This is a genomic window from Burkholderia sp. BCC1047, assembly GCF_902833155.1.
Lineage (GTDB): Bacteria > Pseudomonadota > Gammaproteobacteria > Burkholderiales > Burkholderiaceae > Burkholderia > Burkholderia sola.
Window position 1 is genome coordinate 1 of record NZ_CADFEH010000005.1, and the last position, 222,966, is coordinate 222,966.

Consider the following 222,966-nt stretch of genomic DNA (forward strand, 5'->3'; position numbering starts at 1 on the left):
GCGCAAATGGGCGACGGCGATCGCGCTGCGAATCTGTTCGCGCTGCTCAATCCGGTCAATCGGAGCCGCACGCGTAGCGGCGCGAATCGCTATCGGGTCGAGCCGTACGTGGTCGCGGCCGACGTATATTCCGTCGCGCCGCATGTCGGCCGGGGCGGATGGACCTGGTACACCGGCTCGGCGGGCTGGCTGTATCGTGCGGGCGTCGAAGGGCTGCTCGGCCTGCGCAGGCATGGCGACATGCTGTTGATTCAGCCGTGCATCCCGCGATCCTGGCCGGGTTTCAGGGCCACTCTGCGTCACGGGGCGTCGCACTACGACATCGTCGTCGAAAATCCGGGCGGCGCCAGCGGCGGCGTCGCCCGCCTCGTGGTCGATGGCGTGCGGCTCGCCGCCGGCGAAGCGGCGGTGCGGCTCGTGGACGACGGTCGCCGCCACAGCGTGGTCGTGACGCTGGGGGCAGCGCAAGCGGTGCTTCCGTGAGACGGCAGGTCGGCATCCGGGCCGGTACGTTAGCGGACGGACTGCGCGCGATTTACCTCCCATCATGAACTGACGTTTCGAATTCCATCGAGACGTCAGCGCATGGGCTTCCGTGCGTCGTGCCGGATCGGACGGCGCCGCGGCAACCCAAGGAGATGATCATGAGAAAGCTACATTCCGTGGCAGTCGAGATGGCGATAGTCACCATGACGATTGCCGTGCTGGCGGGTTGCGGCGGTATGTCTCGCCGCGGAACGGATACCGTGATCGGGGCGGGTGTCGGCGGTGTTGCCGGTGCAGTCCTGACGGGCGGCAGTGCATTGGGCACGGTTGGCGGCGCGGCCGTCGGCGGCGTTGTCGGCAATCAGGTCGGGAAGTAGGTCGGCCGGCCGAAGGGTAGGGAATCGGCACGCGCACCCGCCGTCACGGCGAAGCGCGCGCGGATACGTGCGTGGCACGGAGTGCGACCGGTATGTCGGCATTTCTCCTGAACGGCGAGCTGAGGCTGTCCTGGTGGCAGCTTGCGTGGGTCGTGCTCGTGCTCACGCATGTCACCATCATCAGCGTGACGGTGTACCTGCACCGTTGTCAGGCGCACCGGGCGCTGGATCTGCACCCGGGCGTCAGTCACTTCCTTCGGTTCTGGCTGTGGTTGACGACGGGCATGCTGACCAAGCAGTGGGTCGCCATGCATCGCAAGCATCACGCGAGGAGCGAGACCCCGGAAGATCCGCATAGCCCGCGAACCCGTGACCTCGCGACCGTGCTGCTCCGCGGCGCGGAACTGTACCGCGCGGAAGTGCGCAACGAGGAGACGCTACGCCGATATGGGTCGGCTACCCCGGACGACTGGCTCGAACGCCACGTCTATGCGCGCTATCCGAATCTCGGCGTCGGGCTGCTGGTCGTGATCGACGTCGGGCTGTTCGGGCTGCCCGGCGTGTCGGCGTGGGCGATCCAGATGATGTGGATTCCGTTCTGGGCCGGCGGCGTGATCAACGGTTGCGGCCACTTCAATGGTTATCGGAATTTCGCGACGCCCGATGCGAGTACTAACCTCTTCCCGCTGGGCATCCTGATCGGCGGAGAAAAGTTGCACAACAATCACCACGCATACGTGACGTCCGCCATACTGTCGAACCGATGGTTTGAATTCGACATCGGCTGGCTGTACATTCGCCTCCTGGCGGCATTGAAACTGGCGACCATTCGGCGAGTCGCGACGAAACCGCGCCTGCTCGCGGACAAGGCCGTGGTCGACGACGCGACGCTGCAAGCGATCATCCGCAACCGGCATGCGGTAATGGCCGCCTATGCGCGCATGCTCGAGCCCGCCTGCCGGCGGGAGCTGCGCCGCATCAAGAACATGAGCCGCGACGACAAGCGCGTGTTCGCGCTTGGCATGAAACGCTGGCTGCGCCAGACCTGGGGCCATCGGGACAAGCCCGATCTGCGGGCGCTGACGAGCCCCAATGCCAACCGGCGAACGCGCGTGTACGTCGACATGTACGAGGCGTTGCTCGAGCTATGGACGTGGTCGCACGCATCGCACGAGCAACTGCTGGCTCAGTTGCAGGATTGGTGCCGTTGCGCGGAGCAGAGCGGTATCGACGCGATCGCCGATTTCTCGATCCGCCTGCGCCACTATGCGTGACCCCGGCCCGCCCGCGACCTGCGATGCGGGACCGGCGTGCCACGGCGCGCGGCGCATGCGCCGCTCATCTCGCGCGATTGTCGGGACGCGAGTAACGCCACTTGCTCGCATTGGAATTGATGCCGGCATCCTGACGGATGCGCTTTTCGGCGCGTTCGACGTCGGCACGGGCCAGATCGTCCCGCTGCTTTTTCCGGGTCGCGTCATCGCGTCGGTCAACCGACGTGCCTGAGTGGGATTTCATAGATCCTCCTGAATGAGGTGTGCTCGCGTCGCGAGACGCCGCGTCGAGTCGGATGCGGCGGACGGATCAGATCGCCTGAGGGGCGATCTTGCCATCCACGATGTCCTTGCCGAATTGCATCGCCAGTTCGAGTGCGAGCGCCGCCGTTTGCGGAGCGCCGTGCTCGAAAATGGTCGAGTAACGCGGTGCCGTTGCCGAGGTCGCCGGAATCGTGTCGATGCGCACGATTGAAGCAAAACGCTTCGGGCCGGGGGCGTGGGGATCGCCGAACGGCGGGAAAAGCATTTGTGAATAGACGCGGAGTTCACGTCCGCGATATTCGAGAGTGGGGATGGTCATGATTTGCTCCTGACAGAGCAACCGTTGGCGCCGAAGGATTCAAGGGCGCCGATGCCTTGACAAAAAACCGGCAGGTATGTTCAGTGTGCGCGCTTGACAATGGTTTCGCAAGAAAAACATCGGATGCCGAATCATATTTTCGATGCGGATAAATCATTGCGCTTCAATGCGGCAGTCACCTGCGGTGTCGGAAAAACCCGACTGCAAATAGTCGATACCGTACAGACCAACGCGTGTCGTTCGGTTCACGATGAAATAAACATCGAGGAGGCTGCCATGTGCATCCCACTTTCACCCGAGGTCGTCGAGACCCTCAAGTCGCTTGATCGAATTCCGGATTCCCAAGCCAATATTCCGCGCTCCATAGCCAATGAACTATTGACTCACGGGCTTGCATACGAGTCGCGCACCGGCGGCTCCATCCATATGACGTCAGCAGGCCGGCTGTGGCTGAATCGGTGCGCGTATTAGCGCGCACGGGTTGATCAGACGGGACCGGAGTTTTGTCCTGTACAACGATCCATGAATCCATGAGGCAATGATGAAAATCTCATCTACACGATGGTTTAAGCTGGACCAATATGCGCCTGTTCGCAACGGATGGTATGAAGTGCGACTGGTGAGCGGCGACACGGCATTTGCGAAGTTCGGCGACGGCGAATGGACCGAAAAGCCGATGCTCATCTTTACGCGCTGGCGAGGCTTGTGCTCCGATCCGGCCAAGTCGAGCGACCAGGAGACGATTGCCGCGGATGCGACCGCAGCGAAAGGTGTCCGGGACGCGTGGGACGCGTTCTTTCCCGGCGTGGGAGACGAGCAGCACAAACCGCTTGCCGCCGCGCATGGCGACGACACCCGACGCGTTGCGGCATCGTGACGGTCGGCTGGGAAACGGATCTCGCCGGATGCGGACGTGTGCCATCACCACCGGCGAGTCCGCCGCACGTTGCCCGATCGCGCGGCGCTTCGGACGGTTCGCGCGAACACCCTACGGCCGCCGCTTGAATTGCGCTTTCGCGTCGCCGAATGACGCTTGTGTCTTGCCGACGACCTGCTCGACTTTGCCCTGCATTCGGGTCGTTCGATTTCCCATGATCCTGCCGACCATTTCCTTCAGCTTGCCTTTTGCTTCCGCGATGCGGCCTCTCACCTGATCCCTGTTCATCACACTGCTCCTTGACATGGGTCGCCTGTTTCACCGGTACGACACCCCGAACCATCGAGGCGTCGTATCGGGCGCTTCGGCGCGGGACAACCAAGCCGCCCGAACACATGTTGCGCGCAATCGCGACGAAGGTCGGTACGTTGCCGTACGCGAATCGGCGCCGGCGTGCCGCCTGATGCATGCGGGCGGCGATTGGGTCGATCGCCGCGAAGATGGGGGGCATGTGATCATGCTTTGCGCGCTTGGTACGCTTTCGTACCGCATTCGCATTCGCCTGTGTGTAGCGTCAGGGATATCCACGAACAACCTGAGGCGCATCATGCTGCGACGAACATCGAAGGTCATCAGGCTCGAGTCGCTGTAACCGGCGGCGAAGGCAGGGCGGCTTTGTATCCCTGTGTTGTTTTCAATCTTGCGGAGGGCGTATGCACATTCTCACGAGCGCGGGCCCACTGGTTTCGCTGATCGCCGGCATCCTGATTCTTGTGGTGCCCCGTCTGTTGAATTACATCGTGGCGATCTACCTGATCGTCATCGGGTTGCTCGGGCTGTTCGGAGGACATCTCCACTGAACCGGGCCCCACGAAACAGCGGGTGACGAGCCTCGCACGCGGCACCCGCGATAGCTCGCCTGCGTCCGGTACGTTGCCGGACAGACTCCCCGCCCGCGTCCGTCTACGTTGATATCGAAAGCGTCGATGCACGTCCCGAACCGGGTGCATCGAGCACGCGTCCGCATGACGGAGCGGGATGACTGACATCCCGGCGACTCGGGCATTCGAGAGGCGGCGCCGCCCATTTCGACGCGGGAGCGCACGGGCGCAGATCGACGGAAACATCGGTTCGATTGCATTCGGCAGCCATCGGTGCGCACGCATCGCGACATGGCCGGCCGGATTGATCGAGGAGAGACGACATGTCACTGGGACTTCTTCTACTGATCGTTGTCGTGCTGTTGATGGTCGGGGTGATCCCGACCTGGCGCTACAGCAACGGCTGGGGTTATGGTCCAAGCGGATTGCTGGGCTTGGTATTGATCGTATTGCTCATCATGATGCTGCTGGGCAGGCTGTGACGCGGGACATCATCGACGCTGCAGGTTCATCGAAAGACCGCCGCCCGGCACCGTGAGTGTCGGGTGTGGCATCGCACCGAACCGAACCGTTCTACCAACACATGCACCGTGCCACTGCGCCCACCACGGATCTCATGCAAAGCGGCGCATGAGCGGCGTGGCCGACATGCCGTGCAGCACGATCGACACGGCGATGATGGTCAGTACCCACGGAACCAGCGGCAACAATTCCGCGCGCGGCCCTTGCTCGATTGCCAGCATCAAGTAATACAGGGAACCCACGCCGCGAATGCCGAACCAGCTGATCAACCGGCGCTGGTGGCGAGACGCCCGGGAGCCGATCAGCGCGAGCCGGGTGGCGGCCGGCCGGATGACGAACAGCAGTGTCGCGACCACGGCCGCGCCCGTCCAGGTCTGCATGTCGGCCCAATAGCGGGACACGAGCGCGCCGATCAACAGGATCAGCACGGCTTCGGCGATGTGTTCAAGCTCGATCGTGAATCTCATGACCGATTCCGCGACGAAGGCATGGGCTTTGTCGGGATCGGTGGCGGTGGCCTCGACATCCTCGCTGTCCACGACGCCGACCGTCTCCTTCGACGTCTTCCGGCCGCTCGTTCGATGCTCGACGCGCCGCATCGCGACGCCCGCGGCGAACACGGCCAGGAACCCGTAGCCATGAATGGCGAGCGCCACGCCGTACGACAGCATGATCAGGCCCAGCGCGAAGAACCCTTCGAGGCCGAGCGCCTGTCCGTGACGACTGCGCAGGAATGCGACGAGCCGGGCGGTGACGAAGCCGAGCAGCCAGCCGGCGCCCACACCGGACGCGATGCCCCATGCAATGCCGCCGGCCATGCTCCAGTGGAGCGCCGACGTCGTGCCGGACCCGCACACAAGCAGGCCGAGCACCGCGCACGGGTAGGCCGTGCCGTCGTTGATCCCGCCTTCGCCGGACAACGAAAAGCGCACCAGTTCGACGTCACCCGCGTCGCGCACGCCGACGTCATGAGCGAGCACCGGGTCCGTCGGCGCGATCATCGCGCCCAGCAGTACCGCCACGCCGATGCTCAAATGCAGCACCAGCACGCCGAGCGCGGCGATCGACACGACAGTGAAGATCATCGCGACGACGCCAAGCCGCAGCGGCAGCATCCAGCGGGGATCGGCGGGCGGGACACGCAGCCTCAAGCCGATCGCGAACAGCGAGATCAGCAAGCCGATTTCGGCGGCGAAACGCAAGCGCGTGACGTCATCCGGCAAGGTCATCGACAGCAAGCCGGTGCCGGCCGGTCCGACCAGAAAGCCGATCCCGAGATACACCATGGCCGCGCTCAGCGGCAGGCGCTCGAGCGACGATCCGATGAGTCCCATGGCAATCAGCAGGGCTCCGAAGATGAGGCATCCGATCGTTTCAGTCACTTTGCATACCCAGCATGGATAACGTGACGCTCGGGCCGCCTGTCGGCGCGGGAGCGTCACGGGATGGCGATGCGCCGGTCGTACCACGTTCGCAGCGAGCCGGTCCGGCGTCTGTCCGATGGCGGACAAAGGACCGGGCACGACCATTGCGATCGCAGCGACGCGCGCCTGCGGCTGACGCGGTTGGGAAGGCCTACCCGAAGCGGCACGCATGCGATGTACGGTAGCGGGCAGAGCGGCGCGGTGCTTCGTCATAGACTGTTCGCCGTTCCTCACGACAATCGGAGCATGGCCATGGCCCACCCAGCAATCGAGGGAGACCTGCGTTCACTCGAACGACTCATTGCACGCGTCGCGCCTGGTGAGCCTGTGCCATGGGCACTGTGGCGAATCCGGCTGGAATCGATTCTGGAAGACGGCTGTCCGACGCCGTCGGAACGCACGCAGTTCGTCAGCATCATCGCCCTTATCGTCATGCTCGAGCGTCGAGCGGGCACGCCGGCCACGCATTGAGCCTGGCCGGCGTGCCGGCAGTCATGGCCCATGCGCGAACGAGAGTGGGGCTGTGCCCCATACAGGAGGCAGGTTGAAACCCACGACATCCGACCCGCCGGTCGCGCCGGCCGCGATGCCCGTCAGTCCGCTGGCGGGCCGGCTCGCGCCATACGCGCTGTGGATCGACGTCCCCCGCCTCGTGACCGCGTACTACACCGATATGCCGGACCCGGCCGTCCCGGCGCAACGCGTGACGTTCGGCACGTCGGGACACCGGGGCTCCGCGTCGACCCGCAGCTTCAACGAGTGGCACGTCCTCGCGATCGCGCAGGCGATCTGCCGGTATCGACGTTCGCACGGCATCGACGGTCCGTTGTTTCTCGGCATCGATACGCACGCACTGTCCGAACCGGCGCAGGCGAGCGTGCTTGAAGTACTGGCTGCCAATGGCGTCGAGGTCATGCTGGCGCCGCCGGGCGAATACACACCCACGCCGGCCGTTTCGCGCGCGATCCTGAAGTACAACCACGGACGCAGTGCCGGGCTCGCCGACGGCATCGTGGTGACGCCGTCGCACAATCCCCCGGACAACGGCGGCATCAAGTACAACCCGGCGACCGGCGGCCCGGCCGAGGAGGCCGTCACCCGCTGGATCGAAACGGTGGCGAACGATCTGCTCGAAGCGGGGCTCGCGGGGGTGAGCCGCGTCTCGTTGTCGAAGGCATCGAATGCCGCCACGACGCACCGCTACGACTTCCTCGCGGCGTATGTCGACGACCTGGCGAGCGTCATCGACATGGACCTTCTGCGCGGCGCGCCGATCCGGCTCGGCGTCGATCCGCTCGGCGGCGCCAGGGTGCACTACTGGCGCGCGATTGCCGAGCGTTACCGCTTGAATCTCGTGATCGTCAGCGAGGAAGTCGACCCGACTTTTCGCTTCATGAGCGTCGACTGGGACGGACGGATCCGCATGGATCCGTCGTCGCCGTATGCGATGCAGACCCTGATCGCGCGGAAAGACCGCTTCGACGTCGCGTTCGCGTGCGACACCGACCACGACCGGCACGGGATCGTCACGCGGAGCGACGGTCTCTTGCCGCCCAATCACTATCTCGCGGTGCTCGTCGATTATCTGTACGCGCATCGGCCGGGGTGGCCCGCGCGCGCGGCGGTCGGCAAGTCGGTCGTCTGCAGCGGGATGATCGATCGTGTCGCCCGCGCACGCGCTCGCGAAGTCTACGAAGTACCCGTCGGCTTCAAATGGTTCGTCGGCGGCTTGCTCGACGGCACGCTGGGGTTCGCCGGCGAGGAGAGTGCGGGGGCCACGTGCCTGCAGCTCGACGGGCAACCCTGGACGACCGACAAGGACGGCATCGTTCCCGCGTTGCTGTCTGCCGAAATCATGACGCGAACCGGCCGCGATCCGGCGGAGCTTTACCGCGGTCTGGCGCACCGATTCGGCGCGCCCGCCGAACGGCGGGTACAGGCCGCGGCCACACGCGAGCAGCGCGCACTGCTGGCGCGGCTGACGCCGCATCAGTTCACGCACACCGAACTGGCGGGAGAAGCGATCGTCCGGATACTCGATCGGGCGCCGGGCAATCGGGCCGCGATCGGCGGCATCAAGGTGATGACGGAACACGGCTGGTTCGTGGCCCGGCCATCCGGTACCGAGGATCTCTACCGGATCTATGCGGAAAGCTTCAACGGCGAGGAGCACGTGGCGAGCATCGTGGCCGATGCCCAGTCGATGGTCGACGCGGTGCTCGAAGCCGGTACGCACCATGCCGGCGGCGGCCCGCACGCCTGATACGCGCACGGGCCGGCTGCGGCTCAGGCGAGCAGTTTCAGTGCGCGGTCGCAGACGTTCTCGACTGTGAAGCCGAAATCGCGCATCAACTCGGCGCCCGGCGCCGACGCGCCGAAACCCGCGACGCCGAGCACGTCGCCGCGATCGCCGACATAGCGGTGCCAGCCTTGCGATACGCCCGCTTCGATCGCCAGCCGCGCGCCGACCGACTTCGGCAGCACGGCGTCCTGATACGGCTGGGGCTGGGCGTCGAACAATCTCCAGCAGGGCAGCGACACCACCCGAACCGCCACGCCGCGCGCGAGCAGCTCTGCGTGCGCCGCCAGCGCGAGCGCGACTTCCGAGCCCGTCGCGATCAGGATCAGCGTGGGGCGGCCCTCGGGCGCATCGGCCAAGACGTAGCCGCCGCGCCGCAACCCCTCGGCCGGCGCGAACCGCAAGCGATCGATGGTCGGCACGTCCTGGCGGGTCAGAACCAGCGCGGTCGGCCGCTCCCGGGCTTCGAGCGCCACCCGCCACGCGACGGCCGTCTCGTTGGCATCGGCCGGTCGAATCACCAGCAGGCCCGGGATCGCACGCAGGCCGGCAAGCTGCTCCACCGGCTGATGCGTCGCACCGTCCTCGCCGACGGCGAGGCTGTCGTGCGTGAACACATAGATCACCTGCAGGCGCATCAACGCGGCGAGCCGGATCGGCGGACGCATGTAGTCGGAAAAGATCAGGAAGGTCGCGCCGAACGGCAGGATGCCGCCGTGAGCCGCCAGGCCGTTCAGGATCGCGCCCATCGCATGCTCGCGCACACCGAAATGCAGATTGCGGCCGCCGCGGCTCCAGCCGCCGCCGTCGGAACCTTGCCGGTCGAGCGCGCTCATGCCGGCAGCCTCGAAATCGCCGAGCCCGGTCAGCGCAGTGAAGGTCGAGGGATTCAGATCGGCGGAGCCGCCGACCAGCGACGGGACGCGGGAGGCAAGGGCATTCAGTACCTCTCCGGAAGCAACCCGCGTCGCCATGCCTTTCGGATCGGCCGGGAAAACCGGGATATCGCGGTCCCACCGGTCGGGCAGCGTGCCGCGCACCGTGTTCAGCAGCGCGTCGGCCAGCTCGGGAAACGCGCGCGCATACGCTGCGAACCGCGCGTTCCAATGATCTTCCCGTGCGCGCCCCTCCGTCAGCGCGCGACGAAAATGCGCGAGCGCCGATGCGGGGATATGAAACGCGGGGTCGGGCGGCCAGCCGAGGTTGTGCTTGGTCAGGCGCACCTCGGCGTCACCGAGCGGCGATCCGTGCGCCTGGTAGGTGTCTTGGCGATTGGGTGAGCCGTAGCCGAGATGCGTGCGCACGAGGATCAACGACGGACGCAGTGGCTCGGCACGTGCGTTGACCAGCGCCGCGTCGATGGCGGCCAGATCGTTGCCGTCGTCGACCGTTTCGGTATGCCAGCCGTAGGCGTCGAACCGTCGCGCGCGATCTTCGGTGAAGGTGAGGGACGTGCCGGCCGACAGCGTGACCCGATTGTCGTCGTACAGACAGATCAGCTTGCCGAGCTGGAGATGGCCGGCAAGCGATGCGGCCTCCGCTGCGACGCCTTCCATCAGGTCGCCGTCGCTGACGAGCGCGTAGGTGTGGTGATCCACAATCTCGAAGCCGGGGCGGTTGTAGCGTGCAGCGAGATGCGCTTCGGCCATCGCCATCCCGACGGCGTTGGCGAAGCCCTGGCCGAGCGGACCGGTCGTCGTCTCGACACCCGGCGTGAGGCCGCGCTCCGGATGACCGGGCGTGAGGCTGCCCGACTGCCGGAACCGCTCGATCTGATCGAGCGGCAGATCGTAGCCGGTCAGGTGAAGCAGGCTGTACAACAGCATCGAACCATGTCCGGCCGACAGGATGAAGCGATCGCGATCGAGCCACGCCGGATTGGCGGGATGATGCTTGAGATGGCGCATCCACAACACATAGGCCATCGGCGCGGCGCCGAGCGGCAAACCTGGATGGCCGCTCGCCGCTTTCTGCACGGCATCGATCGACAGGAAGCGCAGCGTGTTGATGCACAGCGCATCGAGTGCCGAACCTTCTATTGACGGGAAATCGGTTGAGGTCATGCAACTGCTCCCTGGCGTCCGGTCATGCGATATCCCGCACGGGATCGTGGTGGCGTTGGTTAACCATTGCGCGGATCTGCGTTATCGGTCTCCGGACCAATAGCCGTGCTTGCCGTAGAACTCATGCAATGCGATCTCGTAGCTGCGATGAACGAGCTGCGAGTCGTCGTATCGAGGGCTTCGGCGGATTGCGTCGCGCGTGAGCGTGGCCGATACCGTTTCCGTGGGCCAGTCCACCTGGTCGAGCCAGTGCGTCGCGATCAGCACTTCGTTGCCGGTCGACCACCAGCTCGACGTGTCGATCGCCAGATAGCGGATCACCCACGCTTCATCGTCGTAAATGAAGTCGGATACGTGACCGATATGTCCGTCCGTGGCTTCGAGCCGATATCCGTCGACCTCGCCGGTGCTGCGCAGATGCGTATCCGCCGCTGCACTGGCCGGCGCGGTGTGCGAGAACAGCGGATTGCCCGCGTCGGGGTCCTGCGAAGGCCCGGCGGGATCGAAAGCCGGGTACGCGCCCATCCCCCAAAGGTTCGGGCCGCCCCAGTAAGTCGGGTAGTCGTAGTAACGCAGGTACTCGATTTCGTGCTGACGCGATACCGGCTTGTGCGTGTCCAGATTCGGGCTGTCTCTCACCTGCTGTTGCGTGAGGCTGACGTACAGCGTGCGGGTTTCGGGATCGGCGTGCGTGACGGAATACGGCGAGATCAGCACCTGCCTGTCGTGCAGCCAGTCGCCCGTCTCGACGACGAGGTAACGGATGCACCAGTTGTCGTCGTCGAAGTAGGCCTGGTGGATGTGCCCGATATCGCCGTCCTTCGCTCGAACCGTGTCTCCGTGCAACCTTCGGATGCTTCGCAACATGATGTCCTCGCCAGAGCGATGCTCGGCACTTCGGTGATCCGGCCGACCTGCCTGCCGTGCGGTGGCATCCAGCCGTTCGTCCGCCGATGCGGAGCGATTCCTGCCGAGCGCGTCCACTCGGATAGCCGGCATGTTTGAGACGCTACACGCGGCGGCTAGCCGATGCGGTACGAAACCGTACAAAGCGCGCACGAGGGGGAACCGTCCGTCCCGGCATGTCGCGACACATCCTCTCGAGCATCGTCATCAGGATCACGAAGCAGTGAGGGTCGCCACAGCCACGTGCCGCCGGGTGTACCCGTCCGCTGGACAGGATTCGTACGTTAACGCAGCCGCAGGGGGATGAACAGCGAGACGCCGGGCGCCGGTGCCGGCTCGTAAACCATCGGAGGCGCGGCATAAGCGTCATCCTCGCCATCGTAATAGCCGTCGCCTCCATGCCGGTGATGGTCGTAGTGGCGACCGCCCTGATGCGTCATGCGCGCGTGATTGCCCTTGTCCCAGCCGTGATTCATTCTCTCCGCATGCAACTGCGGTGCAACGACAAGGCAGCCGAACGCAACGATCATGCCGACGAGCCGCATGCCTGATCTCGGCGCCATCGTGTTTCGACGTGCGTGTCCGACAGAAACGTCCATCATGTTCTCCTGGGTACGATCCGGAACTATTGTTTCTTGATCAGGTGGTGACCGTTGCCACGGAAAATCGCGTCCGCGTTCTGCTTTTGCGTATCGGACATGCTGTCGTACAGCGGCTGAAATGCCGTGGTCAGTTTTTTGATGCCTTCGGCGTGCACGTTGGCGACTTGGCCGTAGGAATGAAGATCGTCCATCGCGCTCATGTCGTTCGCGTGATCGCTACGTGCCTTCCTGAGCGATTCCATCGCGTTCGCGTTATCGCGCATGACCTGCGAGACCCGCTGCCACAGGGATTCCTGGGCAGGCGTGATGCCAAGGCGCTGGTGCAGGCTGTTGATGCGCCCGTCGACCGACTTTTGAGCCGCCACGGTCATGACGTGGGGTGGTGCGTGATCCGGTGCGGGGCCGGCAGCATTCGAGAGTGGGGCGAAGACGGCTGAGCCGAGGGCGACTGTCACCGCCACGGCGAACGCGCCGGCAATCTGTCGGGGGAGGGCGAGAAGAGCGAGTTTCATGGTGGATCCTGATGAAAAATCGGGAAGGAGTCGACGTCTCGCGACTCATCCGGCCGGCAGCCCAGCTATACGCGGGGTGTGCGGGCTCAGTCTGTCCGATGCCGGACGGTTTGCCGGTGTGCGTGGCTGTTTCGCCATGCCCGGCGTTGTGCGGCGGATCACGTTCGCGCCGGACGGAATGTTCGGATCGGGTCTATGCTGGCGTCGTGACCGGAGGCGTTTCACGCTGGCGGCCCAGCTGAATCAGGCGCGGCCCGATCCGACCATTACCTCCATGGAGGCGGTTATGCGCAGCAGATATCGAGAGCAGCATACGAACGGCGGCAAGAGCGAACGCAATGTCGACGAGGCGGTGGAGGGGACATTCCCCGCCAGCGATCCGCCGTCGATCGGCGGTGTCACGAGGATGATCTCCCGCCCGGCCCATCGAAAGCATCATCGGAAGTCGTCACACATCAAGCACCGCTAGCGCAGGGGCAGCGCCCTGCGCGACCACGAAGCATCGAGTCGTCGCCGGTATCCGGCGATATCGATAAGCGCGGCGGAATCGGTCGGCGCACCGGCGAGCCGATATTCCCGGTGTACCCGGGTACGGAACCGTACCGACTTCCGATGCCGGTGCGCGCAGCGTTTTCTCGTGCGTCGAGTGCCGCTTTCGATGTCGAGGCCGTGCACGAGACGGATATTCCCGGAACTTGTCCAAGGAGGACATCATGAGGATGCTCCACACCCCCGATCGATCCGGGGATGACAGCAACGGGGGCAAGCTCGTCGAACGCGATGCCGGCGATGAACCCGCTCATATGGTGACAACCGCGGATGTCCTGAAGGGCAGCAAGATCATCGCGTCGGACGGTGAGGACATCGGCAATGTTTTCGGCATTGTGCTCGATTTGCACCACGGCAGAATTGCCTACGCGGTGGCGTCCAGCGGCGGCACGGGCGAGATGCTTTGCGCCATTCCGTGGAGCGCGATGAAATACGATGTCGGCGACAAATGTTTCCATCTGGATGTGGCCGCCGCGCATGTCAAAAGCACCCCAGGCTTCGACGACGAGCACTGGCCGGTGATGACGCAATTGCAGTGGGGATTGTCGCTTCACCAGTACTACAACCGGGCGCCTTACTGGGTCGTCGGATAAGGCGTAGTGGCGGCTAGAGTCGCTTCAGATCGGGAAGCAGGCGGTCGAATTCGCGCTTGACCACGCTGTAGCATTCGCACACGCGCTTTTCGAGCCCGGGTCGGTCCAGCACCTCGATATGGCCGTAGTTGTAGCGGATGAGGCCCGCGTCCTGCAGCTTCAATGCTGCTTCCGTCACGCCCGACCTGCGCACGCCCAGCATGTTGGCGATCAGTTCCTGCGTCATGCGCAACTGGTTCGACGGCAGGCGGTCGAGGCTGAGCAGCAGCCAGCGACACAGCTGTTGATCGATCGAGTGATGCCGGTTGCATACCGCAGTCTGCGCCATCTGCGTGATGAGCGCCTGAGTATAGCGCAACAACAGGCGCTGCATCGCGTTGCCGCGCCGGAATTCCTCCTTCAGGATGCTCGCGTCGAGCCGGTAGGCCTGCCCCGCGCTTTGCACGACGGCGCGACTCGGCGTCGTTTCGCCGCCCATGAACAGCGACACGCCGATCATGCCTTCATGGCCGACGATCGCGATTTCCGCGGACGAGCCATCCTCCATCACATACAGCAGCGACACGATCGACGTGGTCGGAAAATAGACGTGATGAAGCTGGCCGCCCGACTCGTACAGCACCGTTCCCAACGGCATCTCGACAAGCGTCAGGTGTGTGGCAAGGTGGGCACGCTCGTTCTCCGGCAGCGCAGCTAACAGGTGATTTTCGGTAAGGGGCGGGTTGTCCTGCATGCGTGGCTCCTACGCTTGCGCCCGGCTGACGAACGAGAATCCGACCGATGTGGGCGCTGCGGGAATCGGCGGACGGGGCCAACCATCATATCTTACCGATCCGACGACCAGGCGGGACAGTGGCGGCAATGTGTCCCTTTTCTCGACGAATTAGGGATGACCGTTCGAATGCGGATCTACCTTCAAAAATTATAGTGCCGACACGTGTCTCATCAAGGTGCACGGAGTCGCGCGTGCGCGATGCGGAACCGATATTTCACGGAGCAGTTGACGGGAAATCGATCGCGGTCGGCAGGCCTGAGCGGTGTCGACCGCGGAAGGATGAGCCGCGATGATGCGCGCGCGTCCGCTCCGTTGCCGGACAGGCGCCACACGAGCACGGTTACGCGCCGTTCAGGCGAGTCGAATTCAGATCCGCCGCCGCGTCCTCAGGGCGCCGCGTCTGCCGGCTCACGCTGGGCACTACAGTGTCTTCAGCTTCGAGATCTTCGTTCCTTCAAGCGTCACACCCGCCATCAACCCGCTGTTCGTCAGCACGAATGCTTCGATCGGCGCGGTCGCGGTGCTGGTGTCGACATTGCCGTTCGCACCAGCTTTCAGGACTGCAACTGATGCGTCGCCGCCTGCCGACCAGCCTTCGCTGCTACGGAACCGATTAAGCGCGTCCTCGGTCATGAACAGGAAAATGATGGCTTTCGATTGTGCGCCGATCTGCGGCCCGATCGAGCCGGTCGTGGTGCTGTAGTACCCGACGGTGCTGCCGGCCACGCGCAGCGAGCCTTCACCATACTGACCGCCGATCCAGAAGCCGGCCGCGATGACCGACGGGAACACCAGCACGCCACGCGCCTTGCCGACGAGTTCATGCGAGCCGTTGGCGCTGGAGTAAAGACGTGCGAGGGTCGAGTCGACACCCGCATCGATGGTGTGGCGTTTATCGGTCTGGTGGCCGCTGGCGTCGGACGTTCCGGTCATCGTGCAACCCGAAACCGCGAGGGAAACAGCCAGGATCGATCCCGGCGTACCCCATAGAAATGTTCGTCGTAGCATCATCGTCTCCTGATTGTTGCCCGAGCTTTCGAGGCTACGTCAGGACGGCCACGGATGCGGTACGACAGCGTACAAAGGCGCAACATCCGCGTTGTCCCGCGTCGCGTTCGGCTTCGCGGCACGTGCAGCGTGTGCGGGTGAATGTCGGTCGATGCCACGCAACCGGTCCGTCTCCGCAAGCGTCCTTCACCGTACAGACACGCCATCTCGTTGTCGGGACGATGTCCTCTGCAACCATCCGTTCGTTCGTGCGTGACCTGTACACGCACATCGACGTGGTTCACGTCAGCGGTGAATGATTCCGTCATTCGTCTCCGGTCGATCAAACGAAGCAACGTGCCTGGATGCGACTGGCAAGGAGAGCAACATGCGTGCGTCTGTCTATGTCTGTCTTGCGGCTATTGCAACCGTGCTTGCCGGATGCCTTTGGGTACCCGGTGAGGGCTATCGCGGCGATCGAAACGGGGGGTATGGCGGTGCGTATGGCGGCGGTCACGAAAGCGGATGGAATCGAGGCGACACTTCGCGCGACCACATGAATCATTCCGGGCGTTCCGATGACCAGGGGCCGCATGGGGCAGGGCAACGGGAAGGATGGTAGGTCGGGGCTGCGGCCATCACATGAAAACAGCGTCCTTCCGGTGCGCTTCATCATGACCGATGCCGCGGCTTCGTAACGCACACGTCACCGTGTCGAAGTTCGCCTGTCATATCCCGTTGTACGGCGATTCTCCCAAACAGATCGATCGGAGGAAACGACCGGCAGTCGCCATAGATGGCCGGGCCGCGTCGTTCGCCATTCGATCGCGTAGTTTCGCGAAGCTGGCGACCCGGGTACCCCATTGCTCACGTCCTGCCAGACTCGAGCAGGTTCTTCAGCGCCGCCATCTGTTCCTTCTGCATGTTCAGCAATTCAGTCCATTGCTCCTCGCGCAACCCGTCCAATTTTTCATGGAGCAACATGATCTCGAGTTCGGCCTTCAGATTGATTTCGTAATCGTGTTCGGCAGAGACCCGGTCCTTGTATGACTGCCGGTTCTGCGCCATCAGGATAATGGGTGCCTGGATAGCTGCCAGCATCGAGAGAAACAGGTTGAGCAGGATATACGGGTAAGGATCGAAGGTCTTGCTGTACGTTGCCAGAATCAGCGAATTCAGACTGACCCAGACGACCATGACGACGACAAAGCACGTGATGAATATCCACGACCCGCCGAAGGCGGCAACGGCATCTGCCGCGCGCTGGCCGCGCGTTGCCGCTTCCTCCAGTTCTTTCGTGGAGTCTCTCGCTATGCGCTTTCGTTCCGAAACGAGACGTGCAACATTCTTCGAGCGCTCGTCCAATGATTCATAGGGTACGCCAAAGAATTTTTCGGCAAGCTCCGCAGGTTTATGCATGTTGCCCTCCGCGCGGTCGCGCAATCCGAACAGAATGGAATCGCAATAAAGTCACGGCAAAAGGCTGGTTGCGCAGTAATCGCGAAGCAAAGAAACCGAGACAGGCCGAACAGCGGTCTCTCCCGGCTTCGTTGCCATCCGACCCAGCAGACAAAGCCCCGTGCGATTCCGCACCCTACCGGAATCGGAGCGGTATGAACAGGCTGACGCCTGGCGCCGACTGCGGGGCATAGACCACGGGTGGTGGCGCATACACATAGTCCCGGTTGTCGTAGTAGTCGCCGCGACGGTAGTCATTGCCCGGATTTCGATAAACCTGCCGATTGCCGTGATCCCACTGATGCCCGTGGTTCTGCCAATAACCGTTACCCGTGCGATGCTTTGGTTGGCTTTGGTAATGCTGATAGCCGTCATTCGCGCCATGCTGCTGTTGGTTATCGTAGTAGTTGCCGTAGTCTGCGCCGAAAGCCGGCCCCATGGACATGCCGCCAATGGCCAAGGTCAAGCTGACCGTCGTCATGATTCTGGTCATCATCGAGCCGATGAACGCGGTGCGTACTTCTGGGGTTTTCATGATGTTCTCCTGTCTGAGATCCGGGACCTGAATGCGGCACCGGTCCGTTTCCCGCTGCGGGTGTCTCGAAATCACCCCTTCTTTGCGGAGCGGTGATGGTCAGTCCGGAAGATCAGATCGGCATTCTTCTTCTGGGCGTCGGACATGCTGTCGTACAGCGCCTGAAACGCGGGAGTGAGTTTTTTGATGCCGTCCGCATGGGCGTCGGCGACCTGGCCATAGGACTTGAGATCGTCGACGGCGCTCATGCTGTTGGCATGACTGGTTCGAGCCTGTCTGAGCGAGTCCATCGTGCCCGCATTGTCGCGCATGACCTGCGCGACCTTGTGCCAAAGTTCTTCCTGCGCCGCGGTGATCTGAAGCCTGTCGTGAAGGTTATTGATGCGCGTATCGATCTGGTCGTGGGTCGCAACGGTCTTCGCGCTTGCAGGTGCTTGAGTCTGCACGGGGGAGGCAGCGCTCGCAGGATTGGCGAATGCCGTTATCGCGAGAAAAACCGCTATCGCGAGCGCCGGTGCAGTTCGCGGTCGGGATGGAGGGGCAATGAGTCTCATGATCGATCTCCAAAGGAATTCGATGGACTCACGAAGGGATTGCCGTCATTGCGAGCGAGTTCGATCGAATGGATCATCTGTGCGCCGACGCCCGACCGACGTCTGTCCGGTGCCGGACGCTTGCGCGCTGGCGTTGCACTACCGAATCGCCGGCGTAGCGCGCGACCCGACGCGAAGACTGGCGCTTGCGCTGCAAATGCAACAGCCACATGCCCTTGTCACCGTATGCCCGTTACGGCTGCAACGCCGTTAGGCTTCGGCTCGGAGCCGAACGCGCTTGCCGTGCCGGTCGAGACAATGCATGCGTTGACCATATCCCGGACCGAAGTGGCATAGTGATCGGCGCCGATCGCACTCCGGAGATCCTCGGGCCATTGACCGGTATCGCCTGCCGGCCAGAGGCCGACGACGATCAGCGCGTCCGGCAAGCGCTGCCGCACGCGTCGCAAAAGGTAACGCAGGTGCGACGGGATTCCATTGATGGCTAGATAAAAAATGCACACTATCGTCACTGCGGTGACGTCCAGACCGTCGATCCGGACGCGCGAGGCCGCGTCATGGTTGACCACCCGACAATCGAGATCGTGCTTGCCGAGAAGCTGAACGAGAATGGCCGATGCCAACTCGTCGAGCGCCCCCCGGCCTGCTATGCAAAGGACCTGATTGTCGGCATGCCGAACCGGGCGAGCTTCGATGCCGGGCGAAGAAGCGTTCCGAGCCGGTTGGCACGATACCTTTTGTCCGGCAGCAGGCGCAGCCGGTGCGCCCCAGTCGGCCGCTGCTGCATCGGTAGCCGGATCGGTGTCTGCGAAACCATCCAGGCCCTCGATGAGGTCGTTGACCGTGGTCTCGATTCGCGCCAGTTGTGCCGGCGTTACGCCGCCGCGCAAGACATCGTCCGCCGCAAGCTGCAAGCCCTTGAGAACGATTTCATCGTAATAGGAGGACAGCGGCCGGTCGCGAAGCAGTATCCTGGCTTGCTCTACTGCGTCATCGGGGTCGCCGGCGAGCGCTCGCTGGTAGAAATTTTCGACTGGAGACAGCGCGGGCTGGTCGCCAAGCAGCACGTCGAGAAATTCGAGCCGCGTAACATGGCGACCGAGGACCAGCAGGCAAAGTGTCAGCGGAGTGGACAGGATGAGCCCGATTGGCCCCCATATCCAGCTCCAGAAAATCGCAGCGACGACGACCGAAAACGGGGAAAGGCCGGTGCTATGGCCGTACAGCAGTGGCTCGACGGCCTGACCGGCCAGCAGCTCGACGGTCACGAAAAGCACCAGCGACCAGATCGCCATCGACCACTCCGGACTGACGGCTGCGGCTAGTGCGGTAGCCAGAATGGCGGAGATCCAGATTCCGACGTAGGGGACAAGACGCAACAGCGCGGCCAGAATCCCCCACAGCACCGGACTGGGTACGCCAATGATGAACAGCCCGGTCCCGATCACGACGCCCACGCCCGCATTCAAGCCGAGTTGCGAAACGAAATATCGACTGAGGCGCCGCGCGGCTTCGTCCATTGCGGTGGTGGTCCGATGGAGATCTCTCGAACCGAACAAGCGGATAGCCCGGTCCCGAAGATCATCGCGCTGCAACAGAATGACGATGGTGACGACAAATACGATGAAGGCTGTCTCGAGTGGACTGACGACGGGAGACAGTATGCGCCGTGCAAGCTGGAATGGTGTCTGGGCCGGCTCGCGCACCTCGACGGGAAGCGCCGCAGGCGGTTGGGTGCCGGACGAGGATGAGGAAGATTCGCGTATCGTTTTCGGCTGATCGACGGTTGCCCGTTGAAGCGCCTGACCGGCGGTACCCGCCAGCTGGTTCAATTTTCCAACCGTGAGCCCATGCACGACAGAGATCTTCTTGTCGATCGTCGCCTGATAACGGGGGATGCCGACAGCGAGGTCCGTGATCTGGGTGGCGATTATCCCCCCAAGCACGACGATCACCGAGACCGACATCGTCACCGCAAGGAGAACCGAGGCCACGTGGCCAAGCTTGATGCGGCCAAGAAGATTGGCGAGGGGAGCGACCAGGAAGCTGAGCAGAATCGCCAGCGTGAACGGGATCAGGATCTCGCGCGCAAAATAGAGCGCGGCGATGACCGTGACGCCAACGGCAAGCGTAATCAAACCCTGCACGCTGGGTGTTTCAGGAGGCTCGATGCGCGCTGCTGGCCTCGCGGGGCGCAATTCCTTGAAATCGAACATGACGGCTAACGCCTGCGATATCGTCCATTCTGATGGGTGCTTTCGGCGCGGATGCGTCCCATGCAGGCCGAAAAAACTCGACTTGCCAACCCAACCCCATTGGCGATCGGCCCGTCGATTCAGACACTGCGACGGGCGATCGACGCGTTGCGTCAGCGATCACTCTCGTGCATGTCACGCGGCGCGGCGTGGCGGGAACGATGAAAGTAAAACGGGACGATACGTATCGAACGCGATAAAACAGACACTTCGAGTGTACGGCCTACGTTGCTCGCAGTCTGGATTGAAGTCGGTACGGTGCCGTACCCGGGACACAGTCATGCCAGGGCACGCTGACGACGCAAAGAGTCGAGTTCGCTGCGGCGTTCCCGATCCCGGGGCGGCAAAACGGATATCTCGATGTCCTCCACCGTACCGACTGCGTGGCTGATCGATGTCAATTTCACTTTGCCGGGCAGGTTTCTCACTCACATTGCAGATGTCCAACGGCATCAAATTGAACTGTGCGGCGATACCTCTCGCAAGGCCCGGAAGGTTCCGGGTCCCAAGCGCGGGCGGCGACGGGTTCGTCGAAACACTGAGTCGAAAGGAGAAGGCCCATGTTGGGAACAATATTGATCGTCGTGCTGGTGCTCGTATTGATCGGTGCGATACCGACCTGGCCGCACAGCCGTTCGTGGGGCTATATGCCCAGCGGCTTGCTGGGCGTGGTGCTGCTCGTCGTAGTTGTGCTCCTCCTCCTGGGGCGGATATAGGAGGCTCGAGAATCCTGTCGGGAAAGGCCCCTTCGTGGATCATCGTTGCCGTACCGTTGCATCTCGAAACGGGTGGCCGCCGCGCATCCGTAAGACCGGGACGGCGCGCTTGCGGTTGCCGGGTATGACGCGGCAAGCGCCGCCTTGCGCAGATCGCCCGCAATCGATTCCGACGCAAGGCGGCCGGGCAGGTGGTACGGCTAACGAGCATGGAGGACTTATCCGGTCCGCGCAGACTGTCATGAGAAAAACACTCCTCAACGCGCTGGCCGCATGCTTTGCAGGCGGAGTCGGGCTCACCCCCGCGCCGAGCCAAGCCTATGCGCTGGACGCGCAGTTCGACTGCACCACCGACGCGCACGCGTTCATCGTGCGCCTGTTCAATCACGGCTATATCGATCGCGATCCGATGCGGGTCGAACAGAATTCGGTCAACGCGTTCCGGCCTACCCGCGACGCCGCGCTCACGGTGTTCGGCTTCAGCGTCTATGCCGTGTTCGCCTATGCGCAGTATGACGCGCTGTTCAGGCAGGGAACCGGTCGACCTCTGCCGGGTTCGATTTACGGCGTCGTCGTCAAGGCGCCGATCGATTCGGTCGAAGCACATTCTCGGTTAGCGGGCAGCAAGGCCGTCGCGCATCAGGTCATTCCGTTCATCCTCACTGCCGTCGTCTGTGCAAGGCCCTGAGACTGGCCGGTTCGAGCAAGTACGGAGGCCGCTCCGGTTCCGCGCGCCACGCGCGCGAGCAAACCGTCCGGCATCGGACAGACTGAGCCCGTACATCCCGTGCATAACTACGCGGCCGGACCGAGATTGGCGCGCAGCGATGCGATTCTGTCGTCACGAGATCCGCGAGGTTTTCGCCGCCCCCAAACGGGCTGCGGCATCGCTGCACATCGGATGCCGATTGACCCGTACGTTTCGATACCGGGATCGTGCACGTTGTTCAGATCAAGTCGTTCATACGACGCATTGGAGAAAGCTCATGAAAGGGATGTTGTCGAGTCATACATCGATCCGCACTGCACTGATTGCAGTCGGGCTGGTTGCCGGGTTGGGCATCGGCGCGGCGTGCCTCGCCGCCGGCGAAAGTTCGATGTCCAAAACTGCCAGCAGCGTTGGTACCGCGATCGACGACACCGCCATCACGACGAAGGTCAAAGCCAGGCTGATGGGTGAAGAGGGTCTCGGAAAATCCGATATCAGCGTCACCACCGTCGACGGCGTGGTCACACTCGACGGAACGGTAAGCAGCTTGCACGCGAAGTCGGTGGCCGAATCGGCGGCCCGGTCGGTCGACGGGGTTCAGCGTGTCAGTGACAACCTCGCGGTGCCGATGGATGCCGGCAAGCCGGCCAAACCTGGCGCCGTCGCGAAGACGGAGCGCGCGGTGTCCGATAGCTGGATCACCACCAAGGTCAAATCCAAGATTCTTTCGGACAGCGTCAGCAAGGGTTTCGATGTGAGCGTGATGACGACGCACGGCGTGGTGACGCTGAAAGGCTCGTTGGCGAGTCAGCACGCGATCGATCACGTCAGGAACATTGCCCGAAGCGTGAAGGGCGTCAGGCATGTGAATACTGGGGAGCTCGTTGTCGCGGGGAAATAGGCCTCCGGAGCAAGTTCGCTGTTTCACTGGTCGACCGTTCGTCCCGCTCGCAGAACATGCAACTGCAGCAAAGTCTCGAGGTTCACCGGCTGGGTCAGGTGATGGTCAAACCCCGCCTCGGCTGATCGTAGCCGATCGCCCGGTTGTCCATCGCCGGTGACGGCTATCAGCAGCGTGTTTCGAGTCGCTTCGGACTCCCGTAACTTCCGCGCGATCTCGGGAAGCCGCGTCTGATTCTGACGAGCGCTGAATTACTGCGGCGAGAATCCCTCAGTCCAGCGCGTTTCCTGCGCTAATGCGCCTTTGAGATCGAGCCTGGATAGGGTTCGGTGAAGATTTTCTCTTTTCGGGGGATGGGCAAAGATGGCTATCTAGCGTGCTCCCGATCGAGTTTCAGATCGGTACGGTGCCGGACCTGGATCGAACGCGTTGCACTTGTCTGGCAGGATAGCGCGGCATCGGGCGATCCGGTGAATGAACGGCGGGAGGACACCGCGAAACGTGTCCGGAAGACTGTACATCAGCGTACCGACTCGTCGAACCACCCCGATGCACGATGACGTTCGTCACATTCCTCTGTCGGGAGTGGCTCATGAAATATCCGATCTATATCACGCGGCACCGGAATCCCCGCTATCGCGGCGCGCTTCCGGACTTTCCCGAAGTCGATGTGGAGGGTGACTCGTATGGCGAGTTGCAGGCGGCCGCCGCGCAACGGGTCATGGCCCGGTATGACCGGTCCATGCGTCTCATTCCGCCGCCGACCACGGACATGTCGGCATTGCAAGCGTCGGAGGTCGATACCGGCGACGGGATCTGGCGGTTCTTCGACATCGACCTGACCCGAATGATTTCGAGTTCCGTGCGGATCGAGCTGTGCTTGCCGAAGCGCATCGTGCACGACATCGACCGGACCGCGAGCGGACTGCACACCACTCGCGATGCATTCGTTTCGATGGCGTGCGAGCACGCCACCGTCCGATCCGCGCAGCACGGTGGGGGGCGTGGCGAACCCGTCGCGAAATCGCTGTCGGGCCGGCGTTGATTTCAGCGTAATTCCCCAGTTAGACCGATCCAGACTGCATGCGGGGTTGCGGCATGCCCACGATAAATATTCTTTTAAGATCAAATGGTTGCTGTCTGGCTGATAAGCGGGGAATTACAGTGAAATCACGGGTGGCCCGGGAAGGCCGTGCGCGCCGCGACGCGCGCGAACATTCGCCAGCAGTGTCGATGAGAGAAGTGTCTCGCTTTCGCTCCGCCTAATCCGTATACCGTCGCGAGCCTCAAGCATATCGAAGAGTGCATCTGTCGGAGGTCTAACCAGCCGCGCGCTATGCAAGGCAGGGCACGCGCATCACTCTCGAGATCCCGGGCATACGCCTCGAGCGGCCGCGGGACTTCAGGGGAGCAGCGCGGTCGCCAAGGGCATGCTGCCACCGGGCACGGAGGCCGTCATCGGCGCGCCGCGCGTCGGATTCCGAAGTCTCCGGGGCAGCCTGAATGTTGCGCGCGGCCATGACTGTAGCGTGACCCCGGATCGTCGAATTCAAGAGGGCGTCTTGAGACTACTTATCCCCGAATTTTCCCTCGTCGATAAGCATGTGACAGTAGGCGTCGGAGGCGTCTCGCGCCAAGTCCTCGGAGATGAATGTGCCAGGCACATTCATCTCCGAAATCAAGGTTTCTGTAGTGCCGTTCCAATGACGCCGAAGAACGTCAATCGTGCTGCGCCACTGGCCATCCTGGCTGCAATTTGCAGAGACTCGATAGAAGTAGCCGCGATATGGCTTGAATCCGTCCAGGTCCATTGCTCCCCCCTCGATCACGCTGTGATGATCGTAGCACGCGACGGAGACTGGGATTGCAGGAAGCAGCAGAAGGGATATCGGAAGTGACCCGGAAAACTGGCGACTGCTCCATTAGAGCTGTTTCGTCGCTGTCGGCCTTGAAGCATTGGATTTGATTGTTTATTGTTTTAGAGACTGATCGTGGCGCACCCAGATCGGTCTACGTCGGTAACGTGCATCGGAATCAATGGGGACCCAATCCCGCGTGCCTTCGCTAGGGGTGAACGGCGGCCACGCGTTCGGCAAGCTTTGCGTCGTAGCTCGAGTGCACATGCACACGCTTCTTGTCGGGAAACGCATAAGCGTATGCCTTGCGCAGTGCGAGCGAAGCCTCATGAAACCCGGACAGGATCAGTTTTTGCTTGTTCGGGTAGCCCGCGATGTCACCTGCCGCGAAGATGCCAGGCCGTGAGCTTTCGTAATACGATGTGTCGACGACAATCCGTCCGGCCTGTACGGCGATCCCCCAGTTTGCGATCGAACCGAGATCCGCGACGAGTCCGTACAGCACGAGCAATTGATCTGTTTCGAGGCACACCGAGCCACCGATCTGGCGAACCTCGATCGATTCGAGCGCCCCCGCGCGCGCGTTCAATCCAGCAATCGTGCCGACCACGAAATCCATTTCACCTGCCGCGACCGCTTGATGCAATCGGGCGACGCTCGAGTCCGTTGCGCTGAAGCCGCTGCGTCGATGGACGAGCGTGACGTGCTGTGCGACCGAGCGCAGTGCCAGCGCCCAGTCGAGCGCGGAGTCGCCGCCCCCAGTGACCACGACGTTCTTTCCGGCAAGACCGTTCATGTCAGAGACGCTGTAATGGACACATCTGCCTTCAAGGCGTGTCGCCTCGTCGAGGGCCAGTCGCTGCGGCACGAATGCACCATTGCCGGCGGCAATCAGAATCGCCGCGGCGTCAAACGCATGCCCCTTGTCGGTGCGCGCAAGCCATCGGCCTTCCTCTAGCGGATCGACCGCCACGATACGGTGACCGAGATGCATCGGAGGATTGAAGGGCCGGCATTGTTCGATCAAGCGATCGACGAGATCACGCGCGGTGCACGACGGTATGGCAGGGATATCGTAGATCGGCTTGTCCGGATACAGTTCGATGCACTGGCCGCCGGGGCGCTCGATCCCGTCAACGATCCGGCATGAGAGTCCGATCACGCCTGCCTCGAACGCGGCGAACAGACCCACGGGACCTGCGCCAACGATCAGCACGTCAGTTCGTAAAGGATTCGAGGTCGACGAATTTTCCGGAGATGTCACCGGTATTCCTTAGAGGCCAGTTCAAAAAGGCCGCTCAGATCGGCCGAAGATGTTCCAGCAGACGAGCGAGCAGGCTAGTTTGAGGAATGCTTCGTGAATGTCAGATCGGCGTTCGAAGCGAATGCGAAGACGACGGAAACCATGGAGCCACGAATGAGTCCGTTCGACGACCCAACGGAATTTGCCGAGGCCGCTGCCGTGTTCGGTGCGGCGCCTGGCGATGACCGGTCTGATGCCGCGCTCGCGAAGTCGGCGGCGATGCGAGTCGGAATCGTAGCCACGGTCGGCGTAGATGACCTTGGGCTTGCGAAGCGGTCGGCCGCGAGTGCCGCGAATCGGCGGGATCGCGTCGACCAACGGCAGCAGTTGCGTGACATCGTTGCGGTTCGCGCCGCTCAGGATCGCGCTGACAGGAACGCCGTTCGCGTCTACGAGGACGTGGTGTTTGGACCCTGGTCGTGCGCGATCGGTGGGGTTTGGCCCAGTTTTTGGCCTGCCCCAACGGCTCGCACTGACGATGAATCGACAGCCGCATATGAGAAAGCGAGCTGGCCAGATTCGCGCAGCTTGTCGAGCAGCAGTCCGTTCAGCTTGTCCCACACCCCGGCCTGCTGCCAGTCGTGCAGCCGACGCCAGCAAGTCGCTCCAGAGCCGAAACCCAACCCGGTCGGCAGATGGTTCCATCGCATCCCTGTCTTCAGCACGAGCAGGATGCCATTGAGTGCTGCACGGTCCGAGACCGGCAGACGCCCAGGGTATCGCTTGCGTCGCGGTTTGGGCGGTGGAAGTAGTGGTTCGATCAGTGCCCACAGCTCGTCATCGATGATAGGTGCCGGCATTCCTTGATCCGTTGTTCAGGCATCCAAGGTTAACCGTTTCGTCAGAAAGTAAACAGCCCTTCCGGGCTCTTTTTGAACTGGCCTTTTACGAGAAACGGAAGGGGGGCGTTCCGCCCGTGCGGAAGTTCATGCAGGCGCCGCTCTGCACATCGCGGGGATCAGAGCGATTTGAGTCGCGTGACCTTGGTTCCCTGAAGCGACACACCAGCCATCAATCCGCTGTTGGTCAGCACGAATGCGTTGACCTGGTTGCTCGCGCTGCTGGTGTCGATATCGCCGTTCGCGCCGACCTTCAGCACCGCGACCGACGCATCGCCGCCTGCCGACCAGCCGTCCATGTTGCGAAAGCGGGCGAGCGACTCTTCCGTCATGAACAGGAACACGATGGCCCGCGATTGCATGCCGGCCTGGAAGCCGATGGAGCCGGTGATCGTACTGTAGTAGCCGGTGGTCTGGCCGCCGACACGAAGCGATCCTTCGCCATACTGACCACCGATGATGAATCCGGCGTCGACGACGGACGGGAACGTAAGCACGCCGCGCGCTCTGCGAACGAGTTCGCGCGAACCATTGGCGGTGCCATACAGGCGTGTCAATGTTGAATCGACGCCGGCGTCGATCGAGCGACGCTTGCCAGCCTGGCCGTTCTCGCTGTCGGCCATCGTGGTGGTCGTGCATCCGGTCACCCCGATGCCCAGTGCCAACACGGCCCCGGATGTGCTCCATATGAATGTGCGTCTTTGCATGATGCCCTCCTGGGCTTCGATAACGCCTCGACACTACGCGCCCGCCGTGCGCAATGCGGTACGAAGCCGTACCGATTACGCATCGGCATCGAAGCGTGACAACGTGAGCAGCGCCTAATAGCGGTCGTGATCCTCGTGGTAGCCGCCACCGTGATGATGGTCGTCTCCGCCGACCGGAGCGAGCAGGCATGCGCCCAGGCTGCGACCAGCAGTCGCAACAGCATTCGGTGCTTCATCTGCATTCCTTTCGTGACCGGCCGCTCCTCTGTCGATACGACAGGCCGAAAGGGCGATCAGAGAAGCTGCCGGATGCAGGTTGCCTGTCCGATGTCTCCCTGGCCGCAAGAACACGTTGCCCCCAACCCGAAGCGAAGTCGGTACGCTTCCGTACCCGTTGCGCGGCGCCGGGCAGCGTGCGGAGGATGGCGCTATCCGGAGCCCACTAGCCTCAGGTCCGGCTCGACCAGGAATTGGGATTTCACATGATCGACGACGTAGATGACCACGCCGCTCGCCCGACGCGTCCTTGGCGAATAGTCGAACTCGGTCGCATCGGCGTCGACGGATGTCGGCCTCACGAGAAATACGTGCATCCCGGCCTTGAATACATGATGCGAGGGCAGGCGCTGATTGACCAGCTCGATGAATTGCGTGGCCGAGATGACGGGCATGAAAGCGGACATGGAACTTCTCCCGTATGAACCGATAAAGCATTCAGGACGGACGAGCGTGAGGATTGCAGGGGCATCACGCAGTACGAGGCTGCGGCGTCAAAGCGCGCCGCGGGCCGTGGACGATTCGGCATTCAACCAGTAACCACGCTTGCCGTAGAACTGATACAACGCAATCTCGTCGCTTCGATAGACGGGCTGCGAATCGTCGTATTCGGGGCTCTGGCGAATCGCGTCGCGGGTGAGCGTGGCTGATACCGTTTCCGTGGACCAGTCCACCTGGTCGAGCCAGTGCGTCGCAATCAGGACGTCCTTGTTGGTCAACCACCAGTTCCGCGTCCTGATTGCGAGATAGCGGATGACCCAGGCTTCGTCGTCGTAGATGAAGTCGGTCACGCGGCCGATGCGTCCGGCCGTGGCTTCGAGCCGATAGCCCTTGACCTTGCCGGTGCTGCGCAGATGCGTATCCGTCGGCGCATCGGCCGGCGTTGAGCGGGTGGGCAGCGGATGTCCAGCCTCGAGATCTTGCGACACGGTGGCGGAATGGAACACGGGGTATGCGTCCACGCCCCACAGGTTCGGGCCGCCCCAGTAGGACGGGTATTGGTAGTAGCGCAGGTATTCGATCTCGTGTTGGCGGGATACCGGCTTGTGTATGTCCAGATCCGGGCTGTCTTCCACCTGATGGCGCGTGAGATCGACATGCAGCGTGCTGGATCGGGAATCGGTGTGCTTGACGGAGTAGGGCGAGATGAGCACCTGTTTGTCGTGCAGCCAGTCGCCCGTCGCGACGACGAGATAACGGATGCACCAGTTGTCGTCGTCGAAGTAGGCCTGATTGACGTGCCCGATGTCGCCGTCCTTCGCGCGAACCGCGCTGCCGTGCAATTCCTTGATGCTTCGTAGCATGATGTTCTCGTCAGATCGATGCGCGGCATGTCGATGATCCGGCTGAACCGCGTGCCGTGCAGTGGCGTCCAGTCGTTCGCCCGGAGATGCAGAGCAATTTGTGCCGATCTCGTTTTTGTGCGCGGTACACAGTCTGGCGTGGCGTCGCGACGGATATCCGGCATGCTTTCACGGTACTGGAAACGGACGGCCGATGCTGTACGAAAGCGTACATTGTGCGTGCCTGATCGTTAAAAATAAGGATACCGAATCGACTGGAATAGAAACGCTGACGCGTGTTCGGGTGAGCGCGCCAGCCGGAGCGGGATCGTGCTTCAATGCAGCGGTAGCGACAGGAACAGGGGGTTGCCCGTTATGCGCGTGATCCGTGGGCACAGTCTGTCCGTTGGCGCACATTCCACTTGCGCGCGTCGCGCGCGATTTCGGGCGCGTTGCATTACGGCAAGATCATCGCAAAAGGACGCTGCACCGACAGCCGCCCGTCCTCCGAGAGGCGGGTGCTCATGTCTACATGAACCAGGTGAACGTATGGCGTGCGGGCCGGGATGCCGAAATGTTCACGATGTATCGCTCGGACTGGCCGTTGTAGCTGGCATTGATCGCATAACGACCGTTCTTCAGATTGGCCAGCATGAACGGGCCATCCGACGGTGTCTCCAGAACCGTCTTGCCTTTCATGTCCGTGATGGTCACCAGTACGTCGGACAAGTATTCGTTTCCGCTTGGGGCTCGGCGGACGAAGGTGAGCACGAGAGCGTAGTCTCGCATGGCGCCTTTGATGGCGACCGATTGATCGAGTCCGATACCGCCCGACAAATAGGTGACCTGTTCGGTGCGGTGCATCGGAGGAAGGTTGTCGTCGGCTGAAACCGGGGCGACTCCAACGAACGGGGCGCTCAGAAGGAATGCAAGAATTAGGGATACGGAAGTTTTCATGAGGGATCTCCTGGAGGATGCGGCGGGGAGTCGTGATGTGGCGACAGCGCCGGTCCGACCGACAGGGCCGGCTCGCCTTTTACCAATGCGGCTATTCGCGCAGCATGTCTGTCCGGTGCCGAACGCTGGGTCTTCATCCCATTGCATACCGTCTCAAGACGGTGGCGAACAGCAAGATAAGCACGCCGATTTCGGCGGCGATGCGCAAACGCATGACGTCGTCCGGCAATGTCATCGACAGGAGGCCGGTGCCGGCCGGTCCGATCAGAAGACCGATCCCGAGATACACCATGGCCGCGCTCAGCGGCAGGCGCTCGAGCGACGATCCGATGAGTCCCATGAAAATCAGCAGGGCCCCGAAGATGAGGCATCCGATCGCTTCGGTCACGTTGCATACCCCGCATGAATGACGTTGCGCTCGCCGCGCTTCGGTTGCAGGTGGCCATGTGGCGTCGCGGAGGCTGTACGCGCGTGCACAAGACGCGGCGTCGATGCCCCACACTCGTCGCACAGTATCGCGCCGATCGCCCCACGTTCGCAGCGAGCCGATCCGGCGTCTGTCCGATGGCGGACAAAGGACCAGGCACAACCATTGCGATCGCAGCGACGCGTGCCTACGGCCCAAGCGGCCGGGAACGCGTACTAGAAGCGGTACGCAGGCGATGTACGGTAGCGGGCAGAGTGGCGCCGTGCGTCGTCATAGACTGTTCGCCGATCCTCACGACAACCGGAGCGTTGCCATGGCCCACTCAGCAATCGCGGGAGACCTGCGTTCGCTTGAACGACTCATTGCACGCGTCACGCTCGGTGAACCTGCGCCATTGGCACTCTGGCGAATTCGGCTGGAATCGATGCTGGAGAACGGCCGTCTGACGCCCCCGGAACGCATGCATTTCGTCAGCATCATTGCCCTTATCCTCATGCTCGAACGTCGAGCGGGCAAGTCGGCCGCGCCTTGAGCATGGCCGGCGCGTCGGCTGACGCCCGGAACGGGAGACGCGTCACCGCGTCGCGCGTCCGGGTGGTTTCGGAATGCGGCGGGCGCATGCCGGCGGTCATGGCCGGTGCGCGAACGAGAAGGGGCTGCAACCCATACCCGCGACGCCGCGCTCACGGTGTTCGGCTTCAGCGTCTATGCCGTGTTCGCCTATGCGCAGTATGACGCGCTGTTCAGGCAGGGAGCCGGTCAACCTCTGCCGGGTTCGATTTACGGCGTCGTCGTCAAGGCGACGATCGAATCGGTCGAGGCGCATTCCCGGCTTGCCGGCAGCAAGGCCGTCGCGCATCAGGTTATTCCGTTCATCCTCACTGCCGTCGTCTGTGCAAGACCCTGAGACTGGCGCTGCGCAACCGCACTAACGGTGCTTGATGTGCGACGGCTTCCGCTGATGCTTTCGACGGACCGGTTTGGAAATCGTCTCGGTGACGCCGCCTATTAACGGCGGACCGCTGGCGGGAAACGTCCCTTCGACCGCCGCGTCGACACGCGTTCGCTCTTGTCGCGGTTCATATGCCGTGCTTGGACCTGTTACGCATAACGGCTTCCACGAAGCATGACCGTCAGATCCGGTTGCTCCCGAATTCGCCCGGCCCAAGTAGTCGCGCATGGCCGGTCCGAGCCAATACGGAAGCTGCTTCGGTTCCGCGTGCCACACGCGTGAGCAAACCGTCCGGCATCGGACAGACCGAGCCCGTACATCCCGTGCATAACTACGCGACCGGCCTGGTGCGTGGCATGAATGGCTGTTTCACTCCTTTAATCAACAGTTGTCGCGCCACGCGGGCGTTCATGGAATACGACATGGTTCCGTCCACAAAACTCGACAGCGATATCGACAGCCAGGCGGATTCGTGGCTGACGAAGCTCGGTCCAGGACTGATCACCGGCGCAGCGGACGACGATCCGAGCGGCATCGCCACCTATTCGCAGGCGGGTGCGCAATTCGGCTTCAACATGCTGTGGACCGTTCTGCTGACCTATCCGCTGATGGTCGCCATTCAGGTCGTGAGCGCGAGAATCGGCCGGGTGAGCGGCCACGGTCTCGCGACGAACCTGCGGCGCCATTACCCGCGGTGGCTGCTGTATGTCACCGTCGTCCTGCTGCTGGCGGCGAACACGATCAATATCGCAGCCGACCTGACAGCCATGGGTGCCGCCGTCCATCTGTTGGTCGGCGGCCCCACGCATACCTATACGGTCGGCCTGGGCGTGTTTTCGCTGGTGTTGCAGATGTTCGTGCCGTACCGCAGGTATGTCCGCATACTCAAGTGGCTCACCCTGGCACTGTTCGCCTACGTCGGCGTGATTTTTGCCGTCCAGATCCCATGGGCGACCGTGGCCCTGCGCACGATACTTCCGCACGGCTCGTGGAGCGCCGGCTACATCACGGCGGTGGTCGCCGTGTTCGGCACCACCATCAGCCCGTATCTGTTCTTCTGGCAGGCGTCCCAGGAAGTCGAGGAACTGCAGGCGAAGGATGGACAGCAGGCGTTGACAAAAAAGCCGTCGCAAGGGCCGGCAAACCTGAGCCGCATCCGCGTTGATACGTCGATCGGCATGGCATTTTCCAATCTCGTTGCGTTTTTCATCATTCTCACGACCGCGGTCACGCTGCATGCGCACCATATCACCGACATCCAGACGTCGGCGCAGGCCGCCACCGCATTGAAACCGATCGCCGGCCAGTTTGCGTTCCTGCTCTTCAGTCTCGGCATCATCGGCACGGGGCTGCTCGCGCTGCCGGTGCTGGCCGGCTCGGCGGCCTACGCGATGGCCGGCACGTTCCAGTGGAAAAACAGCCTCGCGCTCGAGCCGCAACTGGCGAAACGGTTCTACGCGATCATCGTGCTCGCGACGGTCGTCGGCCTCGCACTCGATTTCACGTCGATCGACCCGATCAAGGCGCTGTTCTGGAGCGCAGTCATCAACGGTGTCACGTCGGTGCCGATCATGGCGCTGATGATGCTGATGGCGTCGAACCGGAAGGTCATGGGCACCTTCGTCACGCCCATGCTGCTGCGGCTGGCGGGGTGGCTTTCCACCGGGGTGATGGCCGCCGCCGTGATCGCGATGTTCCTGTTCATCTGAGCACCGGCCGATTGTTCCTTTTCGCGACCCGGTACGGCGCCGTACCGACTTCGTATCCCGGCTGCGCGCATCGTTGCCACTCGTTCTCGGTGTTCAATGCCATGGGTTTCCCGCGTGAGCGGCAGGTGCGCAACGAATATGGTGACGAGGGGCGATGCATATCGCGTGACCGGTATGTGCCGTCCATCATGGCGATCCGGCGATCCGCGCCGGTATCCCGCGAAATGAACCCAGGAGAAAATCATGACGATATCGGACCCGACCCATCGGCCATCGACCAGCGATACAGGTGCCGCGATTATCGGCAGCGGGACCGGCGACGGGCCAGGCCCCAACGTGATGGAGGCCGATACGCTCAAGGGCAACAAGCTTTTCACGTCCGACCAGGTGGAGATCGGAAAGATTTCGGAAATCATGCTGGACGTACGCAGCGGCCGGGTCGCCTATGCCGTACTGTCGAGCGGCGGCTTTCTCGGCATCGGCGGAAAACTCTACGCCATTCCGTGGAGCGCGCTGACTCTCGACACCGACGAAAAATGCTTCCGGCTCGACGTCACTGCGGATCACGTGAAAAATGCCCCCGCGTTCGACAAGGACCATTGGCCCTCGATGGCAGACGAACAGTGGGGGTCGTCGCTTCACCAGTTCTACAATCGGCAGCCGTACTGGATGGCGACGCGCGACGTTGTCGCGAATCGTCCGCCGGAACCCTGAAGCGCACTCGCCAACCGGGAAAACGATCGGGACAACAGAGGATTTTTATCGAAAACCGATCCGTCGGTCAGCCCATGTGATCGCCTGACGGCAAACGATAGCAGCATCATCCACGAACCAGTTACGTATTGGAGCTCTACCATGAACAAGGATCAAGTCAAGGGAACTGCGGAGAAGGTAAAAGGCAAGGTGAATGAAGTCATTGGCCGAGCCACGGGTAACGCGAAGCAGGAAGTCAAGGGTGATCTCCAGCAGGCGGCCGGCCAGGCGAGAAAGAATCTCGGCGACGTGAAGGAATCCGTCAAAAAGACCTGATCGAACACGGAGGCTTAGCGGGGGGGGGGCATACCCCCTCGCACCGTGCCTCACGCCGGGAGGCTGTATCGAACGGACGTGCGGCTACTGCCGTACAGACATACGCTGTCGGATGCGAAAACGTCAAGTTGCGTCCTTCGCGCACCGGGATTCCCGCCCCTCTGCCGCGACGCACGCAGCGGATCAGGTCAGTGTCTAACTTGAGGGGAGTTGCCATGTACAACGTTGTTTGGCTCGTTGGAGCCGTGGTTATCGTTCTGTTCGTCCTTGGCTATTTCGGATTGAGATAGGGCGTCTCGTTCACGTGCTCGTCACGCGATGGTAGGTCAACGACCGCTATGACACCGGCGGCGGTAAAACCGCAAAACGATCCAGATCGCGACAACCATCGTTTATCGCAGGAAGCAAAATGAAGACGCTCAGGATCATCGGCTATCTGGGGCTCGCGGCAGTCGCGATCATGCTGCTCGTCGCGATGTGCGCGATACTCGAGGACGGCGTGATTTCGCGCGATGCGCAGCGACCGGGACTGACCGGCAACACGCTTTCCAGCCCTGGATCGCCGAATCGCATCGGTTAAGTCGGCCGTCACCGATTGACCGTTCCCAACTTCCTTTGAGCGACTCCGGCATGCGCGGTCGGAGCCCGCGTGCACCGTTGTCGATGTCCGCATGAGCCGAAAATCGGCCTGCCATTTGCAATCGACGCTCGAGATCACGGCAGCGCCGCAACAGGCGATCGGCTGCCGCTCCCGCGATGCAACCGCATCACAGCCGTTCCCGTCTGGGTACGGCAGCGTACCGACTCCCGGGTTGCTCGCGCATAGGGTAGGTTGAACTGATCGGAACGCATGTCGCGACCGTTCGCGATGTGTTCTCTAGCCGCGTGCTCGATACGCGACCAGAGCACACATCAGCGCCGGGCGCCGCCGGCATGGCACATCGAAGCACATCGCTCGTGCGCTGCGCTTCGAATGTCATCGCATCGACAGCAGTGGACACCGGCGCCGCAAACCGGTGCTGCTCGAAGCGATGCGTAGTGCGATACCGCAACGATTCAGGCGGGGCATGTCGCCGAAACTCGCGTGCATGCCAGCACGCAACATTGCTCCGATCGAGCATGTTGTTCGGCCCGCATGACGGCGGGCGATTGCAGGCGAAGCGCGCTGTGCGCGTCGCACCGTCACACTGGCCGGCGAGGCTCGCCGGCATTTCGCGAAATGATCACAGGAGTGGGTCATGTCACTCGTTTCTCCCAGCAATCAAGCGCCGAGCAACAGCAGCGGCGCCCGGATCATCGGTCACGCAACCAGCATCGGCGGGGCCGGCCCCAACGTCATGGCGGCCACCACGCTGACTGGCGACAAGGTTCTATCGTCCGACGGCAAGGAAATCGGGAAGGTTATCGACATCATGTTGGACGTATGCAGCGGCCGGATCTCATACGTCGTGTTGTCTTGCGGAGGCTTTCTCGGGATGGGCGACAAACTTTTCGCCGTGCCGTGGGGAGCGTTTACCCTGGATACCGACGAGAAATGCTTCCGGCTCGATGCGACCGAAGAGCGGATGAAGAGCGCCTCCGGATTCGACAAGGACCATTGGCCTGCAATGGCGGATTCGCAATGGGGGTGGGCACTTCATTCGGGTAACACGCCGCTGATGTAGCGACACGTCCGCAGGAAGCCCGGCCGGCATGCGGCCATGCACGCACCAGCGTGACGGCGCAATGCGGTGAGCGATTGCTGCTTTTTTCGGATCCTGCCGTATCGCGTGCATTGGCCGACGCGCCGATCGCGACGGGCGGCAGGTCATCCAGCCAGCAGGTGTGACCGGAGCATTCATCATGAACAAGGATCAAGTCAAGGGCGTCGCAGAGAAGGTAAAAGGCAAGGTCAACGAGGTGATTGGCCGAACCACTGGCGACACGAAGCAGGAAGTCAAAGGCGATGCCCAGCAAGCAGTCGGCGAAGTGCAGAAAAAGTACGGCGACGCCAAGGAAGCGATCAGGAAGCACGCGAAGAACGTGCATGGATCGCGGCGTCAGCCGTGACCGAGAGGCGTCGTGATGCTGAGACTTTCGCCGGTGGCGCCGACGCGCGACGTGTCTCGCGTTCGATCCGCCAATCCGCACGCCGTCACGAGCCGGAGCCTATCGATGAATGCACCTGCCGGAAGCCCGATCAGCCGCGCGCTACGCAACGCGGCGCTGATGACGTCGGTGCTGATGGCGTGCAACCTGCCATGCCTGGGAGGAGCGCCTGCGGACGAGGCGGCCAGCTTGCGCGATGCATACCGGAAGCTGATTCCCCGCCTCGATCACAACGCGTTCAAGCGCCCGTTGTATCTAGATTCCGAGGAATCGTCCTCCACGCTCAAGGGCGAGGTCTACGCGGTGATGGCCTACCCGTTCGCGACCGTCAACGGCGCGTTCAATGACCCTGCGCGAGCCCCGTCGAACTGGTGCGATGCGTTGATCCTGCACCCGAACATCAAGTATTGCCGTGCCACCAGCGGCGACGGCAAGACACTGATCGTGAACGTCAGCAAGAAGGAAGTTGCCGAAGAACTCAGCACGACCTATCGGGTGCAATTCGAATACGACGCGACGACCACCGGCCCGGGTTACTTGCAGGTCAGGCTCCATGCGGCCCAGGGGCCATTGAACACCCGCGATTTTCGGATCGCGCTGGAAGCGGTGGCGCTTGGCGGCGACCGCACGTTCCTACATCTGACCTATGCCTATAGCTACGGTCCGATCGGCCGTCTGGCGATGAAGACCTATCTTGCCGCCTTCGGCCGCGGCAAGGTCGGCTTCACCGACATCGCCGATCCGTCCGCGGCTCAAGCGGAATACATCGGCGGGATGCGCGGCCTCATGGAGCGCAACACGATGCGCTACTACCTGGCCATCGATGCATATCTCGGTGCATTGTCCAGCCCGCCCGACAAGCAGCTGGAGCAACGCCTGACCGACTGGTTCGACGCCAGCGAGCGTTATCCGCGGCAACTGCATGAGATGGATCGCCAACAGTACATGCAGATGAAATACGAGGAATACCAGCGCCAACAGACCATGCAGTAGCTTCGGGGGATGAGCAGGCCGAATACGCAAGCGCCGGCTTCCGGGGCACTGCGCTTCGTCACGGCAATCGTTGCGCACACGTGGGGAGAGGCGGCACGGTGCCGCGTCGTGCGACGAGATAACGCCAGGCAGGCCGTACGGGTTTTTCGGGAACGTCGATGATGATTCGGGCACTGACAGGGATAGCGACAGCCGCCTGCTGCCTGGCGAGCGCAGGCGGTTGCGCGAGCTTGCCCGATACTCAGTTCCTGAGCCATCGCTACGCCACCCAGGCGGCCCGCTTTGAAAACGCCTGGGGACCGTTATCGGCGAAGCGTAGCGCTGCCATCGTCACGGATCTGAAGCGCAATGCCGGGGACACGGCGCTTCTCGACAAGCAGATCGCACTCGAGCAAGCCATCGGCGGCAGCCCGCTCGTGGTCGGCAATGAGGTCCGCTTGTTGCAGGATGGTCCGGCAACGTACCAGGCCATGTTCGCGGCCATGGCCGCGGCGAAAGATCACATCAACCTGGAGACCTTTGGCATCGACGACAGCGACGTAGGGCGGCAATTCGCCGATGCGCTGATCGCCCAGCAGTCGCGCGGCGTCCAGGTGAACCTGATCTACGACAGCGTGGGCGCACTCGGTACGCCCAGCACCTATTTCGATCGACTGCGGGTCGCCGGAATACGAGTGCTGGAATTCAATCCGGTGAATCCGTTGTCGACGCGCAAGCCTTGGGCGTTGAATCATCGCGATCACCGCAAGCTCCTGATTGTCGACGGGCGGATGGCATTTCTGGGCGGCATCAACATCAGCAGCGTCTACTCGAGCGGCTCTTCCGGCGGGCATCGGTCGGAGTCGACCGACGACGCAGGCGCGACGCGCGGATGGCGCGATACCGACGTGCAGATCAGCGGCCCGGTCGTTGCCCAATTTCAGAAACTGTTCCTGCAGACCTGGAACACGCAAAACGGAAAACCGCTGACCGAGCTCCACTATTTTCCGCAGCTGTTGTCGCAAGGTCCGGAAATCGTTCGCGCCGTCGGAAGCACGCCGGACGATTCGTTCAGTCTCATTTATCTGATGCTCATCGCGGCAATCGGCAATGCGGAGCAGCGTGTGTATCTCACCAACGCCTACTTCGTCCCGGATCCGCAACTGGTCGACGCGTTGGTCGACGCGGCGAAGCGTGGCGTCGATGTTAGAATGATCCTCCCCGGCCGCTCCGATTCGGCGCTGGCATTTTATGCCGGCCGCTCGCACTACGCCGATCTGCTGGAAGCGGGCGTCAAGATCTACGAGAGGCGGGGCGCACTGCTGCATGCCAAAACCGCGATCGTGGATGGCGTCTGGTCATGTGTCGGTTCCAGCAACCTCGATTGGCGCAGCGCGCTGGACAATGATGAAATCAATGCAGTCGTCCTGGGACAGACATTCGCACAACGCATGGAGAGCGCTTTTGCCGAGGACATGGCCGCTTCCGATGAGATCGGCAGGGAAGGCTGGAAGCACAGGTCGATACTGCTGCGTGTCAAGGAGTGGACAGCCCGGCTGTGGGGCCATCTTTTATAATCGCCCGAGGGTGCGGCGTTAGATCGGACATCCGTCGAGTAAATTGCCAAGACCCGAAAACCTGGTGCCTATAAAGCTGATGAGCGGCCCCTGCATGTCAGTCGCTGCTCGTGTTCTGCGAGCCTCGTACAGTCAAACCGGAACGGATTCGCCTATTCGTCTGTAATGTTCTGGGTTCGGGCGAATCGGACCAGTTTCGACCTCGATGATATAAACTCTGATGGCTTCGAAAATGCGATGCTGAGAGCGAAGTCCAGGTGTGGCCGGCAGCAGGAACAAATTACAATAGAAGCGGGAACAGCTATACGGGAAAGAGCGTCCGCGGCACGCGAATTCCATTTTAATAACTTCTATTTGACATAAGCTAAACTAGCAATTTTTTAGGGTCGCAAGAAAAATACGTCTTTCGGGCCAGATGCGGCCGCCGCACGGGCGTGCCCCGAATGACCGCGTCGCGCCCGTTTTGTTGCCCCGACTCGTTGTCGTTCTGACACCATCCTTAGGCGATCGACGGCTACAGCTGCCATCCCGACTTTCCCTGTAGCACTTCAATTTTTACCTCGCTACGCTGGGCCGCTCTCATCATCGATGCGGAGCCGCTGATGGATCACTGGCGATTGGCTTATCTCGGAATCCGGCAGGTGCCGCGCGAACTGAGCGAATTCGAGCTCGCCACATTCTTCACGTTCTCCAAGCGGGAGCGTGTCGCCATTGATTCACGACGCACGGACCTTTTTCGGCTCGCGGTCGCATTGCACATCGGCTATCTGCGTATGACCGGCCGGCCGCTTGGCTCGTACAAGCAGATCCCCACTGTTCTCTGGCGACATCTTGGCCGACAGCTGAACGTGAAGCCGCCAGACCTCGGCACGCTACGTTCACTTTACGATGGCAACCTCAAGACCTTATCTGACCACCAGCGCTTTGCTCGGGACGCCATCAATTTTCGCGCCATCGCGGAACATCAACGTCGGTATGTGATCCGTTGGCTCAAAGAGCAACTCACCGGCCGCCCAGAGCGCGGCCAGTTGACGAACGATCTCAAACGTTGGTTCTACGAGCATCGCATCGTTATACCGCCGGAGCGCATGCTCAGGCAGTTTGTCGTCCATGCTGTACGCGACATTGAGGGGCAACTGCACGGCGCGCTCGAGCAGGCTGTTGGTATGGAAAAACTCGAGAGTTGGGCGCGAGTTCTGGCTCAGCCCCATGGAGAACATTCAAGTCTCCAGCGATGGCTGTGGGCCGTTCCGCTGCGCAACTCGACCCATCAGATGAGCGAGATCCTCGACAAAGTCAATTTGCTCACGATGTACGAGGTGGCAACGCGTTGGCCGATTGAATGCAACGATGCCATGGTGCGCCACTACGCCCGCCGTTGCGCAAGTCGCCCGCCATCGATCAGCAAGCGAATCGAACCCCAAAGCCGACGAATCGAAGCCGCCTGTTTCATGCGGTATTCCCTCTGTATCGCGACTGATCAGGTACTCGAGATGCTCCGGAGATGGGTACTGAAGGTTGTCAACGACACGTCGCGCGAAGTGGATGCGATGCGGATGAAGGCCGCGGATCAACTCCGCGAGTTCGCGCTTGCCGTCAAAGCACTCGCCAATGATGAAACCCTCTCGCGCGAACAGCTCGGTGAGAAGCTTTGTCTGCTTGCAGATGATGTTTTGCAACCGCATCCCACCAGCCGTCGGAGCCAGATCCGGCAGTGTCTGGTCCGAAAGCGGTACTACGCCCGTAACCTTTTGAATCGGATCGTGCAGCTGCCGTTCGAGTCCGAGGCTGCTCATCCTGTAGTCGATGCACTCTCACTATTACGTGGGCTGTATCGACGTCGCGCTTTTCTTCTACCCGACGGGGTCAATATCAGGCTTGGGCGCGCGTGGCGCGAGGCGATTGATGGCTACGATCGGCTTCGGGCCATGGTTGCCTTCGAGTGGGCCACCCTCTTTGCGCTCCGTGTCGCCCTCCGCAACGGCTCAGTTTTCATCGACCACAGCTTCTCGTTCAGAAGTCAGCTGCATATGCTGATCTCGCCCGAGCAGTGGAAGGCAAAGCGTAACAATCACTACGGACACCTCGGCCTGCCCCAAGACCCGAACGAATTTCTCGGACCAATCCTTGAACAGCTCGAACAGCGCCTCGCACTACTCGATGATGCCGTGGTCAATGGTTCGATCCGTGTTGATACTGCTGTCCACCTCGACCCGATGGCTGCGCAGGATCCAGACGCACAAGCCGATCGACTTCGCCGTCAGATCTTCGAAGCTCATCCGCCAGGCCAATTCCCCGAGATCATCCTCGAGATCGATAGTGCGACACGCTTCAGTTGGACCCTGCTTGGACGCGAGCCGCGGTCGCGCACCGAGTTACTGATGGTGTATTCGGCGATCCTGGCTCACGGCACATCGCTGACGGCTGCTGATATTTCTCGGATGGTCCCGGAAGTGTCAACTGAGGCGATTCGCCAAATGATGAAGCGTCTCGCGGACGAACGAATGCTGCGTACAGCGGCCGACGCCGTCCTTGAATTCATGCACGAACACCCAATCGCCGCCCACTGGGGGCGAGCTGATCTAGCATCGTCCGACATGATGTCGCTGGAGACAACCCGGACGATTTGGCGAGCGCGTGCGGATCCACGTCGCCGGACTGCATCCATCGGGATGTACACGCATGTGCTGGATCGTTGGGGCATTTTCTACGACCAACCCATCGTCCTGAATGAGCGGCAGGCAGGTGCAGCAATCGAGGGCGTCGTCCGGCAAAACGCTACCAAGGACATCGCTCAGCTCGCTGTCGATACCCACGGCTACACCGATTTCGCGATGGGAGTGTCCCGGGCACTTGGCTTTGATTTATGCCCTCGCCTGTCACATCTTCGTGACAGACGTCTACACGTGCCTCGCAGTCAGGCGATACCGGCGCGGCTCGCAGGGGTCACGGATCGGGACGTCCGACTCGGTCTCATCGTTGACGTGTGGGACGAATTCGTGAGGATCGCCGCATCGATTCGCTCTGGTCAATGCACAGCTGTCGAAGCGATTGCCAGATTCGGATCAGCTGCTCGAGGGCAGGCTGTGTACGATGGCGGCGTTCAGATCGGCCGCTTATTCAGAAGTATCTTTTTGATCGACTACTTCACCAATGCCTCTTTCCGGTCGGAGTTGCAACATGCCCTGAATCGGGGAGAAGCGGTGCATACCGTGCAACGCGCAATTCACATCGGTCGCATTCCGGTGGAGCTAGCTCGGCGCCAAGAATCTCTCGCGGCAGTGTCATCGGCGTTGACCCTGCTCTCGAACATCTTGATGGCTTGGAACACCACCCACATGCAACGAGCCCTGGAGAACATCGAAGCTAGCCGAGGGCAACCGATCGCGACCGAGCAACTCCGGCGAATCGCCCCCACTCATATCGAGGGCATCAACTTGCGCGGCACCTTCAATTTTCCCGTGTCACTGTACGCAAAGCGGATCTTACCGAGCATCGCGGCCGACAACCCCATTCCGTCAACCAGTCGGAGCGCCTAACGACGGGGTGTACTGGCGCCGCCGGTCGAGGGACCGCTCATCTTCAACGCGGTCACGTCTGGAGATGCCCTCTGCTTCGTTAGCGAAGGGTAGACACTAACCCATTGTTTTGTTGGAATCATTTTTTGGGGCCACAAGGCAAAGCCTTGCCAGGCTTAAAGGCGTCTAACCGGAAAAGCGCATAGAAATCAAAGGCGCCCCTGATTGGGGTCTATACGTTCACCGACGGGCGCGCGAGCGGCCTGCCGGGGACGAGCGGCCAGACGCTGAAGCCGCGCTGGCACCAGTTCACGCTCGGGTTCGACTATGCGTTGTCGAAGCGCACCGATATCTACGTGTCGGGCATCTACCAGCTCGCGGCCGGCGATGCGAGCACCTCGACGTCGGGCGGCTACCGCAAGATAGCGGCGATCTCGAACATCGGCAGCGCGTCGTCGACGAACCGGCAGCTCGCGTTCGTCAGCGGGCTGCGCGTGAAGTTCTGACGGCACGCGCATCGGGCGTGGCGCGACAAGCACGACAGGCGCGTCAAGCACGATAAGCAAAGCGGGAATCGTTGTTTGCCGCGCCGCGCCCGGTTGCCGAGAATGATCGTTTCCCCGCGCACGATTCCCGCGCGCAACACGCGTTCGACCATGACCGATTCCCGTTTTCCTCCCCGTGCGCCGCGCAGCGGCCGGCGCGCGGCGCTGCGCCAGCTCGCCGGCGGCTGGGCTGCCGCGATGCTGCCCGCCGGCGGCGCGCTCGCAAGCCAGCCGCTCGACGTGCCGCCGTGGACGCGCACGCCCGGTGCGCCGCTGCTGTCGCCGCCGTACGGCCTGCCAGGGGAGCATGAACGCGACGTGATTCGCCGCAGCGCCCGCACGCCTGCGCTACCCGGTTCCGGCTCGTCGATGACGCCCCTCGCCGACCTGTTCGGCGACATCACGCCGAACGGGCTCGTCTACGAGCGTCATCACGCGGGCGTGCCGGACATCGATGCGCAGCGCCATCGCGTCGTCGTGCACGGCCTCGTGCGCGCGCCGCGCGTCTTCACGATCGACGACCTGCTGCGTTTTCCGTCCGAATCGCGGATCCACTTCCTCGAATGCTCGGGCAACACGGGCAGCGAATGGAACGGCCCGAGCGGGCTGCCGGTTCAGTTCACGCACGGGCTGCTGTCGTGCTGCGAATGGACCGGCGTCCGGCTGTCGACGCTGCTCGATGAAACGGGCGTCGACGCCGATGCACGCTGGCTGCTCGCCGAAGGCGCGGACGGCGCGGCGATGACGCGCAGCCTGCCGCTCGACCGGATTCTCGAGCGCGCGCTGGTCGTCTATGCGCAGAACGGCGAACGGCTGCGCCCGGAGAACGGCTACCCGGTGCGGCTGATCGTGCCGGGTTTCGAAGGCAACACGAACATCAAGTGGCTGCGGCGGCTGAAGCTGGTGCGGGCGCCGGAGATGACGCGCGAGGAAACGTCGAAATACACGAATCTGCTGCCCGACGGCTGCGCGCGCCAGTTCGTGTTCGAGATGGACGCGAAGTCGGTCATCACGCGGCCGTCGGCCGGCCATCGGCTCGCCGCGCAAGGCTATTACCCGATCAGCGGCTACGCGTGGTCGGGCCGCGGCAGGATTCGCGCCGTCGACGTATCGACCGACGGCGGTCGCACGTGGCGACCCGCACGGCTCGCCGGCGACGTACGCGACCGCGCATTGACGCGCTTCGAGGCCGACTGGGTGTGGCGCGGCGAGCCGGCCGACCTGCAAAGCCGCGCGACCGACGAGACCGGCTACGTGCAACCGACCCGTGACGCGCTCGTCGCCGCGCGCGGCCTGAACTCGCAGTACCACTACAACGGCATCCAGAACTGGCGCATCGGCACGGACGGCGAGGTGCGCAATGCGTAAGCCGCTCGCTTGCCTGCTGGCAACCTGCGCAATGACGACGAGCGCGTTCGGCGCGGGCTTCGGCCTGGGCCAGCCGATCGATCGCGCGGCGCTCGCCGCGTGGGACATCGACGTCGCGCCGGACGGCAGCGGCTTGCCGCCCGGCGCGGGCACGGTCGCACGCGGCGGCCACGTGTTCGCCGACAAATGCGCGATGTGTCACGGCGCCGGCGGCGAAGGTGGCGTCGGCGATCCGCTCGTCGGCGGCAGCGGCTCGCTCGCGAGCGCGAAACCCAAGAAGACGGTCGGCAGCTACTGGCCGTACGCGACGACGCTGTTCGACTACATTCGCCGGGCGATGCCGTACAACGCGCCGCAATCGCTGAGCACGGACGACGTCTATGCGGTCACCGCGTACGTTCTCCACCTGAACGACATCGTGCCCGGCGACGCCCGGCTCGACGCGCGCACGCTTCCACGCGTGCAGATGCCGAACCGCGACGGTTTCGTGCCCGACCCGAGGCCGGGCAAGCTATGACGCGTGTCGCTCCGCTTGCCGCCGCATCAGCCGCATCGAGCAGCCCACCCGCGCGCAGTGCGTCACCCCTTTCAGCAAGGACCCCGTGATGAGCGATCCCTCCGTCACCGCCCCGCTCGCGCCGTCGCCGTTCGTCGACGTTCGTTCGCCGGCGGATTTCCCCGACAGCCCCGTGTCGCGCACGCTCGCGCAGCCGCTGATGCTCGGGCTGTTCCTGCCGATCCAGGCCGGCGGATGGAGCGCATCGACGCTGCCGCGCTCGACCGACTGGACGTTCGACTACAACGCCGATCTCGTGGCCCGCGCCGAAGCGCTCGGCTTCGATCTCGTGTTCGCGCTGTCGCAGTGGTTGCCGAAAGGCGGCTACGGCGGCGTGTTCGACGGCCACGCGCTCGACTCGTTCATGACGCTGGCCGCGCTGACCGCGCGCACCGAGCGGATCATCCTCGTCGCGACGAGCCACGTGCTCTACGGGCCGTGGCATCCGCTGCATTTCGCGAAGTTCACCGCGACGCTCGACCACATCTCGCGCGGGCGCTGGGGCATCAACGTGGTGACCGGCCACCGCGCGATCGAACACGAGATGTTCGGCTGGAACCGGATCGAACACGACCGGCGCTACGAGATGGCCGCGGAATTCCTCGACGCGGTCCAGCAGTTGTGGGCGCAACCGGATAATTTCAGCTACACGCCCGAACTGTCGAGCTGGCGGCTGGGCGGCGCATTCGTGACGCCGAAGCCGCGCTACGGCCGGCCGCTGCTGATCAACGCGACGGGTTCGGACGCCGGCATCGCGTTCGCCGCGCGCTACTCGGACATCGTGTTCGTCACGAGCCCGGCCGGCCCCGACGCCGAACGCGCGATTGACGCGCTGCCCGCGCATACCGCACGCGTGAAGGCGGCCGCCGCCGCGCACGGCCGCACGATCCGCACGTTGCTCAATCCGCTCGTGATCTGCCGCGAGACCGCGACCGAAGCGCGCGCGTACCGCGACGCAATCGTCGCGCATGCGGACGAAGGCAGCTTCCACCGCTTCGACAGCGATGCGCATGCGTGGCGCGGTGGGTTCGAGCAGCGGGCGCAAGCCGCCGCGCGCGCGATCGGCGGCAACATCTCGATCACCGGCTCGCCGGAAGAAGTCGCCGATACCATCGTACGGCTGCACCGCGCGGGTATCGACGGTATCCAGTTGAGTTTCTACGACTTCAAGCCCGATCTCGACTTCTTCGGCGAGCGCGTGCTGCCGCTGCTGCGCGAAGCCGGCTTGCGGCGCTGACGACGGCGCAGCAGCAGCCGGCGGTCGTCGTCAGAACACGCGCCCTTCGGTCAGGTGCGTCGTCACGCCGTTCAATGCGTAATCGCCGATCACGCGCGCCTTGTGCAGCAACGGGTTGTGGCTGAAGATCGTGCGCAGGTTGCGCCAGTGGCGATCGAAGTTGTGCTCGCGCGCCGTCGCTGATGCGCCGCCCACTTCGAACAGCCGCTCGGCCGCATGCAGCGCGAGCTTGCTGACGATCAGTTGCGTGCGCGCGGTCGCGAGTGCGCTGTCGAGCACGAGCGCATCTGCATCGGCGGCGCCTGCTTCGATCGCGTCGGCGGAGCGGTCGAGCGCACGTGCGTTTTCTCGTACGAGCGCGTCGATCGCGTGACTATGCGCGGACAGCTCGCCGACGATCTGCTGGATGAAATGATCGTCGCGCGCGGTCGGCGCGGGGCTGTGCAGCGCGGGCCGGCCGTGCGCGAGCACGTAGCGGCGCGCATCGGCCACCACGTTGCGCACGATGCCGGCGCCCGTCGCGACGAGATGAAGCTGCCGCAGCGCGCCGCAATGACGGCCGACGAGCGTCGATCCGTCCCGCGGGGCCACTTCGTCCGCGAACACCTGCACGTCGTTCAGCAACAGGCTGCCGCTCGCGGTCATGCGCTGGCCCATCCCGTCCCAGTCGTCGAGCACCTGGAGGCCGTCGCGCGCGACGGGAATGATCACCGCGAGCGCGTCGCCCTGCTCGTTCTCCACGTTGATGCGCGCGAAATCGGCAAACGCGGTGCCCGTCGAATAGTATTTGCAGCCCGTGACGCGGTAGTGGTCGCCGTCGCGGCGCAGCACGGTCGTGTTCTCGCCCGGGCGCGACGTGCCGCGCTCGGTCGACGCGCCGCCGAAGATCGCGCCACTGAGCACACGCTCGAGTTGCACGTCGTTGAACGCCGTACGCGGCGACAGCCGCAGCGTCTCGGTCTGGTCGTAGTGGATGCGCAGCGCATGCGCGAGATTGGAATCGGCAGCCGCCAGCGTCGCGATCGACTCGAACAGGTCGACCAGCGTGCCGCCGAGGCCGCCGCGCTCGACCGGAATCCGCAGCGCGCCCAGCGCCGAGCGCCGGAAGATCGCGAAGCCTTCGAACGGCAGTTCGCGACGCGCCTCGCGTTGCGCGGCGTCCCGGCCGATCGCGGTCGCGAGATCGGGCAGCGCGGCAAGCGCGTCGCGCAATGCGTCGCGCGGATCGACGGCATCACGGGCAGTCATTCGGCAGGTCCTTGTTCGGGGAGATCGGGAAGCGTCGCGGCAGCGCGCGACACGGTATCCGCCAGTATAGGGACGCACCCGCAGCCCGCGAAAAGCCGATTTCAGCTTACGTTATGCATGCGCCGGGATTGATCGCAAACCGGACGCATCAGTGCTGAATGCCCCAGCGCCGCACGGTCACGCGCTCGAGCGTATCGAACACGAGGTTCTCGACCAGCAGCCCGATCACGATGACGGCCGCGAGGCCCGCGAACACGCGATCCGTATACAGCTCGTTGCGGTTCTGGAAGATGTACCAGCCGAGGCCGCCCTGCCCCGCACTCGCGCCGAACACGAGCTCGGCGGCGATCAGCGTGCGCCACGCGAAGGCCCAGCCGACGCGCAGCCCCGACAGGATCGACGGCAGCGCGGCCGGCACGAGGATCAGCGCGATCTGGCGCAGACCCGTGAGCCCGTAGTTGCGCCCGGCCATTTTGAGCGTGGCGGGCACGCCGACGAAGCCGGTATAGATGCTCAGCGCGAGCGGCCACAGCACCGCGTGCACGAGCACGAACAGCAGGCTGCCGGTGCCGAGCCCGAACCACAGCAGCGCGATCGGCAGCAACGCGATCGACGGCAGCGGATTGAACATCGACGTGAGCATCGTCAGCAGATCGCGGCCGATGCGCGTCGATACCGCGAGCGACGTCAGCGCGAACGCCAGCAGCACGCCCAGCGCATAGCCGCGCAGCAGCACCGACATCGAGATGCCGGTCTTCACGAGCAGTTCGCCCGACTCGACGCCCTGCACGAACGCGGCCAGCGTCGCGCCGAAGGTCGGCACGAGCAGATCGTTCGCGACGATGCGCGCGACGATCTCCCATGCGGCGATCAGTACGAGCGCGATGACGCTGCGGCGAAACCATGCGGCACCGGCGATGCGGCGCAGCAGCGGCGCCGGCGCCGCGCGCGCGGCGTCGGGCAGCGTGTCGAGCGGGCGCGTGTATTCGGCGCGCACGGGCGGCAGCGGCGGCACGGCCGGATCGATCGTACTCATGATGCGGCGTCCTCCGTCGTCGGTGCATCCGGTACGTGCGGTGCGTCGGTGTCGAACAGCAGGCGATGGATGCGTGCGACGTTGTCGCGGAAGTCGCCGGTATCGACGTTGTCGAGCGAATGCTCGTGACTGTTGAGCTCCGCGCGCACGCGGCCCGGATGCGGCGACAGCAGCAGAATCCGGTTGCCGACCACGAGCGCCTCCTCGATCGAGTGCGTGACGAACAGCAGCGTGAAGCGGAATTCATCCCACAGCCGCAGCAGTTCCTCCTGCATCTTGCGGCGCGTGAGTGCATCGAGCGCGGCGAACGGCTCGTCCATCAGCAGCACGCGCGGCTGCATCGCCAGCGCCCGCGCAATCGCGACGCGCTGTTTCATGCCGCCCGACAGCGTATGCGGATAGGCGTCGGCAAACGTGCCGAGGCCGACCTTGTCGAGATAGTGCAGCGCGCGCTCGCGTGCTTCGGCGCGCGACAGCTTCGCGGCGGCGCGCAACGGAAACGCGACGTTCTCGACGACCGTCTTCCACGGCGGCAACTGATCGAATTCCTGGAACACGACGATGCGGTCGGGCCCCGGCCCGCGTACCGGCCGGCCGTCGAGCGCGATCGAACCCGCGACGGGCTCGATGAAGCCGGCGATCGCCTTCAGCAGCGTCGACTTACCGCAGCCCGAAGGGCCGAGCAGCACGAAGCGGTCGCTGCCGTACACGTCGAAGCTCACCTGATGCGTCGCGCGAACGATCCGCGCACCGCTGCGGTATTCGAGGCTGACCCGGTCGATCGCCAGCAGACGTTCGCTGTGCGTGCCGGCCTGCGCGGCGTTCGCGGCCGGGCGATCGTCGGCACGCGTATCGGCCACGGCCGGCGACGCGCCGCCACGTGCCGCATACGGCGGCAACCAGGTTCGGGGAGAAGTGGCGTTCACGATCGAATCTCTTGCGGGAAAACCATCAACATACGGCCGGGCGTCGTGCGGACCAACCATCGATTGCGCATATCGAAACCGCACCGACGCATAAGCGTCGATCGCGGCGTCCGAACATCGGCGCTGCTCAGCTGCCGCCCGCCGTCGCCGGATCGTCGAAGAAATAGTCGCGCCACGACTTCGGTTCGTTACGGATCGCGCCGGTACGATGCATGAACTGCGCGAGCGGCAGCGTGTTCTGCGGCGCGGTCTTGAACTGCACCTGCGGATTGCGCAGGATCTTCAGCAGCAGCGCGCGATCGATCTTCGATCCGTTCACGCGAATATAGGTATCGGCCGCGCGCTCGGGGTCGGCCGCGATCTGCCGGGCGGCGTCGGCGAGCGCGGCGACGAACGCGCGATAGGTCTTCGGGTTGTCGTCGCGGAATTTCTGGGTCGCGTACAGCACCGTCGCGGAGCTCGGGCCGCCGAGCACGTCATACGAATTCAGCACGATGTGCGCGTTCGGGTTGCCGGCGAGTTCCTGCTCCTGGAACGGCGGATTGCCGAAGTGGCCGGTGATCACGTTGCTGTTCGCGAGAATCGCGGCCGTCGCGTCCGGATGCGGAATCGCCTGCGTGAGCGCGTCGAGCTTGTCGAACTGCTTGTCGCCCCACTGCTTCGCGGCCGCGTACTGCAGCACGCGCGACTGCACCGACACGCCGACCGCCGGCACCGCGATGCGGTCCTTCGCGCTCAGATCGGCGATCGTCTTCACGTTCGGGTTGCTGCTCACGAGGTAGTACGGAAAATTGCCGAGCGACGCGACGCCCTTCACGTTCTGCCGGCCGCGCGTGCGGTCCCACACGGTCAACAGCGGGCCGACGCCCGCGCCTGCGACGTCGACCGCGCCGGACAGCAGCGCGTCGTTCACGGCCGCGCCGCCCGACAGCCGCACCCAGTCGACCTTGATGTCGAGGCCGGCCTTGCGCCCTTCCTTCTCGATCAGTTGCTGGTCGCGCGCGACGTTCAGCATCAGGTAGACGACGCCGAACTGCTCGGCGATGCGAATGCGGCCTTCCGCGTGCGCGGCTTGCGGGATAAGTGCGCCCGCGAAAGCGAGCGCGGCGGTGAGCGTGGCCGCCAGCGCGCGACGCGCCGGCAATAACGAAAACGACATCGGAACTCCGGTCGGGATGAGGCGGAAATGAATGACGCGGCGCGCGGCTCAGAAAGGCGCGTCGCCTTCGATCGTCGTGCGGTACAGCTTGCGGCGCAGGTGGTCGGGCGTGCCGGCGGCGAGATGCATCAGCGAACGGTTGTCCCAGAACACCAGATCGTGGTCGCGCCACGCGTGCCGATACAGGTGCTCGGCGCGCACGCTGTGCGCGAACAGTTCGTCGAGCAGCGCGCGGCTTTCGTCGTCGGGCAGCCCGACGATGCGCGTCGTGAAATGCTCGCTGACGAACAGCGCCTTGCGGCCGGTTTCCGGATGCGTGCGCACGACCGGATGCACGACCGCCGCGACCTGCGCGATCTGTTCGGGCGACAGGTTCGGCCGCCACGGGCTGCGCGCCTGCAATTCCGCGTAGCGCGCGAGATACGTATGCTCGGCGCGCCGCCCCTCGACCGCGCGGCGCAGATGGGCCGGCAGCGTGTCCCATGCGAGATGCATGTTCGCGAACAACGTGTCGCCGCCTTCCGCCGGCAGTTCCTGCGCGTGCAGCAGCGAGCCGAGGCTCGGTTTTTCCTTGTACGACAGGTCGGAGTGCCAGAAATGGCCGGCGTCGCCGAGCCCGACCGGCTTGCCGTTCTCGACGATGTTCGACACGATCAGCACTTCCGGATGGCCGGCCAGCGCGAACTGGTGCAGCACGTGGATCTGCAGCGGGCCGAAGCGGCGGCTGAACGCGATGTGCTCGTCCGGCGTGATGCGCTGGTCGCGAAACACCAGTACGTGGTGATCGAGGTGGGCGCGATGGATGCGCGCGAAATCGTCGGCGTCGAGCGGTTGCGACAGGTCGAGGCCGATCACCTCGGCGCCGAGCGGCGCGTCGAACGGCACGATGTCGAAATGCTGCGCCGCGCCGGCCGGCCGCAGGGCGGGATGCCCGGCGGAAAGCGTTGCGGCGTCGCGGAGGGTGGGAGTCGTCACGGCACGGCCCTGATTCGGTCAAAACGCGAATCTACGAGGCCGTGCCGGCGTGCGTCAACGAAGCGATTCGGATACGTTTATCTGCTGCGGTGATAAAGATCGCTGCTCGCGCATACGGCACCGATTGGGCGTGGAATCGTCCGACTGGTGGCCATGGAGGTTCCGCCCGCATCCTGCCGCGGCACCCCGCACTCCGCACCGCGCACCGCGCAGCCAACTATGGCTGCCCCGCCCCGCCCGACGCCCCATAGATCTGCCCGGTCACGTAGCTCGCGCGCGACGAAAGCAGCTCGACATAGATCGACGCGATCTCGGCCGGTTGTCCCGGCCGCCCCATCGGCACCTGCTCGCCGAATTTCTCGACGTTGTGCGTCGTCTGTCCGCCGCTGACCTGCAGCGGCGTCCAGAACGGCCCCGGCGCGACGCCGTTGACGCGGATGCCGCGCTGGATCATCTGCTTCGCGAGCCCCTTCGTGAAATTCGCGATCGCCGCTTTCGTCATCGCGTAGTCCAGCAGGTTCGCGGACGGGTCGTACGCATTGACCGACGTCGTGTTGACGATCGCCGAACCGGCCGGCATGTGCGCAATGGCGGCCCGCGTGATCCAGAACATCGCATAAAGATTGGTGCGCAGCGTCCAGTCGAACTGCTCGGTGCTGATGTCGAGGATCGATTCGTGGCTCTGCTGGCGGGCCGCGTTGTTCACGAGGATGTCTAGCCCGCCGAGCGCGGCCACCGCCCGCTCGACGAGCCCGTTGCACGCGCCTTCGCTGCGGATGTCGACCGGCAGCGGCACCGCCTTGCGTCCCGCGCTGCGGATGATGTCCACGACTTCGCGCGCATCGGGCTCTTCGTCGGGCAGATAGACGATCGCGACGTCCGCGCCTTCTCGTGCACAGGCGATCGCGACCGCGCGGCCGATGCCCGAGTCGCCGCCGGTGATCAGCGCCTTGCGGCCGTCGAGCCGGCCGCTACCGCGATAGCTGTGCTCGCCGTGATCGGGGCGAGGCGTCATGCGGCCCGCGAGGCCCGGCCACGGCTGGTGCTGCTGCGGAAACGGCGCATGCGGATAGAGCGTGCGCGGATCGCGCGGCGCCGTATCGCCGGCGTCGGGCGGGCCGCCGCCGGTCTGCGCGATCGTCGGCAGGGCGACGCTGGCGACCAGTCCGGCCGTCGTGCCCTGCACCCATTTGCGACGGGATTCGGAAACTTCGTCTGATGACATGGTGGACTCCGGTGCGTGGTTGGCGGTATGGAACCGGGCGCGACGATTCGGCCGACGCGCGCGCTACAGCGGCCTCGGCCGGTTGCCCGAATCGTCGGGCGCGTCGTGCTCGTCGGGCCACGGCTTGCCGGCCGGATCGCGTACCTCGGTCTGTCGCGGATCGTCGGGCACGACCTTGCGCGCCTGATCGTCCGGAATCGTGTCGAGTTCGCCGCCGCCGGGCGCATGGCCGGGGCGCGCGGTCGATTCGCCGCCGGGTGTCGGGTTGCGCCGGTTCGGTACGTCGGCGGCCTCGCGTGCCGCGTCGGGCGACGCGCTGTCCTGTCGTTCACTGTCACGGGTCATGAATTTCTCCCTGTGCGGATGCTGAATACGTTGCGCCGCACCGCGCCGCGATGGGTGGTGCGGCGGCCCACAACGCTTCCAGCAAGCGACATGCCGTCGTCGGGCTGCCTCGTCGCGCCCCGTCGCACCGCGAGCGAATGAATCCGCTAAAGAAATTACAAGTGGCGCATCATCCGGCGCAGCCTCCACAACGCGCGTGGCAGCGCCGATGCGAAAACGCAACGCGGCACGCGCGATGCTCGGAAACAACATGCCGGCTGCGCGCCGGCGCCCTTTCGACACCGAGGACGACGATCATGAGCGCGACGCACGCGACAAACGCGACACCGAACGACGACGATATGACCGACACGCCGGACATTCCACCGCCGGAGCCCGACGACGGGCGCCACGACGATCTACCCGACTTGCCGGACCCGACCGAAGTGGGCGAGGACGGTTAGCCGATCGCATCGCCGCATTGTGCGTGGCTGCTCCATCGCGCAGTGGGCGCCGTACGATGCGACGCGCGCGAGCCGCGCGCCCTGGCTACTTGTTGCCCGGTTCACGCGTACGCTCGCCGTACGTGCCGTTGCCGCAGTGCGGGCATTTCGGAATCGGGTGTCCCGCCTGCACGTGCGTCGACCGGTGGCATTTCTCGCATCGAAAGTCACCGGTTTTTTCCGCTTTCTCTCCTGCGTGCGCCGTCATCTTCGTCCTCCTTCCGGCTCGCGATTACCCGGGCTTCACCGCGTGCGTCGCCTTTCGTGCGCGACCTCGCCGGTCGGCACCGCGTCGACGTCCTGCAGCGGCTCACCCGGAATGCGGCGCTTCGCGGACTGATCGACCGGCCAGTCCGCCGCCTGCTTGCCGCTCCCGTCCGCGCTGCCGCCCTCGGCATCGAGTTGCTGCTCGGCCCGCTGCCAGTATTCGTCGGCCCGGCCGTCGGGCGCGCCGTCCGCCTGCCACAGCCGGTACGCACGCTCGCGGATCTGCGTTTCCCTGTCTTCGTTCATGTCGTTCTCCTTGTCTGCGATGGCGATCACCGATCCGGGCGCGACGGCGCCGATACCGCGCCGAGCGTCGACGACATCGCGCCGTCCGCGGCGGTCGCCAGATCGCCCAGCGCGACGATGCCGACCAGCCGCTTCTGCCGGTCGACCACCGGCACGCGGCGAATCTGCGCGTCTTCCATCTTCTTTTGCACCGCCGAAATGTCGTCGTCCTCGTAACACCAGTTCGCGGGCCCGCTGACGACGCCCTCGATCGACTCGTTCGGCGGCACGCCCATCGACACCGCGCGCACCACGATGTCCCGGTCCGTCAGCATGCCGATCAGCCGCGTTCCGTCGCAGACGGGCAGCGCGCCGACGTTGAGGTCGCTCATCAGTTTGGCCGCCTCGCGCAGGCTCTGCGTCGGACCGACGGTCGCGGCGTCGCGTGTCATCACTTCCGATACACGTGTCATGTTTCGCTCCTTGATAAACCGCCCACGGCGGCCTGCTGCACGAGCATCGCGCGTTCCGGCGGCCGCGCGCGTCAGTTCTCCGTCGAGCAACGGACCGACGTCAGGCCGGCCGACTCGACGATCCGCATCAGTTGCTTCAGCATCACGTCGGCGCCGGTCGCTTCGCGCCACTGCACGAACAGTTCCTCTTCTCGCACCGCGCGTGCGGCCGTTTCGCAAAAGCTTTTTGTCCTGCACGTGAATCCCGCGTCGCGCAGCTTCGCGGCCAGTTGTTCGCGCGCAGCCGAGCCCACCGGATACTCGACCGTGATGAGCGCGGTCCTGACGCGCCGCAAGCGCTGCTCGACGAACCGCAGCGGCCACACGACCAGCAGCGCGAGGACGAGCCCGACCGCACCGAGCGACAACTGGCCGCCGCCGATGCACAGCCCGATGACCGTCACGAACCACAACGTCGCGGCCGTGGTGACGCCTGACACCAGGCCGTCGCGATGAAGAATCGCGCCGCCGCCGATGAAGCCCATCCCGGTCAGGATGCCGAGCGGCAGCCGCATCAGGTCGAGCACCGAGAACGCGCCCTCCGGTTTGCCCGCCTGCAGCAGCAGCGCATTGACCTGTAGCATCGACAGGCACGCGGCGAGGCAGACGAGGATCGTCGTGCGCAGGCCGGCCGTCTTGCCGGATTCGCTGCGATCGACGCCGATCAGCCCGCCCGCGACGAGCGCCAGCGCGATCCTGACCAGAACGTCGTGCCACTGCAGTACGACCGGCATCGGTTCCATGCGCCCTCCCATGCAAATCGTCGTGCGTCGGGGCGCGAACGCCGCCGACGACGCCAGCGCGGCGCAAGGATTGGGCCTGCTTTCCAGAGGGGGCGGCGCGTGTAGTACGTCGGAGGAAATTGTAGAAAGGCGCGTGCTGCGCACACCTTGCCGCCGCGGCTACGGTGTCCGGACGTTCTTCGCGGAACGATCGCGCGTCGCCACTGCGCGCACGGGACCGCGGCAAGCCGACGGCCCCCGCAGCCATCCGCCGGGCGCACGATCCGGCGTGGCCGGTCGAACGCGCATGCGAAGGCGCCCACGTCCCTTCTCTTCGCATCCGATCGGATACGAATACTGTCCCAATGCCACTTTTTTCGATATTTCGTTCCCGATTGGGAGCGAAATGGCATCCGAGCCGTCAGGATCATTCGTTCGTTCCCGTGCGAATACGAACTGCTGCCCAACCCGGCGAGTTATGCAATACTGTTCCCGATCAGATACGAAGCACGGAGAACGTCATGTCGGAGTCCCAATCCGTCGACACGATCGGCGCGCTCGCCCACTTCATTCGCGCGGCGCGAATCCAGCAGGGATTCACGCGGGACGAACTCGCGAACGCGACCGGGCTGTCGCCGAAATTCATCAGCCAGGTGGAAGCCGGCAAACCGACCGCGCAAATCGGCAAGGTCATGCTGCTGCTGAGCGAGCTCGGCGTGCGGCTGTACGCGGAGTCGTCGATCGAGATCTCCGAAGCCACCGCGCTGAAGGCCGCGCAACGCCGCAGGAGCAGCTATGGCGGCTAGAACGCTGATCGCGTCCGCGAACGGCGTGCGCATGGGCACGCTGACCGACGACAAGGGGATCTGGTCGTTCGCGTACGCCCCGCAGTGGCTCGCGTCGCCGGCCGCGTATCCGCTGTCGCCGGCGTTTGCGCTGCGCGCAGACGTGTTCACCGACACGTCGACCGATCGCCCGGTCCAGTGGTTCTTCGACAACCTGCTGCCCGAGGAAGGCATGCGCACGTCGCTCGCGCGCGAGGCGAAGGTCGATGCCGCCGACGCGTGGGGCCTGCTCGCGTACTTCGGCCGCGAATCGGCCGGCGCGCTGACGCTGCTGGCCGACGGCGAGCAGGAAACGCCCGGCGGCCTGCAGCCGCTGCCGCTCGACGAGCTCGAGCGCCGGATCCAGGCGATGCCCGAGCGCGCGCTGACGGCCACCGCGCCGAAGCGCATGTCGGCGGCCGGCGCGCAGCAGAAGCTGCTGCTGGTGCTGCGCGGCGACGCGCCCGACTACGCGCTGTTCGAGCCGGTCGGCAGCGAACCGTCGATGCACCTGCTCAAACCCGACATGCGCGCGGCCGGCTATCCGCATTCGGCGATCAACGAGTTCTTCTGCATGCGGCTCGCGAAGAAGATGGGGCTCGACGTGCCCGACGTGCATTTCCTGCGCGCACCGTCCGCCTGCTACGTGATCGACCGGTTCGACCGCGACGTCGCGTCCGAACCGGCCGGGCGCGTGCATACGATCGACGCGATGCAACTGCTCAACTACGACCGCGGTTTCAAGTATCAGCGGGCGAATGCACAGGAACTGGCCCGCGCGATCGACCGCACCAGCACGCGTGCGCTCACGCGTCTGTCGGTGTTCCGCTGGACCGTGTTCAACGTGGTGGTCGGCAATGCCGACGCGCACCTGAAGAACCTGTCGTTCTTCGTCGACGCGCGCGGCTACCGGCTCGCGCCGTTCTACGACATCGTCAGCACGGTCGTGTATCACACGCCGACGCACCGGCCCGACCATCGCGGCGATCACTGGCCGCACTGCGAGTTGACGATGCCGCTCGGGAATGCGACGCGGTTCGCCGATATCGGCGTGGATGCACTGGTCGCGTTCGGTCAGGCGCTCGGGCTCAGGGAGAAAGCGGCCGCCAGCGAACTGCAGCGCTTTCTCGAACCGCTCGATCGTCACGTCGAGCAGACGCTCGATGAAGTGCGAAAGATCGCGCATCCGGACGCCGGGGAAATGCGGTTGCTGAATTCGATCGTCGCGATGCCGATCGCGGAAATGGGGCGCGCGCTGCGGCAGCCGCGCGGATAGACTGCCGCGCGCGAGTATCGAACCGCCGCCGGTACCCGCGCGGCGCCCGGCCCGGCCCGGCGAATGCGTGGGCGTCAGCGGCGCACGGCAAAGGCATCGACGCCCGTCGCCGCGGCGGACCACGCCCACAGCCGCGCCGCGTCCTCCGGATCGATCGCATGCGGCCGCACGCCCGATTCCTCGTTACCGCGCGTCACCGTCGCGACGTCGCAATCCTCGCAATAGACGCCGCCGAGATCGGCAATGCGCGGCGACGTCGCCGCCCATACCTGGGTTGCCGCGCCCTGCGCAGGCGTCTTGAAGGTCGGATCGATCGGCACGCCGTGCTCGTCGACCCAGCCCTGCGCCATCATTTCCGCGCGCGTCAGATGACGCTGCAGCGGCGTCGCGATCTTGCCCGGATGCAGCGAATACGCGCGAACCCCGAACGGCGCGCCGAGCCCGTCGAGCTGCACCGCGAACAACGCGTTGGCGGTTTTCGACTGCCCGTACGCGAGCCATTTGTCGTAACCGCGCGCGAAATCGATATCGTCCCAGCGGATCGGCGACAGCCGGTGCCCGAGCGACGACACCGCGACCACGCGCGCGCCGTCGCCGTGCGCGAGCGCCGGCCACAGCCGGTTGACGAGCGCGTAGTGACCGAGGTGATTGACGGCCATCTGCGCTTCCCGACCGTCGCCGACGCGGGTCTCGGGGCACGCCATGATGCCCGCGCTGTTGATGACGACATGCACGTCGCGACGCGCGTCGACGAACCGCGCGGCGAATGCGGCCACGCTCGCGGGGTCCGCGAGATCGAGCGTCGCGATCTCCACGCCGGCGATGCCGCGCGTCGCTTCGCGCGCGGCCGCGGCGCTCCGTGCGCCGACGACAACGTGCGCACCGGCCTGCGCCAGTGCCCGCGTGGTTTCGAGGCCGAGACCCGAATGGCCGCCCGTGACGATGGCGGTCTTGCCGTGCAGGTCGAGACCGGCCAGTACGTCGGTTGCCGTCGATCCCGCGTCGAATCCGGAATGAAGGGGGTGCTGCCTGCTCGTCATTGAAAGCTCCTCGAATGATGCTCGATGCGCGCGGCCCGCCCGTCGGCCGCGTCACCGCACGAGATCATTCTCCGGCCGCACATCCGGACTGTGAATGCAATAGAATCCGATTTTTTGTCGAGATCGTCCGGAGATTGCGCGTGGACCCGCTATCGGAAGTGCTGTCGCTGCTGGAAACGCGCGACTCGTTTTTCACCGGCCTGCGGGCCGGCGGCGCGTGGGCGGTCGACATTCCGCCGCCCGACGGGATCAAGTTCAACGCAGTGGTCGAAGGCAGTTGCTGGCTGACCGTCGACGGTGCGGGGCCGCCCGTCCGGCTGCGCACCGGGGACTGCTTCCTGCTCGCCGCGCCGCGGGCGTTTTCGCTGGCGAGCGATCCGTCGGTCCCGCCGGTGCCGGCCGCCGACGTGTACCGGCATCTCGAACGCGGAATCGCCCACTACGGCGAACCGGCCGACTGCTTCCTGATCGGCGGCCGCTTCGCGTACGAGGAAGGGATGCCGCTGCTGCTCGGCAGCCTGCCGCCCGTGGTCGTCGTGAGCGGCGATTCCGAACCGGCGGCGGTGCTGCGCTGGTCGCTGCAGCAGCTCGCACGGGAATTCGGCGCGGCGTCGCCGGGCGGGTCGCTGATGGTTCGGCATCTCGGCCACATGATGCTGGTGCAGATCCTGCGGCGCTATGTGGACGCCGGCGCGAACGGCGACGTCGGGTGGCTGGCCGGGTTCGCGGATGCGCGCGTCAGCGCGGCGCTGGCCGCGATTCACGCCGCGCCCGAGCGACGCTGGACCGTCGACACGCTGGCGGCGTGCTGCCACGTGTCGCGTTCGACGTTCGCGCTGCATTTCAAGCGGCGGCTCGGGTTCGGGCCGCTCGAATACGTGCTGCGCTGGCGGATCCAGCTGGCGATGCGCGAACTGCGCCGGTCGAACGCGCCGATCTCGGCGATCGCGCAGCGGCTCGGCTACGACTCGGATAGCGCGTTCGGCCATGCGTTCAAACGCATCGTGGGCTGCTCGCCGCGCGCCTATCGTCATGACGTGGCGAAGGAGTCGGGCAACTAGCGTCGTGACGGCCCTCCTCGGGCGCGTGGTGGCGCGAATTCGTCAACGTCATGCATTCGCATTACGGCTATCGGGATAAGTATTCTTATCACAATAGGCCTATTTCATTTCCAAACTTGGCCGTGCAGCAATGCGTCAGCGCATCACGCGCCGGTATGCCGCAATTCCCCGTCGATGTTCTGCGGCAGCCTTAGCAGGTTGAAGATCGGGCACACCTCCTCGACCGCCTGATGCAATGCACGAATGGCTTCCGGCGGCTCCGGCGACACGATGTCCAGCGTATAGCGGATGTTGTGCGGGAATACCGGCACATGTTCGAACCCCGGCTGCTGCGCGAGCGGATGCTGGTCGCCGGTGACTTCGACTTCGATCGCGTCGATCTTCAAGCCCCGCTCCGCGGCCTGGATCAACGTGATGTGCGTGAGGCAGCTGCCGAGCACGCCAAGCTGCAGTTCCGGCGATGCGGGCCCCAGGTTGTAGCCCGCGAAATCGGGCGGGCTGTCGCTGATCACCTGGAAATCGCGAATCCGGATCTCGCGCACGCCGCTGCGGCCGAGCGCGCGCACGGTCGCCTTCAGCGGCGTCGCCTTGAAATCGGGATCGTTGCGAGCGGCCTGCTGCTTCGCGTGCCACGCAGCGCGCTTTTGCGCGAGATAGTCGTTCAGGGTCGTCATGGTCAAGTCATGGGTAGGCGGCACGCACGCGACGGATCGGTTCGCCGCGCGCCGAAGCGATCAGTCGATCGCCGGAATCCACGCGGCCGTCGCCGCGTCGCTCGCGCGGAACGCCGGGAACTTCGCGCCGAGTTCGGCCACGGTATGAATGTCGTTCTTCACGAGATCGTCGCGCGTGATCAGCGTCGGCTTGACCGCGATGCGCGCGCCCGGGTTTTGCCCGGCGACCAGCAGCGCCGCGGCCCGCACCGACACCGCGCCGACGACCGCCGGATTGGTCGCGGCCGTCGCGACCCATGCACTGTTCGGCGCGCGGATGGCCTCGATGTCGGCCGTCGACACGTCCGCGCTGTAGATGCGCAGCTTCGACGACAGCCGGGCCTCGTCGGCCGCGAGCTTCGCGCCGCGCGCGAATTCGTCGTACGGCGCGAACACGACGCGAATGTCCGGATTCGCGCGATACACGGCCGCCGCCTGGTTCGCGACCGACTGCGCGATCGGATTGTCGACGGTGCCCCAGCGCGCCTTTTCCCGAACCTGCGGGTGCGCGCGCTTGAAATCGCGCCACGCGGCATCGCGCCGGTCGAGCGGCGCGAATCCGGCCACGTACACGTACCCTGCCGCGAACGCGTCGCCGTTGTCCTTCACCGCCTGATCGAGCAGCAGGTTCGCGAGGTCGCGATCGTTCTGCTCGATCTGCGGCACCTTCGGATTGGCGAGATCGACGTCGAACGCGACGACCTTGATGCCTTTGTCGAGCGCACGCTGAACGACGTCCTTCAGCGATTCCGGCAAGCCGTGATTGACGATGATCGCGGACACGCCGATGCTGATCGCCTGCTGAATCTGCTCGCGCTGCTCGGCCGCATCCTGCCGGCCTTCGTAGATGCGCAGATCGACGCCGAGCGCGCGTGCCTGCTTCTGCGCGCCCGCTTCGTAGGCCTGGAAGAAATCGCCGGTCGACAGGTAGTTGACGAGCGCGATCTTCACGCCGCCCTTGTCGAACGGCGCCGGCGCGCCCTTGAGCGGGCCGGCGTGTGCGGTGGGCACACCGAGCGCGAGCGCGGCGCCCAGTACGAGTGCAGCGAGTGTCGGTTCGAGGCGCGACTTTCGGCGAAGCAACGAGCGCATGGCGTGTCTGTCTCCGTACAGGACGATATCGGCTCAATCTATCAGCACTGCACGCGAACTCAAACCGACCGATTCGGCAATCGATATTACTTTGGATAACAAACAGTCCAGCTTGAAGATGCTTCGAACCCTTGGACGCAGGAACCGAGTCTCGGCGACCTTGCCCGTCACGCGCGGGCATCCGTACGGCGACCGATGCCGAACGTAAACGCCAGGGCGAGCACGAGGAGCACGCCCTTGATGAAGTCCTGCATATAGTAGGGAGCGTTCAGCATCGTCAGCCCGTTGAGCAACACGCCGACGAACACCGCGCCGACGACCGTGCCGAACACGTTGGGCCGCTTCGCGCCCCACACCGCATAACCGATCAGCGCGGCGGCCACCGCGTCGAGCAGCAGCGAGTGCCCCGCGCTGACGTCGCCGCGGCCCACTCGCGCGGCGATCAGCACACCGCCCAGTGACGCGATCGCCCCCGACACGACGTACGCGGCGACACGGTAGCGCGCGGCGGGCGCACCGGCCAGCCGGGCGGCCGTTTCGTTGCCGCCGATCGCGTAGATCACGCGGCCCCAGCGCGTCGCTTCCATCGTGATGCAGGCCAGCACCGTCACGGCCGCCAGCAGCAGCACCGGCAACGGTACGGCGTCGAACACGCGCAGGCGGCCGAGCGCGAGGAACGCGTCGGGGAACACGCCGGTGGCGTCAGTGCCGTCCGGCAGCACGGAGCCGGTCGCGAGCGAACGGCCGCCGGTCGGGATCAACTGCAGGCCGGCCAGCAGGAACAGCGTGCCGAGCGTCGCGAGCTGGTCGGGCACGCGCAGCCGCGTGATCAGCAAGCCGTTGAACAAGCCGGCCGCCACACCAAGCACGACGCAGGCGAGCACGGCAGCCCACGCGCTGCCGTGCCAGACAACCAGCACGTAGCTCGCGGCCATCTGCGCGGTCGCGGCCACGCTGCCGACCGACAGGTCGAAACCGCCGGCCGCGAGCGTGACCGTCACGCCGATGCCGAGCAACGCGACGATCGACACCGCCTGCAGGATGCTGAACAGATTGTCGAGGTTCAGGAACGCGGGCTCCTTGCGTGCGAATACGACCACGAGGATCGCCAGCACGAGCAGGATGCCGGTTCGTTCGAGCGCATCGCGGATACGCGCCGGCCCGGAGCGCGACGACCGTTCGACGGATGCGGCATGACGGTCAGCGGAAGAAGTCACGGGTTTCATGAGCAGGCACGCACGATGGAAGAAGTCGGAGGCTGGAAATCGAGCGTCGCGCGATCGAACCGCACGATACGATCGGCGATCTCGGCGGCTTCCTCGAGATCGCTGACGAACACGATCGTCGCGCGCTCATGCGCATGACGCCGGAGCGTATCGACGATATCGGCGCGCGCGCCCGCATCAATGCCCTGGAACGGCTCGTCGAGCAGCAACAGCCGCGCCGGTTCGGCGTGCCAGCGCGCGAGCACGACCTTCTGCTGGTTGCCGCCGGACAGGTGCGCGACGCGATCGTCGGGCCCCTCGCAGCGAATGCCGAACCGCGCGATCGCCGCCGCGGCGGCCGTGCGTTCGCGCGCTCGGCGCACCGTGCCGCTTGCGAACCAGCGCGACAGGAACGGAAAGCCGATCGTGCCCGCGATCGACGCGAACGGCACGCTGTCGGGGAACAGCGACGTGCGCCAACGGTCCTCGCCGGCCAGGAATACGCCGGCGCGAATCGCGTCCGCCGGCGAACGGGGCCGCCACGGCCGGCCGTCGAGCGTCATCTCGCCGGCCGCCGCCCGCACCGCGCCGAAGATCGTCCGCGCGAAGCGCGATTTGCCGCCGCCGACGGGGCCCGCGATCGCGACGATCTCGCCGCGCCGGACGTCGAGGTCGAACGGCGTGCCGGTCGGCGTCAGCCGGATCTGCCGCGCGCTGAAGCCTGAGCCGCCCACGCCTGCGGATTCGACCAGCCCGGCACGCTCCGGCGCTGCTGCACGCGCACGCGGCAACGGCCGCCCGATCATCGTTTCCACCGCGGCGTCGAAATCGATCGGCGCGGCCAGATCGGCGACGATCCGGCCGTCGCGGACGATCGCCGCGCGATCGGCGATGCGGCGCAAATCGCCGAGCCGATGCGATACCAGCAGGATCGCGACGCCGTCGCGGCGCAACGCGTCCACCAGCACGAACAGCCGCTCGGCCTCCGCCGCTGACAGGCTCGCGGTCGGCTCGTCGAGAATCAGCAACGACGGTTGCCCGGCCAGCGCACGCGCCAGCGTCACACGTTGCTGGTCGGCCAGCGACAGCGCGGCGAGCGGCGCCGCCAGGTCGACGTCGAGCCCGACCCGCGCGGCGAGCGATCGTGCCGCGTCGCGGCGAGCTGCCGGCGGCACGCGCCACGGCGACGCCGGATCGCACAGCCGGTCGAGCAGCAGGTTGTCGGCGATCGACAGCGTCGGCACGACCGCATCGACTACCGACTGGTGCACGGTCGCGACACCGAGCCGCTTGGCCGCGTGCGGCGACGCCGGCCGATACGGTTCGCCGTGCAGCGTCAGCGTGCCGCCGTCCGCGTGCAGCGCACCGCTCAGGATCTTGACGAAGGTCGACTTGCCCGCGCCGTTCGCGCCCATCAACGCGACGACTTCGCCGGCGCCGATCGACAGGTCGAGCGCCGACAGTGCGACGGTCGCGTCGAAACGCTTCGCAATGCCCGTGGCGCTCAGGACGGGCGGCAACGCCGATCGAGGGGGGTGATCTTCGCGCCGCGTCGGGTCCACGGTTTCGTTCGTCGCGCGATTCATGCCGGAAGATTCCGGCCGGCACGATGCGGTTGCAGCAGGAATAGTACGTCATCGGTCATGTCATGCAACTCCGCTGAGGATCGCCCGGTATCGATCGGCTGGTCAGCCCGCTTCAGGCACGGGAAACCGGAACGACGCGCCATGAGCCGTGTCCGGCAGGCGGTCGCGTCCGCTCAGCCGTGAACGGAACGTGCCGCCCGCCGGCGACGTCCGGTACAGGCCGCGCTTTTTCAGTTCCGGCACGATCAGTTCGGCGAAATCGTCGAGCGTGCCCGGGCTGATCAGCGGATTGAGCATGTAGCCGCTCGTCGTCGACTGCCGTGCATGCTCGGCGAGCTGGTCCGCGACTTCGTCGGGGGAGCCGACGAGGATCAGGTCGGTGCCGCGCGTGACGCTCGCGAACTTGCGCCGCACGTCGCCGGCGGTGAGCGGCTTGCCGCTGCCATCCGGCCGCACCACGTAGGACGTCAGCCCTTCCGTCTGCGTCGTCAGCGGTTCGTCGTCCGCATAGCGGTCGATGTCGATACCGGTGTCGCCCGCATAGCTGACGAGTTGCGCGTGCTGGTGATAGTGCTGCTGCAGCGTGTGATATTTCTCCTTTGCGTCGCTCGACGAGCGCGCGGTCACGATCCGCAGCACCGTCAGCGACTTCACGTCGTCCGCCGCGCGGCCGCGCTCGGCCGCGAGCCGGCGAATCTCGTCGAGGCCCGCGCGAATCTCGTGTGGATTCGACTTCGCGACGAACACCACTTCCGCGTGCTTCGCCGCGAACTCGCGCCCGCGCCCCGACCAGCCGGCCTGGATCAGTACGGGCGAGCGCTGCGGCGACGGCGCACAGACGTGCGGCCCCTGCACGCGGTAATGCGTGCCTTCATGCGCGATCGGCCGCACGCGGTCGCCACGCGCATAGCACGGCGCGCGCTTGTCGGCGACGACCGCGTCGTCCGCCCAGCTCCCTTCCCACAGTTTGTAGACGACGTCGAGAAACTCCTCGGCGCGCGCATAGCGTTCGTCATGGCCGATCATCCGGTCGAGCCCGAAGTTGCGCGCCGCGCTCGTCAGGTAGGACGTCACGATGTTCCAGCCGATCCGGCCGTTGCTCAGATGATCGAGCGTGCTGAAGCGGCGCGCGAGCGCGAACGGATGCTCGTACGTCGTGCTCGCCGTCACGCCGAACGCGAGCCGCTCGGTCTGCGCGACGAGCGCCGGAATCAGCATCATCGGATCGTTCGCGGGCGCCTCGACCGCCCACTGGGCCGCGGCGTCGGCCGACCCGCCATAGACGTCGTACAGGCCGAGCACGTCCGCGAAGAACAGCATGTCGAGATCGGCCTGCTCGGCCGTGCGCGCGAGGTTCGACCAGAACGGGAGCGTATTCGCGCGCAGCCGTTCGTCGGCGGGATGGGTCCACAGGCTCGGCGCGCCGCCGCAGCCGACGCTGGCTTGTTCGTACAGGGAAAACAGCAAGGGGCGAGGATCGGACATCGTCGAAATCGGTACCAAGGCAGGAATCAGTTGGGTGCCGCCCACGCGCCCGACGACGCGCGGCCGCGCGGTGCGGACACCCGGTCGTCGGGCGTGCGCGTCAGGTAGCGATTGATCCGCTTCTCGAGACGGGCGGCGGGAATGGTCAGCAGCGCGACCAGCACGACATAGACGATCGCCGCGCCGGCCAGCGGTTCGTACACGCGCAACGTCTCGAAGCGCAGCGTATTGGCCGTGCCCATCACGTCGAACACGGTCACGGTCGACGCGAGGACGGTCGATTTCAGCAGCAGGATCGCCTCGCCGGTGAGCGCGGGCAGCGCAAGCCGCCATGCGCGCGGCCCGACGATGCGGCGCAGCACCTGCATGCGCGTCATCCCGTAGGCATGGCCGGCCTCGATCTCGCCGGCCGGCACGCCGGCGATCGCGCCGCGCAGGATCGTCGCGACGTACGCGCTCTCGTTCACGCTCAACGCGACGATCGCGTACCAGAATGCGTCGCGCAGCAGCGGCGACGCCCAGCTGTCGCGCATCCATTCGCGCGGAACGATCTGCCCGAATCCGTAGTACAGCAGATAGAGCTGAACGAGCAGCGGCGTGCCGCGGATCAGCATGAGCCAGCCGCGCGCGGACCAGCGCAGCGGCGCATGGCGTGCACCGGCCGCGAGCGCGAGCGGCACGCCCAGCAGCACGCTGGCCGCGCCCGACACAAGTGTCAGCGCGAGCGTCGTCGGCACTGCGGCGAGCAGCTTCGGCATCACCGTGTCGAGCAGAAAAGGCAGCGAGAAGATCATGTCGTCGCGCGCCTCGTGCCGCGGTTCGCATGCCGTTCGAGCGCCGCGAAGAGGCCGGCCGACGTGATGCTCAGCAGCAGGAACAGTGCGGCCGTGACCAGATAGAAGAAGACGTAGTGCCGCGTCGCACCGGCCGCGAGCTGGCTCGCCTTCAGCAGATCCGTGAACGAGCCGAGCACGCTGATGAACGACGCGTCCTTGGTCGCGTTCAGCCACACGTTGCCGACGCCCGGCAGCGCGAGCCGCGCGGCGGCCGGGAACCGGATGCGCGCGAACGTCTGCCAGGGCGTCATCCCGTACGCGTGCGCGGCTTCGATCTCACCGACCGGCACGTTGACGAGCGCCGCGCGGAAGATGTCGGTGAGATACGCACCCTGGATGAAACCGAGCGACAGTGCGGCGACGACGAACGGGTCGAACGCGAAGTCGCCGGACACGATGCCGCTGCCGCGCAGCGCGTTCTCGATGGCCGGTGCGACCGCGTAGAACGCGAGCAGCAGGCACAACAGCTCGGGCAGCGCGCGCACGAGCGTCGTGTAGAGGCGCGCCAGCCACACGAGCGCCGCGTATCGCGACAGCTTGCCGAGCGCGCTGGCGATGCCGAGCAGCACGCCGGTGCAGAACGATGCCGCCGCGACGCCGAATGTCAGCGCGAACGCGCCCGCGAACACGCGGCCATAACCGCCGTCGCCGAATGCGAGCAACGCGAGCAGCGAATCGTCGCCGGCCATGCGCTCAGCGACCCTTCTCGATCGTGCCTTTCAGGTTCGGATAGCGGGCGGTGATCGCGTCCCACGTGCCGTCCTGCTGCAGTTGCGCGATCGCGGTCGACAGCTTGCCGCGCAGCGCATCGCCGTGCCGCACACCCGCGCCGATGCCGAGCCCCAACACTGGATTGTCCGCGCACGTGGCCTTGACCTCGAAGTCCTTGCCGTCGCGCGACGCGAGGAACGCCGTAAACAGCCCCTTGCCTTCCTGCACGTAGTCGACGCGACCGGACACCAGATCCGCGAGCGCATTGTCGAACTTGTCGAACGCCTTGATCTGCGCATCCTGCTTGAAGCGGGCATCGAGGAACGCCGAAAAGTTGGTGCCGGCCTCGACGCCGATCACGCGGCCCTTGAAGGTCGCGGGAACCGCGCAGTCGACGCGGCGCCGGTCGCTTTTCGCGCCGACGAACACGGTCGGCGATTCGTAATACGCGCGGCTGAAATCGATGGCCTTCTGCCGCTCGCCGGTGATCGTCATCGACGACCAGATCACGTCGATCTTGCGATTCTGCAACGCCGGAATCAGGCCGTCCCACGCAATGTCGGTAAGCTCGCAGCGCACGTTCAGCTTGCCGCACGCGGCCTCGAGCACGTCGATTTCCCAGCCCTTCCACTTGCCGGAGGCATCCTTCGAAAAGAACGGCGGGTACGACTCGGCGTCGATGCCGACGCGCACCGTCGGCTGGGCCGCATGGGAAACCGGCGCAAGGCCGAGCACGAACAGCGCGGCCGCGACACGGCGGCCCCCGGAACGCATCAAACGATTCATGTGGCGCATTTCTGGAATAACGTCGGAACGACCGGCGTTGCAGCCGGCAGGAGGCGTGACTGTAATGCGCGCCGAAGCGTGTACCAAATGGTTATTTTTTCGATGGATATCTGATCGCGCGATATGCACGATATGCGCGCAACCGCGTACCGTCCGACGTCCGGCACGGTACGCGGTTCATCCGTCGTTCACGCCGCCACGGCCTCGCGCTGCACCGCCGGCAGTTCCAGATTCGCGCGGAAATCGCCGCCCACATAGTCGGTATCGAGCAGATCGCGCCGCCGCAACTCGCGCAGCAAACCGTTGAGCAGCAGGTCTTCCTGATCCGGCTGGCCGAGCCCGTGCAGCGGCGGCGCGCCCGCCGTACATGGCTGCAACGGATCGCGCGGGACCCGTACGGTTCGTTCGACCCGCGCTATCCGGTCGGCTGGATCATCGGCGAAGGACTCGACGCGGTCGGTATTCACGGCGACGCGCGCCGCCGCCCGCGCGACAACCGCGCGTCACCGCCCGATCGGCAACCCGGTCGGTTCGATCCAGCCGAGCTTGTACGCGATCAGCAGCGACAGGAACAGCGTGACCGACAACCCGACGCGCGCGGCGAGCGACCACGCCATCCGCTTGGATTTGCCGCGATCGTGATTCATGAAGTACAGCGCGAAGATCAGGCTCGCGATGATCATCGCGAATGCCACAGAAACCAGCAGGGTTTTCATTGCCGTTGCCTTTGAAGATCCGAATCGGCCTGAATCAGTTCGGCCAGTTTTTGCCGCTCGTCGGCGACGCCGCCGACACCCGATGCCGGCCAGTCCAGCGCGACGCCGTTGCCGAGCGAATCGCGCACGAGCGCCTGGTAGCGCCGGTCGTTGATCGTGCCGTGTTCCATCGTGTCCGAGATCTCGCGCCGAAACGGCAGCGGGAAACTTGCGTACCCGCGCGACAGCGCCGCATATTGTCTCGCATCGATCTCTTTCGACGAGGGTATGACGGTCCAGATCACCACGGCGACGATGGCCGTGAACGGGATCGCCGTGTAGCGAAGGATGAACTTGATCGGGGTCATGAAGCGGTGAGCAGAAGGGAATCGCGAGTGAGCGAGCGCCGCGCGGCGTCGAAACCGCCAGCCGGCCGCGCGTTGCATCATTGTACTGAAAGCACCATCCTGCCAACAGAGTATGATAATGACATTATCATGTTCATCACATGATTCGACAGCCCCGGGATCCGGTGCAAGCAGCGTGCCCGTCACGCCATCCGCACCGGTTTTCCGCCTGTACCCGCGAATCCGCGACGATCGAGCGAAGCCCTTATGCCAGCGCAGTACTTTCGAACCCTGACGGGAAAACACCGCAGCGCGACCGCGAACCGCCAGCTCGGGTTTTCGCTCGCGTTCGTCGCCGGCGCGGCCAATGCCGGCGGCTTTCTCGCGGTCAAGCAATACACGTCGCACATGAGCGGCATCGTATCGGCGATCGCCGACCAGACGGCGCTCGGCGACGTGCGGCTCGCGCTCGCCGGCATCAGTTCGCTGGGGTCGTTCCTGATCGGCGCCAGTTGCTCGGCGATCCTCGTCAACTGGGGGCGCCGCCGCGGGCTGCACAGCCAGTTCATGCTGCCGCTGCTGGTCGAGGCCGCGCTGCTGTTGCTGTTCGGGCTGCTCGGCAGCCACCTCGCGCTGTGGGAAACGTTCTTCGTGCCGGTCACCGTGACGCTGCTGTGCTTCATCATGGGGCTGCAGAACGCGACGATCACGAAGCTGTCCGGCGCGGAAATCCGCACGACGCACATCACCGGCATCGTGACCGATCTCGGCATCGAGCTCGGCAAGCTGTTCTACTGGAATCGGTCGGCCATCGACGTCGACGCGCATGCGGTGATCGCCAACCGTTCGAAACTGAGGATACACGCGACGATGCTCGCGTCGTTCTTCGTCGGCGGCCTGGCCGGCGCCATCGGCTTCAAGCACGTGGGCTACGTATCGACCGTGCCGCTCGCCGCGGTACTCGTCACGCTCGCCATCGTGCCGGTGCTCGACGACCTGTTCGCGCTGCTGCGCACCAAGCGCTGATCGTGCGCCACGGGCAGCGCTTGCGGCGCTTCCGCTGATCGAGCCGAAAGCGCATCGATTATAATTTGATTAACATACTGATCACTCTCGCCCCGTCATGGAAACGAAAACCGCCCGCCTGACCGTCCTGATCGATCCCGCGAAGAAGGAAGCCTTCGAGATGCTCTGCGCGGAGCAGGATCTTACGCCGTCGCAAGTCGTGCGGCAGTTGATCCGCGAATATCTCGACCGGCACGGCGTCACGTACAAGACCCGCAGCGCGATCGGCAAGCGCGTGAAGTAAGCGCGGCCGCAAGGGGCGCGCGGCGCCGGCGCGGTAGCCACGCCCCCCGCCCCCCGTCACCGTTACGCGCCGATCTCCCAACGTTCGTGCGATTGCGCACGCCACACCAGCCGCCGCGGATCGATGCCCTCGCCGTGCTTCATGCGCCTCGCGGTGGCGGCCAGCTTCAGTTCGCCCGCCTGCGGGCACGCAAGCGCCCGCTCCAGCAGGATACGCAGCGACGGCAGCCGGCTGCCGTCCTTCCATGCGAATGCAACGAAGTTGTTGTCGTCGCCGCACGGCACCAGTGCATACGACGCGCCGAATACCGATCGCAACTGCTCGAGGTGCTGCGGCAATGCCGGATCGTCGTCCATGAAGTTGATCGCGAGCACGCCGGCTTCGCTCAGGCGCGCGCGGCACGCATCGAGAAATGTGCCGCCCGTACAGCGGCCGCGCATACCGTCGGCGACGAATGCATCGTGCAGGATCACATCCGTGCGCACATCCGCCCGCTCCAGATGATCGGCGCCGTCGGCGCATACCACGCGAAAGCGCGCGTCGTCGGCAGGAATCCTGAACACGTCGCGCAGCGCGATCACGTCCGGATTGATCTCGACCGCGTCGATCGACGTGCCGGGCAGGTGGCGGAAGCAGTACTTCGCGAGCGACCCGCCGCCGAGCCCGAGCATGCAGATGTGCGCGGGCTCCGCCTGCAACAGCAGAAAGCCCATCATCACGCGCGTATAGCCGAGCGCGAGCCGCACCGGATCGCGCAGCGACATGAAGCTCTGGGTGCCGAGATGATCGAAGTGCAGCGAGACCGCGTGCTGCGTCTCCAGCACGAACGGCCGGCCGTCGTTCAGCGGCGTCGCCAGGAACCTGACGAACGCGTCGTAGGAAGTTCGATCCTCGGCCATGTGCGGGTAATCGGCTGAAAAGCAGCGAATGAAAACGCGGATGCAACGGTCGCCTGGACCGTGCGCTCAGACCTTCTTCAGGTAGCACGCCTTCAGCATGAAGCCGCCCATGTCGGTCTTGCAGTCGACCTCGTGATCGCCGCCGACGAGCCGGATGCTCTTGACCTTGGTGCCCATCTTCAGCGTGATCGACGAACCCTTCACGCGCAAGTCCTTGATCAGCACGACCGAATCGCCGTCCGACAGCACGTTGCCGTTCGCGTCCTTGACGACGTCGCCTGCCGGTTCGTCGCCGGCCTCGGCGCCGGCGTCGGCCGACCATTCATGGCCGCAGTCCGCGCACACGGTCAGCGCGCCGTCCGGGTAAGTGTTTTCCATCGCGCATTGCGGGCAGGCAGGGGCGTTCATTGCAGCTTCCATTCGGGGAGGGGTTCGGGTCGATCGACGATGCCGAGCGAGCACGTTGCGCGCCCGCAGGCGCGGCGACTCGCTCCGCCGGCAGTGCCGCGGGCCGGCATCGGCGCACACGGCATTATAATGCAATTCACATGATCTGGCGGATGCATTATAATCATCCACTTCCGACAATCCGCGAACTTGAATGCGCCTTCGCAGCGGATGTCGGCACGTTCGCGCCGAATGGCGCGCGCAATCCGCCCGGCCGGCGCCCCGCGACCCTGCGGGAAATCGTGACATGCCGGCCGCCCGATGTCCGCAACACGTGCGCAACCGTGCACCGTGCATGTCGCGCACCGCCCCGCCCACCTGTCCGGAGGCTTTCCAGCATCGTGGCAACCGTTGTGTACGTTGAAATCGGCCCCGCATGGAACCGCAATCGCGGCCGCGCCGCGCGCGACGCGGCGGTCGACGCGGCACGCCGTTTCGACAGCGACATCCAGCTGATCGCGAACGGGCACCGCAGCAACGCAAAAGACAGCGACGCGATCGCGTCGCTGCAGGTTCACGGCGGCACGTCGGCGCAGGTGCTCGCCACCGGCCCCGACGAGGAAGCGGCGCTGCACGCGCTGCTGCCGTTGCTGCAAGCAAGCTGACGCGTGCGCCGCCGATCCGGCGGCCACGCGCCGTCCATCCCGAAACGCCATTTCACGAGGAAGCGATGAACGAGACTCTCACGCCCAACACCCCCAACCTGTCGGCCTCCGCGATCTGGGCGCTCGAACGTCTCGCCGATGTTCGCTACGGCCGCGACGCGCCGGCGCTCGGCTGGTCGATCGCGCGGGAGCTCGTCAACGCCGGGTTCGTCAGCCATCCCGCGCACGGGCGCTCCGGCGCGTCGATCACGGCCGAAGGGCGCTCCTTTCTGAAAAGCCGCAAGTAATCCCTGCCGGCACGGGCGCGATCCCGCGCGATGCGCATGCCTACCCCGATGCGGGCGGGGAATTGCGTCCGCATCGCCGTTTACGCGGTATCGTACGGGACCCAAGCGCGGCGCCCCGCGTCGCCGTCCCTTCCTCATGGAACGCCCGATGACAATCAGCGCCGTGCCACCCGTCTCGTCCCCGCCCGTTCTCGACACGCCACGCCTGATCCTCGAAGGCCACCCGCTCGGCGACTTCGACGCGCTCGCCGCGATGTGGGCGGAGCCCGGCGTCGTCGCGCACATCTTCAACGGCACGCCTTCCACGCCGCGCGACTCGTGGATGCGCATGCTCGCGTATCGCGGGCTGTGGCCGCTGCTCGGCTATGGGTACTGGGCGATTCGGGAAAAGGCGTCGGGCCGGTATGTCGGCGATCTCGGCTTCGCGGATTTCCACCGCAACATCGAGCCGCCGATTCGCGGCGTGCCGGAGGCCGGCTGGGCGCTGGCGACGTGGGCGCAAGGCAACGGCTATGCGACCGAGGCGCTCGCGGCCGCGCTCGCATGGCTCGACGCGCAGCAGCGATTCGAGCGCAGCGTGTGCCTGATCGCGCCGACCAACGTCGCGTCGATCCGGGTCGCGGAGAAAGCCGGTTACGGCGCGCCGCAGCGCATCCGCTTCAACGACGCGGAGTCGCTGATGTTTTCGCGCAAGAGTCGATAGGTTTGGCGAACCGGCGGGCGAGTCAGTCGGCGACCGGTTCGTAGCACTGCATGAAGAGGCCGTCGTCCATCGGCCAGCAGTTGCCGCATTCGTCGCGCAGGATCCAGTCGCCCGGCTTCACCGAACGCCAGCCTTCCGGCGTCGCGACCGCCCACCCGCCGTGACGGCGCTCCACCCGTTCATGGTCGCCGTCGGCGAACCACCGCGTTGCATCGACGTGACCGGTGCGTTTCTTGAATTTCATTCCACCACCGAAGGAAACGAATCTTAGTGTCGCGTGGCCGCGGCGCCGACATCGGGCAACCGCTGCTGCGCCCTCAGTGCGTTCGTTGCCAAGCAGGTTTCGTGCAACGCTTGCCAGCCCTCCGCGATGAGCGCCTCCAGCGTGTCGCGCGCGACCGTGGAAATCCTGACGTCCATCTCCTGCACCTTCATCAGCGCCGACACGACCGCGGCCGGTTGATTGGGTGCAAGCGCAACGATAAACGCCGAACGCATCTCGGCGGCCCGGACGGCCTCGTTCCAGTCGGTACGCGCGACCGCGGCTTCGATCGCGTGCGTGAGTGCATCGAGACGCTGGACGACTTGCAACGGCGTCATTTCGTTTCCCCGTGAATGATTCGTACTGTCCGCTTGCGGGCCCGTCGGGAGCCGACGCGGCGTCGATTCGACCCACGCGCAGCCGGTTCCGCACGCGAGCAGCATGACGCGACGTGCCGTCGAAACCGGCCGTCGACGCGCTCGGAAAACGAGGCGATCGCACGATGCGAGGCGCGTCAGTCAAGTTCGGGAATTGTAGGGAGCAGGATGCCCGGACGTCGGTAATATTTTGTAATGATATGTCGACTAACCTTGCCTGGCTTGGGTTCGGCCGGTGCGAACGACGTTCGCGACAGCGCATCGGCGCAAACGTTTTCGTCTGAAGGATGCCTGCTCGCGCATCGACGCGAGCGCCGCGCCGGATCTCGCATCGACCCGTTTCGGCCGCGCGCGCGGCCCTGCCTCGCTTACCCCGCGCTTTCCACGCGGCGGCGGCGATTCCCCCATAGCTAAGCTCACCGAACGATTCAGAATTCACCACATTCCGTTGGAATGTTGCGCAGTATCATCCACGTCGCTTCGGCCACGACGCGTTCGGACTGGGCCTGACCGCTCGCCACCTTCCCGTTTTGCCCCTTCGTTTAGCGATGCCCATCCGAATCCTGCTCGTCGAAGACGACGTCCCGCTGTCCGCGCTGATCGCCGATTATCTGCGCAAGCATCATTACCTGGTGGAGACGCTGTTCGACGGCGCCGGCGCGGTGCCGGCGATCGTCGCGAGCCGCCCCGACCTCGTGCTGCTCGACGTCAATCTGCCGGGCAAGGACGGCTTCGAGATCTGCCGCGAGGCGCGCATGCACTACGACGGCATCGTGATCATGGTGACGGGCCGCGACGAACCGTTCGACGAATTGCTCGGCCTGGAACTCGGCGCGGACGACTTTCTCCGCAAGCCGGTCGAGCCGCGCCTGCTGCTCGCGCGGATCAAGGCGCAGTTGCGGCGCACGCGTGCGCCGACGGGCGACCCCGTGCCGGATTCGCCGCAGCGATACGTGTTCGGCAAGTTCTCCATCGACCGGACCGACCGCCGCGTGCATCTTCCGGACGGCAGCATGCCGCGCCTGACGTCGACCGAATTCGACCTGCTGTGGGCGCTCGCGTGCCGCGCCGGCGAGGTGGTCAGCCGGGAAGACCTGACGCTGCTGCTGCGCGGCATCGCGTTCGACGGCCTCGATCGCTCGATCGACGGCCGCATCTCGAAGCTGCGCCGCAAGCTGCGCGACGATGCGAACGAACCGAAACGGATCAAGACCATCCGCTCGAAGGGCTATCAGTTCAGCAAGCACGCGTGGGATTGAGGCCGCGCGTGAGCGGACGAGCTGCGTAGCGCGCGGCCCGCGATGTCCGGCGCGCGCTCGGGGCTACTGCGCCCGTGCCGTACCGGTATCCGTATCCGGCTCCGCCTGCCATCCGCCGCCGAGCGCCTTGTACAGCGCGACGAGATCAGTCGTCGTCTGCAACGCGCCCTGCTCGGCCTGCTGCCGGCCCTCCGACCATTGCCGCTCGGCGTCCAGTACGTCGAGGAACGGCGACAAGCCCTTCCGGTATCGATCGCGCGCGAGGTCCAGCGCGCCCTGTTCGGCTCGCACCGCGTCGTCGAGCGCGGCCGCGCGCGCCTGGTCGGTGCGGTACACGGCCAGCGCATTGTCGACGTCGCGCAGCGCAACGAGCACGGCTTGCCGGTAGGCGAGCGCCGCTTCGGCCTGGCGCGCCTGCGACAGCCGCAGGTTCGACACGAGCTGCCCGCCCGAGAAGATCGGCAGCGATACGGCCGGCCCGAACGCATAGAACAGGTGCGACCAGTGCGCGAGTTCGCGCACGTGCGATGCGCGCAGGCCGACCTGCCCGGTCAACGAGATGTCCGGATAGAACTGCGCGACCGCGACGCCGACGTCGGCGGTGGCCGCATGCAGCTCGGCCTCCGCGCGACGGATGTCGGGGCGTCGGCGCGCGAGTGTCGACGGCAGGCCGACCGGCACGGTCGGCGGCACGTCCGGCAACGCGCGCGGCGCGTCGAGCCAGTCGTCGAGCGCGCCCGGCGCGCCGCCGACCAGATACGCGAGACCGTTGCGCAGCAGCACGATCTGCTGGTCGAACTGCGGCAGTTGCGCGCGGATCTGCGCGAGCCGCGCGTCGGCGCTGCGCACGTCGAGATCGCTCGCGAGACCGTGCGCGGCCTGCTCGCGCGTCAGGTCGAGCAGTTCGCGCTGCGCGCGTTGCAGGTCGTCGGCCAGCGCGCGCTGCGCTTGCGCGCCGCGCAGTTGCAGATAGGTCTGCGCGACTTCGGCCTCGAGCGACAGCAGCGCATCGTCGCGACTCGCGACCGCCGCGCGCGTCTGCGCGCCGGCCGCTTCGACCGAGCGGTGCACGCGCCCGAACAAGTCCAGTTCCCACGATGCGTCGAACCCGGCCTGCCACAGGTTGACCGGCGATTCGAGCGCATCGAGCGCGCCGCGCGCGCCTTGCTGCACGCTCGCGCCGGTGCCCGGCCCGAACCGGTCGAGCGGCGAGCCCGGCGCGCCGAGACGATCGACGCGCTGGTCGATGCCCTGCTCCTCGACGATGCCTTTCAGACCGAGCTGCTCGCGCTGGTAGCTCGCATTCGCGCGCACGTCCGGCAAGCCCTGTGCGGCGGCGGCCCGAACCTGCGCGCGCGCCTGCGCGATGCGCAGCACGGCGGCCTGCACGTCGAGGTTGTCGTGCGCCGCGCGCTCGACGAGCTGGTCGAGCAGTGGATCGCCAAACGCGCGCCACCAGCGCAGATCGGGATCGGCGCTCGTCACCGGCGACGACGGCGCGCGTGCGCCGGGGGCCGATGCCGGCGATGCCGCTGATGCCGCTGATGCAACCGATGCCGGCGATGCCGCATCCACCGCCTGTGCGTCATGCCAGTTCGCCGGCACCTCCGCCTGCGGCGGCTTGAAATCCGGTCCCACGGTACAGCCCGCGAGCGCCGTGCAAGCCGCGACCGTCGCGGCGATCCCGCGTGCTCGTAGCGAATGTCGGCGACGGTCGAGTCGATACATCGTCATCGTCAATGCCCTCCCGCGCCGCCCGCGGCCTTCGCCGGCGAGAACAGGAACGTCAGCGGAATGCTGAACGCGCAGAACACCGCGAGGATCGCGAACACGTCGATATACGCGAGGATCGTCGCCTGCGCGATGAATGTCTCGTACAGCCGCCCGGTGGCCGTCTGCAGCGCGGACGACGGCGGCGCCCCCGTCAACGCGCCCACCGCGCGCGCGTTCTCCTGCAGCGCATCCTGGAAGTTCTGCGACAGCGTCGACATGTGCGTGGACAGATGCGCCATGCGCGCCTGCGTGCGCTCTCGGATCAACGCGGTCGACACCGAGATGCCGATCGAGCCCGCGACGTTGCGGAACATCGTGAACAGCGCGGACGCGTCGTCGTTGAGCCGCCGCGGCACGGTGAGGTACGCGAGCGTCGTGATCGGCACGAACATGAAGCCGATCGCGAGCGACTGCGCGCAGCGGATCATCATCAGGTGCGTGTAGTCGATGTCCGGCACCAGCGTGCGCGAATAGATCAGTGAAACGCACAGCAGCACGAAGCCGAACCCGACCAGATAGCGCGTCTGCACGTGCGGCATCAGCCGGCTCACGAGCGGAATCTCGAGCGTGATCAGCAGCGCGCCGGGCGACAGCACGAGCCCCGCGAGCGTCGCGGTGTAGCCGAGACGCTGTTGCGCGAGCTGCGGCACGATCACCGCGCTGCCGTACAGCACGGCCGCGAACGTCGCGATCGTCACGCAGCCGAGCGCGAAATTGCGGTCGCGCAGGCACGACAGGTCGACCACCGGCTTCTTCGTGCGCAGCAGCCACAGCGTCGCGCCGATCAGCCCGAGCGCGGACAGCACGGCAAAGACGCGGATGAAGTTCGAGCCGAACCAGTCCTCGTCCTCGCCGCGATCGAGCATCACCTGCAGGCAGCCGAGCCCGATCGCGATCAGCCCGATACCGATGTAGTCGATGGAAATCCCGCGTTCGGCGCCGCGCCGCCACGGCGGATCCTCGACGAGCTGCATCACCGCGAGCACGGTCAGCGCGCCGATCGGCACGTTGAGCAGGAACACCCAGCGCCACGAGAAATGGTCGGTGATCCAGCCGCCGAGCGTCGGCCCGAGCACCGGCGCGACAACGATCGCGATCGCCGAGATCGAGAACGCGCGGTTGCGCTGCGCGGGCGGGAACGTATCGAGGATGATCGACTGCTGGTTCGGCTGCAGCCCGCCGCCGAACAGCCCCTGCAGCACGCGGAACACGATCAGTTCGCCGAGGTTGGTCGCGACGCCGCACAGGAACGAGCACACGGTGAACGCGGCGATGCACAGCAGGAAGTAGCGCTTGCGGCCGAGCAGGCGTCCGAGGAACCCCGAGATCGGCAGCACGATGCCGTTCGCGACCAGATACGACGTGAGCGTCCAGGTCGCCTCGTCGTAGCTCGCCGACATCGTGCCGGCGATGTGCGGCAGCGCGACGTTGACGATCGTCGTGTCGAGCACCTCCATGAACGCGGCAAGCGTGACGACGATCGCGATGAGCCACGGGTTCGCGGCGGGACGCCACGTGCCATCGGATGCGCCGCTGCGGTCGGGTGGCCGGTTCATCGGCGGGCCTCGTCAGGCAAGAACGGCATGCGGGTATCGGGCATCGGATCGCTCCGGTCGACACCGGCCGCGGCACGGCGGCCGGTCATTTCAGGTGGACGGTCGGCACGGCCGACAGGCCGAGACCGAGCGGCGGACGGTTCGGCAGCGGGCCGTCGAGCACGATCTTCACCGGCACGCGCTGCACGATCTTCACGAAATTGCCGGTCGCGTTCTCGGTCGGGAATGCGGAGAAGCGCGAGCCGCTGCCGAGCTGGATGCTGTCGACGTGGCCGTGCAGATCGAGATCGGGATACGCGTCGACCGACACGTCGACGCGGTCGCCGACGCGCATCCGCTCGAGCTGCGACTCCTTGAAATTCGCGGTGATCCACACGCGCGGCGTGACGATCGAGAAGATCGACGTGCCCGCTTGCAGGAACGAGCCCAGTTGCACGTTGCGCCGCGTAACCCAGCCGTCGGACGGCGCGCGCATCTCGCAGTACGACAGGTTCAGGTTGGCCGTCTCGAGCTGCGCGCGCGCCTGCAGCACCTGCTGGCGGCGTTCCTCGACGGCCGTCTCGGCCTGCCGGATCTGCTGCGGCACGAGGCTCGCGGTGCGCGCCTGCGCCTGGGCCATCGCGACGTTCGCGTCGGCGGTCGCGCGCTGTGCGTCGGCCGCGTCGATCGCCTGCTGCGAGGTTGCGCGCGCATCGACCGCGCGCTGCCGCGCCTGCGCGGCGAGCGCCTGCCGGTACGCGGCTTCCGCGGATTCGATCTGCGCGCGCGCCTGCCGGTACTGGGCCGGATACTGCACGCGCGCGATGTCGAGCTGCACGCGCGCCGCATCGAGCTGCGCCTGCGCGAGACCGAGCTGCGCCTGCGCGGCGTCGACCTGTGCGCGGTAGTCGCGCGGATCGATCTCGACGAGCACGTCGCCGCGCCGCACGAACGTGTTGTCGTCGACCGCCAGCCGCGTCACGTAGCCGGACACGTGCGGCGCGACCGCCACCGCGTTGCCGTCGGTGTACGCATCGTCGGTGCTTTCCTGGTTGCGCGTCGCGAACCACCACACGAGCCCGCCGACGAGCAGCACGAACACCACCGCGCCGAGGATGATCAGCGGCTTCTTGCCGGGCCGCTTGCGTTCGCCTTCGCCGTCGTTGCCATCTCCGTCGCCGCCGGTGCGGCCGCCGCGATCGTCGTGCGGGTGATCATCGCGGCCCCCGCCGCCCGGCGCGTCGGTCGGATGCTCGCCGTTGCGGCCCGGCGCGGCGCCCGAGCCGCCGGCGCCGCCGGACTGGCCGTCGCCCGCCCGCGCGACGGCGGGCGGCCGGCGCTCGAACGCCGGCCAGGGCACGCGCAGCGGTATCGACAGCAAGTCACCGGCCATCGCCGGCGCGAACGCGTCCGGCGCACCGGCGACGCATCGTCCGGGCGTCGACGCGCGCCGGCGCGCGACGCCGAATCGCTGACGAACGGATAACGGGCACAAGATCGCATCGGGCATGAAACGGGGCTCCAGGCGGCGGCGTGGGCGTCATTGCCCGCGCCGACCTCAAGCGCGCGATCAAGCAAACAGCGGGCCCGGCAACGCGTTTCGTTCGAGCGCGGCACGCCCGATGCGCGCTGCGTACGCTTCAACCGCCCCGACAGGACGCCCGAACCATGACACGTTCGACCTCGCTCGACACCGACACACGCGACCAAGATCGCGGCGACAGCACGCCCGGCCCGGAGGGCAAGCGCCGCGGCACGACCACGCCGCCGCCGCCCAGCGCGCACGACCCCGCCGAAGGCAAACCGGCCGGGAAGGAAAACGGCACGCCGCCGCATCGTCCGCCATCCGGCGAACACGGCCGCACGTGATCGCCGCGCGTCGCGCGACCCGCCCGCCGTCCCGAAGCGGCCGCACCGGACGGCGGCAGAAATGACAAGCCGTTGAAAATTCGCGGGCGACGATCGACGAGCTCGCCCGAATCGTTCACACGCCACCCCGCGCGACGGCGACCCAGGAACGCACGTTGCGGCACAGGCGCATGGATCTTTCAATCACCCACCGCCTGCCCTGCATGACGCTACCCGACCCGTCCGATTTCCCCGTTCGCGCGGTGCCGCTCGCGCCGCTGGCGAAGGAACGCGCGACGATCGTCTGCGTTCGCAACCGGCGCGTGCTGCTGGTCGCGCGCGGGCGATCGTCGCGCTGGACGCTGCCGGGCGGCGTGATCCGGCGCGGCGAATCGGCGCTCGACGCCGCGCATCGCGAGCTTCGGGAGGAAACGGGGCTTGTCGATCTCGAACTCGCGTATTTCTTCTACGTGGACGGCAGCGTGAAGCGCCATCACGTGTTCGTCGCGAGCCTGCCGCGCGGCGCGCACGCGTGCCCGGGCCGCGAAATCGCGCTGTGCCGCTGGGTCGGCATCGACGCGGTATCGCACTGGCCGGCAAGCGCGCCGACCCAGCGCATCATCCGTCAGTTCGCGGGCCTGTGCGCCCCCGGCGACCTGCAACCGGACGCGGTCACGCGTCTTTCGTCGTCTCGTTGAGCCCGGCGGCCGGCGGCTGCGGATCGCGCGCGAGCCCCTGCGCGAAGACCTTCAGCCCTTCGAGCAGCGGCGTCAACGCATCCCACAGCGCCTCGTCGTGCAGCAGCCGATAGATGCCGCGCACGCCGGGCGCGACATGCTCGTGCTGCGCCGGCTGCCACGCGCCGACGTGATGCAGCGCGTCGGCCGCCGCGAACGCGGCGCGACCGAACTGTTCCGGCGGAATGCGCGACAGCGCCGTCACCAGCATCGCGAGATTCTGCATGCCGCTCTGCATGCCGGGCTTGTCGAGCGCGTCGACAAACGTGTCGGCGAGCCGCGCGTTCGCGCTGACGACCTCGTTCGCGAAGCGCAGGAAGCCGTGCCGATGCAAGCTGCCGAGCAGGTGTTCGAGCGCGTCGTGCGCGCCGGGCTCCGGGTGCGGGGGCGTCGTATCGGGGGGCTGACGGTCGGTCATGGGCTTGCTCCGGTTGAGGCGCCAGGCTGCCGTCGTACCGGCAGCCGTGCGTGCGCCGAATGCGTGTCGTACGCGTTCGCCGGCCCCCCGCCAGTGCGGGCAGCCGCGGCCGCGTCAGTGCGAATGACCGTCGGGCGACGCCTTGTATTCGCTGCGTGCGCCCATCGCGTCCTCGACGTGATGCACGCCATGCAGCGCGGCGACGCCGTCGATCAGCGCCTGCCGTTCGGCCTCCTCGACCTGTCCGGTCAGGCACACGTTGCCGTGCTCGACGCTCACGTCGATGTCGCGCGGGCGGCCGACGAGCCGGCCCAGCGCCGCACGCACGCGCTCGGCGACCTGCACGTCGTTCGCATCGCCCGCGAGCCAGTCGGCCCGCAGGCCGGCGATCGCGCCGCGCGCATGGTCGGCCGCCCGCTTCACCTGCGTATTCGCATAGTCGGCCACCCCGTGCCGGCCCGCGGCCGCCTTGTCGCGCAGATAAGCGCGACGACGACGGCCGGACGACGGATCGAGGAAGTACATCGCGGCCGCCCCGCAGGCGACGGCCACCGCAATATTCAAGAGCGGATTCGAAGGAGTTCTGGAGTTCATGGAAGCACCATAGGCAATACCCGGAACGACCGGGCTTCGTCTCGGTGTGCAGCACGAGCCGTTCCCCGCTGCAGGCGGCGCTTGCACGCGGTCGCGCCGCGAGGCGGCGCCGGAAACGACAAGCGTTTGAAAAATCATCGGGCCGCGCACCGCTCGATCGGACGATCCGATGATCACGATTCGGGCGGCGTGTCGGCCGTTTCCGCGCGCTTCCCGCCCGGCTGGTCGTCGCCGCGCTCGGCCGCGCGCTGCGCCATTTCCACGTAGGTCTGCGCCAACGCGCGCAATTCTTCCTCCGACGCATCCTCGATCCCGATCAGCCGGTCGCTCGCCGCGCGCGTGACCGCGAGCAGTTCGTCGAGCTTCAGGTGCAACGCCACGCTGTCGCGATTCTGGTTGCGCTGCAACAGGAACACCATCAGGAACGTGATGATCGTGGTGCCGGTATTGATCACGAGCTGCCACGCGTCGGAGTAGTGAAACACCGGCCCGCTCACGAGCCACAGCACGGTGATGGCGACCGCGCTGCCGAATGCGACCGGCGAGCCGGCCCAGGTGGTCACGCCCGACGCAAAACGTTCGAACGCGCGGGTGACGGCGTGCCCGGCCGGCCGGGAACCGGCGCCGGGCTCGCACGCCTTGTCGCGACGGTCGCTCGGTGGTTCGTTGGGTTCGCGCATGAATGCCTCCGGATTCGATGGTCTGTCTGAATGCGCGCAGGAACGGCCGCATCGCCCGCCACGTACCGGTCGCAAGCCGGCGACTTGGGGGTCGGTCCCGTGTGCGCGCCGCCGATACGAGCATCACGCGTGCCCGCTCGCACGCCGTGCGCGCTTTACCGCGGCGCGTGCGTGTCCTCGTCATCCGGGAAATAGCGCGTGTCGGTCAGTTGCGCGATGCCGTCGAGATCCGGAAAGATCGTCGCGATGCTCACGCCGACGCCCGCGAGCTCCCGCCGGATCGTCGCGAACCGGGCGCCCGGCACGACGATCCGCATGAGGCGGCCGGCGAGGTCCGCGTCCTCGTCGAGCGGCACGAAGCGCTCGCCACGCGGGTCATAACGGTGGATCGTGAACCAGCCATCCTGCGCGGTGATCCTCGGCATCACGTGACGCGGCCGGAACACCTTGGTGCGCGTGACCTCCAGCGGCGCGCGCCGTTCGGCGGCGGTCGCGATGTCGTCGGCGTCGTGCGACAGGCACCACACCACACCGTCGCCGCCCGATTCGCTCGCGCGCCTGACCGCGAACCACAGCGCGGCCAGCGCGTTGCCGGACCAGTCGAGCAGGCGCGTGCGCATCCCGTGCTGCTGCGCGAGCGCGAGCCAGTCGCACGCATCGAGGTTCTGTCCGGGTTCGAGATGCGGCAGCGCGCGCCGCGTGAATTCGTCGAGCATCCGCGCTTCGACGTCGGGCGACGCACGCTGCCGTGCGATACCCGGCACGAGCGGCCAGCCGGCGTTGCACTGGCCGCGAAACAGCCGCAGCGCCATCGTCTGCCGCTGCGCGCCGATCACGGCCATGTAATCGGCCACGCTGTCGATCGAGCGATCTTCGGCCGCACGCTTATCCTCCATGCATCGTGCCTCCTGCCGCGGCTACCCGTGCGCGCGGCCATTGCGTCGGCGCGGGTCCGGGATCGTAGCTTGCCGGATGCGGAACCGCCGGGCCAGCCGGCTGCGTATCTCCGTCTCGCATCGCCGTTCACGGCGCCTTGCCGCGCTCCTTCTGCCAGCGCTCCATCAACGCGATCTCGTCGCGCTGCGCGGCGACGATCCGGCTCGCGAGCTGACGCAGCGTCGGGTCCTTGCCGTATTTGAGCTCGACCTGCGCCATGTCGATCGCGCCCTGGTGATGCGGCGCCATGTGCGCGACGAAATCGCGGTCGGCGTCGCCCGTGTATCGCGCGCTCTCCATCGCTTCCATCATCTTGCGATCGGCGCGCTTGAACGCCTGCGTGGACGTGTCGGGCACGCTGGCGGGATTCGGCGGGCGCAACTGTCCGGCCGCAGGCAGCGCCGACGCGCACGCCGCCAGCAGTGCGCAGGCTGCACCGCGACGCAGGGATGAACGGTTGAAGGCAGGCATGAGACGAGTCCTCCACAAGAAAGTGAATGGATCGCATGCGGCATCGTCCCTCGCCCGCACGCGTCGTATCGGCCGCCGGCGGGGCCGCGCCGCGCGATTCATCGCCATCGCGCACGCGCATGCGCGTCGCCGCGTGCGACCAGCGTTTTGATGCGGTCGGCGGTGCGGCACGCGATCGCCTGGATCGTCAGCGACGGATTCACGCCGCCGACCGTCGGAAACACCGAGCCGTCGCAGACCCACAGGTTCGGGATGTCCCAGCTTCGGCAGTCGGCATCGACGACGCTCGTCGCCGGGTCGTCGCCCATCCGCACGGTGCCGGCGAGATGGCACGTGTCGTCCTCCTCGTGCCAGATGTCGCGCGCGCCGGCCGCTTCCAGCGAACGCGCCATCTGCGCGAGCGCATGGCGGATCATCCGGCGATCGTTGTCGTCGTACGAATAGGTGACGCGCGCGACCGGCAACCCGAACGCGTCGCGCTCGTCGGCGAGCGTCACGCGGTTGTCCGCGCGCGGCAGCGTCTCGCCGACGATCTTCAGGCCGGCCTGGAAGTTGTAGCGCGCCATCTCGTGCTTCAGCGCATCGCCCCACAGCCCGCGCGCGGCGACCTTGCGCGCCCATTCGATCGGCAGCGGCCCCTGGCTCATCCAGCAATAGCCGCCGAAGAAATCCTTGCCGTCGTCCGCGTAGTTCCAGTGCTCGGTGATCGACAGCGACGGCGGCCCCTTGTACCAGCGCACTTCGTCGTCCATCGTTCCCCACGACGCCTGGTTCAGTTGCGCCATCAGGTAGCGGCCGACGAGGCCCGAGCTGTTCGCGAGCCCCTGCGGATGGCGCCCGTTCGCGGACAGCAACAACAGGCGCGGCGTCTCGATCGCATAACCGGCGACGACGACGTTGCGCGCGCGCTGGAACCGGGTGCGGCCGTCGCGCCGGTAGTGCACGCCGGTCACGCGATCGCCTTCGGCGTCGATCCGCAGCGCCATCGCGAGATCGCGCACTTCGGCACCGGCCGCGACCGCGCGCGGTATCCACGTGATCAGCGCGCTCTGCTTCGCATTCGTCGCGCAGCCGGCGATGCAGAAGCCGCGATACACGCACGGATGCGCTCGGCCGCGCGGCGCGGACAGCGTCGCGAGCGGCGTCGGCGTCCAGTCGATCCCCATCGCGTCGGCGCCGCGCGCGAGCACGAGCGCGGCCGCGTTCAGTTCGTGGGCGCGATACGGATAGCGCGGGCGCGGCGGGCCCCACGGGTAGTTCACCGGCCCGCTGATCTTCAACGCCTGTTCGACCTCGCGGTAGTAGCGCCACATCTCGCGCCAGTCGAGCGGCCAGTCGACGCCGTAGCCGAGCGCGCTACGCGAGCGGAACCACTCGGGCCGGAAGCGCAGCGACACCATCGCGAAATGCACGGTGCTGCCGCCGATCGCGCGGCCGCTGTTGTTGGTGCCGAGCGTCAGCGGATCGGCGCCGTCGCAGATCCGCTCGTCGGTCCAGAACAGCTTGTGCTGATGCGTCTCGTCCGACGCGAATTCCTCGAGCGGCCGCCACCACGCGCCCGCATCGAGCGCGACGACCGAGAAACCGTATTCGGCGAGCTTGCACGCGAGCGTGCCGCCGCCGGCGCCGGTGCCGACGATCACGAAGTCGACCGCGTCGTCGTCGCGGAACATCCGCATCGGCGACCAGCCGCCGACCCGCAGCGGATCGGGCGCACGACCGTCGCGGCCGCGCGGCGTCGGAACGGACAGCGGTTCATCGGCGGCCATCGCGATCGCCCTCCTCCATGCGCATTTCCGCTTCCCATGGGTCGCGGCGGTTGAAATCCATCCGCACGTAGCCGCGCGGGCTCGCGGGGCCGCCGAAGCCGATCTCGTTCCACGCGAACGGATGGCCGTAATACGCGCCGCAGATATCCATCAGCACGCGCTTCATGAAGAACGTGTGCGGGTCCAGGCCGGCCCAGGCCGGCACCACCTGCGGATCGATGTCGCCTTTCTGTACCGCATGCAGCAACGCATCGGCGTCGCGTTCGCCAAGCGCCGCGAACGGGCAGCCATGCGCGTGGCGCGCCATCGCGTCGAGTCCGGCGAGGCCCGTCTGCCATGCGACGCGCAGTGGCGGCAGGCGCGCATCGCGATAGCCGTCGCCGTCGTCGGCGGCGAGCCGCGCGTCGACCAACGCGGCGGTCGGGATCGCGCCCGCGCCACCCGGTTGCTGCGGCACGATCCGCGCGCACAACGCCGCGAGCGTCGCAAATCGTTCGGCATCCAGATGGCGCGGCGCATGGGCCGCGATGCGCAGGCGTGCATCGATCGCATGCCGTGTCGCATCGTTCCACGACGGCGAGTCGCGCTTGGCGAGCACGTCGTAGCCCGGATAGCGCGGCAACGCGACGGACTTGCGGTGTGCGTCGCTCATGACGCGTCCCGTTCGGCGAGCGCGGTCGCGGCGAGCCCCGCGATCGCGAGCGCGGTGAAGCTCGGCGGCGCCGGTAGCGGCGGCCCCGACAGCAGGTTCTGCGACCAGTTGCGCCAGCCGCCCATCTGCCGCGCGACGCCGCGCGCATGGAACGCGACGCCGACGAACCCGAGCACGGCCGTCGCGCGCAGCCACCCGCGGCAGAAGCGCCGCTCGGCGCGCGGGCGCGACAGCGCGAGTTGCGCGGTCGCCAGCGCGGCCACCGGCGGCACGACGACCGGCGCGAACATCGCGCGATGCTGGAACGCGCCGCGAAAATGCAGCAGCCCGACTTCGCCGAGCGTGCCGACGAGGCCCGCCGTGACCAATCCGGCCAGCGCGCGCCCGGCCGGCAGTCCGGCGAGCCGCGGTGCGTCGGCCGGGCTCTCGCGCAGCCGCTCGCCCGCCGCGCCCAGCGCGCCCGACAGCAAAAGCGCGAACGGTGCGCCGAGCGGCGCGCCGTAGAACAGGTTGTGCCAGCTGAAACCGCCCGGCCGCTTCGTCACGTTGTACAGGTGGAACGCGGAGCCGGCGACGCCGACCGCGGCCGATGCGACGTGCACCGCGTCGCGCAGCCGGTGGCGCACGGGCGTGTCGTCCGCGTGGCCGTGCACGCTCGCGATCACCGACAGCGTCGACATCGCGAGCGGCGCGAGCATCGCGCGATTGTGAAAGGTGCCGCGATAGTGCTCGACGCCGCTGTCGGCAAGCACCGAGCCGGCCAGCAGCAGCGCGCTGCGGTTGAGCAACCGTGCGGCGTCGGCCAGCAGCCTGTCACGCTCGGCGGCGCGATGTCGCGGGTGTCGCATCGTTCCTCCTCGTCGGCATTCAGCACGCGAAGTCCAGCAGGTCAGCGGCGCGCAATTCGAGGCCGAGCCCCGCGCGCGTCGCGTCGATTTCCAGTGCGCCGTCGACGAGCGTCGGCGCGCCGTCGAACAGCATCCGCTCGACGCGGACATGATCGTGAAACCATTCGACGTGGCGCAGGCGCGGCGCCGCGCAGCCGACGTGCCGGTGCAGCGCGGGCGCGCAGTGCGCGGACAAGTCGACGTGATACGCATCGGCCAGCGCCGCGGCCGCGAGAAAACCGCTGACGCCGCCGCAGCGCGTTGCGTCGGCCTGCAGCACGTCGACCGCGCGACATTCCAGCAAGCGCCGGAAATCGTCGGGCGTATACGCGTATTCGCCGGCCGCGACGTCGACCCGCGGGCCGACGTGCTCGCGCACGAATCGCAGCCCCGCGACGTCGTCGCTGCTGACGGGCTCCTCGAACCAGCGAATGTCGCAATCGGCGGCGGCCTGCATGAACGCGAGCGCGGTGCGCGGTGAATACGCGCCGTTCGCATCGACGAACAGGTCGACGCCGGGCCCGAGCGCGTCGCGCGCCGCACGCACGCGCGACAGATCGCGCACGTCTTCCGCACCGATCTTGATCTTGCACGCGCGCACGCGCTCGGCGCGCCAGCCGTCCAGCTGCGCGGCGAGCGTCCGCGCCTCGTAGGTCGTGAAGCCGCCGCTGCCGTACACCGGCACGCGTTCGCGCAGGCGGCCCAGCAGCAGCGCGCGCGGCACGTCGGCGAGTTTCGCCTTCGCGTCCCACAGCGCCGTGTCGAGCGCCGAAATCGCGGTCGCCGCGATCCCGCCGCGGCCGACGTTGCGCACCGCGCGCCACAGCGCATCGACCGCGGCCGGGATGTCCACCACCGGCCGCTTGCGCAACACGCCGGCCAGCAGCGACGTCACGAGAGGCACGGCGCTCGCGTCCGTGTACGTATAGCCGAGCCCCGTCACGGGCCCCGCGTCGATCTCGACGACGACGACCGTCGTCGCGGTCCATGCGTAGGTGCCGTCGGCTTCGGGCCGGTCGGTCGGCACGCGGTACGCGCGGGCGCGCACGTCGTCGATCGCCGGCGCGGCGGAAAGTGCCATCGTTGCGCTCCGGTCAGCTTGCTTTTTGCTTGCGGACGTCGCGTGCAACCGCTGTGCCCGACGCACGCGGCGCGGCACGTGCCTTGCGCGGCCGCCTCGCATCGGCTCATCCCGAATCAAGGAGAAACGGCATGGCGACAGTGGCGGATTTCATCGTCGAACGGCTGTACGACTGGGGCGTGCGCCGCATCTACGGCTACCCGGGCGACGGCATCAACGGATTTTTCGGCGCGCTGAACCGCGCGGACGGCAAGATCGAATTCATCCAGGCGCGCCACGAGGAGATGGCGGCCTTCATGGCGTCCGCGCATGCAAAATTTACAGGCGAGCTCGGCGTATGCGTCGCGACGTCGGGCCCGGGCGCCGCGCACCTCGTGACGGGCCTCTACGACGCGCGGCTCGACCACATGCCGGTGCTCGCGATCGTCGGCCAGCAGGCGCGCGCGGCGCTCGGCGGTCACTACCAGCAGGAAGTGGATCTTCCGGCGCTTTTCAAGGACGTTGCAGGCGCATTCGTTCAGCTTGCGACGGTGCCCGGCCAGGTGCGCCACCTGGTGGACCGCGCGGTGCGCACCGCGCTCGGCGCGCGCGCGGTCACCGCGCTCGTGCTGCCGAACGACCTGCAGGAGCTCGACTACGCGCCGCCGAAACGCGCGCACGGCACCGTGCATTCGGGGGTCGGCTATACCGCGCCGAAAGTCGTGCCGTATGCGGACGACCTGCGACGCGCGGCCGACGTGCTCAACGCGGGGTCGAAAGTCGCAATGCTGGTCGGCGCGGGCGCGCTGAAGGCGACCGACGAAGTCATCGCGGTGGCCGACCGGCTCGGCGCGGGCGCCGCGAAAGCGCTGCTCGGCAAGGCCGCGCTGCCGGACGACCTGCCGTGGGTCACCGGCTCGATCGGGCTGCTCGGCACCAAGCCGAGCTACGAGTTGATGACCGAATGCGACACGCTGCTGGTCGTCGGCTCCGGCTTTCCGTATTCGGAATTCCTGCCGAAGGAAGGCCAGGCGCGCGGCGTGCAGATCGACCTGAAGGCCGACATGCTGAGCCTGCGCTACCCGATGGAAGTCAATATGGTCGGCGACAGCGCCGAGACGCTGCGCGCGCTGCTGCCGCTCTTGAACGAGCGTCGCGACACCGCGTGGCGCGACCGGATCGCGAAATGGAACCGCGACTGGCACGACACGCTCGCCGCGCGCGCGGCCGCGAAGGCGAGCGCCGGGCGCGGCGTGAATCCGCAGCGCGCGTTTACCGAGCTGTCGCCGCGCCTGCCCGACGACGTGATCCTGACGAGCGATTCGGGCTCCTGCGCGAACTGGTATGCGCGCGACCTGATGATGCGGCGCGGGATGATGGGCTCGCTGTCCGGCGGGCTCGCGTCGATGGGCGCCGCGGTGCCCTACGCGATCGCCGCGAAGTTCGCGCATCCGGTGCGCCCGGTGATCGCGATGGTCGGCGACGGCGCGATGCAGATGAACAACATGGCCGAGCTGATCACCGTCGCGAAATACTGGCGCCAGTGGCCCGACCCGCGCTGGATCTGCATGGTGCTGAACAACGAGGACCTGAACCAGGTCACGTGGGAGCAGCGCGTGATGGAAGGCGACCCGAAGTTCGACGCGTCGCAGCAGATCCCGAACGTGCCGTACTACCGCTTCGCGACGCTGCTCGGCCTCAAGGGCATCTACGTCGACGATCCGGAACAGCTCGGCGCCGCGTGGGACGAAGCGCTCGCGTCCGACCGGCCGGTCGTGCTCGAAGTGAAGAGCGACCCGGAGGTGCCGCCGCTGCCGCCGCACGTGACGCTGCAGCAGGCGAAGCATTTCGCCGAAACGCTGGTGAGGGGCGACCCGCGCGAGGGCAACGTGATCGTCGAGACCGCGCGGCAGGTGTTGTCGGCCGTGCTGCCGGGCAATGGCGAACAGGGCGACAAGCGCGGCAACGGAGGGAAAGGCGAATCGTAAGCAAGACGCGCGGGCGGGACGGCGCGACATCCTAGCCGATGTCGACGTCGACGTCGTTCCCCCCGTCGCGCTGCAGCGCGAGCGCCGCGTTCACGAGCCCGACCTGCGCGAGCGTGAATGGAAAATTGCCGCACATGCGCCGCGCGTTCACGTCGTATTCCTCGGACAGCAGCCCGACGTCGTTGCGCAGGCCGAGCAGCCGCTCGAACAGCGCATGCGCATCGTCGTCGGGCGGCAGCCCGTGCCGACGCGCCTGGTACAGCGCGCCGAGCACCTCGCCGTACACGTCGAGCTGCAACTGGTCGGCCGCCGCGTTGCCGAAGCGCACCGGCTGCGCGCCTTCGTAGCCGGCCAGGTGCACGGCCTGCCACTCGGCCGCGCGCCGGCCGCCGTCGGCCGCATACAGCACTTGCAATTGCGACGGATGATCGGCGATCGCGCGCACAAGCCAGTCGCGCCAGCGCGCGCCTTCGTCGCGATAGCCGCAGCGCACCAGCGCGTGCAGCGTGAAGCTCGCATCGCGCAGCCAGCAGAAGCGATAGTCCCAGTTGCGCTTGCCGCCGAAGCGCTCGGGCAACGAACTGGTCGGCGCCGCGACGATGCCGCCGGTGCGCACGCTCGACAACAGCTTCACCGTGATCAGTGCGCGCTCGGTCGCGTCGCGATACGGGCCCTCGGCGGCGTTGCAATCCGACCAGCCGCGCCAGAACGCCTGCGTGTCGTGCAGCGATGCGTATGCATCGGGCACGGCCGGCGCCGGGTCAAACGAGCGCGCGTAACTGATGCAGAAATCCACCCGCTCCCCCGCCGCGATCCGTCGCGTGCCGACCAGCCGCAATCCGGAACCGGCCGTTGTCCGGCGTGCCGACGAGCGCGGCGAAACACGGCGGCGAATCGAAGTCCGGCCAGCACAGCCAGTCGATGCTGCCGTCGCGCGCGACGAGCGCGGCGCTGCGGCCGTCGCCGACGAGCGCGTAATCCTCGATCCGCATCGCGCTCACCGGCTGCGTTTGCGCACGACGGCACACGCAGCCGCGAGCAGCGCGACGGCCGCGCCGAACGCGAGCGCGCGCGACGCGCCGAGCCCGGCCTCGGCGCCCGTGCGGTGCGCTTCGTCGGCGAACGCGCCGCGCGTCGCGTGGAGGCCCGGCACCGGCGCCCACAGGTTCGATGCGCGCGGGCCGGCCGGCGCCGCGCGCTGCTGGCCGCGCACGGCGGTGCGCGCGAGATAGCGGTCGAAGCAGCCGGGCGCGAGGCCGTTCGCGACGATCGCCGCGAGCGACGACCAGCCGACCCAGCGCTCGCGGCACGGATGCCGCGCCGCGTGCACGATCGCATCGGCTGCCACTTCCGGCGCATAGACTGGCGCGACCGGACGCGGCGCGTGCGGCAGCGTCGATTCGGCCCAGTCGAACTGCGGCGTGTCGATCGCGGGCAGTTGCACCATCGTCACGCGCACGCGGCTGCGCGTATGCAGCAACTCGCAGCGCAGCGCGTCGGTGAAGCCGCGAATCGCATGTTTCGCGCCGCAGTACGGCGCCTGTAGCGGAATCGACCGGTACGCGAGCGCCGAGCCGACCTGCACGATCGTGCCGCGGTTGCGCGGGGCCATCCGCGCGAGCGCGGCCCGCGTGCCGTACACGCAGCCAAGGTAAGTGACGGCCGTCACGCGCGCATAGTCTTCCGGCGAGATCGCGTCGAACGGCGCGAACACGGTGACCATCGCGTTGTTGACCCACACGTCGAGCGGCCCGAGTTCGCGTTCGATCCGCTCGGCCGCCGCGTCGAGCGCGGCCGCATCGCTGACGTCGACGGCGATCGGCAGCGCCTGGACGCCATACGCACGCACCTCGCATGCGGTGTCGTGCAGTGCGCGCGGATCGCGAGCGAGCAGCGCGACGTTCGCGCCGAGCCGCGCAAACGCGTGGGCGGTCGCGCGGCCGACGCCGGCGCTCGCGCCCGTGATCGCGACGGTCTTCACGGTCGGTTTCTCCCGTTTTTCGATGCGGGCCGGCACGCGGCAGCGTGCCGGAATGCGATCGGCGCAGCAAACGTTATGCCGCCGTCCACGCGAGCCACATCGCCCCGGCACGTGCCGTGAACGGCCGCCCAATTTACAAGCCGGCTGTAACGCACCAGCCGCTGCGCGCGCCATTGCGCACCGTCAAGGCTGCCTATGAGCGAGCCCCGCGCGCACGAAACTTGCTCTGCCGCGAACGGCTGTCGTCACGCCGCCGAATGCGGCAAGGAGTCGTGTTGCTCGTCCCGCTGTCCAGGAAAACGCGTCGTATCGCATGCATCGCACCGTTCGCGTGGGCGGTCGCGCCGATGGTCGCGCGCGCAGCCGCCGAGCGTGCCGAGCCCGGCAATCCGGCCGCGCCGCTACCGCTCGCCTATGTCGTGCACGCGGCCGGCCCCGCCGCGCAGCCGGTCTTCGTGCTCGGCTGGGCGCTGCTCGCGCTGTGCACGTTCGTCTGCGTCGCGATCGCCGTGCTGCTGCTGATCGCGCTGTTTCGTCGTCGCGCGCAGGCGGGCGGCGGCTACGGCAGCGGGCTGACGATCGTGACCGTGGGCACCGCGATCTCGATCGTGCTGCTGTTCGGCGCGCTCGTGTACATGCTGCGCGTGCTGGGCGCGATCGCGGCGCCGCCGCGTCCGCCCGCGCTGACGATCGTCGTGACCGCCCAAGACTGGTGGTGGGCCGTTCGTTATCCGGACGATGCGAACGGCCCGGGCTTCGTCACGGCGAACGAGATCCATATTCCGGTGGGCGAGCCCGTCGCGATCGAACTGAAGAGCGCCGACGTGATCCATGCGTTCTGGGTGCCGCAACTCGCCGGCAAGACGCAGACGATTCCCGGCCAGACCAACCGCCAATGGCTGCAGGCCGACCGGCCGGGCATCTACCGCGGCCAATGCTCGCAATACTGCGGCGCGCAGCACGCGCACATGGCGTTCGAAGTCGTGGCCGAGCCGCCGGACGCGTTTCGTGCGTGGCTCGCCACGCAGCGGCAACCGGCTCAAGTACCCGCGACGAGCACCGGCACCGAGCACCGCGGCCAGCGCGTGTTCGCCGCGCGCTGCGCGGGCTGCCACGCGGTGCGCGGCACCGACGCGACGGGCGACGCGGGCCCCGATCTCACGCACGTCGGCACGCGCCGGCTGCTCGCGGCCGGCACGCTCGACAACACGCCCGACAACCTGCGCCGCTGGATCGCGCATGCGCAGCAAATCAAGCCGCAATCGCTGATGCCGTCGATCGCGCTCGCGCCGCGCGACGCCGACGATCTCGCCGCGTATCTCGCGACGCTGCACTGAACCGAGGATGCCGATGGCCATTGCCCGCGACACGCCCGCCCCGCTCAGCCGCGTACCCGATCTCGGCGACGCGCCGCCCGGTTCCGCGCACGAGCGCGCGCTGGCCGAGCTGTGGGAATCTGAACCCGGCTGGCGCGGCTGGCTCGGCACCGTCGATCACAAGCGCATCGGGCTGCGCTACATCGTCACCGCGTTCGCGTTCCTGCTGCTCGGCGGCGTCGAGGCGCTCGTGATGCGCATCCAGCTCGCGCGGCCGAACGCGTCGCTGCTCACGCCCGCGCAATACGATTCGCTGTTCACGATGCACGGCGTCACGATGATCTTCCTGTACGCGCTGCCCGTGCTGTCCGGCTTCGCGAACTACCTGTGGCCGCTGATGCTCGGCTCGCGCGACATGGCGTTTCCGCGGCTGAACGCGTTCTCGTACTGGGCGTTCCTGTTCGCCGGGCTGTTCCTGTACGCAAGCTTTCCGCTCGGTGCGGTGCCGGACGGCGGCTGGTTCAATTACGTGCCGCTCACGTCGCTCGACTACAGCGCCGGCGCGAACATCGACATCTACGCGCTCGGGATGATCCTGCTCGGCATCTCGACGACGGGCGGCGCCGCGAACTTCGTCGTCACGTTGCTGCGGATGCGCGCGCACGGCATGTCGATCGACCGGGTGCCGATCATCGTGTGGGGCACGCTGACCGCGTCGGTCGCGAACCTCGTCGCGGTGCCGTCGGTGAGCCTCGCGTTCCTGCTGCTGTGGCTCGACCGCAATGCCGGCACGCATTTCTTCGACGTCGCGCACGGCGGCCGTCCGCTGTTGTGGCAGCACCTGTTCTGGATGTTCGCGCATCCGTGGGTCTACGTGGTCGTGCTGCCGGCAATGGGGATCGTGTCGGACGCGCTGCCGACCTTCTGCCGACGCCCGCTCGTCGCATACGAGGCCGTCGCGGTATCGACGGTGGCGACGATGCTGATCGGTTTCGAGGTGTGGGTGCACCACATGTTCGCGACGGGCATCGCGCCGCTCGCGCTCGCGTTCTTCGGCGCCGCGAGCATGCTGATCTCGATTCCGAGCGCGGTCGCGGTGTTCGCATGGATCGCGACGATCTGGACTGGCCGCCCCGTGTTTCGCACGCCGTTCCTGTATTTCGCGGGCTTCGTGCTGATGTTCGTGATCGGCGGCGTGTCCGGCGTGATGACCGCGGCCGTGCCGCTCGACTGGCAGCTCACCGATACGTACTTCGTCGTCGCGCACCTGCACTACGTGCTGCTCGGCATCAACGTGTTTCCGGTGCTCGGGGGCGTCGCGTACTGGTTCCCGAAATTCACCGGGCGGATGATGAACGAGCGCTTCGGCAAGCTGACCTTCTGGGTCGTGCTGGTCGGCTTCAATCTCGGGTTCTTCCCGATGCATATTGCCGGGCTGCTCGGGATGCCGCGCCGCATCTATACCTATCCGTCCGGGATGGGCTGGGACACGTCGAACCTGCTGACGACGATCGGCTCGTTCGTGTTCGGGATCGGCATCGTGATGTTCGTCGTCAACGCGCTGGTGAGCGCGCGGCGCGGCGTGCGCGCCAGCGAGAATCCGTGGGGCGCGGCGGGCCTCGAATGGTCGGTCGCGTCGCCGACGCCCGTGTACAACTTCGCGGTGCTGCCGCTCGTCGCGTCGCGGCATCCGCTGTGGGAAACGCGCGACGATCCGGCGCGCACCAGCCTGCGGGTCGGCTACCGGCTCGCCGATGGGCGCGAGGCGCTCGCGGTCACGCCGCTCGCCGCCGCGCCGAGCGCGATCCTGAAGATGCCCGAAGACAGCTGCATGCCGTTCGTGCTCGCGCTGCTCGCGACCGCCGTGTTCGCGGCGATGCTCGCGCGCTCGCCGACGCTCGTGTGCGTGGCAGTCGCCGGTTGCGCGATCGCGACCGCCGCGTGGCTGTGGCCGCGCCGCGAACTCGGACAACGCGCGCGCCTGCCGGCCCGCGCCGACACGCAGGCGCCCGCCGCGACCGCCGGGGGTCATCCGGACGAGCCGCCGTCGGCGACGGTGCCGGCAGCCGCGCCGGCCGCGTGCATCGAGCCGCTGCCGGTCGGCAGTCAAGGCGAACGCGCGGGCGGCTGGTGGGGCATGCTCACGCTGATCGTGACCGAGGCCGGGCTGTTCGGCTACCTGCTGTTCTGCTACTTCTACCTGCAGTCGCAGTGGTCCGCGCCGTGGCCGCCCGAAGGCATGCCGAAGATCGGGCTCGCGGCCGCCAACACGGTCGTGCTGCTGTCGAGCAGCGTGTTCGTGTGGCTCGCCGAGCGCGCGGTGCGGGCCGACCGGCAGGCGCGCGCGGTCGCGCTGCTCGCCGTCGCGCTGGTGCTCGGCACCGCATTCGCGCTGGTCCAGCTGCACGAATGGCGCGATCACCCGTACGGCCCGACCGCGCACCTGTACGGCAGCCTCTATTTCACGATCACCGGGTTCCACCTCGCGCACGTCGTGGCCGGTCTCGCGATCCTCGCGCTGCTCGCCGCGTGGACGGCCGCCGGTTTCTTCGGCCGCGAGCGACGCGTCGCGCTGACGGTCGGCGGGCTCTACTGGCACTTCGTCGACATCGTGTGGCTGTTCATCTTCACCGCGCTGTACGTGTCGCCGTTCTGGCTGAGGAGCACGGGATGAGCGACGCACGACGCGCGTGGACACCGCTGCTCGCGATCGCCGCCGGCCTCGTCGGCGCGCCCACGCTGTGGTTCGCGCAGATGCTGGTGTCGGAGACACTCGCGTCCACCGCATGCTATCCGCTCGGCGTCGCGCAGGCCGCGCCGCGCTGGGCGCACGTCGGCGTGTGGCTCGCGCTGATCGCCGCGGGCGCGTTCGCGCTGGCCGCGGCCTGCGCGACCTGGCTCGCGCACGCGTGGCGGCACCGGCACGATGCCGATGCGCGTGCCGCGACGCGCGACGGCAGTACGCGCTTTCTCGCGCGCTGCGGCATGCTCGCGGCGCTCGGTTTCGTGATCGGTCTGGTGTTTACGGGGATTGTCACCGCTTTCGTGGGGCCTTGCAGTCCATGGCGCTGATCCCGTTCGCTTCGTTCCCGTTCCCATTCCGAGTCCTGGGCCACCGCGCGGGTGTCGCGTTTGCGGTATGCATCGCGCTCTGCGGATGCGACATGCAGCGCGACGACAACGCGGCCGCGGCCGGCGACACGGCCGACACCGCGTCGGCGGCGGAAGCGCCCGAGCCCGCATCGGGCTGGCGGTTCGTGCGGATTCGCGCGTCGGCGGCCGATGTCGGTGCGTCGATGTCCGCGCGCGTGAAGGACGACCGTCGGCTGTCACGCGACCGGGACGCGTCAGTGGCGGATGCAACATCGTCCGCGGCGCCCACTCCGCCGCCCGATGCGGCGTCTGCCTCGACTGCCCGCCGCCCGATAATCGCCGCGGCGGCCGCGAGCGCCGACGCCGCGACGCTCGCACGCGGTCGCTATCTCGCGCTCGCCGGCGATTGCGCCGCGTGCCACGACGCGGCCGACCATACGCCGTACGCGGGCGGCCAGCCGGTGAATTCGCCGTTCGGGCCGATCTATGCGCCGAACATCACGCCGGACCCGACGCACGGCATAGGCAACTACACGCTGCGGCAATTCGACGATGCGATGCGGCGCGGCGTGCGCGCGGACGGCAGCCGGCTGTATCCGGCCATGCCGTACCCGTCGTTCGCGCACCTGAGCGACGACGACGTGCGCGCGCTGTATGCGTATTTCATGCGCGGCGTCGCGCCGTCCGCGAATGCGGCGAAACTCACGCAACTGCCGTTTCCGTTCAACCAGCGCTGGGCGCTCGGGCTGTGGAGCCTCGTGTTCGCGAACCGCGACCGGTTCACGCCGCAGCCGTCGCAATCGGCGCAATGGAATCGCGGCGCGTATCTCGTACAGGGGCTCGGCCATTGCGGCGCGTGCCATACGCCGCGCGGGCCGGCCTACAACGAACGCGGATACGACGAACGCAGCCCCGCGTTCCTGACCGGCGGCATCAACGACCACTGGTTCGCGCCAAACCTGACCGGCGCGGTTCCGGACGGCCTCGGCCGCTGGTCGGCCGACGACATCGCCGCGTTCCTGCGCAGCGGTCATGCGGCGCGCGGCGCGGTGTTCGGCGCGATGGCGCCGGTCGTCGGCGAAAGCACCGCGTTGCTGACGGACGCCGATCGCCATGCGATCGCCGTGTACCTGAAATCGTTGCCCGCGCAACCGACTGCCGCGACGAATCCGCTGGGCGTGGGCGTGCCGCGGCTGACGGTTGCCGGCCCGCGTCCGGAAGGCGGCCAGCAAGCGCCGGGGGCCGGTGTGTATGCGGGGTTCTGTGCACGCTGCCATGGCGCCGAAGGTAAAGGCGTGCCGGATCACGGGCCGGCGCTCGCGGGCAGTTCGATCGTGCTCGCGGCCGATCCGACGAGCACGATCCGGATCGTGGTCGAAGGTGCGCGGCCCACGCCAGGGAAGCCGGGGCCGGTGCAGCGGATGCCGGCGATGCGCGGCGCGCTGACGAGCAGCGAGATCGCAGCGGTGGTCAGCTACGTGCGCGGGGCGTGGGGGAATCGGGCGGCGCCGGTGTCGGAGCAGGATGTGAGGCGGTTGCGGGGGGCGATCCACAAGTAGCGGGTCGGCTTTGTCACGCCCGCGTCACCGCCACCGCCTTGATTTCGACGATATACCCTGGCGAACCACCAAGCATGTGTGCGCCGACGGCCGTCCACGCCGGCCGCGGATGCGCACGAAAATAGCGGTCGCGCACCTGCATGAACAACGGCAGGTCGCGCATGTCGGTGTGAAAGGTGGTGAGATCCACGACGTCGTCGAACGATGCGCCGGCCGCGTCCAGCACGCGCTTCAGGTTCTCAAACGCCTGCACGATTTGGGCTTCGCGATCCTCGACCAACTGCATCGCGGCGTCGCGGCCGATCTGCCCAGATACGTAGACGGTATCGCCGACCTTGATCGCCGGCGCATAGCCGATCTTGTCATACACGGCTTCCATGCCGGCCGGAACGATTGCTTCGCGTTCGTTCATGCGTGTCTCCGTGGCCGGGCTTGCCGCACCGGCCGGTTATGTGATGGTCGTCGTGCACCTGGCAGTGGCGTGTGCACCGAGAAAGCAAGCAAATCGGCAGGCGCGCCCCTCAACCCGTATCCCCACCCGCGACCGGCAGCACCGTCCCGGTGATATAGCTCGCCTCGTCCGACGCGAGGAACAGGATCGGCGCGATCTGCTCGTCGAGGCTGCCGTAGCGCTTGAAGTACGTCGAGTCGGTCACCTGCCGCACGGCCTCGGCCATCCACGCCTGTTCCTGCTCGGTGTCGCCCGCCGCATTGCGCGGCACGCGGCGCGGCGGCGCGCTGGTGCCGCCCGGCGCGGTGGCGACGACGCGGATATTGCGTTCCGCATACTCCATCGCGAGCGCCGACGTCAGCGCGTTCACGCCGCCCTTCGCCGCCGAATACGGCACGCGTCGAATACCGCGCGTCGCATTCGACGAGATGTTGACGATGGTGCCGCCGCCGCGCGCGATCAGGTGCGGCAGCACGGCGTGACACGCATAGAGCGTCGGCATCAGCGAGCGGCGGATTTCCGCGTCGATCTGCGCCGGCTCGAACGCCGCGAACGGCCGCATCCGGATCGCGCCACCGACGCCGTTGATCAGGATGTCGATGCCGCCGAACGTCTGCACCGCATACGCGATCGCCGCATGCGCACCTTCGTACGTTTCGAGATCGGCGACGAAGCCGGCCGTCTCGCCACCGGTCGCTTCGGCCGCCACGTCGGCGACGAAATCCGCGCGATCGACGAACAGCACCTTGCCGCCCTCGGCCGCCGCGCGCAGCGCGACACCGCGGCCGATGCCCTGCGCCGCGCCGGTAACGACGACGACCTTGCCGGAGAATCGTTGCATGGTCATGCCGCCTTTGCCGTGACGTTGGGGGTGAACTTCTCGTAGTGGAAGCTGTTCGGTTTCACGCCTGCATCGTCGAAATACTGACGCACCGCATCGACCATCGGCGGCGGTCCGCACAGATACACGTCGACGTCGCCGTCGTTCAGCGCGTCGGCCGGGATGTGCTGCGTGACCCAGCCCTTGCGTGCGTGGTTCGACGCCGAATCGGCAACGACCGTCGCGAAGCTGAAGTTCGGCAGCTTCGCCGCCAGCGCTTCGATCGCGTCGACCAGCACGAGATCGAGATCGCGCGTCACGCCGTAGATCAGGTGCACCTTCTGCTGAGAGCCGCTGCGCGCGAGCACGTCGAGCATCGACAGGAACGGCGCGAGGCCCGTGCCGCCGGCGAGGAACAGCAGCGGCCGCTGTACGTCGCGCAGATAGAAGCTGCCGAGCGGACCGTGCAGTTCGAGCGTGTCGCCGGGCCGCGCGGATGCGAGCCACGTGCTCATTACGCCGCCGGGAATCTTCTTGATCAGGAAGCCGACCTTCGCGTCGCCCGGCGCGGACGAGAACGAATACGACCGATGCTGGCCGCTGCCCGGCACGCCGATGTTCACGTACTGGCCCGGCAGGAACACCGGCGCATTCGTGCCGACGTCGAGTTCGAGCACGACGGCCGCATCATTGTGCTGCTCGACCTTCGTGACCGTCGCGACAAAACTGCTTTGCCCCGTCTTGCACGCGACCGACGACGTCGGCACAGCGATCACGCAATCGCTGTGCGGCACCATCTGGCACGTCAGCACGAGGCCGCCGTTCTTTTCGTCCTCGGTGAGCGCATCGTCGATGTAATCGTCGCCGAGCTCGTAGTGCCCGCTTTCCGCGCGGCACTTGCAGGTGCCGCACACGCCGTCGGAGCAATCCATCGGCAAATTGATCTTCGCGCGGAAGGCCGCGTCGAGCACCTTCTCGCCGGCCTTGCAGTCGATGAAGCGGGTTACCCCGTCCTCGAAATTCAATGCAATCTTGTAGCTGGACATCGCGTCACCTCCACTTCCTTTCATGGCAAAACAACGGGCGTCAGACGTGATACACGTCGAGCACCTGCCGGATGTAGTCGTTCTTCAGCACGATCTTCTTGTGCGAAATCAGCAGTGCGTCGCCCGCACGGCGCAACGTGACGAACATCGTGCCGAAGAAGTGATCGGTCACGCGATAACGGTGGTTCAGCGTGTGGAAGTTGTAGCGCACGTCGACCTCGTCGTCGCGTTCGGCCAGCACCTCGACGTTCGTCACGTTGTGGCTGGTGCGCGGCTCGGGCGTCGACGCGCCGCTGCGCTCGGTCTTGATCCGGAACACGCGATCCTCGAGGCCGCCGCGGTCCGCGTAGTACATCAGCGAGATCTGGCGCTGCGGATCGTCGGTCGGCCGATCGTCGTCGTCCCACGCGGGCATCCAGTACGTGACGTCCTCCGCGTAGCAGGTCAGCCACGCGTCCCACTCGCGATCGTCGAGTAGGCGCGCCTCGCGATACAGCGCCGCGCAAATCGTCCGGTAATCGAAGCTCATGCCGCCACCTCCCCGCGTGCCTTCTTCAGCGCATCGCGCATCACGTTCACCCAGTGTTCGTGCTGGCACACGAACAGCCCCTCGTCCTCGCTGCGCTCGCCCGAAATGCGCGGGTTCAGCCCCATCTTTTTCGCGTTCTCGTCCGGCCCGTCGATCCACAGCGGCGCGCCGCGCGACAGGTCGTTCCACATCGCCGTGATGCCCGCATAGCCGGCCTGGCACGCACGAAACTCCTCGAGATCGTCGGCCGTGCCCATACCGCTCACGTTGAAGAAATCCTCGTACTGGCGAATCCGCGTCGTGCGATCGGCTTCGCTCTCGCCCTTCGGCGCGAAGCAGAAGATCGTGACTTCGGTTTTGTCGACGCCGAGCGGCCGCACCACGCGGATCTGCGTGCTGAACTGATCCATCAGGAACACGTTCGGATACACGCACAGATTGCGCGTCTGGTTCACGATGAAATCGGCCTGCACGTCGCCGACGCGCGCACGGATCTCGTCGCGGTGCTGATACACGGGGCGCACTTCCGGGTTCATCGTCTGGGTCCACAGCAGGATGTGGCCGTGGTCGAAGCCGTACACGCCCGCGACCGACTTGCTCCAGCTGTTCGCATCGACCGCCTTGGTGCCGTCTTCCTTGCGGCGGCTCATCGTCGCCGCATAGTTCCAGTGCACGGTGCTGACGTGGTAGCCGTCGCAGCCGTTTTCCATCTGCATCTTCCAGTTGCCTTCGTAGATGTAGGACGAGTTGCCGCGCAGCACTTCGAGCCCGTTCGGCGCCTGGTCGACGATCTGGTCGATGATCACGCGCGCTTCGCCGAGGTAGTCCTCGAGCGGCAGAACGTCGGCGTTGAGGCTGCCGAACAGGAAGCCGCGATAGTTCGCGAAGCGCGCGACCTTCTTCAGATCGTGCGAGCCGTGCGTGTTGAACTGCACCGGATACTCGGTCGTCTTCTCGTCCTTCACCTTCAGCAGCTTGCCGGTGTTCGAGAAGGTCCAGCCGTGGAACGGGCACGTGAAGCTGCCCTTGTTGCCGTGCTTGCGGCGGCACAGCATCGCGCCCTTGTGCGCACACGCGTTGATCACCGCATGCAGCTCGCCGGTCTTGTCGCGCGTGATGACGATCGGCTGGCGGCCGATCCACGTCGTGTAGTAATCGTTGTTGTCCGGAATCTGGCTTTCGTGCGCCAGATACACCCAGTTGCCCTCGAAGATGTGCTTCATCTCGAGTTCGTACAGTTCCGCGTTCGTGAAGATGTCGCGGCGGCAGCGGAAGATGCCGGCCGCCTTGTCATCCTGTACGGCGGTTTCCAGCAGGTGATCCAGTTCGTTCGTAGCGTCGATCGTGATGGACATGATGGCTCCTTCCATGCGCGTGCCGCGTCCTGCAAGCACGCTCGCATCGGTATCGGTTGAATCTCGGGGACCGGCCAGCAGCGGCGACGCACGCGCGCGCGCCGCCGTGCTGCCGGACGGGTTATGCCGTGGCTGAGGCGCGCAGACGTTCGACGATCTGGTTGTCCTTGCCCTGCACGCGCGGCGTCAGCACGAAGTTGAATTCGATGTCCTGGTACGCATCGGTCTTCATGCCGAGCGCCGTGCCGCCGGCCTTGTCGGTCACGGGCGGAATCAGCTCCTCGCGCGTCGCATACGCGAAGTCGTCCCAGATCAGCGGATCGCCGTCGATGTTGAACTGCGTCGTCAGCTTGCGGTGATCGGGGCTGTCGACGAAGAAGTGCACGTGCGCGGGGCGATTGCCGTGGCGGCCGAGACGGTTCAGCAGTTGCTGCGTCGCGCCCTGCGGCGGGCAGCCGTAGCCCACCGGCATCAGCGTGCGGAATTCGTATTGGCCGTCGGCGCCCGTCTTCACCGCACCGCGCAGGTTGAAGTCGCTCTGCTTGCCGGTCGGGTCGAAGTGCGAATAGAAGCCGTGCGAATTCGCGTGCCAGCATTCGACCAGCGCGCCGGCCACCGGCTTGCCGTCGAGATCCTTCACCGTGCCGTGGATCACGAGCGGGCCCGCGCCGTCGTCCGCGTCGAGGTCGATCTTCGCGACGCCGTCGCGTACCGGGGCGCCCGCCACGTACAGCGGCCCCTCGATCGTGCGCGGCGTGCCGCCGTCGAGGCCGGTCGCCTTGTCCTCGGCATCCATCCGGATGTCGAGATACTTTTCGAGACCGAGGCCGGCCGCGAGCAGCGCTGCTTCGCCATCCTGACCAAGCTTGTTCAGATAGTTGACGCCGGCCCACACTTCGTCGGGCGTGATGTCGAGATCGTCGATCGCCTTGAACAGGTCGCCGAGCAGGCGCAGCACGATCTGCTGCGTGCGTGCGTCGCCTTTCCTGCCGTTTCCGCCAGTCCCGCCCGCGTTCGATGCGGCCTTCAGCAGGTCCTGCACTTCCCGGGTATCGAAAACTTTGACGCTCATGATGCTGTCTCCATGTGTATTTGGGGGATGGCGGTCTTTGCCTGACTCGATTGCCGCGCGACTTTCGTCAGCCCGTCGCGGGTGCGAGGTACGCATCGAGCATCGGCATCGGGCCATGCATCGTGGCCGCGGACAACTTGTCCGGGCGGGTCGTCGGCGGATTGACGACGCGGGCTTCGATGCGACCGCGGGCGACGGAGGAGACGACGCGCGCTGCGTGGGGGCTGTTCATGGAACGGATTTATACGCGGGGGGAGAAAGGAGCGTCCAATACTTTTGGTCGGGATTTTTGATACCTGTGAGGTATTGAAATCCGGCCATGCATGCAGAATGCCGCATCGCACCATACCTTTTTTGGTCAGGTACGTGGGCGAAAGGCTTGCTGGAGCGCGATCGCGCGAGCGGGGGATATCGCTGAGGCGGGCGGCGGCTCGGCCGGTATCGGCAGGGGGAAAACGGCTGAAAACGGGCGCCCTGCCGAGTCGATCAGGGTTTTCCTGACGGGAAAACGGCGGGCGGGCCGCGCCGGCTTCCGGTTTCGACGTCGGTTTCCGCGAGCGACCGGACGGAATGGGGGGAGCGGTTACCGACGGCGGATTCACCGCTCGCTGCAATTCGTTCAGGCCGCGTCAGCGGCTGCGCGCCTGCCGTTTCCCGACATGCTCAGATGCCGTAGGCCAACTCCCGCTCTTCCACTTTCTCGTTGAACGAACCCGTTCCAACGGTCGGCGCCTCCTCACCAGCACCGAAGTGGTACCCGGCATAGCGCGCGAACATCCGAATGTCCTTCTCCCCGATGCGACGCTTTTGCAACGCGTATGCTCGCGCGGATTCGGAAAGTAAAAATCGATGTTCGCCGTTATCCGGCTCAACACTCACGAGCGACTTCTCGGTCAGTTCGGCAATGTCGCTGGCAACGTCGGACAGCGTATACCTCGCATCACATACCAGCGCGCGCAATGCCTCGAAAGTAAAAGCACGCTGGAATGCCGCGACGTGACCCAATAGTTTCTGACTCGACGGGCTCAGCGACGCAAAGCTCCAATCGAAGCTGGCCTGTAACGTCTGATGGTGCGCAAGCGCCGTCCTGTATCCCCGCGTCAGCAACTTGAAGCGATCGTCGAGAAATCCGTGAACACCCCGAACGCCCAAAGCACCGATACGCCCAACTGCCATTTCGATCGCCAGTGGATTGCCGTCGAGCCGACGACAGATATCGCCAACGAGACGCGCGCTTTTTCTTAAAGTATCAAGGTCGCAACCCGACTGTCGCGCACGCTGCAAGAACAGTTGAACCGCCTCACAATCCAGCATCTCCGCGATGGATGATTCCGGACGTGGCACTTGGAGCGGGCGCACGTGGAAGACAGTCTCACCTGATACCCTCAACCGCTCGCGGCTCGTGACGAGTACCCGCAAGTTGCCACGCCGCATGCAAACCGAATCGACCAGTCGGGCGACTGCATCGATGACGTGCTCGGCGTTGTCCAGCACCAGCAGCGTGCGGTCTCGCGGCAACGCCGCGACCAGCGCGTCGACCGCCGACGTGTCGTCCCGTATCGACAGGCCGAATGCCGTCGCGATTTTTTGCAAAACCGCTTCTGGAGAGGCCGCATCGGAAAGCGCGACGAAACGCGTGATATCAAAACGGCCGCTGACTGCCGCATGAGCCACTTCGATTGCCGCGCTCGTTTTCCCGACGCCACCGGCGCCCACCAGCGTCAATATAGGCGTCGTGTCCAGTATTGACGCGATATTGGAGACCAGGCTGTCGCGTCCGGTGAGTGCCCCGTGCCGTCGCGGAATATCGCTGTCGCCCTGTCTGACAGGCGTAGCCTTCGTCAAATTCGCGCTCGGGGCTGGTCTCCGCGTCAGTTGGTAACCGCGGCCGGGTACGGTCACAATCAGGTCGCGTTGCGGTCCAAGCAATTTTCGCAACGTGGAAATGTGCACCTGCAGATTGTTCTCTTCAACGACTGTTCCGGGCCAGACCGTGGCCATCAACTCGTCCTTCGTTACGACACGTCCCGCCGCCGACAAAAGCACCGCGAGCACGTCGAATGCACGCGAACCGACATGGAGGGCCTTCCCATCACGTCGTAACGAGCGCGTCGACAAATCCACTTCGAGCGTGCCTAGCAACATGGCTCAAGCCTCGTCGATCAGACAAACCGGGCCGCTGAGCCAGCAACCGCTGCTTTCATCGGCCGGATCGCGAAAGTTCACCGTGATCGCGGACGGACGCCCCATCGCCACGCCCTGACGCACGACGATGCCGTGTCCCCCCGGGGCGACGAGCCCGTAGCGATGCGCGCCGTACAGGAGCGCTGCCGCTGCGATGCCGGTCGCCGCGTCTTCCGGATAGCCGGACGCGCGCGGGAATTGCCGTGCGTCGAACACGTGCGGTGCATCGGCATCCAGCGAAAACGGATACAGACCGGTCGACGACAGCGCGTCGCACAAGGCTTCGATTGGGTCGAGTTTCGGCACGATCGCATTCAACCGTGAGGTCGTGCGAACCGGCACCAGCGTTTTGGTGCGGCTCGTCGTTGCGTTGACGATGCCGAGCGGCAGCAGATCGTCCGCATCGAGGTTCAGCACATCGAGTGTTCTGGCAACGAGCGCCGCGTCGGCAATCGGCTCGACGCGTCCCGCGGGTTGGCTGACTTCGATCCGGGCGTCGGCAGCGTCGTATCGCGCTTCGACGCTACCGCTCAGCGTTTCGATCCGCGCCGTGTTCGTGCGCCATGCGCCGGTGTGACGCAGCAGCCACAATGCGCCCAGCGCCGCGTGTCCGCACATCTCCATCTCGTGGTTGGGGACGAAAAAGCGGAAGCGGAAATCATGGTGCGGATCGACGGCGCGCATCACAAACCCGCTTTCCAGACCATACGCGCGGGCCACCTCTTTCATCTGCGCGTCGGACCAGCCGTTCGCGTCCAGCACAACCGGGGCCGGATTGCCGCCCTCGTCGGTGGCGAAAAATACCCGTACGAGCCGCACAGGTTGTACGATGCTCATGCGCTTGCTCCCTAATTAACCCCGCCTATCGGTGTGCCGCCTTTTGTGAAGCCGGTGCGAGGGCCAGTCCGTCGTCCGTCGCAGCATGCACGGTCTGCGTTTTTTCTTCGCTTCCATTTGGGCCGGAACATGCTCACTATCGGGCCATGGCGGTTGGCGCCAGCGCGTTGTCCCTCTCTTATAAGTCCCAGGTCGCAGGTTCTCGCCATGTTTTATCAGACGTCTAGATCGCACATTCCCGCCGACCGCGTGGCTGCGACCCGTCGCATCACGATGGCCGATTACGTGACGTCGTGGCACGAGCACGAAGAGTTCATGTTCCTGCTGCCGAGTCAAGGCACGCTGACGCTGACTTCGGAGTGTTCCAAGCATTCGCAACGCATCAGCGCCGGCGTGCTCGCGATGGTGCCTGCCGGGATTTTTCACGACACGGCGAGCAATCCCGGAGAGCATTGCCATACGGCCGTCTATGCGGAGCGCGACTTCGTTTCGTTTTGTGCGCGCAAATCCAATGTCCGGCTCGCCGGAGGCGATGCACCGCGCTACTGCGCGCCGCCGCCTGCTCTGCTCGGGGCACTGCGTTTGCAAACCCAGTTCGACGCGGATGACGAAACGGCGGAAGCGCACGAGATGTCGCGGTATCAGAACGATCTGGTCGATCGGCTGATTGCGTCGGCGTGCGTGGCGGCAATGCTGAGCGCCACACCGAGCGATGCCACTCCGAAGGTTTCGCGCGAGCAACGGGTCAATGAAATCAAGGCGTATCTTGACGTCATGCTGGCGGAGCGGATCCATATCGACACCATCGCTTCGGAATTCGCGATATCGCGACGTCATCTCACCCGGATCTTCCGCGAGGAGACCGGCGAAAGCCTCACCGATTATCAGCTCCGGCAACGTGTGATGCGCGCGCGTTCGCTCTTGAACGTTCCCGGCACGACGGTGCTGTCGGCAGCCCTGAGCGTGGGGATCGAATCGCCGTCCTACCTGGCAAGGCTATTCAACAAGTTCGGTCTGCCTTCCCCGCGCGAGCTGAAGGCATCCAGTACTCGATGCAACTGACGCCTCTTTACTTCCGACTTCTGTCGCCCCCATCGGACTCGGACCACTCATCCGGTAAATCCTGCCGTACCTGACCGCTCGCGACATGCTTGCTGTCGGAGGTTTGGACGCTGCCGTGTCGTCACACGGCGTGCGGCACAAGCCCACACGGCAACTGTTCAATTTCCGCACACCGAATCGCCTCCCCCCGCCCGTCCGTGCGGGCGCGACGGATGGGAAAAAACCCGGATACCCTCATTTCACCGCCGTCGCCTACCCTCGCGCGCATGCCGGTCGATGCCCAAGCAACGATCCGGCCGATCCGAATTCCACAGGAGCGCAAATGGATAGCAGCACCACCACCGCACTGTTCGACACCGACATCTGGCGCGGCAAGATTTTCACCGGCCGCTGGCTCGCAAGCCAGCACGCGGCCGACGTGATCGAACCGGCAACCGGCGACACGCTCGGCCGCATCGGTCTCGCCGACGGCGCGGCCATCGCCGAAGCATCGGCCACCGCACACCGCACCCAGCCCGCCTGGTTCGCGCTGCCCTACGACGAGCGCGCGGCGGTCCTGCGCCGCGCGGCGGCCGTCGCCGAAACGCACTTCGATTCGATCGTCGACTGGCTCGTGCGCGAAAGCGGCTCAACCCGCGCGAAGGCAGCGTTCGAAACGTCCGTCACGATCAAGGCGCTGCACGAAGCAGCCGGGCTGCCGTCGCGCGCGGCCGGCGAAGTATTGCCGTCGGCGGCCGGCCGGTTGTCGCTCGCGCGCCGCCGTCCGCGCGGCGTGGTCGGCGTGATCTCGCCGTTCAACTTCCCGCTGTACCTCGCGATACGCGCGGTCGCGCCGGCGCTCGCGCTCGGCAACGCGGTCGTGCTGAAGCCCGATCCGCGTACCGCCGTGTGCGGCGGCGTCGCGATCGCCCGCGTGTTCGAGCTCGCCGGCTTGCCCGAAGGCGTGCTGCACGTGCTGCCCGGCGATGGCGCGGCCGGCGCGGCGCTGGTCGCCGATCCGCACGTCGCGATGATCCAGTTCACCGGCTCCACCGCGGCCGGGCGCAAGGTTGGCGAAGCGGCGGGCCGCCACCTGAAGAAGGTATCGCTCGAACTCGGCGGCAAGAATTCGCTGATCGTGCTCGACGATGCCGATCTCGACCGCGCGGTCGCGAACACCGCCTGGGGCGCGTATCTGCACCAGGGCCAGATCTGCATGGCGACCGGCCGCGTGCTCGTGCAGCGCCCGATTCACGACCGCTTCGTCGCGAAGCTCGTCGAGAAGGCGCAAAGCCTGCGCGTCGGCGACCCTGCCATCGGCGACGTCGGCCTCGGCCCGCTGATCAACGCCGCGCAACGCGACCATGCGGCGAGCGTGGTCGACGCGGCGCGCCGCGCGGGCGCGCGGGTCGAGACGGGCGGCAATCATCGTGGCCTGTTCTTCGAGCCGACCGTGCTGAGCGGCGTCGCGCCGGGCAATCCGGCATTCGACGAGGAGATTTTCGGGCCGGTCGCGATCGTCGTGCCGTTCGATACCGACGAAGACGCGATCGCGCTCGCCAATCAAACCGAATACGGACTGTCGATGGCGATCCTGTCGGCCGACGTCGGCCGCGCGCTGAGGATCGGCGAGCAGTTGAACACCGGGCTGTTGCACATCAACGACCAGACGGTCAACGACGAAGTGATCAATCCGTTCGGCGGCGTCGGTGCATCGGGCAACGGCACGAGCATCGGCGGTGCGGCAAACTGGGAGGAATTCACGCAGTGGCAGTGGCTGACGATCAAGGGCGAAGCGCCGCTGTATCCGATTTGACGAGGAGACCGACATGTACACCGACAACGATACACGCGCCGTCACCGCGGCCATCGCCCGCGCCGCCGGCGCACCCTTCTCGATCGAGGCGGCCCGCATCCGCGCGCCGCGCGGCGACGAGGTACGGGTGCGCGTCGTCGCGACCGGCTTGTGCCATACCGACCTGATCGTGCGCGACCAGTACTACCCGGTGCCGCTGCCGGCCGTGCTCGGTCATGAAGGCGCCGGCGTGGTCGACGCGGTCGGCCCGAACGTGAAGACGCTCGCCGCCGGCGATCACGTCGTGCTGACCTACGGCGCGTGCGGCCATTGCGCGTCGTGCGTCGGCGGTCACGGCGCGTATTGCCGGCAGTTCTTCGCGCTGAATTTCGGCGGCGCCGACGCGGACGGGCAGACGGCCATCCGCGACGAAGCCGGTCAACCGCTGCACGATCATTTCTTCGCGCAATCGTCGTTCGCGAGCTACGCGCTCGCCCGCGAGAACAACGCGATCAAGGTGCCGAAGGAAGCGCCGCTCGAACTGCTCGGCCCGCTCGGCTGCGGGATCCAGACCGGCGCGGGCGCGGTGATCAACTCGCTCGCGGTGCGCCCGGGCAGCAGCTTCGCGAGCTTCGGCGCGGGGGCGGTCGGCATGAGCGCCGTGATGGCCGCACGCATCGCGGGCGCGACGACGATCATCGCGGTCGACATCGTACCGTCGCGGCTGGCGCTGGCGCTGGAGCTCGGCGCAACGCACGCGGTCAACAGCCGGGAAGTCGACGTGGTCGACGCGATCCGCGAGATCACCGGCGGCGGCGTCGACTACGCGCTCGAATCGACCGGGCTGCCGGCCGTGCTGTCGCAAGGAATCGACGCGCTCGGCTCGCGCGGCACGATGGGCGTGGTCGGCGCGCCGAAGCTCGGCACCAAGGCCGAATTCGACGTGAACAGCCTGCTGCTCGGCGGTCACACGATTCGCGGCATCGTCGAAGGCGACAGCGTGCCGCAGACGTTCATTCCGCAGCTCGTGCAGCTGTATCTGCAAGGGCGGTTTCCGTTCGACCGGCTGGTGAAGTTCTATCCGCTCGATCAGATCAACCAGGCGGCGGAAGACAGCAGCAAGGGGATCACGCTCAAGCCGATCCTGCGGTTGCCGCACTGAGCGCGCGGGCGCCCCACGTGCCGCCGACGCGTCGCGGCGGCACGTGGGGCGCCCTCGGGGAAGGCAAATGCCGCATTCCGGGCACCGCGCTATATTACGCATTCGCTCGACACGCCGGCGCGGCACGCGCGCCCGGACCTTCGACCCACATGGAGCGCAGCGTGAACATGGCCCCCGAATCCCCTGCACGACCGGTCGACCTCGACCGGCTCCGCGCCCGCTTCGCCGCGGGCGAGCCGCTGCCGGAAACGGCGTTGCCAGCCAGCGTCGCGCGCTCGTGGCTGCGCTCGCGCGACGCCGGGCTCCGGCCGTGGCAAACCGCCCGCTATGAAATGCAGCGCGAGCCCGACGAATCGCGCGCGGATCGGCGGCTCCATCGCTGCGTCGCGCAGGAAATCGAGCCGCTGTGGGCCGCATTCGGCGGCACCGAATGGACGATCATGTGCGTCAATCCGCACGGCACGATCGTCCATGCGCGGCGCAGCCCGCAATGCGACGACGCGCTGCTGACGCCGATCGTCGCCGGGCGTCGGATCGTCGAGCCGAACATCGGCACGACCGCGCCGAGCTGCGTGATTCACGACGGTAGCGAAGCCATCGTCACGGGCGCGCAGCATTATCTCGACGCGTTCTCGCGGGTGTTCTGTCTCGCGGTGCCGCTGGTCGGCTTCGACGGCGAAGTGATCGGCGCGCTCGATATCACCGGCATCGGCAGGCGCAACGTCGCGCAACTGCGCGAACCGTTCCGGCACGCGTCGCTCGCCGCCGAGCAGCGGCTCTATGCGATGCTGCGCGACTGCCATCTGTTGCAGGTGCAATTCGATCCGCGCTGGCTCGGCACGCCGCTCGCCGGCGTCATTGCGCTCGACGAAGCGGGCCGCGTGCGCGCGGTGAGCCGCCTGGCACGTCAGATGCTCGACCTCGCGCCTGCCGGGCCGGTGGCGCCGCATGACCTGCGGCAACTGCTTCCGGGCGCGACACCCGCGCAGCAGCGTCGTTTGCTGACACCGGCGCGCACGCCACAGCGGATCGCGCGCGACGATGGTAGCCACGTATGGGTGCGCACCGTGCGTGCGCCGCTCGATCGCGCGGCCGCAACGCGCGACGCCGATGTGCTCGCCGGCGCGGAGGACGTGGGCAACGCGGCGCCGGCCGGCCGCCCTCACGCCAACGCCAGCCTGCACGAACAATCGCTCGATGCGATCCGGCGCGCGCTCGACGAGCACGACGGCAACGTGTCGGCGGCCGCGCGGCAACTCGGCATTTCACGCACGACGCTGTACGCGAAACTTCGGCAGTGCGATGCGGCGGGGCTCGGGCACGACGCGTCGCGTTGACGACGCGGGATGAAGCCGGTCGCGTGGCCATGGCGTCTGGGGTCTGTTCATGCTGACAACGGGCTTGCGCTGCCCCTGAAGGCCAATACTTGTTTGGCTCATTCCCATCGTCTCGTGTAGTCGCAGCCCGTCATTCGCGTGTCGACACGCACCATTGTCGATAACGGTGCGCCCGACACGCCGACCGCGCTCGACGCATGTCGCGAGCCGGAATCGCGAAGCGTCTGCGGCCGGGACACGCGCCGTCGAAGGTCGCCGGCGATCGTCACGTCGCACTCGGGCGCGGATTGAAATACGCCCGTGCCCTGTCCACGTCAATGCGACTCAGAAGCGGTATCCGACCAAAAGGATGCCGCGAATTCACTGCTCTCGTTCCGTGCGTCGCCTCATGACGATTCGACGATTCATGGGTTCCGTCGATGTTGCGGTATCCGTATCGTTCACGGATTCGTCAGACTTATCGGCCGATGGGCGCGTGATTTTTCGGTGGCGAAATAACGGCGAGAAATATTGCGTTGGTTTCAAACCACTTTGAGTCCGGCGGTTTTTGTAATGGCATACTCAAGCCTGGGCGCTGCGCAGAGGCGTTGTCACTTCCAGAGGCATGACGGCGCAAAGAATGTGCGCTTCTTCACGTGCGGTTTTCGTGCACGGTTTCGTGCGCTAACGCCATTCGTCCAGGAATCAGTTTCACATGAACTACAGTTCACCGATCGGTGGCTCCCCCACGAGACGCGATGTCGACGACGAACGCACGCGCTCGCGCGCGGCGTGGTTGACGAGTGAATTCCGCGCGAGCTACGCGTGGCTGAAGTCGAAACTGCAAAGGCGCGTCGGCTCGCCGGCGGATGCGGAAGATCTCGCGTCGTCGTCGTTCGCCGAACTGGCGGATGTGCAGGACCTGACAGCCGTGCGCGATGCCCGCGCCTTTCTCACGGTCATCGCACAGCGCCTCACCTACGAGATGTGGCGCCGCCGCGACCTGGAACGCGCGTACCTCGAAACGCTCGTCCATCGGGAAGAAGCCGTCACGCCGTCGGCGGAAAGCATGGCGGAAGTGACGCAGGCGCTCTTGCTCGTGGATCAGGCGTTGAACGGGCTGTCACCCAACGCGAAAAGCGCGTTCGTGATGAGTCAGATCGACGGCCTCACGCATGCTGAAATCGCCGAGCGGCTCGGCGTGTCGGTGAGCATGGTGCGCAAATATATTGCGCAGGCGCTGACGCAGTGCTATCTGATGGCATGAGGCGGCTGCGCCCGCGTCGGCGCTCGGCTGCCGGCTGACGTCCTGCCGTGCCGTTCGTGGTCGCGGACGCGCCGCTTTCACTGCGCCGCATCGGGTCGCTCCAGTTTCCGCGCGACGATGTCGATCACCCGGACGGGCGCTGTCTCGAGTTGCGAGTCGTGATCCGTCACGAGCGCCGCGAACGCGCAAAAGGCGGCCGGATCGAATCCGTAGCGGCCTTCCTCTCCCGATTCATAGGCATTGCCGGCGATGCGTTCGTATTCGTCGGACGGATGCAGATATTGCCCGCCGTAGCCGAGCTCGCGCAGCATCGCGGCCGCCATCGCCACGCGCAACAGGATGCGTAGCGCGGTCAGCGAGCCGGCGCCGGCGCGCAGCGCTTCCAGTTGAAGGTGATACTCCAGTGAAAGCGCATCCCGAATGGCCTTCGGTAACGGCAGAAGTTCCGTCTTGTCCGCCCGCGACCGGACTCTCGACTGGTCGAGACGCTGTGCCCATCCTCTCATCCTCGGCTCGCCGTCCGTCCGCACGCATTCGTCATGCCGTTCCGCCCACCGTCATGTCGTCCACGCGAACGGTAGGCTGCCCCACGCTCACCGGCACCGACTGGCCAGCCTTGCCGCACACGGCGCGGCCCGTGTCGAGCTCGAGGTTGTTGCCGACCATGCTGATCTTCTGGATCGTCTCCAGCCCGTTGCCGGTGATCGTCGCGCCTTTCACCGGCGCGCAGAGCTTGCCGTTTTCGATCAGGAATGCTTCCGACGCCTCGAACACGAACTGCCCGCTCGTGATGTCGACCTGCCCGCCCTCGAGCCCCGCCACGTATATCCCGCGCTTCACCGACGCAATGATCTCCTCGTGCTCGCGATCGCCGTTGAGCATGAACGTGTTGGTCATGCGCGGCATCGGCAACACCGCATAACCCTCGCGGCGACCATTGCCCGTCGGCCGCATGTTCATCAGCCGCGCGTTGAGCGAGTCCTGCATGCAGCCGCGCAACACGCCGTCCTCGATCAACACCGTGCGTTGCGTCGGACAGCCCTCGTCGTCAATATTGAGCGAACCGCGGCGGCCTTCGAGCGTGCCGTCGTCGACAATGGTGACGTTGCGCGCCGCCACTCGCTCGCCGGTGCGGCCCGCGAACACCGACGTCTTGCGCCGCATGCCGTCGGCCTCGAGACCATGGCCCACGGCTTCGTGCAACAGCACGCCGTTCCAGCCCGGCCCGACGACGACGGTCATCGTTCCCGCCGGCGCGGGCCGTGCATCGAGTTTCGTCAGCGCGGCTTCGACGCGGTCGTACACCAGCGTGCGGAGGTCGTCGTCCGACCACGAAGCGAGCCCGTAGCGGCCGCCGATCCCGCCGCTCGCGCTTTCGACCCGGTCGCCCGATTTGACCCGGACGTTGATCGCCAGTCGCAGCATGGGTCGCACGTCGCCGACGCTGAGCCCGTCGCAACGCGCGATCCACACCGTCTCGTGCGTCGCGGCAAGCATGGCGTTGACCTCGACCACGCGCCGATCCTTCGAACGCGCCAGTTCGTCGACGCGCTTGAGCAGCGCGAGTTTCCGCTCCGCGCCGATCGCACCAAGCGGCGCTCGCGGAAGATAGATCGATCGCGCCGCCGCGGAACCGGCGGGTTCGCCGCGCGGCGTTACGCGGGAGAGAACCTCCGGTCCCGAACGAATCTGCCGCGCGATCGTGCGCAACGCGTCCGCCCCGATTCGTTGCGAACTCGCGAACGTCGTCTCCTCGCCGTTCAGCACGCGAATGCCGAATCCCGAATCGCACTGCCAGGCGCCGCCCCGCACGGCGCCGCCTTCGAGCGACCACGATTCGGCGATCGACTCCTTCAGATAGATGTCGGCGAAGTCGCCGGACTGCCCGAGCGCGCTGTTCAGCGCGGCGAACAAGTGCGTTTCGTCGATGCCGTGTTCGTCGAGCAGCCCCGCATACGCCGCGCGACGCACGTCGTCGAGCGAGGGGCCGCTGGTGTGGGTCAGGGTTTCGTTCGTGTCCAGCATAGTGTCGTACCGGTATGTGACAGGAAAGGATGGCCGCGCGCACCGCGCACGTCAGCTGCCGCCGATTATCATTTCATCGATCAACCACGAACCCGTGCGGAAGCTTCCTCTGGTCACGGTGTCGGCCCCCACGGCGAGCAGGCCGGAAAACATCGCATTCAGATTCGACGCGATCGTGATGCCGGTGACCGGAAAACGGATCTGGCTGTTCTCCACCCAGAACCCCTTCGCGGCACGCGAGAAATCGCCGGTCAGCCGGTTCACGCCGCCGCCCGCCATCTCGGTGACGAACAAGCCGCGATCGAGCCTTTCCAGCATCGCGTCGATCCCGTCCGAGTTCGCGGTTTTCGCACTGCGCACTTCGAGGTTGTGCGGGCCCCAGCCATTGCCGGTCGGCGCCATGCCGAGACGCCGGGCTGCGTACAAGCCAAGAAAATAGCCGCGCAACACGCCTGACTCGACAACCGATCGTCGGGACACGGCAACACCGTCGGAGTCGAAGCAGCGACTCGCCATTCCCCTGGAGACGAATGGATCTTCGTACAACTGAATGTGATCGGTAAAGACTGGGGTACCGAGACGGTGAGTCAGGTACGAGCCCGTCCGATAAAGCGCATCGCCGGATGCCGCGTTGACGAACTCGCCGAGCAGCGACATCGCGGCCATCGGCTCGAACAACACGGGGCAACGCTGCGTTTCAATCTGCGTGCCGCCCAGCAGCGCGAGCGCGCGCGTCGCGGCTTGCGTGCCGATCCGTGCGGGTGCGTCGAGATCGGCATAGGCGCGCGCGCCGTCGCTCCAGAATCCCATCTGTTTCTCGCCGGTGCCTGCCGCGACAGGCATGCACGACAAAAAATGCGTGGACCACGGCACGCTGTGCCCAAACCCCTCGCTGGTCGCGAGCAGCGATAATCCCGCGGAAGTCCCGACGCTGGCACCGTTGGTCGTCACGATGGCCGGGCTCGTGGAGAACGCGGCCTCTTCCGCGCGACGGGCGTCGTCGAGCATGTCATCGAGCGATAGATCGAGCGGATGATACAAGTCCAGATCGATGAAGTCCCTGGCGAGCAAGTCCGCCTGAGCCAGGCCGGCAGCGGCATCGACGTCCGTGACAGACGCGATGTCGATGGCGGCCGCCACCGCGCCGGCAAGGCCGTCGGCGGACAAATCGGACGAGGTCGTCGCGCCGCGCCGGCCATTGCGATAGACCACGAGCGAGACAGATGAAGACAGTCGAAGACTCCGTTCGGTCGGCATCCGGTTGCGCACGGTAGCTGTCCGCGATTCGACGTGATCGATCTCGACACGGACGCCGTCGGCCCCTGCCCGTCGTGCCAGATCGAGCGCACATTCGGCCGCCGCCTCCAGGCCGGATTTCACGTCGCGCCACTGCGTACCGCCGTCATGCATGGAATCACTCCGAGTGTTGAATTGCCGCGTGCCCCACGCGCCTGCCCGTCTGCCAAGACGTTTTCGCGTCATGTCGAGCGGGAGCACATTGGAAACAGTCTATAGAGCGCGATCGGATTTTTTTACGAAAGAAATCACCGTCTCGCGGATTCGTGGAATCGTTTTGCGCGCACGCCGGCGTATCCGGAATTTACGTTCGACGCACGCCTTTTCTCAGATGACTTACGCGCAGCGCTGCGTGATCGCGATCAAACGATCGCCGATGCGCGTGCCGACCTCTTTCATGGCCTGCGTGCCCTCGCCGTAGTGAGACCGAAACCGCGCGACGAGTTCAGCATCCACCAGCCCGATTCGCTCGAGGGTCTTGTCGCCTTGCGAAGCCTCTTCGCCGCGCTCCACCGCGCGATTCGACGTTTCTTCCGCGAGCTGCATGAAGCGTCGGTCGTCATCGCGCGTCCAGTTGCAGGCCGCGCGCAACAACTCCCAATGCGCGCCCGCAAGGCCGAATATGAAATCGGTGACGATCGCAGCGTCGCCGAACGGCTGAGCGACCAACACGAGAAGCCGTGTCGCCAACGCGTGCGCGGCGCCGGCCGGGGTGGTATCGGCTTTCGCGAGCGCCTGCTTGATCGCGGCCAGTTCCAGGTCCAGGGGCCCTTCCGCCCGAGCGGGGTCATGCTGCGCGGCCAGCCGGTCGCGAATCGACAGCAACGCCGCATCGCCGCCGATCAACTCGGTCATCTCGCGGCCAGACAGCAGATCCGTGACCAGCATTTGCGGCAGCCGCGAGAGATTCGCCCCCACCGGAACGGCGTCAAGCCACTTCGCGACGAACTCCGCGCCGTTCAGATGGGTGCTGCGATAGCTCGACAGCGATTCCACCACGGCCAGCACGTTGGCCGGAATACCCAGCATTCTTGCGCAATCGTCCACGTCCGCGGTGTTGCAGACGAACTGAATGGCGCTGCCGATTTCGCCGTCCCACATCGCTTCCGAAGGCGCGGCCCGCTTGCGATCCACCCATGCGCGCAACGCGCCAAGGCGCTCCGCCTTGAGCGTGGCATTGCCGCCGAATGCGTTCGGTACAACGGCGATTGCCGCCGGCAACGGCGTCACGGAACCGAGGTGATTGTCGATGAAGCCGGCCAGTTGCGTGGCGGAGCGATTGCCGACCACGCGTCCGAGTTCCTTGCCGCCGTGCAGCAGGATCAGCGTCGGAATACCGCGAACACCGAATCGTTCGCGCACGCCTGCATTCTCGTCCACGTCGATCTTCACGAACGCCACGTTACCTTGAAACTGCTCGCTCAATTTCGACAACGTCGGCGCGAGCGCCTTGCACGGACCGCACCACGGCGCCCAGAAGTCGACCAGTACGGGCAGCGGGTTGTTGATCACGTCGGCTTCGATTGTTTCCAGCGTCACTGCTTTCAGATTGCTCATGAATCGACCTTGTCCTGTTTCGTTTGTTGGCACGCCGCACAGTGTTCTAATGCACGGCATCGGTTGGGATCGTGGCGCTCAGCACAGTGGCGTTCCGACGGATGCGCGACTGCCGGCGTGTGCGCCCTCCGTTTCGTCGGCCGCATCCTGTCGTGCTTCCGGTGCCGCCGGTGCGGGAAAATCGACCGTCGTGTCGTGAAACGCCAGCAGTTCCTTGCGATGCGCGACGCTGACGACCGTGGCCTGAGGCAAACGCTCGATTAGCAAACCGTAAAGTTCCTTCTCGCTTTGGCTATCAAGTGCGGACGTGCATTCGTCGAGGAACACCGTGGAAGGTTTGGCGAGCAGTACGCGTGCAAATGCCACGCGCTGTTGCTCGCCGCCGGAAAGCCGTGTGCTCCAGCGGTCCTCGACATGGAGCAAGCGCGCATAGGCCGACAATCCGCACGCGTGCAGCAGTGCCTCGCATTCGCTGTCCGGGTACGCCGAAGCGTCGCGCGGATAGGTCACGGCCGCCTTCAGCGAGCCCGGCGGGATATAGCTGCGTTGCGGCAAGAAGAACGTGCCGGCCGCCGGACGCACGATCGTGCCTTCGCCGTAGGGCCATAGGCCGGCCAGCGCGCGCAGTAACGTGCTTTTCCCGCACCCCGAGCGACCGCGTACGAGGCAACGCTGGCCGGCCAGGAGCACGAAGTCGGGCACGCGCGACAGTGTGTCGCCCGACGCGTCGCGCAAGACGAGCCCGCTCGCGGCGACCGCTCCAGTGCGGCTTTCGTCCAGCGCGATTTCCTGTCGCGGCTCATGCTCGGTCACGTGCAGGAATTCGCGCAAACGGTTGGCCTCCGCACGCCACGACGTAAATCCTGGATACACTTGCGGAAAAAATGCCAGCGCCCCCGTGACGGAATGAAATGCGCCGTTCGATTTCATCAGCCCGCCGAGCGTCAGCCCGCCCGACATCAGTTGCGGCAGCACCAGCAAGGTCGGAATGACCGAACTGACCTGACCGACGATATTGGTGAAGAACAAGAGGCGCGTATTCACCCACAGCGTCGCGTAGAGATTCGATACCACGAAGCGAAACGATGCCTGCAGACGCCCATGCTCGGACGTTTGCCCCTGAAAGAACGCGATCTGTTCCGCGAATTCACGCACACCCACCATCAGCACGCGAAAATCGCCCTCGACACGATGCTGTCTGGCCGTCAGCGTGATGAGCCTGCGGCCCAGATAATGCGTCGCCGCGAAAATGACGCCGGTGTAGGCAAATGCGGCGAACACCAGATAACCGTGCAATACGTACGACGATCCGCCGATATGCATCTGAAACGGGCCGCCCATGCGCCACAGCACGACGCTGAACGACACGACGCTGACCGGTACCGAAAGAAACCCGAGACCCAGCAGCAGCGTGCCGTCGACGAACAGCTTCACGTCTTCAGCGATACGCTGATCGACGTTCTCGAGTTCCCGGTCGCGTTCGATCCGATAATAGTTGTTGCGTGCGAGCCATTTTTCGGCGAGCCACGTCGTGAGCCACCGGCGCCAGCGAATCTGCACGATTTGCTGCAGCACCACCCCGGTAATCTGCACGACCGCGCCGGCCATTGCCACGAGCAGGAAACGCACGAGCAGCTCCGGCAGCATCTTGAATCGGGAAGCGCCGATCGCATCGTAGAACGTGCCGGTCCAGTTGTTGTTCCACAGCATCACGTACGTCGTGGCCCAACTCGACCCGATCACGAGCACCAGCAATATCAGCGAGAACACGCCTTCGCGCGTACGCCAGTAAGGGAACAGCAGTCGCCATACGGACGGAAAATGGCGGCGCGCTTCAGCGTCTTCCGCGCGGTCCATTGGAGAAGCGCCGTTCACCGTCATGGGTGCGCCTCGGGCGGTTGCATCACGAAGTTGATCTTGTTGAGGCCGCCGCCCTGAAGCGCCGCGAGAATGGTCGCGACCTTGCCGTACTCGACGTGCTGATCCGCGTTGATGTTGACCGCCGGCGGCTCGGCCTGCGCCGCGGCCTCGGCCACGCGCGCCTTCAACGCATCCGCGTCAACCGGCTGCTTGTTCCACAGCACCGTCTTGTCCGCCGTGATCGACAAATCGATGTCCTGCGTTTTCGACACGGCCGGCTGCGCCGCCGCCTGCGGAAGATCGACCTTCACCGCCTTGTTGATGACGGGCAGCGTCACGATGAAGATGATCAGCAACACCAGCATCACGTCGATCAGCGGCGTCATGTTGATGTCGTTCATGACGCCTTCGTCGCCGCCGCCATCGGTAATCATTGACATGACGGGCTCCTTCAGGCGGCCAGGTTGGGCGTCGCGCGCTTGGTCGCGACCGGTGCGCCAACCGGCCGGCTGGCGTCGGCACGGGCCTTCGCGCCGGTGACGAAATACACGTGCAGCTCATGCGCGAAGCGGTTCAGCCGATGGCTCACGCGCTTGTTGCCGCGGTTCACGTAGTTGAAGCCGAGCACCGCCGGAATGGCGACGAACAGCCCGATCGCCGTCATCACGAGCGACTCGCCCACCGGGCCGGCAACGTGATCGAGGCTGGCCTGACCCGACATGCCGATCGCCATGAGTGCGTGATAGATGCCCCAGACGGTACCGAACAGCCCCACGAACGGCGCGGTGCTGCCGATCGAGCCCAGCACGGCCAGGCCGTTCTGCAGGCGCGCGACTTCGTCGTCGAATGCGTTGCGCAGCCCGCGCGCCACCCATTCGCTCGCGCTCAGGCTGCCCTGCATCGACGGTTCATTGCCCGCATGCTGTTCATTCGCTTCGCGCCCGGCAAGCACCAGCGCACGATAAGGATTGTCACCGCGCTCGCCCAGCGCCGCGATGCCGTCGCTGATCGACGCACTGGACCAGAAACCCGTTTGCGCGCGCTTGCCGAACGATTCGAGACGCCGATTGGAAAATCCTTTCGTCAGTATCACGAACCATGATACGACGGACATGCCGATCAGGAAAACGAAGATGAAGCGGGTGACGAAGTCGCCCTGTTGCCAGACGTTGGCGATGCCATACTGTTCCATGTGTTGCTCCGATTGGTGCGGGTTCAGTCGTTCAGGTTGAATGCGATGGGTTGGGAAGCTTCGACCGAGCGCGCGATGCCCGCGGTCTCGTACGGATGACAGCGGCCGGCGCGGATTGCCGCGACGGCGGCCGCGTCGAGCAGCGGCGAGCCGCTGCTCTGCGCCACGCGCGCGGACGTCACCGCGCCGTCGGTGCCGATGCTCAGATGCACGACTACGGTGCCCTCCTGTTGCAGCCGGCGCGCTTTCGCCGGGTAGTCGGGTCGCGGCATCTGGCATCCCAACTGCTTCAACTCGCCCGCGCTGATTTGCTTCGGCGCGTCCAGCAGGTTCGGCCCCGGCGCGGGTTGCGCGACAGGCTGTGCCGGCGCCGCTTCAGGTGCGGGATGCGGCGCGGGCGCCGGCGCGACCGGCCGCGTTTCGGCGGGTTTCGGCGCCTCCTGGGGCGCCGCTTCCACCGTGCGCGGGCTCGGCGCGTGCGATGCCAGCACGTGCGCCTTTTCCGGCTTCGCCGGCGCCACCGGTTTCGGTGGCTCGGTGCGCGGCTTCGGCGGCGCAGGCGGGATTGGCGCTGGCCGCGGCGCCGGCGCGGCGACCAGTTGCACCTGCACCGTGCCGCCCGCTGGACGTCCCGCCTCGAGCCTGAGCGTCACCGCGCTTTGGTGGACCGCGACGTACAGCCCCAGCAGCACCCCTGCGGCACACGCGATGCGGCGTGTGCGCGCATAAGGCGCCTGGGACGTGTTCTCGCGCACGGCGATGTCGTCCCACGGGCGGGCGGGCAAGGAATCAGAAGTCATAGGTTCCGGTCAGCATGACCGTCCGCTCCGGACCCATCGGAATCATGGAGGCCGACGTGCTGCTGTAGTAGAGCTTGCGGTTGAACACGTTCTTGATCGAAAGATTCAAGCCGTACCCCTTCTTCCGATAGAACACGCCGAGATCCGTCTCCACCTGGCTGGGGATGCGGTACGCCGAGCCCGAGCCGATGTACTGCCCGCTCGCGAAGAAGAGCCCCGCGCCGACCCCGAAACCCTGGAGCTTTTCGGTCTGGAAGTTGTAGGTCGCCCACAGGCTGGCGCTGTTCTTGGGCAGGTTCACCGCCAGCTTGGTGTCCGGGGGCTGCACGAAGTCGTTGTACGTATAGCTGCCCACCACATTGACGCCAGGCAGCGGCTGCCCGGTAATCTCCGCTTCGAATCCGCGGCTCACGGCGCCGCCGGCAGGAAGATAGAAGCCGCGATGGGCCGGATCGGCAACGTCGTAATTGCTGAACGAGGTGCGGTAAGCCGAGGTCGTGATGGCCAGCTTGTCGTCCAGCAGGTTGAACTTCATGCCCACTTCGACTTGCTGGCTGATTTGCGGGGGGAGCACACCGCCACCGAATTGAAGCGCCGTGCCCGGTTGGAAGCCGCGGTTGTAGCTCGCGTAGGCCGAAACCTCGGAGGTCAGTTCATAGAGCAGGCCGAGGCTCGGGCTATAGGCGTTCTGATGGCTTCCCGCCGGGGGGTTACCGGCGTAGGTCGCATGTGTCAGATAGGTATCCCGGCGCACGGACGCGAGCGCATGGAAATTCTTATAGGAAAACTGATCTTGTAGATATAAACCGGTTTGAGTGAAGTAGGTCGTGTTATTCGGCATCACGTTTCCGGTGTCGGGAGACGGAAGCGTAAATGAGCCGAAGACATTCGGAATGGAAATGAATTTCGATGTCGTGGTGTCAGACTGATGCTGGCTGTAGCGCAGAACGTCCCAGCCCGCAATCACCGTATTTTTCACAGCGCCGATATCGAACTTGGCTCGCAGGTAATTCTGGAAGCTCCAACTGTAGAAATCCGAGACCGAATCGAAGTTGTGGAACAACGTGCCGTTGGTCGCCGAGAGCGGCGTCGCCGTTGTCCAGGCTTGCTGCGTTTGTTGGGTCCGCGTATAGGAACCCTTGCTCACGAAGGTCAGCGCCGTGCCGAGCTTTTGTTCGAGGTGAATGAAAATATTGTCCGTTTGCGCGCCGAAATGGTCGGACGGCGTGCCCAGCGGCCTGTCGATATAGTTTCGATAGATGTCGCCCTTGGCATAGCCGACGGTGAATGGCGGAACCGGCTCGCGATTGACCGTGCGCTCATATCCGACCGTTACATCCGTGGTCGAGTCCTTCCATTGCAGGGTCGGTGCGAAGTAGAAATTTCTCTCGCCGTCATATCCCATCGAATTCTGGCCGACCCGTTCACCCGAGATGATGAAGCGATACCGAAGCTTCTTGTCGGCGGTGATGGCGCCCGTGCTGTCCAGCGCGATCTGCTCGTCGCCGTAGGAACCGTAGCCCACCTGGATTTCGTGAAACGGTTCGGCCTGCGGCGTTTTCTTGACGAGATTGATGACGCCTCCCGGCGGACTGTTGCCATTCACGATGGCCGAGGGCCCCTTGACCACTTCCACGCTCGAGATGGCGATCGTCGGCGTAACGTTGGGGGCCGTCCCGACAGTCGCCAATCCATCCGATGTGAGGTTTTGCGCTACAAACCCGCGAATCGTGTAACTCGGCACACCGAGCGGCCCAGGCCGCGTGACGACACCGGAAGCATTCCTCAGCACGTCGGAGAGCGACTGAGCGGCCTGGCTCTGGATCACCGCCGCGTTGATGACGCTGACCGATTTCGGCGTCTGGCTCAGCGGTACATCCGATCGCGCATAGGTGGACGACGATTCCGCGACGAAGCCGGTGCCGCCGGAGTCCCGGCTGGCTGCCACGCTGATGAGCGGAAGCGTGGTGTCGACAGGCCCCGCGGAGACTGCCGCCGCCGACGCCGCAACGGGCGCCGCCGCGGTCGGCTTCGCAACCGCCTTCTGAATGGTCAGACCACCGCTGCCCGTGGCGACGAGGTCGAGGCCGGTGCCTCGGAGCGCTTGTCGAATCGCGGCCTCGGCGGTGTAGCTGCCCTCAACGGGCGACGATTTCAACGATTGCACGAGGCCCGCGTCGTAGCTCAACCTCACGTTGGCCGCCTGCGCGATTTCGACCAGCGTACGGTCCAACGGACCGCTCGCGAGATGCCATGACTGCTGGGCAGTCTGTTGTGCATGCGCCGACGCCGCGATGAAAACCTGTGCAACGGCGACCGCGACGGCAACCCCTGATGCCTGGCTCGAGATCGCCCGGCGTGTTCTGATGTTGAGCTTCACGTTTGAACCGCTCCCTTGTCGAATGTATTGGCTCTTCGTCCGTTCTTTCAGTATTCCTACGCGTAATCGCGTCATCATCGTGTCGCAAAGTACCGTCATGCTTCAAATCGGGCTTCAGTCAGCCTCTTGCCCGAATGCGTCATCGATGAAACAAGTCTATCGTCCGGGCCTGGAATGTTTTTTTGAAACAATTCGCTTGCGCCGCCCGTTTTGGAATTCCATTCCGCGGTTTCCGCCGCGCCGGTGAAATTCCGTCCTTCTCCGTCCCTATCGATAAACTGCTCGGCCCACGCGGTCACAGCATGTAATCGAGCGGTAATACGGTGGTCTGCTTAATGGTCTCCATCGAGAAGCTGGAACTGACGTCGAAGATGTCGACCGCGCCGATCAAACGCCTGTATACGCTGTCGTACGCGTCGATATGCGGCACCACCACCTTGAGCATGTAGTCGATGTGCCCGCTCATGCGATGGACTTCCACCACCTCGGGAATCGTCGCCACCACGTCACAGAAACGCCGCAACCATGCGGTGGTATGTTCCGCGGTCTTGATTTCCACCAGCACGGTCACGCCCACGTTGAGCTTCTTCGCATCCAGAAGCGCCACGCGACGCGCGATCACGCCGTCCTGCTCGAGCTTCTGAATGCGTCGCCAGCATGGCGTCGTCGAAAGGTTCACTCGGTCGGCAATCTCGGCCACCGAGAGCGTGCTGTCCTGCTGCAGCACGGACAATATGGCCTTGTCGATAGCGTCGAACACACTTCCTCCACTCGAGTGCACGGGTTGATGTCGAGCGATTCGATGCGCTCTTGACTACCTTGTGCAACGAGCGGCGAAAAGTGACACCGCAAATCGAAAAAATCTGGAGGGGGGACGGGAGGGGCTGCCCGCGGTTTCAGGCAGGTGTGGCGACGGCGAGCATCTTGCCGTACAGATTCAGGGAAAACCCGAGGCTTTCGGCCAGTTGCCGGAGGGCGGCCGGCGCGTCGTCGAGCGGGAAGACGCCGCTCACGCGGCGCGACAGCGCGGCCTCCGGAAAGCGAATATAGCCGCCGAAGTAACGGCCCAGCGTTTCGATCACGTCCGGCACCGCGCGGTCGAGCACGACCAGCGTGCCGCGTGTCCACGAGAAGATGTCGGCCGACGTTTCGGGCATGCGGGCGATCTGCCCGCCCGATAGGGACCACGCCGATCCATCGGGTACCCGCAAACGGCGCCCGTGAGGCACGGCGAGGACCGCGTCGCCGCCTTGCACGGCCACGACGGTATGCAGGCGCAGAACGTCCACGCTCACGCGCGCCCGCTCGGTGCGGACCATGCCGTCGCGGGTGGTCACGACGACAGGCTGATAGCCTTTGGGATTAGGATCGGTTGCAACCTGACCGGCGGCCAGATAGAGGTCGTCTTGTTCACGCGCATGGGTATATACCCGTGTGGCCGCGCCGGCCGTGACCGAGACGTTGCCGTCGAACTGGACCCTTTGCGGGACCACATCGCCATTGTGGTAGTCCGCGTCGAGCGAAAACGTCGAAACGAGCTGGCGCGTGCCGATCCCGGCGAGCACGATGCCGCCGAGCCCCGCGCCGGCTTTCAGCCATCGTCTGCGGTGACGCGACGGCTCGTCGAGCGCCTGCCGCACCGCCGCACTCGACGTGCCCTGCAACGGACCCAGTCTTCCCAGCCGCTGCTGCAGCCGCGCCCACGCTTCTTCGTGGGCCGGATCCGCGCGCCGCCATGCCAGGAAGGCGTCGCGCTCCGCCTGCGAAATCTCGCCGGAGCGCAGCCTCACTTCCCAGTCAATCGCCTCTTGCGCCACGGGATCGAGCGTGGAGTTACCGTTCATGAGCGTCAATCAATCGAGGGCGAACGGCCGTGCCGCACACGCGGCCCGTTGCCGAGCCTCTAATTCCGGAACACGGGTTTCGCGCGGAGCATAACATGCCGCATTCAGCGCGTCGCAACGAACGATGCGGCGAAATGCGCGCGGATCAGGTGCGTAATGTCGGGCCTCGCGTCGGTCATCGCGCCGACGATCGGCACCAGCGCCTTCAGGCAGACCACGAGGTCGCCGAATGACCGGCGTTCGTCCGGCACGATGTCGTCGGACACGAAAAGTTTCACGATGCGGCCGCGACGAACGTGTGCCGTGGTGCGGCCCCCCTACTCCCGCCACGTCGCCTCCGCCAGCTTCGCCACCAGTTCGTCGTACACCACCCGGATGCGACGCGGCATCGGCCCGCGCCGCGGTCGATAAACATGCAGCTTCCACGGCTCGGGCTCGAGGCTCGACAACACCCGCACGAGGCGCCCCTTTTTGACGTACGGCCGGACCAGATATTCCGAGCATTGGCCGAGCCCCATCCCCGCGCACACGGCGTCGATTTCCACCTCGGCGTCGTCGGTCAGGTAAGCCGGCGACGCCGGCACGAACTGGTGCTCGCCGCGAAACGTCCACGGCCATGGCCGGCCGCTTGCACGATCGATCAGGCACGTCACCGGCATCGCTTCGAGCGCCTTGCGGTTTTTCGGCTCGCCCAGCCGCCTGATCAGCGACGGCGCGCCCACCACCCACATCGGCAACGGCCCGACCATGCGTGCGACGAAGCGGTTGTCGCCGATCGCGCCGACGCGCACGCCGATGTCGATCTGCTCGTCGACCACCGGCGACGGCACGTCGGACAGCCGCAAATCGGGCACGAGCCCCGGATACCGCTGCATGAGACCGGCGAGGATCGGCTGCACGTAATGCCGCCCCATGCCCGACGGCGCGGTGATCCGGACGACGCCGACCGGCTCGTCGCGCTGGCCGGCGGCAGGCCCGAACAGCCCGTCGACGGCGGCCAGCGCGCCCTGCGCGTCGCGCGCGAACGACTGGCCGAACGCGGTGATCCGGATGCTGCGGGTCGTCCGGTGAAACAGCGTCTCGCCGAGCATCTCCTCCAGTTCGCGCACCGCGCGCGTGACGACCTGCGGCGACACGCCGAGCCGCGCGGCCGCCTCGCGAAACGTCGGCGCCGCGGCGGCCGCGGCAAAGATCTTCAGGAGGTCGAGCCGGTTGAGCATGGGAGGCCTCGATGACACGCGTAAAAAAACGATTTTAATTCCTCATCGAGGAATTCTGAATGCACCATTGTTCCATTTTCTTGTCGACGCCGAGCGACCACAATGCGCTTCAGACGTCGCTTCGACGTAACGGATCAACCCCCACGGAGAAACACATCATGAACGCAAGCACGCATTCCGCTCCGCTCGAAGGCCGCATCGCGCTAGTGACGGGCGCCAGTTCCGGCATCGGCCGCGCATCGGCGATCGAACTCGCGCGGCGCGGCGCGAAGGTCGTCGTCAGCGCACGACGCCAGGCCGAGCTCGACCGACTGGTCGACGAGATCGCGACTGCCGGCGGCGACGCCAAAGCCTTTGCCGCGGATGTCGCGAACGAAGACGATCTGCGCAAGCTGTTCGATTTCACGGTGTCGGCCCATGGACGCCTCGACATCGCGTTCAACAATGCAGGCACCGAAGGCGTATTCGCGCCGCTGCTCGAGCAGGACGCGGCAAGCTTCGACCGCGTGTTCGAGCCGAACGTGCGCGGGGTCTTCAACTCGATGAAATTCGCGGCCGACATCATGCTGCGCCAAGGCGCGGGCAGCATCATCAACAATGCGTCGATGGGCGGCGTGATCGGCTTCGAGAATGCGTCGGTGTATATCGCGAGCAAGCACGCGGTGATCGGGATGACGAAGACGGCTTCGATCGAATGGTTCAAACGCGGCGTACGCGTCAACGCGCTGTGCCCCGGGCTGATCGATACGCCGTTCCATCAGCGCGGCATCTGGCCGTCGGAGGACGCACGGCTGGCCTTTGCCGCGTCGACGCCGGCCGGCCGCTGGGCGTCGGCCGAAGAAATGGCGACGATCGTCGCATTCCTCGCGTCGGACGATTCCAGCTATGTGTCGGGGCACGCGCTCGTGGCCGACGGCGGCTATTCGGTCGCATGATGCATCGGGCGCGAGCCCGGCCGCGACATCAACGCGCGGCGGTCGCGACCGCCGCTTCCCGTTTCGCGTGCAGCCGCAACGCTGCCCACGCGACACCGCCCGCGAAGATCGCGACCACGCCGCCGAACGTGCCGATCCACGGCAGCCCGAAATCGCCCGCGATATGGTTGCCGAGCAGCGCGCCGGCGCCGATCCCGACGTTGTACAGCCCGGAGTAGATCGACACGGCGAGGTCGGTCGCCTCCGGCGCCAGTTTCAGCACCCACGCCTGCATCGCCAGCCCGAAACAGACGATCGCGCCGCCCCACACCAGCGTGTGAACCGACAGCGTGACAATGTTCAGCGCGCTCGGGAACAGGATCAGCAGGCAGCCCGACAGCGCGACGATCGACGCGAGCAGGAAATCGTCGGGCCGGTGCGGATAGACGCGATTGAAGCAGACCGCGGCCGGCAGGCCCGCGACGCCGAACAGGATCAGCACGTACGTGATCCGGCTGTTGCTCGCATGGTTGACGCTCTGCACGAACGGTTCGATATACGTGTACGACGTGAAGTGCGCGGACACGACGAGCACGGTGATCGCGTACAGCGCGACCAGCGCCGGCTTGCGCAGGAACACGCCGATGCTGCTCAGCGACCCGGCGCCCTGGCTCGGCAGCAACGGCAACGTGGCGCGCAGCAACAGCAGCGTGACGCCCGCCGCGCCCGCGATGATCAGGAACGTGACGCGCCAGCCGAACGCCTCGCCGATCACGCGGCCGAGCGGAATCCCGGCCACCATCGCGATCGCGGAGCCCATCGCGATCAGGCTGAGCGCACGGCTCTTGCGGTCGCTCGGCGCGAGCCGCACCGCGAGCGGGATCGAAATCGACCAGAACACCGCATGCGCGCATGCGATGCCGAGCCGGCCAATCATCAGCACCGTGAAATTCCATGCGAAGCCGGTCACGACATGGCTGCCGACGAACACCAGCAGCGCGACGCTCAATAGCTTGCGACGCTCGACGTGCCGCGTGACGAAGGTCAGCGGCAACGACACGACCGCGACGGCCCACGCATAGATCGTCAGCATCAGGCCGACCTGCGTCGGCTGCATCTGCAGGCTGTCGCCGATCGCGCTCAGCAGCGCAACGGGCACGAATTCGGTGGTATTGAAGATGAAGGCGGAAAGTGCCAGGGCCAGAACGCCCCACCACGATTGTTCGGAACTGACGGCGTCGGGGGTTGCCATACGGGGATTCGACGAAGGTTGGGCGCGCGCGGGCGGCCCGCCCGGCGCATCGGCGCGATTGTACCAGCGCCGTTCGACACGCTGCCGCCGGGGCGCGGCGCGGGCTGCGCGCCCGGCGCGGGACATGGCGGTGACACGGCCGTGCGCCGATAATGTGACGAATTGGGTTTTGCCGACGATTTGCCCGAATGCCATCGGGCCAGGAGATTCACATGCGCATTGAAACGTCATTTCTGTTCGATCTCGACGGCACGCTCGTCGACAGCGTCTATCAGCACGTCCTCGCGTGGAAGGAAGCGCTCGATGCCGAGGGCATCGAACTGTCGGTGTGGCGCATCCATCGCAAGATCGGGATGAGCGGCGGCCTGTTCCTGAACCAGCTGTTGCGCGAGACGGACGGCGACATCGACGCCGACCGTGTCGAGCGGCTCGCGCGGCTGCACGCGGCCGCGTACCAACGGCTGCGCGCGCAGGTCCGGCCGCTGCCGGGCGCGCGCGAGTTGCTGGCCGCGCTGTCGAACGCCGGCATTCGCTGGGCGATCGCGACCAGCGGGCGGATGGAAACCGCGGCGATCAATCTCGAGGCGCTCGGCGTCGATCCGGCGAAGAACGTCGTCGTCACGCGCGATCAGGTGAAGTATGCGAAGCCGGACCCGGACCTGTTCCTGACCGCCGCCGCGAAACTGAACGTCCCGATCGAGCATACGGTGGTGGTCGGCGACAGCATCTGGGACATGCTCGCCGCGAGCCGCTGCCGCGCGCTGGGTGTCGGGCTGCTGTCGGGCGGGTATGGCAGCGACGAGCTGGAGCGCGCGGGCGCGCTGCGCGTGTATGACGATCCGGCGGATCTGCTGTGGCACCTCGACGAGGTGGCCGCGCGGCCGTAGGCGCCGGTCCACCGCGCCCGGTCCGCTCCTTAGGGAGCGGGCATTTCCGTCGAGCTTGACGTCATGCGGCCGCCCGGCCTCGTCCGGCCGGGCGGCCACGCGCGCGGTCGTTCGCAGCGCGGCTGCCCTTTTCGTTTCATCGAATCGAAACAATTCCCTCCGCCATTGACAATCGCGATTTAAATATTTTTAATCGATGCCTGTTTTCCCGTGCTTTTAAAACAAACGGGAAGATTCTTGAAAAATCGAATCGCCTCTCATATAACAAATACACTTTGCTTCCAGTTCACGATCGCAATATCGGAATCGTGAAAGTGCAAGTGACATACGGAGCCGAACCGGCCAGCCGGCGCAACCCCGCGTCGCCAGACGTCCCGCGCACGATATGGGGTCTGCATCGCGATATTGCGTCACGGCGCTCTTTCCGCCATTTATTCGGGGCGCCTATAAATGCGCACGGATCTTTCGCCTTCATAACGCTTCGACAGAAGCATTACCTCGATTTATTCGGTAGCACGATCGCACGTATCGGCGGGCGCGGAGCATTTTCGCGCCGGCATTTCGTGAAGCCGTGCGCTGCTGCTCGATCGGCGGGCATGGTTTTGTCCGGTTTGACGGAAATGGACGACGCGAGGATTTCGATGAATCAGATCAGCGAACAGGCAATCACCGAAATACGCGCGCCGTACCTGGAGCCCGCCCTGCCTATCCGCGTGCTGCATGGCGAGACGGTGAGCGACTACGAGCAGAAAGTGCAGGCGACCTACGCCGGCAGTCCGGACGACTGGCGCAAGGCGATCGGCGAGTACCTGTTGTTCCAGTTCGGCGTCTACGACGATCCGCGCTCCACGCCGCCGATCTCGCTCGATGAATCGGGCATTCGCTACTTCGAACGCCAGCTTCGCCTCGCCGGCTTCGACGACCCCGTTCCCGCACGCGTCGAGCGCATCCTCGACATCGGCTGCGGCTGGGGCTACATCCTCAAGTATCTGGCCGGCCGCTTCCCCGGATGCATGTGCCTCGACGGTGTCAACGTCAGTCGCGAGCAACTCGAGTACTGCGCACGCTTTCATGCGCAGCATGGGCTCGCTGGACGCATCAACCTGTATCAGTGCAACGCCCAGGACGTCGATCGACTGCCCGATCCCGCGACACCGTACGATCTGGTGATCATTCGCGGCGTGATCTCGCATTTCCCGAACGCGCTGTACGAAAAGGCGATGCGCGCGCTGCATGCGCGTGTGCGCAGTGGCGGCTCGGTGGTCATCTCGGACAATCTGTACAACGTCGACCTGAGCGAATACCAGTCCGACACGCCGGACGAGATCGACCGGATCGCGTGCAAGCACCGGAAGACGCCCGACTATTTCAGGCAGGTCTTGATCGACGCCGGGTTCGCGATCCGCGACATGCGCGTGCTGCCGTCGAACATCGACGTTGCGCGCTGGCTGATGGACGCCAAGGCCAACATCGACCGCCATTTCCCGCACCGCGCGCCGGACACGCTGGAAGAATTGCGCGTGCTCGCCGAAAACTGGTCCGTCGCGCTGATCAAGAACAAGGTGTCGACCTACAGCATCGTCGCGGTCAAACCGGACGCGTAACCCGGAGATCCGCATGCAAGCTTTCGGAACGCCACACGCCGACAGCGCCCCGCCGAGCGCGACGCAAACGCTGGTGCTGCCGCTGCCGCGGCTCTCGCTGCCCGTTGCCCGGCACCCGCGGCACGCAGCGATCGAGCAGCAGCTCGCGATCGACGACTATCCGACCATCCTGCGGCACTATCGCAGCGACGCGGCGGCACGCCGTTTTCTCGCGCAGCGTATTCCCGCGTATGGCAGCCTGTGCTACCCGAATGCGCGGCCCGATCGCGTGTACACGATCCATCGGATGATGAACGTCACGACGCTGATGGACGACGCGTTCACGCATCTGGCGCGCACCGGCGACCAGGCGGGGCTCGACGCGTTGCGCGATCATTTTCTGGCGGCCGTCGACGGCACGCCGCCGCCGGCCGATGTGCCCGCCGCGCGACTGCTGCACGACACGCTGCGCTTGATGCGCACCCGGTGCGACGCGCGCCCGGCCTTCTGGCAGCGCTTCGTCGAATGCGTCCGCACGCAGATCCGCACGCAGGCCGATCCGACAGCGACCGACGCATCGCGCCTGTCGCTCGACGACTATCTGGCGTTTCGCCGTGTCGAGGGCTTCGGTCACTGGATCACGCTGCTCACCGAATACGCCCTCGACGTCGACATGGAGCAGCGCCTCGCGCAACACGCGGCGCTGGCCGACGCACGGGACAGGACGATCGATTCGGTGATCCTCGTCAACGACCTGTTTTCGTTTCGCAAGGAACGCTCCGCGCACGAGCGATTCAACGCCGTCTGGATCCTGATGCGCGTCGAGCAGTTGAACGTGCAGGCGGCGCTCGACCGGCTGGCGGCACTCTGCACGTCGAACGAGCGCCGCCTGATCGACGCGCGCGAAGCGGTCGCGACCGGCGCGCTGGCGGACGACCCCGACGCGCAGGCCTACGTGACGGAGCTGGGCTACATGAGTGCGGGCAACGCGGAGTTTCACGCGTTCAGCACCCGCTACCACGGCGACGATCTCGGCGGCGGCCGCTTCGCCGGCGGCGAAGTCGCGATGACGGCGCTGCCGACGCTCGAGGAAATCGCGGCGGCGGACCGGCATGCTTCGCCCCGGTGACTGGAGACGCGCATGCACGCATCGATCCCTATTGTGCCCGAACCCGCGGCCGCTTCCCGACATCGCTATCCGGACGGCTGGTTCGCGCTGGCCTACAGCCGCGACATCAAACGCGGCGCGCTCGTCGTCACGCGCTTCATGGGCGAGGACGTCGTGCTCTATCGAACGGCATCCGGCCTGATTCGCGCGGTCGCGCCGCATTGCCCGCACCTCGGCGCGCATCTCGGGCATGGCGGCGTCGTGCGCGGCGAGGAGATCGTGTGCCCGTTCCATCACCTCGCGTTCGCGCCGGACGGCACCTGCGTGCGCGCCGGGCGCGACGGCAAGCCGCCCGCCGCCACGCTGCTGCAGCGCCACGTGCGCGAATGGAACGGCATCGTGCTCGCATGGCAGGACCGGGCGGGCGCGCCGCCGTCGTGGTCGCTGCCCGAACTCGACCTCGACGGCTATTCGCGACCGCGCGGCCAGTGCCACACGCTGAACGGCAGCCTGCAGAATCCAGCCGAGAACGGCGTCGACGTCAACCATTTCAGCCCGGTGCACGGCTGGTCGAATCCGGTGCTCGAGCCGCCGCAAGCCGATGGCCACCGCATGACGATGCGCTCGACGCTCGTGCTGCTTGGCCAACGGCTGCTGCTGGATATCACGATGCACGGCCTGGGCTGCATGGCCGCGCGCATGGAACTGCCGGACCTCCGGCTGCATGCGCGGGTCGTGCTGTTCCCGACACAGATCGAACCCGATCGCTGGACCTGCCGCGAATTCGTGGCGCTGCGCGTCGAACGCGCGTCGGCGTGGCCGTCGCCGCTGCGCCGGGCCGTGCACGAGATACTGGCGAGCGCCGCGTACCGGTTGTGGTTCGTGCCGCAATTCAAGCGCGACCTGCGCATCTGGGATCACCGCGACTACGACGCGCGCCCGACGTTGATGGCGGGCGAGATGCCGATCATGACGTTCCGGCGCTGGGCCGCCCAGTTCTACCCGGCTTCCGGCGGCGACGCGCCTGACGGACAACGCGACGCCGTGCCGGCGGCTGTCGCGCACGCCGATCGGGCGTTCGCGCGATGAACGCCGTGCCAATGCAGGAGCGCGCGATGCATGCAGCCGGCCCCGTCGACGAAGCCGCACCGTTGCCCTATCCGGACGGATGGTTCGCGCTGTGTTTCAGCCGCGAGTTGAAACCCGGCGCGGTGCTCACGACGCCTTTCATGGGACGCGATGTCGTGCTGTACCGGACGGCATCCGGCGTCGCGTGCGCGGTCGACGCTTATTGCCCGCACCAGGGCGCGCATCTCGGCCACGGCGGCGTGGTCGACGGCGAGCAGATCGTCTGTCCATTCCATCACTACGCGTATGGTCCCGACGGCCGGCGCACCACCGCCGGCTGCACGAAGGGCGGGCAAGCGCTGACGCTTCGCACCCGGCACGTGCGCGAATGGAACGGCTTCGTGTTCGTGTGGCAGAACGCCGATGGCCTGGTGCCGACGTGGGAACTGCCCGAAGTGGACATGACCGGGTTCTCGGCGCCGGTTGGCCAGGCTTTCACGCTGCGCGGCGTGATGCAGAACCTGCCGGAGAACGGCTACGATCTCGAGCATTTCGGCGCGCTGCATCGCTGGAAGGACATGAAGCCGCATGCGCCCGTGATCGACGGCCCGCGCATTTCGATGCAGGTGGACATGGCATGGAAGAACGTCAAATGGAGCACGCTGATCGGCGTTCATGGCCTCGGTTGCGTGTCGTCCGACCATGAAATGAAGGCGATCGGCCTCGAAGCGAAGATCTTCGCCTGCGGCGTACAGATCGCGCCGCTACGCTGGACCTTCCGGGACGGTATTTCGTTCCGCTTTTCGTGGCTGTCGCGGTGGCCGGCTCCGTTGCAGCGAATCGTCTACGCCGCGCTCGGCCGGTTGCTGCATCGACTGTGGCTGGTGCCAGTGTTCAAGGAAGACATCATGGTGTGGAGCAATCGCGACTACACGGGCTACGGGACACCGGGCGCGGGCGATGGGCCGTACCCGGTGTTTCAGCGATGGGCGCGGCAGTTCTATCCGGGCGAGGGTCGCGCAGCGGCGCAACGGCGTGCCGCGCATGGGGACGCGTTCGTCGAGAAGTAGCGGGAACGGGGGCGACAACGACGAACTGGAACGCGCCGGCGCGCCGCTCGGCAGCATCTGGCATTTCGCGCACCTCCAGATAGCTCGGGCGTCAGGAATGACCCGCCATATCCTCACAAATTGGCATCGACCGTTGCCGTCACAGCGATCGGCAACGGCAGATTGCTATCCAGCCCATCCCCATGAGCTAAATCGACATCGGGCTTTGCGGCCGCAAAGAGCGTGACGCGTACAACGCCGGAATCGACGCTCGCTGCGACCAACGCCTGTACGTTTTCCTGTGTTCTCAAGTTGCCAGCGAATAACGCTCGCGCGCGAATATCTGTGGGCGAGCGATTTTGTGGAATGCGATTACCTTAATTATCAATTATCGAACAAATGGGACTATTTAATTCGCCGGTCGATTATAAGAGCATTTCCCCAGACATCTGTAGCCACACTTCCGCACTTCTGCATCCCGGTACACTAGACCGAGTTCGATGAACGAATAGGAGTAGCCAACACGATGGCAGGAGCTACCTGCACCTATCCGCAAGTTAACGCGGAACTCAAAAAGCTGTGGCTGAAGGCGGAAACGCTGAAGCAGCAGGGATGTGCGGCCGTCGTCGTGGCCGGTGTCGACGTCGTATAGAGCGGGACACGCTGATTGGCTCGGGGGCCTCTGACGGCCGCCTTGTTCGTATCTTTACGACCATCGAATACGCAAGCTGATGTGACAGTTGTTTTCATTGTTGCCGTTCTATTTTTTGGGGGTATTGATTAATTCGGCACCCACCCATTCCAAAATTTACTATCGAAATCCCTATGCCGGACGTCAAAAAAGTTCCGTATTATAAAATCAAAACATCATCGATCCCATTCTCAATGCCGAAGTGGAAGGAATACGCTGGCGTCAACGGGTGTGTTCCCTTGAATACACCGCACGGGGTTTGCATGGACAGGCTTGCTCCGGGCGAACCCAAGCCCTTCAAGCCTCCGGAGCCCAAGCCAGCAAAGCCTGAGACGATGAAAGCACCTGCGCCGGCAAAGCCTCCTCCACCCAAGCAAGCGCCACCCCGCAAGTCGTCCGAGCCAGCCGACGCGGAAGATTGCGAGAATCCCCCTCCCTTTGACCTGCTGGATGTTCCTGAGGCGATGGAAAGAATGAAATGGCCTGTTGCAGCCAAGCTCGCCAGACGATGGTTCAGTGGCCCCAAGCACGTTTGGGACAACAGCTTCAAAACGGACCAGCCGTTTGACAATACCGTCGTCACCCTTGATTGGGCCCTCAAGTTCGGGAAGGTCAAAGAGCGATACGACGAGCTTATCTCGAAAAACATTTACAACGAAAACGCCAGGGCAAAGTTGAGAGAGCTGCTACGGCACGTGGTAAAAGAAAAGTTCGCCTCTTCGGTATCCATCGATTTTCAGACGGTCGGCGACAAAAGCAATCCCGTCGAGTTTTGCAGAAAGTGGCAATTTCAACTCGTTAATGTGTCCAGCTTTGACACGACGGGCGGTCTCCCGTATGCGCCGACAGATTTGACCGCTGCTCTGGCGAACTTCAACATCTATGCCGCCATCGGGCGTGCGGAATTTTCTGGAGACAGATATTACAAATACGACAATCATGAAAAAACCAAAACCTACTGCACCGACTTGACTGCATCCATAACACATATCTATGCATACATAAAGGACAGCTACTCTTTCAATGACGGGAAGCCGCCATCGAGTAGTCAGTATTTGGGACACTGGAACAGAAACGGCATGGTTATCACGAACGGAGGAAGAATCAGGGAGCTACTATATCGAAGCGGTGTCAATTCGAACCTTGGAGACTCCCTCGATATTGATTCAAGGATTAAATGGAAGCATCTGATTGACGATTTTCTGGATAAACCCATCGATACTCGCAAGGGTCTGGTCAAGAAGTTCAGGGCTTGTGACGTGCACTACCCTGTTTTCAATAAAACCTACAACGATTGGAGAATCAAGCATAATCGTGGCGAGGATTTCGTGATATATTCCCAATTCCGATACCTCAAGTTGACAAATCCCATTAAATTGATCCTGGGCGAAATATGCAGGTCACCAGAAAAAATTTAATCGCGCTCGTGCTCGTTTTGGCACTGGCAATTCCATCTCTTATGCTGCGGAAATCATATGGGGGTTGCGAAAACCATACTCAGGCGCTTAACGGGGGAACGAAAGAGTTCGGCGGCGAGAAATACAAAATCGAGCTGTGTGGTGCACGTCGCTCCTTTGGCGACGGCGACGAAATTCGGCTCCAAGTGATAGGGCCGGCGGGCGATGTGCTGGCGGAGCGGTATTTTGCGGTGCGCACGATCAACGATGCAGCTCCTCGCGAACTGGAGTACGGCGACGATACTATTTTCTACTACGACCAATCGAAGTCGTCTCCCTTGCGCTTCATCGCCATGCCGCCCTCCAGGATCGACAGGTGGACCGCGCGCATACCTTTGCTGCAACGACTGATCGCGTTATTTTCTTGATTTCGAAAGCACGCATTCAGACATCGCGCATCACACCGTCCGCCTGACCAGCATCGTCCGAATCTCCGAAATCGCCTTCGTCGGATTCAGCCCCTTCGGGCACACGTCCGTGCAGTTCATGATCGTCCGGCAGCGGAACAGCCGGTACGGATCCTCCAGATCGTCGAGTCGCTCCGCCGTCGCGAGATCGCGCGAATCCGCGATAAACCGGTACGCCTGCAACAAGCCAGCCGGCCCGACGAACTTGTCCGGGTTCCACCAGTAGCTCGGGCACGACGTCGAACAGCACGCGCACAGGATGCATTCGTACAGCCCGTCGAGCTGGTCGCGCTCTTCCGGCGATTGCAGCCGCTCGCGCGCGGGCGGCGTCGTGTCGTTGATCAGGTATGGCCGGATCGAGTGGTACTGGTTGAAGAAGTCCGTCATGTCGACGATCAGGTCGCGCACCACCGGCAGCCCCGGCAACGGCCGCAGCACGATCTCGCGCGGCAGTGTCTGCATGTTGGTCAGGCACGCGAGGCCGTTCTTGCCGTTGATGTTCATCGCGTCGGACCCGCAGATCCCCTCGCGGCAGGAACGGCGATACGCGAGCGTCTCGTCGTCGCGCTTCACGCGGCCGAGCACGTCGAGCAGCATGCGGTCGTCCGGATTCACGTCGATCTCGTAGCGCTGCAGGTACGGCTGCGCGTCGCGATCGGGGTCGTAGCGGTAGATATGCAGGGTGCGCGGATCGCTCATCGGTTCCTCCCGGCGCGGGCCGGCATGAATTAGTGGGGTACTTCCTGTGAGGCGCTGTCGCGGCCTGCGGCGCCGCAAGCGCCATGCCGATCAGTCGTCGTCCACGCGCTTGTCGACCAGATAGCGGCCGCGCTCGAGCCCCGCGCGCAGCGCCTCCACCTCGGTCAGCCATTCGGGGGCGACGGCCTCCGGTACCATCAGCTCGATGCGCGCGCCGTTGACGTACACCTGTACCTCGTCGCGCCATGCGCCGCGCTCGTTGGGTCGCGCCCATACCAGGATTTCGTGGCCGCGATACGGGTCCCGAACCTGTGCGTCCTGTTGATGTGCCACGGTGGCCTCCTGTCTTATCTGCGATGGCGATGAAAAAAATGCGCGCCGCATGGTCGCCGTGCGCGCCGCCGGCCTCGTGCGCACGCGCCGTGCCCGGCCGGCACGCTGCTTGCGTCCCTTTTCCGCATCGAACCGCTAACGGGCCCGCTTCGCGAAGGGCCGGAAGGGATGCAATCATGATCGGCCACCTCGAATTGCTGGGACGCCTGCTGCTGGCCGCGCTGCTCGGCAGCGTGATCGGGCTCGAACGCGAGCGCCTGAACTGGGCCGCCGGGCTGCGCACGCACATGCTCGTGTGCGTGGGCTCCGCGCTCGTGATGCTGGTATCGACGTTCGGCTTCGAGGACGTGCGCGGGCAAAACGGCGTCGTGGTCGATCCGTCGCGGGTCGCCGCGCAGGTCGTATCCGGCATCGGCTTTCTCGGCGCGGGCTCGATCCTGCTGCGCGGCGAAGTGGTGCGCGGGCTGACGACGGCCGCGAGCCTGTGGGCGGTAGCCGGCGTCGGGCTCGCCGCGGGCGGCGGCATGGTGGTTGCGTCGGTCGGCGCGACGGCGATCGTGCTCGCGATCCTCGCGGGCGTGAAGCCGCTCGAGCGCCGCTTCATCGCGCAGCGCCAGCAGCGCACGCTGCTGCTCGTGGCGGAACGCGGCGGCCTGACGCTCAGCACGCTGCACGAGGCGCTCGGCCCCGGCCGCGTACGCGTGAAGCGGTTCATCGTCCAGCAGTCGGACGACGATCCGGACACCGACGACATCTCCGTCTCGTTCTCGCGCACGAGCGGGCCGGAATTCGCGGCGATCTGCGAAACGCTGCAAAACATCGCGTGCGTACGAACCTGTCAACCCGACACCTCGTCAAGGAGTTTCGTGTGACCCAGACCGACCTGCTCTCCTATCTCGTGACGAGCCAGCTCGCTGCCCGCATGCGCAGCGGCGCGTGGCTCACGACCAGCCAGCTGGTCGGCGCGTTGCGCGCGTGGCTCGCGTGCCGACACGCCGACTGCGAGTGGCTCGACCGGATCAGGATCGCGCACGCGTCGGCGACGATCGCGCAGGAGATCTACGACATCGCGATCACGCACGGCGACCCGCAGAGCGGCGAACGCGTGCGGCTCGACGCGCATTCGCCGGAACTGCAGGCGCTGCGCGCGCGCTGCGACGCGCTGTTGCAGCGGATCGACGGCGACCGGGACGTCGGCGCACGATGATCGTGGCGGACCGCGTGACCCGCGCCGACGAGCGGCGCGTCGACCCCGCGCCGGCGGACGGCCCTTCGCGGCACGGCCTGCTCGAACGCGGGCGCAACTGCGACACGATCCGCCACGCGGACCGCTTCGCGATGCTGGTCGACGGCGACGCGTACTTCTCGACGCTGCGCGCCGCGCTGCTGCGTGCGCGCCATACGGTGTTCATCGTCGGCTGGGATGTGGACAGCCGGATGCGGCTCGCGCCTGGCGGCGCCGACGACACGCTGCCCGACACGCTCGCGGCCTTCCTGCACGCGCTCGCATCCGCGCGCCACAATCTGCGCATCTACGTGCTCGCGTGGGATTTCGCGATGATCTACGCGCTGGAGCGCGACTGGCCGCCCGTGTATCGGGCCGGCTGGCGCGCGCATCGCGGGATTCGGTTCCGGCTCGACGATGCGCATCCGCGCGGTGCGTCGCATCACCAGAAGCTCGTCGTGATCGACGACCGGCTCGCATTCGTCGGCGGCCTCGACCTGACGCGCGCCCGCTGGGACACACCCGCGCATGCGGCCGACGACCCGCGCCGCCGGGACGAGCACGGCATGCCGTACGGGCCATTCCACGACGTGCACGCGATGTTCGACGGCGACGCGGCGGCCGCGATCGGCGAACAGGCGCGCGCCCGCTGGCTGCAGGCGTGCGGGCGCCCGATCGCGATCCGCGCGCAGCGGCATCTCGACCGGCCGGACGACCCCGATCCGTGGCCGCCCGACGCGCGCGTCGACGTACGCGACGTGCGGCTCGGCATCGCGTATACGGCGCCGCGTCACGGCGGCCGCGAGCCGGTTACCCAGGTGCGCGCGCTCGTCGAGGACACGATCCGCGCCGCGCAGCGGCACCTGTATGTCGAGAACCAGTACTTCACCGCGGCGGTGGTGCGCGAAGCGTTGTCCGCGCGCCTCGCCGACGCGCACGGGCCGGACGTGACGGTCGTCGCGCCGCGCGTGCAGAGCGGCTGGCTGCAGGAAGCGACGATGGGGGTGCTGCGCGCACGGCTGCACGCGACGCTCGCGTCCGCCGATCGCTTCGACCGCTACCGGCTGCTGTATCCGCACGTCGACGGGCTCGGCGACGGGTGCGTGAACGTGCACAGCAAGGTCGCGATCGTCGACGACGAATGCATCGTGATCGGCAGCGCGAACCTGAACAACCGCTCGATGGTGCTCGACACCGAATGCTGCATCGCGCTGGTCGCGGCCGGCGATGCGCGCATTCGCGCGGCGATCGCCGGCATGCGCGAGCGGCTGCTGGCCGAGCACCTCGGTACGACGCCCGCGGCGGTGGCCGACGCGTTCGCGGGCGGAGAACGGCCGAACATCGTGCTCGACCGGCTGCGCGCGAAGCCGGGCCGCACGCTGCGCACGCTCGACCCGGCCGTGTCGCCGCAGTTCGAGGCGCTCGTGCCGGTCAGCGCGCGGCTCGATCCCGAGCAGCCGATCGAGCCGGACCGGTTCGTCCGCGAATTCGTGCCGCACGAGCAGCATCGCACGCTCACCGCGCGCTTTTTCGTGCTGGGCGCAGTGGTGCTCGCGATCGCCGCGCTCGCGCTCGCGTGGCGCTTCACGCCGCTGGGCGCGCACCTGAACGTCGCGTCGCTGTCGCACGCGGTAGCCGGCATCGCGCGGCTGCCGGGCGCGCCGGTGCTGCTGCTCGCGGCCTACGTGATCGCCGCGACCTTCGCGGTGCCGATCACGCTGCTGATCGCCGCGACGGGGCTCGTGTTCGGCGCGTGGCCGGGCTTCGCGTATGCGGGCGTCGGCTCGATGGCGGCCGCCGCCGCGACCTACGCGCTCGGCCGCTGGCTCGGGCGCGACGCGGTGCGCCGGCTCGCCGGCGCGCGCGCGAACCGGCTGAGCGAGCACATCGGCCGGCGCGGCGTGGTCGCGATGGCCGTGCTGCGGCTGCTGCCGATCGCGCCGTTCACCGTCGTGAATCTCGTCGCCGGCGCGTCGCACATCGGGCTGCGCGACTACCTGATCGGCACCGCGCTCGGGATGCTGCCCGGCATCGTGCTGACCGTCACGTTCGCGCATCAGCTGACCGCGGCGCTCAGCCATCCGGGGCCCGGCGCGTTCGCATGGCTCGCGGCGATCGGCCTCGCGCTGGTCGGCGTGTCGATCCTGCTCGTGAGGGTGCTGCGACGATGGCGCTGAGCCAAGACCCGGCCGCGCCGCCGCACGTCGTCACCGCCGACGCGGCGCCCGCCGCCGCGCCGGGCGGGCGCGACCTGCGGATCGCGACCTACAACATTCACGGCGGCCACGGCGCGTGGCCGGCGCGCGCGGTCGACCGGATCGCGGCCGTGATCGACGAACTCGACGCGGACGTGATCGCGCTGCAGGAAGTGCCGCTCGGCGGCACGCGTGTGCCGGACGTGCTCGCGCACCTGCGCGACGTGACCGGCATGCACGCGGTGGCCGGCCCGACGATCGATACGCCGGAGCGCCGCTACGGCAACGCGGTGCTGTCGCGCTGCCCGATCCGCGCGGCGCGCACGCTCGACCTGTCGTTCCACCCGCGCGAGCCGCGCGGCGCGCTCGACGCCGACATCGATTGCAGCGCGGGCCCGATCCGCGTGGTCGCGACGCATCTCGGACTGTCGGCCAGCGAACGCAGCGCGCAGGTGCAGCGGCTGCTCGCGGCGTTCGACACGGGCGCGATGCCGGTGATCCTGCTCGGCGACATCAATGAATGGTTCGTGCGCGGGCGCGCGCTGCAGGCGCTCGTCACGCGGTTCCGGCGGGCGCCGGCGCCGCGCACCTTCCCGACCGTGTGCCCGGTGTTCGCGCTGGACCGGATCTGGATTCATCCGGGCGAACTGCTGGTCGACGTGGTCGTGCATCGCAGCGCGCGGGCGCGGCATGCGTCCGACCACTATCCGCTGGTGGCCCGGATGCGGGCGACGCCCGCGACGGGCACGGCGCTTGCGCGATGAGCTTTTTTCGATCCGACGGAGGCAGCTCATGCGAATCGACGCACTCGACGGAAAGGATCTCGATTACTGGTGCGCACGCGCGTTGTGCGCCGATGACGAAGACACGCTGCGCTTCACGGCCGTCGCGCCGACCGTCGTCGTGACGGCCGCGTGCGACGCGTTCCGGCATCTCGACGCGCCGTTCGCGCCGTCGGCATCGTGGGCCGATGCGGGCGCGGTGCTCGATCGCGTGACCGATCTGCGGATCGCCCGCCACGGCGACGACGTCGAATGCGACGCGACCTTCGTCGACGGCCCGTCGACCTGCGGCGCGCGCGGCCGCGATGCGCGCGTGGCGCTGCTGCGCGCGTTCGTGCGCGCGCGCTTCGGCGACGAGGTGGACGAGCCGCCGCCGTTCCCGCACCGGATCGAACATGGGGCGGTGGTGCGGTATGACCCCGGTGTGCCGATTCCGACTTCGGATGACGATGCGGCGACGGGGGACAGTTCGGATATTCGGTCGATACCGCGCATGTAGACCCTCCGCGAGTCCGGCGGTCATGTAAAAACGACAGGCTCCGTCAGGCCGGCTTCCCGCACAGGCCGTGCTCGCAGGGCATCGGGCAGCAGGCACGCAGGTTGCGACGCACCGGCTTTACCGCTCGCGCCACCCGCTCACGCCACGCCATGGACTCCACACCGCCGTTCGCTCCGCACCTCTACTTCTGCGACGCCCGCCTCGTCGGGCCGCTCGACGCATGGCCGCAGACCTTCGCGCATATCGCGGGAATGGGCTTCGATCACGTGCTGGTCGGTGCGTTCTGGGCCGCGAGCGTCGCCGGCTTTCCGCGCCATGTCGCCGACTTCCGGCGGCCGGCCCAGTCGTTCGCGACACGCGCGAGCGCGCTCGAAACCTTCTCGCGCCTCGCGCACCTGGCGAAGGGGCACGGGCTGCGCCTGCTGCTCGAAGTCGTCCCCGATCGCATCGCGCGCGAGAACCCGCTGCGCGCCGAGCATCCCGACTGGTACGTCGAACGCGCGTACGACGACGCGTTGATCGACCCGCGCGGCACCGCGCACGCGCTCGACATCGCGCATGCGAACGCCGGCGACGAAGCGGTGCGCGACGCGCTGTCGGCATGGTGGTGCGCGCATCTCGCGACGTTCGCCGACGCGGGCGCGGCCGGCTTCCTGATCGACGCGCCGCATCATCTGCCGGCCGACTGGTGGCCGGGCTGGCGTGCCGCGTTGCGCCGCGCGCGCCCGGACGTCGCGGTGCTCGCGGGCGTACCCGGCCATGCGCGCGACGCGCTCGCGCAGCTCGAAGCGGCCGGGTTCGACGCGGTGTTTTCATCGGTGCGCTGGTGGGACCTGCGCGCGCCGTGGTTCGCGGACGAACACCGGCTGCTGCGGCGCATCGGCGCGCCGATCGCGTTTCCCGATGCACCCGACGGCCCGCGTCTCGCCGACGACTGGGCCGACGCGCCGGACGACACCGTCGCCCGCGCGTATCGCCGCGCGCTGTGGACGGCGGCGGCCGTCGGCACCGGCTGGCTCGTGCCGATGGGTTTCGAGCGCGGCGTGACGGTGCCGCTGATGGCGCGCGACGCGGATGCCGCGCGCTACCGCGCCGCGTTCGAGCACGCGCGTTTCGACCTGTCGGGTGCGCTCGCCGATGCAAACGCGTGGCGCCGCGCGACGCCCGTCGCGGCGGCGCGCGGCGAGATCGTGCAACTGAGCGCGCCGGGCGCGGGCGCGACCGCGCTGCTGCGCGGCACCGGGCCGTCGCTCGAACACGACGACGCGGCGTTGCTGATCGCATTGAATCCCGATCTCGACGCACCCGCCACGGTCGACCCCGCGACGATCCTGCCCGGCGTGCCGGGCGGCTTCACGCGCGTCGCCACGCAGGCCAGCGCGCACACGCAGCAGCCGGCCGCGCTCGAGCCGTTCACGCTCGCGCCCGGCGCGTATGCGTTGCTGCATGCATGGCGCGCGCCGCCCGTCACGACGCGCGCCGACGCCGCCCGCGAGCGCACCGCACTGTCGGCGGCGCTCGCGGCCGACCGGATCGCGATCGAGCGCGTCGAACCGTCGGTCGACGACGGCCGCTTCGCGATCAAGCGCGTGATCGGCGAATCGCTCGTCGTGAGCGCATCGATCTTCACGGACGGGCACGCGCATCTGGCGGCCGTGCTCCAGTGGCGCGCCGCCGGCGACGACGAATGGCGCGAAGTGCCGTTCGAAGCCGAGCCGAACGACCGCTGGCACGCGTGCGTCACGCTCGACCGGCTCGGCCGCCATGAATTCCGCGTGGTCGCATGGCGCGACGACTGGGCGTCGCTCGTCACCGACATCGCGAAGAAGCGCGCGGCCGGCCAGGACGTCACGCTGGAGGTGCGCGAAGCGCAACTGCTGCTCGCGACCGCGCTGAAGCTCGCCGAGCCGGCCGATCCGCGCGCGGTCACGCGGATGAAACAGTTCGTCGCGGAACTCAAGGACGCGTCGCACGACGATCGCCTCGCGCTGATTGGCGGCCCCGCGCTCGCCGATGCATTCGCGGCGCTGCGCTACCGCCCGTTCGTCACGCACGACGCGACGATCTACCCGGTCGACGTCGAACGCCGCAAGGCGCGCTTCTCGAGCTGGTACGAGATGTTTCCACGCTCGGCCAGCGACGATCCGCACCGGCACGGCACGTTCGACGACGTGATCGCGCATCTGCCGCGCATCCGCGACATGGGCTTCGACGTGCTGTATTTCCCGCCGATCCATCCGATCGGCACGTCCGCGCGCAAGGGCCGCAACAACAGCCTGAGCGCCGGCCCCGACGACGTCGGCAGCCCGTACGCGATCGGCTCGCCCGACGGCGGGCACACGGCCGTGCATCCGCAGCTCGGCACGCTCGACTCGTTCCGCGCGCTGGTCGACGCCGCGCGCGGGCACGGGCTCGAGATCGCGCTCGATTTCGCGATCCAGTGCTCGCCCGACCATCCGTGGCTCGCCGCGCATCCGGGCTGGTTCGCGTGGCGGCCCGACGGCTCGCTGCGCTTCGCGGAAAATCCGCCGAAGCGCTACCAGGACATCGTGAACCCCGATTTCTACGCGCCGGACGCGCTGCCCGACCTGTGGCTCGCGCTGCGCGACGCGGTGCTGTTCTGGGTGGACGCGGGCGTGCGGATCTTCCGCGTCGACAACCCGCACACGAAGCCGCTGCCGTTCTGGGCGTGGATGATCGACGACGTGCGCGGCCGGCATCCGGACGTCGTATTCCTGTCCGAGGCGTTCACGCGGCCGGGGATGATGTACCGGCTCGCGAAGGTCGGCTTCTCGCAGTCGTACACGTACTTCACGTGGCGCGAATCGAAGCGCGACTTCATCGACTACCTGACCGAGCTGACGGCCGGGCCCGCGCGTGAATTCTTCCGGCCGAACTTCTTCGTCAACACGCCCGACATCAACCCGCGCCACCTGCAGAACGCGCCGCGCTCGCAGTTCGTGATCCGCGCGGCGCTCGCGGCGACGCTGGCCGGCTCGTGGGGCCTGTACTCGGGCTTCGAGCTCGGCGAATCGGCGCCGCTGCCGGACAGCGAGGAATACGCGGATGCCGAGAAATACGAGCTGCGCGCGCGCGACTGGAGCAAGGCCGCGCATATCGGCACGGAAATCGCGCGGCTGAACCGCGCGCGCCGCGATCACCCGGCGCTGCAGACGCATCTCGGTCTCACGTTCGTCGACGCCGACAACGACTCGGTGCTCGTGTTCATGAAGGCGACGCCCGCGTTCGACAGCGTGGTGATCGTCGCGATCAGCCTCGACCCGTGGCATCCGCAGGCCGCGAACTTCACGCTCGATGCGGCGCTGTGGCGCGGCCTCGGGCTGGCCGACGGCGAGCCGCTCGATGCGCTCGAACAGGACGCCGCGCATGCGCAAACCTGGCGCGGCCATCGCCAGTACGTGTCGCTCGATCCGCATGTGCGGCCGTACGCAATCTGGCGGCTCGCGCCGTCTCCGGGCGCCGCGCGGGCGGCCGCGCCCGAACCGGACCCCGCCCGCCGCCCTTCGGGAGCGCATGCATGATGAAACGCGAAGATTCCCTCGACGACGTGCGCCGCGCGCAATTCCCGTCGCTCGCGCCGGCCGGCACGCCGCGCCGGCGCCGCGCGCGCCGCCGCGAACCCGCGCTCTGTGCGGACGATCCGCTGTGGTACAAGGACGCGATCATCTACCAGGTGCACGTGAAGTCGTTCTTCGACTCGAACAACGACGGCATCGGCGATTTCCCCGGCCTGATCGCGAAGCTCGACTACATCGCCGAACTCGGCGTCGACACGATCTGGCTGCTGCCGTTCTATCCGTCGCCGCGCCGCGACGACGGCTACGACATCGCCGACTACCGCGACGTGCATCCGGACTACGGCACGCTGGCCGACGTGCGGCGCTTCATCCGCGAAGCGCATGCGCGCGGCATCCGCGTGATCGCCGAGCTCGTGATCAACCACACGTCGGACCAGCATCCGTGGTTCCAGCGCGCGCGCCGCGCGAAGCCGGGCTCCACGCATCGCGACTACTACGTGTGGTCCGACACCGACACGAAATACGCGGGCACGCGGATCATCTTTCTGGATACCGAAACGTCGAACTGGACACACGACCCGGTAGCCGGCCAGTACTACTGGCACCGCTTCTATTCGCACCAGCCGGACCTGAACTTCGACAACCCGGCCGTCGTGCGCGAAGTGATCCAGGTGATGCGCTTCTGGCTCGACCTCGGCATCGACGGGCTGCGGCTCGACGCGGTGCCGTACCTGGTCGAGCGCGAAGGCACGAACAACGAGAACCTGCCGGAGACGCACGCGATCCTGAAGCGGATCCGCGCGACGATCGACGCCGAGTATCCGAACCGGATGCTGCTCGCGGAAGCGAACCAGTGGCCGGAAGACGTGCAGGAATACTTCGGCAACGAGGACGAATGCCACATGGCGTTCCACTTCCCGCTGATGCCGCGCATCTACATGTCGATCGCGAGCGAGGACCGCTTCCCGATCCTCGACATCATGCGGCAGACGCCGGCGCTCGCGCCGAGCAACCAGTGGGCGGTGTTCCTGCGCAACCACGACGAGCTGACGCTCGAGATGGTCACCGATTCGGAGCGCGACCTGCTGTGGCAGACCTATGCGAGCGACCGCCGCGCGCGGCTGAACCTCGGTATCCGGCGCCGGCTCGCGCCGCTGATGGAGCGCGACCGGCGCCGCATCGAGCTGATCAATTCGCTGCTGCTGTCGATGCCCGGCACGCCGGTGATCTACTACGGCGACGAGCTCGGGATGGGCGACAACATCCACCTCGGCGATCGCGACGGCGTGCGCACGCCGATGCAGTGGTCGTCGGACCGCAACGGCGGCTTCTCGCGCGCCGATCCCGAACTGCTGGTGCTGCCGCCGGTGATGGGCTCGCTGTACGGCTATGACGCGATCAACGTCGAGGCGCAGACGCGCGACCCGCATTCGCTGCTGAACTGGACGCGGCGCATCCTCGCGACGCGCCGCGCGTCGCAGGCGTTCGGGCGCGGCACGATCCGCTTCCTGCGCCCGGAGAACCGCAAGGTGCTCGCGTACCTGCGCGAGCTGGACGGCCACGAGCCCGTGCTGTGCGTCGCGAACCTGTCGCGCGCGTCGCAGGCCGTCGAACTCGACCTGTCCGAATTCGCGGGCCGCGTGCCGATCGAGATGACGTCCGATTCGCCGTTTCCGCCGATCGGTCAGCTCCCGTATCTCCTCACCTTCCCGCCGTACGGGTTCCTGTGGTTCGTGCTCGCCGAGCATGGCCGCGAGCCGTCGTGGCGGCAGCCGCATGCGGAGCCGCTGCCCGAATACGTGACGCTCGTGATGCGGCGCGGCGATACGCGGCCGGACGTCTCGCAACTGCATGCGCTCGCGCACGACGCGCTCGCGTCGTGGCTCGCGCGGCGGCGCTGGTTCGCATCGAAGGATCGCAAGATCGGCGACGCGTGGCTGAACGTCGTCACCCCGATTCCGGACGAGCCGTTCCAGTACGCGGAGGCGTGGGTGTCCGCGAGCGACGGCGGCGTCGAACGCTACGTGGTGCCGCTCGCGGCCGCGTGGGGCGGCGAGACGTCCCATCCGCTGTTCGCGCAACTGGCGCTCGCGCGCGTGCGGCGCGGCCATACGGTCGGCTACCTGACCGACGCGTTCGCGCTGCCGGCGTTCGCGCGCGGCATGCTGCGCAAGCTGCGCGACGGCGCGACGGTGCTCACGTCCGACGGCGGCCGGCTCACCTTTCTGCCGGAAGACGCGCTCGCCGGGCTCGACCCGGGCGACGACGCGGAAGTGCGCTGGCTCGCGGCCGAACAGAGCAACAGCTCGCTCGTGATCGGCGACGCGATCGTGCTGAAGCTGGTGCGCAAGGTCGCGCACGGCATTCATCCGGAAGCCGAAATGAGCCGGCACCTGACGCGCATCGGCTATGCGCACACCGCGACGCTCGCCGGCGAAGTCGTGCACGTCGATCCGGACGGCACGCCGCATACGGTCGCGATCCTGCAGCGCTATGTCGACAACCAGGGCGACGCGTGGACGCGCTCGTTCGATTTCCTGCGGCGCGCGATCGACGAACTCGCGCTGCCGGCCGCGGACGAAGGCGAGGCCGCCGAAACGGACGAGGAGCCCGACGCGCTGCTCGGCTACGCGGCGTTCGCGGGCATCATCGGCACGCGGCTCGGCCAGTTGCACGTCGCGCTCGCGCAGCCGTCCGACGACCCGGCGTTCGCGCCGGAACGCGCGACGCCCGATCACGTCGACGGCTGGTGCGTGGACGCGATCGCCTCGTTCGAGCGCGCGCTCGACGTGCTGCGCACGCGGCTCGACGCGCTCGATCCGGCCACCCGTGCGTCGGCCGACGCGCTGCTCGCGTCGCGCGACGCGGCCGTCGAGGCGCTCGGCGAACTCGTGCCGCGCACGCTCGATGCGCAATGCACGCGGATTCACGGCGATTTTCATCTGGGCCAGGTGCTCGACGTGCAGGGCGACGCGCTGCTGATCGACTTCGAAGGCGAACCGGCGCGCGCGCTCGAGCGGCGTCGCGCGAAATCGCATCCGCTGCGCGACGTGGCCGGCCTGCTGCGCTCGCTGTCGTACGTGAGCGCGACCGCGCAGTTCGCGATCGAAAAAGCGCCGCCGCAGGCGGCCGGCCGCAAGCGCGCATTGTTCGACCGCTTCGGGCAGGCGGCCGCCGACCGCTTCGTCGAATGCTATCGCGCGGCCGCCGACCACGCGCCCGCGCGCTTCGTCGATCCGCACTACGCGGACCGCCTGCTGGCGCTGTTTCTGATCGACAAGGCGTCGTACGAGCTGTGCTACGAAGCCGCGAACCGGCCCGACTGGCTGAGCGTGCCGGTCGGCGGGCTCGCGGCGCTGGTCGACCGGCTGCTCGGCGACGGCGTGCTGCCCGACGACGGAGGAAACCCATGACCGACACGCTGTTCGAACGCGCGGATATCGACGCGCTGCTCGCCGGCCGCCATCCCGACCCGTTCGCGTGCCTCGGCCCGCACCAGCAGGCTGACCAGGTCGTCGTGCGGGCGCTGCTGCCCGGCGCCGAGCGCGTACGCGCGCTGTCGCCGGACGGCGCCGAACTCGGCGCGCTCGCGTGCGTCGATCGCGCCGGCTGCTTCGCGGGAACGATCGCGCGCGATGGCGGCTCGCCGCATTACCTGCTCGCGATCGACTGGCCGGACGCGCACCAGGTGACCGACGACGCGTATGCGTTCGGCACGCTGCTCGACGAAGCGGCGCTCGCGCGCTTCTCGGCCGGCGATCCCGAAGCCGTGCTCGACTGCCTCGGCGCGACACCGGTGCGCATCGACGATACCGACGGCGTGCGTTTCGCGGTGTGGGCGCCGAGCGCGCAGCGCGTATCGGTGGTCGGCGATTTCAACGCGTGGGACGGGCGCCGCCATCCGATGCGGCTGCGGCGGCCGTCCGGCGTGTGGGAGCTGTTCGTGCCGGGCATCGGCCCGGGCGAACGCTACAAGTACGAACTACGCGCGGCCGACGGGCGCGTGCTGCCGCACAAGGCCGATCCGTGCGCGCGGGCGACCGAGGCGCCGCCGCGCACGGCGTCGGTGGTCGCGGACGTCGCGGCGCTCCACGCGTTCGCATGGCACGACGACGGCTGGATGCACGCGCGGCCGCGCAACGACCGCTACCGTGTGCCGTGGTCGATCTACGAGGTCCATCCGGAATCGTGGCTGCGCATTCCCGAGCAGATGGAGCGCAGCGCGACGTGGGACGAACTCGCCGAGCGGCTGATTCCGTACGTGAAAGGAATGGGCTTCACGCACGTCGAGTTCATGCCGATCGCCGAATACCCGTTCGGCGGCTCGTGGGGCTACCAGCCGCTCGCGCAGTTCGCGCCGTCCGCGCGCTTCGGGCCGGTCGACGGCTTCGCGCGCTTCGTCGATCGCGCGCATGCGGCCGGCATCGGCGTGCTGGTCGACTGGGTGCCCGCGCATTTTCCGAACGATGCGCACGGGCTCGCGCAATTCGACGGCAGCGCGCTGTACGAGCATGCCGATCCGCGCGAGGGCATGCATCCCGACTGGAACACCTGCGTGTTCAACGTCGGGCGCACCGAGGTCAGCGCGTTCCTGGTCGCGTCGGCGCTCGCGTGGGCGCGCCGCTATCACGTCGACGGCATCCGCGTCGACGCGGTCGCGTCGATGCTGTACCGCGACTATTCGCGCAAGGAAGGCGAATGGGTGCCGAACGTGTACGGCGGCCGCGAGAACCTCGAATCGGTCGCGTTCCTGCGCCGGCTGAACGACACGCTGCACGGCGACGCCGCGCCGGCCGGCGTCGTCACCGTCGCGGAGGAATCGACCGCGTGGCCGGGCGTCACCGCGCCGACCGCCGACGGCGGGCTCGGCTTCGACTTCAAGTGGAACATGGGCTGGATGCACGACACGCTCGCGTATCTGCACGAAGACCCGATCCACCGCCGCTATCACCACGACCGGATGACGTTCGGGCTCGTGTACGCGTTCTCCGAACGCTTCGTGCTGCCGCTGTCGCACGACGAGGTCGTGCACGGCAAGGGCTCGCTCGTCGCGAAAATGCCCGGCGACGCGTGGCAACGGCTCGCGACGTTGCGCGCGTATTTCGGCTTCATGTGGGCGCATCCCGGCAAGAAGCTGCTGTTCATGGGCAGCGAATTCGCGCAATGGGCGGAGTTCGCGCACGATGCGACGCCGCACTGGGACCTGCTCGACGCGCCCGCGCATCGCGGCGTGCAGCGGCTGGTGCGGGATCTCAATCGCACGTATGCGGCCGAACCGGCGCTGCATGCGCTCGACTGCCACGCGGCCGGCTTCTCCTGGCTGATCGGCGACGACCGCGACAACAGCGTGTTCGCGTTCGCGCGCCGCGACGATGCGGGGCATCTGGTCGTCGCCGTCTGCAACTTCACGCCCGTGCCGCGCGCCGGCTATCGGCTCGGGCTGCCCGCGCCGGGTCATTGGCGCGAACTGATGAACACCGATGCCGCGACGTATGGCGGCACCAACGCCGGCAACGACGGCGCCGTGTGGGCCGAAGCCGTGCCCGCGCACGGCGAGGCGTGGTCGGCGACGTTGCGCCTGCCGCCGCTCGCGACGCTGTGGTTGACACCTGCCTGATTGCTCCCGCCCTCGACACGGAGATACGCCCCATGCCGACCGCCCTGCCCGACCGTCTCGAACCCGGCCGCAGCTATCCGCTCGGCGCGACCTGGGACGGCCTCGGGACCAACTTCGCGGTGTTTTCCGCGCACGCGCACCGGATTCAGCTGTGCGTGTTCGATCCGACCGGCCGCAAGGAACTCGCGCGCCTCGACCTGCCCGAATGCACCGACGAGGTGTGGCACGGCTATCTGCCGAACGCGCATCCGGGCACCGTGTACGGGTTCCGCGCGGACGGCCCGTACCAGCCGCAGCACGGCCATCGCTTCAATCCGACCAAGCTGCTGCTCGACCCGTACGCGCGCAAACTGGTCGGCCAGTTCCGCTGGTCGGACGCGCTGTTCGGCTATCGCGTGCATTCGAACCGGGCCGACCTGTCGATGGACCGCCGCGATTCGGCGCCCGCGATGCCGAAAGCCGTGGTCGTCGACGAAGCGTTCGACTGGAGCACCGACCGCCGCCCGAACGTGCCGTGGCGCAGCACCGTGATCTACGAGACCCACGTGCGCGGTGCATCGATGCGCCGCGCCGGGTTGCGCCCGCCGGAGCGCGGCACGTTCGCGTCGCTCGCGCATCCGGCGTTCGTCGATCACCTGCTGTCGATCGGCGTGACGACGGTCGAGCTGCTGCCGATCCATGCGTTCCTGCAGCAGCGCGAGCTCGTGAAACGCGGGCTGCGCAACTACTGGGGCTACGACACGGCCGCGTTCTTCGCGCCGGAGCCGTCGTATCTGACGACGCGGCGGCTCGACGAGATGCGCATCGCGGTGCGCCAGCTGCATGCGGCCGGCATCGAGGTCGTGCTCGACGTCGTCTACAACCACACGTGCGAAGGCAACCAGCTCGGGCCCACGCTGTCGTGGCGCGGCCTCGACAACGCGAGCTATTACCGGCTGCTGCCCGACGATCCGCGTTACCACGTCGACGAAACTGGCTGCGGCAACACGCTGAACATGTCGCATCCGCGCGTCGTGCAGATGGTGATGGATTCGCTGCGCTACTGGGCGACCGCGTTCAACATCGACGGCTTCCGCTTCGATCTCGGCGTGACGCTCGGCCGCGAGGATCACGGCTTCGAGCCCGGCGCGGGGTTCTTCGACGCGTTGCGGCAGGACCCGGTGCTCGCGCAGCGCAAGCTGATCACCGAGCCGTGGGATCTCGGCCCCGGCGGCTATCAGCTCGGCCGCCATCCGCCCGGCTTCGCCGAATGGAACGACCGGTTTCGCGATACCGTGCGGCGCTTCTGGCGCGGCGACGCGGGGCAGCGCCCGGAACTGGCCGCGCGCCTGTCGGGCTCGGCCGACCTGTTCAATCACGGCCGGCGCCGCACGTGGGCGCCGGTCAATTTCGTCACCGCGCACGACGGCTTCACGCTGGCCGACCTCGTGTCGTATGCGGGCAAGCACAACGACGCGAACGGCGAGGACAACCGCGACGGCCGCGACGACAACTGCAGCGCGAACTGGGGCGTCGAAGGGCCGACCGACGACGCGAAGATCCGCGACGTGCGCTCGCGCGTCGCGCGCTCGATGCTCGCGACGCTGTTTACCGCGCTCGGCACGCCAATGCTGGTGGCCGGCGACGAATTCGGCCGCACACAGCACGGCAACAACAACGCGTATTGCCAGGATAACGAACTGTCGTGGCTCGACTGGGACCTGGCGCACGGCGACGAAGGCGTGCAGATGACCCGCTTCGTGTCGCGGCTCGCCGCGCTGCGGCGCATGTATCCGGTGATGTCGTCGCCGCGCTATCCGAACGGCGACCGCGACGGCGCGCCGGGCATGCGCGAGATCGGCTGGTTCGACGAACGCGGCGACGCGCTGACCGTCCCCGCGTGGGAAGACGGCGAACGCCGCGCGCTGACGATGCGGCGCGTCGGCACCGGCCGCACCGGACGCACCGAGGCGTTGCTCGTGATGCTGAACGCATCGGCCGAGACCATCACGTTCCTGCCGCCTGCGCCCGTGCTCGATTACCGGATCCTGCTCGACACCGCGACGCCCGACTCGGGCCCGCGCTCGTGGCCGGACGCCGGGCTCGACGTCGCCGCGCATGCGGCCGTGATCGCGGTCGCGGCCGTGCCACCCGACCTGTCTTCGTGAGGAGCCGCCATGACGTCCCGTTCCGCCCCTTCGCCCGGCACGCACGCGTATGCGTCGTCGTTCGGCGCGACCTGCCTCGATGCGGACCGCACGCGCTTCCGGCTGTGGGCGCCCGCGAGCCGCACGGCCGCCGTCGAACTGCAGGACGCGGGCGGCCGCGCGCTCCCGATGGCGCCGGCCGGCGACGGCTGGTTCGAGACGGTCGCGCCGTGCGGCCCCGGCACGCTGTACCGCTACCTGCTCGACGACGCGCTCGCGGTGGCCGATCCCGCGTCGCGCTTCCAGCCGTACGACGTGCTGGGCCCGAGCCAGGTCGTCGATCCGGCCGCGTACCGCTGGCGTCACGACGCGTGGCGCGGCCGTCCGTGGCATGAGACGGTGCTGTACGAGCTGCACGTCGGCGCTTGCGGCGGCTACGCGGCCGTCGAGCGGCGGCTGCCGGCGATCGCCGAGCTCGGCGTGACCGCGGTCGAGCTGATGCCCGTCAATGCGTTCCCCGGCGCGCGCAACTGGGGCTACGACGGCGTGCTGCCGTTCGCGCCCGACGCGTCGTACGGGCGGCCCGAGGAACTGAAATCGCTGGTCGACACCGCGCACGGGCTCGGTCTGCAGGTGTTCCTCGACGTCGTGTACAACCACTTCGGCCCCGAAGGCAACCTGCTGCCGCGCTACGCGCTCGACTTCTTCCGCGCGGACCGGCAGACCGCGTGGGGGCCGGCGATCGACTTCTCCCGCCCGCAGACGAGCGCGTTCTTCATCGACAACGCGCTGTACTGGCTCGACGAATACCGTTTCGACGGGCTGCGCATCGACGCCGCGCACGCGATCGACGACGACGCGTGGCTGCGCGAACTCGCGCGCCGCGTGCGCGCGCACGCGGGCGACGCGCGCCACGTGCATCTCGTGCTGGAGAACGAGCGCAATACCGCGAGCCTGCTCGGCCCCGGCGGCTTCGACGCGCAATGGAACGACGACTTCCACAACAGCGCGCACGTGCTGCTGACCGGCGAGCGCGACGGTTACTACCGCGCATACGCGGATGCGCCGCTGCGCCATTTCGCGCGCACGCTCGGCGAAGGCTTCGCGTATCAGGGCGAGCCGTCGCCGCTGCACGACGGCGCCGCGCGCGGCGAGCCGAGCGCGCACCTGCCGCCGACCGCGTTCGTCGCGTTCCTGCAGAACCACGACCAGATCGGCAACCGCGCGTTCGGCGAACGGCTGCGCGCGCTCGCGAACGACGACGCGGTGCGCGCGGCCACCGCGCTGATGCTGCTCGCGCCGTCGATCCCGCTGCTGTTCATGGGCGAGGAAGACGGCAGCACGCAGCCGTTCCAGTTCTTCACCGACTATCGCGGCGCGCTCGCCGACGCGGTGCGCGAAGGCCGGCGTCGCGAATTCGCCGCGTTTCCCGCATTCGCCGACGCCGCGCATCGCGACGCGATTCCCGATCCGAACGACATCGCGACGTTCGTGCGCTCGTCGTCGCACCATCCGCCCGACGAGTCGTGGCCCGACGCGGCCGCGTGGCGGCGCTTCTACCGCAGCGCGCTGGCCGTGCGCGCGGCGCTCGTGACGCCGCACCTCGCCGATGCGCGCTCGCTCGGCGTCGACCTGCTCGCGGGCGACGGCGACCCGCCCGCGCTGGTCGCGCGCTGGCGTCTCGGCGACGGCAGCACGCTGACGATCGCGCTGAATCTCGGCTCGCACGACGCGACGCTGCCCGCGCTGCCGGTCGGCAAGATCGTGTTCGAGACGCCGCCGCGCGCGCGCGACCGGCTGCCCGGCGGGCACGTGCCGCCGCGCGCGTGCATCGCGTGGCGCAACGGCGCGGTCAACCACGATGCGCGGCAGCACCGCGCGAACGGACGGAGCCCTTCATGACGACCGACGTCCCGATCGCGGCGCTCGCCCGGGCGGCCGGCCTGGAACCCGACTGGACCGACTCGGGCGGCGTCGCACGACGCGTAGACGACGATGCGCTCGTCGCGCTCGTCGATGCGCTCGGCTGGCCGTGCGGCACCGCGATCCAGCGGGTCGACAGCGCGGCGGCGCTCGCCGATGCGAACGCGGCGCCGCCGCGCGTCGTGACCGGTGACGCCAGCCTGCCGGTGACGCTGCCCGCGACCGTCGCGGCGCCGGGCGCGCGCTTCCGGATCTCGCTCGAAACCGGCGGGCACGTGGATGGCCGCGTGGGCGGCACGGGCGAACACGGCACGCTGCCGCCGCTCGCGATGCCCGGCTATCACGCGCTCGACATCGGCGAGCAGCGTATCGGGCTCGCGATCGCGCCGCCGGGGGCGCGACCGTTCGACGCGTTCGCCCGCGCCCACGACGCGGGCCGCCGCTGGGGCATCGCGGCGCAGCTCTACAGCCTGCGCCGCACCGGCGACGACGGCGCGGGCGACTACACGGCGCTCGCGCGGCTCGCCGCACAGGCCGCGCGCCACGGCGCGCAGGCGGTGGCGATCAGCCCGACGCACGCCGGCTATCCGGCCCTCCCCGCGCACGACAGCCCGTATTCGCCGTCGTCGCGACGCTGGCACAACGTCGCGTATCTCGACTGCGATGCGGTGCCGGGCGCCGATGTCGCGCGTCGGGCACCCGACGGCCCGGCCGATGCCGCGCTGATCGACTGGCCGCACGTGCTACCGGCGAAGCTGCGCCGTCTGCGTGCGTGCTTCGACGCATGGCGCGCCAGCGACGACCCGTCGCGCGATACGTTCCAGCGTTTTCGTGCGGCGGGTGGCGCGGCGCTCGACGCGCATGCGCGCTTCGATGCGCTGCAGGCGTTCTGCATCGAGCACGGGATCGGCGCGGACTGGCGGCAGTGGCCCGCGCAATGGCGCATGCCGGGATCGGCGGAAGTCGACGCATTCGCGCACGCGCATGCCGACACGATCGCGTTCCACGCGTTCCTGCAATGGTGCGCGTCGCGCGCGCTCGGCGACGCGCAGCACGCGGCGCGCGGCGCGGGGATGGCGACCGGGCTGATCGCCGATCTCGCGGTCGGCTCCGATCAGGCCGGCAGCGACGCGTGGGCGCACGGCACGACGCTGCTGCGCGGCGTGTCGCTCGGCGCGCCGCCCGACCTGTTCAATGCGGCCGGCCAGGCGTGGGGCGTGACGACGTGGACGCCCCACGCGCTGCGCGCGGACGGCTTCATGCCGTTCATCGAGCTGCTGCGCGCGGCGTTCGCGCACGCGGGCGGCATCCGCATCGACCACGTGCTCGGCTTCGCGCGGATGTGGATCGTGCCGAACGGCGGCTCGCCGCGCAGCGGCGCGTATCTGCGCTATCCGCTCGACGATCTGGTGCGGCTCGTCGCGCTGGAAGCGGCGCGTCATCGCGCGATCGCGATCGGCGAGGATCTCGGCACCGTGCCGGCCGGGTTGCGCGAACGGCTCGGCGCGCAGGGTGTCGCGGGCATGCGCGTGCTGTGGTTCGAGCGCGACGCGAATGGCGCGTTCCGGCCGCCGTCCGCGTGGGATCGCGACGCGATCGCGATGACGTCGACGCACGATTTGCCGACCGTGGCCGGCTGGTGGCGCGGCGTCGATCTCGGGTGGCGGCGCTTAGCGGCCGAGGCCGAAGCCGAGGCCGCGAAGCGGCGCGACGAAGCGCAATCGCGAGACGTCGCTGCCCCGGCGCCGGACGATGCGAGCGCGCACGATTCGGACGAGATCGTGCAAAGCATGGCGTTCGGACACGACACCGTACAGCGCCCCGATTCGAATCGCGCGACGCCCCCGCCGCCGCCCGAACTGCTCGCCGCGCATGCGGAACGCGCGACCGAGCGCGCGGCGCTGTGGCACGCGCTGCAGCACGCCGGCTGCGCGCCGGCCGGCGCCGCGGTGCCGCCGGCCGACATGCCGCCGGTGAACGCGATCCTGGCCTACGTCGCGAGCAGCCCGTCGCCGCTCGCGCTGCTGCCACTCGAGGATCTGCTCGCGCTCGACGCGCAGCCGAACCTGCCGGGGCCGCCGTGCGGCCATCCGAACTGGCGGCAGCGACTGCCGCGCCCGATCGACACGCTGTTCGACGCCGACGTACGCACGCGCATCGCCGCGGTCGTGCAGGCGCGCCGCGCGCGGAGGCACGGCCCATGACCCCACGCGCGACGCTGCGACTGCAGCTGCATGCGGGCTTCACGTTCGACGACGCGGCCGCACACGCCGACTACTTCGCGCGGCTCGGCGTCAGCCACCTGTACCTGTCGCCGGTGTCGACGGCCGAGCCCGGCTCGCTGCACGGCTACGACACCGTCGACCACGGCGCGCTCAGCGCGGAACTCGGCGGCGAAGCCGGCTTCATGCGGCTCGTCGACGCGCTGCGCGCACGCGGCCTCGGCATCATCATCGACATCGTGCCGAACCACATGGGCGTCGGCGGATCGTCGAACGGCTGGTGGAACGACGTGCTCGAATGGGGGTCGGCGAGCCCGTACGCGCGCTATTTCGACATCGACTGGCATCCGCCCGACCCGGCGCTCGACGGCAAGGTGCTATTGCCGTGCCTCGGCGTGCCGTACGGCGATGCGCTCGCGGCCGGCGACATCACGCTGCGCGCCGATCCGGCCGCGGGCCGCTTCTACATCGCATGCCCGGGGCGGCGGCTGCCGGTCGCCGCCGCCACCTATGCGGAAATCCTGCGCATCGCGAATCGCGCGGACCTGAACGCGCTCGCCGAGCGCTTCGACGTCGCGCCGGTCCGCGACAGCGCGCGGCTGGCCGCCGCCCATGCGGCGCTGCGCGACCATGCGGCCGCGCACGGCCCGCATGCGCTCGACGCGGTATTGCGCGGCGCCGATCCGCGCCGCGCGCGCTCGCGCGCGTGCCTGCACCACTTGCTCGAACGTCAGCACTACCGGCTCGCGTGGTGGCGCACGGCCGCCGACGAGCTGAACTGGCGGCGCTTCTTCGACATCGCGACGCTCGCGGCCGTGCGCGTCGAAGACGAGGCGGTGTTCGACGCCGTGCATGCGCTGCCGCTGCGCCTCCATGCGGCCGGGCTCGTCGACGGCGTGCGCGTCGATCACGTCGACGGCCTCGCCGATCCGCGCGCGTATTGCCGTCGGCTGCACGCGCGGCTCGCCTCGCAGCGCGACGCGCGGCCCTATATCGTCGTCGAGAAGATCCTCGCGCCCGGCGAAGCACTGCGCACCGACTGGGCCGTCGACGGCACGACCGGCTACGACTTCATGAACGACGTCGGCGCGCTGCTGCACGACCCGGCCGGCGCCGAACCGCTCGCCGCGCACTGGGCGGCCGTATCGGGCTCCGCGCGCACGTTCGCGCAGGAAGCGCTCGACGGCAAGCGGCGCGTGCTGATGCGCCAGCTCGCCGGCGAGCATGCGCGCGTCGCGCGGCTGCTGCACGGGATTGCGCGGGCGTCGCCCGCGACGCGCGACGTCAGCCTGATCGCGATCCGGCGCGTGCTCGGCGAACTCGCGATACGGCTGCCCGTGTACCGGATGTATCCGGCGCGGGGCGCCGAACCGGCCGACGCCGACCGGCACGTGCTCGCGCACGCGTACGACGGTGCTTGCGCGGCGATCGATCCGACCGACCGCTTCGCGCTCGAGCGTGTCGCCGCGTGGCTCGGCTTGCCGGTCGTGCGCGTGCCGCGCGTGGACGCCGATACGCTGGTCGCCGCGCGTGTCGCGTTCGCGCAGCTCACCGCGCCGCTGGCCGCGAAGGGCGTCGAGGATACGGCCAACTATCGCTACGGCCGGCTGCTGTCGCGCAACGAGGTCGGCGCCGATGCCGGCGACTTCAGCCTGTCGCGCGGCGCGTTCCATGCACGCAACCGGCGCCGCGCGCGCACCGCGCCGCACGGGCTCGTCGCGACGGCCACGCACGATCACAAGCGCGGCGAGGACGCGCGTGCGCGGCTCGCGGTGCTGAGCGAGGTGCCCGATGCGTGGCGCGCGGTGTCGCTCGACTGGTCGGCGCTGAATCAGCCGCATCGCGGCGGCGCGCACCACGACCTCGCATGGACGCCCGGGCCGGCCGCCGAGGCGATGCTGGTCCAGACGCTCGTCGGCTGCTGGCCGCCTGCGCTCGCCCCCGACGACGCGGCCGGCCTCGACGCGCTCGCGACGCGCGTCGTGCAATGGCAGACGAAGGCGCTGCGCGAGGCGAAGCAGTACACCGACTGGCTCGCGCCGGAACCGGACTACGAGCGCGGCTGCGAAGCGTTCGTCCGCGCGATCCTGACGCCGCGCGGCGCGGGCGATTTTGCGCATCGGCTGCATGCGTTCGTCGCACGGATCGCGCCGGCCGGCGTCGTCAACAGCCTGACGCAAACGGCGCTGCGGATCGCGTCGCCCGGCGTACCCGATCTCTATCAAGGTAGCGAGTCATGGGATCACTCGCTCGTCGATCCGGATAACCGGCGCGACGTGCCGTTCGCGACGCTGGCGACCGAAGCGGTCGACGGGCCGGCTGCGTCGTATCTATCGACATGGCCCGATGCGCGCGTGAAGCGTGCGCTGATCGAGCGGATGCTGGCGCTGCGTGCGCGATGGCCGACGACGTTCGCGGACGGCGCATACGTTCCGTTGCGGGTGCGCGGCACGCTCGCGCGGCACGCGGTGGCGTTCGCGCGGTGCGATGACGCGGCGACCGTGGTGGTGATCGCGACTCGGCTCGCATGCCGGTTGCTCGGCGAAGCGCCTGCGTTGCCGCGTGTGGAGCCTGTGCGATGGGACGATACGGCGGTCGTGCTGCCGCGCGACGTCGAAGGGCCGTGGGTCGATGCGTTGAATGCGGGGGACGCAATCGATGCGCCGGAAGGAGTGCTGGCGCTCGATCGCTGTCTGGCCGAGTTGCCTGTGGCGGTGCTGGTCGCGGGACGGACGAATCAGGATCGTCCCGGACACGCTCGCACCCGGTAGCCCCTCGGTCGTCGTCACCTACGGAATGGAGACTCATAGCCCACTTAAAGGGGTCGAAACAATTTCCGACGGATGTCGTGTCCACACCGCCCGTCTGTGGCTCGGGGATAATCGAATTTATGCAAAACAGGCCGCGTATAATCGTTTTTGTACATCCGTAATCGATTTGCGCACAAAACCGACGTTTCTAATCGATTTTGAGCAGAGCCTGAGCCGACTGACAGGAGCCTCCCCATGCCCGAATTGCCCGACGATCCGATTGGCGGCGCGTGGTTAATCGCGAACTGCGACGTTGCGCCGATGGCTCGGCCTCCCGTACTCAGTCGCATCGGGAGCCGACGAGCCACCGAAATCGTCGACGGCTATCGACTCGAAACCTACCCGGAACTCATGCGTCCGTCGGATGACTTCGCCGCCCATCTCCAGTTTCATCTGCGTCACGAGATCCCGCAACTGGAGCTTCTCACGCGCTTGTTCAAGAAATCGGGCCCCAGTGCCATCCAGGCGTGGATCGACGCCGAGCCGACCGGTCAGTATGCCCGTCGCGCCGCTTTTCTTTACGAATGGCTCATCGATGACCACCTGAGTGTTCCCGAGCGACTGGGCGGCAACTACGTCGACGTCCTCGACGACACCAAGATCGTCACCTCGTCCCGCAACCACATTCTGAGAAATGCCCGGTGGCGGGTGAACGACAACCTGCCGGGTACGCGCTACTTCTGCCCGACGCTCGTCAAGACTGCAGCTTTCATGGAGGCCGCCGCGCTTGACGTGCCGCGTCTCTTCGCCGATCTGGCAAAGGAGTTCGGCGAGGATTTGCTGATGCGTGCGGCAACCTGGATGACATTGCGGGAAAGCAAGGCCAGTTTTGCCATCGAGGGAGAGGCTGACCACACCACTCGTATCCAGCGCTTCGCCGACGTCATGGCCCGACGTACCGCTCAGGGCGAACAACCGTTGACAGATGCCGCCGCTGCCGAACTGCAGCGGGAAATCCTCGGCGAGCGAACCACGCTCACGCATTTCGGCTTCCGGCAATCGCCCGTATTCGTCGGAGAGACCATACGCTTTAGCGAAGTCGTCCACTACGTGGCGCCTGGACAAGACGATGTTCCGGCAATGCTCGACGGACTTCGCGCATTCCTGGAGCGCACTACCGGGCAATCTCCGGTGCTGCGCAGCACGGTCGCAGCCTTCGGTTTCGTCTATGTTCATCCATTAGCGGACGGAAACGGCCGCGTCCATCGCTTCCTGATCAACGATGTCCTGCGCCGGGACGGCGCCATTCCCGCGCCGGTGATCCTTCCCGTTTCCGCGGTGATCATGGACGACGCCGGCGAACGTCGCGGATACGACAGCGTACTGGATCAGGTGTCCGTACCCCTGATGGAACAAGTGCGCGACAACATATCGTTCACAGCGGCCCAGACGTCTTATCCGGACGGTGTCGTATCCAATTTCGCGTTTGACGGCGCCGAACGGGCAAGACCTCTATGGCGGTATCCGGATCTGAGTCCGCATGTGCAATATCTGGCCAACATCATCCGGCGCACGCTAACCGAACACATGCGCGAGGAGTCGCGCTATTTGCGAAGCCACACGCTGGCTCGGCAGGCGCTCAAGGAAATCGTCGAAATGCCGGATCATCAAGCCGACCGGGTACTACGATCGCTCGAGCAAAACAACGGACAACTCAGCAACGTCCTCGCGAAGGAAATGCCTGTCCTGCAACGACCCGGTATTTGGCCCGCTATCGTTGATGCGGTTTCTGCGGCATTTCGCGACGGTGAATCGGTCGATGTCGCGATTGCCGACCGTTACCGGCCCGAACGGCCGGCGGGCCAGTAAATACCCGACCTCACGACCACTCTTCCGGCGGCATCTCGCCGCTATCGTCTTCCCACAGCGGTTTCCGTGTATCTTCGCTGCGGCTCGGCGTCACCGGCCCATTTCCGTTTGCACGATCGCCACCGCGCTCACCGCGCCGCGCACCGTCGCGCGGGGCCGCCGCATGCGGTCGTGCGCGCACCCGCGTCGGCGTCACGGTCCGCTGGCCGTCGCGGCGACGATCGTCCGTCGATCCCGCATCGTTCGTCTGTCGTGCATTCGAAGCCGTATCCATTTTTCTCTCCTGAGTCATCGAAAAAACCGGTCGCCCGAACGCAGCAATTTCGGTGCCGCGCGCCGGGCAAGCGTCTTGCTCCATCGCTTCGCCCCCTAACCGTTCCGGAGGTGACGATGACGAATCGCAACGCGCCGCCCGCCACACGCCGCCGCCTCGGCGGATGGATGGCCACCGAGGAATCGCACATGGCCGCGTTCCGCGAAAAAATGGCAAACGAAGCGCGCGCGCATGCCGGCGACCGGCTGCGCACGCCGGCCGTGCAGGAGCTCGCGCGGCTGTTCGACGACAACGCGGTGCTGCACATGAGCCTGACGCGCGCGATCGACGAAGCGCTCGAAGCCGGATACCGGCTCGGCTACGCGTCGATCGGCGAGCTGATGACGGTGCTCGACCATCTGATGACCTACACGCCGCCGTTCAGCGAGGAAAGCCTGATCGTGTGCCCGCTGAATGCGTTCTTCGACTGGCCGATGTGCATGCCGTCGGGTCACGCGGTGTTTCGCGACGCGTCGGTCAATGCGCAGTTGAAGCGCGTATTGAATGCGTGGTGCGACTTCCTTGGCGGCCCGCATTCGCGCGCGCATCTCGACACGTCGCCGCCCGACGGCTGGTTCTGCGACGAAGCGCGCAAGCGCCTCGGGCTGTCGCAGTTCCAGTATCGCGAAGACCAGCCGCACTGGGGCTTCGATTCGTGGAACGACTTCTTCACGCGGCGCTTTCGCGACGGCGCGCGGCCCGTCGCGGCGCCCGACGATCCGCACGTGATCGTCAGCGCGTGCGAAGCGTCGCCGTATCACACCGAAACGAACGTGAAGCTGCGCGACACGTTCTGGATCAAGGCGCAGCCGTACTCGCTACGCGACCTCTTCACGCCCGCGTGGCTGTCGCTCGCCGAGCGCTTCGTCGGCGGCGACGTCTACCAGGCCTACCTCAGCGCGTACAACTACCATCGCTGGCATGCGCCGGTGCGCGGCGTGGTCACGCACGCGTATCGGGTGGACGGCGCCTATTACTCGGTCGCCGAAGCGGAAGGCCCGGACCCGGCCGGGTTGAACGACTCGCAGGGCTACATGACGGCGGTCGCCGCGCGCGCGGTGGTCGCGATCTCGAGCGACGATCCCGGCATCGGCACGGTGGCCGCCGTGTTCGTCGGGATGGGCGACGTGTCGTCGTGCGTGATCGAGGTCATGCCGGGGCAGCGCGTCGACAAGGGCGACGAGATCGGCTATTTCCAGTTCGGCGGCTCGACCTACTGTCTGCTGTTCGAGGCCGGCGTGATCGACCGCTTCCTGTACGCGCCGCCGTTCGAAGGCCAGCCGCCGGTCGTGCAGGTCAATGCGCCCGTCGCGATCGCGCGGTGAGCGCCGCGCGCGGCCCGGTGCGTCACGCTTCCGTGGCGTCGAACCGGGCGCCGTCGTGCCGCTGCACGCAGCGCAGGACCGACAGGCCGTCGGCAGTCAACGCGGGGCGGTGTTGGCCGGACGCATCGTCGCGCTCCATCACGATCAGGTGTTGTTCGACGAGCGCGACGATGTCGTCGCGGTCGATCTGGATCTGTTCCGGCGCGTGATGCGCCAGGAACAGCGCGGCAAATTCGTGTGCGGTCAGCATGCTCGTTTCCCCGTTGGCGGCGATGCGCGGCGCGACACCGGCGTCGCATCCGCAGCGGCGCGAATCGTGCGCCGGCGACGTTACGGGCATGCAGGGAACGTGCCAATCGGTGTTATTCGACTGGTGGCCGTGCGGCGCGCGCGCCGCGCGATGTGGCACCGCACGGCGCGTTCGAGCCGCTGCAAAGTTTTCAACGGCATGTAAGGGCGGCGGGCCGCACGCGGCCGGCGGAAAAGCGAGCGAAACACATGGGGACTGTACGCGCTGCTCACGGCCCCCGCGGGCCGAACAGCCCCGCCCGCGCCGGCCCGGCCGGCGCACGGAAATACCCGCTATGCAGCACCACGTCGTGGTTGCCGCTGGCCAGCACGTCCGCGCACGCGGCTTCGATACGCGCACGGCCGCGCTCGAACGCGTCGCGCAAATCGGCCTCCAGCGCGGAGTGCGCGCCGAAATGATCTTCCAGCGCCTCGACGGTGATCGCGCAGGCGTGCGGCACCCCGTCGACGTCGACGACGAAGCGCAACTGCAGCGCCGCGCCGTCGAACGTGGGCGGTTCGTCGGTCAGCGTCACGGCGCGTGGGGAATCGGCCGGCATCGGCTCAGGCCCTCCGCGCCGCGAGATGCTCGACCAGCGCGCCGTTGAACGCGGGCAGATCGTCCGGCTTGCGGCTCGTGATCAGGTTGCCGTCGCGCACGACTTCCTCGTCCACCCACTTGCCGCCCGCGTGACGGATGTCGTCCTGCAGGCTCGGCCAGCTCGTCATCGTCTTGCCTTCGACGAGCCCGGCCGATACCAGCAGCCAGCCACCGTGGCAGATCGCCGCGATCGGCTTGCCGGCGCCGACGGCCGCCGTCACGAATTCGCGCGCGGCCGGCACCATCCGGATCGCATCGCCGTTGATGACGCCGCCCGGCAGCACGACCGCGTCGTAGTCGCCTTCGCGCGCATCGTCGAACGTGCGGTCGACCTTCACGCGCTCGCCCTTGTCGACGTGCCGGAAACCCTGGATCTCGCCGCGCTGCTGCGAAATCACGTCCACCTGCGCGCCTTCGGCCGCGAGCGCGCACTGCGGTTCGACGAGCTCGGCTTCCTCGAAGCCGTCGACCGCGAGAATCGCTACCTTGCAATGATCCAGCCTGCCGCTCATGAATGCCTCCGTGGATGGGATGGGGATAGAGATAGGTCGGCACATGTCGTGCCGTTGCCTGTCGCGCAGCAATCGCCGTTCCGGCTGCGGAAGCCGCGGGCCAGCAGCCTCGCCGCGCCGTGCGTAGCGCGGCACAAAGGGGAACGACCCGCGATCGATGGCGGCCACCCGCGAACGAGCGGGATCGGCCGCTGCACGTCGCCGCGCCCGGCTGCAAAGATTTCAACGGGATGTAACGCAACGCCGCGGCGACGCCGCACGTCGATCCGGCGCGATTACTGCAGATGGCGGGCGGCGTCGAGCATCGCGTCGGTCAGCTCGACCGTCAGCGTCAGGTTTTCGCCGGTATCGGGCAATTGCTCGAGCGTCTGCTGCACGGCGTCGTGCAGCATCGCGTGCACGCGCATCCGCGCGCCTTCGTCGAGATCCGCGTAGCGTTCCATCGTCGAGCATTCGAGCGCGAGCACGACCGAATGCCGGGCCGCCTCGGGCGGCGCCTCGACGGCGTTCGCCCACGCCGCATGGAACATGACCCTGCCCGTTTCGACGTCCACGTGGACCGTCGTGTCGAGATCGTCCATGTCGCTTGCGTCGCCGTCGATCTCGTCGTGCTCCAGGAAAATCCGGGAATTCGATTGCATGATGTCCTCCTGCGTGGTGGCGGCGCGCCCGTCCCGGGAAACCGCGCCGCCATCGCGCCGTGCCGGCCGCGCCGGCACGACACCGTCAATAACCGCTGGAACCGCCGCCCGTGCCGCCGGCTCCACCGCCGCCCGTGCCCGTCGAGCCCGCCGAACCGCCGTTGCCGGCGCCCGTGCCGCCGCCAACACCGCCGCCCGCGGCGCCGCTACCGCCCTGGCCGGCGCCGTTCGGGCCGCCGCCCGGCTTCACGTGGCCGGCCGCCCCGCTATGCGAACGCGTCCCGTGCTTCGCGCCATGCCGTTGCGTGCCCGCCGGCGGAGGCGGCGCCGCCGTATTGCCGTTGGCGCTGGGCGTCGACATGTCCATCGACGGATTCGGCGCGCCGGTGCCCTCGTCCGAGCGCTGCGAATTCTGCGCCCACGCGGCCGGCGCGGCCGCGACGATCGCGACGGCCGCGCAGGCCAGCACGCGCCGCGCGACAAACTTCGATTCGAATGCTGACTTCATGGCGTTTTCTCCCTATGGGTGATCGCGTGATGGAAATTCCTGCTCCGACGTTTCAGCAAGGCCCATGCCGTCACCGGGCACGTTCGCGACGCGGCACGGGATTTGCGACGCCTCTGTCCGGACGACCTTTCTGTCACCTCATACGGAGCCCCTGCCTCATGCCTTCCGCTTCTGCTTCCCATGCGCACGGCAAGCGCCACACGCGCCGTCCGGGCCGCGCGCGCAGCGCCGACCCGACCCACCGCAAGCGCTGGTCCGGCGAAGTCACGCAAAAAAGCGATGCGCTCGACATCGAGCCCGACATCTTCAAATCCGACGATCCGGCCGCGATCGCGGCGTCGCTGAAGCACTCGGCCGAGCACAGCCGCCGCCGCAAGGCGTCGCCGTTCCAGTCGGCGATGTCGATGCTGAACTTCTACGTGAACCGCGCGGGCCGCAACCTACCGAAGACGCGCCGTACGACGCTCGAACGCGCGAAGCGGAAACTGCGCGAAGCCTTCGGCCGCAAGCCGTGACGGCTGGCGCGCCGCCCGTCTCCCTCCCTGCGATTCACACGCATGCACGAAACCCTCTGGTACCTGATCATCGGCGCCGTGCTGCTCGGCATGGGCGTCGTGACGTCGGCGCTGCGCCACCTTCCCTGTAGCTCGGCCATGATTTACCTGGTGCTCGGCGTCGCGCTCGGCCCGGCCGGCGCCGGCCTGCTGCATCTCGACCTCGAACGCGACGGGCCACTGCTGCGCGAGATCGTCGAAGTCGCGCTGCTCGTGTCGCTGTTCGCGATCGGGCTGCGTCTGCGCGTGCCGCTGTCCGACAAGCTGTGGCTCGTGCCGTGCCGTCTCGGGCTGCTCGCGATGATCGTCACCGTGCCGCTGCTCGCCGCATGCGCGGTGCTCGCGCTGGACCTCGGCTGGGGCCCCGCGCTGCTGCTCGCGGCGATCCTCGCGCCGACCGACCCGGTGCTCGCGCACGACGTGCAGGTGCACGATCCGGGCGATCGCGACCTGGTGCGCTTCGCGTTGTCCGGCGAAGGCGGGATGAACGACGGCATCGCGCTGCCGTTCGCGCTCGCGGGGCTCGCGCTGTGCGGCGCACCGGGCGCCACGCACGGCATCCCGCCGCTGTCCGGCACGTTCGCGCTCGTCGCGCTGTGGGGCATCGCCGGTGCGGCCGCGATCGGCGGCGGGCTCGGCTGGGTCACGACGAAGACGATCGGCTGGCTGCGCACGCGCCACGGCCAGGCGCTCGGCCTCGAAGGCTTCTTCGCGCTCGCGCTGATCGTGCTGTCGTTCGGCGCCGCGCAGCTCGCGCACACGTTCGGCTTCATCGCGACGTTCGCGGCCGGCGTCGCGATGCGGTGGGTCGAGCATCGCGCGAGCGGCGACCGGCCGCCGCGCGAAGTGATCGGCCAGATCGACTCGGAAGACGTGGTCGCCACCGAGAAGCATCCGGACAAAGCGCATGCGTTCATGGCCGAATCGGTGCTCGGCTTCACGATCGAGCTCGAACGGATCGCCGAAGCGATCGTGATGACGATGATCGGCAGCGTGCTCGCGACGCTGCCCGGCCCGCTGCTCACGTGGGGCGCCATCGCGCTGGCCGCCGCGCTGTTCGTCGCCGTGCGTCCGCTCGCGGTGCTGGTCACGCTCACCGGCTCGCGCGCGACGCATGCGCAGCGGCGGCTGATGGCGTGGTTCGGCATCCGCGGGATCGGTTCGTTTTACTACCTGCTGTTCGCGCTCGAGCACGGGCCGTCCGAGGTGGTGCGCCCGCTCGCGGCGCCGGTGCTGGCCGTGGTATCGGCTTCGGTGGTCGCGCACGGGATCTCCGCGACGCCGCTGATGAACTGGTATTACCGGCTGCAGCAGCATCGGCGCTGACGCTTCACGCGTCGGCGCCGAGCCGCGCCCGCATCGCCGCAGTGATGCGCTGCCGCGTGCTCGCATAGCCTTCCCACGGGTCGCGCTTCAGCGTGTCCAGCCGTTCGTGCAGCGTATCGATCGTCCATTGCGCGCCGCCCGTCGTGTCGGGCACCTCGTCCCAGTCGAGCGGCACCGACACGCCCATGCCGGGCCGCGCGCGCACCGAATACGCGGCGATCGTGCTCGCGCCGCGCCCGTTGCGCAGGTAGTCGACGAAGATCTTGCCGCGCCGGTGGCGCGGCCCCATCGTCGCGGTGAAACGGTCGGGCAGCGTGCCGGCCACGTGCTGCGCGACCGCGCGCGAAAAGTCCTTCACGTCGTCCCAGCCCGCATGCCGCGTGAGCGGCACGACGACGTGCAGCCCCTTGCCGCCGCTCGTCTTGCAGAACGACACGAGCCCCAGCTCGTCGAGCAGCCCGCGCACGAGTTGCGCGGCGTCGATCATCGTGCGCCACGGCAGCGCCGGGTCGGGATCGAGGTCGAACACGATGCGGTCCGGCCGCTCGATGTTCGACGCGTGCGCGTTCCACGTGTGCAGCTCGACCGTGCCCATCTGCGCGGCGCCGAGCAGCGCATCGACGCTGTCGATCGACAGCAGCGGCCCGTGGCCGGGATCGAGCCCTTCGTGCTGCGTGACGAACGGAATCTCGCGGCGCTCCGCGTGCTTCTGGAAGAACAGCTCGCCGGCGATGTCGCCCGGCGCGCGCACGAGCGACACCGGCCGGCCTTTCAGGTCGGCCAGCAGCCACGGCGCGACCCACTGCCAGTAACGCGCGAGATCGATCTTGCGCGTGCCGCTTTGCGGGTCGAGCACGCGCTCGGGATGCGTGATGCGCACGCGGCCGAGCGTGTCGGGGCCGGACGCGTCGCCTTCCGCGCGGGCGGCTGCACGAGCACGTGACGGGCGCTTGCGATCGGCGGTGTCGTGAGCGGGCGACGATGCGCGCTTGCGTGTGTCGTCGTGCGGGGTCTGGCGTTGATCCATCGTCACCTCCGTTTCCGTGTGTTTCGGCATTTCGCGGACGATCTGCTCTGCCGGCTTGTCGTCGCGCAGCGCGATGAACGCGGCCTGCCGCACGATCCCGTCGCCGGTCCATTCCGCGAATTCGCATTCGGCGACGAGCGTCGGCTCGACCCAGTGCACGCGCGTGCGCGTGCGTTCGCGCGGCGGCGCATCGAACGGCATCGTGTCGCGTTCGTGCTTGCGCAGGATCGCGGCGAGACGGTCGAGCATCCGCGCGTCGAAGCCGGTGCCGACGCGGCCGACGTAGCGCAGCGGCGCCGGCCCGCGCCGCCGTTTGCCGGCCGGCGCCGGTTCGTGCACGCCGAGCAGCAGCGCGCCGAAGCCGTGCCGGCTGCCGGACGGCTCCGTAAAGCCGCCGATCACGAACTCCTGCCGACGCCGGCATTTGAGCTTGATCCACGCAGGCGAACGACCGGCGCGGTAGCGCGAGTCCGCACGCTTGCCGATCAGCCCTTCGAGGCCGGTGTCGCACGCGCTCGCGATCAGCGACGCGACGTCCTCGCCGAGATCCGGCGAAAAGCGCACGCGCGCCGGGTCGCTGCTCGCGAGCAGCGGTTCGAGCAGCGCGCGACGCGCGGTGAGCGGCGCGTCGCGCAGGTCGTAGCCGTCGAGATAAGGCAGATCGAATACGAAGAAGGTGACCGTGTCCGAGCGGTCCGCGCCGAACGCGTTCTGCAGCGCCTGGAAATCGGGCAGGCCGTTTTCGCCGAGCACGACGGCCTCGCCGTCGAGCCATGCGTCGTCGACGTCTAGCGCCGCGAGCGCGTCGCGCTGCGCGCGCAGCTTCGCGGTCCAGTCGCGGCCTTCGCGCGTCATCAGCGTGACGCGCCGGCGGGCGCCCTTCCCTGCGATGCGCGCAAGGATCCGATAGCCGTCGAACTTCAGTTCGTAGCACCAGCCGCCCTGGGTCGGCGGCGCGTCGACCAGCGTCGCGAGTTGCGGCGCGACGCGCTCGGGCAACGGCGCACGCACCGCGCCTTCGACCTGCGATGGATCGGCGGGGCGGGGGCTTTCGTGGCTGGCGTGGCTTTTGCGGCTTGCGTCGCTTGCGTGTCGCGCGTCATGTCCATCGCCGGCCGCACCGGTCGATCCGCCGCGCCGCGTCGCGCGCTTGCGCGCCGCGCCGTTGGACGCGCCGTCGTGCACGCTCCCCGGCCGCTCGCCGACGACGTCGAATTCGTCGGCGCTGCGGGCGTCGTCGTCGCGCTCCTTGATCAGCAGCCATTGCTCCTGGCGCCCTTCCTGCCGCCCGCTGCGCACGAGCGCCCAGCCGCCGTGCAGCTTCTCGCCGTCGAGCCGAAACGTCAGCTTGCCCGCCCGATAGCCTTCGCGCGCCTGCGCGACGCCGCCGTCGGGCGTCCACGTCCCCTCGTCCCAGACGACGACCGACCCCGCACCGTAATGCCCGGCCGGAATCTCGCCTTCGAACGACGCGTATTCGAGCGGATGGTCCTCGACGTGCACCGCGAGCCGCTTCACCTGCGGATCGAAGCTCGGCCCCTTCGGCACGGCCCACGATTTCAGCGTGCCGTCGAGTTCGAGCCGGAAGTCGTAGTGCAGCCGTCGCGCATGGTGTTCCTGGATCACGAAGCGCAGCGGATGGCGTGCGCGCGCGGCAGGCTTCGCGTTCGGCTTCGTGCCCGCTTTCGCATCGGCCTTCGTGCGCCGCTTCCCGTGCGCGCCTTCGGGCTCGGGCGTCGCGCCGAAATGGCGCTTGCGGCGATACGGATCGAGCTTGCCGGCCATCGCGTCACCTCGTCGGATCGGAGTCGGAGTCGAAATCGGAGTCGGCGTGATCGGCGTCACGCCGCGTGCTTGCGGCGCGCGGCGGTCTTCTTCGTCGCAGGGTCGCTCGCCGCGCCGCGTTTCGCGGCGGTTTTCTTCGCCGCGGTTTTCGTTGCCGTGCCTTTCGATGCGGATTTCGAGGGCGGCTTGCGGCGCGCGCCGCCCCGCGACGAGGACGATGACGAAGACGCCTCGTCCTCCCCTTCGTCGCGCTCGCCACGCAGATCCGCCGCCCGCGCACCGGCGCCGCCCTTCAGGCTGCGCTTCAGCAACTCGGTGAGATCGACGACGTTGCTCGCCGCGCGGCCGGTCTGCGCGGGCCGATCCTCGATCTCCTCGATCTTGCCCGCACGCACCTTGCGCTCGACCAGTTCGAGGATGTCGTCGCGAAACGTGTCGTGATATTCATCGGGCGTCCAGGTGCCGGACATGTCGTCGATCAGCTTCTTCGCCATCCCGAGCTCGCGCGCGGTGACGCCCGCGCCCTTCGCGTCGCCGGCCGGCACCGACAGTTCGTCGAGCGGCCGCAGTTCTTCCTGCCAGCGCAGCGTATCGAGCGCGAGTATCGGCCCGACCGGAATCAGCGCGCCCAGATGCTGGCGGTCGCGCATCACCACGAGCGCGATGCCGATCTTGCCGCTGTCCTTCAGCGCGTCGCGCAGCAGCGTATAGACCTTCTCGCCCTTGCGGTCCGGCACCAGGTAGTACGGCGTGTCGAGATAGAGAAACGACACGGCGTCCTCGTCGACGAAGGTCAGGATGTCGACGGTCTGCGTCGATTCCGGATTCGCCGCGCGGATCTCGTCGTCGGTGAGCACGACGTAGCGCTCCTTTTCGTACTCGTAGCCGCGCACGATGTCCTCGCGCGTGACTTCCTTGCCGGTGCGCTTGTTGATCTGCCGATAGCCGATCGGGTCCATCGAGCGCTTGTCGAGCATCCGGAACGACGGCTTCACGGTGCGCGTCGCCGGAAACAGCTGCACGGGCACGTGCACGAGCCCGAAGCTGATCGCGCCTTTCCATGTCATCCGCGGTGCCATGCGTGTTCCTCCTTGCCGAATGCGCGCCCGCCCGAAGGCAGGCGCGCGGTACGGCGCAAACCGCTTTCGGCCGCTTTCGGCCGCTTTCGGCCCTATGCCGGCAGCTCCGCCGCCTGCTGTTCGCGCGCCCACACGCGATGCTGGCCGAGGTGATCCGACAGCGTGTTCAGCACCGCGTCGAGATCGACGGCCTGCCCGACGCACACGCCTTCGGCGGGGCCCGGCAGGTTCGCGGCGCTGAGCAGTTGCCGCCCCGAGCCGACGGCCGCGATCGGCTTCAGGTGCTTGAACGCCTCGCGCACGAAATGGCGGGCCTCGGCGCTGTGCGCGAGATCGCGGCCATCGCCGTCGCCGCCGCACACGAACACCGCGTCGAACATCACCGATGGCATGCCGACCAGCGTCGCCTCCGGCACGATGCCGCCGATCGGCGCGAGCGTCGGCGCGACGATCGTCGGCACCGCGTGCGCGGCGAGCAGCGCGTCGCGCACCTGCTCGACCAGCACCTGATTCACGCCGGGCGTCGCGATCAGCGCGATCTTGCGCGAGCGGATGCCGGGCTTCGCGCGACCGATCAGGCTCAGCGCGGGCGAGCGCTGCGCGACGACCGGCGTCGCGCCCGCCTGCGGCGCGGGCAGCCCCAGCCGTTCGGCGACCTGCGCGGCGAGCCCCGCGTCGAAGCGCGCGATGATCTCGTTGACCACGCGCTCGCGAATGTGCGGCTGCGTCACCTTGCCGAGCTCGAAGCAGTACGCGTCGCGAATATGCCGCTGCTCGATGTCGGTCATGCTCTGGTAGAACAGCGCGGCCTGCGAGAAATGGTCGGCGAACGATTCGCTGCGCACGCGCACCTTGTGGCCTTCGAGCGGCTCGGGCACGGTCTCGAAACCGCCGCCGGACGGCGCGGGCGGCGTCTCGCGCGGCCAGCCGCCGCTCGTCGAATTCGGCTCGTACGACGCCTGCCCGACGTTGATCGTCTGCCGATGCATCGCGTCGCGCTGGTTATTCGCGAACGGGCACACCGGCCGGTTGATCGGAATCTCGTGGAAATTCGGGCCGCCGAGCCGGCTCAACTGCGTGTCGGTGTACGAGAACAGCCGCCCCTGCAGCAGCGGGTCGTTCGTGAAATCGATGCCCGGCACCACGTGGCCCGGGTGAAACGCGACCTGCTCGGTCTCCGCGAAGAAGTTGTCGGGGTTGCGGTTCAGCGTCATCCGGCCGATCGGCCGCACCGGCACGAGTTCTTCCGGCACGAGCTTGGTCGGGTCGAGCAGATCGAAGTCGAATTTATCCGCGTCGGCCGGGTCGATCATCTGCACGCCGAGTTCGAACTCCGGATAGTCGCCGCGCTCGATCGACGTCCACAGGTCGCGCCGGTTGAAATCGGGATCGTGGCCGGCAATCCGCTGCGCCTCGTCCCACAGCAGCGAATACGCGCCGCTCACGGGCCGCCAGTGGAATTTCACGAAACGCTCGACGCCGGCCGCGTTCACGAAGCGGAACGTGTGCACACCGAAGCCGTCCATCGCGCGATAGCTGGCCGGCAGCGCACGGTCCGACATCAGCCACAGCACCATGTGCGTCGTTTCCGGCACCAGCGACACGAAATCCCAGAAGGTGTCGTGCGCGGATGCGCCGGTCGGCATCTCGTTCGGCGCCTCGGGCTTCACCGCATGCACGAAGTCGGGAAACTTGATTGCGTCCTGGATGAAGAACACCGGCATGTTGTTGCCGACGAGGTCGTAGTTGCCTTCCTCCGTATAGAACTTCACCGCGAAGCCGCGCACGTCGCGCACGGTGTCGGACGACCCGCGCGGCCCCTGCACGGTCGAGAAGCGCGCGTAGACCGGCGTTTCGGCGGCCGGATCCTGCAGGAACGCGGCCTTCGTGTAGTCGGCCATCGGTTCGTACACGCGGAACACGCCATGCGCGGCCGAGCCGCGCGCATGCACCACCCGCTCCGGAATGCGCTCGTGATCGAAATGCGTGATCTTCTCGCGCATGATGAAGTCTTCGAGCAGCGACGGCCCGCGCGTGCCGCCGCGCAGCGTGTTCTGGTTATCGGCGATCCGCACGCCCTGGTTGGTCCGCAGCGCCTCGCCGTCGGGCCGCGCACGGTGCTCGTCGAGCTGACGCGACTTCGCGCTGTCGTGCGGTTGCGTCGGGGGCGTCTTGCCGGCGGATGGGGGAGTCGTCATCGTCAGGTGTCCTCTTGGAATTCGGTAGGAAGCCGCTGCCGCACGGCGACGCGCCGCGGCGCGCGCGTGCGGGCGGCAGGGAAAGCCGGCCCGGCGTGCCGCGAACGGCCGCGGGCCGGTGGCGGCGTCAGGGCGCGCGCAGCGCCGCGTCGAATTCCGCGGCCGTCACGTCGAGCGCGACGTTGCATTCGATCGCGGCGTCCTCGACGCGCGGCTTGTGCTCGTCCACCGCGCGCCGCGCACGGTCGCACAGCTGCGTGCGCACGCGCAGCCGGTCGGCCGTGTCGAGCGTCGCGTAGCGTTCGATCACGTCCGCGTCGAACCGCATGTCGACCGTGCAGCGCCATTCGCGCGCGTCCTCGTCGGACGGCACGCGCACCCACGACACGTGGATCGTCAGCCGCCCGGACGCGTCGTCCGCATGCACGACGACGGTCGACTGCGACGGAAAACCGATCGCGAACGCGTGCTCGAGTTCCGCGACGCGCTGCGACCGGTCGGGCGTGACCGTCATCGCCGCACGACCCCCAGCAACAGCGTGACCAGGAAGATCACGACGAAGATGTAGAACAGGATCTTCGCGATCTCGGCCGCACCGGCCGCGATGCCGCCGAAGCCGAACACGGCGGCAATGATCGCGATGACGAAGAAGATGATGGCGTATCGAAGCATGGAACCCTCCTGGATGACAGCGGTCGTCACTAAACGTCGGCGCCGATCACGCATCGTGCTTGTGTTTCGGTTTGCCGTGCGTCGGCGTGGAAGCCATTTTCTCGAGCTCTTTCTCGCTCATCGACTTGGCCATCGATTTCGACGGCGGCTTCAGGTCCTTCATTTTCGTGTCACCGCGCTTGGCCGACAGCGCGGCCCCGGCGGCGCGCTGCTGAGCCTGGGATTTGGCTGGCATGATTACGCTCCTCTCGTTGGCGCGCGAGCCGACGCGACGCGCGGCACGCGCGGGTTGGAACAATGAGGCCGTCACGCGGCGTCGCGACGCCGCAGGTCGGCCGGCGGAATCTTCATCGCCTGGCGATACTTGGTCACCGTCCGACGCGCAAGAAGAATGCCGCGGCCCGCGAGGTTCTCCGCGAGCGCGACGTCGGACAGCGGGTCGGTATGCCGCTCGGCCGCGATCATGTCGCGGATAAGCACCTTCGCGGCCGACGCCGAACACACGCCCTTGCCGGCCGCCTCGAGCTTGCGCGGGAAGAAATGCTTGAACTCGAACGTACCGTGCGGCGTGGCCATGTACTTGTTGCCGGTCGCGCGCGAGACGGTCGATTCGTGCAGGTCGAGCTCTTCCGCGATGTCGCGCAGCACGAGCGGCTTCATCGCGATCTCGCCGTAGCGGAAGAAATCGCGCTGGCGCGCGACGATGCATTCGCCCACGCGCTGGATCGTGTCGAAGCGCTTCTGCACGTTGCGGATCAGCCAGCGCGCTTCCTGCAGTTGCTGGCCGAGCGGCGAATCGCGTTCGCCGCTCGACTGCGCGAACAGCGTCGCATAGCGCTCGTGCAAGCGGGCGCGCGGCAGCACGGCCGGATTGATCGTCACGATCCACTCGTCGCGCACCTGGCGCACGATCACGTCGGGCACCACGTAGTCGCCGCGCGTGCTGCCGTAGTGATTGCCGGGGCGGGGATCGAGCCCGCGCACCAGCGCGCAGGCCGCCTGCAGCGTGTGCGAGTTGCAGCCGAGGCGCCGCTGGATCTCGGCCGTCTCGCGGCGCGCGAGCCGCTCCAGATGCTCGCGTGCGATCGCCTTCGCTTCCGCGAGCGCCGGCGTGCCGGCCGGAATCGCGTCGAGTTGCAGCACCAGGCACTCGGACAACGAGCGGGCCGCGATGCCCGGCCGGTCGAGCATCTGCACGAGCCGCAGCGCGACCGCCAGATCCTGCTCCGACAGCAGCAACGCCGGATCGGCGGCGACCAGCAGTTCGGCCAGTTCCTGACGCAGATAGCCGTCGTCGTCCAGCGCATCGATCACGAGGCGCGCGGCTTCGCGGTCGCGCCTGTTGAGCGGATAGAGTCGCAGCGCATCGTGCAGCTGCTGATGCAGCGACGGCTCGGTGGCCATCCATTCGCCCGGCGACAAGCCGTCCGCGTCGTCGCCCTGACGGCTCGTGCCGCGCGGCGCGGGCGCGGCCGTAAACGGCACCTCGCCATCCGGCGCACGGATATCGTCGCGCTCGGGCGCCGCGTCCGGCGCGGCCGCTTCGGTCGGCTGCTCGGGGGTCGCCGCAGCGGTTTCGTCGTCGCTCTGGCCGTCTTCCAGAAACGGGTTCATGTCGAGCGCCTGGCGCAATTCCTGTTGAAACTCGAGCGAGGACAACTGAAGCAGTCGCAGCGACTGCTGGAGCCTCGGCGTAAGTGCCAGATGCTGTCGCATCTGCAGCGCAAGCGAGACGGGCATCGAAAGCCTCCTGACGTTGGGTTCGCGGGTTCGCGGTATGTCTTCTCCCGGACGTCATGCAGCTTCCATGCCAGTCGCGCGAAGCGCGCTGCGACGCGGCTCTCGCCGGTTCGCGCCCCGTTTCGCCGAGTGCGAGAGCCGCTTTTTTACAAGCCGGGGGCAAGTTAGGGGGCACGTATTTCGCTCGCGGGAAACGATGCACGCCGCAAGCTGCCCGACGGTCGCGCGACTACCGCTTCGCGTCGATGCGGTCGACCGCCGAACGGTCGAGAAACGCGGTCGTCAACTCGGGCAGATGGCGCAGCAGCCAGGCGGCCATGTCGCGCTCCTGCTGCAGGATTCGCTCGCAACACGCGCGAATTTCCTCTTCGCCCGCGGCTTGTGCGGCCGCGACGATCGCCGTGTAGGCGGCGATCTCGAGCTGCGCGAACGCGTAAGCGGCGAGCGCCGTCTTCACGACTTCGTCGTCCGCGAGCATGCCGCTCGCGACCTGCCCGTACGCGGCCACGCGCGCGGCGAGATCCTTGGTCGCCGACGGCGACGTGCCGAGCCGCATCAGGCACGCTTCGACGAGCGCCTGCTGGCCGAGCGTGGCGTCGAGATGGAGCCGTAGCCGGTCCTGCAGTTGCGGATAGTGGCCGACCCGCTTCATCTGCGCATCGATCATCGTCTCGGCCTGGCGCTCCATCGCGTACGCATCGCGCAGCCAGTCTTCCAGGTGCTCATGCTGATTCGCCATCGCGCTCCTCCGGCCGCATCGCGGTGCGGCATGCCGTGACGCGGCGCGGCGCGGCTGGGCGTCCCCGCGACGCGTCGTGTCGTCAGTACTGCATCGGCGGCGGCGTGCCCGGCAGCGGCCGGTCGCTCTGCGTGCCGTTCGGGCCCGGCGGCGGCACGTCGGCCGGTACGTCGACGGTCGTGCCCGGCGGCATCGTGTTGCCCGGCGACGGACGCGTGTCGTAGCGCGTGTTCGCGTCCGGCATCGTCGTGGTCGACTGCGCGCCGCGCCCGTCGGGCGGCGCGGGCGGCGCCGCATGCGTGCCGTACGGGCCGCTGGCCGGTTGCGTGCATGCGCCCAGCGCGCACGCCGCGGCGAACGCACAGGCGCCCGCGCGTAGTGTCTGGATCGTGTTCATCGAACCTCCCTGGAATCGACGGCTCCGGGCTGGCCGTGGCGGCACGGCTCAGAGCCGGTTGAAATGGAAATCGCCCGCATACGCGGTCGGTGCGCGGCGCGCCATCATCGTGTCGAATTCGGCCGCGACGCGCGTGAGCGAGCCGCGTTGCCGGTCGATGTCGGCCCGTTCGAGCGCGGCGAACGCATCGGCGTCGAACGTCACGGTCAGCGACGCCGGATGGCCGTCGACGCGAAAGCCGATATGCAGCGCGCCGGCCGGCTGCTCCTCGACGTGGAACGGCATCGCGCGCGCCTCGAAATGGCGGCCGAGCGTTTCGGCGAGGTCGCGCAGCATGCCGGGTTTCACGCGGATGCTCATTGCAGTCCCTCCCTTCGTCTCAGCGGCATCGCGCCCGCCGGCCGTGCACGCACCGGCGGTTCCGGCGACGGCGGATCGCGTTCCGGCGGCGCATGCCCCGGCGGATCGCCCTCCGGTTCCCGGTACGGTTCGGGCATGTCCGGCGGCACGTCGTCGGGATCGGGCGGCGCGGGGTCCGGCTCGATGTCGGGCAACGGCGGTTCGGGCCGTTGCAGCCACTGCGCAGATTCGTGTGTCATCGGCATTCGTTCCCTCGTTGCGGGGTTCGGGTCGGGATCGGCGCGACGCGCCGCGTACCGAAGATTCGCAAGCCGCGTGCCATCCGTTCGGGTGGCCGCACGCGGGGGGTCCGGCGGGGATCGATACGCAGTCGCGCGGTCCGGCGCGCCGCGCCGTGCCTTCGCTACACCGCTCGCTGCAAATCTTGCAAGCACGCGGCTACGCGTCGTACGCGGCCATCACGAGCCACAGCTCGCGGCCGTCGTCGCGCACGCGCGCGGCGAGCGCATACGGATCCGACGGCTCGCACGCGCGCTGCAGCGCGAAGCGCGCGGGTTCCGTCGCACCGAACGTCTCGTCGCCGAGCCGCCGCACGTCGGCCTTGCCTTCGAACATCCGGCGCTCGGGCCGGTAGATCAGCGGTTCGTGCTTCCACGTATCGAAATGGCTTTTCACCGAATCGAATCCGCCCCCGCATACATTGATTTCGTAGCGCACCCCTGGTCGTCGTTTCGGAATCATCGTCGTGCCCTCCCGCTCGATGTGCGCGCAGCAGGCACCCTGTTGCGCCGTGTCGTCATGGTCGTCGTGGTGGTCGTCGCCGTCGCAGCGGCAAGTCGCGTGCCGTGCGTGCGGAGCGGGAACGCAGGTTGCGACACAGCGGCTCCTCGTCACCCATACGGAGCACCGCCATGAAGGATTCGACCCGGCACGGCCAAGACGCACCGGCGCGCGAGCGGCAGCCCGACCCGCAACCCCCGCTGAAGGACCAGGACCATACGCGCACGCGCCATTCGGAGCGTCATATCGACAAGCAGCTCGAGGACACGTTTCCGGCCAGCGACCCGCCCGCGACCGGCGGCGTCACGCGCATCGAGCCCGACACGCCGCCCGGCACGCACGACGGCGGGCCGTGGGAGGACAAGCGCAAACGCGACGACAAGTGACGAGACGAGCCGCGTGCACGGCACGCGGCTTGCTGGATCGCAACAGCCGCATCGGCACATTGCTTCAACACCCGCAAGGAGAATTTCATGCATCGCGTCAACGAAATCATGTCGCAGGACGTCGTGCGGATCGCCCCGACCGACTCGATCCGTCACGCCGCCCAACTGATGGAGCGCTACGACATCGGCGCGCTGCCCGTGTGCGACAACAACCGGCTGATCGGGATGGTGACGGACCGCGACCTCGCGGTGCGCGCGATCTCGGCCGGCAAGCCGCCGGAGACGCGAATCCACGAGGTCGCATCCGGCCCGATCGAATGGTGCTTCGACGACGATCCGCTGGACGAGATCCAGCACTACATGGCCGACGCGCAACTGCGCCGGCTGCCCGTGGTCGATCACGACAAGCGACTGGTCGGCATGCTGTCGCTCGCCGACATCGCGACACGCACGGCCAGCCCCGAGCGCGACGACGTCGCGAACACGCTGGAAGGCGTGTCGCAACCGAAGCAGACGTGACGGAGCGATTCCCGCTTCGCCTCGACAACCCGCGCGACCCGCAGGGCCCGCCCCCGGGCACGGTCGCGCCCCACGCAGCCAGGAGGAAACCATGCAGACTTCCGATCAAGGTCAGACCCGCATCATCGGCAAGGGCGCCGCGACGGCGGCCGGCCCCGGCCCCGACGTGATGGCGGCCGATACGCTGGAAGGCGACAAGGTCTATACGACCGACGGCGACGATGTCGGCAAGATCAAGGACATCATGCTCGACGTGCGCTCGGGCCGCATCGCGTACGCGGTGCTGTCGAGCGGCGGCATCCTCGGCATCGGCGACAAGCTGCACGCGATCCCGTGGAGCGCGCTGACGCTCGACACCGAACGCAAGTGCTTCCTGCTGTCGGTCTCGTCCGAGCGGATTCGCAATGCGCCGGGGTTCGACAAGGACCACTGGCCGGCGATGGCCGATCCGCAATGGGCCGAGCCGCTGCACGAGTTCTACGGGAGCACGCCGTACTGGAGCGCCGGCGACGAACTCGGGCTGACCGACCCGACCGAGGACCTCGACGATCCGCGCACGCGCGGCCGTCACTGACCGTCCCGTGACGCGCGCCGGTTCGCCGGCGCCTGCGTTCCGCATTGGTTCGACACGCCCCGCTCGCGCGGGGCGTTTTTTTGTCCTCGCGCCGCGGCGCGGACGGCGCGTCCGGCGCCCGCCAGCCTTTTTACAAGGAGCGTGTAACGTCCTCGTCGGGCCTCACGGCGCCGCCGCTCGCCGATTCGAGGTAGCCCAGCAGCCGGTGCGGCGTCAGCGGCTTCGCGCAGTGCGCGTCGAAGCCGGCTTCCTTCGCCCGTTCGCAATCGCGCCGCGACGCGAGCCCGCTGCACGCGACCAGCAGCATGTCCGACGTTTGCGGATCGCCGCGCAGCCGCGCCGCGAGTTGCAGCCCGTCGAGGCCGGGCATCGCGATGTCGAGCACGACCGCGAACGGCTGCCAGTCGCGCGCGACGTCGCACACGGCGAACGGATCGTCGGCGACCCGGCACTCGAAGCCGCGCGCCTCCAGAAGCAGGCGCAGCGCGTCCGCCGCATCGCGATAGTCGTCGACGACCAGCACGCGGCGCGGGCGGCGCGGCACGCTGTCGGGCGCGCGCCACAACAGCACGTCGTCGGCGGCCGGATCGTCGCCGGGTTCGGGTTGCATCGTGCTTCTCCTGTCGTTGGACGGGTTGGCCACGCAAGGCGCGCGCCCATTCCGACTGCGTCCGGCATGCCGGTTGCTGTCTCTTTCGCATCGTCGACACAGGAGTCTTTCATGCGCACGATGCGGCTTCGATCCTCCGGTTTGCTTCCCTTAGCGCGTGCGACAACGCGGGCGCCGGCATGTTCCGCGCGAGCGCGGCACGCCGCGGGTGCGGCCTGCGCCGGAGAGACCGCATGACGCGCAAAACGCCCGACCGCCACGCACCGACGACGCCGCCCGACGACGAGGCGCCGGCCACGCTCGACGCGTGCCGCCGCTGCGCGCTGTGGGAACACGCGACGCAGCCGGTGCCGGGCGCCGGGCCCGTCGACGCGCCGATCATGCTGGTCGGCGAGCAGCCGGGCGACCAGGAGGACCGCGCGGGCCTGCCGTTCGTCGGCGCGGCCGGCCGCATGCTCGACCGCGCACTCGACGACGCCGGGATCGAACGCTCGCACGTCTACCTGACGAACGCGGTCAAGCATTTCAAATGGGAACCGCGCGGCAAGCGGCGGCTGCACAAGACGCCCGCGCAGCGCGAAGTGGCCGCGTGCCATTACTGGCTCGAGCGCGAGCTCGAAGCCGTCCAGCCGCGCGTGGTGGTCGCGCTCGGCGCGACGGCGCTGCGCGCGGTGCTGCAGGACAACGACGCGACGCTGGAGCGCACGCGCGCCCCGGTGCGCACCGCCGACGGCCGGCTCGTCGTCGCAACCTATCATCCGTCGTACGTGCTGCGCACGCGCGGCGCCGATTCCCGCGAACACGCGTACCGCACGCTGGTCGACGCGTTGCGCACCGCGTCGCGCCTCGCACGCGAGCGGCGGCACGGCGGCGCTCGCCCGTCGCACGGGGACGCCGGATGAGCGGGCTGGACGAAGACGCGCGGGCGGCAGCCGACGCGCCGCCGCCCGCCGCGAAACCGTGGTATCGACGGCTCGGCCCCGGCCTGCTCGCGGGCGCGTCCGACGCCGATCCGAGCAACGTCGCCGTCTACGCGCAGGCCGGCAGCCAGTTCGGTTTCAACATGCTGTGGATGATCGTCGTCACGCTGCCGATGATGGTCGCCGTGCAGCTCGCGGCGGCGTTCATCGGGCGACGCAATCGCGAAGGGCTCGTGGCCGGCATCCGCGAACACTTCTCCGATCGCCTCGCGAAGACACTGATCGTGATGGTCGTGATCGTCAACGTCGTGAACGTCGGCGCCGATCTCGCGGCGATGGGCGATGCGACGGCGCTCGTCGTCGGCGGCCGCAGCTACTGGTATGCGCCGGTATACGGCCTGACGTCGCTCGGGCTGCAGGTGCTGATGTCCTACGAGCGCTACGCGCGCTGGCTCAAATGGATGACGCTCGGCCTGCTCGCGTACGTGATCGAACTCGGCTTCGTGCACGTCGACTGGGGCAATCTGCTGCATGCCATCGCACTGCCGCAGATTTCGTTTACGCACGACTATGCGACGACCGCCGTCGCGGTGCTCGGCACGACGCTCAGCCCGTACCTGTTCGTGTGGCAGGCCGCGCTCGAGGTCGAGGAGACCCAGGCGGAGCGCCGCAACGGCGAACCGTCATGCGCGCCGGCCGCGCGCCGCGAGACCGAACAGCGCATCACGTTCGACACGTGGACCGGGATGATCGTGACCAACGCAGTGTCGTTCTGCATCATGGTGATCGGCGCGGCCGTGTTCTTCGCGCGCGGACGGCACGACCTCGGCAGCACCGCGCAGGCGGCCGAGGCGTTGCGGCCGATCGCCGGCGAAGCCGCGTTCCTGGTGTTCGCGTTCGGCATCGTCGGCTGCGGGCTGCTCGCGATTCCGGCGTTCGCGGGCAGCGCGGCCTACGGTTGCGCGGAAGCGTGGCGGTTCCGCGAAGGGCTGAACGAGCCGGTGCGGCGCGCGCCCGCGTTCTACACGGTGCTCGCGCTGTGCGTGATCGTCGGCATCGCGATCTGCTTCAGTCCGATCGACCCGATCCGCGCGCTGTACTGGAGCGCCGTGCTCAACGGCGTCGCGGCGGTGCCGATGCTCGTGTTCGTGATGCTGCTGTCGCGCAAGCGCGATGCGGCCGGCCAGCCCGGCAGCGGCCCGGTATCGAAACTGCTGGGCTGGCTGGCGGTCGCGCTGATGGCGGTGTCGGTGGCGACGATGATCGTCGACGTGCTGACGTGACGCAATACAAGTGGTCTGGGCGGACGGTTGCGTACGCAACCGGATGAACCGGCAAGCGGGCGGCGGCGGCGCACGCGACGCCGCCACCCGCTTGCCCGGGGATTACATCATCTTGCCGCGCGAGCGCTCGGCACGCGCCGCATCGGCGGCGGACTCCACCTTCTTCACTTCTTCCGGCGGCGGCAGCACCGCCTTGAAGCCCATCGACTCGATCCACATTTCACGCGCCCAGCCCCGCGTGTGATACAGGTGATGATCCTCGTCGGCCTCGACCTCGTCGTGCGCGGCCTTCAGCACCTTCGCGGCGTCGCTGTCGGGCAGTTGGTCGGCCGCGTAGCCGATCAGCTCCCAGTTCAGGTGGTCCTTGGTTTCGGCCAGCACCACGCACTCGGCCGCGACGACCTGCGCGACGGCCGGATCGGCCTGCTTCTTCGCCTGCTCGATCACCCGCACCAGCGACTCGCCGGTCGCCGCCACCGCGGCGCGCCCCGGCGATTGCGCATCGGGATCGAGGCCGAGCGTGTCGAATACCTTGCGCAGCACCTCCTGGTGATGCATCGTCTCGCGATGGTACTTCTCCCATTCCTTGTGCAGGTCCTCGTCGGTCGCGCACTGGAGCGCGGCCTCGTAGATCTTCGCGCCGCCAAGCTCGGTTTCGTATGCCTGGCAGAGCAGTTCGAGGATACCTTCGTGCTTCGATTGCCGTTGGGCCATGACTGCTTCTCCGAAAAAGCGGGCCGCACGTGCGGCCCAGGGGTGGAACCGGGCGCGCGTTATTGCGCGCCCACCTTGCGTGCGACCGTCTCCGCCATGCTCAGGTGATGCTTGAGCGTGGGCAGCGTGGACTTCGCGAATGCGCGCAGCTGCGCGTCCTTGCCGTCGCGCGCTTCGTCTTCGAACAACGCAATCGCCTTCTTGTGCGCATCGGGGCCGGTCGCCACGAGATACGCGGTGTCGAAGTCGCGCCCGCGCTTGCCGCGCAGCGCCTCGACGTCAGGGTCCGAAATCTGTTCGACCTGCGGCTTGAGGCCCTTTTGCGACGCGATCCGGGTGAGCTTCGCGTTCGCCTTGCCGTGATCGGCGACCATCCGTTTCGCGAACGCCCGCACGTCCGCCGACTGCGCCTGCTTCAGCGCAAGCTCGCTCGCCTGCACTTCCGCCTTGCCGGCCATCGCGGCCTTGTCGACGAACTCCGCGTCGACGCCCTTCGGCGCTTTGGCGATGCCGGGGTCGCCCGCGCCGCCCGCGCCCGACGACGGGTTGATCACGCCGCCCGGCACGTGCGAATTCGACGCGGGCGGCTCGCTCGGCATCTGCGCGCGGGCGAGCCCCGATACGGCGAGCACGCCGGCGGCGAGCGCCGCGATCGTCCAGTGGGGTTGTCTCATCAGCTTTCTCCTTGTACTTGCGTGGAAACGGCCATCAGCCGCCGACGATCGAGCCGCCGTTCGGATGCAGTGTCTGCCCGGTCATGTAGCTCGCGCCTTCCGACGCGAGCAGCACATAGCAGTCGATCAGTTCGTCCGGCTGGCCCGGCCGCTTGAGCGGCACGTTCGAGCCGAATTTCGCGACCTGCTCGGGCGTGAACGTCGACGGAATCAGCGGCGTCCAGATCGGCCCCGGCGCGACCGCGTTCACGCGGATGTCGCGTTCGGCCAGCTCGATCGACAGCGACCGCGTGAATGCGACGATCGCGCCCTTGGTCGCCGAGTAGTCGGGCAGTTTCGGGCTACCGTGATACGCGGTGACCGACGCGGTGTTGACGATGCGGCCACCCTGCTTCATGTGCGGCAGCGCGGCCTGCGTGCAGAAAAACATCCCGTACACGTTCGTGCGGAACGTGCGTTCGAGCTGCTCCTCGGACACGTCCTCGATGCCCGGCTGCGGATGCTGCTCGCCCGCATTGTTGACGAGCACGTCGAGCCGGCCGAGCCGCTCGACGGTGCGCGCGACCGCGTCGCGCGCTTGCTTGCGATCGCCGACGTCGCAGGCGATCGCCTCGCAGCGCCGGCCGGCCTGCTCGATCAACCGCTTCGTATGCGCGGCGTCGTCGGATTCCTTCAGGTAGACGATCGCGACGTCCGCGCCCTCCTTCGCGAAGCCGATCGCGACGGCGCGGCCGATCCCGCTGTCGCCGCCCGTCACCAGCGCGACCTTGCCCGCGAGCTTGCCGCTGCCGACGTAGTCGGCCGCTTCGTCGCGCGGCTTCGGCTGCATGTCGCGTTCGGTGCCCGGCTGCTGCGCCTGTTTCTGCGGCGGTGGAGTCTGTGCGGTGGTCATGGGTTCCTCCTTGAACGGATGCCGCCGATGCTGCGCAAGCGGCGTGCCACGTGCCGCGCACGCCGGCCCGCACGCGGCGGCCGGGCTGTGGCGGTTGACGTTGCAAGCGTTTGGAAAAAAGGGCGTATTCAGCGCGGGCTGCGGGACGCGGCTTCGTCGGGTCGGCGCACCGGATCGAAATCGCGCCATTCGCCGTCCCGCCAGTCGCCTTCGACACGCTCGATCGACTTCGCGCCGGTCGCGCGCAGCACGTCTTCGGCGGCCGTTGCGGTGTCGGGCGTCACGCGCGCGGCGAGGATCACGCCCGTTTCGCTCTGCGCGAGCGTGCCCTTCCCTTCGGCCTGCTCGCCGCGCATCCGGCCGAGCGCGCCGCCGAATGCACCGAGATACGCGCCGGCCAGCGCGGCGGCGGCCGGCACGAACCAGTAGCGCAGGCCGAGCGCATACACGATCAATCCGATCACGACGCCGATCAGCAGCCCACGCATCGCGCCGACCATCGCGCCGCGCCCGCCCGGCTTCGCCGCCGTGTCGGCGTACACGTCGCCGCCGATCGGGAAGCGCGCGTGCTGGCCGCCGGGGTTCAGGAAGAAGATCGACACGTCGTCGGGCCCGAATGCGCGCTCGTAGAGGTGACGCGCCCCACCTTCCGCTTCATCGAACGTCGTGAAGCGGCCTGCGACGATCATCGCCATGGTCGTGCTCCTCGTGATGGGTGCGCCGCGCGCGCACGCACGCGGCGCGACGGGGCGACGCTTACATCAGCCGCCCGAGTTCCTTCGATACCGATGCCGGCGTGTCGTACTCGCGCTCGGGAATCTGGCGCAGCATGTCGAGCACCTCGCGGTCCGCATGCGAGCGTTCCGCGCACTGCACGACGTCCGACTTGCTCGCCGGATAGTCCATCCCCTTCAGCGCCTTCTGCACGTCGACGGGGCTCGGCGGCTTGCCTTGGCCGGACTGATGGCCGCCCTTGTCGTGGTCCTGCTGCGTGCGCTCGCCTTCGTGCGCGCGCGAGTGGCTGTATTCGTGGCCCGTATGTTGTCGGGATGTCATGAAAGCCTCCTTGGAAAATGAACGAAATCACGCGGACGACCGTCGCGCCCGCGCGAACGCGGCAAACACCAGCGCCGCCGCGCCGAGCGCGACCGCGCCGGCGACCTTCGGGCGCTGCACCACCGAGTTGTACGCACAGCTGCGCAGCACCGGCCCTTCCATGCCTTCGCGCTCGTGCAGCGCATGGCGCGAGTCGTACAGCGCGTTGTCGTCGCGCGGCCGCGCGGGCCGCACCGTGCGCTGGCCGCGCGAGAACAGCGTGGCCGCGACGCGATCGAACAGCCGCGGCGCGTGATACGCGCTCGCCGACGTGAACTTGGCCGCGCCGCCGACGAACAGCGTGCGGCGCGGATGCGCGGCCGCGAACAAGACCGCGTCGGCGACCAGATCGGGGTCGTAGATCGGCGGCGGCAGCTTCGCCTCGACGTTCATGTAGTTCTTCGCGTGCATCACGAACATCGTGTCCATCGCGGCCGGCTTGATCAGCGTGACCGACACCGGCAGGTGATCGGCTTCCATCTCGAGCCGCAGCGAATCGGTGAAACCCTTCACCGCGTGCTTCGACGCGACGTACGCGCTTTGCAGCGGCAGCGGCGCGTCGGACGCCTCGCTGCCCATGTTGATGATCGCGCCGCCGTGGAAATCGCTCTTGCGCCGGAAATGATCGGCCGCGACGAGCGAGCCGTGCACGACGCCCCAGTAGTTGGTGTCGAACAGCCGGCGCTGATCCTCGAGCGGCACCTGGGCGGCCGTGCCGAAGATCGACACGCCCGCGTTGTTCACCCAGGTGTCGAAGCCGCCGTACGTGTCGGCCGCCGCCGCGGCCGCGCGCTGCAGATCCTCGATGTTGCCGACGTCGCCGGCGACCGGCACCGCGAGCCCGCCGTGCTGGCGGATTTCCTCGCACAGCGTGTTCAGCGCGTCCTCGTTGCGCGCGAACAGCACGAGCTTCGCGCCGCGCCGTGCCGCCTTGCGCGCGGTGACGAGACCGATGCCGCTCGTCGCGCCGGTGATCACGATCGTCTGTTCGCCGACCGGTTTGAGCATGCAGTTCATCACAGGACTCCTGTTACGGTCGCGTCGCGGTTATTTGGGCCGGATGGTCAACTGGTCGCGCACGTCCTGCACGCCGTCGATCTGCTTCACGACGCTGACGGCCTGCGTGCGCTGCTGCTCGTCGGGCACGCTGCCGGTGAGCGTCACGGTGCCGTGCCGCGTCTTCACGTGGATGTCGCCGGTCGACAGGCCGCTCGTGCCGGTCAGCTCGGCCTTCGCCTTGGTGGTGATCGTCGCGTCGCGGATCTTCGTGCCGGTGCTCGAATGCGACGACGTCGACGACGATGCCGTGCCGTCGTCGCCGGCGGCGACCGCGTTCGGCGCGACCACCATGCACGCGGTGGCCGCGGCGATCGCGACCGCCATGCCGGTGCGCAGCGCGCGCTGGCGGCGGATGCGCGGGGGGCGGGCTTGCAGCTGGAATACCTTCATCGTGACCTCCTTTTCATCGGGCCGGGCGAACCGGCGGGTGAGCGGAAGTCGCGCAAATCGCGTGCCGCGCCGCGTGCGCCGCATGCCTGCGCGCGATCGCGATCAGACGCCCTTTCATCCAACGCGTTGTAATTTTTTCGGCACAGGGAGAAGCGGTTTTCCCCGCAATGCGGCGGGCATGCCGATTGCCGAGCGACCGGTGACGGCGGCCCGTGTGCGCGGCCCCGATATCGGGAGCAATACCATGCAGAGAATCGCGTTGATCAGTGAACATGCATCGCCGCTGGGCGTGATCGGCGGCGTCGACGCCGGCGGGCAGAACATCTATGTCGCGAACGTCGCGAAGCAGCTCGCGGAGCGCGGCCTCGACGTCGACGTCTACACGCGCTGCGACAATCCCCATTTGCCGGAAGTGGTGTCGATCGGCGCGCGCATGCGTGTGATCCACGTGCCGGCCGGGCCGCCGACCGACGTGCCCAAGGAGCGGCTGCTGCCGTACATGGGCGCATTCGCGCAATACATGATCGCGCGCATGCGGCGCGAGCCCGACCCCGTCGACGTGATGCACGCGAACTTCTTCATGTCCGGCGAAGCCGGGCTGCGCGTGAAAAAAGCGCTCGGCATCCCGCTCGTCACGACGTTCCATGCGCTCGGGCGCGTGCGGCGACTGCACCAGGGCACGGCCGACGGCTTCCCCGACGCGCGCTTCGCGATCGAGGACACGCTCGCGCGCCGCTCGGACCGCCTGATCGCCGAATGCCCGCAGGATGCGCTCGACCTGACGACACACTATCGCGCCGACACCGCGCGGATCGAGATCGTGCCGTGCGGCTTCGACGCGCGGGAATTCCGGCCGGTGCCGCGCGTCGATGCGCGCGCGCGGCTGGGCTGGCCGCAGGACGCATTCGTCATACTGCAACTGGGCCGCGTCGTGCCGCGCAAGGGCATCGACACCGTGATCGATGCGCTCGCGCGCATGCCGCGCGATCCGCAACGGCCGACGCACCTGTACGTCGTCGGCGGCAGCCAGCCGACGCCCGACCCCGCGCGCGATCCGGAACTCGCGCGGCTCGCCGCCTTCGCGCACGAACTCGGGATCGCGAACCGCGTGACCTTCGTCGGCCGGCGCGATCGCGACGCGCTGCACCTGTACTACAGCGCGGCCGACGTGTTCGTGACGACGCCGTGGTACGAGCCGTTCGGCATCACGCCGGTCGAGGCGATGGCGTGCGCGGCGCCGGTGATCGGCAGCGACGTCGGCGGCATCCGCACGACGGTCGACGACGGCACCACCGGCTATCTCGTGCCGCCGCGCGACCCGGCCGCGCTGGCCGCGCGCCTCGTGCAACTGCGGGCGCAACCCGACCTGTGCGCGGCGCTCGGCCGCGCCGGCTACCTGCGCGCGCATCGCTTCTACACGTGGCAAGGCGTCGCCGACCGGCTCGTCGACATCTACCGCGACGTCGCCCACGCGCAGCGCGCCGGCACGTCTGCCGGCACCGGCCGGCGCACGCCGGTCGCCACCACGCGAGGCGTGCTCGCACACCGCAAGGAGAATACGTAATGAAGGGCTACGATCGAAAACGCGTGCTCGTCACCGGCGGCGCCGGCTTTCTGGGTTCGCATCTGTGCGAGCGCCTGGTGACGGACGGACACGACGTGCTGTGCGTCGACAATTTCTACACGGGCGCGAAGGACAACATCGCGCACCTGCTCGATGCGCCGAACTTCGAGCTGATGCGGCACGACGTGACGTTTCCGCTCTACGTCGAGGTCGACGAGATCTACAACCTCGCGTGTCCGGCGTCGCCCGTCCACTACCAGCGCGACCCCGTGCAGACGACGAAGACCAGCGTGCACGGCGCGATCAACCTGCTCGGCCTCGCGAAACGCGTGAAGGCGCGCATTTTGCAGGCGTCGACGAGCGAGGTGTACGGCGACCCCGACGTCCACCCGCAGGACGAGCACTATTGCGGCCGCGTCAATCCGACCGGCATCCGCGCGTGCTACGACGAAGGCAAGCGCTGCGCGGAAACGCTGTTCTCGGACTATCACCGCCAGTACGGCGTCGACGTGCGGATCGCGCGGATCTTCAATACCTACGGGCCGCGGATGCATCCTGCCGACGGGCGCGTGGTGTCGAACTTCGTCACGCAGGCGCTCGCGGAACAGCCGCTGACCGTCTATGGCGACGGCAAGCAGACGCGCTCGTTCTGCTACGTGGACGACATGATCGACGCGCTGATCCGGCTGATGGACGAACCGGGCGACGCGAGCGAGCCGGTCAATCTCGGCAGCGACGTCGAGATCGCGATGATCGACGTCGCGCGCGAGGTCGTGCGGATCGTCGGCGCGAACGTGCCGATCGAGTTCCGGCCGCTGCCGTCCGACGATCCGCGTCAGCGGCGGCCGAATCTGGCCGCCGCGCAGAAGCGGCTCGGCTGGCGCGCGACGACGACGTTCGCGAACGGGCTCGCGCACACCGCGCGCTACTTCATTCAACGCCAGGTCACGCACCACGCGCCCGGCGACCTGGTGCGCAGCACGCGCATCGCGTCGCATCTGCTCGCGCAGGTCCACACGCAGAACCGGCCGGCGCCGACCACTTGACGCGATCCGGCGCGACCGGCGCGACCGGCGCGACCTGACGCCGCCGCTACGCGCCGCGCGTCAGCCGTCGCGCTTCGTCACGTGCGCGATCTTGTGCGCCAGTTCGCGCACGTCGACCGGCTTGCACAGGTAACCGTCGAAACCGGCCTCCAGCGCACGGCGTTCGTCGGCAAGGCCCGCGTGCGCGGTGACGGCCAGCACGCGCACGTCGAGCGGGCCGCCGTCGCCGTTCAGCGCGCCGCGCCGCAATGCGTCCAGCAGCCAGAAGCCGTCGCCGTCGGGCATCGCGAGATCGGACAGGACGACCGTCGGGCGCATGTCGGCCACCATCGCGAGCGCCTCGCGGCCGGACGACGCGATCGCGACGGCCGCGCCGAATGTGGTCAGCGCGGCCGTGAGGCTCGCGCGCGTGGTCGCATCGTCGTCGACGATCAGGATGCGGTGCGTGTCGAGCACGAGCGCGTCGCGCCGGCCGCCCGCCTGCACGATGCTCCACGCCATCGCGCCGCCCGGCTGCCAGCCGGCCGGCAGCGTCACCGTGAACGTCGTGCCGCGATCGCGGCCGGCGCTGGCGACGCTCACGCGGCCGCCGTGCAGCTCCGCGATGTGCCGCACGATCGACAGGCCGAGACCGAGCCCGCGTCGCGGCGACGCCGGCGAATCGTCCGCGCGGCGGAACATGTCGAACACGTACGGCGCGAATTCCGTCGCGATGCCCTGCCCCGTATCGACGACGGTCAACACCGCATGCTTGTCGTCGCGTGCGAGCCCGACCGTCACGCTGCCGCCGGTCGGCGTGAATTTCAACGCATTCGAGATCAGGTTCGACAGCATCTGGCGCAATCGCTCGGCGTCGCCCGACACGATGCACGCGGACGCGTCGCAGTCGAATTCGAGCAGGATGCCGGCCGACGACGCGGCCGTCTGGAACGTGCCGACCTGGTCGGAGAACAGCCGCACGACGTCGACCGGCGTCGCGTCGAGCCGCAGCTTGCCGGTCGCGAGCGACGACGCGTCGAGGATGTCGCCGACCATCCGCGTGAGCGAGCGCGCGCTACGATCGATCGCGTCGATCGCCTGATGCTGCAACGCGTGGTCGCCCGTATTGCGCAGCACCTCGATCCACCCGTAGATCACGTTCAGCGGCGTGCGCAGTTCGTGCGATACCGTCGCCAGCAGCTCGTCCTTCAGCCGGTTCGACGTGTCGGCCTGGTCGCGCGCGTCGCGCGCACCCTGCAACGAACGCTGCGCCCGCAGGTCGCGGCGGCGCTGCGCACCGGTTTCGCGCAGCGTCAGCGACAGCGCGACCCACGCCCGCGCATCGCCGTGCACCGGGCATGCCGATACCGTCGCCCGAAAACGCCGGCCGTCGCGTCGCACGCACAACAGTTCGAGCGGCCCGATGGGCTCCTGCATCGTGTCGAACGACTCGACGAGCGGGTTGAGCCGCAGCCAGCGCCGCGCGATCAGCGTGTCGAACCGGCGGCCGCGCGCGTCGGCCTCGTCGTAGCCGAAGATCCGTTGCGCCGCCGCATTCCAGCTGGCGATGCGGCCGCTCGCGTCGATCCCGACGATCGCGTCCGGCAACGCATCGACGACCGCATGCTGAAGCCGCGACGCGTCGACGCGCGCGCGCTCCGCACCGGCCTCGCGCAGCAGCAGCACCGCGCCGTCGACGTTGCCGTCCCCATCGCCGATCGGCGACGCGACCGTGACGATCGGCACCGGATCGCCGCTGCCGGCCTGCAGCCAGTGCCGGTCGGACGTCGCGTCTGCGCCGCCGAGCGCGTGGTCGAGCGGCGTGGTGGGCACGCGGCGGCCTTCGCGATCGACGAGCCGCAGCACGTCGCGCACCGGCCGGCCGATCGCATCGTCCGGCCGGCAGCCGACGAGTTCGGCCGCGGCCGCGTTGACATAGGTGAGCCGCCCGTTCGGATCGGTCGCGATCACGCCGTGCGGCAGCGCGCGCAGCACGGCTTCGAGCTGCCGGCGCGCGGCCGCCTCGTGCCGGCGCGCGCGATCGTTCGTGAGCCGCGTGTGATGCAGCAGCGACGCGACCGCGCATACCAGCGCGCCGATCAGCATGAACGTGCCCAGCTGCACGAGCCGCTCGGGCAGCGGCGTCGTATAGGCAGCCGGGTCGGACAGGAACAGCGTCCAGACGAGCAGCCCGCTGACCACCGTCGACACGATGCCGAACACGAACGACGTCGCCCACGCGGCGGCGGCGAGCAGCGGGTAATACAGCACGAACGGCAGATTCACGCCGCCGAAGCGGATCGCGAGCGTCTGCAGCACGGTCGCGATCGCGACCAGCATCACGGCCGTTGCGTAATTTCCGGCCTGCGGCCGTGCAATTTCGATCATTGAACACGCTCCTGCGGGGACAGTCGACGGCGGCCGGCGGGGGCGCCGCCGGTAGGCACGACACATGCTGACCGATCGGCACCGCTCACGATGGAGATCTTCACGCCATGCCCGACCCGACACGCTGGCTCGTCGTCTCGCCGCATCTCGACGATGCCGTCTTCAGTTGCGGGCAACTGCTCGCGCAGGCGCCCGGCTCGATCGTCGTCACCGTGTTCGCGGGGATTCCGCCGCGCGGCACGCCCGCGCCGCCGTGGGATCGCCGCGCGGGGTTTCGCCACGCCGACGAAGCAATGCGCGCGCGCCGCGACGAAGACCGCCGCGCGCTCGCGCTGCTCGACGCACGCCCCGTGTGGCTCGACTTCCTCGACGATCAGTACGGCGTGCCGGCCACGTCGACCGCGATCGCGGCGCGCGTGGCCGACGTGATCGACGCGCACCCCGGCCTCGGCGTGCTCGCGCCGGCCGGCCTGTTCCACCGCGATCATCTGCAGGTGCAGGAAGCCATGCTGTGGCTGCTGCGTGACGACAATGCGTCGCACATCTGGCGCTTCTACGAGGACGTGCCCTATCGCCGCATCGACGGGCTGATGGCCACGCGCGTGAGCGGCTGGCGCGAACGCGGCTGGCTCGCGCATCCGGTCGCCGCGCCGGCCGGCAGCGGGTCGGACGGCGCCGCCGCGAAAGCCGCCGCCGTCGATGCGTATGCCAGCCAGGTGACGCTGCTCGAGCCTCATATGCGCGCCGCGCTCCGCGAACCCGAAACGATCTGGCGACTCGAATGCGACGTCCCGTCCGTGTAACGCCCGCGCGCGCCGCGCTGCCGCCGGCCGAGCCGCGCGTGACGGCCGTCGTGCTGACCTGCCGGCGCGCCGCCGAACTCGCGCGCACGCTCGAGCGCCTTTCCGAGCTGCCCGACCGACCGGCGATCGTCGTCGTCGACAACGGCGCCGACGACGAGACGGCCATGCTGATCCGGGAGCGCTTTCCGCACGTCGCGCTCGTGCATGCGCCCGGCAACCTCGGCGCGGCCGGCCGCAATCTCGGCGTCGACGTCGCCCGCACGCGCTACGTCGCGTTCTGCGACGACGACACGTGGTGGGCGCCCGGCTCGATCGCCGAAGCCGCGAACCTGCTCGACGCGTATCCGCACGTCGCGGCCGTCACCGCGCGCGTGCTGGTCGGCCCCGACGCGCGCGAGGACCCGACCTGCCGGCTGATGGCCGACAGCCCGCTCGACGCGCCCGTCGCGCTGCCGGGCAGGCCGATTCTCGGGCTGCTGGCCGGCGCGACCGCGTTCCGGCGCGACGCGTTCGTGCAGGCGGGCGGCTACCATCCGCGCTACTTTCTCGGCGGCGAGGAAGCGCTGCTCGCGCTCGATCTGACTCGCGCAGGACACTGGCTCGTGTATGCGCCGCGCCTCACCGTCCATCACTACCCGTCGACGCAGCGCGACCGGCCGACGCGCGAGCGCACCGCCGCCCGCAACGCGGTGTGGACCGCGTGGCTCAGATGGCCGGCCGCCGCCGCGTGGCTGCATACGGTGCGCATGCTGCCGCTGCTGCGCCGCGAACGCGCGATCGTGCGCACGTTCGCCGGGCTGCCGTGGATCCTGCGCGAACGACGCACGATCCCGCCGCACGTCGAACGCATGCGTCGCCGCCTCGAGCGCGACCCGCGCCGCGAGGCCGGAACCGGAACGTGAACGCGAGCGCGGCGGCATCAGGAATCGGGCTTTTCCGCTTCGTCTTCCAGTTGCGCGAGCCGGTTGTAGATCGTCTTCAGGCTGACGTCGAGCACCTCGGCCGCCTGCGCCTTCACGCCGCCGCATTGGGCGATCGTGCCGAGGATCAGCTTGCGGTCGACTTCCTCGAGCGGCGTGCCGAACGGCACCGTCACGCGATCCTCGTGCGAATCGACCATGCTCGACAGTTCGTCCATGATCGGCGGCGGCAGCGTGTCGATCACGTCGGCATCGGTGAAGATGCTCGCGCGCTGCACGAAGTTGCGCAGCTCGCGCACGTTGCCGGGCCATTCGTAGGTTTTCAGCGCTTCGCGCGCGGCCGGCGAGAAGCGCAGGTTCCGGCCGCTCTCCTCGTTGTAGCGCTGCAGGAACGCATCGGCGAGCATCGGGATGTCGTCGCCGCGTTCGCGCAGCGACGGCAGCGGGATCGGGAACACGTTGATCCGATGGAACAGGTCGGGCCGCAGCTTGCCGTCGGCCATCGCGGCTTCCGGATCGCGGTTCGTCGCGGCGACGATGCGCACGTCCACGTCGATCTCGCGCGTCGAGCCGAGCCGCGTGACGCGCCCGGTTTCCAGCACGCGCAGCAGCTTGACCTGCGATTCGACCGGCATCTCGGTGATTTCGTCGAGAAACAGCGTGCCGCCGTCCGCGCGTTCGAAGAAGCCCTTGTGCTGGCGTTCCGCGCCGGTGAAGCTGCCGCGGTCGTGGCCAAACATCTCGCTCTCGACGAGATTCGCGGCGATCGCGCCGCAGTTCACCGCGAGGAACGGGCCGCGGCGGCGCAGGCTCAGGTCGTGCACCGTCTGCGCGGCGAGCTCCTTGCCGGTGCCCGATTCGCCGGTGAGCAGCACCGACGCTTCGGTGCGCGCGACGCGACCGATCGCGTCGTACACCGCCTGCATCGCGGGCGAGCTGCCGAGCATGCGGCCGAACCGGCCGAGGCGCTGCAGTTCCGAGCGCAGCTCCGCGATTTCCTCGTGCAGCGCGGTCGTGCGCGGCACGCGCGCGAAGATGCTGTTCAGCCGCTGCATGTTGAGCGGCTTCACCAGATAGTCGGTCGCGCCGCGCCGCAATGCATCGATTGCGGTTTCGAGGCTCGCGTGGCCGGTGGTCAACACCATTTCGCAATGCCCGCGCTTGGGCAACGCGTCGAACAGATCCATCCCGTTGCCGTCGGGCAGCACGAGGTCGCACAGCACGAGATCGGGGGTATGCGTCGAGACGAGCGTGCGCGCTTCTTCAAGCGTCGCGGCCGTATCGCACGTCAGCTGCTGCGTGCGTGCGAGCGTGGCGAGCATCGTTCGCGTATCGGCATCGTCTTCGACGATCAGGACGTAAGGCATCGAGGCTCCTGGTAATGCGGCTCGGCACATGCGTTGGCCGGCACCGCGACACGTGCAGCGTCATGCATACTATCGAGCCTGCGACGGCATCTTCAACGCTGCACACGAATGGGCAGACAAGCTGTCCTGCACTGAAAACGCGTGCTTAGCAGTATAGAAGAGTGGTGTCGCGCATTCGCCGTTCATCGAATAAATCTATCTGTCGACGCACACCGCATTGCCAGATTCAATGTCGCCGAACCGGTATAAAAGGTATCCTGAATACGTAAAAAACGACGTATGCCACGTCATTTTTTTTTACCTGGTCACGACACATTCGGTCAAAACTTCCCAACCCGGTCATACTCCATGTCGAAATCCGACGATGACGGCACGCGACTGTTCGGCCGTTCGCGAACAATTCAGGATCTGCTGCTGAAAGTGTCGCGCGTCGCCGCCACCCGCGTGAGTGTGCTGGTGGTCGGCGAAAGCGGGGCGGGCAAGGATATCGTCGCCCGGCTCATTCACGACATGAGCCCGCGCCGGCGCGGGCCGTTCGTGCCCGTCAACTGCGGCGCGATTCCGAAGGACATCGCGGAATCGCATTTGTTCGGTCACGAAAAAGGCAGCTTCACGGGCGCCGTTGCACAACATGTGGGCATGTTCGAAGCCGCGCGCGGCGGCACGCTGTTTCTCGACGAAATCGCCGAGATGCCCCTCGAATTGCAGGTCAAGCTGCTGCGCACGCTCGAAACCAACACGATCGTGCGCGTGGGCGGCCACGACGCGATTCCGCTCGACGTGCGGATCGTCGCGGCCACGCATCACGATCCGGTCGAGGCCATGCGCAACGGCACGCTGCGCGAAGACCTGTTCTACCGGATCGCGCCGATCGCGCTGCACGTGCCCGCGCTCAGGCAGCGCGAGGACGACGTCGGCGACATCGCGCTGCAGATCGTCGAACGGCTGAACGCGCGCCACCGCACGCGGAAGCGGCTGTCGACGCAGGCGATGAAGGCGCTGCGCGCATACACGTGGCCCGGCAACGTGCGCGAGCTGCGCAATGCGCTGGAGCGCGCGTTCATCCTCGCGGACGAGCAGATCGAACTGCAATTGCCGCGCCGCCCGCCGCCGCGCGAGGAAGTGCGTCACAACGCGATGACGCTGCATATCGGCACGACGCTCGCGCATACGCAGCAGCGCTTCATCGTCGCGTCGCTGCGGCATTTCAACGGCGACAAGCCGCGCACCGCGAAAGCGCTCGGCATCAGCCTGAAAACGCTGTACAACCGCCTCGCGCTGCTGCCCGAAAGCGAGCGCAATGCGGTGAGCGGCAGCGCGCCAGCGGCGCCGGCGCCGAACGGCAACGGCAACGGCGCGCCGAGTTCGCCGGCCGCGCCGCCTCCGTGAGCGCGGCGGGCCACGCCGCCGTCGTCACGCCGTCATGTCTCGCAGCGCGGCGTCCCAGTCGCGCGCGAAGCGCTCGATGCCGAATCGCTCGCACGCGTCGCGTTTGGCCGCCGCGCCCCACTCGCGCGCGAGTTCCTGATCGCGGATCAGCGTCCGCATCGCGTCGATCAGCACGGCCGGCCGCGTATCGGCCACGCCGTTGCTGCCGGTCTTCACGAGTTGCGCCATCTCGGTCGTCGCGAGCGCGACGATCGGCAGCCCGATCATCATCGCCTCGATCACCGCGAGCCCGAGGCTCGTGTAGCGAATCGGATTGAAGAAGAACCGGTAGTGCGACAGGAACTGCGGCAGCGCCGGGTTCGGCACTTCGCCGATCCCGCCGAGTTCGGCCGAGCCCATCCCGACCAGGTCGATCGGCACGCTGTGCCGCACGACCTCGAACAGGTCCGCGCCGAGGCGCCGGCCGCGGCGCGCGAGGTTGTTCACGACGGCCACGCCCTTCGGCAGCGTGCCGCGATACTCGACGCCTTCCGGCACCAGCACGCCGTGCTCGATCACGCGCGTCGGCGTCACGCCGTTGTCCCACATCAGCGCGTTGAACGGCGTCACGTGCACCAGCAACACGTTCGGGTCCTGCACCGGATGCAGCGTGTCGGTCGGATGCTCGCGCGGCGGATCGTGCTCGACGAACAGCGTCGGCAGCGCGCGCTGCGCTTCGCTCAGCAGCCGCAGGCGGTCGTGCTGGTAGTGCTTCACGTGCTGATACAGCACGCAGTCGAATTCGGTGTCGCGCACGCACTCGGCCGGCACCTCGTGCACGTTGTCGCCCCACGGCAGGTGGCCGACGCGGCCCGCATAGCCGGGCGGATGCTGCGGCTTCGTCACGATGTAGAAATCGTGCGGCGCCTGCGACAGGTAATACAGATAGTTGCCATGCACGTGCCAGGTCAGCACGCGCAACCGCTTACGTGACATGACGTCTCTCCTCCGCGAGCAGTTCGTCCGCCCGGTCCATCACGTCGCCGACGCCGATCGCGGTCGCGCACTCGTGCCCGTACGGGCAGGTATCGAACATGCACGGCCGGCACGCCGGGTAGTTCGCGAGCACGCGATGACGTTCGGCGTCGAGCGGCGCCCAGCGGGCCGTATCGCTGCCGCACGCGACGACGATGCTCGGCGTGCCGAGCGCCGCCGCGACATGCGATACGCCCGTGTCGTTGCACAACAGCAGCCGCGCGCGGGCGATCAGCGCGGCGAGCGCGCCGAGCGGCGTGCGGCCGCACAGGTTCACGCACGGCCGCCCGAGGTGCTCGGCGAACGCGCTCGCCAACCCGAGTTCCGCGCGCGTGCCGGTCAGCACGATCTGCCAGCCGTCGTCCGCGAGTTGCCGCGCGGCCAGCGCGAAGCGTTCGACGGGCCAGCGCCGCGACGCCATCCGCGCGCCGGGATGAACGATCACGTAGCGGCCGGGATCGAGCGCATGTTCGTCGCAGAGCACGTGCCACAGCGCGTAGTCGAGCCCGCCGAGCGGAAATTCGAGGTAGTCGCCCCAGTCCGCGTAGCCGAGCTTGCGCGTGAGCGCCAGATAGCGCGCCACTTCCGGTTCGTCGTCGCGCCAGACGAGCGCGCAGTCGAGCGTGGTCGTGCCGCCGTCGGCCGGCACGAAGCCGGCCGTGCGCGTCGCGCCGAGCGACGCGACGATCGCGTTCGTGTGCACGCCGCTGCCGTGCAGCTGGATCGCGAGATCGAAGTCGCGCGCGCGGCATTCGGCGATGAACGCTTCGCGCGTGGCCGCGTCGGGTTCGGGCTGCTCGCCGAGGCCCGGCGCGCCGGGGAACGCGATGAAGCTGTCGATGTAATCGGAAAAGCGCGACGCGAACTCGCGCGCCCACGGCAGGCCGATCAGCGTGATGCGCGCGTCCGGTTCGCCGCGCCGCAGCGCGCGCAGCGCGGGCACCGCGCACAGCATGTCGCCGAGCTGCAAAGCACGGAACACCGCGATCCGCTTCGGGCCGCGCAGGCCGTCGGAATCGACGCTGGGATCGAGCTTCATAGGAATAGCACTCTGAAGTGAAGTGCGCCGCGCATGCGCCAATACAGCGACACGGGCGGAATCGCGATGGACGTGACGATCATCTCGGCCACGTGCGACACCGTGAACTGCGTGCCGCGCAACCGTTTCGCGCAGAACCCGGCGGTCGTCGCGGCCCACACTGCCGCGCACACGATGGCCGGAGCCGGCCAGCCGGCGGCGAAACAGCCGATCGCGCCGAGCGCGGCGAGCACGGCCACGTAGTAATGCCACGGCGGCGTCGGCCGGATATGACGCCGGTAGGTCGCGCGGTGCTTCTTGTACAACAGCGCGTCGAAATACACTTTCGACTGCGCGCCGATGCTCGATCCCCAGCGCGCGGGGCGCACCGGATGCACGATCCGCGCGGCGTCGGCGTCGACGATCGGCCCCGCATGCTCGCGTAGCGCGAACATCAGGTCGGCGTCCTCGCGCCACGCGCGCGTGAAGCGTTCGTCGAAGCCGCCGATGCGTTCGAGCGCCGCGCGCCGCACGAAGCAATTCGCGGTCGCGAATTCCGCATGCGCGAGCCCTGCTGCGTCGCGTTCGTAGTCGGTCGGGCGCGGCCGCAACGGCACGTCGATCCGGCCGGCGGCGGCCGCCGCCGACGGCTCGGCCAGCAGCGCGGCCGCGCCATGGCGCAGCCAGGTCGGATCGGGAATCGTATCGTCGTCGGTGAACGCGATCAGCGCGCCGCCCGCGCTGCGCCAGCCGACGTTGCGCGCGCCGGCCGGGCCTTGCGTGTCGGGCGCGGTCATGTAGCGGATCGCCGGCACGTCGGACACGCGCGCGCGGCACGCATCGACGACGGCGCGCGCGCTGCCGGCCGGGTCGTCGTCCACGACGACGATCTCGTAGGTGGTCGGATCGAACACCTGCGCGCACAGCGCGTCGAGGCAGCGTTCGAGCAGATCGGGCCGCCGGTAGGTCGGCACGACGACCGACACCACCGGCGGCAGCTGCGTGTCGCGCATGTTCATCTTGGCTTCTCCAGCAGGAACGGGCCGATCACGAGCGCGTCGAGCGGCGACGTCCAGAAGCATTCGATCGCGTCGCGCGGCGAGCACACGATCGGTTCGCCGCGCGTGTTGAACGACGTGTTGACGAGCACCGGCACGCCGGTGAGCGCGTCGAACTCGGTCAACAGCGCATGCAGCAGCGGATGCTGCGTCGCGTCGACGGTCTGCACGCGCGCGGTGCCGTCGATGTGGCGCACGGCCGGAATTTTCTCGGCGCGCTCGGGCAGAACGTCGTACACGAACAGCATGAAGGGCGCGCGCAGCGGCGTGCGCCGGCCGCCGCTGAACCAGTGATGCGCGCGATCCTCGAGCACGACCGGCGCGACCGGCCGGAAATCCTCGCGATCCTTGATCCGGTTCAGCTTGCGCTGCATGTCCGGATCGATCGGCGACGCGAGGATCGACCGTGCGCCGAGCGCGCGCGGGCCGAACTCCATGCGCCCCTGGAACCAGCCGATCACGCGGTTCGCCGCGAGCAGCGCGGCCGTCTGCGCGGCGACGTCGGCGAGCCGCCGGTACGGCAGCTGCGCTTCCTTCAGGAACGCCTCGATCGCATCGTCGTCGTAGGCCGGCCCCAGGTACGCATGATCCATTCGCCAGCCGCCGCGCGCGCCGCGCATCCGGAAGTCGGTCCACAGCGCGGCGCCGAGCGCGGTGCCCGCGTCGCCGGCGGCCGGCTGCACCCACACGTCGTCGAACGGGCCGCGATCGCGGATCTTCGCGTTCATCACGCAGTTCAGCGCGACGCCGCCCGCCATCGCGAGCTGCCGCTCGCCGGTCTCGGCGGCGAGCCAGTCGACCGCCTGCAGCGTCGTCTCCTCGAGCACCAGCTGCAGCGCATGCGCGATGTCGCAGTGATGCGGCTCGATCGGGCCGCCGCGTTCGCGCGGCGGGCCGAACAGTGCCGCGAGATCCGCGTCGCGCACGTCGTAGCGCCCTTCGCCGCGATACTGCACGAGCTTGCGCATCTCGTCGGCGAACACCGGCTTGCCGTACGACGCGAGCGCCATCACCTTGTATTCGTCGGACGAGTGCAGGAAGCCGAGATAGCGCGTCAAGCGCTCGTACAGCAGCCCGAGCGAATGCGGCAGGTTGACCTGCCCGAGCCGCCGGTACGACCGGCCGTCGAATACGCCGTAGCTCGTCGTCGCCCGTTCGCCGCGCCCGTCCATCGTCATCACCGCACAGCGTTCGAACGGCGCGGCGAGAAACGCGCTCGCCTCGTGCGCGAGATGGTGCTCGACGAAATGCCAGCGGAACGGCCCGTCGTGCGTGACGCCGCGAAACCGCCGCTGCAGATGATGCGGCACGCCGCCCGCGAGCTGGCGCGGCGCGTTGACGATCGACGACAGGAACAGCGGATGCCACGGCGACGCGCCGTCCTCGCGCGGCGCATGCGCGGACGGCGACAGCGGCAAGGTCAGCGCCGGCGCCGTGCCTTCGCGGTCGAGTTCGAACCACGGGTCGTACGAATACGCGACGTGGTCGACGTCCGCGAGCGTGATGCCCGCTTCCGCGAGGCAATAGTCGATCGCGTGGAAAGGCAACTCCCAGGTCGAGAACGGCACCGGGCGCTTCGCATGCTTCACGTGCGTGAAGCGTTCGTCCTCGGCCGCCGCGATCACGACGCCGTCGCGCACGATGCACGCGGCGCTGTCGTGGAAGGCGGCGTTGATGCCGAGCGTATGGATCGGATCAGGCATGCGTCAGTTCCTCGTGATGACGTGCGCGAACGGAATCACGTTCGATGCGTGCGCCGCGACCGGCTCGTCGTCGTGCGCGGCAGCCCGCGCGGCCGTGCGTTGCGCATGGCGCGCGCTGCCGCGCAGCAACGCGTGCACGGCGGCGGCGACGTCGTCGACGCTCACGCCGCGCAGGCACGGATGGCCGGGCTGGTTGCACACGCTGCGGTAGCAGTTTCGGCACGGCACGTCGACGTTCAGCACACGGTGCGGCACACGCCACGGCGTGTGCTGCGGATTGGTCAATGCATACAGGTCGACCACCGGCGTGCCGAGCGCGGCCGCGAGATGCACGGGGCCGCTGTTGTTCGACAGCAGCAGGTCGGCCGTCTCGATCAGCGCGCCGAGTTCGCCGAGCGGCAGCACGCCCGCGAGCGGCATCGCGCGCGGCCCCGCCCGTTCGCACACCGCGTCGACCAGCGCGCGTTCGTCCGCGCTGCCCGTCACCGCGATGCCGTCGAACAGCGGCGCGACGGCGGCGGCCGCTTCGCCGAAACGCTCGGCCGGCCAGCGCCGCGACGCGGCGGTCGCGCCCGGATGGACGACGAGCCAACGCGGGCGCTCCGCCGCCGGGCGGCGTGCACCGCCGAAGCGCTGCAACGCGGCCTGCAGGCGCGCGTGCACCGCGCGGCGCGCCGCGTCGCCCGGCTCGAACGCCATCCGCCAGTCCGCCGTCTTCGCGCCGACGGTACGCACCAACGCGAGCTGGCGCGCGACCTCGTGGCGCACGTGCGATGCCGGCTCGGTTTCCGGCACGCGGTCGGTCAGCAATTCATACGGGTTCTCGCGGCAATGCGCGAGCCGCAGCGGGATGCCGGCGAGCCAGCACATCATCGCGGCGGGCAGCGGATTCTGGCTGTAGACGGTGAAGATCACGGCCGCGTCGAAACGGCCCGCCAGCAGCCGGTCGATCATGTCGAGATCAGCCACCGGATCGCCGCGCACGTCGGGATGCTTGACCCATGGCGCGTCGTAGCTCCACACGTCGTCGACCATCGGCAGATGCTGCGCGAGCGCGGCGCCCGTGCGCGACGTCAGCAGCGTCAGCTGGCGATCGGCGCCGCTCTCCTTCAGCGCGCGCAGCGCGGGCGTGGTCATCAGCACGTCGCCGATGCTGTCGAGCCGCACGCACAGGATGCGCCGGGCGCGGCTCCAGGCCGAGCTCATTGCCGCACCCACGAGCCATGCCGAAGCGCGGCCTCGCGCACGACGATGTCGGCGGCCAGGTCGACGCGATCGACGACGTGATGCGGCGTGCGCGCGGCGTTGAGCCGCCACTCGGTCTCGTTACCGCAGTCGACCAGAATCGTGCCGCAGCGCTCGGTGCGGCCGGCCTCGACATCGTCGAGGATGTCGCCGATCATCCAGCTCCATTCGGGCACGGCGCCGAGCGCGGCCAGCGCGCGGCGCAACATGCCGGGACGCGGCTTGCGGCAGATGCAGTCGCAGGTGTAGCGCGGCACGCTGCCCTGCGGGTGATGCGGGCAGTAAAAAAAATCCGCCAGCGTCGCGCCGTTCGCTTCGAACAATTCGGCGAGGCGCTGGCGGACCGCGCCAAGCTCATGTTCGGTAAAGCGGCCGAGCGCGACGCCCGGCTGGTTCGACACGACCGCCAGCGGCATCCCGGTCGCGCCGAGCGTGCGCAGCGCGCGCGCGGCGCCCGGCGCGAGGCGCATGCGCGCGGGATCGACGTTGTACGGCACGTCGTCGAGCAGCGTGCCGTCCTTGTCGAGCAGCACCGCGCCGGGCAGCCGCCGTTCGCGCTTCAGGGCCATGACGTCTCCTTCATCGGCAGCACCATCAGCTCCGGCACCACGGTGCCCGGCGGCTGCGTCAGCACGAAGCGCACGGCGGCCGCGACGTGCTCCGGCGGCTGCAGCGTGTCCTCGTCGATGTCGGGAAAACGGTCGAGCAGGAACGGCGTGCGCATCCCGCCCGCGACGATCGCCGACACGCGCACGCCGCTCGGCCGCAGTTCGGCATGCAGCGCGTGCGACAGGCCGAGCAGCCCCCACTTCGTCGCGTGATACGCGGACGCGTTCGGCCACGCGCGCTTGGACGCGGTCGACGCGATGTTCACGATATGGCCGTCGCCGCGCGCCTTCATCATCGGCACGGCCGCGTGACACATCAGGTACGGGCCGAACAGGTTCGTCATCAGCACCTGCTGCCACGCGTCGACGCTCACGTCGTCGATCGGCGCGGTCACGTCGATCGCTGCATTGTTGACGATCACGTCGAGGTCGCCGAGCGACTCGCGCGCATCGTGCACGACCTGCAGCACCGATGCTTCGTCGCGCACGTCGAGCGGCCGGCCCACCGCCTGCCCGCCGTGCCGTTCGAGCCGCTGCGCGACGGCGGCCGCGCGGTCGCCGTCGAGATCGGCGACGACCACATGCGCGCCGTGCTGCGCAAGCTCTTCGCAAATGGCTTCGCCGAGACCGCGGCCGCCCCCGGTCACGAGTGCGGTCCGGCCGGCGAGCGGCGGTTTGGCTGGATCGTGAGTCGCGTTCACCTGCACCTCCTGTCGATGTCGGAAAGCAATCCGGCTGACGGCGACACTTGTCGCGACAACCGTCCGTGCAGGAGATACAGCGAAAACCGTGCCGGCCTGCGCGCGCCCGCGCCGCATCGGACCGTGGCGCGCGCTCGCTGGCTTTTTTATAACCGGCTGTAAAAACCGGCCCGGGCGGCCGCGCCTGGGCGGCCCCCTCAGATCGCGAGCCCGTCGGGCGTGGCCTGCGCGCGGTGCTTCGCGAGCGCGCGCAGGCAGTGCGCGATGCTGCCCGCGAACGCCTCGTCGAACCACGGCTGCGCGCCCGACACACCGACCACGATGCCGCCGAGCGCGACGCCGCCCCACAGGTTCGTGTCGCCCGCGCGCAGCCGGTACGGCTCCAGCGCCTGCACGACGTGGCCGTCGCGGCCCGTTTCCCATGACAGCCGCGCCTTGGCCCGCGCATACGCTCGATAGTCGGCGTCCCAGTCCTTCGGGTCGGGCAGCGAAAACTCGTACAGGATCGCGTCCTCGAACGCCGCGTCGTGCGGCCCGAGCGCCGGGTCCATGATCACGATGTGCAGGCAGCCGCTGTCGCCGACGAAATCGCTCTGCAGCGCGGCGGACAAGGTCGGCAGCAGCAGCTCGACGGCCGCCACCGCGGCCTGGCGGTCCGCGAACGCGCTACCGCCGCGACGTGCGTTCAGGGCTTCGGGTGTCGTCGGATTCAGAAGGTTCGGCATGGATTTCTCCGGAGGAAAACGCGAGCGCACGCAACGCCGCGATCAGGTCGGCCGCTACCGCGGGCTTGGTCAGGTACGCATGGAAACCGGCTTCGACCGCACGCGTGCGGTCGCGATCGCGCGCATGGCCGGACAACGCCAGCGCTTCGAGCGGCGCACGGCCGTCGCGCTCGCGCGCGGCATCGAGCTGGCGCACGCGCGCCATCACCGCGTAGCCGTCCTCCTCGTCGTCGCCGAGATCGATGTCGCAGACGAGCAGCGCCGGCCAGTCGGCCCGGCGCGCGCGCCACAGGTCGTCCAGCAGCGCCTGGCCCGACGCATACGCATGCACGTCGGCGCCGGCCACCTTCAGCAGCGCGGTGAGGGCCTCGCGCGCCTCGTCGTGGTCGTCAACGCACGCGATGCGCAGCCCGTCGAGCGGCTTCGCCGTGGTCGCGTTGCCGGCCTCCGGATGCGGCGACGCGCCGTCGGGCTGCATCGACGCCGGCGCCACCGCATACATCGGCAGCGACAGGTGCAGCGTCACGCCGATATCGTCGCGTTCGCGCACGACGTAGCCGCCAGCCTCCTCGATCGCATCCTGCAATCGTTCGAGATCGATCAGCGACAGCTCCGTTGCGTCGACGCCCGCGCACGCGATCGTGATGCGCGCTTCGGGGTCGTGGCGCGCAGTGCGCACCTCGAGCTGCCCGCCACTGCTCGCTTCGATCGCGCCGCGACACAGTTCCCACACGAAGCGCCGCAGCGCGGCCGGATCGGCGTTGACGACGAGATCCTCGTCCGACACATGGCGGAACACCGGCACGCCGCGCTGGGCGGCCGCCTCCGCCAGCGAATCGAGCACCTGCGACACGAGCGGGTTGATCCGCACCGGCTGCCGCGCGAACTTCGCCTCCGTGCGTTCCAGTTCGCGCTGCTTCGCCTGCAGCGACCACATCTGCGCATACACGCCGCCGCTTTCCAGCAGCTCGTCGTGCGTGCCCTGCTCGACGAGCCGGCCGTACTCCATCACGAGGATGCGGTCGGCATCGACGATCGTCGACAGCCGGTGCGCGATGATGAGGCTCGTGCGATGCTGCGCGACGCGCATCAGCTCCTGCTGGATCGCGCGCTCCGAGCGCGTGTCGAGCGCCGACGTCGCCTCGTCGAACACGACGATCGGCGGCGCCTTCAGCAATGCGCGCGCGATCGCGACCCGCTGCCGCTCGCCGCCCGACAGCCGCACGCCGCGCTCTCCGACGCGCGTGTCGTACGCATCGGGCAGCCGCTCGATGAACGCGTCGAGCTGCGCGCCGCGCGCGGCCGCGATCACGTCGCCGCGGGTCGCGTCGCGCTTGCCGTACGCGATGTTGTACGCGAGCGTGTCGTTGAACAGGATGGTGTCCTGCGGGACGATGCCGAGCGCGTCGCGCAAGCTGCGCTCGGTAACGAGCCGTAAATCCTGGCCGTCGATCCGGATCGTGCCCGCATCGGGCTGGTACAGCCGGAACAGCAGCCGCGCGAGCGTCGACTTCCCCGAGCCGCTGCCGCCGACCACGGCGATCGTCTGCCCGGGCTCGATGCGGAACGACACGTCGAACAGGATCTGCCGGCTCGGCTCGTAGCCGAAGTCGACATGCTCGAATTCGATCGCGCCGCCGCGCACGACGAGCGGCTGCGCGCCGGGCGCATCGCCGTCCTCGCCGGGCTTGCCGCGCGCATCGAGCAGCCCGAACAGCCGCTCGATGTTCGTCATCGCGTCGTTCGCCTCGCGGAACACGAAACCGAGCGCGTTCAGCGGCAGGCTGATCTGGATGATGTACGCGTTGATCAGCACGAGATCGCCGATCGTCATCGCGCCGCGCGCGACCTGCTGCCCGGCAAGCAGCATCACCGCCGCGATCCCCGCGCCGATGCACGCGCTCTGCCCGATATGCAGCGCCGACAGCGCGTACTGGTTGTCGACGCCGGCCTCGCGCCATTCGCCGAGCACGCGATCGAGCCGGTTGCGCTCGACGTCCTCGCGCGCGAAGTACTTGACCGTATCGACGTTCAGCAGGCTGTCGACCACGCGCGAGTTCGACTCGGCCTCCAGCGCGTTCACGCGCCGCTGGTAGCGCATGCGTCGGCGCGTGAACACCACCGTATATGCTGCATAGACGGCGAACGTGACGAGGATGATCGCGGTGAAGCCGCCGCCGTACTTGCCGATCACGATCACGAGCACCGAGCCGATCTCGATCGCCGTCGGCACGATCGTGAACACCGCGACGCCGAGCAGGTAGCCGATGCCGGCCGTGCCTTTTTCGAGGTCGCGCACGACGGCGCCCGTTTCGCGCTGCGCATGAAACCGCGCGCCGAGCCGATGCAGATGGCCGAACGTGCGCACGGTAAACGATGCGACCGTATGCTGCGTGACCTGCACGAAGGTCATGTCGCGGACTTCGTTCAGCGCGTTCGACGCGAAGCGCACGACCGCGTACGCGAATAGCAGCAGCACCGGCCACGCCATCGGCTGGCCGGCCGCGCGGCCGAAGCCGTCGACGATGTCCTTGAGCAGCAGCGGCACCGATACGGCCGCCGCTTTCGCGAGCACCAGCAGCACGATCGCCGCCAGCACGCGTGCGCGGTAATGCCAGATCGCGCGCCAGAGTTCGACCGCGATCCGGACGCGCAGGCCGCGCCTGTCGTGGCGATGGCGGAGATCGCGGGGGTCGCGGGAGTCGCGGCCTGCCGCCGCATCACGTTCGTTGACGGGCGTTTCGTCGATTCCGGTCGTCATGCACGCATTACTCGCGGTCGGGGGCGCGGCGTTTCACGCACGGGGGTCAATGGCGCGGTTCGCGCTCGCGGCCGCTCACCACGGTGCCCGGTTCGGGGTCGCGTGCGGCAGGCTGGGTCGGCGTGACGGTCCGCTGGTCCGGATGCAGCACCATGCCCGTATCGTGTTCGTCGTCGCGGCGCACGCGCACGCGATTCTCGACGTCGCGCACGCCCAGGCAGCCGTCGGCCAGATCCTCGATGTCGTGCTTCATCCAGCGCGCCGGCACCGTGCGGTCCAGCTCGACGCGACCTTCTTTCACCTGCACGGCGACGTCGCTGACGTCGATCTCGAGCGCGTGCGCGAGCCGCTCGCAGACGTCCTCGCGAATCCGCTCGTCCGAGCGCGTATAGCCTTTCGGCCCGCGGCGATGGCGCAGTGCGTCGCGTTCGGCGTCCCGGCCGAAGCGCGACAGGTCGGGGGCGCTGCCGCCGTAGCGCGGGTCGCCGCGCGGGTCGCCTATGTCGCGCTCGCCGTACGCGCCCATCCGATGCGCGCCGCGGAATTCCGGCCGCTCGCCGCCGTACCGGCCTTCGCGACCCTCCGCACGGCGGCGGCCCGGTTCGCCGTAGCCGCGCTCGGGGTCCCGCGCCGGCTGGCGCGCGCCGCCCGGCCAGTCCGGGTCGGCCGCGCCCCGCCGCTGGTCGGCCGGCCGCGCCGCGCGCTCGGTCCATTCGCTGCCCCAGTCTTCCGGGCCCACGTCCTCGCTCGCGAAGCGGCGGTAAGCCGATTCGTAATCTTCTTCCGGCCATCGGGCCGGGTCGTCCGGGATGCGCTCGCCGGCGCCCCGGTACGCGCGTTCGTTGCGCTCGTGCCAGTCGGGCGGGCCGCCGCGCTCGCCGGACCGTCCGGGATATCGTCGTTGCATCGTGTCTCTCCTTGATCGCCTGCGCCGCGCACGGCACCGTGCCGCGTCGCGGCGCGCGTCGGTCGGGTGAATGCAAATCGCGTGCCGGCGCCGTGGCGGGGCCGCGACGGTTGCGCGCCGCAGCGCCGGGAAGCCGTCAGGCGCCCCAATCTGCAACGCGATTGCAGTTTTTGCGTGCCGGGCGTCACGGCGCGGCGCCGGATTCGTCCGGGTCGTCCGGGTCGTCCGTGCGGCCGGGCTCGCTCAGCCGCTCGGTGCGGTCCGGCTCGATATCGGCGCCTTCCTCGAGCGTCGAATCGCCGTCCGCCGACGCGCGCTCGCCGGTCCCCGCGCGGTCCGTATCGCTGTCGAGCGCCGCGTCGCCGCGTTCGAGCGCGTGGTCGTCCAGCGGCGAATCGACGTCGAACGGATGGCGCCGCGCGCCCGCCGTGTCGCTGCCGCTGTCGGACGAGTCGCTCGGGCCGAGCGCCCGGCCGTCGCGGCCGCGGCTGGCGTTGTCGTCGTCCGGGCCGGCCGGTTCGTTATCGGGATTCAGCGTGCTGTTCATGTCGATCTCCTTGCCTGGCTTGCCGCCGCGCGATCGGCCGGACGGCCGCCGCACGGCAGGCGGACTGCACGTTCGTGCAATCGGCATGCCGCGCCCGGCGCGGACGGCGGGCCCTGCGGACGGCACGGCCCATGCGCACCCATTGATCAGCTGAATCGAGTTCCTTTATGCTTTCGGACGTGCCAATTCGCTCCGTATGGCCGCCGCCGGCGCGCCCGGCAGCGGGCCGGCGACCTGCGGCCGCCCGTATGTTCAACTTGCCGCTCCGATGAAGAAAGACGACGCCGATCTCCAACCGCATCCGCCGCCGCCCGGTTCGCCCGACGCGCGCGACCTGCAGCACCGCTTCGCCGAATTCCGGTTCCAGACCGTGGTGGAGTCGATCACCGACTATGCGGTTTTCATGCTCGACCCTTATGGCAACGTCGCGACGTGGAACGCCGGCGCCCAGCGCATCAAGGGTTACGCCGCCGCCGATATCGTCGGCCACCATTTCTCGCTGTTCTATCCGTCCGACGCGATCACGGCCGGCCGGCCGTCGCAAGGGCTCGCGCTGGCCGCCGCACACGGCCACTTCGAGGACGAGGGCTGGCGCGTGCGCAAGGACGGCACGCAGTTCTGGGCGAGCGTGACGATCACGCCGGTGTACGACGCGACGCACCAGTTGTGCGGCTTCATCAAGATCACGCGCGACATGACCGAGCGCAAGCGGCTCGAGGAGCTCGAGGCGTCGACGCACCGGCTCAGCGTGTTCATCGCGATGCTCGCGCACGAGCTACGCAATCATCTCGCGCCACTGCGCAATTCGGTCGGCGTGCTGCAGAGCCTGCCCGATCCCGCGCCCGCGCTCGTGCAGTGTCGCGACGCCGTGCATCGCCAGGTCCGGCAACTGACGCGGCTCGTCGACGATCTGCTCGACGTCGGACGCATCACGGCCGGCAAGGTCGAACTCGCCGCGCGCCCCATCACCGTGCGCGACATCGTGTGCCGCGGCGTCGAAAGCATCCAGCCGAAGCTGGCCGCGCGCGGGCAGTGGATCCGCGTCGACCTGCCGACCGATTCCGTGGTCCTGCACGGCGACGACGCACGGCTCGTCCAGGTGCTGCACAACCTGCTCGACAACGCGTCGAAATTCTCGCCGCACGGCGGCCGGATCGACGTCGGCGCGCGGATCGAGGGGCCGTCGGTTGCGATCCGCGTCGTCGATCACGGCGCGGGCATCGCACCGGGCGCGCTCGAAACGATCTTCGACCTGTTCCAGCAGGAAGGCGCATCGGGTCGCTCCCCGTCCGACGGCTTCGGGCTCGGGCTCGCGATCTGCCGATCGTTCGTCGAACTGCACGGCGGGCGGATCGTCGCGGAAAGCGACGGGCCCGGCCACGGCGCAACGTTCACGATATGGCTACCGATCGCGCAAACGACCCGCAACGCCCCCTCCGCATCGCCCGCGCCAGCCGCGCTCGAACCGCCGGCCGACGCGCCGCTGCGCATCGTCGTCGTCGACGACAACCGCGATTCGGCCGACACGCTCGCGGTGCTGCTGCAACTGAAAGGGCATGCGCCGCGCGTCGCGTACAACGCGGCCGATGCGCTGGCCGTCGCGCGCGACTACGCGCCGCAACTGATGCTGCTCGACCTGACGATGCCGGACGTCGACGGCTTCACGCTGCTGCAGGAACTGCGCGCGATCGACGCGCTGCGCGACACGACCTGCGTCGCGCTGTCCGGCCATGCGCGCGCGTCCGACCTCGCGCGCACCGAACGCGCGGGCTTCGACGACCATCTCGTGAAGCCCGTCGAGATGGCCGTCCTCGACGCGCTGCTGCAGCGCGTCGCGCGCCAGGTTCAGGACACGCCGTAAGCGCCCGTACTCAGGCCATCGCGCGGCACATCGCCGCGCACGCCTCGCACGCGAGCGCACAGCGGCGGCAATGCTCGTGCGCATGCCGCGAACACTCGGCCGCGCACAAGTCGCACGCGTGTGCGCACAGCGCGCAAATGCGCGGTGCGAGCCCGCTGCGGCGCGCCATCGCGCCCGACGCGAAGCGGCACAGCTGCGCGCATTCGATGTCGAGCGCGATGCAGCCGGCCAGCGCGTGCACGTCGCGCTCCGCGAGGCAGGCGGCCGCACAGGTGTCGCACGCGTGCGCGCAGGCGTCGCACGCGGCCATGCAGTTGTCGTATTGATCGCTCATCGGAGGGCTCCCGGTTTCGGTTTGCGTCGTTTCGGTGTGCATCGTTTCGGTTCGTGTCGTCACGGCGTCAGCTTCACTTTCATCCAGCCGGGCTCGCGTACGTTGAACGCGCGATACGCGTCGATCGCGTTCGTCAGCGGCTCGCTGCGCGTGAGCACCGACAGCGGGTCGAACGCGCCGCTGCGCACCAGCTCGACGAGCGGCGGCGTCACCGTCCGGTGATTGCAGTTGCCCATCTTGATCGTGAGGTTGCGGTTCATCGCCTCGCCGATCGGAAACACGCGCGCCGCCTGCGGATACACGCCGATCACCGAGATCGTGCCGGCCTTCGCGACCGCGCGCACCGCCCATTGCAGCACCTGCGACGGCCCGTCGCCCGGCACCCAGTTGCGGCCGTCCGGCTTGCGGTGCGGCGCGATCGCGTCGACTTCCGCATCGAACGCACGCGCGGCGTCGCGATCGGCGGCGGCAGGCCCATGCGTCGCGCGCATCGCATCGACGCCCACCGCGTCGATCACGCGATCGACGCCGATCCCGCCCGTCAGCCGCAATATCGTGTCGACCGGATCGTCCTCGGAAAAATCGACGATCTCGGCGCCCTGTGCGCACGCCATCTCGAGTCGCGACGCGATGCGGTCGACCGCGATCACGCGCCCGGCGCCCATCAGCTTCGCACTCGCGATCGCGAACTGCCCGACCGGCCCCGCGCCGAACACGGCGACCGTATCGCCTGGCTTCACTTCCGCAAGCTGCGCGCCGAAATAGCCGGTGGGGAAGATGTCCGACATCAGGATCGCGCGATCGTCGTCGATCGCGTCGGGCAGCCGGATCAGGCTCGCATGCGCAAGCGGCGTGCGCGCGTATTCGGCCTGCAGCCCGTCGACCGGGCCCGTTTCCGCCGGCCCGCCGAAGAACGAAGTGCCCGCGCGCGGGCCCCCGGGGTTCGCGACGTCGCATTGCGCGGTGTAGCCCGCGCGGCAGTATGCGCAGCTGCCGCACGCGATCGTCGATGGAATCAGCACGCGATCGCCGCGCCGCAGGTTGCGCACGTCGCGCCCGACCGCCTCGACGATGCCGACGCCTTCGTGGCCGAGGATCGTGCCGGGCTTCATCCCGCCGAGCGTGCCGCGCACCATGTGCAGATCGGTGCCGCAGATCGCGCTGGCGGTCAGGCGCACGACCGCGTCGGTCGCCGCGGAGACTTCCGGATCGGGCACCGTGTCGATGCGAATATCGCCGATGCCGTGAAATACGACTGCTTTCATGTCAGGCCCTCCTTGTCGAAAGCGGAAACGGTGAATGTGACCGTCGAGCCGATCGAGCAAGGGGTGCGCCTGTGCAGCGCGCGGGGTGCGGTGATGTGTGGGCGGGAAGCGCTGCGATTTCGGGGAAAGACCGTGTCGGTGTGTCAGTTCGTCGGCGGGTCGTTGCCGTCGTTGCCGTCGCGTGCGTTCGAGATCGCTTCGACGAGCTTCAGTTCGTCGTCGATCGACAGCGTCGTGTCGGTCACTTCGCCGCCCAGCGATGCAAGCCCGGCGCTGAGCGCGTAAATATCGACCTGCGTCGCGGCCAGCCCGAGCGACACCGTGCCGGGACGCGCGTTGCGCGCGACGCGGTCGGTCAGCGCGTCGTCAACCGGCCGCCCGCGCCACGCGTCGAGCGACGATTCGATATGCGCGACCACATTGTCGAGCAGCGAGCCGGACGACACGCGGCCCGGGTCGACTGCATGCGTGCGCAACTGTCCGTCGGTCGAGCAGGCGACGATCACGACACCCGCGAGCGCGACGACGTGCCGGTCGCGCAACGTGCCGAGTTCGGCCAGCGCGCGACGCGCTGCGTCGAAATCGGGGTAAGACAACACGATCAGCGTGTTCATCATGCGACTCCATGCAGTCGAACGGGCGCGCTCAATGCGACAGCCCGAACGCGGCCTTCAGGCTCGCGACGATCATCTGCATCGCGATCGCCGCGAGAATCATTCCCATCAGGCGCTGCGTGACGGCCGTTACGCGCGGCGACAGGTAATGGCCGATCAGCGGCGCCGACAGCAGCGACACGGCCAGCAGCACGAGAAACGCGCCGAGCCCGAGCGCGAACGCGAGTTCCTGCCCGGTTGCGACGGCGCCGTGTCCGAGCACGATCATCGTCACGATCGTGCCGGGGCCAACGAGCAACGGGATGGTCAGCGGATAGATCGCGACGCTTTCGGCGGCCGTCGGATCGGCGCCTTCGTCGCTGCCCGGCGCATGCTGGCAGCTCGGCGAACCATGCAGCATCGACAGCGCGATCAGCAGCACCAGCAGCCCGCCCGCGAGACGGAAATCGTCGATCGTCAAACCGAACACGCGCAGGATCGCGCCGCCCGCGACGGCCGACACGATGCAGCCGACCGTCACGCCGATCGCGGCCGTCAGCGCGACCTTGCGGCGCACGCCGTCCGCCGCGCCTTCGGTCAACGACAGGAACACCGGGATGTTCGCGATCGGGTTCATGATCGCGAACAGCGCCGCGAACACCTTGATCGAAAAGGTCAGGTCGAAGGTCACCGGGTCGCTCCCGTCTCGCGCGGCAAGCGACAGGCCGCCGCCGGTTGGTTTTCGATGCGCGGCGCACGCCAGGCTGATACGATCCACGCACCACGTTCATTCACGACGGAGGGCCCCGATCGATGCAAGCCACCGACACTTTCAAGGGTCACGAGATTCGCGTCGACGCGACGCGCAACGCGAACGGCGCCTGGGTCGCGCAGGTGCGGATCTTCCGCGACGGCGCGCCGGTCGATCTTCCCGCGCCCGAACTCGTCACGCCCGAATGGCTGACGTGCGACGAAGCGCTGCGCGGCGGCATCGACCAGGGCCGCGTGATCATCCGAACGCGCGACCGGTAACCGCGCGCGGTTCGGCCGCGCGCCATCGGCCGGCATCGCGCGACGCACGTCACGCATCGAAATCGAGGTCGCCGATCAGGATCTCGCGATCGCGCTGGGTCCGGCTGCTGAAATCGACCGGCAATTCCCTCTGCCAGCGCTCGATCGTGACCGGCAACGCCGCGAGATAGCGATCGAAGCGGCTGTGGTCGGGCTCGGCCAGCAGACCGGCGATTGCATCGTCGCGCCACGCGAGCCGCGCGTTCAACCGGTTCGGCAGCCCGACCGTCGACGTGAGACCGATCACGTCGACACAGGTCGAACTGCCCTGCCCGTCGTGCGGCACGACGTCGACCTTCACTTCGCCGGGCTGATACAGGTCGCGCAGGCGCGTCGCGATACGCGGCGCGAACTCGGTTTCGAAACGTGCACGGACATCGGGGTTCATCTCGTCTCCCTTCAAGGTTCGGTGGGGGTCGTCATGCTGCTTTCAGGCGGGCGCGATCTGCCGCTCGAGCGCCGCTTCGGCCTTCAGGCTGTCGAGATCGCGGGCGATCGTCACGACCGCGAGCCGCGTGTTACCGCGCCAGTATGCGATCGAGCAGTCGTGCGCGCCGAGGTCGCCGTCGATCTCGACGCGATCCCATTGCTCCGCATGGCCGACATAGCGGAGCGTCAGGTCGTAATGCTGGCTCCAGAAAAACGGCACCGCGTCGAACGGTCGCTGCTGACCGAGCATATTGCGCGCGGCGACGATGCCCTGCCGCTCGGCGACGACCCAGTGCTCGACGCGAATCCGCTCGCCCGTCAGCGGATCGGGCCAGCGCGCGATATCGCCGGCCGCGTAGATGCCCGGCGCGCTCGTCTGCAGGAACCGGTCGACCGTCACGCCGCGCTCGACGGCGAGCCCCGCGTCCTGCGCGAGCGCAACGTTCGGATGCACGCCGATGCCGACCAGCACGACGTCGGCCGGCAGCACGTCGCCGTTCGACAACGTCACGCTGTCCGGCCCGATCCGTGCGGGCGTCGCGCCGAGATGGAACACGACGCCGTGCGCTTCGTGCAGCGCCTTGATCGTGTCGCCGAGCGCATCGCCGAGCACGCGGCCCATCGGATGCGGATCGGGCGCGACCACCTGCACGTCGAGCCCGCGCGTACGTAACGCGGCGGCCGCTTCGAGCCCGATGAAGCTCGCGCCGACCACCACGCAGCGGCGCGCGGTTTTCAGCCTGTCGATCAACGCATCGCAATCGGCGCGCGATCGCAGCACACAGACGTGCGGCAGATCGGCGCCGGGCACGTTCAGCCGGTTCGGCTCGGCGCCCGTGGCGAGCAGCAGCGCGCCGTATTCGATACGGCTGCCGTCGGCGAGCTCGACCGCCCGCTGCGCGGGATCGAGCCGCGCGACCCGTGTGTTGCAGCGTACGTCGATCCGCTGCTCGGTATAGAACGACGGCGCGCGCAGCGGCAGCCAGTCGGCCTGAGCCGTGCCCGCGAGGTAATCCTTCGACAGGTTCGGCCGGTCGTACGGCGGATCGGCATCGGCGCTCAGCAGCGTGATCGGATGCGGATAGCCTTCCTGCCGCAGCGTCACGGCCGCCGCGATTGCGGCCGCGCCGCCGCCGACGATCACGACCGAGGCCGGCGGCCCGGCCGCCTTCAGCGCGGGCGGCACGGCGGCCGGCCGCGCATCGATAACGACCGCGCGGCCGTCGCGCCGCTCGACGCGCCAGCACGGCAGCCCGTCGAGCGCCGGTGCGCGCTCCATCTCGCCGGTGCGCAGGCAGAACGCCGCGTGATGCCACGGGCAGCGAATCGTGTCGCCGACCAGCAGGCCCTTGGCGAGCGGGCCGCCGTAGTGCGGGCATTGCGCGCCCACCGCGAACAGTTCGTCGCCGCGGCGCACGAGCAGCACGGCCGTATCGCCGACATGGCCTTCGATCATCGCGCCGTCGGCGAGATCGTCGAGCGCGATCCCTTGCGTGAGATCGGGTGAGGACGCAGCATCGCTTCCAGTCATGACGTGGCTCCCGAAAAGTCAGGTAACGATCCCATTATCGACATCCGTCCTGAAAAGAACAGGTACAGAGGCCCCGCAGCGCACGAGAAACGCGGACTGTAGCTTGTACGCGATCCGCGACCGGCGTAGAACGTGATCGACGTTGCGGCGCAACACGCCGGCCGCGCTGCGAGCGGCCGCGCGACCCGCGCAATCCGCGTGCCGCCTTCCCCCTGTCAAAGGAACGCTACCCGATGGCCACCGTGCTGTGCGTGCTCTACCCCGATCCCGTCGACGGCTATCCGCCGCGCTACGTACGCGATGCGATTCCGGTCATCACCCGCTATGCGGACGGCCAAACCGCGCCGACGCCGGCCGGCCCGCCCGGCTTCCGGCCCGGCGAACTCGTCGGCTCGGTGTCCGGCGCGCTCGGCTTGCGCGGCTATCTGGAAGCGCACGGCCACACGCTGATCGTCACGAGCGACAAGGACGGCCCCGATTCCGAATTCGAGCGCAGGCTGCCCGAAGCGGACGTGGTGATTTCGCAGCCGTTCTGGCCCGCGTACCTGACGGCCGAACGGATCGCCCGCGCGCCGAAGCTCAAGCTCGCGCTGACGGCCGGCATCGGCTCCGATCATGTCGACCTGGACGCCGCCGCACGCGCGCACGTCACGGTTGCCGAAGTCACTGGCTCGAACAGCATCAGCGTCGCCGAGCACGTGGTAATGACGACGCTCGCACTGGTGCGCAACTATCTGCCGTCGCATGCGATCGCGCAGCAGGGCGGCTGGAACATCGCCGACTGCGTGTCGCGCAGCTATGACGTCGAGGGGATGCATTTCGGCACGGTCGGCGCAGGGCGCATCGGTCTCGCCGTGCTGCGCCGGCTGCACCCGTTCGGCCTGCATCTGCATTACACGCAGCGCCACCGGCTCGATGCGTCGATCGAGCAGGCGCTCGCGCTCACGTATCACGCCGACGTGGCATCGCTCGCGAGCGCCGTCGATATCGTCAACCTGCAGATTCCGCTGTACCCGTTGACCGAGCACCTGTTCGACGCGGCGATGATCGCGCGGATGAAGCGCGGCGCGTACCTGATCAACACCGCACGCGCGAAGCTGGTCGACCGCGACGCGGTCGTGAATGCGCTCACGTCCGGCCATCTCGCCGGCTATGGCGGCGACGTGTGGTTTCCGCAGCCGGCGCCCGCCGATCACCCGTGGCGCACGATGCCGTTCAACGGAATGACGCCGCATATCTCGGGCACGTCGTTGTCCGCGCAGGCGCGCTATGCGGCCGGCACGCTGGAGATCCTGCAATGCTGGTTAGACGGCAGGCCGATCCGCAACGAATACCTGATCGTCGACGGCGGCACGCTCGCGGGCACCGGCGCGCAGTCGTATCGGCTGACATGACGTCGCACCGCGCGCGGCGGCGCTCAGCCGGCGCAGGCGGCGGCGAGCTTGCCGACGGCGACGGCCGCCTGCTCGATCTCCGGCGACCACGGGCTGCTGTAGTTCAGGCGGATGAAGTTTCGATAGGTGTCCGCGATCGAGAACATGTAGCCGGGGCCGATCGTGATCCCCTGCTCCAGCGCAAGCTGGTACAGCCGCATCGCATCGACCTGCGAGGGCAGCTCGACCCACAGCACGTACCCACCCGCCGGGCTCGACATGCGCGTGCCTTCCGGAAAGAACCGCGACACCATCGCGCGCATCAGGTTCGCCTGCTGCGCATACGCCTTGCGAATCCGCCGCAGGTGATGCTCGTAGCCGTCGCGCTCGAGAAACTCGGCGATCGCCAGTTGCGGCAATGACGGCGTCGCGAGCGTATTCAGGAACTTCAGTTTCTCGACCTGATCGCGGTAGCGGCCCGGCAGCGCCCAGCCGATCCGGTACGCCGCCGTCAGGCTCTTCGAGAACGACGAGCAATGCAGCACGATGCCATGACGGTCGAACGACTTCAGCATGCTCGGATGCGTGTTGCCGAAATACAGTTCGTTGTAGACACCGTTCTCGATGATCGGCAGGTCGGCCTTCGTTGCGAACTCAACCAGTTCGCGCTTGCGCTCGTCCGGCATCTGGAACCCCAACGGATTCTGGAAGTTCGGCATCACCATGCACGCGGCGATCGGCTGCGACTTCGCGATCGCGGCCAGCGCCGCGATGTCGATTCCGTATTCCGGATGCGTGGCCACCTCGATCGCCTTCATCCCCATCCGCTCGATCGCGTGCAGCATTGCGTAGAACGTCGGCGATTCCACCGCGATCGTGTCGCCCGGCTTCGCGACCGCCTGCAGGCACAGGTTGATCGCCTCCGTCGCGCCGACCGTCACGATGATCTCGTTCGGGTCCACCGACATCCCGTTTTCCAGGTAGCGGCGCGCGATTTGCCGGATCAGCCGCGGATGGCCGGGCGGCAGTCCGTCGGTCACGCCCCACAGCGACTTGTCGCGGCCGGCCGCATACGCGTAGCGGTTCAGTTTCTCGAACGGGAACAGGCTCGGGTCCGGGTACGGCGAGCCGAGCGGCACCGCGTCGTCCGTGCCGATCGAGCGCAACGTCGACAACACGAGCCGGCTCACGTCGACCGACGACGAGATCGCGATCGGCTTCGACGGCCGCAGCTCGCGCACCGGCGCGTGGCCGTCGTCGCGCCGCAGGTTCACGAAATAGCCCGACTGCGGCCGGCTTTCGAGCAGCCCGCGGCTTTCCAGCAGCAGATACGCATGCAGCACCGTCGTGATGCTGATCCGGTGCTGCTGGCTCGCCTGCCGCACCGACGGCACACGGTCGCCGTGCCGATATACGCCTTGCCGAATGAGTCGCTCTACGTCGTTCGCAAACTTCTCGTAGAGCTTCATCCGCCTCGCCCCGGCAGCGATGAACCGGCTTGCACCGCATGGGCGGCACGGCCGCGCCGACGCATGAAACCGGATAGCCGTCGCCGGGCGCGGGTGTCTCGGCTGGAACCTCGTCCGTTATCGAAATTGAAGGCGGATAGCAATGCGAATCTCATCAAGACAAGGTTCGGCATCCTACTGCGTCATTTCGGCGAATGTAAGTGACAGTTTGGCGAGGAAACGTCAAATCCGGCCGGCGTGGTGAACAGATGCGCATGCGACGTCGCGGCCGCCGTTCGCCGCGCGCATGTCATGACGTCCCGACGATGGCAGAGCGGCCGGCGGTGTTGCGAAGCCCGGCCATGTGCGGGCTCGCTCGCACTCACGCGTCGTCGACGTTGTCCGCGTAGTGGTCGATCGCGACCTTGCACTCGTCGAACACCACCGTCAGCAGCGCGACGTCGTTCGACTCGAGCCACTTGCGAATCTGCAGGAACTGGCCGGTGCCGAGATCGGAGACGCGGCCCGGATCGTCGGTCGTCACGTCGACCGTCGCGATCGCGCGATTGCCGGGCAGCGGCGACAGCGTCGCCGCGATGTCGAAGCGGCGGTACGATTGATCGATGCGCATGCAATGCTCCCGAATCGGTTCGAAAGGGGCGCGCTCAGTCGAGCGCGTGGCGGAAGACCTTGCCGCCGAATCCCGTGACGACGTTGTCAACCGAGAACGGCGTGTCCTCCTTCGCTTCGAGAATGACCGCGACGCTGCCGGGCACGAGCCGCGCCGCGACCGTCTCGACGAACGTGCCGTCGAGCAGCGCGTTGCCGGCCGCTTGCGCGAGAATGCCGGCGCCCGCGCCGGCCGCCATGCCGGTCACCACGCCGAGCGGTCCGGCCAGCAGGCCGAGCAAGCCGCCCGCGATCGCGCCGATCACGCCGCCCCTGAACGGCCGCGATTCGGCGTCGAGCACCGCGAGCTTGCCGTTCGCGTCCTTCTCGACGACGACGCCATTCTCGATATGGAATCCTTCGTTCTTCTCCGACAGCGCATCGAAATCGTGCGCGGCCCGGCGGGCCGTGTCGACGCTGTCGAATATGGCGACGATCAATTGCCTGGTAGTCATGCGACACCTCGCGTGTTGGGATGAGGATAGGGCCGCCGCCCGTCGCACGGCGCGACTGGGTTCGCCGAGAATGCCGCCCGGGCCACGTTACTTGCGGACATGCACGTCGTCCTCGACATCGTCGACGTCCGCCGGAAAGCGATGCTGGCCGAAGCTCAGGATCAGCACGCCGACCGCGAGCAGCACGATCCCGAAAGTCGTCATCAGCATCCGCTCAGGGCTGTCGGTCGCGCCGCGCAGGATCAGGTCGCGCGCGAGCGACGTCATCGCGATGAACAGCGGAAACCGCACCGGCAGCCGGCCGAGCCGCAGGTAGCGCAGGTCCATCGCGAGCACTTCCAGATACAGGAACATCAGCAGCAGGTCCGTCAGCGACACTTCGCCCGCGAGCACGACCTTCCACGCTTCCTGCGTCATCGCGAACGCGGTCGCCAGCCCGATCACGACCAGCCCGGCCAGCTCGGCCGCGTGAAGGAAATGGCCGAAGCGGCGACGAATGCGCTCGGCGGTCGTATCGGCGGATGCAGTGGAAATATTCAACGCGTTGTCCGGTGGAGTGTCGTCGGTGCCGCGATCGATGCTCCATCGCTGCGGCGGGGGGTGTCGGGAAACGGAAAGCCTGCGACGGGCGGACTGGAAACCGTTGCGCACGCACCGGTTCCGGTCACGCCGGTCGCCTGCGCAACCGCGGACAGCGTGCGCCGGCAACACGCATGAAACGCGATGCC

Annotated in this window: 225 protein-coding genes and 3 pseudogenes (1 of these 228 only partly in view); 89 read left to right on the forward strand and 139 right to left on the reverse strand. The window is 67.3% G+C overall.

Going from position 1 to position 222,966, the window contains the following annotated elements; translation table 11 throughout:
* The 3 genes and pseudogenes from HWX55_RS07310 to HWX55_RS07320 form a co-directional block, all read left to right on the forward strand.
* Window positions 1–483 (forward strand): annotated as a pseudogene (locus HWX55_RS07310) (glycosyltransferase 36 associated protein); the annotation flags it as partial.
* A 161-nt stretch (window positions 484–644) separates the two neighbouring features.
* Window positions 645–863 (forward strand): glycine zipper 2TM domain-containing protein, encoded by a 219-nt coding sequence (locus HWX55_RS07315; protein WP_078041939.1) that lies wholly within the window; start codon window positions 645–647, stop codon window positions 861–863.
* A 92-nt stretch (window positions 864–955) separates the two neighbouring features.
* Entirely contained in the window at window positions 956–2,137 is a 1,182-nt protein-coding gene (locus tag HWX55_RS07320) for a fatty acid desaturase (RefSeq protein ID WP_175975108.1), read from the forward strand.
* A 64-nt stretch (window positions 2,138–2,201) separates the two neighbouring features.
* Here the strand turns inward: HWX55_RS07320 and HWX55_RS36055 are convergent, their stop codons facing one another.
* Window positions 2,202–2,381, reverse strand: a complete 180-nt coding sequence (locus HWX55_RS36055) for a hypothetical protein (protein ID WP_146254754.1) — start codon at window positions 2,379–2,381, stop codon at window positions 2,202–2,204.
* 66 nt (window positions 2,382–2,447) lie between these two features.
* Window positions 2,448–2,720: a hypothetical protein gene (locus HWX55_RS07325; RefSeq protein WP_078041820.1), complete on the reverse strand. Its 273-nt coding sequence runs from the start codon at window positions 2,718–2,720 to the stop codon at window positions 2,448–2,450.
* 123 nt (window positions 2,721–2,843) lie between these two features.
* Here HWX55_RS07325 and HWX55_RS36060 point away from each other — a divergent pair, with 123 nt between their 5' ends.
* A complete protein-coding gene (locus HWX55_RS36060) occupies window positions 2,844–3,191 on the forward strand; it encodes a hypothetical protein (protein WP_244140516.1) in 348 nt (115 codons plus the stop codon).
* 70 nt (window positions 3,192–3,261) lie between these two features.
* Window positions 3,262–3,597: a hypothetical protein gene (locus tag HWX55_RS07335; protein WP_078041938.1), complete on the forward strand. Its 336-nt coding sequence runs from the start codon at window positions 3,262–3,264 to the stop codon at window positions 3,595–3,597.
* A 111-nt stretch (window positions 3,598–3,708) separates the two neighbouring features.
* Here the strand turns inward: HWX55_RS07335 and HWX55_RS07340 are convergent, their stop codons facing one another.
* Window positions 3,709–3,885, reverse strand: a complete 177-nt coding sequence (locus HWX55_RS07340) for a CsbD family protein (RefSeq protein WP_078041937.1) — start codon at window positions 3,883–3,885, stop codon at window positions 3,709–3,711.
* A gap of 425 nt (window positions 3,886–4,310) precedes the next feature.
* Between HWX55_RS07340 and HWX55_RS07345 the strand changes: the two genes are divergently transcribed.
* Window positions 4,311–4,457: a DUF3096 domain-containing protein gene (locus tag HWX55_RS07345; protein WP_006413561.1), complete on the forward strand. Its 147-nt coding sequence runs from the start codon at window positions 4,311–4,313 to the stop codon at window positions 4,455–4,457.
* A gap of 344 nt (window positions 4,458–4,801) precedes the next feature.
* Window positions 4,802–4,960 (forward strand): DUF3309 family protein, encoded by a 159-nt coding sequence (locus HWX55_RS07350; protein WP_078041817.1) that lies wholly within the window; start codon window positions 4,802–4,804, stop codon window positions 4,958–4,960.
* A 132-nt stretch (window positions 4,961–5,092) separates the two neighbouring features.
* On the opposite strand, the gene HWX55_RS07355 is transcribed toward HWX55_RS07350, so the two are convergent.
* Window positions 5,093–6,382 carry a cation:proton antiporter gene (locus tag HWX55_RS07355; RefSeq protein ID WP_175975110.1) on the reverse strand — a complete coding sequence of 430 codons (1,290 nt, stop codon included), beginning with the start codon at window positions 6,380–6,382 and terminating at the stop codon, window positions 5,093–5,095.
* A 628-nt stretch (window positions 6,383–7,010) separates the two neighbouring features.
* On the opposite strand from HWX55_RS07355, the gene pgm reads away from it, so the two are divergent.
* Window positions 7,011–8,687, forward strand: a complete 1,677-nt coding sequence (pgm, locus tag HWX55_RS07360) for a phosphoglucomutase (alpha-D-glucose-1,6-bisphosphate-dependent) (protein ID WP_175975303.1) — start codon at window positions 7,011–7,013, stop codon at window positions 8,685–8,687.
* 23 nt (window positions 8,688–8,710) lie between these two features.
* Here pgm and tkt read toward each other — a convergent pair whose 3' ends face one another.
* From tkt to HWX55_RS07380, 4 genes are all read right to left on the reverse strand, one after another.
* Window positions 8,711–10,786 (reverse strand): transketolase, encoded by a 2,076-nt coding sequence (gene tkt, locus HWX55_RS07365; RefSeq protein WP_175975112.1) that lies wholly within the window; start codon window positions 10,784–10,786, stop codon window positions 8,711–8,713.
* 81 nt (window positions 10,787–10,867) lie between these two features.
* Window positions 10,868–11,653, reverse strand: coding sequence for a PRC-barrel domain-containing protein (locus tag HWX55_RS07370; RefSeq protein ID WP_175975114.1), 786 nt, complete (start codon window positions 11,651–11,653; stop codon window positions 10,868–10,870).
* Between the two features lie 323 nt (window positions 11,654–11,976).
* Window positions 11,977–12,291: a hypothetical protein gene (locus tag HWX55_RS07375; RefSeq protein WP_006413595.1), complete on the reverse strand. Its 315-nt coding sequence runs from the start codon at window positions 12,289–12,291 to the stop codon at window positions 11,977–11,979.
* A 26-nt stretch (window positions 12,292–12,317) separates the two neighbouring features.
* The gene (locus HWX55_RS07380; RefSeq protein ID WP_006413580.1) at window positions 12,318–12,806 is read right to left on the reverse strand and encodes a Spy/CpxP family protein refolding chaperone; all 489 of its coding nucleotides are present in this window, start codon (window positions 12,804–12,806) and stop codon (window positions 12,318–12,320) included.
* Between HWX55_RS07380 and HWX55_RS36065 the strand changes: the two genes are divergently transcribed.
* On the forward strand, window positions 12,805–13,275 hold the full coding sequence (locus HWX55_RS36065; protein WP_226128592.1) for a hypothetical protein: 471 nt from the start codon (window positions 12,805–12,807) through the stop codon (window positions 13,273–13,275). The two genes, HWX55_RS07380 and HWX55_RS36065, sit on opposite strands and share 2 nt — an antisense overlap.
* A gap of 244 nt (window positions 13,276–13,519) precedes the next feature.
* Entirely contained in the window at window positions 13,520–13,948 is a 429-nt protein-coding gene (locus HWX55_RS07390) for a PRC-barrel domain-containing protein (protein WP_043280788.1), read from the forward strand.
* A gap of 13 nt (window positions 13,949–13,961) precedes the next feature.
* Here the strand turns inward: HWX55_RS07390 and HWX55_RS07395 are convergent, their stop codons facing one another.
* From HWX55_RS07395 to HWX55_RS07420, 6 genes are all read right to left on the reverse strand, one after another.
* On the reverse strand, window positions 13,962–14,681 hold the full coding sequence (locus tag HWX55_RS07395; protein WP_175975115.1) for a Crp/Fnr family transcriptional regulator: 720 nt from the start codon (window positions 14,679–14,681) through the stop codon (window positions 13,962–13,964).
* A gap of 462 nt (window positions 14,682–15,143) precedes the next feature.
* Window positions 15,144–15,731, reverse strand: coding sequence for a YSC84-related protein (locus tag HWX55_RS07400; protein ID WP_175975304.1), 588 nt, complete (start codon window positions 15,729–15,731; stop codon window positions 15,144–15,146).
* Between the two features lie 846 nt (window positions 15,732–16,577).
* The gene (locus tag HWX55_RS07405) at window positions 16,578–17,129 is read right to left on the reverse strand and encodes a DUF1003 domain-containing protein (RefSeq protein WP_006413590.1); all 552 of its coding nucleotides are present in this window, start codon (window positions 17,127–17,129) and stop codon (window positions 16,578–16,580) included.
* A gap of 175 nt (window positions 17,130–17,304) precedes the next feature.
* Window positions 17,305–17,703: a hypothetical protein gene (locus HWX55_RS07410; protein WP_105752586.1), complete on the reverse strand. Its 399-nt coding sequence runs from the start codon at window positions 17,701–17,703 to the stop codon at window positions 17,305–17,307.
* 71 nt (window positions 17,704–17,774) lie between these two features.
* Complete coding sequence (locus tag HWX55_RS07415; protein ID WP_208101909.1) at window positions 17,775–18,257, reverse strand: Spy/CpxP family protein refolding chaperone; 483 nt, start codon at window positions 18,255–18,257, stop codon at window positions 17,775–17,777.
* A 218-nt stretch (window positions 18,258–18,475) separates the two neighbouring features.
* Window positions 18,476–20,473 (reverse strand): AI-2E family transporter, encoded by a 1,998-nt coding sequence (locus HWX55_RS07420; RefSeq protein ID WP_175975118.1) that lies wholly within the window; start codon window positions 20,471–20,473, stop codon window positions 18,476–18,478.
* A 599-nt stretch (window positions 20,474–21,072) separates the two neighbouring features.
* On the opposite strand from HWX55_RS07420, the gene HWX55_RS07425 reads away from it, so the two are divergent.
* The 4 genes from HWX55_RS07425 (at window position 21,073) to HWX55_RS07440 (ending at window position 23,883) form a co-directional block, all read left to right on the forward strand.
* Window positions 21,073–21,228 carry a DUF3309 family protein gene (locus tag HWX55_RS07425; protein WP_006413558.1) on the forward strand — a complete coding sequence of 52 codons (156 nt, stop codon included), beginning with the start codon at window positions 21,073–21,075 and terminating at the stop codon, window positions 21,226–21,228.
* Window positions 21,229–21,352: 124 nt separating this feature from the next.
* Complete coding sequence (locus HWX55_RS07430; protein WP_226128594.1) at window positions 21,353–21,916, forward strand: hypothetical protein; 564 nt, start codon at window positions 21,353–21,355, stop codon at window positions 21,914–21,916.
* Between the two features lie 298 nt (window positions 21,917–22,214).
* The gene (locus HWX55_RS07435) at window positions 22,215–22,838 is read left to right on the forward strand and encodes a BON domain-containing protein (RefSeq protein WP_198174603.1); all 624 of its coding nucleotides are present in this window, start codon (window positions 22,215–22,217) and stop codon (window positions 22,836–22,838) included.
* Window positions 22,839–23,430: 592 nt separating this feature from the next.
* The gene (locus HWX55_RS07440) at window positions 23,431–23,883 is read left to right on the forward strand and encodes a type II toxin-antitoxin system HicB family antitoxin (RefSeq protein WP_175854040.1); all 453 of its coding nucleotides are present in this window, start codon (window positions 23,431–23,433) and stop codon (window positions 23,881–23,883) included.
* 1,019 nt (window positions 23,884–24,902) lie between these two features.
* Here HWX55_RS07440 and HWX55_RS07445 read toward each other — a convergent pair.
* The 8 genes from HWX55_RS07445 to HWX55_RS07475 form a co-directional block, all read right to left on the reverse strand.
* Entirely contained in the window at window positions 24,903–25,958 is a 1,056-nt protein-coding gene (locus tag HWX55_RS07445; RefSeq protein WP_006413564.1) for an NAD(P)/FAD-dependent oxidoreductase, read from the reverse strand.
* 21 nt (window positions 25,959–25,979) lie between these two features.
* The gene (locus HWX55_RS36070) at window positions 25,980–26,495 is read right to left on the reverse strand and encodes an IS5 family transposase (RefSeq protein WP_244140528.1); all 516 of its coding nucleotides are present in this window, start codon (window positions 26,493–26,495) and stop codon (window positions 25,980–25,982) included.
* Window positions 26,387–26,797 (reverse strand): transposase, encoded by a 411-nt coding sequence (locus tag HWX55_RS36075; RefSeq protein WP_244140517.1) that lies wholly within the window; start codon window positions 26,795–26,797, stop codon window positions 26,387–26,389. Before HWX55_RS36075 ends, HWX55_RS36070 begins: the two co-directional genes overlap by 109 nt.
* A gap of 158 nt (window positions 26,798–26,955) precedes the next feature.
* Complete coding sequence (locus HWX55_RS07455) at window positions 26,956–27,543, reverse strand: YSC84-related protein (protein WP_043280775.1); 588 nt, start codon at window positions 27,541–27,543, stop codon at window positions 26,956–26,958.
* 428 nt (window positions 27,544–27,971) lie between these two features.
* Window positions 27,972–28,226: a hypothetical protein gene (locus tag HWX55_RS07460; RefSeq protein WP_078041808.1), complete on the reverse strand. Its 255-nt coding sequence runs from the start codon at window positions 28,224–28,226 to the stop codon at window positions 27,972–27,974.
* 87 nt (window positions 28,227–28,313) lie between these two features.
* Complete coding sequence (locus tag HWX55_RS07465; RefSeq protein ID WP_175975122.1) at window positions 28,314–29,123, reverse strand: PRC-barrel domain-containing protein; 810 nt, start codon at window positions 29,121–29,123, stop codon at window positions 28,314–28,316.
* A 507-nt stretch (window positions 29,124–29,630) separates the two neighbouring features.
* Entirely contained in the window at window positions 29,631–30,059 is a 429-nt protein-coding gene (locus tag HWX55_RS07470) for a carboxypeptidase-like regulatory domain-containing protein (protein ID WP_241331359.1), read from the reverse strand.
* A 133-nt stretch (window positions 30,060–30,192) separates the two neighbouring features.
* Window positions 30,193–30,447 (reverse strand): hypothetical protein, encoded by a 255-nt coding sequence (locus tag HWX55_RS07475; RefSeq protein ID WP_006413555.1) that lies wholly within the window; start codon window positions 30,445–30,447, stop codon window positions 30,193–30,195.
* Between the two features lie 352 nt (window positions 30,448–30,799).
* On the opposite strand from HWX55_RS07475, the gene HWX55_RS07480 reads away from it, so the two are divergent.
* From HWX55_RS07480 to HWX55_RS07550, 15 genes and pseudogenes are all read left to right on the forward strand, one after another.
* Window positions 30,800–31,018: a hypothetical protein gene (locus HWX55_RS07480; RefSeq protein WP_006413571.1), complete on the forward strand. Its 219-nt coding sequence runs from the start codon at window positions 30,800–30,802 to the stop codon at window positions 31,016–31,018.
* Between the two features lie 105 nt (window positions 31,019–31,123).
* Window positions 31,124–31,393, forward strand: coding sequence for a hypothetical protein (locus HWX55_RS07485; RefSeq protein WP_006413603.1), 270 nt, complete (start codon window positions 31,124–31,126; stop codon window positions 31,391–31,393).
* A 467-nt stretch (window positions 31,394–31,860) separates the two neighbouring features.
* Complete coding sequence (locus HWX55_RS07490) at window positions 31,861–33,147, forward strand: divalent metal cation transporter (protein ID WP_043280791.1); 1,287 nt, start codon at window positions 31,861–31,863, stop codon at window positions 33,145–33,147.
* Window positions 33,148–33,390: 243 nt separating this feature from the next.
* Window positions 33,391–33,861 carry a PRC-barrel domain-containing protein gene (locus tag HWX55_RS07495; RefSeq protein ID WP_006413551.1) on the forward strand — a complete coding sequence of 157 codons (471 nt, stop codon included), beginning with the start codon at window positions 33,391–33,393 and terminating at the stop codon, window positions 33,859–33,861.
* 141 nt (window positions 33,862–34,002) lie between these two features.
* Complete coding sequence (locus HWX55_RS07500; RefSeq protein WP_006413535.1) at window positions 34,003–34,176, forward strand: CsbD family protein; 174 nt, start codon at window positions 34,003–34,005, stop codon at window positions 34,174–34,176.
* A gap of 409 nt (window positions 34,177–34,585) precedes the next feature.
* Window positions 34,586–34,756: a hypothetical protein gene (locus HWX55_RS07505; protein WP_166956007.1), complete on the forward strand. Its 171-nt coding sequence runs from the start codon at window positions 34,586–34,588 to the stop codon at window positions 34,754–34,756.
* A 658-nt stretch (window positions 34,757–35,414) separates the two neighbouring features.
* Entirely contained in the window at window positions 35,415–35,840 is a 426-nt protein-coding gene (locus tag HWX55_RS07510; RefSeq protein WP_006413534.1) for a PRC-barrel domain-containing protein, read from the forward strand.
* Window positions 35,841–36,018: 178 nt separating this feature from the next.
* Entirely contained in the window at window positions 36,019–36,225 is a 207-nt protein-coding gene (locus tag HWX55_RS07515) for a CsbD family protein (protein WP_006413567.1), read from the forward strand.
* Between the two features lie 15 nt (window positions 36,226–36,240).
* Window positions 36,241–37,257 (forward strand): hypothetical protein, encoded by a 1,017-nt coding sequence (locus HWX55_RS07520; protein ID WP_175975305.1) that lies wholly within the window; start codon window positions 36,241–36,243, stop codon window positions 37,255–37,257.
* A gap of 230 nt (window positions 37,258–37,487) precedes the next feature.
* Entirely contained in the window at window positions 37,488–38,813 is a 1,326-nt protein-coding gene (locus HWX55_RS07525) for a phospholipase D-like domain-containing protein (RefSeq protein WP_146254760.1), read from the forward strand.
* 602 nt (window positions 38,814–39,415) lie between these two features.
* The gene (locus HWX55_RS07530) at window positions 39,416–42,352 is read left to right on the forward strand and encodes a Tn3 family transposase (RefSeq protein ID WP_175975124.1); all 2,937 of its coding nucleotides are present in this window, start codon (window positions 39,416–39,418) and stop codon (window positions 42,350–42,352) included.
* A 200-nt stretch (window positions 42,353–42,552) separates the two neighbouring features.
* A pseudogene (locus HWX55_RS07535) lies at window positions 42,553–42,837 on the forward strand (porin); the annotation flags it as partial.
* Window positions 42,838–42,987: 150 nt separating this feature from the next.
* Window positions 42,988–44,244 (forward strand): sulfite dehydrogenase, encoded by a 1,257-nt coding sequence (soxC, locus tag HWX55_RS07540; RefSeq protein WP_175975126.1) that lies wholly within the window; start codon window positions 42,988–42,990, stop codon window positions 44,242–44,244.
* Window positions 44,237–44,761, forward strand: coding sequence for a cytochrome c (locus HWX55_RS07545; protein WP_175975128.1), 525 nt, complete (start codon window positions 44,237–44,239; stop codon window positions 44,759–44,761). Before soxC ends, HWX55_RS07545 begins: the two co-directional genes overlap by 8 nt.
* Window positions 44,762–44,849: 88 nt before the next feature.
* A complete protein-coding gene (locus HWX55_RS07550) occupies window positions 44,850–46,037 on the forward strand; it encodes an LLM class flavin-dependent oxidoreductase (protein WP_175975130.1) in 1,188 nt (395 codons plus the stop codon).
* Between the two features lie 30 nt (window positions 46,038–46,067).
* On the opposite strand, the gene HWX55_RS07555 is transcribed toward HWX55_RS07550, so the two are convergent.
* The 7 genes from HWX55_RS07555 to HWX55_RS07585 form a co-directional block, all read right to left on the reverse strand.
* Window positions 46,068–47,285, reverse strand: coding sequence for an acyl-CoA dehydrogenase family protein (locus HWX55_RS07555; protein ID WP_175975132.1), 1,218 nt, complete (start codon window positions 47,283–47,285; stop codon window positions 46,068–46,070).
* A gap of 148 nt (window positions 47,286–47,433) precedes the next feature.
* Entirely contained in the window at window positions 47,434–48,321 is an 888-nt protein-coding gene (locus HWX55_RS07560; RefSeq protein ID WP_175975134.1) for an ABC transporter permease, read from the reverse strand.
* Complete coding sequence (locus tag HWX55_RS07565; RefSeq protein ID WP_175975136.1) at window positions 48,318–49,307, reverse strand: ABC transporter ATP-binding protein; 990 nt, start codon at window positions 49,305–49,307, stop codon at window positions 48,318–48,320. Before HWX55_RS07565 ends, HWX55_RS07560 begins: the two co-directional genes overlap by 4 nt.
* Before the next feature lie 67 nt (window positions 49,308–49,374).
* On the reverse strand, window positions 49,375–50,406 hold the full coding sequence (locus HWX55_RS07570) for an ABC transporter substrate-binding protein (RefSeq protein ID WP_175975138.1): 1,032 nt from the start codon (window positions 50,404–50,406) through the stop codon (window positions 49,375–49,377).
* 48 nt (window positions 50,407–50,454) lie between these two features.
* Entirely contained in the window at window positions 50,455–51,381 is a 927-nt protein-coding gene (locus HWX55_RS07575; RefSeq protein ID WP_175975140.1) for a TauD/TfdA family dioxygenase, read from the reverse strand.
* Window positions 51,382–51,598: 217 nt separating this feature from the next.
* Complete coding sequence (locus tag HWX55_RS07580; protein WP_175975142.1) at window positions 51,599–52,606, reverse strand: SDR family oxidoreductase; 1,008 nt, start codon at window positions 52,604–52,606, stop codon at window positions 51,599–51,601.
* A gap of 63 nt (window positions 52,607–52,669) precedes the next feature.
* Window positions 52,670–52,951: a hypothetical protein gene (locus HWX55_RS07585; RefSeq protein WP_175975144.1), complete on the reverse strand. Its 282-nt coding sequence runs from the start codon at window positions 52,949–52,951 to the stop codon at window positions 52,670–52,672.
* Window positions 52,952–53,247: 296 nt separating this feature from the next.
* On the opposite strand from HWX55_RS07585, the gene HWX55_RS07590 reads away from it, so the two are divergent.
* Window positions 53,248–53,394, forward strand: a complete 147-nt coding sequence (locus HWX55_RS07590; RefSeq protein ID WP_162838132.1) for a hypothetical protein — start codon at window positions 53,248–53,250, stop codon at window positions 53,392–53,394.
* An 85-nt stretch (window positions 53,395–53,479) separates the two neighbouring features.
* Here the strand turns inward: HWX55_RS07590 and HWX55_RS07595 are convergent, their stop codons facing one another.
* The 4 genes from HWX55_RS07595 to HWX55_RS07610 all read right to left on the reverse strand — a co-directional run bounded on the left by HWX55_RS07595 (window position 53,480) and on the right by HWX55_RS07610 (window position 55,180).
* Entirely contained in the window at window positions 53,480–53,641 is a 162-nt protein-coding gene (locus HWX55_RS07595; protein ID WP_069616909.1) for an alpha helical protein, read from the reverse strand.
* 35 nt (window positions 53,642–53,676) lie between these two features.
* Window positions 53,677–53,946, reverse strand: coding sequence for a DUF2934 domain-containing protein (locus HWX55_RS07600; RefSeq protein ID WP_175975146.1), 270 nt, complete (start codon window positions 53,944–53,946; stop codon window positions 53,677–53,679).
* A gap of 26 nt (window positions 53,947–53,972) precedes the next feature.
* Window positions 53,973–54,398, reverse strand: coding sequence for a CBS domain-containing protein (locus HWX55_RS07605; RefSeq protein WP_050017829.1), 426 nt, complete (start codon window positions 54,396–54,398; stop codon window positions 53,973–53,975).
* A 71-nt stretch (window positions 54,399–54,469) separates the two neighbouring features.
* Entirely contained in the window at window positions 54,470–55,180 is a 711-nt protein-coding gene (locus tag HWX55_RS07610; protein ID WP_050017828.1) for an MgtC/SapB family protein, read from the reverse strand.
* Window positions 55,181–55,680: 500 nt separating this feature from the next.
* Here HWX55_RS07610 and HWX55_RS07615 point away from each other — a divergent pair, with 500 nt between their 5' ends.
* Together HWX55_RS07615 and HWX55_RS07620 are read left to right on the forward strand one after the other, a co-directional pair.
* The gene (locus HWX55_RS07615) at window positions 55,681–55,965 is read left to right on the forward strand and encodes a helix-turn-helix transcriptional regulator (protein WP_050017827.1); all 285 of its coding nucleotides are present in this window, start codon (window positions 55,681–55,683) and stop codon (window positions 55,963–55,965) included.
* Window positions 55,955–57,259, forward strand: a complete 1,305-nt coding sequence (locus tag HWX55_RS07620; RefSeq protein ID WP_175975147.1) for a HipA domain-containing protein — start codon at window positions 55,955–55,957, stop codon at window positions 57,257–57,259. Before HWX55_RS07615 ends, HWX55_RS07620 begins: the two co-directional genes overlap by 11 nt.
* A 74-nt stretch (window positions 57,260–57,333) precedes the next feature.
* Here the strand turns inward: HWX55_RS07620 and HWX55_RS07625 are convergent, their stop codons facing one another.
* On the reverse strand, window positions 57,334–58,299 hold the full coding sequence (locus HWX55_RS07625) for an SDR family NAD(P)-dependent oxidoreductase (protein WP_175975148.1): 966 nt from the start codon (window positions 58,297–58,299) through the stop codon (window positions 57,334–57,336).
* 140 nt (window positions 58,300–58,439) lie between these two features.
* On the opposite strand from HWX55_RS07625, the gene HWX55_RS07630 reads away from it, so the two are divergent.
* Window positions 58,440–59,360: an AraC family transcriptional regulator gene (locus HWX55_RS07630; RefSeq protein WP_175975149.1), complete on the forward strand. Its 921-nt coding sequence runs from the start codon at window positions 58,440–58,442 to the stop codon at window positions 59,358–59,360.
* A gap of 143 nt (window positions 59,361–59,503) precedes the next feature.
* Here the strand turns inward: HWX55_RS07630 and HWX55_RS07635 are convergent, their stop codons facing one another.
* The 11 genes from HWX55_RS07635 to HWX55_RS07685 form a co-directional block, all read right to left on the reverse strand.
* Complete coding sequence (locus tag HWX55_RS07635) at window positions 59,504–60,034, reverse strand: OsmC family protein (RefSeq protein ID WP_175975150.1); 531 nt, start codon at window positions 60,032–60,034, stop codon at window positions 59,504–59,506.
* A gap of 60 nt (window positions 60,035–60,094) precedes the next feature.
* The gene (locus HWX55_RS07640) at window positions 60,095–61,165 is read right to left on the reverse strand and encodes a substrate-binding domain-containing protein (protein WP_175975151.1); all 1,071 of its coding nucleotides are present in this window, start codon (window positions 61,163–61,165) and stop codon (window positions 60,095–60,097) included.
* Window positions 61,166–61,332: 167 nt separating this feature from the next.
* Window positions 61,333–62,391, reverse strand: coding sequence for an ABC transporter permease (locus HWX55_RS07645; RefSeq protein ID WP_175975152.1), 1,059 nt, complete (start codon window positions 62,389–62,391; stop codon window positions 61,333–61,335).
* A complete protein-coding gene (locus HWX55_RS07650; protein ID WP_175975153.1) occupies window positions 62,388–63,956 on the reverse strand; it encodes a sugar ABC transporter ATP-binding protein in 1,569 nt (522 codons plus the stop codon). Before HWX55_RS07650 ends, HWX55_RS07645 begins: the two co-directional genes overlap by 4 nt.
* Window positions 63,957–64,058: 102 nt before the next feature.
* Window positions 64,059–65,441 (reverse strand): LLM class flavin-dependent oxidoreductase, encoded by a 1,383-nt coding sequence (locus tag HWX55_RS07655; protein ID WP_175975154.1) that lies wholly within the window; start codon window positions 65,439–65,441, stop codon window positions 64,059–64,061.
* A 26-nt stretch (window positions 65,442–65,467) separates the two neighbouring features.
* Window positions 65,468–66,235, reverse strand: a complete 768-nt coding sequence (locus HWX55_RS07660; RefSeq protein WP_175975155.1) for an ABC transporter permease subunit — start codon at window positions 66,233–66,235, stop codon at window positions 65,468–65,470.
* Entirely contained in the window at window positions 66,232–66,966 is a 735-nt protein-coding gene (locus HWX55_RS07665; protein WP_175975156.1) for an ABC transporter permease subunit, read from the reverse strand. The genes HWX55_RS07660 and HWX55_RS07665 overlap by 4 nt, the downstream gene beginning before the upstream one ends.
* Before the next feature lie 4 nt (window positions 66,967–66,970).
* The gene (locus HWX55_RS07670) at window positions 66,971–67,774 is read right to left on the reverse strand and encodes a transporter substrate-binding domain-containing protein (protein ID WP_050017817.1); all 804 of its coding nucleotides are present in this window, start codon (window positions 67,772–67,774) and stop codon (window positions 66,971–66,973) included.
* 188 nt (window positions 67,775–67,962) lie between these two features.
* On the reverse strand, window positions 67,963–68,241 hold the full coding sequence (locus HWX55_RS36080) for a hypothetical protein (RefSeq protein ID WP_244140518.1): 279 nt from the start codon (window positions 68,239–68,241) through the stop codon (window positions 67,963–67,965).
* Between the two features lie 36 nt (window positions 68,242–68,277).
* Complete coding sequence (locus HWX55_RS07680) at window positions 68,278–68,490, reverse strand: twin transmembrane helix small protein (RefSeq protein ID WP_006489184.1); 213 nt, start codon at window positions 68,488–68,490, stop codon at window positions 68,278–68,280.
* A complete protein-coding gene (locus HWX55_RS07685; RefSeq protein ID WP_050017815.1) occupies window positions 68,487–68,837 on the reverse strand; it encodes a hypothetical protein in 351 nt (116 codons plus the stop codon). The genes HWX55_RS07680 and HWX55_RS07685 overlap by 4 nt, the downstream gene beginning before the upstream one ends.
* Before the next feature lie 246 nt (window positions 68,838–69,083).
* On the opposite strand from HWX55_RS07685, the gene HWX55_RS07690 reads away from it, so the two are divergent.
* Window positions 69,084–69,842 (forward strand): YoaK family protein, encoded by a 759-nt coding sequence (locus HWX55_RS07690; RefSeq protein ID WP_050017814.1) that lies wholly within the window; start codon window positions 69,084–69,086, stop codon window positions 69,840–69,842.
* Window positions 69,843–69,939: 97 nt separating this feature from the next.
* The gene (locus HWX55_RS07695; protein ID WP_006489181.1) at window positions 69,940–70,125 is read left to right on the forward strand and encodes a ribbon-helix-helix protein, CopG family; all 186 of its coding nucleotides are present in this window, start codon (window positions 69,940–69,942) and stop codon (window positions 70,123–70,125) included.
* A gap of 62 nt (window positions 70,126–70,187) precedes the next feature.
* Here the strand turns inward: HWX55_RS07695 and HWX55_RS07700 are convergent, their stop codons facing one another.
* Entirely contained in the window at window positions 70,188–71,024 is an 837-nt protein-coding gene (locus HWX55_RS07700) for a spermidine synthase (RefSeq protein ID WP_175975157.1), read from the reverse strand.
* A gap of 66 nt (window positions 71,025–71,090) precedes the next feature.
* Window positions 71,091–71,432, reverse strand: a complete 342-nt coding sequence (locus tag HWX55_RS07705) for a zinc ribbon domain-containing protein YjdM (RefSeq protein ID WP_006489167.1) — start codon at window positions 71,430–71,432, stop codon at window positions 71,091–71,093.
* 380 nt (window positions 71,433–71,812) lie between these two features.
* Here HWX55_RS07705 and HWX55_RS07710 point away from each other — a divergent pair, with 380 nt between their 5' ends.
* The 3 genes from HWX55_RS07710 to HWX55_RS07720 all read left to right on the forward strand — a co-directional run bounded on the left by HWX55_RS07710 (window position 71,813) and on the right by HWX55_RS07720 (window position 73,066).
* A complete protein-coding gene (locus tag HWX55_RS07710; RefSeq protein WP_244140519.1) occupies window positions 71,813–72,076 on the forward strand; it encodes an HPr family phosphocarrier protein in 264 nt (87 codons plus the stop codon).
* A gap of 65 nt (window positions 72,077–72,141) precedes the next feature.
* A complete protein-coding gene (locus HWX55_RS07715; protein ID WP_050017811.1) occupies window positions 72,142–72,363 on the forward strand; it encodes a hypothetical protein in 222 nt (73 codons plus the stop codon).
* A gap of 136 nt (window positions 72,364–72,499) precedes the next feature.
* On the forward strand, window positions 72,500–73,066 hold the full coding sequence (locus HWX55_RS07720; RefSeq protein WP_175975158.1) for a GNAT family N-acetyltransferase: 567 nt from the start codon (window positions 72,500–72,502) through the stop codon (window positions 73,064–73,066).
* 22 nt (window positions 73,067–73,088) lie between these two features.
* Here the strand turns inward: HWX55_RS07720 and HWX55_RS07725 are convergent, their stop codons facing one another.
* Window positions 73,089–73,310: a hypothetical protein gene (locus HWX55_RS07725; RefSeq protein WP_175975159.1), complete on the reverse strand. Its 222-nt coding sequence runs from the start codon at window positions 73,308–73,310 to the stop codon at window positions 73,089–73,091.
* A 23-nt stretch (window positions 73,311–73,333) separates the two neighbouring features.
* Window positions 73,334–73,771, reverse strand: a complete 438-nt coding sequence (locus HWX55_RS07730; protein ID WP_244140520.1) for a hypothetical protein — start codon at window positions 73,769–73,771, stop codon at window positions 73,334–73,336.
* Window positions 73,772–74,253: 482 nt separating this feature from the next.
* On the opposite strand from HWX55_RS07730, the gene HWX55_RS07735 reads away from it, so the two are divergent.
* Window positions 74,254–74,964: a response regulator gene (locus HWX55_RS07735; protein WP_175975160.1), complete on the forward strand. Its 711-nt coding sequence runs from the start codon at window positions 74,254–74,256 to the stop codon at window positions 74,962–74,964.
* Window positions 74,965–75,027: 63 nt separating this feature from the next.
* Here HWX55_RS07735 and HWX55_RS07740 read toward each other — a convergent pair whose 3' ends face one another.
* The 3 genes from HWX55_RS07740 to HWX55_RS07750 form a co-directional block, all read right to left on the reverse strand.
* A complete protein-coding gene (locus HWX55_RS07740; RefSeq protein WP_175975161.1) occupies window positions 75,028–76,698 on the reverse strand; it encodes an efflux transporter outer membrane subunit in 1,671 nt (556 codons plus the stop codon).
* A gap of 2 nt (window positions 76,699–76,700) precedes the next feature.
* On the reverse strand, window positions 76,701–78,293 hold the full coding sequence (locus tag HWX55_RS07745; protein ID WP_175975162.1) for a DHA2 family efflux MFS transporter permease subunit: 1,593 nt from the start codon (window positions 78,291–78,293) through the stop codon (window positions 76,701–76,703).
* 85 nt (window positions 78,294–78,378) lie between these two features.
* Window positions 78,379–79,782 (reverse strand): HlyD family secretion protein, encoded by a 1,404-nt coding sequence (locus tag HWX55_RS07750; RefSeq protein ID WP_175975163.1) that lies wholly within the window; start codon window positions 79,780–79,782, stop codon window positions 78,379–78,381.
* A gap of 158 nt (window positions 79,783–79,940) precedes the next feature.
* On the opposite strand from HWX55_RS07750, the gene HWX55_RS07755 reads away from it, so the two are divergent.
* Both HWX55_RS07755 and HWX55_RS07760 read left to right on the forward strand, forming a co-directional pair.
* Window positions 79,941–80,141, forward strand: a complete 201-nt coding sequence (locus tag HWX55_RS07755) for a hypothetical protein (RefSeq protein ID WP_175975164.1) — start codon at window positions 79,941–79,943, stop codon at window positions 80,139–80,141.
* A 203-nt stretch (window positions 80,142–80,344) separates the two neighbouring features.
* Entirely contained in the window at window positions 80,345–80,818 is a 474-nt protein-coding gene (locus HWX55_RS07760) for an NUDIX hydrolase (RefSeq protein WP_175975308.1), read from the forward strand.
* Here the strand turns inward: HWX55_RS07760 and HWX55_RS07765 are convergent.
* The 9 genes from HWX55_RS07765 to HWX55_RS07805 all read right to left on the reverse strand — a co-directional run bounded on the left by HWX55_RS07765 (window position 80,793) and on the right by HWX55_RS07805 (window position 88,345).
* On the reverse strand, window positions 80,793–81,275 hold the full coding sequence (locus HWX55_RS07765) for a DUF1641 domain-containing protein (protein ID WP_175975165.1): 483 nt from the start codon (window positions 81,273–81,275) through the stop codon (window positions 80,793–80,795). The genes HWX55_RS07760 and HWX55_RS07765 overlap by 26 nt on opposite strands.
* A gap of 114 nt (window positions 81,276–81,389) precedes the next feature.
* Window positions 81,390–81,869 carry a BON domain-containing protein gene (locus HWX55_RS07770; protein WP_175975166.1) on the reverse strand — a complete coding sequence of 160 codons (480 nt, stop codon included), beginning with the start codon at window positions 81,867–81,869 and terminating at the stop codon, window positions 81,390–81,392.
* A gap of 173 nt (window positions 81,870–82,042) precedes the next feature.
* A complete protein-coding gene (locus HWX55_RS07775; RefSeq protein ID WP_175975167.1) occupies window positions 82,043–82,549 on the reverse strand; it encodes a low affinity iron permease family protein in 507 nt (168 codons plus the stop codon).
* A gap of 155 nt (window positions 82,550–82,704) precedes the next feature.
* The gene (locus HWX55_RS07780; protein WP_175975168.1) at window positions 82,705–83,445 is read right to left on the reverse strand and encodes an FRG domain-containing protein; all 741 of its coding nucleotides are present in this window, start codon (window positions 83,443–83,445) and stop codon (window positions 82,705–82,707) included.
* Between the two features lie 127 nt (window positions 83,446–83,572).
* Entirely contained in the window at window positions 83,573–83,956 is a 384-nt protein-coding gene (locus tag HWX55_RS07785) for a DUF305 domain-containing protein (protein ID WP_175975169.1), read from the reverse strand.
* 98 nt (window positions 83,957–84,054) lie between these two features.
* Window positions 84,055–85,725 carry a GMC family oxidoreductase gene (locus HWX55_RS07790; RefSeq protein WP_175975170.1) on the reverse strand — a complete coding sequence of 557 codons (1,671 nt, stop codon included), beginning with the start codon at window positions 85,723–85,725 and terminating at the stop codon, window positions 84,055–84,057.
* The gene (locus HWX55_RS07795) at window positions 85,712–86,377 is read right to left on the reverse strand and encodes a gluconate 2-dehydrogenase subunit 3 family protein (protein WP_175975171.1); all 666 of its coding nucleotides are present in this window, start codon (window positions 86,375–86,377) and stop codon (window positions 85,712–85,714) included. Before HWX55_RS07795 ends, HWX55_RS07790 begins: the two co-directional genes overlap by 14 nt.
* The gene (locus HWX55_RS07800) at window positions 86,374–87,225 is read right to left on the reverse strand and encodes a hypothetical protein (protein ID WP_175975172.1); all 852 of its coding nucleotides are present in this window, start codon (window positions 87,223–87,225) and stop codon (window positions 86,374–86,376) included. The genes HWX55_RS07795 and HWX55_RS07800 overlap by 4 nt, the downstream gene beginning before the upstream one ends.
* A gap of 19 nt (window positions 87,226–87,244) precedes the next feature.
* Window positions 87,245–88,345: an enolase C-terminal domain-like protein gene (locus HWX55_RS07805; RefSeq protein WP_175975173.1), complete on the reverse strand. Its 1,101-nt coding sequence runs from the start codon at window positions 88,343–88,345 to the stop codon at window positions 87,245–87,247.
* A 131-nt stretch (window positions 88,346–88,476) separates the two neighbouring features.
* Between HWX55_RS07805 and HWX55_RS07810 the strand changes: the two genes are divergently transcribed.
* Window positions 88,477–90,312 carry a thiamine pyrophosphate-requiring protein gene (locus HWX55_RS07810; RefSeq protein ID WP_175975174.1) on the forward strand — a complete coding sequence of 612 codons (1,836 nt, stop codon included), beginning with the start codon at window positions 88,477–88,479 and terminating at the stop codon, window positions 90,310–90,312.
* Window positions 90,313–90,343: 31 nt separating this feature from the next.
* Here HWX55_RS07810 and HWX55_RS07815 read toward each other — a convergent pair.
* Together HWX55_RS07815 and HWX55_RS07820 are read right to left on the reverse strand one after the other, a co-directional pair.
* A pseudogene (locus HWX55_RS07815) lies at window positions 90,344–91,304 on the reverse strand (glycoside hydrolase family 15 protein).
* 5 nt (window positions 91,305–91,309) lie between these two features.
* Window positions 91,310–92,293 (reverse strand): SDR family oxidoreductase, encoded by a 984-nt coding sequence (locus HWX55_RS07820; protein WP_175975175.1) that lies wholly within the window; start codon window positions 92,291–92,293, stop codon window positions 91,310–91,312.
* A 275-nt stretch (window positions 92,294–92,568) separates the two neighbouring features.
* On the opposite strand from HWX55_RS07820, the gene coxB reads away from it, so the two are divergent.
* From coxB to HWX55_RS07840, 4 genes are read left to right on the forward strand one after another with little or no spacing between them, the layout of a single operon-like run.
* Window positions 92,569–93,630: a cytochrome c oxidase subunit II gene (coxB, locus tag HWX55_RS07825; protein WP_175975309.1), complete on the forward strand. Its 1,062-nt coding sequence runs from the start codon at window positions 92,569–92,571 to the stop codon at window positions 93,628–93,630.
* A 13-nt stretch (window positions 93,631–93,643) separates the two neighbouring features.
* Complete coding sequence (gene ctaD, locus HWX55_RS07830) at window positions 93,644–96,283, forward strand: cytochrome c oxidase subunit I (RefSeq protein WP_175975176.1); 2,640 nt, start codon at window positions 93,644–93,646, stop codon at window positions 96,281–96,283.
* A complete protein-coding gene (locus tag HWX55_RS07835) occupies window positions 96,280–96,681 on the forward strand; it encodes a cytochrome C oxidase subunit I (RefSeq protein WP_175975177.1) in 402 nt (133 codons plus the stop codon). Before ctaD ends, HWX55_RS07835 begins: the two co-directional genes overlap by 4 nt.
* The gene (locus tag HWX55_RS07840) at window positions 96,672–98,261 is read left to right on the forward strand and encodes a cytochrome c (RefSeq protein ID WP_175975178.1); all 1,590 of its coding nucleotides are present in this window, start codon (window positions 96,672–96,674) and stop codon (window positions 98,259–98,261) included. The genes HWX55_RS07835 and HWX55_RS07840 overlap by 10 nt, the downstream gene beginning before the upstream one ends.
* A 13-nt stretch (window positions 98,262–98,274) precedes the next feature.
* Here the strand turns inward: HWX55_RS07840 and HWX55_RS07845 are convergent, their stop codons facing one another.
* The 9 genes from HWX55_RS07845 to HWX55_RS07885 all read right to left on the reverse strand — a co-directional run bounded on the left by HWX55_RS07845 (window position 98,275) and on the right by HWX55_RS07885 (window position 106,537).
* The gene (locus tag HWX55_RS07845; protein WP_175975179.1) at window positions 98,275–98,673 is read right to left on the reverse strand and encodes a RidA family protein; all 399 of its coding nucleotides are present in this window, start codon (window positions 98,671–98,673) and stop codon (window positions 98,275–98,277) included.
* 109 nt (window positions 98,674–98,782) lie between these two features.
* Complete coding sequence (benD, locus tag HWX55_RS07850) at window positions 98,783–99,559, reverse strand: benzoate diol dehydrogenase BenD (protein WP_175975180.1); 777 nt, start codon at window positions 99,557–99,559, stop codon at window positions 98,783–98,785.
* A complete protein-coding gene (gene benC, locus HWX55_RS07855) occupies window positions 99,556–100,578 on the reverse strand; it encodes a benzoate 1,2-dioxygenase electron transfer component BenC (protein ID WP_175975181.1) in 1,023 nt (340 codons plus the stop codon). Before benC ends, benD begins: the two co-directional genes overlap by 4 nt.
* A gap of 40 nt (window positions 100,579–100,618) precedes the next feature.
* Entirely contained in the window at window positions 100,619–101,107 is a 489-nt protein-coding gene (gene benB / locus HWX55_RS07860) for a benzoate 1,2-dioxygenase small subunit (protein ID WP_175975182.1), read from the reverse strand.
* Window positions 101,104–102,462 carry a Rieske 2Fe-2S domain-containing protein gene (locus HWX55_RS07865; protein WP_175975183.1) on the reverse strand — a complete coding sequence of 453 codons (1,359 nt, stop codon included), beginning with the start codon at window positions 102,460–102,462 and terminating at the stop codon, window positions 101,104–101,106. The genes benB and HWX55_RS07865 overlap by 4 nt, the downstream gene beginning before the upstream one ends.
* Before the next feature lie 121 nt (window positions 102,463–102,583).
* Window positions 102,584–103,534, reverse strand: coding sequence for a catechol 1,2-dioxygenase (catA, locus tag HWX55_RS07870; protein ID WP_175975184.1), 951 nt, complete (start codon window positions 103,532–103,534; stop codon window positions 102,584–102,586).
* Between the two features lie 67 nt (window positions 103,535–103,601).
* On the reverse strand, window positions 103,602–103,766 hold the full coding sequence (locus HWX55_RS07875; protein WP_175975185.1) for a hypothetical protein: 165 nt from the start codon (window positions 103,764–103,766) through the stop codon (window positions 103,602–103,604).
* A 431-nt stretch (window positions 103,767–104,197) separates the two neighbouring features.
* Entirely contained in the window at window positions 104,198–105,679 is a 1,482-nt protein-coding gene (locus HWX55_RS07880) for a winged helix-turn-helix domain-containing protein (protein WP_175975186.1), read from the reverse strand.
* Between the two features lie 3 nt (window positions 105,680–105,682).
* Window positions 105,683–106,537, reverse strand: a complete 855-nt coding sequence (locus HWX55_RS07885) for a PhzF family phenazine biosynthesis isomerase (protein WP_244140521.1) — start codon at window positions 106,535–106,537, stop codon at window positions 105,683–105,685.
* Window positions 106,538–106,762: 225 nt separating this feature from the next.
* Here HWX55_RS07885 and HWX55_RS07890 point away from each other — a divergent pair, with 225 nt between their 5' ends.
* The 5 genes from HWX55_RS07890 to HWX55_RS07910 all read left to right on the forward strand — a co-directional run bounded on the left by HWX55_RS07890 (window position 106,763) and on the right by HWX55_RS07910 (window position 113,136).
* The gene (locus HWX55_RS07890) at window positions 106,763–107,617 is read left to right on the forward strand and encodes an AraC family transcriptional regulator (RefSeq protein WP_175975188.1); all 855 of its coding nucleotides are present in this window, start codon (window positions 106,763–106,765) and stop codon (window positions 107,615–107,617) included.
* A 322-nt stretch (window positions 107,618–107,939) separates the two neighbouring features.
* On the forward strand, window positions 107,940–109,412 hold the full coding sequence (locus tag HWX55_RS07895; protein WP_175975189.1) for a benzaldehyde dehydrogenase: 1,473 nt from the start codon (window positions 107,940–107,942) through the stop codon (window positions 109,410–109,412).
* A 13-nt stretch (window positions 109,413–109,425) separates the two neighbouring features.
* Window positions 109,426–110,553: an NAD(P)-dependent alcohol dehydrogenase gene (locus HWX55_RS07900; RefSeq protein WP_175975190.1), complete on the forward strand. Its 1,128-nt coding sequence runs from the start codon at window positions 109,426–109,428 to the stop codon at window positions 110,551–110,553.
* Window positions 110,554–110,720: 167 nt separating this feature from the next.
* Entirely contained in the window at window positions 110,721–111,890 is a 1,170-nt protein-coding gene (locus HWX55_RS07905; protein WP_244140529.1) for a helix-turn-helix domain-containing protein, read from the forward strand.
* A 694-nt stretch (window positions 111,891–112,584) separates the two neighbouring features.
* Window positions 112,585–113,136: a sigma-70 family RNA polymerase sigma factor gene (locus HWX55_RS07910; protein WP_175975192.1), complete on the forward strand. Its 552-nt coding sequence runs from the start codon at window positions 112,585–112,587 to the stop codon at window positions 113,134–113,136.
* 77 nt (window positions 113,137–113,213) lie between these two features.
* On the opposite strand, the gene HWX55_RS07915 is transcribed toward HWX55_RS07910, so the two are convergent.
* The 13 genes from HWX55_RS07915 to HWX55_RS07975 form a co-directional block, all read right to left on the reverse strand.
* Entirely contained in the window at window positions 113,214–113,642 is a 429-nt protein-coding gene (locus HWX55_RS07915; protein WP_175975193.1) for a Fis family transcriptional regulator, read from the reverse strand.
* A gap of 31 nt (window positions 113,643–113,673) precedes the next feature.
* On the reverse strand, window positions 113,674–115,161 hold the full coding sequence (tldD, locus tag HWX55_RS07920) for a metalloprotease TldD (RefSeq protein WP_175975194.1): 1,488 nt from the start codon (window positions 115,159–115,161) through the stop codon (window positions 113,674–113,676).
* Window positions 115,162–115,212: 51 nt separating this feature from the next.
* Entirely contained in the window at window positions 115,213–116,571 is a 1,359-nt protein-coding gene (locus tag HWX55_RS07925; protein ID WP_175975195.1) for a metallopeptidase TldD-related protein, read from the reverse strand.
* Between the two features lie 222 nt (window positions 116,572–116,793).
* Window positions 116,794–118,014 (reverse strand): thioredoxin, encoded by a 1,221-nt coding sequence (gene trxA, locus HWX55_RS07930; RefSeq protein WP_175975196.1) that lies wholly within the window; start codon window positions 118,012–118,014, stop codon window positions 116,794–116,796.
* A 78-nt stretch (window positions 118,015–118,092) separates the two neighbouring features.
* Window positions 118,093–119,895 (reverse strand): ABC transporter ATP-binding protein/permease, encoded by a 1,803-nt coding sequence (locus HWX55_RS07935; protein WP_175975197.1) that lies wholly within the window; start codon window positions 119,893–119,895, stop codon window positions 118,093–118,095.
* The gene (locus tag HWX55_RS07940; RefSeq protein ID WP_175975198.1) at window positions 119,892–120,314 is read right to left on the reverse strand and encodes a biopolymer transporter ExbD; all 423 of its coding nucleotides are present in this window, start codon (window positions 120,312–120,314) and stop codon (window positions 119,892–119,894) included. Before HWX55_RS07940 ends, HWX55_RS07935 begins: the two co-directional genes overlap by 4 nt.
* A gap of 11 nt (window positions 120,315–120,325) precedes the next feature.
* Window positions 120,326–121,066, reverse strand: a complete 741-nt coding sequence (locus tag HWX55_RS07945) for a MotA/TolQ/ExbB proton channel family protein (protein ID WP_175975199.1) — start codon at window positions 121,064–121,066, stop codon at window positions 120,326–120,328.
* A gap of 23 nt (window positions 121,067–121,089) precedes the next feature.
* Window positions 121,090–121,821: an energy transducer TonB gene (locus HWX55_RS07950; RefSeq protein ID WP_244140522.1), complete on the reverse strand. Its 732-nt coding sequence runs from the start codon at window positions 121,819–121,821 to the stop codon at window positions 121,090–121,092.
* Between the two features lie 34 nt (window positions 121,822–121,855).
* Window positions 121,856–124,246, reverse strand: a complete 2,391-nt coding sequence (locus HWX55_RS07955) for a TonB-dependent receptor (RefSeq protein ID WP_175975201.1) — start codon at window positions 124,244–124,246, stop codon at window positions 121,856–121,858.
* 295 nt (window positions 124,247–124,541) lie between these two features.
* Window positions 124,542–125,006, reverse strand: a complete 465-nt coding sequence (locus HWX55_RS07960; protein ID WP_175975202.1) for an Lrp/AsnC family transcriptional regulator — start codon at window positions 125,004–125,006, stop codon at window positions 124,542–124,544.
* Between the two features lie 136 nt (window positions 125,007–125,142).
* A complete protein-coding gene (locus HWX55_RS07965; protein WP_175975203.1) occupies window positions 125,143–126,090 on the reverse strand; it encodes a DUF4880 domain-containing protein in 948 nt (315 codons plus the stop codon).
* A gap of 104 nt (window positions 126,091–126,194) precedes the next feature.
* Window positions 126,195–126,356 (reverse strand): hypothetical protein, encoded by a 162-nt coding sequence (locus HWX55_RS07970; protein ID WP_175975204.1) that lies wholly within the window; start codon window positions 126,354–126,356, stop codon window positions 126,195–126,197.
* Between the two features lie 51 nt (window positions 126,357–126,407).
* Window positions 126,408–127,310, reverse strand: a complete 903-nt coding sequence (locus HWX55_RS07975; RefSeq protein WP_175975205.1) for a LysR family transcriptional regulator — start codon at window positions 127,308–127,310, stop codon at window positions 126,408–126,410.
* A 158-nt stretch (window positions 127,311–127,468) separates the two neighbouring features.
* On the opposite strand from HWX55_RS07975, the gene HWX55_RS07980 reads away from it, so the two are divergent.
* Window positions 127,469–128,245 carry a glucose 1-dehydrogenase gene (locus tag HWX55_RS07980; protein ID WP_175975206.1) on the forward strand — a complete coding sequence of 259 codons (777 nt, stop codon included), beginning with the start codon at window positions 127,469–127,471 and terminating at the stop codon, window positions 128,243–128,245.
* A gap of 28 nt (window positions 128,246–128,273) precedes the next feature.
* Here the strand turns inward: HWX55_RS07980 and HWX55_RS07985 are convergent, their stop codons facing one another.
* On the reverse strand, window positions 128,274–129,476 hold the full coding sequence (locus HWX55_RS07985; RefSeq protein ID WP_175975207.1) for a sugar transporter: 1,203 nt from the start codon (window positions 129,474–129,476) through the stop codon (window positions 128,274–128,276).
* A 212-nt stretch (window positions 129,477–129,688) separates the two neighbouring features.
* Between HWX55_RS07985 and HWX55_RS07990 the strand changes: the two genes are divergently transcribed.
* The 5 genes from HWX55_RS07990 to HWX55_RS08010 all read left to right on the forward strand — a co-directional run bounded on the left by HWX55_RS07990 (window position 129,689) and on the right by HWX55_RS08010 (window position 135,192).
* Window positions 129,689–130,363 carry an HAD family hydrolase gene (locus HWX55_RS07990; RefSeq protein ID WP_175975208.1) on the forward strand — a complete coding sequence of 225 codons (675 nt, stop codon included), beginning with the start codon at window positions 129,689–129,691 and terminating at the stop codon, window positions 130,361–130,363.
* A 308-nt stretch (window positions 130,364–130,671) separates the two neighbouring features.
* Entirely contained in the window at window positions 130,672–131,967 is a 1,296-nt protein-coding gene (locus HWX55_RS07995) for a class I SAM-dependent methyltransferase (protein ID WP_244140523.1), read from the forward strand.
* 13 nt (window positions 131,968–131,980) lie between these two features.
* Complete coding sequence (locus HWX55_RS08000; protein WP_175975209.1) at window positions 131,981–133,075, forward strand: methyltransferase type 12; 1,095 nt, start codon at window positions 131,981–131,983, stop codon at window positions 133,073–133,075.
* A 12-nt stretch (window positions 133,076–133,087) separates the two neighbouring features.
* Entirely contained in the window at window positions 133,088–134,143 is a 1,056-nt protein-coding gene (locus HWX55_RS08005; protein ID WP_175975210.1) for a Rieske 2Fe-2S domain-containing protein, read from the forward strand.
* The gene (locus HWX55_RS08010) at window positions 134,140–135,192 is read left to right on the forward strand and encodes a Rieske (2Fe-2S) protein (protein WP_175975211.1); all 1,053 of its coding nucleotides are present in this window, start codon (window positions 134,140–134,142) and stop codon (window positions 135,190–135,192) included. The genes HWX55_RS08005 and HWX55_RS08010 overlap by 4 nt, the downstream gene beginning before the upstream one ends.
* Before the next feature lie 113 nt (window positions 135,193–135,305).
* Here the strand turns inward: HWX55_RS08010 and HWX55_RS08015 are convergent, their stop codons facing one another.
* Window positions 135,306–135,482 carry a hypothetical protein gene (locus HWX55_RS08015; RefSeq protein WP_175975212.1) on the reverse strand — a complete coding sequence of 59 codons (177 nt, stop codon included), beginning with the start codon at window positions 135,480–135,482 and terminating at the stop codon, window positions 135,306–135,308.
* Window positions 135,483–135,697: 215 nt separating this feature from the next.
* Between HWX55_RS08015 and HWX55_RS36320 the strand changes: the two genes are divergently transcribed.
* The 3 genes from HWX55_RS36320 (at window position 135,698) to HWX55_RS08025 (ending at window position 137,687) form a co-directional block, all read left to right on the forward strand.
* On the forward strand, window positions 135,698–135,823 hold the full coding sequence (locus tag HWX55_RS36320; protein ID WP_279612667.1) for a hypothetical protein: 126 nt from the start codon (window positions 135,698–135,700) through the stop codon (window positions 135,821–135,823).
* Between the two features lie 173 nt (window positions 135,824–135,996).
* Window positions 135,997–137,280, forward strand: coding sequence for a DUF6402 family protein (locus HWX55_RS08020; protein ID WP_175975213.1), 1,284 nt, complete (start codon window positions 135,997–135,999; stop codon window positions 137,278–137,280).
* Window positions 137,256–137,687 (forward strand): hypothetical protein, encoded by a 432-nt coding sequence (locus tag HWX55_RS08025; protein WP_175975214.1) that lies wholly within the window; start codon window positions 137,256–137,258, stop codon window positions 137,685–137,687. The genes HWX55_RS08020 and HWX55_RS08025 overlap by 25 nt, the downstream gene beginning before the upstream one ends.
* Before the next feature lie 30 nt (window positions 137,688–137,717).
* Here HWX55_RS08025 and HWX55_RS08030 read toward each other — a convergent pair whose 3' ends face one another.
* Both HWX55_RS08030 and HWX55_RS08035 read right to left on the reverse strand, forming a co-directional pair.
* Window positions 137,718–138,425: a succinate dehydrogenase/fumarate reductase iron-sulfur subunit gene (locus HWX55_RS08030; RefSeq protein WP_050013958.1), complete on the reverse strand. Its 708-nt coding sequence runs from the start codon at window positions 138,423–138,425 to the stop codon at window positions 137,718–137,720.
* Window positions 138,426–138,515: 90 nt separating this feature from the next.
* Window positions 138,516–138,758, reverse strand: a complete 243-nt coding sequence (locus HWX55_RS08035; protein WP_050013959.1) for a DUF6566 family protein — start codon at window positions 138,756–138,758, stop codon at window positions 138,516–138,518.
* Window positions 138,759–138,934: 176 nt separating this feature from the next.
* On the opposite strand from HWX55_RS08035, the gene HWX55_RS08040 reads away from it, so the two are divergent.
* The 13 genes from HWX55_RS08040 to HWX55_RS08100 all read left to right on the forward strand — a co-directional run bounded on the left by HWX55_RS08040 (window position 138,935) and on the right by HWX55_RS08100 (window position 163,505).
* The gene (locus HWX55_RS08040; RefSeq protein ID WP_175975215.1) at window positions 138,935–139,630 is read left to right on the forward strand and encodes an MgtC/SapB family protein; all 696 of its coding nucleotides are present in this window, start codon (window positions 138,935–138,937) and stop codon (window positions 139,628–139,630) included.
* The gene (locus HWX55_RS08045) at window positions 139,627–139,965 is read left to right on the forward strand and encodes a hypothetical protein (RefSeq protein WP_175975216.1); all 339 of its coding nucleotides are present in this window, start codon (window positions 139,627–139,629) and stop codon (window positions 139,963–139,965) included. Before HWX55_RS08040 ends, HWX55_RS08045 begins: the two co-directional genes overlap by 4 nt.
* Complete coding sequence (locus tag HWX55_RS08050) at window positions 139,962–142,160, forward strand: VTT domain-containing protein (RefSeq protein WP_175975217.1); 2,199 nt, start codon at window positions 139,962–139,964, stop codon at window positions 142,158–142,160. Before HWX55_RS08045 ends, HWX55_RS08050 begins: the two co-directional genes overlap by 4 nt.
* Window positions 142,151–142,942: an endonuclease/exonuclease/phosphatase family protein gene (locus tag HWX55_RS08055; RefSeq protein ID WP_175975218.1), complete on the forward strand. Its 792-nt coding sequence runs from the start codon at window positions 142,151–142,153 to the stop codon at window positions 142,940–142,942. Before HWX55_RS08050 ends, HWX55_RS08055 begins: the two co-directional genes overlap by 10 nt.
* 28 nt (window positions 142,943–142,970) lie before the next feature.
* Window positions 142,971–143,459 (forward strand): phage protein NinX family protein, encoded by a 489-nt coding sequence (locus tag HWX55_RS08060; protein WP_175975219.1) that lies wholly within the window; start codon window positions 142,971–142,973, stop codon window positions 143,457–143,459.
* A 149-nt stretch (window positions 143,460–143,608) separates the two neighbouring features.
* Window positions 143,609–147,001, forward strand: coding sequence for a maltotransferase domain-containing protein (locus tag HWX55_RS08065; protein ID WP_175975220.1), 3,393 nt, complete (start codon window positions 143,609–143,611; stop codon window positions 146,999–147,001).
* Window positions 147,001–150,411, forward strand: coding sequence for a maltose alpha-D-glucosyltransferase (gene treS, locus HWX55_RS08070; protein ID WP_175975311.1), 3,411 nt, complete (start codon window positions 147,001–147,003; stop codon window positions 150,409–150,411). Before HWX55_RS08065 ends, treS begins: the two co-directional genes overlap by 1 nt.
* On the forward strand, window positions 150,408–152,615 hold the full coding sequence (gene glgB, locus HWX55_RS08075) for a 1,4-alpha-glucan branching protein GlgB (protein WP_175975221.1): 2,208 nt from the start codon (window positions 150,408–150,410) through the stop codon (window positions 152,613–152,615). The genes treS and glgB overlap by 4 nt, the downstream gene beginning before the upstream one ends.
* A gap of 32 nt (window positions 152,616–152,647) precedes the next feature.
* Window positions 152,648–154,762, forward strand: a complete 2,115-nt coding sequence (glgX, locus tag HWX55_RS08080) for a glycogen debranching protein GlgX (RefSeq protein WP_175975222.1) — start codon at window positions 152,648–152,650, stop codon at window positions 154,760–154,762.
* Between the two features lie 9 nt (window positions 154,763–154,771).
* Window positions 154,772–156,643, forward strand: a complete 1,872-nt coding sequence (gene treZ / locus HWX55_RS08085) for a malto-oligosyltrehalose trehalohydrolase (protein ID WP_175975223.1) — start codon at window positions 154,772–154,774, stop codon at window positions 156,641–156,643.
* Window positions 156,640–158,868, forward strand: coding sequence for a 4-alpha-glucanotransferase (gene malQ / locus HWX55_RS08090; RefSeq protein ID WP_175975224.1), 2,229 nt, complete (start codon window positions 156,640–156,642; stop codon window positions 158,866–158,868). The genes treZ and malQ overlap by 4 nt, the downstream gene beginning before the upstream one ends.
* Window positions 158,865–161,657: a malto-oligosyltrehalose synthase gene (gene treY, locus HWX55_RS08095; RefSeq protein ID WP_175975225.1), complete on the forward strand. Its 2,793-nt coding sequence runs from the start codon at window positions 158,865–158,867 to the stop codon at window positions 161,655–161,657. Before malQ ends, treY begins: the two co-directional genes overlap by 4 nt.
* 234 nt (window positions 161,658–161,891) lie before the next feature.
* Window positions 161,892–163,505, forward strand: a complete 1,614-nt coding sequence (locus HWX55_RS08100) for a Fic family protein (protein WP_175975226.1) — start codon at window positions 161,892–161,894, stop codon at window positions 163,503–163,505.
* A gap of 10 nt (window positions 163,506–163,515) precedes the next feature.
* On the opposite strand, the gene HWX55_RS08105 is transcribed toward HWX55_RS08100, so the two are convergent.
* On the reverse strand, window positions 163,516–163,863 hold the full coding sequence (locus tag HWX55_RS08105; RefSeq protein WP_347879626.1) for a hypothetical protein: 348 nt from the start codon (window positions 163,861–163,863) through the stop codon (window positions 163,516–163,518).
* Between the two features lie 32 nt (window positions 163,864–163,895).
* Between HWX55_RS08105 and HWX55_RS08110 the strand changes: the two genes are divergently transcribed.
* A complete protein-coding gene (locus tag HWX55_RS08110; protein ID WP_175975227.1) occupies window positions 163,896–165,143 on the forward strand; it encodes a phosphatidylserine decarboxylase family protein in 1,248 nt (415 codons plus the stop codon).
* Window positions 165,144–165,165: 22 nt separating this feature from the next.
* Here HWX55_RS08110 and HWX55_RS08115 read toward each other — a convergent pair whose 3' ends face one another.
* The 5 genes from HWX55_RS08115 to HWX55_RS08135 form a co-directional block, all read right to left on the reverse strand.
* Complete coding sequence (locus HWX55_RS08115; RefSeq protein ID WP_175975228.1) at window positions 165,166–165,393, reverse strand: hypothetical protein; 228 nt, start codon at window positions 165,391–165,393, stop codon at window positions 165,166–165,168.
* Window positions 165,394–165,661: 268 nt separating this feature from the next.
* Window positions 165,662–165,991, reverse strand: coding sequence for a DUF1488 domain-containing protein (locus HWX55_RS08120; RefSeq protein ID WP_175975229.1), 330 nt, complete (start codon window positions 165,989–165,991; stop codon window positions 165,662–165,664).
* Window positions 165,992–165,995: 4 nt separating this feature from the next.
* Window positions 165,996–166,544: a type 1 glutamine amidotransferase domain-containing protein gene (locus tag HWX55_RS08125; protein ID WP_175975230.1), complete on the reverse strand. Its 549-nt coding sequence runs from the start codon at window positions 166,542–166,544 to the stop codon at window positions 165,996–165,998.
* 275 nt (window positions 166,545–166,819) lie between these two features.
* Window positions 166,820–167,185 carry a DUF3022 domain-containing protein gene (locus HWX55_RS08130; RefSeq protein WP_124679616.1) on the reverse strand — a complete coding sequence of 122 codons (366 nt, stop codon included), beginning with the start codon at window positions 167,183–167,185 and terminating at the stop codon, window positions 166,820–166,822.
* An 85-nt stretch (window positions 167,186–167,270) separates the two neighbouring features.
* Window positions 167,271–167,693 (reverse strand): hypothetical protein, encoded by a 423-nt coding sequence (locus tag HWX55_RS08135; protein WP_175975231.1) that lies wholly within the window; start codon window positions 167,691–167,693, stop codon window positions 167,271–167,273.
* Window positions 167,694–167,851: 158 nt separating this feature from the next.
* On the opposite strand from HWX55_RS08135, the gene HWX55_RS08140 reads away from it, so the two are divergent.
* Together HWX55_RS08140 and HWX55_RS08145 are read left to right on the forward strand one after the other, a co-directional pair.
* Complete coding sequence (locus HWX55_RS08140) at window positions 167,852–168,208, forward strand: DUF3175 domain-containing protein (protein WP_175975232.1); 357 nt, start codon at window positions 167,852–167,854, stop codon at window positions 168,206–168,208.
* Window positions 168,209–168,250: 42 nt separating this feature from the next.
* Entirely contained in the window at window positions 168,251–169,573 is a 1,323-nt protein-coding gene (locus HWX55_RS08145) for a cation:proton antiporter (protein ID WP_175975233.1), read from the forward strand.
* Between the two features lie 4 nt (window positions 169,574–169,577).
* Here the strand turns inward: HWX55_RS08145 and ligD are convergent, their stop codons facing one another.
* From ligD to HWX55_RS08205, 12 genes are all read right to left on the reverse strand, one after another.
* A complete protein-coding gene (gene ligD, locus HWX55_RS08150; RefSeq protein ID WP_175975234.1) occupies window positions 169,578–172,385 on the reverse strand; it encodes a DNA ligase D in 2,808 nt (935 codons plus the stop codon).
* Window positions 172,386–172,441: 56 nt separating this feature from the next.
* Window positions 172,442–173,464, reverse strand: coding sequence for a Ku protein (locus tag HWX55_RS08155; protein ID WP_175975235.1), 1,023 nt, complete (start codon window positions 173,462–173,464; stop codon window positions 172,442–172,444).
* Between the two features lie 92 nt (window positions 173,465–173,556).
* Window positions 173,557–175,662 carry a catalase HPII gene (gene katE / locus HWX55_RS08160; protein ID WP_175975236.1) on the reverse strand — a complete coding sequence of 702 codons (2,106 nt, stop codon included), beginning with the start codon at window positions 175,660–175,662 and terminating at the stop codon, window positions 173,557–173,559.
* Window positions 175,663–175,789: 127 nt separating this feature from the next.
* Entirely contained in the window at window positions 175,790–176,176 is a 387-nt protein-coding gene (locus tag HWX55_RS08165; protein WP_124593709.1) for a DUF3022 domain-containing protein, read from the reverse strand.
* Window positions 176,173–176,334, reverse strand: a complete 162-nt coding sequence (locus HWX55_RS08170; RefSeq protein ID WP_006498332.1) for a DUF1328 family protein — start codon at window positions 176,332–176,334, stop codon at window positions 176,173–176,175. Before HWX55_RS08170 ends, HWX55_RS08165 begins: the two co-directional genes overlap by 4 nt.
* 46 nt (window positions 176,335–176,380) lie before the next feature.
* Window positions 176,381–176,569 carry a DUF3008 family protein gene (locus HWX55_RS08175; RefSeq protein ID WP_006498333.1) on the reverse strand — a complete coding sequence of 63 codons (189 nt, stop codon included), beginning with the start codon at window positions 176,567–176,569 and terminating at the stop codon, window positions 176,381–176,383.
* Window positions 176,570–176,640: 71 nt separating this feature from the next.
* On the reverse strand, window positions 176,641–178,074 hold the full coding sequence (locus tag HWX55_RS08180; RefSeq protein ID WP_175975237.1) for an RNA polymerase factor sigma-54: 1,434 nt from the start codon (window positions 178,072–178,074) through the stop codon (window positions 176,641–176,643).
* A gap of 229 nt (window positions 178,075–178,303) precedes the next feature.
* Window positions 178,304–178,813, reverse strand: coding sequence for a DUF892 family protein (locus HWX55_RS08185; RefSeq protein ID WP_175975238.1), 510 nt, complete (start codon window positions 178,811–178,813; stop codon window positions 178,304–178,306).
* Between the two features lie 82 nt (window positions 178,814–178,895).
* Window positions 178,896–179,210 carry a hypothetical protein gene (locus HWX55_RS08190; protein WP_175975239.1) on the reverse strand — a complete coding sequence of 105 codons (315 nt, stop codon included), beginning with the start codon at window positions 179,208–179,210 and terminating at the stop codon, window positions 178,896–178,898.
* A 48-nt stretch (window positions 179,211–179,258) separates the two neighbouring features.
* Complete coding sequence (locus HWX55_RS08195) at window positions 179,259–179,570, reverse strand: hypothetical protein (protein WP_175975240.1); 312 nt, start codon at window positions 179,568–179,570, stop codon at window positions 179,259–179,261.
* Entirely contained in the window at window positions 179,567–179,815 is a 249-nt protein-coding gene (locus tag HWX55_RS08200) for a hypothetical protein (protein WP_175975241.1), read from the reverse strand. The genes HWX55_RS08195 and HWX55_RS08200 overlap by 4 nt, the downstream gene beginning before the upstream one ends.
* Before the next feature lie 193 nt (window positions 179,816–180,008).
* On the reverse strand, window positions 180,009–180,311 hold the full coding sequence (locus HWX55_RS08205; protein ID WP_126365284.1) for a hypothetical protein: 303 nt from the start codon (window positions 180,309–180,311) through the stop codon (window positions 180,009–180,011).
* A 170-nt stretch (window positions 180,312–180,481) separates the two neighbouring features.
* Here HWX55_RS08205 and HWX55_RS08210 point away from each other — a divergent pair, with 170 nt between their 5' ends.
* The 3 genes from HWX55_RS08210 to HWX55_RS08220 all read left to right on the forward strand — a co-directional run bounded on the left by HWX55_RS08210 (window position 180,482) and on the right by HWX55_RS08220 (window position 181,829).
* Entirely contained in the window at window positions 180,482–180,736 is a 255-nt protein-coding gene (locus HWX55_RS08210; RefSeq protein ID WP_124555908.1) for a hypothetical protein, read from the forward strand.
* An 87-nt stretch (window positions 180,737–180,823) separates the two neighbouring features.
* Window positions 180,824–181,255: a CBS domain-containing protein gene (locus tag HWX55_RS08215; RefSeq protein ID WP_050013987.1), complete on the forward strand. Its 432-nt coding sequence runs from the start codon at window positions 180,824–180,826 to the stop codon at window positions 181,253–181,255.
* A 91-nt stretch (window positions 181,256–181,346) separates the two neighbouring features.
* Window positions 181,347–181,829 carry a PRC-barrel domain-containing protein gene (locus HWX55_RS08220; RefSeq protein WP_050013988.1) on the forward strand — a complete coding sequence of 161 codons (483 nt, stop codon included), beginning with the start codon at window positions 181,347–181,349 and terminating at the stop codon, window positions 181,827–181,829.
* Between the two features lie 130 nt (window positions 181,830–181,959).
* Here HWX55_RS08220 and HWX55_RS08225 read toward each other — a convergent pair whose 3' ends face one another.
* Window positions 181,960–182,439 carry a response regulator gene (locus HWX55_RS08225; RefSeq protein WP_124555909.1) on the reverse strand — a complete coding sequence of 160 codons (480 nt, stop codon included), beginning with the start codon at window positions 182,437–182,439 and terminating at the stop codon, window positions 181,960–181,962.
* 233 nt (window positions 182,440–182,672) lie between these two features.
* Between HWX55_RS08225 and HWX55_RS08230 the strand changes: the two genes are divergently transcribed.
* Together HWX55_RS08230 and HWX55_RS08235 are read left to right on the forward strand one after the other, a co-directional pair.
* Window positions 182,673–183,341, forward strand: a complete 669-nt coding sequence (locus HWX55_RS08230) for a UdgX family uracil-DNA binding protein (RefSeq protein WP_175975242.1) — start codon at window positions 182,673–182,675, stop codon at window positions 183,339–183,341.
* Window positions 183,338–184,642 carry a divalent metal cation transporter gene (locus HWX55_RS08235; protein WP_175975243.1) on the forward strand — a complete coding sequence of 435 codons (1,305 nt, stop codon included), beginning with the start codon at window positions 183,338–183,340 and terminating at the stop codon, window positions 184,640–184,642. The genes HWX55_RS08230 and HWX55_RS08235 overlap by 4 nt, the downstream gene beginning before the upstream one ends.
* 102 nt (window positions 184,643–184,744) lie before the next feature.
* Here the strand turns inward: HWX55_RS08235 and HWX55_RS08240 are convergent, their stop codons facing one another.
* The 7 genes from HWX55_RS08240 to HWX55_RS08270 all read right to left on the reverse strand — a co-directional run bounded on the left by HWX55_RS08240 (window position 184,745) and on the right by HWX55_RS08270 (window position 189,466).
* A complete protein-coding gene (locus HWX55_RS08240) occupies window positions 184,745–185,356 on the reverse strand; it encodes a DUF892 family protein (RefSeq protein ID WP_175975244.1) in 612 nt (203 codons plus the stop codon).
* Window positions 185,357–185,415: 59 nt separating this feature from the next.
* On the reverse strand, window positions 185,416–186,030 hold the full coding sequence (locus HWX55_RS08245) for a DUF4142 domain-containing protein (protein ID WP_175975245.1): 615 nt from the start codon (window positions 186,028–186,030) through the stop codon (window positions 185,416–185,418).
* Window positions 186,031–186,064: 34 nt separating this feature from the next.
* Window positions 186,065–186,922: an SDR family oxidoreductase gene (locus HWX55_RS08250; RefSeq protein WP_124631018.1), complete on the reverse strand. Its 858-nt coding sequence runs from the start codon at window positions 186,920–186,922 to the stop codon at window positions 186,065–186,067.
* A gap of 128 nt (window positions 186,923–187,050) precedes the next feature.
* Entirely contained in the window at window positions 187,051–187,617 is a 567-nt protein-coding gene (locus HWX55_RS08255) for a hypothetical protein (RefSeq protein WP_175975246.1), read from the reverse strand.
* 61 nt (window positions 187,618–187,678) lie between these two features.
* Window positions 187,679–187,978, reverse strand: coding sequence for a DUF2795 domain-containing protein (locus HWX55_RS08260; RefSeq protein ID WP_175975247.1), 300 nt, complete (start codon window positions 187,976–187,978; stop codon window positions 187,679–187,681).
* A gap of 27 nt (window positions 187,979–188,005) precedes the next feature.
* Window positions 188,006–189,034, reverse strand: coding sequence for an SDR family oxidoreductase (locus tag HWX55_RS08265; RefSeq protein ID WP_124555915.1), 1,029 nt, complete (start codon window positions 189,032–189,034; stop codon window positions 188,006–188,008).
* A gap of 30 nt (window positions 189,035–189,064) precedes the next feature.
* Window positions 189,065–189,466, reverse strand: a complete 402-nt coding sequence (locus tag HWX55_RS08270) for a BON domain-containing protein (RefSeq protein WP_175975248.1) — start codon at window positions 189,464–189,466, stop codon at window positions 189,065–189,067.
* A gap of 244 nt (window positions 189,467–189,710) precedes the next feature.
* On the opposite strand from HWX55_RS08270, the gene HWX55_RS08275 reads away from it, so the two are divergent.
* Both HWX55_RS08275 and HWX55_RS08280 read left to right on the forward strand, forming a co-directional pair.
* Entirely contained in the window at window positions 189,711–191,030 is a 1,320-nt protein-coding gene (locus tag HWX55_RS08275) for a glycosyltransferase family 1 protein (protein ID WP_175975249.1), read from the forward strand.
* The gene (locus HWX55_RS08280; RefSeq protein ID WP_089490328.1) at window positions 191,030–192,076 is read left to right on the forward strand and encodes a UDP-glucuronic acid decarboxylase family protein; all 1,047 of its coding nucleotides are present in this window, start codon (window positions 191,030–191,032) and stop codon (window positions 192,074–192,076) included. The genes HWX55_RS08275 and HWX55_RS08280 overlap by 1 nt, the downstream gene beginning before the upstream one ends.
* Before the next feature lie 60 nt (window positions 192,077–192,136).
* Here the strand turns inward: HWX55_RS08280 and HWX55_RS08285 are convergent, their stop codons facing one another.
* A complete protein-coding gene (locus HWX55_RS08285; RefSeq protein ID WP_175975250.1) occupies window positions 192,137–194,443 on the reverse strand; it encodes an ATP-binding protein in 2,307 nt (768 codons plus the stop codon).
* Window positions 194,444–194,550: 107 nt separating this feature from the next.
* On the opposite strand from HWX55_RS08285, the gene HWX55_RS08290 reads away from it, so the two are divergent.
* Together HWX55_RS08290 and HWX55_RS08295 are read left to right on the forward strand one after the other, a co-directional pair.
* On the forward strand, window positions 194,551–195,246 hold the full coding sequence (locus HWX55_RS08290; protein WP_175975251.1) for a PIG-L family deacetylase: 696 nt from the start codon (window positions 194,551–194,553) through the stop codon (window positions 195,244–195,246).
* Window positions 195,225–196,148, forward strand: coding sequence for a glycosyltransferase (locus tag HWX55_RS08295; RefSeq protein WP_175975252.1), 924 nt, complete (start codon window positions 195,225–195,227; stop codon window positions 196,146–196,148). The genes HWX55_RS08290 and HWX55_RS08295 overlap by 22 nt, the downstream gene beginning before the upstream one ends.
* Before the next feature lie 17 nt (window positions 196,149–196,165).
* On the opposite strand, the gene HWX55_RS08300 is transcribed toward HWX55_RS08295, so the two are convergent.
* Window positions 196,166–197,533, reverse strand: a complete 1,368-nt coding sequence (locus tag HWX55_RS08300) for a sigma-54 dependent transcriptional regulator (protein ID WP_175975253.1) — start codon at window positions 197,531–197,533, stop codon at window positions 196,166–196,168.
* Between the two features lie 348 nt (window positions 197,534–197,881).
* Here HWX55_RS08300 and HWX55_RS08305 point away from each other — a divergent pair, with 348 nt between their 5' ends.
* Window positions 197,882–198,922 carry a sigma-54 dependent transcriptional regulator gene (locus tag HWX55_RS08305; protein WP_175975254.1) on the forward strand — a complete coding sequence of 347 codons (1,041 nt, stop codon included), beginning with the start codon at window positions 197,882–197,884 and terminating at the stop codon, window positions 198,920–198,922.
* Window positions 198,923–198,946: 24 nt separating this feature from the next.
* Here the strand turns inward: HWX55_RS08305 and HWX55_RS08310 are convergent, their stop codons facing one another.
* From HWX55_RS08310 to HWX55_RS08360, 11 genes are all read right to left on the reverse strand, one after another.
* Window positions 198,947–199,897: a glycosyltransferase family 4 protein gene (locus HWX55_RS08310; protein WP_175975255.1), complete on the reverse strand. Its 951-nt coding sequence runs from the start codon at window positions 199,895–199,897 to the stop codon at window positions 198,947–198,949.
* Window positions 199,887–200,975 carry a glycosyltransferase family 9 protein gene (locus tag HWX55_RS08315; RefSeq protein WP_175975256.1) on the reverse strand — a complete coding sequence of 363 codons (1,089 nt, stop codon included), beginning with the start codon at window positions 200,973–200,975 and terminating at the stop codon, window positions 199,887–199,889. Before HWX55_RS08315 ends, HWX55_RS08310 begins: the two co-directional genes overlap by 11 nt.
* A complete protein-coding gene (locus tag HWX55_RS08320; RefSeq protein ID WP_175975257.1) occupies window positions 200,972–201,973 on the reverse strand; it encodes a glycosyltransferase in 1,002 nt (333 codons plus the stop codon). Before HWX55_RS08320 ends, HWX55_RS08315 begins: the two co-directional genes overlap by 4 nt.
* A complete protein-coding gene (locus HWX55_RS08325) occupies window positions 201,970–203,715 on the reverse strand; it encodes a carbamoyltransferase C-terminal domain-containing protein (protein WP_175975258.1) in 1,746 nt (581 codons plus the stop codon). Before HWX55_RS08325 ends, HWX55_RS08320 begins: the two co-directional genes overlap by 4 nt.
* A gap of 3 nt (window positions 203,716–203,718) precedes the next feature.
* On the reverse strand, window positions 203,719–204,921 hold the full coding sequence (locus tag HWX55_RS08330) for a glycosyltransferase family 9 protein (protein WP_175975259.1): 1,203 nt from the start codon (window positions 204,919–204,921) through the stop codon (window positions 203,719–203,721).
* A complete protein-coding gene (locus HWX55_RS08335) occupies window positions 204,918–205,529 on the reverse strand; it encodes an HAD-IIIA family hydrolase (protein WP_175975260.1) in 612 nt (203 codons plus the stop codon). The genes HWX55_RS08330 and HWX55_RS08335 overlap by 4 nt, the downstream gene beginning before the upstream one ends.
* The gene (locus HWX55_RS08340) at window positions 205,520–206,269 is read right to left on the reverse strand and encodes an SDR family oxidoreductase (protein ID WP_124593727.1); all 750 of its coding nucleotides are present in this window, start codon (window positions 206,267–206,269) and stop codon (window positions 205,520–205,522) included. The genes HWX55_RS08335 and HWX55_RS08340 overlap by 10 nt, the downstream gene beginning before the upstream one ends.
* 197 nt (window positions 206,270–206,466) lie before the next feature.
* Window positions 206,467–206,994, reverse strand: a complete 528-nt coding sequence (locus tag HWX55_RS08345) for a hypothetical protein (protein WP_077217084.1) — start codon at window positions 206,992–206,994, stop codon at window positions 206,467–206,469.
* Window positions 206,936–209,755, reverse strand: coding sequence for an ABC transporter transmembrane domain-containing protein (locus HWX55_RS08350; protein ID WP_244140524.1), 2,820 nt, complete (start codon window positions 209,753–209,755; stop codon window positions 206,936–206,938). The genes HWX55_RS08345 and HWX55_RS08350 overlap by 59 nt, the downstream gene beginning before the upstream one ends.
* A gap of 46 nt (window positions 209,756–209,801) precedes the next feature.
* On the reverse strand, window positions 209,802–210,662 hold the full coding sequence (locus HWX55_RS08355; protein ID WP_175975261.1) for a BON domain-containing protein: 861 nt from the start codon (window positions 210,660–210,662) through the stop codon (window positions 209,802–209,804).
* A gap of 184 nt (window positions 210,663–210,846) precedes the next feature.
* Window positions 210,847–211,209: a chemotaxis protein gene (locus HWX55_RS08360; RefSeq protein WP_175975262.1), complete on the reverse strand. Its 363-nt coding sequence runs from the start codon at window positions 211,207–211,209 to the stop codon at window positions 210,847–210,849.
* Between the two features lie 268 nt (window positions 211,210–211,477).
* On the opposite strand from HWX55_RS08360, the gene HWX55_RS08365 reads away from it, so the two are divergent.
* Complete coding sequence (locus HWX55_RS08365; protein WP_175975263.1) at window positions 211,478–213,070, forward strand: ATP-binding protein; 1,593 nt, start codon at window positions 211,478–211,480, stop codon at window positions 213,068–213,070.
* Between the two features lie 10 nt (window positions 213,071–213,080).
* On the opposite strand, the gene HWX55_RS08370 is transcribed toward HWX55_RS08365, so the two are convergent.
* The 4 genes from HWX55_RS08370 to HWX55_RS08385 form a co-directional block, all read right to left on the reverse strand.
* Window positions 213,081–213,404 carry a four-helix bundle copper-binding protein gene (locus HWX55_RS08370; protein WP_175975264.1) on the reverse strand — a complete coding sequence of 108 codons (324 nt, stop codon included), beginning with the start codon at window positions 213,402–213,404 and terminating at the stop codon, window positions 213,081–213,083.
* 59 nt (window positions 213,405–213,463) lie between these two features.
* On the reverse strand, window positions 213,464–214,669 hold the full coding sequence (locus tag HWX55_RS08375) for a zinc-dependent alcohol dehydrogenase (protein WP_175975265.1): 1,206 nt from the start codon (window positions 214,667–214,669) through the stop codon (window positions 213,464–213,466).
* A 143-nt stretch (window positions 214,670–214,812) separates the two neighbouring features.
* Window positions 214,813–215,283, reverse strand: coding sequence for a DUF1269 domain-containing protein (locus HWX55_RS08380; protein WP_175975266.1), 471 nt, complete (start codon window positions 215,281–215,283; stop codon window positions 214,813–214,815).
* 31 nt (window positions 215,284–215,314) lie between these two features.
* A complete protein-coding gene (locus HWX55_RS08385) occupies window positions 215,315–215,953 on the reverse strand; it encodes an NAAT family transporter (protein ID WP_175975267.1) in 639 nt (212 codons plus the stop codon).
* A 122-nt stretch (window positions 215,954–216,075) separates the two neighbouring features.
* On the opposite strand from HWX55_RS08385, the gene HWX55_RS08390 reads away from it, so the two are divergent.
* A complete protein-coding gene (locus HWX55_RS08390; RefSeq protein ID WP_175975268.1) occupies window positions 216,076–216,294 on the forward strand; it encodes a DUF6566 family protein in 219 nt (72 codons plus the stop codon).
* Between the two features lie 49 nt (window positions 216,295–216,343).
* On the opposite strand, the gene HWX55_RS08395 is transcribed toward HWX55_RS08390, so the two are convergent.
* Together HWX55_RS08395 and HWX55_RS08400 are read right to left on the reverse strand one after the other, a co-directional pair.
* Window positions 216,344–216,721, reverse strand: coding sequence for a DUF5594 family protein (locus tag HWX55_RS08395; protein ID WP_175975269.1), 378 nt, complete (start codon window positions 216,719–216,721; stop codon window positions 216,344–216,346).
* 42 nt (window positions 216,722–216,763) lie between these two features.
* On the reverse strand, window positions 216,764–218,293 hold the full coding sequence (locus HWX55_RS08400) for an FAD-dependent oxidoreductase (RefSeq protein ID WP_175975270.1): 1,530 nt from the start codon (window positions 218,291–218,293) through the stop codon (window positions 216,764–216,766).
* A gap of 233 nt (window positions 218,294–218,526) precedes the next feature.
* On the opposite strand from HWX55_RS08400, the gene HWX55_RS08405 reads away from it, so the two are divergent.
* The gene (locus tag HWX55_RS08405) at window positions 218,527–219,687 is read left to right on the forward strand and encodes an NAD-dependent formate dehydrogenase (RefSeq protein WP_175975271.1); all 1,161 of its coding nucleotides are present in this window, start codon (window positions 218,527–218,529) and stop codon (window positions 219,685–219,687) included.
* Window positions 219,688–219,710: 23 nt separating this feature from the next.
* On the opposite strand, the gene HWX55_RS08410 is transcribed toward HWX55_RS08405, so the two are convergent.
* From HWX55_RS08410 to HWX55_RS08430, 5 genes are all read right to left on the reverse strand, one after another.
* A complete protein-coding gene (locus HWX55_RS08410) occupies window positions 219,711–221,135 on the reverse strand; it encodes a PLP-dependent aminotransferase family protein (RefSeq protein WP_175975272.1) in 1,425 nt (474 codons plus the stop codon).
* Window positions 221,136–221,496: 361 nt separating this feature from the next.
* Window positions 221,497–221,745: a hypothetical protein gene (locus HWX55_RS08415; RefSeq protein WP_175975273.1), complete on the reverse strand. Its 249-nt coding sequence runs from the start codon at window positions 221,743–221,745 to the stop codon at window positions 221,497–221,499.
* 34 nt (window positions 221,746–221,779) lie between these two features.
* Complete coding sequence (locus HWX55_RS08420) at window positions 221,780–222,238, reverse strand: DUF1269 domain-containing protein (RefSeq protein ID WP_175975274.1); 459 nt, start codon at window positions 222,236–222,238, stop codon at window positions 221,780–221,782.
* Window positions 222,239–222,325: 87 nt separating this feature from the next.
* On the reverse strand, window positions 222,326–222,778 hold the full coding sequence (locus HWX55_RS08425) for a phosphate-starvation-inducible PsiE family protein (RefSeq protein WP_050014020.1): 453 nt from the start codon (window positions 222,776–222,778) through the stop codon (window positions 222,326–222,328).
* On the reverse strand, window positions 222,775–222,966 hold the 3' portion of the coding sequence (locus tag HWX55_RS08430) for a LysR family transcriptional regulator (protein WP_175975314.1). The gene runs 186 nt beyond the window's last position; 192 of the gene's 378 nt are visible here — the last part of the coding sequence; the start codon falls outside the window, past its right edge; the stop codon is at window positions 222,775–222,777. The genes HWX55_RS08425 and HWX55_RS08430 overlap by 4 nt, the downstream gene beginning before the upstream one ends.

What these genes read in the sequence shown, in the direction of transcription:
- HWX55_RS07925 (WP_175975195.1), bottom strand. Translation starts at nt 116,571, where the DNA reads ATGCATGACGGCGGTACGCAGTGGCGCGACGTGAAATCCGGCCTGGAG.
- HWX55_RS08300 (WP_175975253.1), bottom strand. Translation starts at nt 197,533, where the DNA reads ATGCCTTACGTCCTGATCGTCGAAGACGATGCCGATACGCGAACGATG.
- HWX55_RS07635 (WP_175975150.1), bottom strand. Translation starts at nt 60,034, where the DNA reads ATGACGACCCTGAACGACTATCTCGCGCAAAAGCGCGCTGCGTGGCAC.
- HWX55_RS07890 (WP_175975188.1), top strand. Translation starts at nt 106,763, where the DNA reads ATGTTTTATCAGACGTCTAGATCGCACATTCCCGCCGACCGCGTGGCT.
- HWX55_RS07695 (WP_006489181.1), top strand. Translation starts at nt 69,940, where the DNA reads ATGGAAACGAAAACCGCCCGCCTGACCGTCCTGATCGATCCCGCGAAG.
- HWX55_RS08325 (WP_175975258.1), bottom strand. Translation starts at nt 203,715, where the DNA reads ATGCCTGATCCGATCCATACGCTCGGCATCAACGCCGCCTTCCACGAC.
- HWX55_RS07340 (WP_078041937.1), bottom strand. Translation starts at nt 3,885, where the DNA reads ATGAACAGGGATCAGGTGAGAGGCCGCATCGCGGAAGCAAAAGGCAAG.
- HWX55_RS08215 (WP_050013987.1), top strand. Translation starts at nt 180,824, where the DNA reads ATGCATCGCGTCAACGAAATCATGTCGCAGGACGTCGTGCGGATCGCC.
- HWX55_RS07545 (WP_175975128.1), top strand. Translation starts at nt 44,237, where the DNA reads ATGCGTAAGCCGCTCGCTTGCCTGCTGGCAACCTGCGCAATGACGACG.
- HWX55_RS07690 (WP_050017814.1), top strand. Translation starts at nt 69,084, where the DNA reads ATGCCAGCGCAGTACTTTCGAACCCTGACGGGAAAACACCGCAGCGCG.
- HWX55_RS07780 (WP_175975168.1), bottom strand. Translation starts at nt 83,445, where the DNA reads ATGGAGGATAAGCGTGCGGCCGAAGATCGCTCGATCGACAGCGTGGCC.
- HWX55_RS07415 (WP_208101909.1), bottom strand. Translation starts at nt 18,257, where the DNA reads ATGAGACTCATTGCCCCTCCATCCCGACCGCGAACTGCACCGGCGCTC.
- soxC (WP_175975126.1), top strand. Translation starts at nt 42,988, where the DNA reads ATGACCGATTCCCGTTTTCCTCCCCGTGCGCCGCGCAGCGGCCGGCGC.
- HWX55_RS07725 (WP_175975159.1), bottom strand. Translation starts at nt 73,310, where the DNA reads ATGAAATTCAAGAAACGCACCGGTCACGTCGATGCAACGCGGTGGTTC.
- HWX55_RS07700 (WP_175975157.1), bottom strand. Translation starts at nt 71,024, where the DNA reads ATGGCCGAGGATCGAACTTCCTACGACGCGTTCGTCAGGTTCCTGGCG.
- HWX55_RS08165 (WP_124593709.1), bottom strand. Translation starts at nt 176,176, where the DNA reads ATGACGGTCACGCCCGACCGGTCGCAGCGCGTCGCGGAACTCGAGCAC.
- HWX55_RS07440 (WP_175854040.1), top strand. Translation starts at nt 23,431, where the DNA reads ATGAAATATCCGATCTATATCACGCGGCACCGGAATCCCCGCTATCGC.
- HWX55_RS07665 (WP_175975156.1), bottom strand. Translation starts at nt 66,966, where the DNA reads ATGGCCGGCGACGATTCGCTGCTCGCGTTGCTCGCATTCGGCGACGGC.
- HWX55_RS07745 (WP_175975162.1), bottom strand. Translation starts at nt 78,293, where the DNA reads ATGAACCGGCCACCCGACCGCAGCGGCGCATCCGATGGCACGTGGCGT.
- HWX55_RS07605 (WP_050017829.1), bottom strand. Translation starts at nt 54,398, where the DNA reads ATGACACGTGTATCGGAAGTGATGACACGCGACGCCGCGACCGTCGGT.
- HWX55_RS07795 (WP_175975171.1), bottom strand. Translation starts at nt 86,377, where the DNA reads ATGAGCGACGCACACCGCAAGTCCGTCGCGTTGCCGCGCTATCCGGGC.
- malQ (WP_175975224.1), top strand. Translation starts at nt 156,640, where the DNA reads ATGACGACCGACGTCCCGATCGCGGCGCTCGCCCGGGCGGCCGGCCTG.
- HWX55_RS07800 (WP_175975172.1), bottom strand. Translation starts at nt 87,225, where the DNA reads ATGCGACACCCGCGACATCGCGCCGCCGAGCGTGACAGGCTGCTGGCC.
- HWX55_RS07660 (WP_175975155.1), bottom strand. Translation starts at nt 66,235, where the DNA reads ATGATCTTCTCGCTGCCTTTTCTGCTCGACACGGTGATGCCGAAGCTG.
- treS (WP_175975311.1), top strand. Translation starts at nt 147,001, where the DNA reads ATGAAACGCGAAGATTCCCTCGACGACGTGCGCCGCGCGCAATTCCCG.
- HWX55_RS08285 (WP_175975250.1), bottom strand. Translation starts at nt 194,443, where the DNA reads ATGATCGAAATTGCACGGCCGCAGGCCGGAAATTACGCAACGGCCGTG.
- HWX55_RS07510 (WP_006413534.1), top strand. Translation starts at nt 35,415, where the DNA reads ATGTCACTCGTTTCTCCCAGCAATCAAGCGCCGAGCAACAGCAGCGGC.
- HWX55_RS08190 (WP_175975239.1), bottom strand. Translation starts at nt 179,210, where the DNA reads ATGAACACGATCCAGACACTACGCGCGGGCGCCTGTGCGTTCGCCGCG.
- HWX55_RS07965 (WP_175975203.1), bottom strand. Translation starts at nt 126,090, where the DNA reads ATGAACGGTAACTCCACGCTCGATCCCGTGGCGCAAGAGGCGATTGAC.
- HWX55_RS07555 (WP_175975132.1), bottom strand. Translation starts at nt 47,285, where the DNA reads ATGACTGCCCGTGATGCCGTCGATCCGCGCGACGCATTGCGCGACGCG.
- HWX55_RS36320 (WP_279612667.1), top strand. Translation starts at nt 135,698, where the DNA reads ATGGCAGGAGCTACCTGCACCTATCCGCAAGTTAACGCGGAACTCAAA.
- HWX55_RS08110 (WP_175975227.1), top strand. Translation starts at nt 163,896, where the DNA reads ATGACGAATCGCAACGCGCCGCCCGCCACACGCCGCCGCCTCGGCGGA.
- HWX55_RS08040 (WP_175975215.1), top strand. Translation starts at nt 138,935, where the DNA reads ATGATCGGCCACCTCGAATTGCTGGGACGCCTGCTGCTGGCCGCGCTG.
- HWX55_RS08025 (WP_175975214.1), top strand. Translation starts at nt 137,256, where the DNA reads ATGCAGGTCACCAGAAAAAATTTAATCGCGCTCGTGCTCGTTTTGGCA.
- HWX55_RS08050 (WP_175975217.1), top strand. Translation starts at nt 139,962, where the DNA reads ATGATCGTGGCGGACCGCGTGACCCGCGCCGACGAGCGGCGCGTCGAC.
- HWX55_RS08355 (WP_175975261.1), bottom strand. Translation starts at nt 210,662, where the DNA reads ATGCAACGACGATATCCCGGACGGTCCGGCGAGCGCGGCGGCCCGCCC.
- HWX55_RS07350 (WP_078041817.1), top strand. Translation starts at nt 4,802, where the DNA reads ATGTCACTGGGACTTCTTCTACTGATCGTTGTCGTGCTGTTGATGGTC.
- HWX55_RS08145 (WP_175975233.1), top strand. Translation starts at nt 168,251, where the DNA reads ATGCACGAAACCCTCTGGTACCTGATCATCGGCGCCGTGCTGCTCGGC.
- HWX55_RS08100 (WP_175975226.1), top strand. Translation starts at nt 161,892, where the DNA reads ATGCCCGAATTGCCCGACGATCCGATTGGCGGCGCGTGGTTAATCGCG.
- HWX55_RS36060 (WP_244140516.1), top strand. Translation starts at nt 2,844, where the DNA reads ATGCCGAATCATATTTTCGATGCGGATAAATCATTGCGCTTCAATGCG.
- HWX55_RS07490 (WP_043280791.1), top strand. Translation starts at nt 31,861, where the DNA reads ATGGTTCCGTCCACAAAACTCGACAGCGATATCGACAGCCAGGCGGAT.
- ligD (WP_175975234.1), bottom strand. Translation starts at nt 172,385, where the DNA reads ATGGCCGGCAAGCTCGATCCGTATCGCCGCAAGCGCCATTTCGGCGCG.
- HWX55_RS07650 (WP_175975153.1), bottom strand. Translation starts at nt 63,956, where the DNA reads ATGAATCGCGCGACGAACGAAACCGTGGACCCGACGCGGCGCGAAGAT.
- HWX55_RS07810 (WP_175975174.1), top strand. Translation starts at nt 88,477, where the DNA reads ATGGCGACAGTGGCGGATTTCATCGTCGAACGGCTGTACGACTGGGGC.
- HWX55_RS08395 (WP_175975269.1), bottom strand. Translation starts at nt 216,721, where the DNA reads ATGAACCCCGATGTCCGTGCACGTTTCGAAACCGAGTTCGCGCCGCGT.
- benB (WP_175975182.1), bottom strand. Translation starts at nt 101,107, where the DNA reads ATGAGCTTCGATTACCGGACGATTTGCGCGGCGCTGTATCGCGAGGCG.
- HWX55_RS08250 (WP_124631018.1), bottom strand. Translation starts at nt 186,922, where the DNA reads ATGACCACCGCACAGACTCCACCGCCGCAGAAACAGGCGCAGCAGCCG.
- HWX55_RS07455 (WP_043280775.1), bottom strand. Translation starts at nt 27,543, where the DNA reads ATGCAAAGACGCACATTCATATGGAGCACATCCGGGGCCGTGTTGGCA.
- HWX55_RS07790 (WP_175975170.1), bottom strand. Translation starts at nt 85,725, where the DNA reads ATGGCCGCCGATGAACCGCTGTCCGTTCCGACGCCGCGCGGCCGCGAC.
- HWX55_RS07370 (WP_175975114.1), bottom strand. Translation starts at nt 11,653, where the DNA reads ATGTTGCGAAGCATCCGAAGGTTGCACGGAGACACGGTTCGAGCGAAG.
- HWX55_RS07945 (WP_175975199.1), bottom strand. Translation starts at nt 121,066, where the DNA reads ATGGAACAGTATGGCATCGCCAACGTCTGGCAACAGGGCGACTTCGTC.
- HWX55_RS07715 (WP_050017811.1), top strand. Translation starts at nt 72,142, where the DNA reads ATGAACGAGACTCTCACGCCCAACACCCCCAACCTGTCGGCCTCCGCG.
- HWX55_RS07805 (WP_175975173.1), bottom strand. Translation starts at nt 88,345, where the DNA reads ATGGCACTTTCCGCCGCGCCGGCGATCGACGACGTGCGCGCCCGCGCG.
- HWX55_RS08220 (WP_050013988.1), top strand. Translation starts at nt 181,347, where the DNA reads ATGCAGACTTCCGATCAAGGTCAGACCCGCATCATCGGCAAGGGCGCC.
- HWX55_RS08380 (WP_175975266.1), bottom strand. Translation starts at nt 215,283, where the DNA reads ATGAACACGCTGATCGTGTTGTCTTACCCCGATTTCGACGCAGCGCGT.
- HWX55_RS07905 (WP_244140529.1), top strand. Translation starts at nt 110,721, where the DNA reads ATGGCCCCCGAATCCCCTGCACGACCGGTCGACCTCGACCGGCTCCGC.
- HWX55_RS08185 (WP_175975238.1), bottom strand. Translation starts at nt 178,813, where the DNA reads ATGGCGAATCAGCATGAGCACCTGGAAGACTGGCTGCGCGATGCGTAC.
- HWX55_RS08400 (WP_175975270.1), bottom strand. Translation starts at nt 218,293, where the DNA reads ATGACTGGAAGCGATGCTGCGTCCTCACCCGATCTCACGCAAGGGATC.
- benD (WP_175975180.1), bottom strand. Translation starts at nt 99,559, where the DNA reads ATGACCATGCAACGATTCTCCGGCAAGGTCGTCGTCGTTACCGGCGCG.
- HWX55_RS07505 (WP_166956007.1), top strand. Translation starts at nt 34,586, where the DNA reads ATGAAGACGCTCAGGATCATCGGCTATCTGGGGCTCGCGGCAGTCGCG.
- HWX55_RS07755 (WP_175975164.1), top strand. Translation starts at nt 79,941, where the DNA reads ATGACACGTTCGACCTCGCTCGACACCGACACACGCGACCAAGATCGC.
- glgB (WP_175975221.1), top strand. Translation starts at nt 150,408, where the DNA reads ATGACCGACACGCTGTTCGAACGCGCGGATATCGACGCGCTGCTCGCC.
- HWX55_RS08120 (WP_175975229.1), bottom strand. Translation starts at nt 165,991, where the DNA reads ATGCCGGCCGATTCCCCACGCGCCGTGACGCTGACCGACGAACCGCCC.
- HWX55_RS07325 (WP_078041820.1), bottom strand. Translation starts at nt 2,720, where the DNA reads ATGACCATCCCCACTCTCGAATATCGCGGACGTGAACTCCGCGTCTAT.
- HWX55_RS07835 (WP_175975177.1), top strand. Translation starts at nt 96,280, where the DNA reads ATGAGCGACGCACGACGCGCGTGGACACCGCTGCTCGCGATCGCCGCC.
- HWX55_RS07880 (WP_175975186.1), bottom strand. Translation starts at nt 105,679, where the DNA reads ATGTTGCTAGGCACGCTCGAAGTGGATTTGTCGACGCGCTCGTTACGA.
- HWX55_RS08230 (WP_175975242.1), top strand. Translation starts at nt 182,673, where the DNA reads ATGACGCGCAAAACGCCCGACCGCCACGCACCGACGACGCCGCCCGAC.
- HWX55_RS08000 (WP_175975209.1), top strand. Translation starts at nt 131,981, where the DNA reads ATGCAAGCTTTCGGAACGCCACACGCCGACAGCGCCCCGCCGAGCGCG.
- benC (WP_175975181.1), bottom strand. Translation starts at nt 100,578, where the DNA reads ATGTCCAGCTACAAGATTGCATTGAATTTCGAGGACGGGGTAACCCGC.
- HWX55_RS08265 (WP_124555915.1), bottom strand. Translation starts at nt 189,034, where the DNA reads ATGAACTGCATGCTCAAACCGGTCGGCGAACAGACGATCGTGATCACC.
- HWX55_RS08310 (WP_175975255.1), bottom strand. Translation starts at nt 199,897, where the DNA reads ATGTCACGTAAGCGGTTGCGCGTGCTGACCTGGCACGTGCATGGCAAC.
- HWX55_RS07875 (WP_175975185.1), bottom strand. Translation starts at nt 103,766, where the DNA reads ATGAACAGCCCCCACGCAGCGCGCGTCGTCTCCTCCGTCGCCCGCGGT.
- HWX55_RS07585 (WP_175975144.1), bottom strand. Translation starts at nt 52,951, where the DNA reads ATGACCCGTGACAGTGAACGACAGGACAGCGCGTCGCCCGACGCGGCA.
- HWX55_RS07940 (WP_175975198.1), bottom strand. Translation starts at nt 120,314, where the DNA reads ATGTCAATGATTACCGATGGCGGCGGCGACGAAGGCGTCATGAACGAC.
- HWX55_RS07625 (WP_175975148.1), bottom strand. Translation starts at nt 58,299, where the DNA reads ATGACGAGCAGGCAGCACCCCCTTCATTCCGGATTCGACGCGGGATCG.
- HWX55_RS08295 (WP_175975252.1), top strand. Translation starts at nt 195,225, where the DNA reads ATGCGACGTCCCGTCCGTGTAACGCCCGCGCGCGCCGCGCTGCCGCCG.
- HWX55_RS08005 (WP_175975210.1), top strand. Translation starts at nt 133,088, where the DNA reads ATGCACGCATCGATCCCTATTGTGCCCGAACCCGCGGCCGCTTCCCGA.
- HWX55_RS08115 (WP_175975228.1), bottom strand. Translation starts at nt 165,393, where the DNA reads ATGCTGACCGCACACGAATTTGCCGCGCTGTTCCTGGCGCATCACGCG.
- HWX55_RS07550 (WP_175975130.1), top strand. Translation starts at nt 44,850, where the DNA reads ATGAGCGATCCCTCCGTCACCGCCCCGCTCGCGCCGTCGCCGTTCGTC.
- HWX55_RS07460 (WP_078041808.1), bottom strand. Translation starts at nt 28,226, where the DNA reads ATGTCCGCTTTCATGCCCGTCATCTCGGCCACGCAATTCATCGAGCTG.
- HWX55_RS36055 (WP_146254754.1), bottom strand. Translation starts at nt 2,381, where the DNA reads ATGAAATCCCACTCAGGCACGTCGGTTGACCGACGCGATGACGCGACC.
- HWX55_RS08275 (WP_175975249.1), top strand. Translation starts at nt 189,711, where the DNA reads ATGCAGAGAATCGCGTTGATCAGTGAACATGCATCGCCGCTGGGCGTG.
- HWX55_RS07315 (WP_078041939.1), top strand. Translation starts at nt 645, where the DNA reads ATGAGAAAGCTACATTCCGTGGCAGTCGAGATGGCGATAGTCACCATG.
- HWX55_RS08010 (WP_175975211.1), top strand. Translation starts at nt 134,140, where the DNA reads ATGAACGCCGTGCCAATGCAGGAGCGCGCGATGCATGCAGCCGGCCCC.
- HWX55_RS07570 (WP_175975138.1), bottom strand. Translation starts at nt 50,406, where the DNA reads ATGTCGTTTTCGTTATTGCCGGCGCGTCGCGCGCTGGCGGCCACGCTC.
- HWX55_RS07760 (WP_175975308.1), top strand. Translation starts at nt 80,345, where the DNA reads ATGACGCTACCCGACCCGTCCGATTTCCCCGTTCGCGCGGTGCCGCTC.
- HWX55_RS07975 (WP_175975205.1), bottom strand. Translation starts at nt 127,310, where the DNA reads ATGCTCAACCGGCTCGACCTCCTGAAGATCTTTGCCGCGGCCGCCGCG.
- HWX55_RS07705 (WP_006489167.1), bottom strand. Translation starts at nt 71,432, where the DNA reads ATGAACGCCCCTGCCTGCCCGCAATGCGCGATGGAAAACACTTACCCG.
- HWX55_RS07735 (WP_175975160.1), top strand. Translation starts at nt 74,254, where the DNA reads ATGCCCATCCGAATCCTGCTCGTCGAAGACGACGTCCCGCTGTCCGCG.
- HWX55_RS08420 (WP_175975274.1), bottom strand. Translation starts at nt 222,238, where the DNA reads ATGACTACCAGGCAATTGATCGTCGCCATATTCGACAGCGTCGACACG.
- HWX55_RS08365 (WP_175975263.1), top strand. Translation starts at nt 211,478, where the DNA reads ATGAAGAAAGACGACGCCGATCTCCAACCGCATCCGCCGCCGCCCGGT.
- HWX55_RS08225 (WP_124555909.1), bottom strand. Translation starts at nt 182,439, where the DNA reads ATGCAACCCGAACCCGGCGACGATCCGGCCGCCGACGACGTGCTGTTG.
- HWX55_RS07470 (WP_241331359.1), bottom strand. Translation starts at nt 30,059, where the DNA reads ATGAAAACTTCCGTATCCCTAATTCTTGCATTCCTTCTGAGCGCCCCG.
- HWX55_RS08280 (WP_089490328.1), top strand. Translation starts at nt 191,030, where the DNA reads ATGAAGGGCTACGATCGAAAACGCGTGCTCGTCACCGGCGGCGCCGGC.
- HWX55_RS07560 (WP_175975134.1), bottom strand. Translation starts at nt 48,321, where the DNA reads ATGAGTACGATCGATCCGGCCGTGCCGCCGCTGCCGCCCGTGCGCGCC.
- HWX55_RS08055 (WP_175975218.1), top strand. Translation starts at nt 142,151, where the DNA reads ATGGCGCTGAGCCAAGACCCGGCCGCGCCGCCGCACGTCGTCACCGCC.
- HWX55_RS07335 (WP_078041938.1), top strand. Translation starts at nt 3,262, where the DNA reads ATGAAAATCTCATCTACACGATGGTTTAAGCTGGACCAATATGCGCCT.
- HWX55_RS08360 (WP_175975262.1), bottom strand. Translation starts at nt 211,209, where the DNA reads ATGAACAGCACGCTGAATCCCGATAACGAACCGGCCGGCCCGGACGAC.
- HWX55_RS36065 (WP_226128592.1), top strand. Translation starts at nt 12,805, where the DNA reads ATGGTGGATCCTGATGAAAAATCGGGAAGGAGTCGACGTCTCGCGACT.
- tkt (WP_175975112.1), bottom strand. Translation starts at nt 10,786, where the DNA reads ATGACCTCAACCGATTTCCCGTCAATAGAAGGTTCGGCACTCGATGCG.
- HWX55_RS07985 (WP_175975207.1), bottom strand. Translation starts at nt 129,476, where the DNA reads ATGGCAACCCCCGACGCCGTCAGTTCCGAACAATCGTGGTGGGGCGTT.
- HWX55_RS07390 (WP_043280788.1), top strand. Translation starts at nt 13,520, where the DNA reads ATGAGGATGCTCCACACCCCCGATCGATCCGGGGATGACAGCAACGGG.
- HWX55_RS07845 (WP_175975179.1), bottom strand. Translation starts at nt 98,673, where the DNA reads ATGAACGAACGCGAAGCAATCGTTCCGGCCGGCATGGAAGCCGTGTAT.
- HWX55_RS07435 (WP_198174603.1), top strand. Translation starts at nt 22,215, where the DNA reads ATGAAAGGGATGTTGTCGAGTCATACATCGATCCGCACTGCACTGATT.
- HWX55_RS07610 (WP_050017828.1), bottom strand. Translation starts at nt 55,180, where the DNA reads ATGGAACCGATGCCGGTCGTACTGCAGTGGCACGACGTTCTGGTCAGG.
- HWX55_RS08200 (WP_175975241.1), bottom strand. Translation starts at nt 179,815, where the DNA reads ATGCCGATGACACACGAATCTGCGCAGTGGCTGCAACGGCCCGAACCG.
- HWX55_RS08320 (WP_175975257.1), bottom strand. Translation starts at nt 201,973, where the DNA reads ATGAACATGCGCGACACGCAGCTGCCGCCGGTGGTGTCGGTCGTCGTG.
- HWX55_RS07430 (WP_226128594.1), top strand. Translation starts at nt 21,353, where the DNA reads ATGACGCGGCAAGCGCCGCCTTGCGCAGATCGCCCGCAATCGATTCCG.
- HWX55_RS08060 (WP_175975219.1), top strand. Translation starts at nt 142,971, where the DNA reads ATGCGAATCGACGCACTCGACGGAAAGGATCTCGATTACTGGTGCGCA.
- HWX55_RS08305 (WP_175975254.1), top strand. Translation starts at nt 197,882, where the DNA reads ATGTCGAAATCCGACGATGACGGCACGCGACTGTTCGGCCGTTCGCGA.
- HWX55_RS07640 (WP_175975151.1), bottom strand. Translation starts at nt 61,165, where the DNA reads ATGCGCTCGTTGCTTCGCCGAAAGTCGCGCCTCGAACCGACACTCGCT.
- HWX55_RS08370 (WP_175975264.1), bottom strand. Translation starts at nt 213,404, where the DNA reads ATGAGCGATCAATACGACAACTGCATGGCCGCGTGCGACGCCTGCGCG.
- HWX55_RS08415 (WP_175975273.1), bottom strand. Translation starts at nt 221,745, where the DNA reads ATGCGCATCGATCAATCGTACCGCCGCTTCGACATCGCGGCGACGCTG.
- HWX55_RS07420 (WP_175975118.1), bottom strand. Translation starts at nt 20,473, where the DNA reads ATGTTCGATTTCAAGGAATTGCGCCCCGCGAGGCCAGCAGCGCGCATC.
- HWX55_RS07565 (WP_175975136.1), bottom strand. Translation starts at nt 49,307, where the DNA reads ATGGTTGGTCCGCACGACGCCCGGCCGTATGTTGATGGTTTTCCCGCA.
- HWX55_RS08240 (WP_175975244.1), bottom strand. Translation starts at nt 185,356, where the DNA reads ATGGCCCAACGGCAATCGAAGCACGAAGGTATCCTCGAACTGCTCTGC.
- HWX55_RS07895 (WP_175975189.1), top strand. Translation starts at nt 107,940, where the DNA reads ATGGATAGCAGCACCACCACCGCACTGTTCGACACCGACATCTGGCGC.
- HWX55_RS07980 (WP_175975206.1), top strand. Translation starts at nt 127,469, where the DNA reads ATGAACGCAAGCACGCATTCCGCTCCGCTCGAAGGCCGCATCGCGCTA.
- HWX55_RS07495 (WP_006413551.1), top strand. Translation starts at nt 33,391, where the DNA reads ATGACGATATCGGACCCGACCCATCGGCCATCGACCAGCGATACAGGT.
- HWX55_RS08245 (WP_175975245.1), bottom strand. Translation starts at nt 186,030, where the DNA reads ATGAGACAACCCCACTGGACGATCGCGGCGCTCGCCGCCGGCGTGCTC.
- HWX55_RS08205 (WP_126365284.1), bottom strand. Translation starts at nt 180,311, where the DNA reads ATGATTCCGAAACGACGACCAGGGGTGCGCTACGAAATCAATGTATGC.
- HWX55_RS08345 (WP_077217084.1), bottom strand. Translation starts at nt 206,994, where the DNA reads ATGCCGAACCTTCTGAATCCGACGACACCCGAAGCCCTGAACGCACGT.
- tldD (WP_175975194.1), bottom strand. Translation starts at nt 115,161, where the DNA reads ATGCTGGACACGAACGAAACCCTGACCCACACCAGCGGCCCCTCGCTC.
- HWX55_RS07900 (WP_175975190.1), top strand. Translation starts at nt 109,426, where the DNA reads ATGTACACCGACAACGATACACGCGCCGTCACCGCGGCCATCGCCCGC.
- HWX55_RS07405 (WP_006413590.1), bottom strand. Translation starts at nt 17,129, where the DNA reads ATGCATAAACCTGCGGAGCTTGCCGAAAAATTCTTTGGCGTACCCTAT.
- HWX55_RS07655 (WP_175975154.1), bottom strand. Translation starts at nt 65,441, where the DNA reads ATGTCCGATCCTCGCCCCTTGCTGTTTTCCCTGTACGAACAAGCCAGC.
- HWX55_RS07425 (WP_006413558.1), top strand. Translation starts at nt 21,073, where the DNA reads ATGTTGGGAACAATATTGATCGTCGTGCTGGTGCTCGTATTGATCGGT.
- HWX55_RS07480 (WP_006413571.1), top strand. Translation starts at nt 30,800, where the DNA reads ATGGCCCACTCAGCAATCGCGGGAGACCTGCGTTCGCTTGAACGACTC.
- HWX55_RS07465 (WP_175975122.1), bottom strand. Translation starts at nt 29,123, where the DNA reads ATGCTACGAAGCATCAAGGAATTGCACGGCAGCGCGGTTCGCGCGAAG.
- katE (WP_175975236.1), bottom strand. Translation starts at nt 175,662, where the DNA reads ATGACGACTCCCCCATCCGCCGGCAAGACGCCCCCGACGCAACCGCAC.
- pgm (WP_175975303.1), top strand. Translation starts at nt 7,011, where the DNA reads ATGCCCGTCAGTCCGCTGGCGGGCCGGCTCGCGCCATACGCGCTGTGG.
- HWX55_RS08335 (WP_175975260.1), bottom strand. Translation starts at nt 205,529, where the DNA reads ATGGCCCTGAAGCGCGAACGGCGGCTGCCCGGCGCGGTGCTGCTCGAC.
- HWX55_RS08135 (WP_175975231.1), bottom strand. Translation starts at nt 167,693, where the DNA reads ATGAAGTCAGCATTCGAATCGAAGTTTGTCGCGCGGCGCGTGCTGGCC.
- HWX55_RS08105 (WP_347879626.1), bottom strand. Translation starts at nt 163,863, where the DNA reads ATGGAGCAAGACGCTTGCCCGGCGCGCGGCACCGAAATTGCTGCGTTC.
- HWX55_RS07670 (WP_050017817.1), bottom strand. Translation starts at nt 67,774, where the DNA reads ATGAATCGTTTGATGCGTTCCGGGGGCCGCCGTGTCGCGGCCGCGCTG.
- ctaD (WP_175975176.1), top strand. Translation starts at nt 93,644, where the DNA reads ATGGCCATTGCCCGCGACACGCCCGCCCCGCTCAGCCGCGTACCCGAT.
- HWX55_RS07770 (WP_175975166.1), bottom strand. Translation starts at nt 81,869, where the DNA reads ATGAACTCCAGAACTCCTTCGAATCCGCTCTTGAATATTGCGGTGGCC.
- HWX55_RS07320 (WP_175975108.1), top strand. Translation starts at nt 956, where the DNA reads ATGTCGGCATTTCTCCTGAACGGCGAGCTGAGGCTGTCCTGGTGGCAG.
- HWX55_RS08195 (WP_175975240.1), bottom strand. Translation starts at nt 179,570, where the DNA reads ATGAGCATCCGCGTGAAACCCGGCATGCTGCGCGACCTCGCCGAAACG.
- HWX55_RS07515 (WP_006413567.1), top strand. Translation starts at nt 36,019, where the DNA reads ATGAACAAGGATCAAGTCAAGGGCGTCGCAGAGAAGGTAAAAGGCAAG.
- HWX55_RS07520 (WP_175975305.1), top strand. Translation starts at nt 36,241, where the DNA reads ATGCTGAGACTTTCGCCGGTGGCGCCGACGCGCGACGTGTCTCGCGTT.
- HWX55_RS08175 (WP_006498333.1), bottom strand. Translation starts at nt 176,569, where the DNA reads ATGCCAGCCAAATCCCAGGCTCAGCAGCGCGCCGCCGGGGCCGCGCTG.
- HWX55_RS07730 (WP_244140520.1), bottom strand. Translation starts at nt 73,771, where the DNA reads ATGCTGCTCGCGTGCGGAACCGGCTGCGCGTGGGTCGAATCGACGCCG.
- HWX55_RS07990 (WP_175975208.1), top strand. Translation starts at nt 129,689, where the DNA reads ATGCGCATTGAAACGTCATTTCTGTTCGATCTCGACGGCACGCTCGTC.
- HWX55_RS07775 (WP_175975167.1), bottom strand. Translation starts at nt 82,549, where the DNA reads ATGCGCGAACCCAACGAACCACCGAGCGACCGTCGCGACAAGGCGTGC.
- HWX55_RS08155 (WP_175975235.1), bottom strand. Translation starts at nt 173,464, where the DNA reads ATGGCACCGCGGATGACATGGAAAGGCGCGATCAGCTTCGGGCTCGTG.
- HWX55_RS07580 (WP_175975142.1), bottom strand. Translation starts at nt 52,606, where the DNA reads ATGTCATCAGACGAAGTTTCCGAATCCCGTCGCAAATGGGTGCAGGGC.
- HWX55_RS07590 (WP_162838132.1), top strand. Translation starts at nt 53,248, where the DNA reads ATGAGCGCGACGCACGCGACAAACGCGACACCGAACGACGACGATATG.
- HWX55_RS08210 (WP_124555908.1), top strand. Translation starts at nt 180,482, where the DNA reads ATGAAGGATTCGACCCGGCACGGCCAAGACGCACCGGCGCGCGAGCGG.
- HWX55_RS07680 (WP_006489184.1), bottom strand. Translation starts at nt 68,490, where the DNA reads ATGAAAACCCTGCTGGTTTCTGTGGCATTCGCGATGATCATCGCGAGC.
- HWX55_RS08375 (WP_175975265.1), bottom strand. Translation starts at nt 214,669, where the DNA reads ATGAAAGCAGTCGTATTTCACGGCATCGGCGATATTCGCATCGACACG.
- HWX55_RS07375 (WP_006413595.1), bottom strand. Translation starts at nt 12,291, where the DNA reads ATGGACGTTTCTGTCGGACACGCACGTCGAAACACGATGGCGCCGAGA.
- HWX55_RS07595 (WP_069616909.1), bottom strand. Translation starts at nt 53,641, where the DNA reads ATGACGGCGCACGCAGGAGAGAAAGCGGAAAAAACCGGTGACTTTCGA.
- HWX55_RS07720 (WP_175975158.1), top strand. Translation starts at nt 72,500, where the DNA reads ATGGAACGCCCGATGACAATCAGCGCCGTGCCACCCGTCTCGTCCCCG.
- HWX55_RS07615 (WP_050017827.1), top strand. Translation starts at nt 55,681, where the DNA reads ATGTCGGAGTCCCAATCCGTCGACACGATCGGCGCGCTCGCCCACTTC.
- HWX55_RS08125 (WP_175975230.1), bottom strand. Translation starts at nt 166,544, where the DNA reads ATGAGCGGCAGGCTGGATCATTGCAAGGTAGCGATTCTCGCGGTCGAC.
- HWX55_RS07530 (WP_175975124.1), top strand. Translation starts at nt 39,416, where the DNA reads ATGGATCACTGGCGATTGGCTTATCTCGGAATCCGGCAGGTGCCGCGC.
- HWX55_RS08130 (WP_124679616.1), bottom strand. Translation starts at nt 167,185, where the DNA reads ATGCAATCGAATTCCCGGATTTTCCTGGAGCACGACGAGATCGACGGC.
- HWX55_RS08180 (WP_175975237.1), bottom strand. Translation starts at nt 178,074, where the DNA reads ATGCCCGTCTCGCTTGCGCTGCAGATGCGACAGCATCTGGCACTTACG.
- HWX55_RS08405 (WP_175975271.1), top strand. Translation starts at nt 218,527, where the DNA reads ATGGCCACCGTGCTGTGCGTGCTCTACCCCGATCCCGTCGACGGCTAT.
- HWX55_RS07645 (WP_175975152.1), bottom strand. Translation starts at nt 62,391, where the DNA reads ATGAAACCCGTGACTTCTTCCGCTGACCGTCATGCCGCATCCGTCGAA.
- HWX55_RS08235 (WP_175975243.1), top strand. Translation starts at nt 183,338, where the DNA reads ATGAGCGGGCTGGACGAAGACGCGCGGGCGGCAGCCGACGCGCCGCCG.
- HWX55_RS07410 (WP_105752586.1), bottom strand. Translation starts at nt 17,703, where the DNA reads ATGAAAACCCCAGAAGTACGCACCGCGTTCATCGGCTCGATGATGACC.
- HWX55_RS08020 (WP_175975213.1), top strand. Translation starts at nt 135,997, where the DNA reads ATGCCGGACGTCAAAAAAGTTCCGTATTATAAAATCAAAACATCATCG.
- HWX55_RS08140 (WP_175975232.1), top strand. Translation starts at nt 167,852, where the DNA reads ATGCCTTCCGCTTCTGCTTCCCATGCGCACGGCAAGCGCCACACGCGC.
- HWX55_RS07400 (WP_175975304.1), bottom strand. Translation starts at nt 15,731, where the DNA reads ATGCTACGACGAACATTTCTATGGGGTACGCCGGGATCGATCCTGGCT.
- HWX55_RS07935 (WP_175975197.1), bottom strand. Translation starts at nt 119,895, where the DNA reads ATGACGGTGAACGGCGCTTCTCCAATGGACCGCGCGGAAGACGCTGAA.
- catA (WP_175975184.1), bottom strand. Translation starts at nt 103,534, where the DNA reads ATGAGCGTCAAAGTTTTCGATACCCGGGAAGTGCAGGACCTGCTGAAG.
- HWX55_RS08170 (WP_006498332.1), bottom strand. Translation starts at nt 176,334, where the DNA reads ATGCTTCGATACGCCATCATCTTCTTCGTCATCGCGATCATTGCCGCC.
- HWX55_RS08350 (WP_244140524.1), bottom strand. Translation starts at nt 209,755, where the DNA reads ATGACGACCGGAATCGACGAAACGCCCGTCAACGAACGTGATGCGGCG.
- HWX55_RS08390 (WP_175975268.1), top strand. Translation starts at nt 216,076, where the DNA reads ATGCAAGCCACCGACACTTTCAAGGGTCACGAGATTCGCGTCGACGCG.
- HWX55_RS07785 (WP_175975169.1), bottom strand. Translation starts at nt 83,956, where the DNA reads ATGCCTGCCTTCAACCGTTCATCCCTGCGTCGCGGTGCAGCCTGCGCA.
- HWX55_RS07750 (WP_175975163.1), bottom strand. Translation starts at nt 79,782, where the DNA reads ATGCCCGATGCGATCTTGTGCCCGTTATCCGTTCGTCAGCGATTCGGC.
- HWX55_RS08030 (WP_050013958.1), bottom strand. Translation starts at nt 138,425, where the DNA reads ATGAGCGATCCGCGCACCCTGCATATCTACCGCTACGACCCCGATCGC.
- treY (WP_175975225.1), top strand. Translation starts at nt 158,865, where the DNA reads ATGACCCCACGCGCGACGCTGCGACTGCAGCTGCATGCGGGCTTCACG.
- HWX55_RS07620 (WP_175975147.1), top strand. Translation starts at nt 55,955, where the DNA reads ATGGCGGCTAGAACGCTGATCGCGTCCGCGAACGGCGTGCGCATGGGC.
- HWX55_RS08330 (WP_175975259.1), bottom strand. Translation starts at nt 204,921, where the DNA reads ATGAGCTCGGCCTGGAGCCGCGCCCGGCGCATCCTGTGCGTGCGGCTC.
- HWX55_RS07865 (WP_175975183.1), bottom strand. Translation starts at nt 102,462, where the DNA reads ATGTCCATCACGATCGACGCTACGAACGAACTGGATCACCTGCTGGAA.
- HWX55_RS07345 (WP_006413561.1), top strand. Translation starts at nt 4,311, where the DNA reads ATGCACATTCTCACGAGCGCGGGCCCACTGGTTTCGCTGATCGCCGGC.
- HWX55_RS07395 (WP_175975115.1), bottom strand. Translation starts at nt 14,681, where the DNA reads ATGCAGGACAACCCGCCCCTTACCGAAAATCACCTGTTAGCTGCGCTG.
- HWX55_RS07685 (WP_050017815.1), bottom strand. Translation starts at nt 68,837, where the DNA reads ATGACCCCGATCAAGTTCATCCTTCGCTACACGGCGATCCCGTTCACG.
- HWX55_RS08260 (WP_175975247.1), bottom strand. Translation starts at nt 187,978, where the DNA reads ATGACATCCCGACAACATACGGGCCACGAATACAGCCACTCGCGCGCG.
- HWX55_RS08290 (WP_175975251.1), top strand. Translation starts at nt 194,551, where the DNA reads ATGCCCGACCCGACACGCTGGCTCGTCGTCTCGCCGCATCTCGACGAT.
- HWX55_RS07380 (WP_006413580.1), bottom strand. Translation starts at nt 12,806, where the DNA reads ATGAAACTCGCTCTTCTCGCCCTCCCCCGACAGATTGCCGGCGCGTTC.
- HWX55_RS07840 (WP_175975178.1), top strand. Translation starts at nt 96,672, where the DNA reads ATGGCGCTGATCCCGTTCGCTTCGTTCCCGTTCCCATTCCGAGTCCTG.
- HWX55_RS08255 (WP_175975246.1), bottom strand. Translation starts at nt 187,617, where the DNA reads ATGGCGATGATCGTCGCAGGCCGCTTCACGACGTTCGATGAAGCGGAA.
- HWX55_RS07500 (WP_006413535.1), top strand. Translation starts at nt 34,003, where the DNA reads ATGAACAAGGATCAAGTCAAGGGAACTGCGGAGAAGGTAAAAGGCAAG.
- treZ (WP_175975223.1), top strand. Translation starts at nt 154,772, where the DNA reads ATGACGTCCCGTTCCGCCCCTTCGCCCGGCACGCACGCGTATGCGTCG.
- HWX55_RS08270 (WP_175975248.1), bottom strand. Translation starts at nt 189,466, where the DNA reads ATGAAGGTATTCCAGCTGCAAGCCCGCCCCCCGCGCATCCGCCGCCAG.
- HWX55_RS07910 (WP_175975192.1), top strand. Translation starts at nt 112,585, where the DNA reads ATGAACTACAGTTCACCGATCGGTGGCTCCCCCACGAGACGCGATGTC.
- trxA (WP_175975196.1), bottom strand. Translation starts at nt 118,014, where the DNA reads ATGAGCAATCTGAAAGCAGTGACGCTGGAAACAATCGAAGCCGACGTG.
- HWX55_RS36075 (WP_244140517.1), bottom strand. Translation starts at nt 26,797, where the DNA reads ATGCCGGCACCTATCATCGATGACGAGCTGTGGGCACTGATCGAACCA.
- HWX55_RS07740 (WP_175975161.1), bottom strand. Translation starts at nt 76,698, where the DNA reads ATGACGATGTATCGACTCGACCGTCGCCGACATTCGCTACGAGCACGC.
- HWX55_RS07765 (WP_175975165.1), bottom strand. Translation starts at nt 81,275, where the DNA reads ATGACCGACCGTCAGCCCCCCGATACGACGCCCCCGCACCCGGAGCCC.
- HWX55_RS07600 (WP_175975146.1), bottom strand. Translation starts at nt 53,946, where the DNA reads ATGAACGAAGACAGGGAAACGCAGATCCGCGAGCGTGCGTACCGGCTG.
- HWX55_RS08410 (WP_175975272.1), bottom strand. Translation starts at nt 221,135, where the DNA reads ATGAAGCTCTACGAGAAGTTTGCGAACGACGTAGAGCGACTCATTCGG.
- HWX55_RS08315 (WP_175975256.1), bottom strand. Translation starts at nt 200,975, where the DNA reads ATGAAGCTCGATCCCAGCGTCGATTCCGACGGCCTGCGCGGCCCGAAG.
- HWX55_RS07915 (WP_175975193.1), bottom strand. Translation starts at nt 113,642, where the DNA reads ATGAGAGGATGGGCACAGCGTCTCGACCAGTCGAGAGTCCGGTCGCGG.
- glgX (WP_175975222.1), top strand. Translation starts at nt 152,648, where the DNA reads ATGCCGACCGCCCTGCCCGACCGTCTCGAACCCGGCCGCAGCTATCCG.
- HWX55_RS08065 (WP_175975220.1), top strand. Translation starts at nt 143,609, where the DNA reads ATGGACTCCACACCGCCGTTCGCTCCGCACCTCTACTTCTGCGACGCC.